We start from the raw sequence: 188,304 nt of genomic DNA, 5'->3' as shown, positions 1-188,304 counted from the left end.
GCCTGCCAATTGGGCTGCAGCGTGGCTGGCGCCGATGATAATACAATGTTCACTCATAGCTATATTCCAAGAATCCTATATTCAGTTTCATATTATTTTGCGGGCTGTCATACGACCGGTGGCTTATGCACTACCCATGAGCTTGATCTAATGACACCCGCCAACAGAAACGAAATCGCTTTTATAAAGTGCTCATCCAATCCGCCACCGCCTCGCCTATTTCGACCGGAGAATCTTCCTGGATGAAATGTGTACCCCTGACTGTGACCTCCGTCTGATTCGGCCAGCTGCGACAAAACTCGCGCTGCCGGCCAACTAAAATTGAGCCGGGATCAGCGTTGATAAATAATTTAGGGAACGGGGCCTTGAGCATAAACTTGGCGTACTCAGCAACCAAGTCGACCATATGAGCAGGTGAACCATCGATGGGTATCTGCTGTGGCCAACTCAACATTGGCAGGCGATCCTCGGAGGTTGTGAAGGGTGCGCGGTAATGGTCCATTTCCACGTCGGTCAGTTCCCGCATTACAGAACTTGGGAGCACCGCCTCAATAAACATATTGCGATTAAGTATTAGATCCTCACCCTTTTCTGAGCGGAAGCCTTGAAAAATACCCCGAGCCGATTCAGGCCAGTCATCCCACGAGACCGGCATGACGATTCCTTCCATATAGGCGATCGCTCTTACCGCCGTAGGATGCATTCTTGCCCAATGGAAGCCAAGGCCGCTGCCCCAATCATGGATCACTAGGGTGACATTTGAAGTAATTCCCAATTCGGCGAGTAATCCGTCGAGGTAGCGATAGACCACATCAAAGCTGTAGCGCTCAGGGCCGTCACTGACCGCAAGTTTTTCCGAATCACCCTGGCCAATCAAGTCTGGTGCTATTACGCGTCCGCTAGAGACTAGCTCAGGAATCACATTACGCCATAGATATGATGACGTCGGGTTTCCATGAAGTAACACAATCGGCTCGCCAAGACCTTCATCGATATAGGCGATCTTCTTACCATCTACATGCGCGAATTTCTTTTGAAAGGGCATATCCGCTGAAATCATCGTAGCCTCCTTAAGCTTTCCTGAACTCGCGACACAGAAAACACATTGATGTCGAAAGCTAATAAATATAATCGAAAAAATGCTATCTAGCCTCTTACTAATAATGAGACTAGATCATAATAACTAAGCCATCACCAACATCGAATAGCGACTCCAGCAGACAAAATCATGTAGCTTAAACCCGCGAGGAAATCAGTCCTTATATAAATGTTAGCGTTATACCAAACCTTAACTATCCGCCTCGTACTCGGCGATATATTCATTACGCAAAGATACTTTATTAATTTTCCCAGTCGCTGTTAGCGGGATTTCTTGAACGAACTTAATGTCTTCAGGAATCCACCACTTTGCGACCTCGGTACTCAAAAACTCTTTAAGTTTCACGTCATCCAAATCAGCCTCAGGCTTTAACTTAACCAACAGCAGAGGACGCTCTTCCCATTTGGGATGCGAGACACCAATCACCGCGGCGAGCGCAACCTGTGGGTGATTCATAGCGGCGTTTTCGAGATCCACCGACGAAATCCACTCACCACCCGACTTGATAATATCCTTGGCGCGATCGGTAATTTGCATAAACCCGTGCGGATCAATCGTCGCGATATCCCCGGTATCAAACCATCCCTGAGAATCGAGAATGACTGAATCACTTTTGAAATAAGAACTGACGACCCATGGCCCACGGACCATCAAACGGCCTGGCGTCTTACCATCAAAAGGGAGCTCCTGACCGTCTTTATTCTTTATGCACATTTGTAAGCCAAACATAGGCCGGCCCTGCTTAAGGGCAATCTTTAATTGGCCGTCCGCATCCAACTTTAACGTCGCGGGCATAGGACGATTAAGACTTCCCAAGGGGCTAATCTCAGTCATCCCCCAGGCTTGCAATACATCCACATCGAAATCGCGCTTAAACCGGACTAACATAGACCTAGGCAGAGCCGAGCCACCAATGACCACTTCCTCCAACGTAGGGACCTGCAAATTGTTAGACGTCATATAGTCCAGCAAGATGCTCCACACTGTCGGCACTGCAGCAGAGAAGGTCACATGCTCGGTGTTAACCAGATCATATATATTGCCTCCATCTAAGTGAGGGCCAGGAAGAACTAATTTCGCACCGGTCATGGGCGCCGAGTACACAAGACCCCATGAATTGGCATGAAACATCGGGACCACCATTAATACGCTCGACATGGCAGAGAGGTTAAAGGCGTCTGCCGAGCAGCAAGCATAGGCCATCAGGAGGTTTGATCTGTGAGAATATAACACCCCCTTTGGATCACCCGTGGTACCCGAGGTATAGCAAAGGGATGACGGTGAATCCTCTTCTAACTCAAGCCAGTCAAAGCTTTCAGACTGCCCCTCAATAAACGATTCATAATCTACTGCATTTTTCAGCTTGGTCTCAGGACATTGACCTTTATCCGTGAGTACCACGAATAACTCTACCGTCGGCAACTCATCTTGAATTTCCTCGAGCAGCACAACGAAAGCAGGGTCCACAAATACGATGCGATCACCCGCGTGATTAAGTATAAAACGTATTTGGGCTGGGAAAAGACGGGGGTTAACCGTATGGCAGATGGCGCCTTGGCCTGCGATTCCATACCAAGACTCAAAATGACGATGGCCATTCCACGCCATAGTGGCAATCCTATCACCCACCTGTATTCCATATGCATGCAGCGCATTGGCTAACTGTTTTGACCGCCCCAATGCCTCACGATAGGTGTAGCGATGTATCTCGCCCGACGCCAGCCTCGAAACGATTTCTTGATCACCGTGAAACCGTGCAGCGTGTTCGAGAATAGACGCCAGGTTCATCGGTGAGGCCTGCATACCACTCGTCGTCGCTTTTTCTTTAATCATAGAATTCCCCCATTATTGAACTTACACTTCAAGTTCCAATTCATTATTAATAATTAGTAGAACTAACATCACGTCATCGCTATTAATCGACTTGTTAATTCACGCTCTTCCCAACCGAGACAGTGCTGCATGGGTAAGATATCGCTGATATATCGACGCGTCATTTACCGAACTCTTGTGACCACCGCGAAGCTCTTTAACGTGCTCAACTCTAGTCATGCGCCCGCTCTGAAACTCATAAGCATGGAAGTAGGTCCACGACCAGTAGGGGTGCGCGCCATCATTAACTTGTTTACCGCCACCTTCGAAGAGTCCGTAGCAACCGTCAAAGGAACGGAATGGCAATCCCGCTCTATCATAGGTAACCATGGCAAGCGGCATTTGATTTCGGGCATCAAACCAAACCCGTTTCTTACTTATCGGCGCTCGAGGGAATCCCGTGGGTTCAGCCTCACAGACAATCGCTTCAGGTACCATTTCTACAACACTATCGAAGAAGCTATCGCCTTTAGATCCACCATGGACGCCATGCTCCCAGTTGTCGTTATCAGGATTCCAACCACTAGAGACACCCGCCAACATAGGCTGTCGACCCACTATTTTATAATTACCCCAAGTATGTAAGGGGTCACCCGCAGCCCAGGCATCCGAAAGATAAAGTGCGGAACCTGGAACTAATGGCTCAAATCTTTGGTTAGTTGGGAACTGACGGACTCGTCTAAAATACGGCACATAGCCATATAGATCTGGCAGCTTATTCTGATCGTAGTACCAGACATTGAGGTATGAGGCGCCCTTCTGGCTCTCTGGCGACGTATATACCACCGTGTTAAAACGTAGTTTGTCCATCTGATCGGGCACATAGGGCTTAGGGTCGATGACTAGTCGTCCTACGGGTGAAAGCTCCGCCCACACTAGGTCGTATTGGTAGTCGATCTCCCCTTCTGGGTTTAGATCGTACTCCTTCATCGCAAATAGGTTAGCATCATGCCGCCCCCAAGATAGGGTTAAACCCGCGAACAGCTGCAGCGCCGATGTGCTTTGTGGGAATGGATGACCGCCGATCCAAGGTTTACCGTCCTGGGTTACTACATTTCCGGTGCTATCAAATTTTGCCTGCCCTTGATTTGACAGTGTCGCCTCCTGATACTCCCAGGGACCCATCTTCATCCAATCTGTGGTTGTCGCAACTACCTTTAGTTTTCTACCCATTTCGGCAACATGCTTATATTTAGCCGGGTCTAGCAAATCCCTCACAAGTTCAACATTATCGGCCGTTATGTAGTCGCCGACTTTGATCTTACCTTTTGTGTACATTTCTATTGAGAGCAGTTCATCTGGATACGCTTTTGTCACATCACCAGCAGACGCTATAGTCGGCCACAGAGACGCCAATACTCCGCCCCCCGACAACGCAGACCCATAACGTAGAAACTGCCGACGATCCATCCGAGAAGACCATTTCAACAAGTGCATTTGTAATCCCCAAAAAAAAGGGCCGGAAGAAACTTAATCCGGCCCAAAAGTACAGATGCTAATACCTCTTACAGAAAACTAAGTTAGTAATCAAAATTGGTAGGTCACTCTCAATGAAAGTTCATCAGCAAAATCAAGCGTGGAAATTATATTGTTGTTTGGGTTATCTCCCCAAAGATCACCATCAATATGGTTGTAAAATGCTTCAACGGTAAGGCCCTTTCCTGGATTCCAACGAACACCCGGCTGAAACAAAATACCACCATCTAGATCCAGGAGGGTCGCCAATTCAATCTCAAATATCTTGTTATCCGTGGGCTGAAGAAAGCCGAAGACAATATAGTTCGCATTGCCTGATTTCTCTTTCTTAACCGTCGTTGTATCACCATCAGACAACTCGCCCAAACCAACGCGTCCATAACCACTCAAATGACGACCCACCAAATCGCTGCGATTCTTGGTCAAGGCTTGGAATACTATGTAGGTACCTGGAAGATCCTTAAAGAACCGATGCCATTTATCCACAACCAAAGCAAGCGTGTACTCGTCATCCTCAATCACTTCCCGTGATAGGGTCGGATTTGTAAACGTTCGATTCGGCGTGTATTGCATCTCTACGTTAAAAATCAATTGATTAAGGAAGTTGTTGTCACTTTCATTTACGTAACTTACCCCTAGAGCGAAGTCTTCCTCGCGATGATAGCGACGCTCAATTGTTCCACGCATGCTGCCGCCACCAGCAATAAAAAAGGTATTCAACTGAGCTGCAGTTCCGCCGACAGTTTGATCAGGTGAGGCATAAAGATCTATTGAGCCGTCAAATTCTTCGATAGCCGCATTCAGGCCACCAATCGCGTCAAGTCTAGACTCCGCTGCATATTTAAACCATTCATCGGCAGAGTAAACACCACCTGGACTGGCTGCAAAAGGCGAGTTGGCAAGTGCCTCACCGGAATCGGAATAGCGCCGGCAAAGAGCAGGGTCATATACCACGCAATCCGAGAGTTTGGCGTTATACGATGTATTGATCAAGCCGCCGATACTACCAGACAAAGGTTTATTTACTCCTGATTTGGCCCAATTAAAAGTACCTTCGGTAGCATACTTAGAGACAAATGAGGCCTGCCACCCCCACTGGCCATAGTCGCCTTTCAAACGAAATCCACCAGATATTTTGTCGTCGTAGCCACCGGACTCATAAGTGTCGTTAACGGTAAACTGAGTGGGGATTATATTGTAAGGAGTATTCGGGTTACCGAAGACCGACGGTTGGAACCGACCAATATATCCGTCTGCCAAAATATCATTCGTCAGCTGGTAGGTGGCACGCAACGACAACATAGGTACGCGCTTATCGGAAAACTCTTCCAAACCGCGATCCAGCAAAGAATGCCGACGTAAATCCAATCCATTCGGAGTGTCAAAGACGCGGAAGAATATCGCTTGGCCCCAGGCTATTTGCTGATTACCAAGGCGCAGTGACAAGTTGCCGGATGCATACTCTAACAAGAAAGTAGGAAAGTAAATTTGGTAGTTCTTGCCAGTCCATTCCAGCGGGTTAGGGTTGCCGCCTTGATCTGCAAGATAATCAAAGTAACTTGGTGAGCCGTCATATAGCGCAGGATTGGCATTGGGCCCGCTTTGAAGACCACCCTGAAACTGGGAAACGTCGTTTGCATCAAACGAGTCGTATATTTCCGGGTCGAACATTGCTCGTACTCTGGCAATAAATCGCATTTCATAATTAAACCGTACGTTTAACTCTACCTCCGTTCTCAGCACCGTATAATTAAAGTCGTTATCTGTGGTTTTAATAAAGTCGCCACGGCGTATTGAATCTGAAAAAGGAAGAGGCACCGTACCCCACGCGCCTATAGCGCCAGGTCCAAGCAAGCCCGTTACCAGCCCGCTAGTCGGGTTCAAGGCCGGAGGAAGGAATGCTTGGCGCGATATACTTTGGTCGTTAAAATAGTTGCCGCCTTGATTGTTTGGATTCTCTCCGCTGCTGGTACTAACAGCAGCTTCTGCACGAACAAAGCCATTATAAGATATATTAAAATCTTCAAACCAATCATCATCCGACGCTAAGACTTTAGCACTGGAGATAGCGCCGCACACAGCGATGCATACGAACAGTGGATATTTTATTTTATTAATTTTTTTCATTAATATTACCCCAATATCTAAGCTAGTTTTATCCTGCGATAAATTCTTACTTTTTATTTTAACTAGATTACTTTCACTTTATTTTAATAATATTTCCTTTATTTCCCGCCACTAGCACTCCAGCACCGGCAGTAGGAATAGCGACCGAACCATACCACCCGGTTTGAATATCTAGCCCTTTAACCGACCTCCAGCTCTTCCCATCATTAGTGCTCATAATGATGTCACGCATTCCCGGCGCGACTATCAGCCCGTTAGAGTTAGTTTTCACAGATAATAGATTTTGGTGTGTAACGCGGCGAAGCTCTTCCCAGCTACTGCCATAATCTCGACTTCTTAGCATGAAGCCTTCTTGACCCACTGCATAAGCCACACCGTCTGATCGCATATCAATAGCAGATAAGGTCGGAGATACACCGTCTTCTGAGCTGCCGCCGGCATTTGAGACTATCCATGTAAGTCCTTGATCATCTGAATTCATGATCAGGGCAAGCTCACCAACCACCCACGCACGACCTGACTCACTGACCTTTACACCATAAATACTTGGATCAAAGAGGCCTCCCAGCCTATTGTCCGGGTCGTCAAAAATACCAGCCCAACTTGGGGCAACCGATTGCCAACTATTCCCGCCATCAACAGAACGTAATAGCGTGCCAAATGAACCTGCAACAATGGCGTATCCACTATTGTTAATATCGACAGCAAATAATCGCTCCTTTGTGCCGCTTTCAACCTGGCGCCAGTTACCTTCACTATTGCGAACTAAAATGACACCATACTGACCTACAGCAACCACGCTGGTATCACTAAAACTCACGCTAAGCAAAGCTAGGGAGTTATCACTGCGCTCACGCTGCCAGGTTACACCATCATCAACTGTGTGATAGATATCTCCGGCCGCACCGACGGCAAAGCCCTCTTTTCCCCGTATATCTATATCAAACAATGCTTCATGAGCTGTTCCGCTCACAACCGGAATAGCGCTAATTGACGCTGAGTGAGCTGACAAACTCGAACAAATTAGCATTGAAAAAAATAAAATTATTTTTGAATTTTTCATTATCAAGAGATTACCTATAAAAATATTGCCGCAGGGATCCCTGCGGCGATAAAATTAGACCTGTCCTAAGCGCTGCAAGGCCTGCTGGGTAAAGAATCGGCTATATGCCTTCTCTTGATCGGCGGCGAACTCCGATTTATGACCGCCACCATTTTCTTTGTTGTGATTGATGCGACTCATTCGTCCAGTCTGCGCGTCATAGGAATGAATATTGGTCCATGACCATGCTGGGGTCTTACCATCTGGTCCAAACTCGACCTTGTCACCAAGCTTGTACTGTCCAAAGTTGGTTTCAAAATTGACCCATGGTTTATCCTGGCGGTCGAAGCGAATGTTGCCACAATACATATTGTTACGCACATCGACATACGCCAGCCTCCTGCCCACTGGAGCGCGAGGATAGCCTGTTGGCTTAGATTCCAATATTGCAACTTCGGGCGCTAACTCATAGTCGGTATCCCAGAAAGTATCGCCCTTTGGGCCACCGTGAGTGTCTGCGCGCCAATTGTCTTTGTCGCCATTCCACTTAGCATTGAAACCACCTAACATTGGCTTTCGCTCAATGATTTTGTAGTCGCCCCATGTCAACATTGGATCACCAGCTGCCCACGGATCTGTCAGGAACCACGTCACACCGGGAATAAGCGGCTCGAATCGTTGGTTAGTTGGGAACTGTCGTACACGTCTAAACTGCGGCAAATATCCGTAAAGGTCAGGGAATTTACGCTGATCGTAATACCAGGTGGACAAGAATGAGCTACCGGCAACATCCTGGGTTGACGTAAAGAAGACCGTCTGCAACCGGATTAAATCGTCCATGCCCATAAATGCTTTACCATCCATGCGCGCCTGCATCTGGAGCTCGGCCCAAATAAACTCATAATCGTAGGCTTTTGAACCATCGGGGTTTAACACCGTGTCGTTAACCGCGTATTGATTGTAATCTGCGCGGCCCCAGCTCATCGCTAGATTGGCCTGGATTTCAGGCCCGGTCCGGGGATTTGGGAAAGGTAGTCCGCCAACCCAGTTTCCACCTTTGTTGGTCTTAACATTTCCCGTCTTATCAAAAACGGCAGATATACCATTATTCATGTTGTACAGCGTTCGCTCATAGAACTCTGTCGGGAACATCGCACTGAAATCTTTGGTAGTTGGACGGATTTTGATTCGTCTTCCCATTGTCTTAATTTGGTCAAATACGATCGGGTCTAGGAGTTCTTTGGCGTGATCGACATTTTCAGCGGTTAGGAAATCACCCGTACTTATTTTTCCCTTGGTATACATGTCTATCGACATGAGCTCCTCGGGATAGACTCTTGCTAGATCACCGTTTGACGCGAAAATTTTATTCAACGGCATTAATACGCCAGCCGCTGCGCCGGCAGCAAGATTTTTCATAAGCTGACGACGGCCATAATCATGATCGTATTTTCTAATTATCATATTTATTATCTCCAATATTAATTTTTATTCTATTTATATATCACATACTAAACGTCTCGATTCACACCTTCTATTTAACGAGCTACGAGTACTGCGTCCCCTCCTTGAAAATCGATAATTTCCTCCGATTTCTTCTCAGTATCTTTATCTTCTAAGAATATACTTAGATCAATTCCCTCTCCGATCATGAGGTCATTTCTGCTAGCAAAGTGAGGCTTGATCAGCCAAACAAGCAGGGGAAGTACAACTAAGGAGAGAACCATATTGATAAGCATAATTGCGACTAACAGTAGCCCCATATCAGCCATAAACTTCAAGTCAGATAGCAAATACCAAGGCATTATGCCAATCAACATAATTGTTGCCGTAAACATGATTGCCTTGCCGGTAGTTGTAATCGACCGCGTAATTGCATCGGCCCAGCCAACTTCCGGGGTATATTCCTCGCAAATTCTAGACATCAAATAGATGCCGTAATCGATACCGACCCCAACGCCGAGAACCGCCACCATCACCGAATTTATATCTAAGCCAATACCCAATACATGCATAGTTGCCGATAACATGAAATTTGAGATATTAACAGGGATCAGTATGATCAGCGCAGCCACAGTAGACTTGTATGCATATGCAACAACACCAAATATGGCGATGTTCAAGAGACCCAGAATTAACCAGTGATAGCGACTTACTACTGAGTTCATCGCCTGCTGAAGCGCGATAGTCCCAGACCCCATTCTGACGGTGAAGTCGGCGTGCTCCACACCTACGCTATCGACCGCACGCTGAGCACTTGCCAGCGCAGCATCAACCGTTTCCTGTTTATTATCTTTATACCAAAGCGAGATGGTCGAGTTTTGAAATTCGAAGTCTGAGATATGAGAGAAGTTAACGGGATTGGTGCCGAATACCACCGCTGTGCCTGCCGCTCTTACAGCTGCCGCATTAGGATCTAGGGGCAACCACTTTGGGTCGCCCCCGGAAAACAATCGGTTTGACTCCATCATATAATCGGCAAACGACAATGTTGCTCTGGGAGCCAGCACCTCATCCGACTCAACCATAGACTGAATTGCCAAGGAAACCCGAACAGCCTCGGGTGTTCTAACCACGCGATTATTAATATCGCGAGTTTTGGATTCAAGAATTATTTCGAGGGTGTTAACCCCGGGAAAGTGGCTATTTACGGCGCGTATTGCGGTATTAAAGTCCGAGTCCTCCCAGAGGATATTTGAGCCCTCAACAGGATTACCAATTTTAATCTGCATAGCGATGCCAATTGCCACCACCGTGGCAACCGTGGCAATAACCGCCGTCAACTTTGCACGCTTTCCGTGAGTAACATTGGCTATCGCGTTCAGTAATTTAAGCTGAAGACCCTGAACCCCTGATGAGACTTCATCCTGGGAAGTCAAAGCGTCAATGTTTTTTGGGGTTGGTAAGTACGACAGCACAATAGATATAAGAAACACGCCAGTGGGGATGATGCTGATAGCCCAAAATCCGGTAAACAGCGCAAACCTTTCCATAGCGGGGATTGGCGCTAACGCGATAAATACAATGCCCAATGTATCGGTGACAACGCCGAGAATCGAAGGCGCCATCATGACTCCCATCGTCACTTCGGCTGCCTTTTTCTTGTCTTGTAAGTGGGCGTAGATTTCGTAATAACGCTCACTAAATTGAACACAATGAGAAAATGATCGGGCCACTAGCAGAAGGGGCACAATCATTAATAGCGGCTCGATAGGTGACGATATCCAACCGACCATACCAAAGCCCCATATAGCGGCAACGGTACTACAAATTATCGGCGTTAATGTACCTGCGATATTACGCATATATAAGGCGAGCGCAATAATTAGCGCACATACCGTAATACCGAAAATCATATAAGTTTGATTTTGTAGCTTATACACCCATCCTGTCAGTATTGGCTGACCGACGACATAGACTTCGTGATTGTCATCTCGATATTCCTTAGCCAGCATTTGCACGGACTTGAACACGACATCGTAGTCTAATAGATCCTCTATAAAGGCCGCGGTAATCAAGGTGGCCGACTCGTCGCCAGACACATAGAAGGTTCGGACATTGGGGCTCTGCTCAACATTTAGGCGGAATTTGTCTAACTCTTTCTGGCTCGACGGCACCGAGTCGCCCATTAATGGCCTCATATCAATGCCGTATGGAGTTGCCTCCGCGTAACGCGCTTTCTCGGTCGCTATTGAAATAAGAGAGTCGTGGTTTATACCGGGGGTTAAATCAATGGCACGGGTGAAATCCCAAACTTTTTGAAGGGTATCGGTATTATATATATCGCCATCCTTACGCTTTATCATAACCGTGACGGTTAGTGGATTACCGAAGTTTGGGTGATCCTTGAAAACCTGAACATATGGGTCATCTGCCGGCAGTAAGTCTGAAAATATCGTCTTTATTGTTAGACCTTGAATACCAACTGCGAAAAAAACGGTTATAGCAAGAAATATAAGCGCCACCACCAACCTGTGGCGCATTATCAACGCCGCAAGTCGAAAACGATAATTGTCCATTCCCCATCCTCATTTATTATATTTTGGTAAATGCTAGGAATTTATTTCAACCAATTTCTTATTATCGATGCCGGGCTGAAACACCATCCCACATTGCCATATTCTTATCATATTCACTGAAAACCGAAGCTCGGCACTTCGTCCGGTCGACCGGACGAAGCACCGACACAGCGCATTATCAGCAGTGATGACCAAGATTTTAAGCAAGCGCCCAGTCATCGCTCTTGCATACTAAGAGAGTTAACCGTGACTCTTAAGTTGCTCAAATACACATACCTAACGTGGGGTTTATAATTGCACATCAAATTACACGGCGCCCAAACCTTTTGATGGGGTATTGGTGAAAACTTGCTATGAGAACGCCTATCTAACGATAGGTATTTGAAGAGAAATACAGAAATGAAGCTTATCGCAACTTTTCTCCTTGCATTATCACGGAAGAGACATTAAATATAATATTTAGCGCCGTGCAGATTACAGCGACTGCAGTTACCAAAAGACAAACAATTGTCCCAATAAGATAATATGATTTTTTGTTTTTAGTATTTACTAGTCCAATGCAATGACTTGCGTTTACTGCATAAAGAAGAATAGTTAGATTTTAAAAATTTTCATGTAAGGGTGGCCTGCCGCTGAGCTTCTGACATCCAAGTTATCAGCTGTGGTCAGTTATTATTTTTTATAACACGCTACTGAATTCCAAAAATTGAAGATGATGAGTCTCATGGAATATTTCTAGTGATATTTATTAGTATCATTTCCTCAAGACTAAGTTCACTAGAACCACTTTCACTTACAGGACGATTATGATGATAAAAATAAATTACATTGATCACACCGGCTCCACGTTTGAGATTGGCGCGTCTGAAGGCGAGACGTTGATGAGCGCAGCAACAAACAACCTAATCCCAGGCATTGACGGGGATTGCGGTGGAAACTGCGCCTGCGGGACATGCCATGTCATTATTGACGAAAATTGGACTGGCCGACTTGATAGCCAAAATTCAGAAGAAATCTCTTTGCTGCAAATGACCCCAGATTTCAACGAACATTCAAGACTTGCCTGCCAAATAGTCATCACCAAAGAGCTGCACGGAATTGTAGTCAACCTCCCAGAACACCAAATGTAAAAGACTATCCAAAAGGAGCATAACATGAACATTCCTATAAAAACTCCGCTCGTACCAGACCCCTACTCATTGGATTTGGAAGAACTCGATTTTAGCAGTGGCCGCCTCTTTGAAAGCGATGCATGGCAAGCTTACTTCTCACGCCTTCGGGATGAAGACCCGGTACATTTTCAGAACGAGAGCCCATTTGGGCCTTTTTGGTCGGTTACTCGTTACGAAGACATTCTATATGTCGACAAACATCATGAGATATTTTCTTCTGAGCCGGGGATACTTATCGGTGACTTTGAGGATGAAATACCGCTCGAAATGTTTATAGCTATGGATCCGCCTAGACACGATCAGCAGCGAATGGCCGTACAATCAGTAGTAGCGCCTAAGAATCTCGCCGCAATGGAGTCATTAATTCGGTCTCGTGTTTGCAAAATTTTAGATGACTTACCATTAAACGAGGAGTTTAACTGGGTAGATAAAGTATCTATCGAGTTAACCTCGCAGATGCTAGCCACTCTGTTTAACTTTCCATTCGAAGACCGCCGCAAACTAACCTACTGGTCGGACTTAGCGACAGGTACGCCCGAACTTACAGACGGGGATTTTACTACAGAAGAACGCGCCGCGGGCTTAGGTGATTGCTTAGAAACCTTCCAAAAGCTGTGGATGCAGCGCCTAACAGAGGATAAGCCCGATGGCGAAACCGGTCTAGATTTGATTTCATTAATGCAAGCAAACGATGAAACCAAAGACATGATGGACCGGCCTATGGAATTACTTGGCAACTTGGTGCTCCTCATTGTAGGCGGCAATGACACCACCCGAAATAGCTTAACCGGTGGCGTTTTTGCGCTAAATAAATTTCCTGATGAGTTCGAGAAACTTAAGGCCAATCCATCCATCATCCCAAATATGATTTCTGAAATCATCCGCTGGCAAACACCGCTGGCCCACATGCGCCGGATAGCCAACCATGACGTTACCCTTGGCGGTAAGTCGATTAAAGCGGGCGACAAGGTGGTCATGTGGTACGCGTCGGGTAATCGTGACGAAAGCGTTTTCGAAAATCCCAACGACCTCATCATAGATCGTAAGAATGCGCGTAGCCATCTGTCTTTCGGCTATGGTATACACCGCTGCATGGGTAACCGGCTAGCGGAAATGCAATTGCGAATTGTCTGGGAAGAGATCTTGAATCGTTTCTCGAATGTTGAGGTGGTTAGTGGGCCCGTAGGCATAAAATCGAACTTTGCCAAAGGTTATAGTTATATGGGTGTGAAATTGTCGCCTCTTAGCTAGACGGTAACCATGGTCTCAGTGCGCGGCCCAGCTGCGCGCAGAGACTAACTATTCTCCATAAAAGTAACGATGTGCCGTATTTCATATTAATTCACTAATTTTTACTTCTCTCAGGCTTATAAGTATATGCCCAACACACTAACAGTAGGTGACGGGAATTATGAAGAAGGCCTCTGAGGCAAATTTAGCTTTTCGGTGCTAGCGGTTCACGAGCATCTTATTTCACGCTCTGAACTTGTAAAACGCTTTCCATTTTATCCATGGAGTTAACAATAATGACCCTAAAATTTATCCGCTTGCATGGGGGAACTATCGTACTTAGTCTGCTCTCACTGCTACTGCTTGCCTGCTCATACGTTCCCTTTCCACAGCTTACAACTGAAGCGCCTGAACCCGCTGTCGAATGGAGTAAACACGGGGGCGGCGATGCCGAACAGCGTTTTTCGCCCCTACAAAAAATCACCCCAGAGAATATTTCCGATCTTGGTCTCGCCTGGTCTTTCGATCTTGGTGTTAGTCGCGGCATCGAGTCGACACCGCTGGTCGTTGACGGCATTATCTATGTTACGGCGACATGGAATATCGTCTCAGCTTTGGACGCGAGAACCGGCACCCTGCTCTGGCAGTTCGATCCCAAAGTCGATCGTAGTAAAGCCGCAGATGCATGCTGCGACGCGGTAAATCGCGGGGTAGCGTATGCCGACGGAAAAGTAATTACAGGCACTATTGATGGCCGTTTGCTGGCCTTGGACGCCAAAACCGGCGCCAAATTATGGGACGTAGTGACGGTCGATCAAAGCAAGCCTTACACCATTACTGGGGCACCACGTATTGTTAAGGGCAAGGTCTTTATTGGCAACGGCGGCGCAGAATATGGCGTACGCGGATATATGTCCGCCTATGATATTAACAACGGCAAGATGCTTTGGCGCTTTTATACTGTTCCCGGTAAGCCGGCCGACGGTTTTGAGAATGCTGCCATGGCTAAAGCGGCCAAGACGTGGACAGGAGAATGGTGGAAATTCGGCGGCGGTGGCACCGTGTGGGACTCTATGTCCTACGACCCGGAGCTAGACCTACTGTATATCGGCGTTGGTAATGGCTCGCCTTGGAATCAAAGCATACGCAGCCCAGATGGTGGCGATAATCTCTACCTCTCGTCAATCGTTGCGCTACGCCCCGATACTGGTGAGTACGTTTGGCACTATCAAACCACTCCGGGTGATTCTTGGGACTACACCGCCACCCAACACATGATTCTTGCGGATCTAGAGATCGACGGCAAAGCCCGTAAAGTTCTTATGCAGGCGCCTAAAAATGGCTTTTTCTACGTGATCGACCGCGCCACTGGCAAATTACTGTCGGCGGAAAATTACGTACCCGTTAATTGGGCTAGCCATATTGATCTAGCGACCGGTAGGCCTGTGGAGAACCCCGACGCACGCTATGGCAGTCAAGCACCACATACTCAAATGCCCGGTCCATTTGGCGGACACAATTGGCACCCCATGGCCTTTAGCCCTAACACCGGTTTGGTATATATACCAGCCATAGAAACCCCGTTCGTATATGCCAAAGATGAGGATTTTAAATACACAGAAGGTCGCTGGAATACCGGCGCCGACATGACTAAGACATCGCTACCCTCGGATGAAGCTGATTTCAAGGCTATTAAAGCCCTGCTCAAAGGGCGCTTGATCGCTTGGGATCCAAGAAAGCAGCAACGTGCCTGGCAGGTTGAGCACGATAGTCCCTGGAACGGGGGTGTGCTTGCCACAGCCGGCGGTCTGGTATTTCAGGGCAACGCCGGTGCCAAGCTAGTCGCCTATCGCGCAGACAATGGCGAGCCGCTCTGGGACTTTTTTGCGCAGACTGGCATCGTTGCACCACCAATCAGCTATGAACTGGATGGCGAGCAATATATCGCCGTTGCGTCAGGCTGGGGCGGCACATTTGCTTTGCTGTATGGCGGAGTACTTCCCCAAGAGGAAGCCACACCCGGTGTTAGTCGAGGAGTGGGGCGATTAATGGTCTTCAAACTGGGGGCGAAAGCCGAACTGCCAGCCCTGCGAAATTTAGTGGTCAACAAACCAACACCACCAAAGTCTGACGCTGACGCCGCAACTATTGCGAGTGGCAAACAACTTTATGATGTTAACTGCGCGGTCTGTCACGGCGATCACGCTATTTCTAGCGGCCTAGTACCTGACCTGCGCTGGACACCTTATCTTAGTAGCGATCAAGCCTTGAGTCTTGTTGCCCATGAGGGCCTCTCAAGCGCCAAAGGTATGCCGTCATTTAGCAATGTACTTAACAAAAGTGACCTAAATACTATACGAGCGTACATTGTATCTCGTGCCCACAAGAGTTTTGAGGGTAAATAAAGCATAGGCAATAACTTGGATCTTTAGTCCTTATCCTAACTACTGCTCTGCATGAGACTTCCGCCTTCCATAAGGAGGATGGAAGTCTCAGCACAAATAAATATTGCAAAGACTATCTCAACCCTGATTTGGTATTTCACAGTCAATATCGGGCTCCGACCTTCCTTAGCCCTCAAGTTTTCCATGCGTCGTCCGAGACATGTACTCTCTAGGCGAAACACCAAACCACCTCTTAAATGCTCGATTGAATGAACTTTGCTCGCTGTAGCCAAGCGCTCCGGTAATCTGCGACATCGGAATATGTTGAATCTTTAGTAATTTCTCAGCTTCTTGCTTACGAACTACATCGACGAGGGAGTCAAAGGTATAACCTTCCATTTGAAGCTTGCGGTGTAGCGACCTACCCTGCATGTTCATTTTCTCGGACACCAACTCACGGGTAACATGACCCGTTGGCAGCAATTTTTTAATCAAATGACGCGCCTGGTGGCTTGCGAGCACAATCGGGCGGGAGATCAAATCAGTCTCTATTTCCACCATCGACAAGTAGTTGGAGACCAGTTTGTGAAGACTTGGGTTCTTAGAGCTAAGCTTTAACTCCAGACATTGAGTATCTAGTTCAATTTCATCATGGTGTTGATTGAAAAAAACAGGACAATTGAAAATCGCTTGATACTCTTCTTGCGTTGAAATCATAGCGTGGCGAAAATTAACTGTGATCGGCCGCAAAAGACCACCCGTCAATAACGAAATGATGTTGTAGGTACAGCCCACGGTGTGCTCAACCACTTGCTCATGACTGGAGGCATGCAAGCCGACAAAATCAAGGCAGGCATAGCTCCTCTCACTCTCTTTCAAGGAAAGTGCTATCGCTGGCGTATAGTGATAAAGAAACTGTCCAACGCTATTTATAATTTCTCGCACGTCAGCAGACGCCAAAGCAAGAAACGCAACCGGACCGAGGATTTCTTGATCCTGAATGGCAGCTAAGCGTAGGCCGAAGTCACTACAATTTAGCTTGTCCGCACTATTAGAAAGTAGGCGAGTAAAATCGGCAAACGGAAAAAAATAATCCTCATCGGATAAACGACCACAATCGATACCTGCGCCCGTTACGAGAGATTTGACGTCTCCGTTTAACTCACCGACAAGAGCATCAAACCCTTTTAGACAGCTACTTCTTATACGTGCAGTCATCAGCCCTCTTACAAATTATTATAACTATTTTGTTGAAATCGCTATACAAACGCTCAAACTCGCTAGCGTATGAACGACTATATTGATAACCGCAAGTTACGGCCCTACAGTCCAATACTTTCGCTCAGTATACTTATATGCCCACTTGTGTACTAGGGTCTTTGCGCGTATTAATAGTCGTGCTTACAGTAGGATTTAGGTACTTATTCATTGTGATCTAGGCATAGCTGAGATGCATTGAGCCAGCTCGTGTTGGGCTTGAATGCGCGAGCATTTTCAATAGCACGTTTCATTAGAGGATGAACATAAGCAGTGGAATGCCGCCCCTGCTACGAAGATACCAATCTAGTTCAAACTATGCCAAGCCAAGGAATAGCAACGAAATTTCTGTGCTTAATCATCGCTTCGGCAGACTTATAAATATCACGTGAAATATGCTTCACCAATGAGTACTAAGAATCCGATTTTCAGTCATACAAGATATTATTTTAGCCCCGGTACCTAGGCTAGACTAATGCTACTATAAGCGTCAAATACAGAACGTTTATACTTTTCAGCTAATAATATATAAGGTTTTTTACCGTGAGCGCTATTACTCGACTAGCTAGCCAATATCGCTTAATCGAATCAAAGCTGAGACCGCCGTTTCTTCGAAATGCTATCCTCTACCGCGAGCAATTAACACGCTCTATCATGCACGAGCATTCAACGTCAGGTGTGCTGACATTGATTGCATCTGCAGGTTCTGGCAAGACCACATTAATGGCGCAGATTTTCGAGGAGAGCGAGAAAGCGGGAGAGCAATGTTTCTGGTTAAGTTTAGACTCTGACGATAATGAGCCAGCGATCTTCTCCAAGTATATACTCGCCAGCAGCTGTGATGTCGGCCAGAATTTCGAAGAAAGCGAGTCCGCCTTCCTTGATGCCGGACAGTCCCGAAACTATGAGCAATTTTTAGATATATTATTAACCAGATTAGTCAATGTTCAGCTTGAGACGGCTGTCTTTGTCGATGATTTTCAATTCATAACAAATCCCACCATTATCAAATTCTGGAATAAGTTGCTGCAGTACTCAACACCCCTACTCCGAATTGTAATAGGGAGCCGAAATCAGTTATCTCTAGACCTTGGCCGGAAAAAGATATCTGGAATGATCACTGAGGTTAGCCAAAGTGATCTCAACCTAAGTGCTAGCGAAGTTACAAGATACTTGCGTGAAGTTCATGAGACAGACGTTCCTGAAAACGCAGCTGTACTACTGCAGTCACTTACCGAAGGTTGGATTGCCGGCATTCAACTTGCAGCACTGGCAATTGGTCGAGATCGAGTCGATGCCGTGAGTTACATTGAAAGCTTTACAGGCAAAGATAAAATTTTAACCGAGTATCTTCTACAAACAGTTTTACGCGACCTTCCTCTGGCAGTTCGCGAATTCTTACTGACCACTGCACCGCTAACGAGATTCACCGCAGAGCTTTGCGACCATGTCTGCAAACGTAGCAATAGTAGGGAGATGCTTGAATATCTTAATCAGAGCAACTTATTCATTGTTCCAGAAGATAATGTTGAGCATTGGTATCGCTACCACCATCTATTTTCTGATTTTTTAAGGAGCGAGCTCAGGAAATCCAATCTAGAAAAATACGACATAATTTGCATCAGCGCCGCGACGTGGTGTGAGAGTGAAGACTTACTTAATGAAGCGGTTCAGTATTGCCTGCTAGCGAAGGATTTTAATAAAGCAGCTGGACTAATAACCAAAAGAGGCCCAAATTTAGCCCAGCTCAGCGGCGATCACTCTACGGTACTTGATTGGATGCGCAGACTTCCTCAGGAATACCATACCTCAAGCCCCCAATTACTGCTGGTGCACGCATGGTCAAGCACCTTCTCTCGCGACCCAAAGCTGGCCGTGACTCTGTGCAGAAAAGTCTTTGCGGGGATACACGACCCCGATCTTTATTGCTGGACGTTGAATAAAGATCAGAGTGACGATGCTTTCTGGCTCGCCAAATCAATAGAGGCAATTGCAACAGTCGTATCAGATAAGTTAAGTAAAAGTATGATGTTGTGCGAATCCATAATAGAAATGGCACCACCGCTACAGGTACTCGCACTTGCGACAACCTATTCAGTGATGGCGTATGCTTGTCTCGGGCTTAGGGAGTATCAAAAAAGCGTCAATTATGCCGCAGAAGGGTATAAATATAGTATTCAGGCTGGCTCTAAATTCGCCGCAGTCTGGGCAGACTTTATTTCTGGCCTTGCCAATATTGAATTGGGCCGGCTACATAGCGCACTTGAGGATGCTAATCGCGCTTCCGCTACCGCTGGTTTTGAGCATGTTCACAATGCGTATTTGCGCGCAATGGCTGACTTTATTCATAATGAAGTTAATGTTCAAAAATGCAATTTTGATGTGTTGCAACATCGATTAAAATTTACCCATACCTTTACCTCGCTATACGGGCCCGCTGAACCGCTACTCACATCGATACGAGGGGATGCTAGACATCTCTTTTGGGATGGACAATTCGATAGTGCACGCAAGATTTTACGCAATGGTCAGGATCTGGCGCTTAGCACTAATCAATTTCGACTGTACTTTGCTTTACTCGCAGAAGAGATCGAGTTACAGCTTAGATTTGATAGCATTGACTCTGCCAAAGAAACAATCAGAAGGGTGAATTTCTATTCATCCGAGCACATCAATCTACCCATCGAATTTAAACCGTGGATCGAGGAAACAATAGCGGTTATCGAGATCCGCGTCTTGATGGCTGACGGTAAAGTCGATGAAGCACTTGAGAGAATAAGTAATGTTATTAAGTCGACCGTGCAGACCGACGACACAAGAGTTCGATTTCTACATAAAATGCGCTCATTAAGAGCACTTGGACTATGGCGAAACGGCTCGGCAAAGGAAGGCGTGAGGGAATTGGCGCGAGTAGTAGACGCCGCTGCACCGGAAGACCACGCCTATGAGATAGTCATGGCTGGCAGTGAAATTCTCGAAATGCTTAAGGAGATTCAGCCTAAGAGGAAAAACCTACTAATAGATAACGAGTTAACAGTGAAATACAATTTTATCGAAAGGATCATATCCTCTATCAACGGTGATCTAGATACTCCAGAGCGTAAAATGGGGCTCGGAAAAAGCAATATCGATGTTACCAAGTTACTAACTGGCAGGGAGCTTGATATTTTAAAACTTATCGTTCCTGGGCTCGATAATAATCAGATCGCCGGAGAGCTGCAATTATCGGTCGCCACCGTTAAATGGCATATCCACAATATATTTCAGAAAATTGGTGTTCGTAGTAGAACTGCTGCCGCTGCCTATGGACACAATGCGAACTTAAGATAGATTGATGCTCGGCGCTTACTTTTAACTATGCGTATTTACTAGTGCGGATACTGCCAACCACCACGGTCTGGCAGCACGCTAGTCATGCAGTTTGGACTTATCCCGCCACCTGAGTCTCGAAGGTGCTTTAGACGACCCAAAGCAAGGGCATAGTCAACACATCCATCTCAGTAATCGTTATTGTGTTGGTCTGATTAAGAGATCGTGTAGTTCGCAACACATAGCAACTAACCGTCAAAATCATAAGTGAAACTAAGACCTGCGGCATATTGATACATATATATCGTTAGTGTCTGCTCAGGCCCCAGTGGGTTGGGAGCCTTCAAAACACCTTTTTCGACAAAATATAAGACACCATTGATTTTCCATCTTGGCGATAACTGCTCACTGATACCTAGGGTGTAATGCCACTCTGTAATAGCCGGAGACATCAAATTCAAGAAAATCTCGGAGTCGCGAACAAAATGTTCACCATAATTCAAACCTGCTCGTAAGCTGGTAGTAGCGCGCACATCCCACTGGTAACCCAGTTTATAAATAGTCATATGTTTCCAGCCGAAGCCAGCACCACCGTCGTCCCCCAGCTGACTCTCCTTTAAGTTTGGTAAAAATCGATTCGCGGTGGATTTAACATCAGAGTAAGCAATTCGCTGAATATCAAAAACCACATTATGATTACCGCCATGCCATGCCGACTATCAAGTTTGCCGGAATATCACGATCACCTTGCTCCGCTAGTAGCCCCGAATATTTATTCAACTTTCCCATGCGAATTTCTGATCGATAGCTGGCGCCAACGTGTATCGACTTACTTAAACTCCCCTGCCATCCGACAGCAAGACCATAGCCCCAGCTTTGATCAGGACCGCGATCACTCATTTTATTTCCATTCGAGGATAATCCGGAAAATTGAGACACGCCACTAAACTCAAAGGTCTGATAGGCTAGAGTAGGAGACACACCAAAAGCATGATTTTCATTCAGGCGCCAAGAGTAGGTAGGGACAACAAATATTTGGTTCAAATCAATCCCCGCATCACCACCGAAATACGTGTCACCAGAATAATCCGTGTTATTACCGCTCATATATACAGAGACACCAAGGGATGAGCCGTTTTCAAGCATTTTATTGTATCCAAAGCTCGGGATAATAAAGTTTACGTTCTTACTTCTTTCACTACCCTCAGATAGGTAAAATGTACCCTCACCCGGCGACACCAGAGTGCCATCCGTGACTGCGTAGCCGCGGTGAGAAGAGAATATTTCCGCACCAAAATCTAGCTTATTGCCAACCGAATTCATACCTGCTGGATTTGTTGCAGCTGACAAGGAGTCCTGAGACCAGGCAACACCCGCTCCGCCCATACCCTTGTTAACAATCCCATATCCATGGGATGATAATCCATTCGTTGCATAGCTCTCCGGAGCCACAAAAAAAAACATAAATGGAATCACTATTCTAAGCCACATAACACTTATCTCAGATTTAAGCACATAAGAACGCCAGATCTTATTTAAGGAACAGCTAGAAAAATATATTCTGTTACTAAAGTCCGTAGGAGGGTGCGCGTAGGCAATTCAAATAGCTTGCCTGTAGAGGACAAGGTTTTATCATCTAAAGACATACATAAAAATAATGCTTAACTTCCAGCTCTATTTTAAAAATAGAATTTAAATCGGCTTTCTAATATGAGTATTGAGCAGTTATACTTATTGCACGTAAACATTCCTGCTACCACTTAAAACCGACAATTATAAAAAGACGGTTACTACGGGGATAAAATGCAGAATTTTCAGTTAAAACCATCTCAGACGTATGCTCTTATATGTCATCAATTACTTGCAGAGATTATTTATGGGTATCAGCGGAATCAGTATCTGGCAACTACTTATAGTTTTAGCCATAATTGTTTTACTATTTGGAACAAAAAAAATAGGCAACTTGGGCAGTGATCTGGGCGGCGCATTACGGGGCTTCAAAGACGGGATGAAAGGATTTGATCAAAAAATAAAAGAAGATGCCCAGCAAATCAACTCGGCGGAAATGTTAAGCGAGAATAAGAATCGCCCAGAATAGCAAGCTGCTCCTCAGCGTCAGATTTGGAACTTATCAACCATGTTCGATATGAGCTTCCTTGAGCTAATAGTCATCGCCGTAGTCGGCTTGCTTGTTCTTGGCCCGGAGCGACTTCCAGGCGCTATTCGCACCGGATCACTCTATATTGGTCGAATAAAGCGCACCGTCAATAAACTACGCTATGAAATTGAACATGAAATTGGCGCAGGGGAAATACAGAATACATTAAAGAATGAAGCAACGAACCAAATAGAATCTGATATTGCAGAGTTAAAGAAAAACTTCCAGCATACTATTTCCTCAGCACAAGGCGATATAGCAGAGGGCAGCACGCAAAGCCTAGAGAAGACGGAGGCCGATGCAGATATAGCTGACCATCAGCTTTGCACGAAAAAAGATCCTCATTAATTATGACCTCAAATACCGCAGTCACTATTAGTAGCTCTAATCTGACGGATTGCGTAACCGAACTTAAAAAACGACTTCTACGTGTTTTGGCGGCGATATTAATATTATCGCTGTGCTTAATACCATTTTCTGACGATATATATAGTCTTGTTGCCGGGCCACTTCTCCAGTACCTACCCGAAGGAGGAAGTATGATCGCAACCGATGTGACATCCACTTTCATGGCACCCCTGAAGCTCGTGCTTTGTGCCGCCTTCGCTCTATCAATGCCTGTCTTTCTATTCCAGCTGTGGGGGTTTATCTCCCCCGGACTCTATCGCAATAAGCGGTAACTTGGCATACCGCTATTAATATCAAGTGTGATTCTGTTTTATGCCGGTATCGCCTTTGCTTTTTACGTGGCCTTTCCCCTAGTATTTAGCTTTTTCAGTAGTGTCACGCCTGAAGGCGTATCCTACACACCAGATATTTCACTATATCTAAAAACTGTGCTTAAACTATTTCTCGCTTTTGGCATAACCTTCGAAATCCCGATAGCTACCGTACTCCTAGTGAGCAGTGGCATAACAAGCAGAAAGGCATTACGTGAAAAACGCCCTTACGTTATTATCGGCTGCTTTATCGTAGGAATGATTTTAACTCCCCCCGACATAATATCCCAAGTATTGCTCGCAGTTCCCATGTTAATACTGTTTAAACTTGGTCTACTCTTCAGTTTTTTCATTACAAAAATAGAGGTGCAATAATTCTAATTGCGCAGATAGTATTCACGCTAAGGAGTGTGGACTAAGCATTGTCGCCCGCGCTACCTGCATCAACATCAGCCTAATAACGTGATTGGCTTATCTGCTTAAATCACAGACGTAAGCGACAGCGACCACCATATTAATATTGCCACCTGCGCGAGGAACGCGGGGAAGCGCACTACGAAAATCATCAGGTGGTGAACGGAAATAATGTGCGAAACCGACTGTATTATACGAGCGCCGACATACGTCATTGCTAAACCATCAGTTACCGCTGATTGATCACTAACATTGGCAAGTAAAATAATACCAAAGAATAATGGCGCAGTTTCCAAGCTATTGCTAAGTGCATCACAAATTCGCTTCAATAGCGGACCATCTTGAGTTTCACCACCCCGCGTCCAGGCATCAGCCTTACGCTTAAAACTCATCACCATAAACCCGCGATAGGCAATAATAGTAAGTAGTAGCAGTAGCACCCAGCCAGTATAACCGGCCATTCCGAATAAGGAAGATGTCATTATATTATCTCCACTAGTAAGTTAAGTACATTAAGACATCACTGCCACTTATTAAAAATATGATCTCTTATTACACTGATCCGGTTTTTTTCAGAAAGCAATATTATACTATCTCCGAATTCTCTTTAAGACTGGGGATCCTTTATTGGCTTCCTACTGAATATTCCGAGAATTGGTGTTCCATGGGCGCGAAGTATTGGTTCAATCTCCCGGTGAAGAGCATGGTAGCGATAGAACGGTACCCGTGGAAATAGGTGGTGGATGGAGTGGATATTCTGCCCCAACCAAAACCACTCAAAAGGGCGCATCCAAGAGGGCATAATCAGGCTACTGGTATTCTGATAGCGTTTAGTATTGTCGTAGGGAAAATGTGGTCGATAGGCAAACCAGTAGCTCACACACCACGCGCCAATAAAATAACCAAGAATCACAACAACTGAGATACCTGGGCGATCTACAATTGCAATAATAAGACCCCGCCAACCAAGCGACACACACAACTCAGTGACGTACAGGACACGATCTTTTAGCTTGGCTGAGTGCCAATTGTTTTTTGCAAAAAAAGCATTCTGCGCGAAGAAAAACCACAGTACGGTTAACACAGCTCTTACCGGCCCCTTACCCATTCCACTTATACGAAAATCCGGATCTTTATCTTCAACATTAGTGAAACGGTGATGCGTGAAGTGCTCATGTTTATGAGAGGCATAAGCGATACCAATTATTGGCGCGACAGCGTAGCCACAAAGCCCATTCAGCCACCGCAAGTGCGGTTTATTACCACCGATATTGCCATGCACGGCCTCATGTAAACTTGTATATGAAATATAGGTGAGTATTCCAATTAGAAGCGTGGCAAGCCAAACTGACATGTAACCATAAGAAAAAAGTACTAAACAGGGAATGAAAAGGCTACAAACTAAGAATGTAAGCGCCAATGTCGGCCACGCAACTTTTCCCATATGCCCTATGGCCGCGGCAATTGCCTGCTTGTTTAAATCAGCTAATTCATCCTGCATATTCATTCCTTTATCTAGATTGACAACTTCAATTATTTAACAGTACATTAGCGCTGAATAAATAAAAATAACACTGCAGATATGTCCTTTCACACAGCACTTACGGCCATATTTAATTGCCGATCAAATCGAGCTATCTAAATGCTAGAAATTGAAAATACGCTTCGACCCGTCGCTTTCAGCAAGGTAATGATAAATTTCGCATCCGGGCATGGTGTCGATATTGAAACCTGCTTATGTGGGACCGATATTTCTGAGCATAAACTAAACGACGGCGGCGCACTTATCCGCCGTGAACAAGAAATGCGGCTTATTGAAAATCTAATACTTGCACTACCAAATGTGGCGGCGCTCGGTTTTAAAATTGGACTTTGCTATAATATAGCCACATTTGGAATTTGGGGATTCTCTCTACGAACCTGTAGAACATTAAGAGATGCTCTTCAAACTGCATTGCGATTTTTGCCCTTAAGTACCGCGTACTGCGAGATCAGCTCATTCGAACAAGGCGACTATTTTGGTTTGCACTTGAACCCTCAGTCGACTCCCACTCATCTCCGTCAGTTTCTATTGGAGCGAGATATGGCGACCAGTATCGCCGTTATTAAAGAGCTTAGCCTGAATGAAATTAAAAATTTAAAAACCAACTTCACTGGGCCTGCTACTGCCGACACAAGCTATATCGAGTCGATCTGCGGCATCAAGCCGAGTTTCCGAAGCGCATACAACTCCATCCGAATACCTCTAAGCTATGTTGATAGACCGCAGCCTACTTACGACGCTAAACTGGCCCGCGCACTGGCGGATCAATGCGCTCGGCAGCTTCGGCAACGTCAACCCGGCGGAATATCGGATCGGGTTCGACAACAAGTTCTAGGTCCGTTAGGACTAATGGCGTCACTAGACGATGTCAGTGCCGCACTGACAATCTCTAGCCGAACACTACGGCGCAAATTAGATCGTGAAAATACCAGCTTTCGTGTATTAGTTGAAGAAGAGCGCAAGCAAATGGCGTTTCAGCTACTAATAGATAGCGATATGAAGATCGAGGAACTGGCAGCACATTTAGGCTACACCGACACCAGCAGCTTCACTCGCGCTTTTAAACGCTGGAGCGACTGCTCACCAAGAGACTATAGAGACAACTCAAACGCTGACCAGCCTTCATCAGACGTCATGGTAGACTAATCAGTTGCTCGCGATGTGCGATGCCAAGATCGCAGGCAGCTGCCATCACACCATAATTTTTTTATTATCACTCTACAACTTTTATTTTTATCCCGTCAAATTGTTTTGTGACCGCTATCTGGCATGCTAGCCTTTGACCTAAATCCCCGTCGGCTGCGAATTCAAGCATGTCCAACTCCATCTCTTCGGGATCTTTAAGTAGGCTAGGAATACTGACATCAGCAAATATTCGACAGGTGCCGCATGCACAAGATCCGCCACAGTCACCGTCAATGCCAACCACCATATTATTGGTAGCTACCACCATTAAACTTTCTCCAATTTTTGCAGCGGCCACTTTCTCAATACCGCTACTTTCTATAAATGTAATTGTAACGTCCTCGGCACTAGCTCCCACTATATTTATTTCCTGTATTTATGTTTTTATATTATTTTCAATTATTTTTATTACTTTCCGAAATTCATCATTTCAGCCATTCGCTGATGGTTTATTTCTAGAACGTCTGCGCCAGCGCGCTCAAATCGACGCCATGCGATTTGAATCGGATTTTGCGTGGTAGTGACCATAGGATGTTGCCGCGGATGATAGCCTCTTTTGAAGACCGGCAAAGCTGATTTCAGAAACAGACTTAGCATTAGAAGACAAAACCCCACTTTTTTTACCGCAGTAAATGGGTTTCTAGTCCAGCCTTCTACTTTTGCCATTATCCAATAGCTTTGAATAGTCTCTTTGGCAATATGGCTAAGTGAGAGTAAAACCATCCACTTACGATACCACTCGTGTTCTCCATACAAGTGCTGATAGACGTCAAATGCGACAGCACCATGCTCGACTTCCTCAACTTGATGCCATATCCATAACGCGGTCATGACTCCATCGCTGTCTTTAAACCACTTCTCATGGTTATCAAGAACGATCATTCCTCCGAGGAAAGTAAATGTTTCATATCCTGCGGTGAAGGCAAGCAAGCGCTTCATGTCATCATTTTTAGCGTGCTTTGCGAAATAATCTCGAGCCTGCTTATCCTTACTAGCAATTTCAGGATATCGCTTTGAAAGCCAACGATTGACGCTAATAAAATTCTTTGCATGATGGCCTTCTTGGCCAATGATATGGGAAACATCGCTCAGCAATCCCTCATCCTTTATGAGCTTTTTAGCGCCGGATAAGGCTTTGATTAAATATCGCTCAAAGTAGGGCACGTGAACGCCAAGAGCATTGATGAACATGGAAAATTCTGGCTTAGTCTGACTCCACAGTGGGTCTTGGAACTTCACATTGTCCAAATTGAATTGAAGTGCTCTAACAGGAATCTCGTCCATTGGGTGCATCGAAGGAAGTGTGTTCATCGTTATTGTCTCCAACTAATATTTTGTTAGGATCACATACTAAGTGCTTATCAGAGCCGATCTATAGGTTGGGTTTCGCAATTTTTTTACTGGAAACCCATTGAAAGAATGAACCACGGGTGTTGCAGACATTTATTTTTATGCATTTAAATCAGAACTTTAGGCCAAGAAGAGATCAGTGCCAATGGTATCAACACCGTTAATGCCAAAGACTCCTGAGATAATAGATGGCATCGACGCATAATCCGCATAGAGATTCTGCCTTTCACTCAAGACCTTAGACCGGCGCTTGTCGCCCAGCAGGACCTAGTATCTATATCAAACTTATTTTGCGCGCATAAGCTGCAGCAGCTGTTCGACTTTTCACATCAATTTTTTGATAAATATTATGTAGATGCCATTTTACGGTTGCTATAGAAATCACCAGCTCGCCAGCTATTTCGCTATTCGCCATACCAGCGCCTATCAGCTTAAGTATGCTGATTTCTCTACCGGTGAGCTCATATCGGCCAGTAACATTGACAGTCTTAAGATCAACGACTGGCTCGGCAGCTTCGCCGTTTAATAGCAGGAGTAGTCGATTAACAAAGTTATTCTTAACTTTTAACTCGGCGCTATCTAAACCCTGGTGATGCCTTGATTGAATTTCTTCAAGAATAGGCAAAAGCTGACGCCCAGAAACTAAAATTGGGTAAGCGTGGTCCTCTTGCGCCGCATCGTTGATGACCTTATCTAACTCGCGAACACCTTCTTTCTTTTGGTTATTGTTCCATAGCGCAACCGCCTTCATGGTTGCCAGAGTTCGCAGTAGTCGAATACGACTATCGTTCTTTATTCTTGTCGCATTGATAAGCCTTACAATGATTTTAAGAGCTTTTTCGGCTTGATTGTCAGCTAAGAGGACTCTGGCCAAGATCAGTTGTGTCGTATCCTCAATCGCCGGAATTAACTCTGTAGACAAATCACTGGTATCAAAAGTAAAGAAATGCGTTCTCGTTAGCGTTTCCTTAGCCTCAGCAACCTGTCCACTCCATATTTGAAGCTCAATCTCCTCAGCAACAAGCCCAAAATGTAAGCGCCCCTGATTAGTCGACAGCGCTATCTCTTGGCCGTGATGCAAAACCTCCCACGCTAAACCAAACTTCCCTCCCCATACCAATTGTCTTGCTTCATTTCTAATTGCAGCTAATAGTGGCTCGACCGGACCGTACAAGGATATAAAGGAGCGCCCCAGACCGGAGCTTCCTGTTGAAACATTAAAGTTACACTTCTGAACATTAATTTCTGATCGTATAAAATCAGCCATAGCACATAGCGAGATATTATTATCGCTTGCAGGACCGGCTTTATGGGATGCTTTACTGGCGTTCTCTGAGGCGGCCCTCAGCTTACCCATTTCGACATTAGCCAGACCGCCAAGGAACTCTGCCCAAACTGATCCATAGTTTGATCCAGACTTGATCGAGAATTTGTATCCTTCCGCAGCGTAGTGAGCACTCTTTACATATTCTCGCTGGCCAAGCATTGAGTAGGCCAAACAGTTATATATAGATGAAATGTCAAATAGTTCGGTCTTTGGTATTGTATCTAGGATTTGCTTACATTTACCTGCACTCTTAATCAACTCATCAGAAACGACTGTGGCTATCACCTCGGTTGTCTTAGCCTGCCAGTAACATGTTTCTATCGTAGCCTTATCTAAATCCCAATCAAACAGAGTGGCGTCCTCTAAACCAGCAAGCGCCTTATGACAAAGTTCGATCGATCGCTCAGGATCTCGACTAAATGCACATGACCACGCGTGATTTAACAATAGCTGCGGCTGACTGGTGTGATACTTCTCCGGCAACCTCCGCATCCAATCTAATATCGTGTAATGATCTCCTCGCAGCAAGGCAATATCTGGCGCCCTAGCAGTAATCAAGTCGGCTGCTTTGTCAAAATTATGGGCAGTTAAATAATACTGTATTGATTCTGTTAATAAGTCTTGCGACTCCCACCACTGAGCGGCTCTGATACAGATTTTATTATACTGAAGAGGATTTTGTTTTTTTAACTCTGAACGAAGAAAATCCTCGAATAGATGATGGTAGCGATACCATATTCCGTCGCGGTCTTCAGAAACGACGAAAATATTGTTTTTATCCAGATACTCTATTATTTGATGACCATTGTCTGCTTCATTTATATGATCGCAAAGAACTGCTGAAAATCGAATGAGTGGCGATGAAGATAGTAAAAATGCTCGCACATCGGTAGGTAATTCACTGAGCACTGTTTGCAGTAGATATTCAGTCAAAGACTTGTCTTTGCCAGTAAATCCCTCTATAAAATCTGCCGCAGGCGTATTAGAACTTGATATTGCCAACGCTGCCAGCTGCACACCGGCCACCCACCCCTCAGTTGAATGATGCAGAATTTCTGCTGATTTAATTTCGCAAGGTATATCGTGCGCCTGATGCAAGTAACGCTGAATTTCACTGGCCGTCAAATTTAGATCATTTTGCGTAATCTCTGTAAGCATTCCGGAAATCTGACGCCGGCTTAGATCCAAAGGCAGTCTATTTCGGCCGGCGATGACGACACACATTGTCGGCGGCGCATGCAATATCAAACGATTCCAAAATCGAATAATCTCTGAATTGCTAATATACTGAAAGTCATCGACGAAAATCGTTATTTCTGTGCCGATTGAAATTATTCTCGCTAAAAGCGTATCAAATAAAGCGCTGCAATCTCTGATCGAGCTGTATTTAAGAAATGCCAGCTCACGCTCTGCACTTTTAATATCGACACCGTATGTACAAGCTATAAAGTACTTTGAGAAGATAGCCGACTCATTGTCATCAACATCCAAACTTAGCCAACAACAATGCCGCCCACTCCTTAGCGCGCCATTATATAGTTCCGCCATCAAGGTACTTTTCCCCGACCCTGCGGGAGCAATAAGGGTAAGCAAACGCGTCGCCGCAGCCTCAGCCTCAACTCCCTGGGTTAAAGACTCTCTCGCAAACGCTTGTGCCCGGAGATACGGCGGCTTTAACTTCGCCTCCAGTATTTGAAATTGGCTAAATATTGATCGAGCGGTGTCCACTGCCGGAGAATCCTTATTATTTTCAAACATTTAAATCTGTCAGGAGGCATGACGATAAAATTATTTTAGATATTTATAACTGCCAATACCAACACTTTGACGGGGTTCACAACACCCACAATTAGGTAGCATATCGCTGCTGCGGCAAAATTCAGTATGTAACGAAACGAGTACTATGCATGAATTTACGCTAGAGCGCCTCCTAACAATAATATGTGGATCAATAACCATGCAGAGTCACCACTCTAACAAGCTAATCCGTCAAGGATTTTTCGCCATCCTAGTGTCCCTAGTATCGGGATTCATTCTTATTTTCTCTATGATTGGCGGCGCTTCACTAAGTCCAATCCCGCTGCTTATCGAGTTCGACATGCCTGGTACCACCGCGGGCTGGCGTGGAGTACATATTGGCATGATGATGAACGGCATAATGGCAATAAGCTTTGGGGCCGCGATGCGTGCCTTTTATCTTACTGACACTCAGGCCTTCCGCGTATTCCTGGGCACAGTAATCGCCGTTTGGGGTAACTTCATGTTCTATTTATTTGGCATGTTTGCACCCAATCACGGACTCACTCTAGAGGCGAATGCTATGGGTGAAGCCAGCCTAGCCGGGGGCTTCGCATTTTTCCCGGCTTTAGTGGGTGCTATCACGCTGTTTTATGCGGTGATATCGATGCTTAGGGCAGAATCACTAGATTAGTTTCAACATTGCACAAAAGCGATGACATACCGGATTAAGGTCTTATAACGGAGGAATTATGAGTAGTAGTCAAGCACACGATTTAGTTAGCGAGCTACCATCCAATGCTAACTTCAATTCTATTTTTGAAAATCAAAAAGCCGCCTTTGAAAGCAATAAATTTCCATCTCTGACACAGAGACGGCAGCACCTGAAGTCACTTAAGAAACTGCTCACAGACAATAGTGGTCTTATTATCACTGCATTATGTAAGGATTTTGGCAACAGATGTACCGAGGAGACTCGCCTCTCTGAAATCAGTAATAGCATTAACAATATCGACTATGCCAGTCATAAGCTAAGCACTTGGATGCGGCCTCACAAGCGAGGCACTGGAATTTGGTTTTTACCCGGAGAAAATCAAATAGTGCCACAGCCACGAGGCGTAGTTGGTATTATTGTGCCGTGGAACTACCCTATTAATATCGCGGTATCCGGCTTGGCATCCGCCATAGCCGCGGGGAACAGGTGCATGGTGAAAATGTCGGAGTGCACACCGGCAACAGAGAAATTACTTCGTGAACTTATTGCCAGTAAGTTTAGCCCGGACCATATTTCAATAGAAGGAGGTGAAGCCGACGCCGCGGCTACTTTTTCAGCGCTGCCATTCGACCACTTAATGTTTACCGGCTCCACCCGCGTTGGCCATTTTGTGATGGCGGCCGCCGCAAAGAACCTCACACCCGTCACCCTTGAACTTGGCGGTAAAAGCCCCGTTATTATTGACGACAAATATCCGATTGACGAAGTTGCAAAACGCGTACTTTGGGGAAAGACCTACAATGCCGGCCAAACCTGCATAGCACCGGACTATGCTCTTCTCCCGGCAGGAAGTACCGAAAATTTTATCGTGTGGATTTCCCGCCACTTTCGGGCGCATTTCCCAAATGGGGTGGCGTCCAATGACTACACCTCCATTATCAACAGGGCACATTACGACCGGCTAACAGCTCTGGTAAACGATGCTGAGGCCGATGGCGCTAGGATCGTCAGGCTAGAAGAACCTAGCCCTGAACACGTAAAAAATCGTAAATTCCCGCTGACACTGGTTATTAACCCCTCACCTAGCAGCCGGGTAATGAAGGAGGAGATTTTTGGCCCAGTATTACCAGTTTTAGAGACTGAGTCAGTGAATGACGCAATCAATTTTGTCAACGCAAGAGCCAGACCACTCGCCCTGTATTTATTCTCTAATTCAAACCGTTTGCAAGACGAAGTGCTTAAATCCACCCATGCAGGGGGCGTTACTATTAACGACGTTTTGATGCAATATTTACAGGCCGCGCAACCCTTTGGCGGCATTGGTAGCAGTGGCTTTGGATCTTATCACGGCAAAGAAGGCTTTTTGACTTTCTCACATATGAAGCCGGTGTTTAAGCAGCGCGGTATTGGACGATTTACTGGGGTCAAATTACTTTACCCTCCCTACGGCAATATTGGTCGACGCCTTATTTCCCTAATGGGGGGTTAGTACTACCATGCAAATACATCCATTTTCAGCTATTGACTACCAATGCGATTCAGCACCGGAAAGCATTGCCATTATTGACGATAATAATGCATACACCTTAGCAACATTGCGCCAAGATGCCTGGCAAGCAGTGAATGGCTTCAAGGCCCTAGGTTTCAGCTCTAAAGATCGTATTTCACTGGTATGTAAGAATCGTCGTACTGCTTACTTACGCCCTACTGGGCGGACCCGTTATCGTTTTTATCAACCGGAGACTTAGCCAATCAGACCTTATCTGGATAATCGGTGACGCCAAATCTCAATGCCTCATTATGGATGGGGAAACGGCGGCAACACTGCGCGACATTAACCTTAGTCAGCACTTTATTCTCAAGGACAAGGGCAATACAAAAGACTTAGCAAAACATGAACACTGTTTTTCCGATTGGCTTGAGCAACAGTCATCCGTGCCGGCTGCGATTAGCTTTGCTGCCGATCGCGGCTATTTACAAGTCTACACCTCTGGCACCAGCGGCTTCCCAAAGGGGGTCGTGTTAACCCAGGGCAACTGTGTATCTCAGCTAGTGGCAGTAACACTTACCCTCGACGTTTCGATCTTAGCCGGCGAAAGCATGTATCAAGCTTTACCACTTTTCCATGTTGGTGGAATCTTCGTTTCACTAATGTGCTTGAGCAGAGGCGCCACGCTTCAACTGCGAAGTGAGTTCAACCCCGAAACGACACGCCAGCTATTGAGTTCTGGACAAGTAGAGCACGCGGCTCTAGTACCGGCAATGATTCAAGCTTGTACGACGCTTGAGTCTGCTAGCGACACCCACTATCCTAAATTAAAGTCTATCTTTTACGGCGCTTCACCAATATCCGAGTCTGCACTACGGGCAGCACACCGACATTTCGGCTGCGATTTCGTACAGATTTACGGTATGACAGAAACCCACAGTGTTATTTTCATACTTGGCGCTAGAGATCACAGAGCAATCTTCAGCTCAGAGGACTCGCCGTTAATAGGATCCGCAGGCAGACCAATAATTGGAACCGCAATCAAGTTGACAGACATCGACGGCAATACCGTTACTAAAGGTGGCGCGGGAGAAATTTGCGTTCAATCTGACCTAGTCATGAAAGAGTATTGGAATAATCCTAGCGGTACTCAGGAAGCCATCCAAAATGACTTTCTACTTACTGGCGATGTCGGCCAAATCGGTGATAGCGGGCATCTCTTCGTTGTCGATAGACTCAAAGATATTATCGTTTCTGGCGGCGAGAATATTTCGTCACTGGAAATTGAATCAGTGCTTATGCAACGCCCAGCCATCGCAGATGTAGCCGTCATTGGATCACCCGATGAAAAATGGGGCGAAATTGTGGTCGCCGTTATCTTCGCCAATAGTGCCATCGATACTAGCGAAATTGGGGACTTCTCCAGAAAGTATCTCTCTGGATTTAAACTCCCCAAGAAGATCCTATTTACCGATACTATTCCACGCAATGCCGGTGGAAAGATACTTAAGAAACAACTACGAAAAATGTATACGGAACCTAGCCTGGGGTGACTATCTGTTATAAACACCCAGAAGCACCGCATCCCTTGAATATGGCTGATGCGGCGCTTCTAATATTTACTCCCGCTGGCCTGGCAACGCTATAAATATAAGAGTGGGTCGCCGCCCCACTCTCGCACTCATAGGCAATTACTATTCTATTACTTTAAATGTGATGTATTGTCGATAAATTGTAATGAGCATATTCATGATGACGCTGGGCAACGCTAAGGAAGCTCGCAACGCCAATCAAAACTTATATTAGTCAAAGGCCCGCAGGGAGCGGTATGCGATCACCAGCAAGATGTACATAATCATAAGAATGCCAACGTAAAACAGGAAAAAGGCAATATTATTAGTTAGTGGACCGCCATATGCGAGTCCCCGGCTATCTGTAAATAAGGCGTCCATTGATGAGGCAATAGTGAACATCCAACCAACCGAAATCATGGCGACGCTCATTCTACGGATAGTTTTTATAGTGAATGGCAGCAAGGGTAGTAGCAAGGCAAAAATCCAATGAATTACCCCACCTAACACTCCTTCCAAATGCGTCATTCTCCACGCTTTTACGGAACCGGGCATTTGATATTCAATAGTGGGGAAAGGCCACAAGCGAATTTCACCCAATAGATAAAATAAAAATCCAAATCCGGCAACACCGGCAAAGAAGATTAGTAAGGCACCACTTGCGATTAACATTCTTTGAGTACCTATTAATTCCTTAGACGACTGCATGGTTTACCTCTGTTTTTATAAACTTCATTTTGGGCACTGGCATGGCGGGAGTACTTGTATCGACAAGCGGTGCTTCGGCAAGAGTCATTTCTGATGGATAACTTCTCAGCCACTCTTTAACCCATTCGGAATCTTTTTCGGAACGCGGCGTATGGCCCGGCATCATGGATCTAGTGATGTAGGGAAGAACGTATTTTAAGAAACTTGCCACATACTTATAAAAGCTTAGCCGTGAGCGCCAGCTATACCAAAGACCGTCCTTTTTTAGCATAAGCGCTGCAGCTTTTATTCCCGGCCAGAAGACACCCCAGGTCCCATGCAAAACGCCAAAGGCTCTGGTGAAATAGCCGCCGCACGCAGCTTGATAAGCGTCGTAAGCACAGTTTTTATGTTCAGTTTCCTCAACCATATGCCACAGCCAAAAAGACGCCACTCGACTGTCTGCATTGAGAAAGTTTTTTGACCGCTCTTCGATAATAAAGCGCGTCGCCCCTAAGGTCATCGATTCGAAGCCAGCGCTGTATGCCATTCTACGAGCAAGCGATTTCTTACTCAGTCGCGCATAGTATTTTTCCATCTCTTTTTCAATTTCCGCTAATTCCGGATAGCCATTATTTTTTAGCATATCGTTGAAGCGCTGATGAACCTGATAATGCTGACCTTCCTGGGCAATAAACGCAAAGCCATCAGCGAGCACCGCAGGGTCGTCTACCCGTTTCAGACCTTCACGCATTGTGCGAATAAGATACGGCTCTAAATATGGCATGGTTAGCGACAAACCATTCCACATATGCGCAAATTCTGGCCTATCTGGCGTCCAGTGTGGGTGTATATCATCGGGGAATTCAAAAGGAACTCGACGGGTGACGATGTTAGATTTTATTTTTTTATTCATAACTATACCTCTAGATTGTACCCTGTCTCTCAAGCCCACCGAATAGCAACAGGCACGGTACATAGTAATCAACTTTTATCTAGATCACCCCAACCGAAAGGATAGATTTTTCCGGGGGCCTACTTTGGAAAAAGACCATATTTTAATAGTGTAAGATCCGCTAAAGTAAAATTATTTGCAGCCATTGGTTTCTAATTCTCATTCGGTATTGGCCCTTGTGTTGAGCCTTGTTATGACCGCTGTCGGAAATTTTTTTTCTTTAAGCGCCTTAGGGCTTTTTTTCGTCACGCAATTATTAGCCAGAAAAATACCAATTAACGCTACCTCTTTTGCCTATTGAGCCGCCGCTATACCTGTAACAATGAGAACACCAACATCTTTAATTAATCTCCAGCCAGCTTGCAGTAACAGACATACCTTATTTTACCGAATTCAGCCAATCTGCGGTCACTCAAATTGAAACAGTGAATACGCCTCAATCACCTAGGGAATTGATTTCACGTGAAGCTTACTACTCAAAGGAGGGTGGCAAATAAGGCGATACTGTCGGTATCGCCCAGTGCGATTCACCTCACATTAACTGTCCTCATACGCCACTCATACTGTCGTCTTACGTCATAATTGCGCGCCAGCGAACATGCAAGCGGCACTTCTTAGTGCTACCTTTAATGCTTGTAAAAGCTATAGCTCTGTAACCAATGAGATTAGCAAGCTCACAATAAAAATGATGGAAGGTTTACGATGCCCCAACGGAACACTGCAAAAGCACAATTTCTCAGCAAGGCCATCAGGTACTTCAGCACGACAGCACTTGTCGCGACTGGTGCCGGCCTACTAAGCAGTCCGCTATATGCGGCGCCACGGATTATTGAAGAAGTCATTGTAACAGCCAACAAAAAGGCTGAAAGCGCGCAGGATGTGCCGCTATCGATCTCTGTCATCGGCGCTGATTTCATCCAAGAGTCAGGCTTATCGGATGTCGGTGAGATTACACGGTTTATTCCCAACGTCAGCTTTGATTCGTCACTGGCGCTGTATACCAGTATAACGATACGCGGTTTTGGCACCCCACCACTGGGTGTTGGGTTCGAGCCGTCTATTGGCCTTGTTATCGATGATGTCCCCTATGGTCGATCTACCTTTGCGCAAGATGCGGTATTTGATATCGACCGCCTGGAAGTGCTGCGTGGCCCACAGGGAACACTATTTGGCAAAAATACGCTGGGTGGCGTACTTAATTTCCACACCATGGACCCAACCTCAGAACCAGAAGGCTATATCAAGTACGGTCACGGTGAGAATATTGAAAGCAACAATATAGAAGGGGCGATCTCTGGCCCACTGTTAGGCGAGAACTTTTTAGCTCGATTGGCATTTCGCTACAACGATGCCGACACGCTTGAGTACAACAGCACCCGGGATGAACAACAAACCCAGGAAGATAAGGCTCTTCGCCTGAAATTAAGCTGGTTTTTAAGCGACACCCTTACCGCAAATTTCACCGGACTCTATGCAGAATCACTGACTAAGGGTTATACCCAATCGCTCTTTATTGCCAGCGATCGCAGCCTGCGGGTATTCCGAGAATTTGATCCACAAACCGAGACCGATGCCTACGACCAAAATACCTCGACCGATGCGCCAACACGCTCAGATCGCGAAGTAAAAGCCGCATCTTTAGCCTTGATTTGGCGCCCCGATGAGCTAATGGGTATTATCGCCCCCGAACTCACCACCATTGCCTCATGGTCTGAAGTTATTACGCCATACTCTCTAGATGTTGACTATTCGCCAGTACCACTGGTGGCCTTTAACGAACCACCAGAGGGCAATCCCTATTCAGCAACCGCGATAGAGGTGCGTTTGGCCGGCGGCCTTGACGCTCCCTTCGACTGGGGCGAAGGTATGGATTTCGTGTTTGGGGTGTTCGCACAAGAATCAACTAATGATGTTTTCCAAGATATTGATGTCAGCCTGAACGGCCTTATTGCCTTCGCCCGGGCTGGCGCTATTGTGCAAAATATTCAATTGCCCTTCGACCCATTAATCATTGATCTGCCAATCTCGTTGCCCAATTTAATTCCGGGTTTTATTGATCGTGAACGGTATATTTCTGCGACCGAGTCAACAACCCAATCCTTTGCGGTTTTCTCGCAATTTAACTGGATACTAACTGACCGCCTGACGGCAACCGCTGGGCTTCGCTATGGCGAAGATGAGTCTGAAGGTTCAAGTTATTCTGAAGTTGCCGCAGGTAACAGTCTCTCTGGTGGCTCACTCAATCAGAATGATTTTCAAGCGCCTAATTTAAGCATCAAAGAAACCAATGTGTCGCCCAAGGTGGCCTTTAATTACGAAATACTGCCTGACATCAATGTATACGTGAACGCGGCAAAGGGCTTCAAAGCCGGCGGTTTCGACCCAGCCCCACTCAGCGACGACAACCTTACTTATGAAGGAGAGGAAACACTCACTTATGAAGCTGGTGTGAAGTCTCGCCTACTCGGTGGCTCTCTAACTCTGAATATGGCCGTATTCGATAGTGACGTGAAGAATCTACAAATTCGTACATTCTCCGGTGTCACCCTGACCACATTTAACGCACCTGAGTCGTCTAGCCGCGGCGCGGAAATGGACTTCTTTTGGCTGCCGCCCATTGATGGGGTTAGTTTGGCAGGTAGCCTTGCCTACCTAGATGCTAAATACGATAACTTCACCGAAGGTCCACCGCTTTTTAACTCTGAGCAAAATGAAACGCAAGATCTAAGTGGCAAGCCCCTCCCTTATGCACCGCGCTGGTCTGGCTCACTGTCACCCCGCTGGGAATTCCCGATATTTGGAAGTGCAGACATTTTAGGTAGTATTCGCATGAATATTTCCTACAGTGGTGAGCGCTATCTTGACTCAGATATAGATCCAAACACCCTACAAGAGGCGATCACCCGTATTGACGCCGGCTTGGGACTGCGCTCCGAAACCAAGGGCTGGTCAGTGAACTTCCAGGCCCGCAATCTAAGCCAAGAACAAGATGCGGTTCTGATCCTTGATCAACCTCTTATTCCAGGCAACTACACGAAAACGCCTCACCCAGATCAAACAACCTACCAACTTGATTTCAGAGTCGGTTTTTAAAAACAAAAAACGGGGCCTTCGCCCCGTTTTTTTCTCTTAATAAATACTAATACCGCTGACTCTAGAAAGGTAGATTCCAGTAGGGCAGCCTTCTCTAATAAGGCACCTTCTGAAACAACACATCGGTGATTTGAATCGTTCCCGCCAGACGCTGATCGAAGGCGACATTAATATTAGTCAGCTTGCTTAAGTCCAATTCAGAATCAAACAAGGCTTGAGCATCCAGTCTGAATGGCACCATATTGATCACCGTCTTTGCGCCGGTGTCCCGAGCAGCTACTGTCAGCCCCGGTGGAAAATACAGTGCGTCAGTAAAGTCACTTGCTAATAAGCTGACCGACACCCCATTTATATCGGTCAAGGTCAACGTGAAGTCCTGCCCAAGTGCATTTTCCGGCGTCACACTCACCCCCATGCGCAGTGTTAAGAAATCTTTATCACTGACATCAAGCCCTTCAATAGGCAGCGCATAATTAATACTTGCCAAATTACCCAGGTAACCACCGTAAATCTGTGGCGCCTTAGAAATTGTTGCGATTGACGGGCAGCGGTCGGTATTAAAACCCAGTAGATCGTCAAGACTGCCGCCGTTGGGCGCACACCAACCAGTGAAAGTAAATCCATCAAGGCTGTTGGCAAGACCGAACTCGTTCTCGGTCAACGACTCATCGGTGAGGGTGGTATCGACGACAATGAGATTTTCCTTGGATTGATGAAACGACATATGCAGGCGTTCGTCGCAAGTTTCTAAACCCTCGGGACACGCACTGCTAGGCGCGCGCTCATAGCCGCTCCAATAACCGGCAAATTGAGACTCTGCCCCAACAAACAAGCGCAGAAAGCTCGCAATTAGAAATTCACCGTGACGTTTTTGGTCTACCCGAGAATAACGACCAGTGACCGGCGACGCCTCAGTACAATAAGGATCAAAGCCATTGAGCGTAGCGTCATCATTAAACCAAAAATCATTGTAGTAATTATGATTTGCCCCCATCGAGGTCACCATGAATTGCGGCTGAGATACATCATTGGCGTCGTAGCGAACGTTATCGTACATATAGACCCCATGCAGGGTAGAGACATCGCCATCGCAATACGGTGACAAAGTCACCCAAGCGGTATTCAAAGGCAATTCAGAATCAAAATCGGTCGGCGCCAAGGAGAACACCGCTTTGATTTCATGGGGGAAATCAAAGCCGCCAATAGTGCGGAAGCGCGCATCTTGATTATAGGTAATCGCTTTAGCAACACCGTTACCGCCCCGCGAATGGCCCATCAAGCCAATGCTCAAAAAATCCATAAAGCCATACAATGAGCTGAAATCATTGCCATTGGCATCTATCGCAAAGCTTGATGCTGGATTCTGCGCAATATCTCGGAAGATATCGAGATGGTGCAGAATCACCTCAGCGCGCGCGGTAATGCCTTGATCATTTGAGCCCGAGTCCAGCGCATTAATGTCATTCACATCAATGGAAATAACCACATAGCCATTTGAAGCCATGGTCTCTGCAATATAGTCATAGCCTTTATCCGAACGTATAGGCACCAAGCCATTGGCTTCGCAATCTGTTCCGGAGGACTCGTCGCCGTTGGCATCGCCTGTCGTCGAACAAGTTGAATGACGGCCATGCTGAAATAGAATTATTGGGAATCCCGCCATCGGCGCCGGGGTATCTGCGCTGACTAGCGGGTAATGAATCACGCCAAGTACATCGATCAGATCGTCAAAGGTACTTACTCGCTCGCCGCTATTTCCATCAACATTCCGAGTGGCTGGAATGGCAGCATATTTAAAATCAATCGCACCAGAAACGGCATACGGCCCCTCTGAATCTGCATCGGCTGACGTTGCGTCAAAGCGTTCTGGAGCTCCTTTGGGTTCCTGGCCGGTATCTCCACCGGTATCTCCGCCAGTATCTCCGCCGGTATCTCCACCGGTATCTCCGCCAGTATCTCCGCCAGTATCTCCGCCAGTATCACCACCGGTATCTCCGCCGGTATCTCCACCGGTATCTCCACCGGAATCACCGCCAGTATCACCGCCTGTCTCGCTATTCTGGCTGGGCCCATCGCGCTCTACTGAGCTACCACCACAAGCGGAAATCACGCTTAGTAAACCGGCGATCAGTAATATCCTAAAAATAAATCTCACATTCACACTAAATCGCATAGAAACCCCCTGCTTTATAAAACGAATTCCACCGCCAAGCGAGAACCCGACTTGGCAGTGCATTAAATATCAAGGGAGGGAATAGCAGGTTTGATGCCAACTACACAAACATATCAATATGCTACCTTATGTCACAACGTTGTGTGACACAATCGACCTGTACTGTTCATGCAGGAGCACGAAAATGGTGCGCAAACATAATAACGACCCAAATGTGTTCGGCAACCACATCGCATAAAAACACTTTCACTATGTCGTATTGTTGCAAATTCAAAGACAGAACCTGTCATCTTTTGGATCACTATAGACAATGTCAGCTCAGGATTTTGCTAATAAATAGTCCCAAGCGGGAGACAATCGCCGTCTTAAAAACTGCACTGCGTTTCAGTTGACGCGAATAGTCACAAAAAATGCACATCAATAGCGCGCCTCTTATCTTGTTATTTCTAAGCGCAGCTAGTCCTTTTACAGTCTTGCCAAATCAAAACCAAACTCGCAAAAACATCGTAAAATACACTGTAATGGATCGCTGCATAGCTACCAGCGCTTCACTATCATCATTGAAGTATTTAATAGACGGAGCGATTATGTTAAATAGCGAAGATGACGCTACTTTGAAAAACACACTTAATACCCATCTAGCGATACTAGTCAGCGTGATGGCGGTACTGACTCTTTTTATTACAGATATCAGCTAATTACCAATCCACACCGGCGTAGTTATTAGACGTCGGCATCTAGCTTAAGCCGTGCAGTTTAGTATTCTCAGTGAAATCTAGAGGCCGCGTTCTCGGGGTAGAGCAGGGTACTTAGCAGCCAAACCCCACTGATCTGGAAGCACTATCAGTTCGTACGTAGCAGATAATACGGTGGCAATAGTGCAACAACGAATAAACATAGCTTCCATTTTGACTCTAAACTGATCAGCGAGACTATCCCGATGAAGTACACTCTCCACGAGAAAATTATTATTAACCGCCCCATCGCAGAGTGTTTTTCCTACCTAAAAGACTTTTCGACCATCGAGCAGTGGGATCCAGGTGTATATCGTTCGAGCAAGTTGACCCCGGGTAACCCTAAGATCGGCACTGAATATGAAGTTATACTTAAATTACCAGCCAACAAACTGTCGGCAATGCGTTACACCCAAGTAGCGATCGATGAGCCCAATCAGCTGATTTTACGAGGCGAAGGCGACAGCTTCGCGGCCTTTGATACTCTTAGCTTTAGCGCAATAGACGATGCCAAAACCTGTATAGACTATCGAGCCGAGCTCGACTTAAAATGGCTACAGCCGCCATTCACGTGGATGTTCAAACCGCTGCTAAACCGCCTTGGTAAAAAAGCGGTAACCGGTTTAGAGCAGGCGCTTACTAACCCCAGTGCTCCTGCAGAACGTCGGCTTAAAAATGATCTCTGCGACAAACTCATCGTGCCCGCAACCTTTTCCTTTGGTAAACGCGGCTATCTTTCGATGCCCCGTAAATCACACAGTAATAGAATGGATGGCAAAGTCGTTGCCATTACCGGGCCTACTGCCGGCATAGGCTTAGACGCAGCCTGCGAGCTTGCACGCTTAGGCGCCACCCTAATTTTAATCGGCAGAGACACTTCAAAACTCCAGAAGGCCGCCAAGCAAATTGAAGATTTTAGTGGCTGCGATCCACATGCGCTGCGCGTTATTGAAGCTGATCTAAGCTCACTGCAGGCGACAGCCGCTGGCGCTCATAAAATAGTAGAAACTCAGCCGCGTATTGATGTACTAATAAACAATGCCGGTGCATTGTTTTCATCAAGAGAAGACACTGAGGAGGGCTTTGAACGCGCCCTAGCGTTAAACTTTCTCGCCCCAGTGCTGCTAAGCAAACTACTTCAGGGTCACCTCAACGACGCCAGCCGCATTATCAATGTGGTATCTGGCGGCTTGTATTTTCAAGGCCTTAAATTAGATGATATGCAATTTCTGAAGGAAGCTTACGATGGCAGCAAAGCCTATGCGCGCGCCAAACGCGCCTTGGTATATATGAGCCAAGAAAGCACTGCCAAAACTAATTACTACACCATGCATCCCGGCTGGGCCGCCACACCCGGTGTCGCTAAATCCTTGCCCGCCTTCGACAGGAAGTTAAAAAACTTTATGCGCGACGGTCGCATGGGCGCCGACACAATGATTTGGCTGGCTACAGCGCCTGAGCTTAAAGACTACCAAGAACCTCAGCTATGGTTTGATCGCCACCCCCATACCTACGACGTATTGCCTAACACCAAAGCTAGCGCCAGCGAGAGGCAGCAGCTTGAACGCTGGACGCAGCAAACCTTATCTCCGTTTGAGGTTAGGGTCGCCAGTGAGTCTATATAGCGGCCGCGTCTCGCGTGGGGAAACCGCCGATGCACTTCGTCTCACACGCCATGAGCAATGTCTTACACGCACAGTAGCTAATCGCTACTTCACAGCAGCGTGGAAAAATTTAAAATAACGTGAGCTAAGGATGGCTATGGTGCAACAGGGATGTGCTGCACCACTTCTCTACTAGATATAAAAAAGGCCCCGATGGGGCCTTTTTTATACTTCACTCAGTGGCGAACTTACTTCTCGCCGTCACCCGCAATACTGATTAACTCAACATCAAAGATTAACGCGGAGTTGGAGCCGATCATTTCGCCCGCACCACCTGGGCCATAAGCTAAGGCGGGTGGGATGAACAATTTCCACTTGGAGCCTACCGGCATCATTTGCAGGGCTTCGGTCCAACCAGCGATAACACCACCAACGGGGAAACTCACCGTTTCGCCGCGCTGATAAGAGCTATCGAAGACATTACCATCTAACAATGTACCGTGATAATGGACTTCTACGGTGTCGTCCGCAGTAGGTATTGCTCCATCACCCTTCACCAACACCTGATACTGCAAGCCAGTTTCAGTGGTTTTCACGCCTTCCTCAGTACTATTTTTAGCAAAAAACGCGTCGGCTGCTTTTTGGTTCACTGCGCCCGCTTGTTGCGACTCTTCCTGGCGAACCGCCAACTGCTTCTGCTGATAAGCTTGCAGCGTGCTCATGATATTTTCTTCACTCATCTGCAACTCACCACCGGCGAGAGCATCGCGCACACCCGCGCTAAACGCAGCAACATCTAAAGGAAGATCATCACCAAACCGAGCGCCGACATTTGCGCCAATACCGTAGCTAACCTTAGAAATTTCGGTATCAAGATCTGCTTTAGCCGCAGTATCTCCGCCGCAAGCTGTTAGCAGGCCACTCATTACCACCGCACAAACCAGTGTCTTATTCATGTAACTACCTTATTTATTGAAAAAAAATACTGCCGCGAATTCGACATGCACACTCAGACCACAGTCTGCCACAAGCGTTCCTAGAGACACAGTGCCACAGGATATAAATCCATTATTGATTGGGGAGATAGATTCTCGGCGGCAAGTTTGTATAATGAAGATTGATGGTTTTTTGAACATTCGTAGGGGTTGAATCTCATGTTTGGTAATAAAAACAAAAGCAAAACCGCCAAAACCCCACTTGCTGAGCTGCAAAACCTGCAATCGGAGCTGCACTCACTTAGGGAAAAACAAATTGCGGTGCTTGATCAAGAGCTGTTACTCCTTGAAAAAGAAGAAGTTTCTCAAGAATCGAGAATCGATAAAACTCGCGACCAGCTCGCTCAGGCAAAACTGCGCTTGAAAGAGCAAAAAGACGCCAAACCCAGTATCCAGGCTCGCACCCAAGCTAGTATCGACACTCACCAAGCGCATTTTGATAATCATCAGGCCGAATTAGCCCAGCTGCGCAGCAGGATATTCGAGAAAAAACTAGAAAGCCGCAAAGAAAAGGCGGTTCTAAAAGCGATTATCGATGCGGAAACCGCGCTATCAAAACCAGAAAAAAACCGGCCTGCGGCTAAACAGGCAGCCACTACCCCCGCCGCTAAAAAAACCATACCGAAGGCCGCCGCGGCAAAAACAAAAAAGCCACGTTCCGCCTCACCCCAGCCAAGCCCAAAGGAATCGGCAGCGCAAGCGCCACAGGATGATGACACACCAAGTGCAAACAGCGCGACAACTGCCGCCAAAGACAAGCCGCCGGCTCCCACCGCCGTTAAAACAACGCCAAGTGCGATAACTGCGTCACCACCAAAAGCAGTCGAGAAAGAGTATAAAGCCCCCCGGCGACGAGTGCGGCGCATGAGCGACATTCCCAGCCACCCCGACAAACCCAGTGATCGACTGGCCAGTCTATTCGATGACTTTTAGTGAATGTCGGCAAACTTAAGGGCTAAGTCTCGGCATGCAGAAAGGAGCTGGCCCTGACTTACATCCGCGTGCACCCCAGCGTAGGCCAATAGGTTTTCCAAGTAGCTGTCGCCAACATCACTCGCAGCTGTTAGTCCTGCGATCCGGCTCGCCAACAATGCCACCTCCGCGCGCTCAGCTTCAAGCTCTGCCGTTTTAAGCGCCTCATAGAGACCTCCACTTCCCTCAGCCTGGCGGCGTAATGCCCTCAGGGGAATGACGTAAGTCTCGCGAATAGGGGCTACCAAAGTAATCAGCTCGTGACATATAGACGTTGTCCAAGGCACCTTTTGCTGACCGCAGAACCCTGCCGCTAACAACATATTTACATCCATTTGGTAATGGTCCTGCAAAAACAGGCAATGCCGTTGTACTATGGGCTCCGAATACGCCGCTAGGGCAAACTCCCACATTTTACTTAGCGTCTTAGGTGGTCTCCCGCCGGCACTATATTTTTCATTCATTACTCGGTACTCACGCTATAATCGCGCCCCATCATGATTGAATTCCAGAACCTCAGTTTACAACGCGGCGGCAAAGCATTGCTCGAATCAGCAGACCTGCGCGTAAATCCCGGCGAACATATCGCCCTTGTCGGCGCCAACGGCACCGGAAAATCTAGCTTATTCCAGCTTATGTGCGGCAAGCTAGTACAAGATAGCGGCGACCTCAGCTTCCCCACTCAGTGGCAGATAGCCCAGATGCGGCAAGAGGTCGATGCCAGTGATCGCCGCGCTATCGACTACGTTATTGACGGCCATCATCGCTTTCGCGACATTGAAGCGCAAATAGCAAGCTGTCAGGACGATCATCGTCTCGCCGAATTACACGGCGAATTAGACCTCATTAATGCCTATCAAATACACAGCGATGCCGAGCGATTGCTCACCGGCCTAGGCTTTAAACTTGAAGAATTAGAGCGCTCCGTCAACGACTTCTCTGGCGGCTGGCGAATTCGTCTAAATTTAGCGCAAGCGCTCATGTGCCCCTCAGACCTAATGCTATTAGATGAGCCGACAAATCACCTCGACCTCGATGCCAGCCTTTGGCTGGAGCAGTGGTTAAGTCGCTACGAAGGCACCTTATTTTTAATTTCTCACGACCGCGACTTTATCGATGCCTGCTGCGACCACGTCGTACATTTAGACCGCCAATCCCTAATGCGATATCGCGGTAACTATACGGCATTTGAAAAGCAACGTGGCGAGCGCCTTGCCCAACAGCAGCAAGCATTTGAACGCCAGCAAGTGGTTCGCGCTCACATGGAAGACTTTGTACGACGTTTCCGCGCCAAGGCCACCAAGGCCAAGCAAGCGCAAAGCCGATTAAAGGCACTGGAGCGGATGGCCGACATCGCCCCCGCGCATATTGACTCACCATTTAATTTTCGCTTTTATGAACCCAAGCAGTTTTCAGACCCGCTGCTGTCTTTATCTAGAGCCACACTGGGTTATAACAGCCCCATTCTCAACAAACTCAATATCAGCATTCACCCTGGCACTCGGCTTGGACTGCTGGGCGCAAATGGCGCGGGCAAATCGACGTTGATGAAGACCCTCGCAGGCACCCTGCAACCCCTAAGCGGTGAGCGCCAGCAGGGCGAACATTTGCACATGGGTTATTTCCATCAGCATCAGCTGGAGTCTTTAGATTTAAGCGCCAGCCCAATAACGCAATTACAAAGACTGCGACCAGATGCCCGCGAGCAGGAAATCCGCAATTTCATTGGCGGTTTTAATTTTCATGGTAAGCACGCCGAGCAAAGCTGCGAGAATTTTTCAGGCGGCGAAAAAGCTCGTCTCGCCTTGGCTATTATCGTATGGCAGCGCCCGAATGTATTACTGCTCGACGAACCGACCAACCACCTAGACCTTGAAATGTGCCACGCGTTGACCAGCGCCCTGCAAAATTTTGAAGGCGCGATGATTTTGGTCAGCCATGATCGCCACTTGCTGCGAAATACCGTCGATGAGTTTCTACTGGTCGATAGCGGTCAAGCACAGCCCTTTGATGGCAGCCTTGAAGACTATCGACACTGGCTGCTAAACCGCGACAAAAATGTGCCAAGCGGAGATGAAACGGTATCAAGTAGCAGTGCACCTCTGGTCGACAAAAAGCAAGCTCGCCAACAAGCCGCAGCCCGCCGCGCGCAGCTAGCGCCGCTGACGTCAAAACTGAAAAAACTTGAACAGGCCATGAAAAAGCTTGCCGAGCAATTAACTCGTATTGAGGAGCAGCTCGCCGACCCCGATCTATACGACGATAGCAATAAAGAAAAACTGAAAAAATTGCTTAACGAACAGGCCACATTACGCGAACAAAATGACGCCACCGAAGAACAGTGGCTCACTATTCAGGAAGAACTAGACGCGCTGGAAGCCGAGTCATAACAAGGCGTCTTCATGGCGGCAAATGACTGCCGCCAGATAAGCGACCGCTTAAGCTTTAGCCCTAACAGCTTCTAAAAATGCCCCCATACCTTCCTGCATGGCTTTATCAAGTTGTTTCGAAATATCCGCCGACGCCATCAAGTCATCCCATGCACGCAGACCGGGCACTTCTGCCAATACATCCCACTGATAAACTGCCCCTGTGGCCAATTTACAGGTGAGCATGCAATAGCGAAGTACCACATCAGCCATCGTCATGGTCTCACCAAATAGATAGGGAGCTGGTTTTCCTAAGATCGCCAGCGCCTGGCAGCCTTTACTAATGGTTTCATGCACTTCGGCCTTAATATCTGCGCTCACGGTTTGACCAGCCAGAACTTCGGGAAACAAGCGGCGGCCGGGAAGCTCAAAATATAACTCCGCCATTTTCATTAACTCACTAACTTTTGCTCGTTGCCATTGATCTGCGGGCAGCAATGGCCTGGCAGGATAAGCCGCTTCAATATAATTCAAAATGACGCTAGTCTCGGCCAAGCAGCCGTGTTCGGTCTCAATACACGGCACCTTACCCATCGGACTTTTATCATTATACGCGGGATCCATGCCGGGAAAGGTCAGCACTTCCTCAAACTCCACACCCTTGTATAGCAGTGCGTGCTTAACCATATTGAAATAATTACTAACTGCAAAGCCGTATACTTTGAGCATAATTGACCTTCCTCTTTACTGTTATAGTGATGTGTCTAGCAGTATACCCAGCATTGAATTGCTGGCACCAGCGCCAACATCAATCAACTATTTTCAATGGTAAAATACGCCATCTGGCAAAGCTGACAATTTCGTAAGTTGCCGCGAAGAACTAATTTGGCTACTGTTCGCGCTCTGATTTTACCGCACGAGAAAGTTATGGAAATTGCGCTTCCCCCTCATATAAACGATGTTAAAGGCTTTTTAGCAGACAATGAAGCTCGGGCACTCTACGAGCAGGCACTGTCGGTTGCTGAGCGCGGCGCGGTCCTAGAAGTGGGCAGCTATTGTGGAAAATCAACCATCTATTTGGGCCTAGCCTGCCAACAAAAAAACAGTGTGGTCTACGCCGTAGACCACCACATTGGCTCAGAAGAACACCAACTGGGTGAAATGTTTCACGATCCCGAACTCTATGACGCTGGCGAAGGGCAGTTCGACACCTTTAAGGAGTTTCGCCGCAATATCCGCCGCGCAGGGTTAGACGATTGCGTTGTCCCCATTGTTGCCACCTCTGAAGTTAGCGCACGCCACTGGCATACCCCGCTGGCGATGGTCTTTATCGACGGTGGTCACAGCCTTGATGCCGCACTGTGCGACTACCGTTGCTGGGCAGGTAAAATTATCACTGGCGGCGTGCTGGCCATTCACGATTTATTCCCCGCCCCAGAAGAAGGCGGCCAAGCCCCCTACGCCATTTATAAAATGGCGCTAGCTTCTGGCCTGTTTGAACCGATAGCACGGGTCAACACATTGGGTATTCTGCGCCGGCTTTAAGTCCAGTGCGCATAACATATCGATAAACCGCTGCTATTGCGGCGGATCGATATGCGACCCCAAGCTGGCATTTACGCGGAACCAACCTGCAATGCTATATCTCAAGCGGCTAGCCTGACTAACTTCGTGGGGAAAGCGGTCGCTTAAAAACACCACTAAAGTACCCATCAACGGCGATATTGTGGCAATGGCATTATCCCTGTGGTCGTACATCAGCAGATGCCCGCCGTCTGCGACCTCCCAATTTGGATTTAAATAAAACACCGTCGATAACACTCGGTTGGTTCGCCCCTTAAACGCGTCGACATGCTTTTTATAAAAGGCGCCAGGCGCATAGCGGGCAAAATGGCCCTCGTAATCGAATAAGCCCATAAACAGACGCCGATTCAAACCCATCCGCAATGCTTCCATCCACGCTAAATAAGCGGCCTCTACCTCGTTATCGGGCGTGAGCCAGCAAATTTCATCATTGCGAACAAGAGCGTTGAGCTGAAACTTATCAGCGCGACCCACCCCCGCAGCGCGAAATACTGAGTGGTCAAAACTCGCAGCACGAGCCAATAAAGCATCACCCATAGTGGCAGGCAGAGCCGCCGGCAGCACCGCATAGCCGGTTTCACTGAGTGCGTCGGCAATACGATCAAAGACCAGCTCCGTATTTAGCTCAGATGACAATGATTCAGCGTCCACGGCAAAGTCCCCGAAAAAACGTCATATCTACTCTTAAGCAGTTCCCTGTCACTAATTAATTCCCTATTCGCAAAGGCATCGCTGCTGGCAACAAAATGGCTGATTCAACGCAAATGCCGCAAAGCCACCACTAAATCCGGGATAAACTGTACGTAGCTACCGTACTGCCAAACTTGGTTGGAAATAGACGGTCGCAACTCGCGCTCTACTTGATCAATTAAAGCATGCAGACGGCGGCGACCTTGAGCGCGATTTAGTACCACTTCAATCAACGGGGCAAGTACCGGCGTCGCCATCACCATCGCTGTAAAACCGGTAAGACCGCCGCTTACTGCCACCCAAGTAGGCACGCCAAACCAGCCCGCCCACAGAGTAACCCACGCGCTTTGCTGACTGAGATAGAGCGTGCTGGCAGCTGAAACACCAATCATTGACGCGCTGCCAAAGGCAATTTTATCACTCACGCCGCGCCCAAGTAGGCCAACGCCTAAAAACAGTAATAAATCGCGACTGCTATCATGATTCAAGCCCATTTGCGCCACGGCGGCCTGCAGACGCTGGGCTGCGAGTTCACCGTCGTAGGGCGCAAGCACTGCCTGTAAACGCGCCGCATCGCCATAATGATAGTCAGGATGGGTGCGCAAGTGCTCAAGTAAAAGTACCTGTAGCGCCGCTAAATCCAATAGCTGTGTCGATAAAACATCGGCAACCGCCTGCTCCTTGCCGGTCAACTTTCGAAATACCGGCTTATCGCCCGCGCCCACACGCCGCAACAGCCGCCACAGCGCCCGCGGAATATTCAATAAATCCGCGGGTATATCGGCCTTATTACGCCAGTGCCTGCTACTCACCGCAGACAAGGGCCTGAAGTGACGACTATGCACACAGTCTACGCGCGCGCGTGCAGCTTCAAAATGTCGACTTATCGCCGCCTGCAAGGTCGCCTGCCATTGGGACTCTAGGTCACTCATCGTGGTATCGTCCATATTTAGGCCTGCAGCTCCTTGCACATTCGAAAGCGCGTAAAAATGGCTTGTAAGCCTATGACATTACACACAAAATGAGGACTTAAACTCATAACACACACCGCCGCCATGTCAGAACATACCGATTACGTAAAATGGTTTCGCAACTCGGCACCGTATATTAACGCTCACCGCGGCAAAACATTTGTCATTATGTTTGGCGGCGAAGCTGTTGCGCACCCTAATTTTGCCAACATTGTGCATGATATTGCGCTTCTCAACAGCCTCGGCGTAAAACTTGTACTGGTTCACGGTGCACGTCCGCAGATAGAAGACCGGGTTCGCGACGCCGGTATCGAAAGCCGTTATCACAATGATTTGCGTATTACCGACGATATCGAATTACGCTGTGTCACCGATGCCGCGGGTTCGCTGCGTGCTCATATAGAAGCCCTATTATCGATGGGAGTCGCAAATTCGCCAATGCATGGCGCGGCAATTCGGGTGTGTTCTGGTAATTACGTCACCGCCATGCCCATTGGCATCGTGGACGGTGTCGACTTACATCACACCGGTATCGTCAGAAAAATTGACGCCCAAGCAGTGCAGCAACAACTGAATAATCAGCACATTGTCATGCTATCGCCACTGGGTTACTCCCCCACCGGTGAAATTTTTAATCTCACCGCTGAAGATGTTGCCGTGCACACTGCAGCGGCATTAAAAGCCGACAAACTCATTTTATTTACCGCCGACGCCGGCTTGCTCGATAGCGAGCAGCATTTAATTAGGCAGTGCGAATACCGCGATGTTGATCGCGAAATAGAGCGGCAGGTAACGCTGCGCAGCGATAGCATTGTGCAAGCCGTTGTTGACGCCGGTGATCTTGGTATTAATCGTTGCCACATGATTTCTTTCCAACACGACGGCGCGCTTCTGCAAGAGCTGTTTAGCCGCGATGGCGCCGGTACGCTTATCACTCAAGAGCATTACGAACAGCTTATGACGGCCCGCATCGATGATGTTGGCGGCCTGCTTGCTATTATTGAACCACTAGAAACCAAGGGCGTCTTACTAAAACGTTCGCGGGAACTATTAGAAAATGAAATTGAATATTTTAAAATTCTGGTCCGCGACGGCATGGTTATCGCCTGCGCAGCGCTGTACCCCTATCCAGAACACGGTAGTGGTGAAATTGCCTGCGTGGCCACCCACCCTGACTACCGAGGTGCCGATCGTGCCGAACGGCTATTGGAATTACTGGAAAAAGAAGCTCGCAAGAAAGGTCTAGATTCGGTCTTTGTACTCACCACACAAACCGCACATTGGTTTCAAGAGCAGGGCTATGTGGAATGTCAGATTGACGACCTACCGCCGACTAAAAAACAGCTTTATAACTTCCAGCGCAAGTCCAAAGCATTTATTAAGACCTTAATTTAGGCCTGACACTAGTATTATGCGTGTACCACGAATTTATGTAGAACAAGACTTGGCAACAGGCCGTGCGCTAAGCCTAGACGAACGCGCAGCCCACTATGTTTCTCAAGTACTGCGGATGCGCGCCGGCCGTGAACTCATTCTGTTTAATGGCGACGGCTCAGCCTATCCGGCAATCATTACTGAAGCGGGCAAGAAATTAGTTAGCTGCCAACTTGGCGAAGACCTACTTGCGTCATCACCACCCTCGCACCTCAAAATTGAGCTTGCCGTCGGCATATCTAAAGGCGATCGCTTTGACTGGGTTATTCAGAAAGCCACGGAGCTTGGCGTTAGCAAAATTACACCGCTATTTACCGAGCGTTGCGACGTGAAACTAAGTGGTGAACGACAAGATAAAAAACAGCGGCACTGGCAGCAAATTATGGTCAGCGCCTGCGAACAAAGTGGCCGCAACGATTTAGTCGACATCCAAAACCCCTGCCGCTTGCAAGACTGGTATGCCACCGTAAACAGCCAAGTTAAATTGGTTTTATGTCCCAGCTTAAATGAGGAGATTGCCGTCGATGGCCCGGTAAATCACATTACCTTGCTGGTCGGCCCAGAGGGTGGCCTCAGTGATGACGAAATCGCTTATAGCATTAAGCACGGTTTTTTCGCCCTGCAGTTAGGGCCAAGAGTGTTGCGCACAGAGACCGCACCGGTCGCCGCCATTAGTATTGTTCAACATCGCTGGGGAGATATGGCGTGGCATTAATCCACGCGCCTTATTATTAAAAACTAACTACAATACGGCGATAATTGCTTCTTCAAACCTGTCCCAATCAGGGATCATTAGCTTTAAATCTAGCGCTCTAACCTGGCTGTGAATCAGCGGGTAAGCCTCGGTCTCCATAGGCACAATATCACTGTCGCGCAAGCGCACAAGACGCGGCACTGCGCTTAAGGCCAAGGCAAAAAATGGCATCTTTTGCCTGTCAGTAATACCGTGCAAAATCGCCATTTGCCGCAGCGCCAAACCTTCGGGTAAGTGGCCATCCAAAAGACCTTCAAAACTGACAACCGGAATTTCCTGCTCGCGCCACACCATATAGCCCAGTAAAAAGGGTGACGATACCGCCGAGATCAGCTGCCCCGCCAAGACCACTTCTGCCACTGCGGCATTGGGAACCAATAGGCCTCTGCTCACCAAAGGCAATACAATATTTGCTAATACTGAAGACGGCGCTTCTACCACTGTATTCATGCATCCACCAAATTAGAGGTCACGTCATCAATCGCCTTTAATAATTGTATCTCCTGATAGGGTTTACCGAGGAAATTATGCACACCCAGCGCAAACGCCCGCTGTCTATGTTTTTGGCCGGTACGAGAACTAATCATAATAATGGGGATATCTTTGGTCCTCGCGTTGCTGCGCAATCTGCTCGCCACTTCGAAGCCATCCATACGGGGCATTTCGATGTCCAGCAGAATCACATCCGGCAAGCGCGCGCTGTCTTGCAACTGATTCACCGCATCGAGTCCGTCGCGCGCGAGTGCAACCTCCATATGCTGACGAGCAAGTAGCCGCGAGGTCACCTTTCTCACTGTCACCGAATCATCGACCACCAACACTAAGCGGCTGTGTTTTCTGGCGACAACGGATTGCGAGTGCGGCGTGCTACCCGCCAAACGTCTGGCAACATCGGCGCGAATACTCGCCAACATATCCAAAATAACAACAACGCTACCATCGCCCAATACCGTCGCACCCGACAAGCCCGGCACCGCAGCAAATTGTGGTCCTAAGGTTTTTACTACGACTTCACGCGAGCCCAGTAACGAGTCTACCTGAATCGCCGTAGGAGGCTCCGCGTTCCGGATCAACAATACCGGCCGCGACTCCAACTGACCCTCAAAATCGGGCACCCGCCCCGCATCGAGTAAATTACCCATATAGCGTAATTTATACTGCTGCCCTGCGTATTCGAAATCTGGGCCTCCCTCGTGGTAATACACATCTAGCTCGTAGGGACTGACCCGCACAATACCCTCAATATTATTCAGGGGTACTGCAAATATTTCGCCGCCCACACTCACCATCAAAGCCCGGTTTACCGACACCGTAAAGGGCAGTCTAATTTCAAAGCGCGAGCCACGGCCGAGCTCGGTCTTGATCTCAATCGCACCACCCAGGTGCTTGATCTCGCTGCGCACCACATCCATGCCAACACCGCGCCCAGAGATTTGGGTAACATTCTGCGCGGTACTAAAACCGCCATCAAATATATATTCTAATAACTGCCGTTCACTAAGCTCAGCATCGGCCGCTACTAGCCCCATTTCTTCCGCTCGGCGGCGCACGGCCTGCAAATCAATACCGCCGCCATCGTCGCTGATGATAATGACAACATCGCCGCCCTGGCGGTCAAACCGCATATTAATTTCGCCAACTGCAGGCTTGCCCGCCGCCTCGCGTATTTCCGCAGATTCAATACCGTGATCTATGGCATTGCGAAGCATATGTTCTAGGGCGGGGATAATCCGCTCCAACACCCGACGGTCCATCTCACCTTCGGCATTGTAGACATTGAACTCAACTTGCTTATTAAGCTCGCTGCCAACCTGCCTAACGCCACGTCTCAGTCTCGGCACCATCCGCGAGAAGTACACCAACTGCGAACGCATCAAGCCTTCTTGTAATTCAGTATTCACTCGCGACTGCTGAACCAGCAGCGTCTCCATGTCGCGACTTTTCTCCAACAAGGTCCCGCGCAAATCGACCAAATCAGACGCAGACTCTAATAAGGATCGCGACAACTGCTGCAATTGCGAATAGCGGTCAAATTCCAGCAGGTCGAAACCGTCAGCGCCTTCGCTTTCAACTTGTTCTTGACGGAAAATAATTTGTGCTTCGGTTTCTATGTCCATGCGCCGCACTTGGCCTTGCAAGCGCTCAATGGTGATTTCCATTTCTTCCAAAGAGAAATTGATTTCACTCACTTGCTCCTCAACCCGGCTGCGAGCGATAGACGTTTCACCGGCGAGATTAATCAGCCGCTCAAGCAGAGGCGATGGCACCTTAATCATTTCTTGGGGCGCGACTCGCGCCATCGACGACGCCAGCGAAGTATCTTCACGCGGCGCCGCAGCGCTTGGCGTTACTGGTGTTAAGGCTTGATCAGAACTTAAAGCCTCGGTAGAACTTTCTGTGCGCTCTGTAAGTTCATCTATAGCCGCATCACTGCTGCTAACCGGATTAACAGCGGACATCACAAAGGTCGGGTCATCTATTGCCGCAATGGAATTGACGAGTTGATCTTGAAACTGCTGAACCTGATTAAAAAATGCTTCAGCGCCGGTATCTCGATGTGCAACTGCGGTCGAAATAGCGGTTTCAAAATTATGACTAAGATCGCCCACCGCCATCAAGCCCGACAGGCGAGCGCCCCCTTTTAAGGTATGGAGATAACGCTGAATGTTATCGAGATGAAGTAATTCCTCGCGTTCGCTAGACCATTGATGGATAGATTCATCGAGTCCTTCCAATAAGTCTGCTGCCTCTTCTAAAAATATTTCTAGTATTTCAAGATCAATACCGTCATCAAGCGGCGGAGACTCCACGGGCGCATCAGCCACCGTCTTGTCGTCTCTAGCACTGTTTATACCTGCCGATTGATCACTTTCAACACGGTCATTCTCCGCCACGCCAACAACAGTGCTGTCTTCGCCACCGGCAGCATCAACGTCTTCAGCAACAGTAACACTGAGGTCGACATTGCGAAGGCGATCAATCAAGGCAGTATTCTCTACCACAGTTTGTTCGGCAGCCAACTGATTCAAATAATCCATCAGCTGCTCTAAGGCCTCGTTAACCAAGACCGCAAATTGGTCGGGCAAAGGGTCCTGTGCATGGCTGAGGAAAACCTGCAGGGCCTGGGCAAGTTCGGCCACCGGCTCGCAGTTAATATCTTCGGCTCGCTGAGCAAACACTCCCATAATTTGGGCGTGTTCAACCAAGGTAGCGGCACCAATATTGGGATCATTACTGAGAAGATCTAACAAGCCCGGAATACTGTCGCTGTGATTTGCCAAGAATGAATCCAGTGCGCCGGGAGGCAATTCGCCACGCGCGGCGCGATCAACCGCGAACTCGGCCTCATGAACAAGCTGGAGAGATAAAGCATTAATGGAAGACAGCAGGGTAGTTGGGGTATGCAGCGACGACACCGGGGTGTCAGCCAACTGTTTAACCATAAGACGAACCTGGCGTACCACATCGGAGATCAAGGCAACTAAGCTCTCCCCCGCGGCAACCCGCATAGAGCGCAGCTCTTTTACCAAAGCCTCCAGCGGCGCAATAATGTTTGCGACTGGCCATACCTCAGCCATCTTTGACGAGCCTTTAAGGGTATGCAAGGCGCGCTGGACTTCATCGCTTAGTTGCGCCGGGTAACTGTCAACTGACTCAACATAGGCTTCCAACACCCGCAAATGGGTATCTGCCTCACCCATAAAAATTGCCGTCAAACCATCTTCATCAGCACCAGAACCAAGATTTGATTGTGGAATTTGTTCTTGCGCCAAGGCCCCCGCAAATGTCATTAAGCCATCGACCGAAGACGCAGGTAACTCTCGCCCCGCAGCAAGCGCAGACAACATATCCGGGAGCAAAGCAGTGACATTTTTAATTAATTGCAGGCGGGCATCGTCGATCACAAAGTGGCTATCCACCACCTTATTTAGCATAGCTTCAACTGACCACGCGAGCTCGCCAATTTGCATCGCCCCCACCATCCGGCCGCTACCCTTAAGGGTGTGAAAAGCGCGGCGCACAACCGCTAGGTAATCCTCAGAATCAAGACGCTCCTGCCAGATTGGCAAGGTCTGATTCAGCAGCGCCAAGACATCTTGAGATTCCTCAAGAAAGACATCAATAATTTCTGGATCTAAGTCGACCTTGGCACCGATATCAACAGGCTCAGGGACGGCGGAATTAGTGACCTTACTCGGCCAGTGCAATATATTCGTATCTTGCGCGCCACCGCGTAGCGGATAACCCAAGCGGGTCACACAGGCTTCAGCACCAGCTAACAAAGCCTCGTCGTCATATTTGCGGCCATGACTGCTGCGTTCGAGATAATAATCCACTGATGTTAGTGCGTCGGCTAAGGCATCAAGGCTTTGCCAATCGGGCACTAGCTGTTGGGCTATAATATCGTTAGCAAGGTAGTCGGCGCAGCTTTCCAAAATCGCTGCCGGCTCAGCAAATCCCACCGGCGCCAACTGCGCGGCTAAGCCACGCAACTGCAACGGAACTTCCTGTAAATGTGCGCTCTGCCACTGCTCGGACACATAGGCAATAACCGCCTCTTGGGCATCAAATAACACCGAGCGACTTTGCGCTATCACATGCGCCACACTCACCTCTACCTCAGCTTTACTGCTCAGCAAGGCATCTGGGCGCGAAGAATCGGCCACCTCCGCAAGCCGCTCAGCCAAGCGCTGCAGCGATGTCGCTACCGCCTGCATCTGCTGGCCAGCCAAACCCTGTGTTACCTGTTCAATAATCGCCTTTAGAGGATACAGCGACTCAACCCAACCTAGCACAGCCAAGGCATCCCCAATATGGCTGCAGCGACTAAGCAGCAGCTCGTTATCGGTTACCGCTCTTGAGGCTAGGAGCAATTCAGCAACCACCGCTTGGCGCGCCAAGTCAGCAAATTCACTGTGACTCGCGACACTATCAAATACCGTCGCCAAACCGTGTTTTTCGCGCTGATCGCTAATGTAGCGCGACGACGACGGACTGCTCGCGATGTAAAACAAAATATCTTTTAACAGCGGCAAAGCAACCGCGTTTCGCGCTCCCGCCTGACCATGTTTAACCAGCGCCTGTAACTCGACACCCAAACGACTGAGTAAATTACGCACAGCAAAATGGTTGGCGATTGACTCGTTGAGCAAGCCTTCTAATAACGCCAGCGCCGACAACCACAGTACTTGCTGAGCTTGACCAGTGCAGAGCTTGGCTGCGCGTCCTGACACCTTGCCGAGATACACCAAATTTTGTTTGTCATCATCGCGCAGCAAATATGCCTGAAACGCCATTTGATACATTTTTAACAACTTGCCGGCGAGTTCATTAAAGGTGTCTGGCGATAAACTCGATACTTCCCCAGCGCTGCCTGGAGTCAAATTTATCTGGGGATTAAACAATACCGAAGAGGATAATAAGGGCTGGTCGTTCGCTGCCCGAAGGTCGTTAAATATCATTATTAACGACGCCGGTAATTCGTTCTTACTATCGCCAACGCGTCGCAGATACGCCGGTAATTCGTCGGCACAGGTCTGCACGGCCTCAAGCACATTGCGCTCCCGTCCATCCCCGTACGAAGCGGCGCTGACAGCGGCAATACTACGCTCCATTTCATCAACTAACAGCGCGGCGCCACTAAACTCAATCATTCGCAAGCTGCCCTGCACCTGATGCAAGAGCATACCTGCCCGGTTTAACGACATCGGGTGAGCGTTGTGAAGATAATCGTCTATCAGCGGCACACACTGAGCTAGGGCGTCGGAGATTTCTCCGGCGACCCAGTCAAGCGCAATATAGTCTCGGCGATCAGTCATATCGTTGGACTCTACATTCCCTTCTCATCGCGATGTCCGCAACGCCACCAAATCCCGCAATAGCTGCGGCCTTCAAATAGGGCCGCAAAGTTACTGACTCGATGACGCTATAACGTGGCAATCAGCCCTGCTGTTTGGGCAAGGTGAAACCTGCCACGGAACTACGCAAATCGTTAGTCATTTCCGCCAAAGCACCAATAGATCGAGCTGTCTCTGTAGAACCGGCTGACGTTTGCGAGGTAATTTCCTGAATGACCTGCATCGTTAAAGATATTTGCCCCGCAGAGACTGCCTGATCGGCAGCGGCACTAGAGATGCTTTGAATCAGTGCTGCCAACTCCTGCGAAACCGTTTCGATTTCGGTCAATGCAGTACCTGCATCCTGAGCTAGACGCGCCCCGCGCACCACTTCAGAGGTGGTCTGCTCCATCGAGATAACTGCCTCATTGGTGTCTGATTGAATCGTTTTTACCAAGGCCCCAATCTGCTTAGTCGCACCCGACGAACGCTCCGCTAGCCGCTGAACCTCATCGGCAACAACCGCGAAACCACGACCGGCATCACCCGCCATCGATGCCTGGATCGCCGCGTTCAAGGCCAAGATATTAGTTTGGTCGGCAATATCATTAATCAGCGAAACAATATCGCCAATCTCCTGCGAAGACTCACCCAAGCGCTTAATCCGCTTGGACGTTTCCTGAATCTGCTCACGGATATTGTCCATGCCTTTAATGGTGTTCTGCACCACCTCAGACCCCGTGTTAGCGATGGTCACCGAGCGCTCTGCTACCGCTGCTGAATCACGAGCATTAGACGATACCCTATCGATAGTTTGCGCCATCTCTGAAATGGCCGCGGATGCCCCTGCAATTTCTTTCGCCTGACTTTCCGAAGCCTCTGCCAGAGTTAAGGCCGTTGACTGCGAACTCTGCGCCGCAGACGATACCTCTACCGCGGTTTCGTTAATCTGCGATACCAATACCCGCAATTGGTCTATCGTGTAGTTAATCGAATCGGCGATGGCCCCGGTGAAATCCTCCGTCACAGTTGCCGACGTGGTGAGATCGCCATCGGCAAGATCCGCCAACTCGTCGAGTAAGCGCAAAATCGCGGACTGGTTTCTTTCATTGGCATCGGCGGTTTCACCCAAGCGCATCTGGGTATTGCGGATCGACTGCCACGCCAATGCAGCTAGACTAATTAATATCACAGCGACAAAAATCAAAGCACTGGCAAAAGACAGCGGACGCTTTTCAGGTAACTTGCTAATTGCCGACGACAAGCTGCTGGTCACCTGGGTGATTTCAGGCACCCTACTAGCAATCAAAATAGCAGCTTGCGATGAATTTAAGAGCTCAGGCGAAACCTCAAAGACACTTTCCATTGAGCCACTCAATTGCTGGAAAGAACCGGCAATCGCTCTCAAAATTTCAGGCGCCTTGCCCGTGCTTACCCGCTCGACCCCAATCGCGCTATTGCCCGTGAGCATGCCATTTAACACGGTCGCAAATTCGCTTGCATCAATAGTGAATCGCTCTGCAGCCAACGTAGCAGCTTCGCCGCCCCCAATCATGCGATCGACATGACGGCCGATACGCTCGGCTAACCAAGATTGACGCTGAGCCATGGCAACCTGTTTAGCGGAAGCGCCACTTTTTAATAATATGTCGACAACCCGATTGTTGTTTTGCTGCAGTTCAGGGAGCTTTTGGTTAAGGCTTTCGGCAACCTGATACAAGAAAATAATACGCTCACTATTGCTGGTAATCGTATTCGCCGCGCCGTCTACCTGAGCCCACAAGACATTTAAGCGGTCAATATCCGAGCCCAGCATGTCCGCAGGTGATGGCAGCCCCTTGCTTCCATCTACTAATTTACTGCGCGCCTGTTCAAAATTTCGCTGTGCACGCGCCAGTGCATCAAAACTGTCTTGATCACCTAGCGCGGCCTCTCGGGAGGAATTCGATATTTGCTGCGCGTAGAGGCGCATTTCACTGGCCAGCTCCAAATAGCGCTGGTCATAGTCGGCGTCGCGCAAAATAATAAAGGTATTTAAACCGGCGCCAATAAAGCCCGCCAATATAATTACTACGAGAACGCTCACTACACGGCTGGTTCGCAATCGTGCGAGCGCGCCTTGATTACCTGCTTTCATTTACCCGAACTCCCGGTACTCTTATCTAGGTATTGGTTTAAATTCCGGGCTTACGCTGCCACGGTATAAAAATTATTATCTTCAATTAATTGCTGAGGACGAAATACCACCCAGTACCGCTGGTCTTGCTGGTAGCCGCCCTGAATATAGCTCGCCATAGCGGCGACATCCAGGCCACCATCAAGCCGAAATGTGTCCACATTAAAGTGCTGCATACCAAACACGTCATCCACAATAAGACCGAGGTAGATATCACCTTTCTCAATAACCAGCACCCGTCGCTGGCCTTGATCTGGCGCTGCCTGCTCACCAAGAAAAGCGCTTAAATCCACCAGTGGCAGCAAGCGCCCACGCACATTGGCCACGCCCCTCACCCAGGGCTTAACACCTGGCAAACGAGTGGCCGCAGGTTCAGTTAACACCTCGGCAATATCATCCATTGTTGTTACACAATACTGCCCGCCGATACGAAAACCGACACCATTCCACACAATCGCGCGATTATCACGAGCACTTGGCAACACCGTAAACCCCGAACGGCATCTAACGGCGAGGCTTTGCAAATACTCAAAGGACGAGATCTTAGACATAACTCACTCAATGTCGCGACTAGTTAAGTACGGCGTCAATGGCCTTAAGCAGGCCCTTACTGTCAACCGGCTTCGTTAAATAGCCCTTGGCACCTTGGCGCTGACCCCACAGGCGATCGGTTTCCTGATCTTTGGTGGTAACAATAATAACTGGGATACCGCTGGTTTCGGGGTCACGACTTAGCTGCCGTGTTGCCTGGAAACCATTCAAGCCAGGCATAACAATATCCATCAAAACCACATCCGGCATCTTCTGCTTAGCAATATCTAGACCTAGTTCACCACTTTCGGCTGTTAAAACGTCATAGCCATTTTTACTTAGAATCTGTGAAATTTTAAAAATCTCAGTCGGTGAGTCATCAACAATAAGAACCAGTGGCATTTAACTTCCTCATTCAAAGTACCGCGGCACACGGCAAAGCATTAAACCAATCTCCACGACCGATTCTGCAATTCATTTAAGTGGGTAAATACGCGAATTAAACGTTCGTAAGCTGCACATGATTCTGAATTGCCTCAAGCAACTCACCCTTGCTGAATGGCTTAGTCAAATACTGATCTGAGCCAACAATACGGCCCTTCGCTTTATCGAACAAACCATCCTTACTGGACAGCATAATGACTGGCGTCGATTTGAATTCAGTATTATTTTTAATCAAGGCGCAGGTTTGGTAACCGTCAAGCCGCGGCATCATAATGTCGACAAAAATGATGTCGGGCTTAGTATCGGCAATCTTTGCCAAGGCGTCAAAGCCATCTACCGCCGTGACGACGTTGCAGCCTTCTTTCGCCAATAGGGTTTCCGTGGTGCGCCGAATTGTTTTGCTATCGTCGATAACCATTACTTTTAGATCGGAATAATTAACTGCCATAAGAACTGATGACCTTAAGAAGCTTATATATTGGTGCGCCAACAATCCGATATCTACTCGAAGTGTGTTGGTTTTTTACCACGTAAAGACCGCTGACACCATCATCTAGTCATATCAGTAAAGCAAAATTACTGGAATAGGCAACCTTTGGCGGTTTTTGCGGTATTCTATCAGCGGGAATTATTAAGCCAGCGTGGCTATAAAATAAGCCCAATTTACACCGTATTAGACACAGGTAACAAAATGACTATTCGCCTTGGCGTAGTGATGGATCCCATCGAGCACGTCGCTTACAAGAAAGATTCGACCCTCGCCATGCTCTGGGCAGCTGCAGACCGCGACTGGGAACTTAGCTATATGACGCTCGCCGATCTGCATGTGACGGGGGGTAAAGCACGAGGCTCAGTGAGAGCGCTAAAGGTGTTTAAAGATCCCGAGCACTTTTACGAACTAGGGGACAGTGTTGATATCGACCTAGGCGATCTCGACGTTATTTTAATGCGCAAAGATCCTCCCTTCGATAATGAGTTTCTCTACGCAACGCATATTCTCGAATTAGCTGAAACCCAGGGCGCCTGGGTCGTTAACAAACCTCGCAGCCTGCGTGACTGCAACGAGAAGCTCTTTGCACTGCAGTTTCCCCAGTGCGGCCCAACACACCTCGTCAGTCGCGATCAAACCCGATTGCGGGCCTTCCACGCCGAGCACGGCGACGTCATCATGAAGCCCTTAGACGGCATGGGCGGCAGCTCCATATTCCGACTAAAACACGATGACCCCAATGTGGGCGTTATTTTAGAAACCCTCACCAACCACGGCCAAATCACCATCATGGCGCAGGTGTATTTGCCTGAGATTCGTGACGGCGACAAACGCATCTTACTGATCGACGGCGAGCCGGTGCCATATTGTCTGGCCCGCGTGCCCGCAAAAGGTGAAACCCGCGGCAATCTCGCCGCCGGCGGCACAGGGCGAGCTCAAGCACTCAGCGACGCCGATCGTCGTATCGCGGCAGCAGTGGGCCCCATCGCTAGGGAAAAAGGACTATTGTTTGTGGGCTTAGACGTTATCGGCGACTCCCTTACCGAGATTAACGTGACCAGCCCAACCTGCATTCGCGAGATTGACAGCCAATTTGGAACCGACATTGGCGGTCAGTTAATGGATTGCATCGCCGACAAACTCGCCAACGCTAAGTACCGCGGTCAATGACGGCATCGGCGACCCCGTTCATTGAAGATCAAGCTCCACCCGAACGGTTGGGGTTTATCGCAGCGGTCGCCACTGCCATGCATCTCGCGGTCATTTTGGGCATCACTTTTGTGCCGCCAGACGCAAGCATAAAAACACCCAGCCTAGAAATTACCTTAGCGCAGTACCAAAGCAATAAGGCCCCAGACAAAGCCGACTATTTAGCCCAGTATGATCAGCTTGGCAGCGGCACTCTGGCAGATAAGGCCGAGCTCAGCACGACCACTGAAAGCGCCTTTCACGACAATACCTTGCAGGATGAAGACGCACTTAAAATCGCCAAATCCGTTCCAGACCGAAGCAGCTCGTCACTGCTTAGCACCACCGCCACATCTTCTCGCAGCACTAATCCCCAGAAAACCCGAATGCTACACCAGCAACAGAAGTGGAATGGCAGCGACAACAGCAACCAGCTCAGCGAGAATATTTCCGCCTTAGAGGCGCAGCTGGAGAAATACCAGCAAAATTATGCACGTATGCCACGACCGAAATTTATTACCTCAGTGGCCACCAAGGGCTCGCCAGACGCCCTGTATTTAAACCGCTGGGAAAAGCGAGTAGAAACCGCAGGAAATGCCAATTATCCCGAAGAAGCTCGCCAACAAGGCATTGAGGGGGAGCTACGACTGCTGCTTATGCTAATGCCCGATGGCCGCATAGACGAGGTGCGAATACTCAGTAGCTCTGGCAGCGCCATACTAGACCGCGCCGCACATCGCATTGTGCGCTTAGCTGCGCCTTATGAGGCAATTCCCAGCGATGTACTAGATGGCAAAAATCGTCTCGGCATCGTTCGCACCTGGCGCTTTGAACGCCAGTCACTCAAAACTAATCAAGGTTGAATTCGGTCCTATTATCAGCAAGCGCCTTGTGTTTGCGGTAATTTCGCCGATACTTACCAGCATGACAAATACTGCGTTCGTATCATTTAAAAATCACTTTCTGATCGCACTTCCTGCGCTCAAAGACGGGATTTTTACCCATAGCATTACCTACCTCTGCGAACATGACGAGCACGGCGCCATGGGGATAATTATCAATCATCCCTTAAACATGGATGTCGATGAAATACTCGAACAACTGGAACTCGACGGCTGCAGCTATGACCACCAACAACCGGTCTATGCCGGCGGCCCCATTCACACCGACCGTGGCTTTGTGCTGCACCGTCGCGACGGCAAACAGTGGGAGTCAAGTATTGACGTGACCGACACCATTACCCTAACCACCTCCTTAGACATTCTGGATGCGATCGCCCGCAATTGCGGCCCCAGTCAAAGTATAATCGCATTGGGTTATGCAGGCTGGGACGCGGGGCAACTTGAAGAGGAACTGCAGGAAAATATTTGGCTTACGGTCGCCGCCAGCGATCATGTTATATTTGAAGTGGAAGCTGAAAAGCGGGTCGACGCCGCCCTCGCCAGTCTTGGCATCGATTTCTCTCAAATCTCCCCCCACAGTGGTCACGCATAATACCGATGAACGATAAACCCCAAACCCTGCTCAGCTTTGACTTTGGCCTGCGCTGGATCGGCTGCGCCATTGGCCAAACATTAACTGGCACCGCGAGCCCCCAAGCGGCACTGCAAGCCAAAGACGGCATTCCCCGTTGGGAAGACATCGATAAACTACTGGCAACCTGGAAGCCAGATGCCGTGGTGGTGGGGCTGCCCTTGAATATGGACGGCAGCGTATCGGAGATGTCATTGCGAGCGCGCAAATTTGGCAACCGCATTCATGGCCGGTTTGGCATTGCCGTGCATTTTGCCGATGAACGCCTAAGCAGCTTTGAAGCCCGCGGCGACATCATTGACGACACCGGTTCCCGCGACTTCAAAAACCAATCCGTCGACAGCCGCAGTGCCGCTATCATTCTAGAGAGCTGGATGCGCGAATAAGCTTCACACTCCGTAGCCGACGTTAATTAGCGACGATATCCTCCCGAACCCGGCTTGCCCTTAGTCTCTTCTTGCATGGTCAAGCCACCCGCCATTTTCTCGGTATGCTCGGGGTTATTATCTGCCCCCAACTTAATCAGCAAGCGCAAATCATTCGCAGAATCGGCGTGTGCGATAGCATCTTGGTAGGTAATTTCGCTATTCACGTACAAATCGTATAGCGCTTGATCGAAGGTCTGCATACCCTGCTGGCTCGATTGCCGCATCAGGTCTTTTAGACCAGCCACATCACCTTTACGAATTAAGTCTGAGGCCAGCGGCGTATTCAGCAGTATCTCTACGCAGGCGCGGCGCCCCTGACCATCGCGGGTTGGAATTAACTGCTGCGCCACCATCGCCTTGAGATTTAATGACAAGTCCATCCACAGCTGCGGATGCCGATCAGCGGGGAAAAAGTGCAGAATGCGGTCGAGAGCTTGGTTGGCGTTGTTCGCGTGCAGGGTACACAAACACAAATGCCCGGTTTCCGCGAAGGTAATCGCCTGCTCCATCGCTTCCCGGGTGCGAACCTCACCGATCATAATGACGTCCGGCGCCTGCCGGAGCATATTCTTTAATGCTACTTCAAAAGACTCGGTATCAATCCCGACCTCGCGCTGAGTGACTATACAGCCGCGGTGCTGATGCACGAATTCAATCGGGTCCTCTACGGTAATAATATGACCCCGTGAATTTTCATTGCGATGACCAATCATCGCCGCCAAGGACGTCGATTTACCGGTACCGGTGGCGCCGACAAAAATAATCAGTCCTCGCCGAGTCATCGCCAGCTCTTTCACCTGCTCTGGCAAGCCCAATTCATCCGTTGTCGGAATATTGGTTTCGATCCGCCGCAGTACCATGCCGACCAAATTGCGCTGGTAAAATGCGCTAACCCGAAAGCGACCAATCCCCCTAGCACTGATGGCGAAATTGCACTCCTTGTCGCTCACAAACTCCCGCCGCTGCTGTTCATTCATCACCCCAAATACCACTTCACGGGCTTGCTCCGGGCTCAAAGCATTACTGCTCATCGGCGCCATCTGACCATTAACCTTGATCGACGGAGCCACCCCAGCGGAAATAAACAAATCCGAGGCACCTTTTTCTTGCATAACACGCAATAGCTTTTCAATTTCCACGGTATTTCTCCCTAGCGCAAACTAGCAATGTCAGACGCATCAGAAATTCTCTGGGAAACGGGCTTTAAGACGGGCCGCATCGCGGTTTATCAGTCGTTTTTGCAATAGCGTTTTCAAACATTGATCCATGGTTTGCATACCCATGGCAGCACCTGATTGGATTGCAGAATACATTTGCGCCACCTTGTCTTCGCGAATCAAATTACGGATAGCCGGGGTGCCTATCATGATCTCGTGCGCCGCAATCCGACCACCCTCCGGCTTTTTCAGCAGCTCTTGTGAAATAACGCCCTGTAGCGATTCCGACAACATAGAGCGCACCATCGACTTTTCATCACCTGGGAACACATCCACCACCCGGTCTATGGTTTTTGCCGCTGAGGTCGTGTGCAAGGTGCCAAATACTAGGTGTCCGGTTTCCGCCGCCGTTAACGCCAGCCTAATAGTTTCTAAATCCCGCAGCTCACCCACCAGAATAATATCGGGGTCTTCACGCAGCGCCGAGCGCAATGCTTCATTAAAGCCGTGGGTATCGCGATGGACTTCACGCTGGTTTAGCAGACATTTTTTAGACTCATGCACGAACTCTATAGGGTCTTCAATGGTGAGAATATGCTCAAATTTATTGTCATTAATAAAATCAATCATCGCCGCAAGCGTGGTTGATTTACCCGACCCGGTAGGACCCGTTACCAGGACCAAACCGCGCGGCAACATCGATATATCTCTAAACACCTGCCCCATGCCAAGGTCTTCCAAGGACAAAACCTTAGAGGGAATGGTACGAAACACCGCGCCGGCGCCGCGGTTGTGGTTAAAGGCGTTTACCCGAAAACGCGCCACTCCCGGGACTTCAAAGGAGAAGTCAGTTTCTAAAAACTCTTCGTAATCGCGGCGCTGGCGATCATTCATGATTTCATAAATCAAACTATGCACTTCGCGATGCTCCAAGGGCGGCAAATTAATGCGCCGCACATCGCCATCCACCCGAATCATGGGCGGCAAGCCCGCAGACAAATGTAAATCTGAGGCATTTTGTTTGGCGCTAAAGGCCAGTAATTCTGTGATATCCATGAAAATCCTCAAAGGCATCAAAGCGTCGGTGGGCAAAACCCCGACTAAAAACCAACATCACGCCAAGATAAGCAGCAGATATAGCCAATGGCATATTAAACAAGCCGAATACTGTCCACTCAAAACTGTATAACGGGCTGTCACTGCCGTACAGCACAAAGTTTTATTTTAAGAGCGTGCAGCAGACCAGAGCTGCATCAGGCATAATCTTAACCATGAGCAATGAAATAAATGTACCAGCCAATATAGCAGCTATTCAGGCGCGGATAGATGCTGCCTGCCGACTTTATAAACGTCATACGCCACCGATCCTGATGGCAGTCACCAAAACCCGCAGTGCGGCAGAAATCACCACCGCCATCAACGCGGGCATCACCGACATCGGCGAAAACTATCTTCAAGAAGCCATCAGCAAACAAGCGGAGTTATCGACCCAACCCAAGTGCTGGCATTTTATCGGCCCCATTCAGACTAATAAAACCCGCGCCATCGCCAGTCATTTCGACTGGGTACACAGCGTCGACCGCGCTAAAATTATCACCCGTCTCAACGACCAGCGACCCATCGAGCTACCACCATTGAATATTTGCCTGCAAATCAACATCAATGATGAAAGCAGCAAAGCTGGTGCGACTATTGGCGATATCCCCGCCCTTGCCGAGCTGGTAAACAGCCAAGCCCGCTTAAGGCTGCGAGGCTTGATGGCTATTCCCGCAAATACCAGTGACACCCAGCAACAACGACGTAATTTTGCCGCCCTGCGTGGCATTTTGCAGTCCCTGCAAAAACAATTTCCCAGCGCAGCCATAGACACCCTGTCTATTGGTATGTCTGGAGATATGGAATCTGCCATTGCCGAAGGCGCGACTATCGTCAGGATTGGCAGTGATATTTTCGGCCCCAGACCAACACAAGAGCCATGATAGGTCGCTTGCTGACTGCCAGTATCAAAACGAGACTGATATACTGCCCGCGGATTTTGCAGCCCGCGCTTCATTTACGAGGCGGCGGGTATAAAGTAAACGGGGACATAACGTGGAAGAGATGAAAATTGGCTTCATTGGCGGCGGAAATATGGCCTCCAGCATCATCGGTGGCTTAGTTGCCAGCGGTGTGACAGCGTCAAATATCTGGGCCAGCGATCCCAATGCCGACAGTTTAGCTAAACTCAGAGAAGTCGCAGCAGTCCATACCGGCAGCGATAACAACGCCCTTATTTCCCAAGTAAACGTAGTCATTCTGGCGGTGAAGCCCCAGCTTATGAAAGTTGTTGCGCTGGACATTGCCGCCGCAGTCCAAACACACCAACCACTAATCATCACCATTGCCGCTGGTGTTACCAGCGCCAGCCTCGCGACATGGCTGGGAGGCAGTCCCGCCATTGTCCGCTGCATGCCGAACACCCCCGCACTGGTTCGCAGCGGCGCTACCGGCTTATACGCCAACGACCAAGTCAGCGCGGCGCAGCGCGTACAAGCAAGCACCATCTTAGAAGCGGTGGGCTTGGCATTGTGGGTCGACAATGAGGCCCAACTCGACGCAGTCACCGCCGTATCGGGCAGTGGTCCGGCATATTTCTTTTTGGTGATGGAAGCCATGCAAGCCGCCGGTCGAGATATGGGCCTGAGCGCCGAAGTAGCACAACAGCTCACCCTGCAAACCGCATTGGGAGCAGCCAAAATGGCAGTAGCCAGCGATGTCGACGCCGGCGAATTACGCCGTCGGGTAACATCCCCCAAGGGCACCACTGAACGGGCTATTACTATCTTAGAAGACGGCGGCCTACGCCAACTATTCGCACACGCACTCGACGGGGCCCGTGTCCGCGCCGAAGAACTCGCTATTGAACTCGAAGGAGAATAAGCCGCATGTCAGCCGCTGCCGAAATCACCACCATGTTACTGAACACCCTAGTCAGCTTAGCCATTGCTGCATTTTTATTGCGGATGATCCTGCAATTAGTGCGCGCCGACTTTTACAATCCAATTTGCCAATTTTTAGTTAAGGCCACTAACCCCCTGGTCATACCACTGCGTAAAATCATTCCTAGTGTTGGGATAGTCGACACTGCCTCACTGCTACTGGCGCTCATTGCCCAAGCTCTAGGAATCACGCTGTTATTCCAAATATACGGTGGCGGCTTTCCCAACCCCTTACAGCTAATAATGTGGTCCGTCATCGGCCTGTGCAGCGCGGTATTAAATCTGTACTTCTTTGCCATTATCGGCAATATCATTTTGAGCTGGGTTGCGCGGGGAACCAGTAACCCCGGCGCCCAAATTCTGCATCAAATCACTGAGCCGGTAATGGCGCCATTCCGCAAATTGCTGCCAGCAATGGGCGGCCTAGACTTATCACCGATTTTTGTTTTTTTATGTATCAACGTACTTGAAGTCATGCTGCGCCATGTCGCTGCCAGCGCCGGATTGCATCCAGCCTTAGTTATGGGGCTGTAAATCGTGGCTGAGGTGCCCGCGTTTTTTCGCTGGCATGATGGTAATTTAGTGTTGTTCTGTCATATCCAGCCAGGCGCAAGCGCCAATGAGTTTGCCGGCCAACATGGCGATCGCTTAAAAATCAGAATTCGCTCAGTGGCGACAGACGGCAAAGCGAATGCCGGCTTAATCGCATTTATAGCCAAAGAGTTTGGTCTTAGCAAACAGGCGGTGGAACTCACCGCTGGCGAGCAAAGCAGACAGAAAACACTTAAAATTTCAGCGTCAGCAACAATACCAAGCGCGCTGAATATAGTGATAACAGCACAGTAAGTCCGTTTTTAACGGCCAACAACAGTTCAACCCGCATGCAACACGCAAGCCCATGCCGGTTAATAAGGATATCGGTGCAAATGACAGAAGCTCCGCCAAGCACACAGACTGCGGATAACAATAGCGTTGGCATTGTTTTGCCACAAACGCTGCACTTCGACCAGCCACTGCAACTGGCCTGCGGCCGCGCCCTGCCACAACACGATATTATTTACGAAACCTATGGCACATTAAACGCCGATAAATCCAATGGCATATTAATTTGCCACGCCTTGAGCGGCCACCACCACGCCGCGGGCAAACACAGTGAAGATGATCGTAAGGCCGGCTGGTGGGAGAGCTGTATCGGACCGGGAAAACCTATAGACACCGATGTCTTTTTTGTCCTCAGCATCAATAATATTGGCGGCTGTCATGGCTCTACCGGCCCCACCTCCATCAACCCAGAAACCGGCGAACCCTGGGGACCAGACTTTCCGCCACTGCGCTGCCGCGACTGGGTAGAGAGCCAGTTTTTAATGATGAAGCACTTTGGCATCAACCAGTGGGCAGCAGTCATTGGTGGCAGTTTGGGCGGCATGCAAGCCATGCGCTGGGCGCTTGAATACCCCGACGCCCTTCGCCATTGCATCATTATTGCCTCTGCCATGAAGCTGTCGGCCCAGAATATCGCCTTCAACGAAATTGCTAGACGCGCCATTACCTCAGACGCCAATTTCCACGATGGCCGCTATCTTGAACACAACACCCTGCCCAAACAGGGCTTGGGGCTGGCGAGAATGGTTGGGCATATTACTTACCTGTCAGAAGACGGCATGAAACAAAAGTTTGGCCGAGACCTCAAAACCGGCAATCTTGCCTTGGGTGCTGGCTCAGACACTGCAGTGGAGTTTGAGGTGGAAAGCTATCTGCGCTATCAAGGCGAGGCATTCTCAGGCAGCTTCGACGCCAACACCTATTTGCTCATGACCAAGGCGCTGGACTATTACGACCTGGCCAGAGAATACAACGACGATCCGGCCGAAGCCTTTAAGCACGCCAAGTGTGCCTTTATGGTCATTTCATTTACGACTGATTGGCGCTTTGCACCCCCGCGCTCAAGAGAAATAGTCGACGCACTGGTCGCCGCTAACAAAGCGGTAAGCTATGCAGAAATAGCGGGGGATCATGGCCACGATGCCTTCCTCATTCCCATTCCACGCTACATGGACGTCTTCCACGCCTATATGAAACGACTCAAACAGGAGCTTGGCCATGCGATTTGACCTCACCCTGATTCAGCCGTGGATTAATGCTAGTAGTCGCGTTCTCGACCTTGGCTGTGGCGATGGCATGTTGCTGGAAACTCTGGCCAAAGAAAAAAACGTATCGGGGGTGGGACTAGAAATAGATCACCACAATATCACCCTTGCACTGGCCCGCGGGGTCAACGTCATTGAGCACGATCTCAACGTCGGTTTGGGCAACTTTCGCGATGACAGCTTCGACATGGTGGTCATGACCTTGGCGCTGCAAACCCTGCGCTATCCGCATTTGCTCATAGACGAAATGCTGAGAGTCGGCAGGGAGTGCATTGTTACCTTCCCAAATTTCGGTCACTGGCGCAGTCGCTGGCATCTGGGACATCGTGGTAAAATGCCAGTATCCAAATATCTTCCCTATACTTGGTACGACACGCCAAATATTCACTTTTGTACGGTCAAAGATTTTGAAACCCTATGCGCCGACAAAAACATCCGGGTGCTAAACAGCAGCGTAATATCTGCTGACAATAGCCAATCAGCATTAGCCAATCGCTTTCCCAACTTACTGGGTGTCACTGCGGTTTATCACATTAGTAAATAATACTGCGCATACAGAGCATAACTATGAAAATACATTTGAACTACGCCGCAATTTTCACCTTGGTTTTCACTAGCTTTTTTAGCGTGGCAAGCCAGGCCCAAGAAGCGCCGCCCGCAACTAAAACTAGCTCAATCTTCGGTAAAGATACCGTATATTACACTGTCTTAAACACCACTTTTATTAGCCCGCAGGTAGCGAAAAGCTACGGTATTGTTCGTGGCGAAGATAAGTTTTTAGTTAACGTCTCGGTTCGCCGCCAACTCGATACCAGCAATATTGCCGTGCGCGCCGATATAACCGGTAACAGCTCGGACCTGATCTATGTCAACACTTTGGAATTCCGCGAGATCATTGAGCAAGACGCTATTTACTACATTGCCGAGTTTGATATCAGCAATGACGAGCGCCAAAACTTTCGCCTGTCTGTGAGCGTAGACGATCGCCCGAGTTACGACATTCAATTCAATAAAATGCTGTATCTCGACAAATAAGTGGAAGTCACTGTGCCCTCATCGTCTGAAAATGTAGTTGTTCTGGCCACCGGCAATCGGGGAAAGCTGCTTGAACTCGGCCAGCTGCTTGAACCCGTGGGTATAACACTACGCAGCCAAGCAGATTTGGACGTGGTAGAAGCCGAAGAAACTGGGCTCAGTTTTATTGAGAACGCTATTCTCAAAGCCCGCAATGCCGCCCGCCAAACCGGCTTTGCCGCGTTGGCAGACGACTCCGGCCTTTGCGTAGACGCACTCGGTGGCGCACCCGGAATTTACTCGGCGCGATACGCTGGCGTCAATGCCAGCGATGCCGATAACAATGCCACCCTGCTCACAGCGCTAGCGGATCAAAGCAATCGCAGCGCGCATTTTCACTGCGCACTGGCCTTTGTTCGCCACGCCGACGATCCAGCGCCCATAGTCTGTGAAGGGCTCTGGCAGGGCGAAATTCTCAGCGCGCCACGGGGTAGCAAGGGCTTTGGCTACGACCCGCTGTTTTATGTCGCCGAGTTAGCATTGTGTTCTGCAGAGCTGAGCAAGGCCCAAAAGAATCAACTCAGCCATCGCGCACTGGCACTAAAACTATTGCTGCCCAGATTACACTCTGAATATCTCGGCAGTTAGTCTTGGCACCACCAAGACTCACCAAGCCACCAACATCCTGGCGCTGTCAGTGGCAAAATTCGCGAGTATTAGTCCTGCCTGCCGGAAGGCAAACTCCACCTGACAAAGGCGATATTTGCGCGGTTCTCTTTGAAGCCACCGCAGAGCTTAATGAAATAGCTAAGGTGAACGGCCGCAACATAGTGCCGCTCAAACCTGCTGCCAACACCCCCGCGGTAAACAGCGTCAGCCTGATCACCATAGACGCTGAGCATGAGGATCAATATATACTTTGGCGTGAACATAAAAACCAGCGCCAACTGGTGTGGAAAGACATCAATCATATCACCGCCCGGTCTGCCTAAACGGCATATCAAGCAAGTGCATGCAAAGGCAGCTACTACATTATTCACGACACCAGTGCAAAAAGGCATAGCGTTTCCGGCTTTAAATCTAGGCTCACAACATTGCACTAAATACCATAACCGCAGTCTGACCGGCATGCGATATATGTGACTCAGCTACACGCTATAATGACTCACTAGCGCTAAGCTGACCGGTAAATTATGGTGGCTAAGTATTACAAACAACCACGGCGCCAAATCATGAAAGTTATTTAGTGAAATAATTTTCTGCAGGTAACCGCGCTTTTAGCGTCTACCTACTCATAAAATCTGGAGAATAAGTCTCATGTTAAAACGGATTATGCAGGGTATTGTCGTCCTGCTAGTAATTGCGGTCGTCGGTGTTGTTTTTGCCCTTGAGCCCATCGCCAAGTTTATGATTGAACATGAAGGCAGCAAGCAAGTTGGCGCCCAAGTCGATGTCGACAGTGTTGATATCAGTTTCTACCCCACTCACGTTACCCTCAATGGCCTGACCGTCGCCAACCCCCAAGAACCCATGCGCAACCTGCTGCAAAGCGAAAAAGTCTCCGCTGATTTAGACGCCAAAGCCCTCTTTAAAATGCAGGTAATTGCAGATCAAGTTCTGCTATCTGGCCTGCAAATGTATACCGAGCGCAGTACCCCAGGCACCTTGGACGGCAGTATGCCGCCAGCCAAGGACGAGAGCGCCAGTGCTATGCCCAGTATTTCCCTGCCCGACCCCAGCGCATTACTGGCAGAGGAAAAAGCCACTATCCAAGCGGAAGTAACTGACATTCAAAACGGCTTTAGCGAGATCGAAGCACGCTGGAAAATCAAGTCAGAAAAAGTGCCCGAACAGGTCCAATTCGACCAATATAAACAGCGGTGGGATGAACTCAAAGATAAAAATGTTATTGAACGCATCGCGGGCGCCAAAGAATTACGTGACGATATTAAGGCCGAACTTCGTCAATTTGATAATCTCAAAGAAGACCTTTCAACAGACTCTGCAGCGGTTAAATCGCTCAGCTCGCGCGCCGCTAACCTCCCCGCCGAGCAATCTAAACGTATGATGTCTAAATACGGCCTAGATCAGGGCAGCGAAGGTATGCTGCGCTTTCTACTCGGCGATGAAGTGAACGCCCTAGTGCAACGTGGACTCAGCCTATACCAAGAAACCATAGGCAAAGTAGCGAGCAAAGAAGAAGCCGCACCCAGCAGTGAACCCGCAACCGAGTTACCGGTGAATATTTTAATTCGCAAAATTCTCATTGACGGCCACCAAGTTATTGGCGGCGAGAAGCTGGCCTATTCAGGCGAAATTAACGACGTCACTGACAAGCAAGATTACTGGAACAAACCGATCACCATGGCACTACGCGGTGGTATGGAACAACAATCGCAGCTGGTAATTGATGGCATCTTTGACCAGCGCAACGACACCGTTAAAAGTGTGTTCAATATGGCCCTGAAACAGCTGGCACTGTCTGGTGTATCGCTATCACAAAGCCCTGAGCTACCCTTGCAACTAGAAAAGGGCATTGCTGATATTGCCGCTAACTTCTCAATTGATGGCGACAATCTAAAAGGATCGGTGGCAGGTTTGGTGAACCAAGCCAAGTTATTAGTCGCCCAAACGGCCACCAACAATAAAACAGCTACCCTACTTGCTACTGCACTAGAAGACGTCTCCAAGCTGGTTATGGACCTAAGCGTTAACGGCACCGTCAATGAACCTGCAATTAAACTAAAATCCAATCTCGACCGTATTTTGGGTGACGTGCTCGGCGCCGAGCTCAAGTCGCAACTTGGCGATGTGCAAGAAAAACTCAAAACCAAACTCAGCGCAGACTACGGCCCACAAATTGCTAAATTTCAAGATAAGCAAAACCTGCTAGGTCAATACCAAGATCTGCTCGGAGATCGTGAGGCGGCACTAAGGGCCTTAATAAAGGAAATGATGTAAGCCATCGCTAAGCCTTGGCAATGACAATCTCGTCGTAATGCTCCCTAGACACCCAGGACTTCAAACAAAAATAAGGGTCACAAGAAAGCCACTTCCATGTGACCCTTATTTTTTATAATTGCGCTCACCTGCGAAGGGGTACACTTCGCCATTCCCCGCGCTAATTAAATACCATCCTCCTAGCAACGCTCTCTCATCGGTATGCCCGCGCTACCATCACTCACCCAAGCCAATACCCCACTTTTGTTCAAAATAGATAGCGGCTTTCAGCTAGGCGCTTCTTTAACAGCAGCGTGAGACATTACGACCTTATCTATTCAGTTGGCATAGTTCACCTAGGCGTTTAACCATTTAATCAGAAAGCAGGAAACAGGAAGCAGGAAGCAGGAATGACAGATTTACTCGTCACGCATCCATATTTGTTAGCGCCGGTGATATTTTTTGCCCGCGTTACCGATGTCTCACTTGGCACCTTTCGAACGCTTGTAGTGTTTCGCGGCCACAAGTTTTTAGCCGCAATTATTGGCTTTTTTGAAATCATGATCTGGCTAGTGGCTGCGTCACAGGTGCTAACAAATCTGAACCAGTGGTATCTAGCCTTGGCATACGCCGGAGGTTTCGGCGTGGGCAACTATGTTGGGATGTGGATAGAAAGCCGGTTCGCTATTGGCAATGAGCTTATTCGCTGCATATCATTCAATCGCGATGTCTTGGCAGAAAAGGTCAGAGAAGCGGGGTTTAATGTCGTTTCAATTGATGGCGATATGGGCAATGATAAGGCCGTCGAAGTGCTATTCATTATTGAAAAACGCCGCAATGTACCCATGCTTATCCAACTGATTAAAGCTGTAGATAATACCGCCGTTTACTCGGTGTCTGATGTTAAAAGCGTTTATGACGGCGTCGACCTCTTACCTAGGCGCAGCTTTTTTGGCAGCGGCCAAATGCATTAAAAACACCATTTTATGGGTAATTGCTATCGCTGAAGACCCAACGACTGCTAGGAGAAATGATGTGGCGATAGGCCGCTATTAATTTCACAATCCAGCAAGACCTTGTGCTATCGTCGACTTAGAATTTGAAACGTGTTCTCGTTGTCATGTATTGTTCACAGTAACAACCTACTCTCGACTCAATTTATTTGAATTATCGGCTGATATTGATCGGCCCTGACCGTGGTAGGAAAATATGTCACAAAAAGTAATACTTGTCGTGCTCGATGGCTTAGCCTATCAAACTGCCGAGCAATGCATGGGCTTTCTGCAGGGCTTAAAGGCGCAGGGCGGCACCACGCTTTATAAGCTCCAGTGCGAGCTACCGTCTAAGTCGCGGCCACTGTATGAAACCATTCTCACCGGTGTTCCCCCGGTTCTGAGCGGCATCGTCCACAACGATGTCATCCGCAATTCCAATCAGCAAAGCGTCTTCAGTATGGCCCATAAACAAGGGTTAACCACCGCTGCCGCTGCCTTCCATTGGTTTAGTGAATTATACAACCGAAGCCCCTTTGATCCGATACGAGATCGATACACTAACGACCTCGAACAACTGATTCAGCATGGTTGTTTCTATCATGGCGATCACTACCCTGATAACTATCTCTACCTAGACGCAGAAACGCTGAGGCGCCGTTACAATCCAGACTTCTTATTAATACATCCTATGAACATCGACAATGCCGGACATAAATCGGGCGTCGACAGCGCTCACTACCGCAATACCGTCAGAGTCTCAGATGGCGAGCTATCAAAATATGTTCCCACCTGGATTGATGAAGGCTATCAGGTACTAATCACCTCAGACCACGGAATGAACGCCGACAAGAGTCACGGCGGCACTCTCCCGGAAGAGCGCGACATCCCCTTATTTGTGATCGGCGAGCACTTCTCCCACCAGGCCGACTGCGCGCCGAAACAGACGGAAATCTGCGGTTCCATCTGTGAACTGCTAGGCATTACCGACCACAATAAGCCAGTCACTAAAAAGCTATTGCTGGATGCCCAAGTAGTGAATAAAAAGCATGTGGTCGCGGTTGGCTCATAAGCGGCTTATCTAAGATATAGATAAAAGATAAGCGACAAACCCTGCGACCGCCTGTCACCGACTCTGAGATTGCGTTCTGCGTTCCGCTGGCCACCTTGGATGGCTGCAAGTCTGACGCCTGCCAGCTAAACATTATCAAACTTAATAAATAGTTACCTGCTCAGTGCCGCTATATTCGCGATAGTTTTTAACATCTTGGTAATGGAGTAGATTTATTCTATGTCGTCTTATCCAGTAAAGTACTGGATAAAGATCATTGCAACGACGACGCTGAGGACAACCATTCCCGGCTATGCAAATCGCTCGCTTGGGATCGGCTATGCCGGCAATTCGGCAATTGCAGCTTATAAATTTTCAAGCTAAGCCCAACACCGGATAAAGTCACAAGCTTGTCTATACCCTAGACCCGTGACAGTAACTATAAACAAATGGCAATAATCATGTTAACAAAAAAGCTAATATTGACTGCAAGCTGCATCTTGGGCTTGTTAGGATGTTCGGGCCTCAGCAGCACCAAAACCTTTACGGTAGCATTTGGATCCTGCGCGTACGACAGTCAACCCCAGCCTATTTGGAATGATATTGCCGCTAAGCGCCCCAACTTATTTTTATTTATTGGCGACAACCAATATGCGGACGTAAGCTATGACGAACAAGGCAATCGCACCCGTGAACCAGTGACTAATCCAGCGAGGTTTAAAGAAGCCTACGACGCAGTTTCAGCTAAACCAGAGTTTGCAGCCTTTAAAGCAAGCACTCCTATAATGGGCACGTGGGACGACCATGACTACGGGATAAATGATGGCGGAAAGGAATACCCTTTGAAAGCCGAAAGTCAGCAGGCATTTTTAGATTTTTTTGGCTTTGCAAAAGATGACCCCATTCGCCACCAATCCGGCATTTATCACAGTCGTATTTTTAATGACCAAGACCGAAGCATACAAGTGATTATGCTCGACACCCGCTATCATAGAGATAAGCTAAAAATACGCCCAAATGGCAATTCAAAACACTCTGGTAGGTATGCGCCCAACACAGATAAAAGTAAGACATTGCTTGGTGAAGAACAATGGCGCTGGCTTCGCAACGAGTTAACTAAGGACGCCGATGTGCGCATTATTGTTAGCAGTATTCAAGTAGTAGCCTATGAGCATCGCTGGGAAAGTTGGGGCAATTTTCCCCACGAAAGGGATGCACTTTACGCCCTTATCACCCAGACAGGTGCTGAAAACACCTTCTTTTTGTCGGGCGATCGCCATCTAATGGAAATATCCAAAGACACGGGCCAAAAAGGCAGCCGCGTTCCGTATCCTATTTGGGACTTTACCGCCAGCGGTATGACTCAAGCCTATAGTGCAGTAAGCGAAGCCAATACCTTCAGAGTTGGTAAGCTTGTGCGCGACACACACTACGGCGTGGTAAAAATAGACTGGGCTGAAGAGCTTCAGCAAAGCACTATTACTTTTACTGCATATGGTTTGGGCAATAAAGTATTTGATACCGCGTCATTTAAGTTAGCGGAGTTGACGCTACAATAATCGCTTACTGTCCAACACCTATAGCAAACTTGATTCGCAGGATCTAAGCTAATCGAGCACGACCCACGTGGGAGCTGGTTTATGAAAGAGCTAAGCGCTAGCGAAGCCGGTTGCAAACTCTATGTCTTACTGTTTGCAGAAGGAGACTGGGAGCGCGACCAGGCCAAATAAGCCATAAGGATTTAAGCCTCACTTTTTTAGCTTTTTCAAAAATACCGTGATTTCTTTTTCAGTTTGTTTATCTGCTTTCCGCGTGGCCACTTCCAAACCTGTTTGCCACACGGTTTCTGCGGAGACTTTATTACCTAATTGAATATGCGCTTTGCCAAGTAAATTCCAGGCGGCGGAATAGCCTGGATCAAGATCGACACAGTGCTGTAAATGTTCGCGGGCGAGGTCTAAATTTTTATCATCAAGGTAGGCTTTACCTAGGCCGAAACGCAGCATGGCGCTGTCATTTCCCTTAGCGAGCATTTTTTCCAGAGCGGCGACATTCACATTAACATCCTATTATTTTACCAGACCTTGCCTGCAGCTAAGTGAACAAACGCGGTGATTGATTTTGCTTACGCCAGCCGCTCAGAATATTAAGCCCCGCTCACACTAGGCTGCGGCAATTCCGGTAGCGCTTGTCCCTGCATTTGCAGGGCTTCTCGAGTATAGCGTTCAGCGTCGCTATACTCCCCCATGTTACCGAGTAAGCGACCAAGTTCAAAGCAAAGCTCAGCACTGGCGTTGCGGCGATAAGCTTGCTCAAAATACTCTTTAGCCTTTCCCCATAGTTCATTGCGCAATGACAAACGCCCCAAAGTTAATAGCAGCGCACTATCGTCGCCGTGATCTTTTAGCCAGGACTCTGCAATACTGAGCTGACGCGACAGATCTGTGCCGGCAATAAAGCCATATAGCTGCACCAAATTGCTAGACCAGTTCTGTTTTAAAGCTTGGCGCAATACTTTTTCTGCGCTTGCATGATCGCCCAAGACGACCAGCGTTCGGCAATAAGCCAGCGCGAGATCGGCGTCATGGTGCCAAGCGCGAGAGACATGCTTCCACCACTGCTGCACCGCCGCCACATCAGACTGCATAGCGGCCTGTTCCAACTGGCCCATGAGCGCCTGGCGCTCTAAGATATCAATTCTTTCTGCAGGAAGAATATTGTGTTTACGTAAATCTGGTAGCAGCGCTAACAATGAGGTCCAATCACGCAAACCGGAATACACTTTTTCCAATAAACTCAGCACTGAGGGATGACGTTCGGCATTACGACGGGCGCGGGTCAAGGTGGCTAGTGCTTCTTCAAGGTGCCCATTGTCGATTTGCATTTGGGCCTGAGTGAGTGCCACTGCGATACTCGCCTTGGCGCTGGTACCCTCGGCCAAACCGAGATAGTGACGGCTCGCCGTGGAATCACCTAGGGCATGACTCGCGCGGGCAGCTAATAAGTAATTGATTAGCGGTGCGTCACTCCCTTTTAAAGCATCGGTTAATAAGCGCCGAGACTTTTCCCAATTACCTTCGATAAAGGCAATCATTCCCAGGGTTGTATGACTGCGGCCGCGACTGGCTTTGCGGTCGTTCCAAAAGCTGCCAATCTTTTGCGAAACTTTGGCGCCACGGCGCAAGCTAAGAAAAAGCATGACCAATAGAAACAGTAAGACAAACAGTAGTGCCAAGCCCACCCACATCGTCATTTCGACGGTAGTTTGGCCATAGGCAATCAGAATATAGCCGGGGTCTTTTTCAATCGCCATCGCCAAGGCGGCGGCTACAATTAGAGTGAGCAGAACCGCAATGAATATTTTCATTGGCGAGCCTCTTTCTGCCAGCGGTTACTTTTAAGGTACTCTTTTAGCATGCGCAGCGAGCCAGAAATATCGGCTAACTCAACATCTACCGGAACCCCCGCAAGGGTATTTATTTGCATCAGCAAGGCATCGCGCTTTTCATCAAGCTGATAATAACGATTTAACCACGCCGCGGCTTTTTCCAAAGCGCGCTCATACAATACCGGTTGGTTTGCCAGCAGCGCCAACTGTGCTTGCTCAAACATCAGCTGCAAACTTGCCCGCAACACAGCTTCTTGCTCAGGCGCCAACTGCGCGCGGAAATTGTCTTGATGATGATCAATACGAATATAGCTGCGGAGTTTTTCCAATGCGGCAATCAAACCACCTTGTAAGCGCTGCTGCCAAGCGGACTCTTCTACCTGAACAGGTATGGGCACGTAGCTCGGCGCCTTGTATATCCTGAGTTTTTCGACTTCGCTAGCCAGCGCCTGCAAGGCCAAATAACTGCCCTCAACATCGCGCTCGGCGCTGCTTTGCAACGCGCCAATCTCTCTCGCTAATTCAGCGCGCACTGGCAGTAGAGCCGGCTCGTCTAGATCTCGCAATATCCCATCTGCACTGCCCAATAGCTGGGCAGCGGAGCGCGCATCATGACTAAGCTGGGCGCGCTGATTAGCGAGTCGCAGCAAGTATTCCACCTCTGTCAGCAACCAATCTTGACGGTCTACAGTAGCCAGCGACTCCACCGTGACTTCTAGGTTCTGACTGCGCATAGTTAGGGCGCCTAAGCGTGTCCCAACATCGCTGCGTAGCTGAGATAAGGCTTCACGCTGGGCGCTGATCAATGCTTTAAACTCGCCCTGCGAGGTGCCGAGCGCGCGCAATTCTGCTTTAAAATCAGCATTGGCATTTTTTTCCTGCGCAGCCAGCAGCTGATCTTTTTGATACATCCAGCCAGCCAAAACCAGAGCAGCAAGAGCGATAAGCAATGCCAGCAAGCCCAGCACATTACCACCGGACTTTTGTTTCACTGTGGGCTTCACTGGCGGTTTGTCTGCTGGCTTATCTAGCGGTTTATTGGCTTTTTTGTTTTCGCTGGGTTCGGACGCATTGATTACCGCCGGCTTTTGCTCTGGCTTGGCATTTGCGTCTTTATTATCTTCCGGTTTATCGCCGCTCATTATGCTCTCTCAAGATCCATTTAATAATGTATAGACGGATTGTTCTGTACGTAATGCTTTAGGGCTGCAAGGCTTGCTGCAGTGGCGGCATTCTCAGCCTGTATCACTGTTTGATAGCCCTGAGCCTTCGCAATGCCCGCCACCCGCGAACTTGGCACCAGCACCGGGTACGGCAATGCTGCCGCGCCCATCAGTTCGGTAAAGTGGCTGAGGGTTTCGCCGCTATTTAATGCAACCATGTTTATCTTGTGTTGTAACAGCAATGCCTGCAATTGACCACTGTCGATATCGGGTTTGCAGCGCTGATAACACTCTGCGTAATCGACTACCGCACCGCGCTTCCTCAACTCGGTAGCTAGGAATTCCCGGCCACCGACGCCACGGATAATTAATATCTTAGACCTATTAATGTCTTGAAGGTCGCTACAGGCCAACAAACTCTCGCTATTCATTGTTTGGGCACTATGGCGGACGGTGATGTCGCGCTCGGCGAGCGCCGCTGCGGTAGCCCCGCCGATTGCATAGACATCAATACCCATTGGCCATTGCGGCCAGTATTGCTCTATTTGATCTAAGCCATGATGCACCGAATTCACGCTGATAAATATTAAGCTTTGGTAGCTATCGAGATTCATCAGCAGACTGCGACTTTGTTTAATTGCGGCCTCATGCTCAGGTAAAGAAAGCGGCGCAATATTCAGCAAGGGCTGCAAGATCGGCACGGCACCCGCCGCCGTTAAGGCGGCGGCAAATTCGGCACTGCGATCAGCTGGTCGCGTAACCAATACCCGTAAATTATTCAGCTTTACTGTCGCCATATACTGCCTTCAATATCGCGCCGGCACCCTGCGTCAGCAGCGCTTCTGCCACCGCAACACCCAAGGCTTCAGCTTGATCACGGGGACCACAGTGCTCTGCGGTCAAAACCGTTTCACCACTGGGTGCGCCCACTAAACCGCGCAGCCAAAGTTGCTCGGGGTTTTTAGGATCAGCGATTGCATAACCGGCAATGGGCACCTGACAACCGCCTTCAAGACGGCGATTCATGGCCCGCTCAGCCATCACTTGCTCTGCGCTTACGGCATTGTGTAGCGGTTGTAATAGGCCAATGACTCTGGCGTCGTCCAAGCGGGTTTCAACACCAACCGCACCTTGGCCGCAGGCAGGTAGACTAGATTCAACCGACATTAGGGAGGCGATACGATCTTCTAGTTTAAGACGAATCAAACCGGCCGCAGCCAGAATAATGGCATCAAATTCGCTTTCATCAAGCTTGCGTAAGCGGGTTTGCACATTACCGCGCAAGCTGGAAATTTGCAGATCTGGACGCTGCGAGCGAAGCTGACACTCGCGACGCAAACTAGATGTACCAACCCGGGCGCCCTGCGGCAAGGCATCGACTGAAGGGAAGTGGTTGCTCACAAAGGCGTCACGCGGATCTTCCCGCTCGCAAATAATCGCCAAGCCCAAACCTTCTGGAAACTCCATTGGCACGTCTTTCATTGAGTGCACCGCAATATCGGCGCGACCATCCATAAGCGCCTGCTCAAGCTCTTTAACGAATAGGGCTTTGCCCCCAATTTTGGATAGTGGCGAATCTAGCAATTGATCGCCTCGAGTAGTCATTCCCAGTAATTCAACTTCTAAACCGGGGTGGGCAGCCTGAAGCTCTGCCTTGATGAATTCCGCCTGCCAGAGTGCCAGCAGACTTTCGCGGGTAGCGATGCGGATTGTATTGTCAGACATGAATATTTCCGTAGAACTCCGTGGGATCCCCATGATACTGCAGCAAGCGCGCCGACAAAACCGAAAACCTAGAGTCTTTGGATCACTAAATACCTTTGGCGAGACGGGCGCGCACCACCGGCAAATACCGCCGACTAATTTGCGGCCCCTGGGCGACACCCTTTAATTTGACCCGATATCCAGTCACATCGTGGCGCTCAATACGCTGTAAATACTGCAGGGCAACCAAGGCATTGCGGTGAATACGCAAAAACTGGCTAGCAAATTCTTGCTCAAGCTCCCGCAAGCTATCATCGATAAGCAGCTCACCACCCGCGTGCCCGGCACAGAAGTATTTATGGTCGGCGTGAAGATATTGCACTGCAAACACTGCCAACACGCTAATACTCTGCAGCCCGATTGACGATAATTGACAGCCCTGAGCCGGCGATTCCAACTCGGCAAGCGCGGTAATTGAAGATTTATTGAACCAATTGCGGCACTTGCGCGGTGCGCTGAAAATTACGTTGTGCACTGCTTTGCCAATGCGACACGATATTCACCCTAGAAATATTTTATAAAGCATAGCAGGCTGGTGGCAGAGCGGATACGACTAGCAGGACTGACCATCGTGGCATTAGCCATCAGCACCTTCGCCAATGTAGAAGCGCGATTCAGACTAAAACTGTTATAATAGCGGCCTTTTAAGCAGTGGCTGGCAAACACACCCACGCTAGGCCAATCAGCAAAATAGGAACACAAGGCAATGAGTGACAAAGAACCGAGTATCAAACCCTGGGGCGGCCGCTTCAGCGAAGCCACTGACCAATTTGTGGAGCGCTTCACGGCCTCAGTCAGCTTTGATCAACGCCTTTATCACCACGATATAAACGGTTCATTAGCTCACGCGGCAATGCTGGAAAAAGTAGGGGTATTAACCGCCAAGGAAGTTGCGGAAATTCAGCGCGGCCTAGAAGAGATTCGCGCTGAAATACTGGCTGGCACCTTTGAGTGGTCAGTCAGCCTTGAAGACGTGCATATGAATATTGAGGCACGTCTGACCGATAAAATCGGCATCACAGGTAAAAAGCTGCATACCGGCCGGTCGCGCAACGACCAAGTCGCGACCGATATTCGTTTATATGTACGCGACGAATTAGTGCTTATTTGCACAGAGTTAAGCCGTTTACAGCTGGGACTGATCAATCTTGCTAGACGCGAAGCCAATACCATTATGCCCGGCTTCACCCATTTGCAGACTGCCCAGCCGGTCATCTTCGGCCACCACATGCTGGCCTGGAACGAAATGCTGGAACGCGACTACAGTCGCTTTCAAGACTGCGGCGCACGCTTGAATCAGTGCCCACTGGGCGCAGCCGCACTGGCGGGAACCACCTATCCAATCGATCGGCACTACAGCGCTGAATTACTCGGCTTTGACCGCCCCACTGAAAACTCGCTGGATTCGGTCAGTGACCGCGACTTCGCCATTGAATTTGCAGCGGCCGCTAGCCTGCTCATGACGCATATGTCGCGTTTCAGCGAAGAGCTGGTATTGTGGACGTCAGCGCAATTTAAGTTTATCGAGCTGCCCGACCGATTCTGCACGGGTTCATCGATTATGCCGCAGAAAAAAAACCCCGATGTGCCAGAATTAGTACGCGGTAAAGTGGGCCGTGTTAATGGTCATCTTGTCAGCCTCTTAACCCTGATGAAATCGCAGCCACTGGCCTACAACAAAGACAATCAGGAAGACAAAGAACCACTATTCGATATTATCGATACGGTCAAAGATTGCCTAAAAGCCTACGCCGATATGGTGCCCGCAATCACCGTCAATAAAGACGTTACCCGTGAAGCAGCCAAGCGCGGATTTTCCACCGCAACCGATTTAGCTGATTATCTGGTGCGCAAAGGCCTGCCTTTCCGCGACGCTCACGAAGTGGTCGGTAAGTCGGTTGCCTATGGTATTGCCGAGAACAAAGACCTGTCGGAAATGACGCTGGATGAATTACACGCTTTTAGCCCTGACATAGATGATGATGTCTTTGATGTTCTCACCTTGGAGGGGTCGGTCAACGCCCGCGACCACATAGGTGGTACCGCGCCTAAACAAGTACTCGCCGCCGCTGATCGAGCCCAAAGCCGTCTGACTGAACGCGCTTAAAACCCCCAATCCGCTGACGCAGCTTGCGTCAGCGGATGATTACCCTCAGCATCATCATATTTATCATCACAAAAGAATGCTTATTGACTGATCAATCCTTATATTTTTGTTCGTATACCAGCTCGCTTAACGAATACTGCATACCTTGAAGTTAATCACGGAGTACTGTCTTGATAAGCGCACAATACAAATTGCTGCTCGGTGGCGCGATGGTAAGTTTACTTGTTGCCTGCAGCCCTGCCGACACACCCGCTGCCGGCGGCAGACCAGCTCCCGCGGTAAAAGTAAGCACCCTAGCCACTGAAATTGTGCAAAGTCGCGTGCAAGCCTTGGGTACCTTACTCGCGCAAGAGTCGATTGATATCAGCAGTAATGTCACCGAGAAAATCACCGCGCTGCATTTTGATGATGGCGACAGCGTCACCAAGCGACAGCTGCTAGTAACTCTGCAGCAAGATGAAGAAGCGGCGCAGCTCAGCTCTGCGCGCGCGGATTTAACCGAGCAAGAACGCGAGTTGGCGCGCCTCGAGGCCTTGCTTGCCAGTCAATCTGCCGCTCAAACCGAATATGATCAACGTCAAACTGCCAAGCTCCGAGCGCAAAGCAAAATTGCCGAGATTCAGGCCTTACTTGCCGAACGCACTATTCTCGCCCCGTTTAGCGGCGTCATTGGCTTGCGCCAACTTAGCCCCGGCGCCCTAGTTAGTCCGGGCACCAGTATCGCCACGCTGGATGATCTGAGCGTAATGCGCCTAGATTTTCAACTGCCCAGCCTGAGCATCAAGGCCATTGCCCCAGGCCAAAGGATCGTTGCACACAGCGACGCCTTAGATGAGGACTTTGACGCCACTATTTCTGCCGTTGCCAGCCGCGTAAACCCGATTGATCGCAGCATCACCGCCCGCGCATTAATAAAAAATCCAGATCAAAAACTAAAGCCAGGCATGTTAATGCTGGTATCGATTACCACCAGTGAGTACGACGCCATTATGGCACCTGAATCGGCACTGCAAAGCATTCAGCTAAAGCACTACCTTTGGATTATGAACGCCGACCAAAAGGCCGAGCGCCGGCAAGTAGAGCTGGGGATTCGCAAACCCGGCTTTGTTGAAATTCGCAGTGGCGTAAGCGTCGGCGAGCAACTCATTTACGAAGGATTTGCCTCCCTCCAAGCCGGTAGCGCGGTCGCGCCACAGGAAGGTTAAATTATGCTTCTCTCTGATACCGCGATAAAACGACCCGTATTCGCTGTAGTCATTAGTCTTTTGTTAGTGGCGTTTGGGCTGCTAGCCTTTGAGCGCCTGCCACTGCGGGAATACCCTGATATTGATCCCCCCGTGGTATCGGTGCGCACCGTTTACGTCGGCGCATCGGCCGAGGTCATCGAGTCCAGAGTTACCCAAATTATTGAAGACCGTATCGCCGGCATTGAAGGCATAAAAACCATTAACTCCACCAGTCTCGATGGTTTCTCCTCTATCAATATCGAGTTCAAATTAACCCGGGATATCGACGCTGCCGCCAATGATGTGCGTGATCGAGTATCAGGCGCGCTGGCCGAGTTACCAGAAGAGGCCGACCCGCCAGAGGTGCAAAAGAGCGACTCCGACGAACAAGTCATCATGTGGCAAAACTTAACGTCGGACACCCTCAGCGTCTTAGCCTTGGCCGATTACGCCCAGCGCCACATTGTTGATCGCTTTGCGGTACTCGATGGCGTTGCGCGGGTGCGCATTAGCGGCGGCCCCGAATATGCCATGCGCATTTGGCTGGATCGAGAGTCCCTTGCCGCAAGACAGCTGACCGTGAGCGATATAGAAGATGCCCTACGACGAGAAAACGTCGAGCTTCCCGCCGGCACCTTAAAATCCATAGACCGAGATTTTGTGGTGAAGATTAATCGCCACTATCTCACCCCCAGCGACTTTGAAGGCTTGGTGGTAAAGCGTGACGAGCAAGGCTATCTCACTAAACTCAGTGACGTTGCTAAGGTTGAGCTCGGCGCCGCCGAGCACCGTCAGTATTTCCAAGGCAACGGCGTGCCCATGGTCGGCATAGGCATTGTAAAACAAAGTGTTTCCAATACCCTTGCCGTCGCCGACGCCGTTCGCGCCGAAGCGGAGAAAATTCGCAAAACCCTGCCCGAGGGCATTCAGCTGCACCCCAGTTACGACAGCTCGGTTTTCATCGCCCAAGCCATCTCCGAGGTGTATAGCACGCTATTCATCGCCGCTGCGCTAGTGGTACTAGTGATATTTTTATTCCTAGGCGATTTCCGCGCCATGCTGGTTCCCGCGGTGACGGTGCCGGTGTCGCTTATTGCAACGTTTACTGTGTTGTATGCACTGGGTTATACCGTCAACTTACTCACTCTATTAGCGCTGGTATTGGCCATAGGACTGGTTGTTGATGACAGTATTGTGGTGCTCGAAAACATTCATCGCCGTCTACTTAGCGGCGAACCGCCCTTGGTGGCCGCCTATCGCGGTAGTCGCCAAGTTGGCTTTGCCGTTATTGCAACCACCGCCGTACTGATTGCGGTTTTTGTACCCATCAGCTTCTTAGAGGGCGATGTCGGACGTTTATTCGGTGAATTTGCCGTGGCGATGGCTGTCGCGGTGTTTTTCTCCAGCATTGTCGCACTCACCCTATCACCCGTTATTTGTTCCAAGGTTTTGAAACGCGATGCCATGCATGGCGGTCTTGCCACCTTTGTCGAAAACCTGCTCCACCGCATGGAGACTCGCTACGGCACGATATTAGCTAGCAGCATGAAACATCCGATCTTGTCGGCATTGGCATTGGTAATGACCGTGGGTGCCTGCGTCTTTTTCCTCCAAAAAGTACCTGCCGAGTTCGCGCCCAAGGAAGACCGCGGTGTGGTATTTATGATTATCCGCGGCCCTGAAGGTGCCTCTTTCAATTACGTGACCAAACATCTAGCTGAGGTTGAGCAGCGACTCATGCCCATGGTCGACGCCGGCACGATCAATAGGCTATTACTACGCGCGCCCGGTGGCCGCGGTGGCGCCGACGTTTACAACCAAGCCGTCGGTATTTTGGTGTTAACCCCCTGGGGAGAGCGTGAGCCTATAGCCAAGGTGGTCGGCGAAATACGACAGCGGCTTGCAGGCTTTACCGCCTTAAGCGTTTTCCCAATTACTCCCCAGTCCCTTGGTGGCGGATTCAGTAAACCACTGGAGTTTGTTATTGGTGGCAGCAGTTATGAAGAACTCGCTGAGTGGTCTGAGCTGATAGTTAAAGAAGCGAAATCAAATCCCGGCCTGCTAGGTGTCGACAGTGATTTCCGCCAAACCAAACCACAGTTAGCCGTAACGATTAATCGAGACCGAGCCGCCACCCTCGGCGTTAACGCCAGTGACATCAATCGCAGCTTAGAGACCCTTCTGGGCTCGCGAAAAGTGACGACGTTTATGATGGGGGGCGAAGAATACGACGTCATTGTCGAAGGTGAACCCGATGCTCACCGCAGTCCACAAGACTTAAATAATATCTATGTGCGCTCAGAGACCAGCGGTAATCTCATTCCCCTAGGCAATCTGGTGACCTTGCAAGAGCGCGGCGATGCCGCAGAGTTAAATCGCTATAATCGCGTGCGCGCAATCACCATCGACGCCAACCTAGCAGAGGGGTACTCACTGGGCGAGGCGCTAAGCTACTTTGAAAATCTGGTCGCGGACAAGCTGCCCGACGCCACCGTTGATTACAAGGGGGAATCGCTGAATTATCACGAATCTGGCAATTCGGTTTACTTCACTTTCGCCCTAGCACTGCTGGTGGTCTATCTGGTACTTGCCGCCCAATTCGAAAGCTTTATTCATCCCTTTATTATCTTGCTCAGCGTGCCACTCGCCGTAGCCGGCGCTTTGATCGGTCTTTATCTGACTGACCAAAGCCTGAATATTTACAGCCAAATTGCGCTTATTATGCTGGTGGGCTTGGCGGCTAAGAACGGCATCTTACTGGTGGAATTTGCCAACCAATTACGCGACCAAGGCTTGGAGTTCGACCAGGCGATATTGCAATCGGCTCAACAAAGACTGCGGCCCATCGCCATGACAGCTATCACCACCATTATGGGCGCGGTGCCGCTGATACTCTCTTCCGGACCGGGCAGTGAATCTCGTTACGTCATCGGCATTGTGGTGGCGTTTGGTGTTAGCTCCGCGACAATATTAACGCTATTTGTTATACCCATGGCCTATCGACTGCTAGCAAGAAACAGCAAATCACCCCTCACCGTCACACGACAATTAGAGGCTCAGCTTGCCGTGAATGAGGATAAAGAAAAGTACACCTAATCTGGTCAAGGTGTACTAGGAAGAACGAGCAAGTTCCTTTTCTGGCAGACTGTACGCCGATTTGACCTCTAGTAGACGGACCTGATTGAATAAGTGATGGGCGGCGGTGTGCTCAGTGAGTGCATCTGCCGCTAATAAAATGGCCGCTGCCGTCCATGTTGGACGCTCATCTGGCCACAGTAAGTCTTCAACAAACTGATAGCCCGTCCAATATTCGCCATTGCTGTCGCGCCACTGGTGCAACCAGCTATACACCATGACCGCACGGGCATGATCGCCTGCCGCCAATAGTGCCATTGTCAGCTCACAGGATTCGGCTACGGTTACCCAGGGTTCATCTGACACGCAGCGACACCCGAGGCCTTGTTCAACAAACTCATCCCAGCGCTTTTGCAAATGCGCACTGGCTTTGGTGGTCGGCACCGCGCCGGTCAAGACCGGATAAAACCAGTCCATGGAATAGCGCGCCTTGCTCTCCCAAGTCCGATCAAAGCGCTCAGGTTTATTACGCAAAGCCTCACCTAGGGCGACCCTTGCCTCACGCCAAGCAGAGCGCGGATCGCCAATCACAACCGAGATATTTACAGCACACTCGAGGCTTTTGTATATTGACGAACATCCGGTAATTAATGCGTCAACCATTGGCTGGCCATGAGCATCAACCGCCCAGTTTATTTCGCCGTGGCGAGACTGCTGAGCCAGCACAAAGCCAATCGCGCGCCGAACACAGGGCCACATTTCGCGCAAAAATGGCCGATTTTCACTGATTAGATAGTGATGCCAAACGCCGGTAGCAATATAGGCGACAAAGTTAGTTTCACGTCGTTCACGATTATCGACTTCCCCATCGCGGTAGGCCGCCCACCAACTGCCATCTTCCAATTGGGCGTCTTTCAGCCAGCGGTAGGCATTTTCTGCCGCAGCGTATTCGCCGCCAATACTTAGACCCATGGCAGATTCAACATGATCCCAAGGATCACAGTGGCCACCATCAAACCAGGGGATGCTGCCATCGGCTTGCTGAGCGCGCAGCAAAAACTCCACAGTCGGTTTAAAAAATTCTTGCGGGAAGAGGCCTTTGCTTAAAAACAGTCCGCTCATGCCACCTTCGCCTTTTCAAAATACATCACAACTGATTTACCCAATACTGGATTCAAACTGGCTTCTAAGGTTCTGGTAAATAAAGGTCTATCCATTAAGTCCCACACCAAAAACCGATGGTATTGCTTAATGGCAACATTAGAGTCCTGATTTTTCCAAAACGCGCACTTCAACCACCAATAAGGTGAATGCAAAGCGTGTGCCCAATGACGCCGATAAAAACGAAAACCCAAATCCTGTATTTGTTTACGTAATTCACTGGCCTTAAAAATACGCAGATGGCCGCCCTCGACCTTGTGATAGGCCTCGCTCAGTGCCCAGCATATTTTTTCTGGCCACGCTCTGGGTACGCTGGCGCAAAACAAACCGCCGGGTTTTAGCACCCGCTCAATTTCTTTCAATACCGCGTGGTAGTCGGGGATATGCTCTAAGACTTCTGAGCAAATAATTTTATCGAAGGTATTGTCTGCAAACGGCAGCTGCATGGCATCGCCGTTGGCCAGACCAAAGGCTTTTTCTGTTTGGCCGTCGCCTTCAAAATCTGCGAAACGACTCTGCGCCGTTTGCAAATCATCCAAACACAGGTCAACACCAATAGCGATTACGTCCGCCTCAACATAAGCCGATATAACATGACGGCCTTCGCCACAGCCCAGATCTAAAACTTTATCGCCACGATTTAAATCGAAATGACGAAAATCAACCGTTTTCACGTTGTATCACCTGCCAGTAGTAGTTCGTCATTTGCTGCGCTGCGCGTTTCCAACAGAATAGCTCTTCAATTCTTGCGCGACCGGCCGCGGCCAATTCATCACGCCATGCTGGCGATGCTAATAAGGTATCTAATACCTCGGCAATGGCCTTGCTATCGCGAATGGGCACCTGAATCGCCGCATCGCCAACCACTTCGGGTAAGGCGCCACCATCGGTAGATATTAATGCCGTACCGCACGCCATGGCTTCTCCAGCGGGCAAACCAAAACCTTCATAAATAGAAGGCACCACTACCACCGAGGCTTCGTTATAGTATTTAACTAAATCTTCAGTGCTGATACCACTCACCGCACGGATGTGTTTACTCAGGCCTAATTCGCGGATTAGGCGACCGCTTTCACCATCTTCTTTAGGTGTACCGACTAATAATAATTCGAGATCAGGGTAGCGCGGTATTACCGCCGCCACCGCTTCAAGTAAATAGCGCATCCCCTTCAGGGGTTGATCCGACGATACCGTAGCCATAATGCGATTAGGGTTTTTTACGATATGCTCCAAAGGTCGAAACTCTTCGGTATCAATACCGCAATGCACCAAGCTAATACCCGCCGGCTGAATATTGAAGGCGGCGGCAATATCAGTTCGAGATCGCTCCGACACCGTCACCACATGATGTAGCTCACGGGCGACTCTGCGCTGCATAATCAAAAAGCTGTGCCAGCGGCGAATCATCAAGCGCTCCGTCCAACTCTTGGCAGCACTCAGCGCAATACTCAAATCGCTGGTTATTGGATGGTGAATCGTTGTAATAAGCGGAAAGCCCTGCTTTTGCAGATCTAACATGCCGTAACTCAGGCACTGGTTGTCATGGATAATGTCGTAATGACGGCCGTGTTGCTTTAGGTATTTAAGCACGCGTCGGCCAAAGCAATAGGGCTCTGAAAATGCACCGGTTAGCTTGCCAGTCCATTCATATATGTTGGTGAGCGAGCGCAGATGGTGGGGTCGAATTGAACCCAAGCCGGTTTCAAATAAATTCATTCCCGGCATTCTAATCAAGTTAACCCGCGGATCAAGATGCGGATAGGGTTGCCCCGAAATCACATCGACTTGATGACCGGCTTCAACTAAGGCCTTGCTTAGATACTTAAGATAAATTCCTTGGCCACCCCCGTAGGGCGCGCTGCGGTAGCCCAACAGGCACACACTCAAGGCGCGCCGGGATCTAACGTCGCTGAGAGGGGTAACGCTGGCTTTAACCAGCTCCATAGGTGACGGGCTGACGATATTGGCTGGATCTGACGGCATAAAACGGAGTCGCTGTTATTCGGATTACTGTTATTCGGACAAGTACCGTGGAATTCTCCTCAGCCTGGAAACCTGTTGAGGCTGCCGAGGTCAAACCGCGCGTTATTTAAATGCCGCGAAGCCGAAATAGGATGAATGCCGATCATGTAGTAACAGGATTCTAACCACGAGGTGAGGAGAAATCCACCTGCAATTTTTAGCGAGGCCCTAATCTGGCATTAAGACTTTGTCATGTTAAACTCCCTAATGACCCAAATTCGCCCATAGAGAATAAGACACTCATGCGTATATACGCTGTTTTTAGAGCTTTATTTTGCCTGAGTATCACCGCAGTGGTACTTAGCGGTTGCGCCATTGGGTCGGCAAAAACAATGCCGAAAGGGGTATTTGAAACCACTGTAAAAGCGGGCGATATTCGCCTGTTTAGTTACAGCCAACCTCTATTTCGAGAAAAAGCCCGCCCTATTACGTCCGCCAATAGCCGAGCAGACGGCACCAGCAAACCGCGCGAGGACAGCGAATCACAACTAAGAAGGACCGTACACAACCTTGAGCAAGACCCACGACTCGCAGAATACTGCCCCGCTGGCTACACCTTGATTGAACAATACGCGGTGTTAAATGATGTAGTAATCCGTGGGGAATGCAGATATCAGCAAGAACAAGCTAAGTAATAAGCGCCGCAGTATTACTGCCACGGCGCCTTAATAGAACACTTAACTAGTCGGTGTTAGCCACTCAGGGAACTCTTCGCGACGTCCCTTAATTTGATCAAAATACATGCTTTGTAGCAAGGTAGTCAGCGGCCCACGTGAACCCGACCCAATTTTTCGGCCATCTAATTCACGGATCGGCAGTACTTCTGCCGCGGTACCAGTAAAGAATGCCTCATCTGCGATATACATTTCATCGCGGGTGATGCGCTTCTCCTCCACCGCCAAACCCAGTTCATTAGCAAAGGCAAAAATAGTATTACGAGTAATACCATCTAAACAGCTCGTTAACTCAGGAGTGTAGAGTTTGCCATTGCGAATCATAAAGATATTCTCGCCACTGCCTTCTGCCACATAACCTTCATTATCGAGCAACAGAGCTTCTTCGCAACCACTGTCTATTGCTTCGCGTAAGGCCAGTATCGAGTTGATGTAGTGACCGTTGGCCTTCGCTTTACACATAGAGATATTGACGTGGTGGCGAGTATATGACGAACACCGCACTTTAATGCCGTTGTCGCGAGCCTCCGGACTCATATAGTTAGGCCAATCCCATGCGGCAACAATGACATGCATTTTGAGATTTTCGGCGCGCAGCCCCATTCCCTCCGCACCGTAAAAACACATTGGCCGCAGGTAAGCTTCCTCTAAACCATTTTCACGAACCACCATGCGCTGCGCTTCATTGACCTGTTCTTTGGTCACACTCATGTCCATACGCATAATATGCGCAGAGTTGAATAAGCGGTCGGTATGTTCCTGCATACGGAAAATACAGGTGCCACGGTCTTTGGTCTTATAGGCACGCACGCCTTCAAAAACACCCAGTCCGTAGTGCAGTGTATGAGTCAAAACATGAACTTTGGCATCGCGCCAAGGAACCATTTCACCGTCAAACCAAATCAAGCCGTCACGATCTGCCATAGACATCGTGTGTTACTCCTCAAAAAAAGGTAAATACTATTATGGAGACAACATCAGTTGCTGCCAGAAACCGCTGACAATTTCCCGCTCGGCACTCAATACCGTTTCGGCTATCAATCCTTTTTGCTCTTGTAAGCTTAGGCGATGTGCCTGACTGCGGAACGCCTTGTAAGCGTCAATCAGTGTCTGGGTATCCGCCGTAGAAATCAGGCCTTGTTTAGCCAAAGATTCCAGTATGCGAATGTTATCAGTGTAATGAGTAAGCGGTGGGTGCTGTTGTGACCATGCTAAAACGCCATATTGCACCATAAATTCAATATCAACGATACCTCCAGACCCCTGTTTAATATCAAATTCTGCATTTTTATCGCTAGCGGACATAAGATGATCACGCATTTTCTGACGCATACTTACAACTTCATCTCTAAGGATCGCGATATCACGCGGTTTACTGAGGATCTCCCCTCGCAATGCTTCGAATTTTTGTGCTAATAATGCATCACCAGCCACCGCGCGCACCCGCACCAAGGCCTGATGCTCCCAAGTCCACGCCTGGCTATTTTGATAGTCTTTAAACGCCGCAAACGACGATACTAACAAGCCCGAATTACCCGATGGCCGCAAGCGCATATCGACTTCATACAAGGGACCTAAACGAGTCGCCGCTGTTAAAATATGAATAATGCGCTGGCCGAGGCGGGTAAAAAATGTGGCCGCGTCCAGTGGTCGCTTACCATCGCTTATGACGCTAGACGGCAGGTCGTGCATAAACACCAAATCTAGATCTGAGCTATACCCGAGTTCAAGCCCTCCCAGCTTGCCATAAGCCAAAATCACAAAGTGACGCTGATCATCACCTGCCGGCACGGGGCTACCGTTTTTATCAAGTAAGTTCTGCCAGGCAACATCTAACACCGCATCTAAAACCACCTCAGCAATATAAGTCAGGTAATCACTCACTTTCATCAACGGTAAACTACCCGTCACCTCCGACGACGCAACACGCAGCACATGGGTCAAACGGAAATGGCGGAGGGCTTCCATTTGCGCTTCCAAATCATCGCTATCAATACGCAATAAGCGCTGTCTAAGCTCGCTGCTCAGACCCGCTTTTTCGGGCACCGAAAACAAGCTATTTGCGTCTAGCAACTCATCCAGCAGCACTGGCTGAGCAGCAAGCTGCCGAGCAATCCAAGGGCTCGCTTCACACAGCACCACCAAACGCTTGCGCGCGGCAGGGTTCTCCATTAACAACACTAAATAAGCAGTACGGCGAAGTACCGCCTCGATAAGCGGAATCAAGCGCAGCAATGTCTCTGCCGGCGAGTCAGCATCACACAAGTCTTCCAATATAAGCGGCAGAAACTCGTACAAACGATCTCGGCTCCTACCCTGCATACGCAATACGCTGGCGCCATTGAGTAGCGCAACTAATAAGCGAGCAGCCTCGTCGGCGTCATCAAAGCCAGCTTCCTCCAGCGTTTGCCGCACTAGGTCGCGGTCGAGATCGTCTAACATAGCTCGCCAACGATTCTTACTCAGGTGCTGCCGGTCATCGGGTTCGACCTCTGGCGGCGCAATAATATGGCCGAAATGTGCAGCGACGCGCTGGCGGTGCCGCGCCAAAACATCATGAAAGGCGGCGACATCATCACCAAAACCCATAGCGAAACTCAAGGCAAGCAGCGCGTTATCGGTATCCGGCAATTGTTGGGTCTGCTCATCGCGCCAAGCTTGAATTGCATGCTCGGTATTTCTTAGAAATTTATAAGCCGCCTGCAACTCGTCAACCACGGACTCAGGGAGGTAGGCCATGCTTTCAAGCTCAGCAAGGATCACTTGCAACTGCAATGCCTGCAAATTCAGCTCTTGACCACCGCGTATTAATTGAAAACACTGGGCGATAAATTCAATTTCACGAATGCCGCCAGAGCCCAACTTTATATTGTCTTGAAGCTGACGCCGCACGACCTCACGCTGAATCATCAGCTTCATATCGCGCAGCGAATCGACGGCGGAAAAATCCAAATAGCGACGATAGACAAACGGACGCAAGAGCTGAAGCAGGCGGTCGCCTCCTTTCGTATCGCCGGCAATACACCGCGCCTTAATCAGTGCGTAACGCTCCCAGTCACGCCCTTGATCTTGGTAATACTCTATTAGGGCATCAAAGCTGATGACTAGCGGCCCACTCTGCCCATAGGGGCGCAGACGCATATCCACCCGAAATACAAAGCCATCGGCGGTGCGAGCATCTAAGGCGTGAATTAAACGCTGCCCAAGCCGGATGAAGAATGCTTGATTGTCATCGCTGCGCGGGCCACCCACGGTGCTACCCGGCTCAGGATAAGTAAAAATAAGATCAATGTCAGAAGACAGGTTTAACTCCCCGGCCCCCAGCTTGCCCATGGCAATCACGACTAACTGCTGTGGAATGCCCTCTGCCGAGCGTGGCTCTCCTCGTTCGACTACTAACTGCTGATGCAAAAACGTCAATGCCACCTCGACGCAGGCGTCGGCAAGCGCAGATAAATCCCGAACTGTCTCTTCCATCTCGGCCAGACGATTAAGATCACGCCAGACAATACGGAGCCAATGGCGATTACGGAAATCTCGCAAAGTTGTGGCCAAGCCCTCTGCACTTTCACATTCAGTACATAACTCGCGCAGCTCTGTAAGCCAGGCATCGTCAGCGAGATGTGAGTGAAGCTGCTTATTCAACACAAAATCAGCAAGCCAGGCTGGCCTGCGCAGGCATAACTCTACCAAAGCCGGACTACAGGAAAATGCGACTAGCAATTCCTGGCGGTGTTCAGACTCGACAAATGCGCGATACCAATCACGCGGCCCTTGATCGCAACGCTCAAGCAGACTTTGCCAGTGTATTTCGACATCAGCCGCTAAGGCGACCGGTAGCTCTTGAGCCAAAATATTAAGACTACGATATTGGCTGGGCAGTGACATTGTTTGATCCTTTACTACTTATTATTAAGCTCAGCCAGTTTGCACTGGCGGCGCTACTCGCAGCACTTCGGCGATGGTGGTTTCACCGCGGGCGACTTTTTGCGCGCCATTCAGCCTAAGGGTACGCATGCCGTTTTTCATGGCCATCCGGCGCAACTTATCTAATTCCACATCATCGGCTATGGCAGCTTGAATCTGGCCCTCAACCGGCAATATTTCGTAAATACCCTGACGGCCATAAAAACCCGTATTGCGACATTCCAAACAACCCGGTGCATGATAAATTTGTGCCGGTGGGCTGACTTTCCACGGCGCGGTTAAGGTCGTCCACGCGGCTTCATCCAGTGCCACAGCCTCTTTGCAATGCGGGCATAAACTTCTTACCAAACGTTGCGCCATGACACCCAGCACCGTGGCGCGAATCAAATACGCGGGCACTCCAAGTTCCAGTAAGCGCGTTACTGCCGAGGGGGCATCGTTGGTATGTAGCGTTGAAATCACCAGATGTCCCGTCAAGGCCGCTTGAATTGCCATCTCAGCGGTTTCTAAATCACGGATCTCACCGATCATGATAATATCTGGATCTTGCCTGAGTAAGGCGCGCACGCCACCGGCAAAATCCAGATTAATATTGTGCTGCACCTGCATTTGATTAAAGGCGTCTTCCACCATTTCAATCGGGTCTTCAATGGTACAAACATTCACCTGGCTGGTGGCGATCTGTTTGAGGCTAGAATACAGGGTGGTGGTCTTGCCCGAGCCCGTCGGGCCCGTCACTAATACAATCCCGTGGAGAGAGCGGATCATACTGTCCCAGCGCTGACGGTCTTCACCGCGCAAGCCCAGCTCTTCAAAGCTACGCAACAGCACTTCAGGGTCGAATATCCGCATCACCATTTTTTCGCCGAATGCGGTAGGCAGCGTCGACAGCCTTAATTCGATCTCGTCACCGCCGGCATTTTTGGTTTTTAAGCGTCCATCTTGGGGCCGACGCTTCTCCGCCACATCCATACGACCGAGTATTTTTAAGCGGCTCACCACTGCCGTCAATACCGACGCGGGCAGTTCATAGACGTTGTATAAAACGCCATCGATACGAAAGCGAACATTGCCGTGCTCACGGCGTGGCTCTATATGAATGTCACTGGCGCGCTGGTCGTAGGCATACTGCAGCAACCAGTCGACGATATTAACAACGTGACCGTCGTTGGCGTCTAGATCTTTTAAATTGCTGATTTCGAGTAATTGTTCAAGATTGGTATTTGCATGACCGCCGCGACGACTGTCACCACTTGCACCGCGTACCGACTTTGCCAAGCTATAGAATTCAACGGTAAAACGGTCTATTGAGTCGGGATCGGCAAGTACCCGCCGAATGGGTCGATGCAACACTTGCTGTAAATCTTTTTCCCAGCCGCTAACAAAGGGCTCGCTGCCAGCAATGACCACTTCCTGTGGAGAAACTGCCAAGGCCAATATCCGATGACGCTGTGCAAACGCATACGACATCACCTCAGTGACTGCCGGTACGTCTATTTTCAAGGGGTCGATACGCTGCGGTAGCTGGCCACAATACCCCGCCAACCATTCCAATAGTCGATCCATGCCAAGCACACGTCCGGAGCGGCTGGCATCCGGCAATTGCTCTGCAGCAAGATAATTCAGTACATGTTGGATTCGGGCGCCAATACGCGGTGGATTCGGGCGTACCCGCTTAGCGACGGCAGCGTCCAAGAGCCCGTCGTCCACCAGCTGGCGAATGATTGGGGCCGCGTCAAGTGGGCCAGTTTTACTGAGATTGCTGTGCATACTAAACATAAACCCCGTGATGATCTTCGACACCATTAGTGGCAAGTCACAATACCTTAATAACTCTGTGCTTTTATAGATCGCAATTAATTTCTGGTGAGCCTCAACAGAGGCCAGTATAATCCCGACCACTTAAAAAGAACGCAGTAAGGAGTCGCACCGTGCCCGTAAATTCGCTTGGTAGTTTGTTTGGGAAATCTCCATTTGCGCCGATTCAAGAACATATGCAGCAGGCTCATGCCTGCGCCGCCGCGCTCAAACCGTTCATTGATGCCGCCCAAGAGGATGATTGGACCAAGGCACAAGCCGCGCATCGCGTCATTGTTCAGCTTGAAAATGAAGCCGACAAGCTCAAAAAGCAAGTCCGCTTGCAATTGCCTAGCAATCTTTTTCTCCCCGTCCCGCGCCCAGACTTGCTCGACTTAGTAAGAATGCAAGATGGTATTGCCAACTGCAGCAAGGACATCGCCGGACTGATGCTGGGTCGGAGAATAAAATTTCCAGCGTCGCTCACCAAACCCATGAGCCAATACGTCGATTTGGCTATTGCTACCTCGGCTCAGGCTATGAAAGCCATTGAAGAACTCGATGAACTGCTGGAGACCGGGTTTCGCGGCCGCGAAGTCACTCTAGTCGAGTCTATGATTGAAGAACTAGATAGCCTGGAGCATTCCGCTGACGGGCTTCAGATCGACATACGCGCGGCCTTGTACACTATTGAAAAAGATCTTCCGCCTGTTGAAGTCATGTTTCTGTATCAAATTATTAACTTGATCGGTGAGCTGTCTGATAGATCACAAAAAGTTGGCTCGCGACTACAAATCGTCATTGCCCGCTAGATTCTGCCTATAACTAAGGAATTACTATGTCAATTATTGCTGAACATGGGCAACTATTGCTAATTTTAGCTTGTTTGTTTGGTTTCTTCATGGCGTGGGGTGTTGGCGCCAACGATGTGGCCAACGCAATGGGAACCTCAGTGGGCGCCAAGGCGCTCACCATCAAACAGGCGATTTTGATCGCAATTGTATTTGAGTTCTGCGGTGCCTACTTGGCTGGCGGTGAGGTCACCGAAACCATTCGCAAGGGCATTATTAATCCAGAATATATCGCTGATAGCCCCGATTTGCTGGTCTTTGGTATGCTGGCCTCCCTACTCGCCGCCGGAATCTGGTTATTTGTGGCGAGCATGAATGGCTGGCCGGTATCTACCACCCACTCTATTGTCGGCGCCTTAGTCGGCTTTGCTGCTGTAGGGATAGACACCGACGCTGTCGCCTGGGGCAAGGTCGGACAGATTGTTGCAAGCTGGGTGGTCTCCCCGGTGCTCGCCGGCACCCTGTCCTTTGGTTTATTCCTCAGCGCCCAGCGATTTATTCTCAATGCCCCCGACCCCTTTGCCGCCGCGAAAAAATACATCCCGTATTATCTGTTTTTAGTCGGCTTTATCATCGCCATGGTCACCATGACCAAGGGACTCAAACACATCGGTTTAGGCCTGAACTTCAAAGAATGCATAATGCTCTCTGTGGTCTTCGGTGTATTAGTATCAGGTATCGGTCAACTCTTTCTACGCCGAATCAAAGATGTGACGGCAGGTGATGGGCGGTCGCGCTTTGCCAGTGTAGAAAAAATGTTTGCGGTGCTGATGGTCTTTACTGCCTGCGCGATGGCCTTCGCCCACGGCTCTAACGATGTCGCCAATGCGATCGGTCCGGTAGCTGCGATTGTCAGCGTTATTCAATCTGGTGGTGAAATTGGTGCTAGCTCCGGTCTACCAAGCTGGGTATTGCTGATTGGCGCCGGCGGTATTGTTTTCGGCCTAGCGACTTACGGCTTTAAGGTTATCGCCACCATCGGCACCAAAATTACCGAGCTAACCCCTAGCCGTGGTTTTGCCGCTGAACTCGGCGCGGCCTCAACCGTGGTGCTTGCGTCCGGTAGCGGCTTACCCATTTCGACGACCCATACATTGGTTGGTGCGGTACTTGGTGTTGGTTTAGCTCGCGGTATCGCAGCCCTCAATCTAAGCGTTATCCGCAACATCTTCATGTCGTGGATCATCACTCTGCCTGCCGGCGCCATACTATCGATTGTGTTCTTCTTCATCCTGAAAGCAATTTTCAGCTAATCACTAGACCTCCACCCTCACGCAAACAAATCTAGTGGTTTTGTTTGCGTGACTCGCTACAATGGCCCGTTACCAGCGACTTAGCGCGGACTCATCGTGGCAAACTCAAATAGCACTCCCAGTGTTCTGTCGATGATGACAGGCCTTGTTAAACTTCCCTCTGTCAGCTCCACAATGCCGAGCTGTGACATGGGTAATATCCACGTCATTGAACAGCTCGCCGAATGGCTTGAACCACTGGGCTTTCAAGTCCGTATCCAAGCCATTGCCGGCAACAATAAAAAAGCCAATTTAATTGCCACCCTCGGCACCGGAAGCGGCGGCCTAGTCTTGGCCGGGCATACTGATACCGTGCCGTTTAACGAGTCGCTCTGGCACAGTGATCCCTTTACGCTCACCGAGCGCGACAACAAACTTTACGGCCTGGGTAGCACTGATATGAAGGGCTTCTTCGCCATTGCTATCGAGGCCTTAAAACCCTTCTTAGGCAAGCCACTGCGCGCGCCCTTAATTATTTTGGCGACCGCGGATGAAGAAAGCAGTATGGATGGCGCACGCTCACTGGTTCAAGCCGACGTTTCGGGCGCGCGTTATGCCGTGGTCGGCGAACCCACCGGACTTAAGCCCATGCGCGCCCACAAGGGCATCGCGATGAAGGGAATTACTATTACTGGGCGCTCAGGCCACTCATCAAACCCCTTATTGGGTAACAACGCCATGGACGCCATGCACGAAGTCATGAGCGGGCTCATGGACCTGCGGCAGGAACTGGCACAAAAATATCAGCATCCCGGCTTTAGCGTGCCCACACCGACGATGAACTTCGGCTGTATTCACGGTGGCGACAACCCAAACCGTATTTGTGGCCAATGCGAACTGCATTTTGATATTCGCACCACCCCAGGGATGAACAACGACGAGCTCGACACCTTAATACAAAAAATACTCACTCCTGTGGCAGAGCGTCGCGCCATCAATATTGGTTTGCGCGCATTAATGCCCGACTTAGCGGCCTATGAAGAACCCGCCGATTCAGAGCTCGTCACCCTTGTCGAACAGCTCACCGGGCATACGGCAGGCACCGTCGGCTTCGCGACTGAAGCGCCATTTTTCCAGAAATTGGGCATGCAAACCATCGTAATGGGCCCAGGCTCTATAGACCAAGCTCACCAACCCGACGAGTATATGGCGCTGGATCAAATACAACCGACGATTGACGTTTTACAGCAAATGATTGGGCGATTTTGTGGCGCCCAAATTGTAAATCCCTAAGCCCCCACCCACAGGAAACCCCAAGCAAGAATGAAGCACTAACGCATGCCTCGTTATTATATTGCGCGCCGACGGCATAATCTTATTTATTAACGTCTACAACCACACGACCACATAAGGTGCCTTCCATCATTTGCGTTGCCACGCCAAGGGCGTCAGATAGATTGATGTCTTTCACAATCAACTCAAGCAAGTTGACGTCCAAATCCCGCGCCAGACGCCCCCAAGCAAGCATTCGTGACGCCTTAGATGCCATCACACTATCGATTCCCAGCAGCGAAACACCGCGCAATATAAAGGGCATGACGGTAGCGGGAAAGTCATAACCCTGCGCCAGGCCGCAGGCGGCAACGGCGCCGCCGTAACGGGTTTGTGCGCAGGCATTTACCAAAGTCTGGCTACCCGCGGCATCAACCACCCCAGCCCAGCGCTCTTTCTGCAAGGGCTTGCCGCGCTCACCCAGCTCCTTACGATCAATAACTGAGGTGGCACCAAGCTGTTTTAGATAATCTGCTTCGCTAGCTTTCCCCGTGGCCGCAACCACGTTAAAGCCGGCCTTGACCAACAGGGCGATAGCAACACTACCTACGCCGCCGGTTGCCGCAGTGACCAGCACTTCACCCTGCTCTGGCTTAACACCCTGCTGTATTAATGCCTCTACACACAGGCTCGCGGTATATCCCGCAGTACCAATCGCCATTGCCTGGCGCGTGGTGAATTCTGAGGGCAACGCCACCAGCCAATCACCATTCAATCGCGCTTTTTGAGCCAAGCCACCCCAGTGACCTTCACCCACACCCCAGCCATTCAATACCACCTTGTCGCCCGTTTTGTAGGCGGCATGGCTGCTTTCCGACACCACTCCGGCCAAATCAATACCGGGGACCATCGGAAATTTACGCACCACCGGCGAGCTGCCGGTAATTGCCAGCCCGTCTTTATAATTCATCGTGGAATACTCCACATCGATCGTCACATTGCCCTCAGGTAATTGCGCCTCGTCAATTTGGACTACTGAAACTGACTGACCAGCTTCGTCTTTATTAATGATAATTCCAGAAAACATAATCACCTACTCCCCGCTTATTAATTCAAAAAACAGGGCTTGCCGACTTACCTCGAAAACAGGCGGCAAACCACTTAACGATAGCTTTCGCTGGGTATGGGCAAACGACGACTGCCCCGGCAAAGAACCTCAAGCTAACGAATGAGCATACCAACACCACCATGCAACTGTCGCGGCTACTGCGAAAGCTAGACAAACGTCGCATTCAGTCATTACTTGGCCACCATGATCGCTGCTGGATCGACCATATCAGTGGTCGATTCAAGCCATTCTGCAGCTGCAGTGCGCCTCGTACTTGAGGATTTGACGACGAACTCCCACACCTCTTAAAAATCGATTACTATAGCGATCCACGGTGACATGATTTGTTTCGATATGACGCCTCTTAAAGGGTTATGCCAATATATTTGGCGTAACAGAATCCTCACAAAAGCTATGTTGGAAACGATGACACAAGGCAAAATTTACTTTGTTCGCCACGGCCAAACCTACGCCAATATAGACAAAGTGTGGCACGGCCAAACTGACACCGAACTCACCCCCGAAGGGATCGAGCAGGCACGAAAGCTAGGCGCCTATTTTAGTAACTACCTGACACCAACGGTCATTTATAGCAGCACATTGCAACGCGCCCGTATCACCGCAGAAGCCATTGGCATACGCTTTGATCTGCCGGTCTTTCAAGACCCCCGGCTAATGGAGTTAGATTTGGGGGACTGGGAGGGCGAAACCTTTAAATCTCTGAGTAGCTCAGATAACAACACCCTTGACGAATTAGTCAATAACCCGGGCTTTTTCTCACCCAACGGCGAGTCCCAAGATGTTGTAAAACTGCGGATGGTGGCGGCAATAACCGATATCACTACAAAGCATCAAAATGAAAATATTGTTATTGTTTCGCACGGCGTTGCCATCAGCATTGCGATAGCACATTACTTAGACAACGACACAACTCAGTGGCCGAAATACAATAAAAGTAATACCGCTTTTTCGGAACTATGTTTAAGCACCAAACAGCTTTTGCGCTTTAATGAAACCCGCCACCTTGAGCCGTAAGCAGACTTAATAATACCGCTGCGCATCGCCAGAAAGTGATGTGTGCATAAGTAAAATAATAGACGTAAAAAACCGCGCAGTGCGCGGTTTTTTACGTCAGCAATAAATCAAGACTGCCCAGAAAAACAGAACTACTTGATTTTAGCTTCTTTGTACATAACGTGCTTACGTACCACTGGATCGTATTTTGAAAATTCAAATTTATCCGGGGTATTACGCTTGTTCTTAGTGGTCGTATAAAAGTGACCAGTACCCGCACTAGAAACCAAACGGATTTTGTCGCTCGCGCCTTTCTTAGCCATGACCAGTCTCCTTAGAATTTTTCGCCGCGGGCAGTAAGTTCTGCTAACACAGTCTCAATACCTTTTTTGTCGATGATACGCATGCCTTTGCTAGAAACTCGCAAAGTAACAAAACGCTTGTCTGCTTCAACCCAAAAACGATGGCTGTGCAGGTTTGGCAAAAAACGACGACGAGTGCGGTTTTTTGCGTGTGAAACATTGTTTCCTGTTACCGGACGTTTGCCAGTAACTTGACATACTCTAGTCATGATAGTCGCCTCTTCAACCTTTATCCGTAGTGACGGAGCAAAAGGTTTATAAAATCAGGTTCAAACCGGGCCGCCGCGTGTTTCTCACAATACTCGGGTGTCCTGAGGAAATGTAACATCCCGGACACGGCCCAAATGGAGCGCGACTTTATATCAGAACGACGAACAGCAAGCAAGTTTTATCGCGATCTTTTACCTTAGATCAACCCGCGCTCGGCCAGCGAAATCACCTCGGGACCCGCCACTACACAGTGATCCAGCAAGCGTATATCCAGCAGTGCCAAGGCATCACGGATACGCCGAGTAATCCGAATATCGGCGTCGCTAGGCTCAGCGATACCTGAGGGATGGTTGTGCGCTACGATCAACGCCGCGGCATGCAGCTCTAACGCTCGCCTCGCAATTTCACGCGGATAAACTGCTGCGCCGTCGATAGTGCCGTAAAAAAGAGGCTCATAGCGGATCAGCTGGTGCTGATTATCTAAATACATCACCGCAAATACTTCGCGTACTTCTTGTCGCAGCTGCGCTAACAGAAATTGTCGAGTGGAAGCTGCGCTGCTAAACACCTGCCGCTGCTGAAGCGCCTCCGCCAAATACCGGCGAGACATTTCTACTACTGCCTGTAATTGCACAAACTTGGCATCACCCAAGCCATGAGACGCACAAAACTGCTCGCGGCTGGCCGCAAGCAAGGCACTCAAGCCGCCATGCTCCTGCAATAAATCGCGCGCAAGATCCACCGCAGACTTACCCGAAACGCCGGTGCGCAGGAAAATTGCCAATAACTCGGCATCTGCCAGTGCGGCTGCACCCCGCTGCAGTAGCTTCTCTCGTGGCCGCTCATCTGCAGGCCAATCGGTAATCGCCATAACACCCTCCTTGATGAGCATGAAATACTGCAACCAAAACTACGCGGTAGTCGGCAGCGTCGATAAGCTTCATAATAGCGCCATACTGAGCTATAGCGACAAGGCGATATGAAACAACTAAGCAACCGTCACATTCTTCTCGGCGTTACCGGCGGCATTGCGGCTTACAAAAGCGCCGAACTGATACGGCGCTTAAAAGATCACGGTGCCGATGTCAGGGTTGTTATGACCGCCGCGGCAATGGAGTTTATTACGCCGTTGACCCTGCAAGCCCTGTCAGGTAATCCGGTTCACACCACCCTGCTCGACCCCGAGGCAGAGGCCGGCATGGGCCATATTGAATTGGCACGATGGGCAGATCTTATTTTGATTGCCCCGGCCAGCGCCGACTTTATGGCGCGACTTGCCAGCGGCCGTGGCGACGATTTGCTCACAACGCTGTGCCTCGCCACCGCCGCCCCAATCGCCTTGGCACCCGCTATGAATCAGGGTATGTGGCGCGCCCCCGCCACACAAGCCAACACCGCAACCCTAACCGCCCGTGGTATCGCCCTATTTGGTCCCGCTGCTGGAGAACAGGCCTGTGGTGATATTGGTCCCGGTCGCATGCTGGAGGCCGAAGAACTGGCCGCCTGTGCCGCCAAGATCTTTAACAGCCGTCTGCTGGATGGCATACACATGACCATTACCGCGGGACCAACCCGCGAAGCCATTGATCCAGTGCGCTACATTAGCAACCATAGCTCGGGAAAAATGGGTTATGCCTTGGCCACAGCCGCCGCCGACGCCGGCGCCATAGTCACGCTGATAAGCGGCCCCACTAATTTGCCCTGCCCCGAGCGGGTAACACGGGTAGACGTCATTAGCGCCCAAAATATGCTCGTTGCCACCGAGGCGACTCTCGGTAAATGCCAGCTCTTTATCGGCTGTGCCGCCGTGGCCGACTACCGCCCCAACTATGCTGCCGAACAAAAAATAAAAAAAGACGGCGATACCATGCGCATTGAGCTAGTTCGCAATCCAGATATTGTAAGTACTGTTGCCCATCACCGCGCCAGGCCAGTCACCGTCGGTTTTGCCGCCGAGACTCAGGACCTTATACGTTACGCCAAAGGCAAATTGGAAAACAAGAACCTCGACTTAATTATCGCCAATGACGTTTCAAATACCGCGATCGGCTTTAACGCCAACGACAACGCCGTCACCGCAATTTGGAAGGAAGGGCAGCTCGTGATTACTCAAAAGGGTAAAAACCAACTGGCGGTGCAGTTAGTGGCCTTGATCGCCAAGCAATTCTTTACTGCGAAAAACTAGACAGCGTAAGTAAGCACTACCATTATAATGATATAGAGGTCAGCAACACCTAAATATCCTCCACCGCAGTCAAGGACCAGATTACCACCACCATGACAGAAACAGCGCCCATTAACTCCGCAAGCCATAAAGTAAAAGGCGGTCCGCGATTTTCCTCGAATCAACGCGATATCGTCATCTCCGCCTTAGCGTGCATCGGCATAGTTTTCGGCGCGTTCTATTGGATCCAGCATTTTGAAGAACCTAGAGCCTTAAAACAGCGCATCGACGCCGTCACCGCCAATATTGCCGACCATCAGCGCGGTATCGTTCGCGACGTGATCTCCCAGCTCGGTGAGCGCGTCACTGAGCAAACCACCAACGCCGAACTCACTAACGCCCTGAGCCAAGGCAATATCAGCGCTGACAATCTTTTTGCCCAAAGCCTTAACCGCGCATTTCCAGAAGCACTAGACACCAAGATTATCTACATTGGCAAGCAAGGTATCGCCGATGAGCGCAGCGAGACTTTAAAACTGCGAAACAATATCGAGATCGATATGCTGCGTAAAAGTATCGAAAATAACACCCTTGTCATCGAAGCCTACCAACACGATCGGCAGTGGCTCATCTCCTTTGTTAAAACCGCCGGCAAACACGGCGCAGTCTATGTCACGTTTAATGCCCAGTACTTTGAAAAAATGCTGAATAGCCTGGCGGGAAACACCGTTAGTATTGAGTTGATTCAAACCTATAAAACCCGCCGCGATGTTGTCATCAAGCCATCTATTATTAACTACCCTGATGCAATGCAAAGTCGGGCGTTATCGGTGCCAGGGTGGACCTTGCAGGTGTATCCTCAGGAGATTACTGTGCAAAGCCTTAGCTCTGACAGCACCTTGCTTTGGTTAATCTGTGTACTCTGCGTTGCCCTAATTGCAGGCAGTCACGCCATTTTCTTCGTCCGCAGCTATCAAATCCCCCTTGCTTCCGAACGCGCAAAAACAAACACCGAGGACACAGCAGCACCCCAAGTCGAGGCAACACCCAGCCTGGAGCAAGCATTGGCCAAAAAACTTGCTGCAAATCGGCAAAGTAGCCTGTCAAAACGCGCCAATTTCCCAGCGCCAGGCAGGGCACCGCCACTAGCAGAATTAAGTACTAGAGGAGCGACTGGCAACAAAAAAACCAATGCCACCCGCATTGCCGCAAACTGCTTCCGTGCCTATGATATCCGCGGCATTGCAGACACCGAGCTAAACGACAGCACCTGCTTTGCCATTGGTCGTGCCATTGGCAGTGAAGCACTCGATCGCGGCCAATCCAAGCTGTTATTGGGTCGAGATAGTCGTCTAAGTAGTCCCAGAATCCACCAAGCCCTTCTCAAAGGCTTGCTCAGTACCGGTATCGATGTCACCGACATCGGCATTGTCGCCACCCCAATGTTGCACTTCGCCTGCCATAACCTGAACGTTGGCAACGCCATTATGATTACTGGCAGCCATAATCCCAGTCATTACAACGGCATGAAAATTAGCCTAGAATTTGCAACCCTTAGCGCCAAAGACATACAGGCACTTAAATACCGCATCGAGACACAAGAGTTTGAGACCGGCCAGGGAAGCCTTGATACTGACAGCATTGAGCAGCGCTATATTGACCGGGTTAGCGGTGACGTGGTCATCGCCCAAACCCTGAAAGTTGTGATTGATGCCGGAAATGGCGCGACATCTAAAATTGCGCCAACCCTCTTTGAAGAGCTGGGTTGCGAGGTTATCCCCTTATTCTGCGAGCTCGACGGCAACTTCCCCAATCATGCGCCAGACCCCACCATTGAGAGCAATTTAAGCGCACTTAAAGTGGCGGTCGCAGAGCATCAAGCAGATATTGGCATCGCGTTTGATGGCGACGGCGACCGGCTTGCCATTGTCACCGCAGAGGGCCGCTGCCCACCAGCAGACCAATTACTCATGGTGCTTGCCAGCGATATGGTAGCGCGCAATCCCGGCGCCGAAATTCTTTTTGATGTGAAATGCTCACGCCTGCTCTCAGAGCTTATAGTCGACGCCGGCGGCCGCCCAACTATGTGGAAATGTGGCCACTCTTACATGAAACAAAAAATGGCTGATACCGGCGCCTTACTGGGCGGCGAATTTTCTGGGCATATATTCTACAAAGAGCGCTGGTATGGCTTCGATGACGGCATGTATACCGCTGCCCGCCTCCTAGAAATACTCACTCTGTCCGGCACCACTATGGACGACGCCCTCGACAGCCAGTGCAAACTCGTCAGCAGCCCCGAAATTTTGATCCCCGTTGCCGATGAACGTAAATTCGCCCTTGTCGAAACTTTTGCAGAAAATCAAAAATTTACCGACGCCGCGCTCATTAATATTGATGGCCTGCGGATAGAGTTCAGACAAGGCTGGGGCTTGATTCGGGCGTCGAATACCGGCCCAGCCATCTCCATGCGATTTGAGGCAGATAGTGAAGCCTCACTCACGCGCATACAAAATGACTTTAAGGATTTGCTGCTAAGGATTGATCCCACACTAGTAGATAGTCTTTAATAGGCGTCCTTTTTAACCACCGACTTTACGGGAACCCGTCATGTCTATGAGTCGCGCCGCCGCCGGTGATGTTGCCCGCATCCTCACCGAAGCTTTGCCCTACATTCAACGCTTCACTAATAAGACCATTGTGGTTAAGTTTGGCGGCAACGCCATGATAGACGACAAGTTAAAAGAACAGTTCGCTCGCGATATCGTTCTGATGAAGCTAGTCGGCATGAATCCGATTGTTGTGCACGGTGGCGGCCCCCAGATTGGCGCCTTGCTAAAACGTCTAGCGATAGAGTCGCACTTTGTGGATGGCATGCGCGTCACCGATACCGCAACTATGGACGTGGTAGAAATGGTACTTGGCGGCTCAGTGAACAAAGAAATTGTGTCGCTGCTTAACCGCAATGGCGGCAAAGCCATTGGCCTGACCGGCAAAGACGGTCAGCTCATCCGCGCCAGAAAACTCAAGGTCACCCAGCGCACGCCAGACTTGGCTAAAACTGAAATCATCGATATTGGCCACGTGGGCGAAGTCGAGGAGATTAATACCGAAGTCTTAGACATGCTAATTAACAGTGACTTTATCCCAGTAATCGCCCCTATTGGGGTCGGCTCGGACGGTGCGTCTTACAATATCAATGCCGACTTAGTAGCCGGTAAAGTGGCCGAAGTGCTAAAAGCTGAAAAGTTAATGCTATTGACCAATATCGAAGGCCTGATGGATAAATCTGGCAAGGTATTAACAGGATTAACTACCGAGCAAGTCGATGCCCTGATCGCCGATGGCACGATTTACGGCGGAATGCTACCGAAAATAGGCTGCGCACTGTCTGCCGTTAACGCCGGCGTGACCAGCGCTCATATTATCGATGGCCGCGTACCTCATGCCGTACTGTTAGAAATCTTCACCAACACAGGCGTAGGTACACTCATCACCAACTCCAATGCATTACTCGATTAAGCATAATACTAAGTGCATCACTAAGCACCGGCCCCGAGCCCGCTAAGGTCAGCTATACCCTATGAACAAACGTCCCTCACGACGCGATGAAATTTTAAACGCCCTCGCTACCATGCTGGAAAGCCAGCCGGGCGCTCGTATTACCACCGCAAAGCTGGCTGCCGAAGTCGGCGTGTCGGAGGCGGCCTTATATCGGCACTTTCCCAGTAAGGCCAAAATGTTTGAGGGTCTTATCGAATTTGTGGAAGACGCGATCTTCAGCCGCGTGACCTTGATCATTAAGGAGGAAACTCAGAGCATCGCGCAACTTAGCAATATCCTGCAGCTATTACTAGGATTCACCGAACGCAACCCCGGCATCACCCGTATTTTTAATGGCGACGCCCTCGCTGGTGAGAATGAACGGCTGCGCAACCGCGTCGTCCAGTTCTATGACCGCCTAGAAACTCAATTAAAAACCATTTTACGCGAAGCAGAATTGCGGGAAGGCTTGCGTACCGTCATCACCGCCAATAGCACCGCAAACCTGCTATTGTCAGCCGCCGAAGGCCGCATCGGCCAATTTGTTCGCAGTGATTTTAAGCGCCTTCCCACCGAACACTGGGATGAACAATGGCAGCTACTAAGCAAGATTATATTCCGCTAAATACCCCTCCACAAAGCAAATCCGTCACTAGCGAAACGGCCCCCGCTTAACCTCAGGGTAATCTAAGTTAGCTGGGCGCTTGCGCGCGCGAACGCTGCGCGCATCAATCAGCTCAGCGCAATCGGGACAGGTCAAAATCGGTTGTATATCGTGACAACAGGAGGTGTGCTGACGGAGAATCGGTGGGCCTGCCGCATCCGAATAGTATTTATCGCCCCAGTTTAGGAGCGTCGAAATAACAGGGTAGAGATCCCGCCCCTTCTCCGTTAGGCGATATTCATAACGCACGGGCTTGCTTTGGTAGGCGCGACGCTCAAGCACGCCATGCGCTTCCAGCTTTTTCAGACGCTGGGTCAAGGTAGTACGCGATAACTGAAGTCGCGCTTGTAGGTCGTCAAAGCGTCGCACTCCCAGAAAGCAGTCACTCAGAATAACTAACGTCCAGCGGTCCCCCAACACAATGGATGAGCGTGCGACCGAACATTGCTCCGTACTCAACCCGTCCCATTGCATTTTACTTACCTTCATTTAATAGCGCATGTAATAGTATTTTTCGGTCCGCAGTATATACAAAGTCCACATTTTGGACTAACTTTTACACCAAAGTCCACTTTGTGAACTAACCAGGGCATAAATCACATGCCTAATTAGGAGTAAGCCATGCCCGCCCCCATTCCCTTTGATCCAGAGGCTATTGCCACTGCGAAGCAAATTGTACGCCCTGCTAAAGACGGCGTCACCATTAAGCGGACCATCTGCGCTACCTGCGATATCGCCTGCAGCGTGGTAACAGAAAGTAAGCAAGGTCGGGTGGTGAAGGTGCGCTCCTCAGATAATCCCATTTTCCGCGACAATATTTGCATGAAGGGAATTATTGCGCCCAAGGCATTCGCTCACCCAGATCGCATTCTGTATCCATTAAAACGCGTAGGTGAACGCGGCTCGGGGCAGTGGGAACAAGTCAGCTGGGCAGACGCCATGAGCGATATTGGTCAGCGCCTCAAAAAAGTCATTGCTGAACATGGGCCAGAGGCTTGGGCCGTTTCCACCAGCCAATGGAACACCGCCACCGACCACGGTCTTGGGCGGCGTATTATGAACCACGTTGGCACACCCAACTGGATCAGCGGTGTCGCACTCTGCGCGGGCAACACCGCCGCCATAAACCGGTTTACTTATGGCTGGTTTCCCATGGGAGACTTTAACAACACCAATTGCATTGTACTCATGGGCCACAATCCACGCCGCCATAGCTGGACCCCGATCTACAACTACATTCGCTCCGCCCAAGAACGCGGCGCGAAGTTAATCGTCTGCGACCCACGCAAGAGTTCGAGTGCCGAGCGGGCGGACATCTGGCTACCGCTAAAAGCTGGTAGCGATGGCGCCATGATGTTTGGCTGGCTCAAGGTTATCTTCGACGAAGGACTTTACGACAAAGATTTCGTGGCCAATTGGACGGTCGGATTTGAGGAGTTACGCAAGCGCGTCGACGAGTTCCCCCTAGATCGCGTTGCCAAACTCACCGGCTGCGACCCCGACATGATCGCCAAAGCCGCACGCATGTATGCCACCTCAGGACCCTCAATTATTCCCTGGACGCCAATCACAGATATGCAGCGCAACAGTACATCGGCGATTCGCCTACAAAGTATTCTGCGCTCTGTCTGCGGTTACATCGACGTTGCCGGTGGCGAAACCCTACAGGGCTTCAACCCTGACATCGTCTCAGAATCTACCATTGAGATGCACGAGGTGCTATCCGAAGAACAAAAGGCCAAGCAGCTTGGTTCCGACACCCACCCGGCCTTTACCTATCGCGGCCAAGCAGCCTTACGAGAGCCGCTCAAGCGCGTGTGGGGCCACGAATATCCTAATCAAATAACCGGCTGTTACATGGCAAATCCGTCCGCCACCTTCCGCGCTATGGCAGGCGAGGGCAACTATCCGGTTAAGGCATTTTTTGCCCTGGGTAATAACACCGTTATGAGCTTCGCCAATATGCCACTAATCCTCAAAGGCATGATGAATCAGGATCTTATCGTTGCCCACGAGCATCATATGACGCCCACGGCGCAATTAGCCGACTATGTACTGCCCGGCGATAGTTGGCTGGAGCGACCTTGGTTGACCGATACTTTTGGCTGGATGTCAGCCTATCGCCCGTCTGAGCAGTCAATGGAACCGCCTGGCGAGGCGAAGAGCACCTGGGAATTCTGGAAGCATATTGCCAACGCCCTAGACCGGCCAGAACTGGTGCCATGGGAAACCCTGAATGATTTCTATGACGACCGATTGAAAGGCACTGGCATGAGCTTTAAGGAGCTTTCCGAAACCACCGAAATCTATTTCGACAAACCGGTATTTCGCAAATACCTCAAAACCGGCTTTGCAACACCTAGCGGCAAGGTCGAGCTGAAGTCATCGATCCTTGAAGACTTGGGCTTCGACCCACTGCCCTACTTCCGCGAAGACCCGCCGGCTGACCCCGACTACCCGCTGCAAATGTTTACGGGCGTGCGTGAAGATGGCTACTTTCAAACCGCCCAGCGGCAAGTGCCCGAAATGCGTAAACGCGCGCCGGAACCACAAATATTTGTCAGTCCAGGTACGGCCAGCAAGTATCAACTCGACGAAAATGAATGGGTCACCATCGAAAACCAAATCGGCAAAATCTCCGCTCAAGTTGCAATCAAAGAAGCTATGCCTGACGGATTGGTGAGAGTACCGCATGGCTGGTGGAAACCAGAGATGCAGCAAGGCGCAGGTCACTTGTCTGGCGCCCTGAAATACAGCGATGCCCAACTTTGCCGCGACGATGAAGACTATCTCGACCGGGAACAGGGAATTCCGCACCTGAAGGGCATACCTTGTCGTATTATTAAAAGCCTAAGCGAAAATGCTACGAAGACAGAGGCCCAAGCATGAGTCCGTTTTATAGCGATGATAAAAGGCGGGAGCTGTCCGCAAAACTGCTGATTTGGCTGGCGGCCCGAGCTTCCAGAAACCAATCGATGCTGGATCGGCTTTGCCTGTGGCTCGTTGACAGGGCAATGCGTCGTGACCCCGACGAGGATTTCATGCGCGATCCGATTATAGACAATGATCAGGGCTTTGATCCTGAAGAACTGGATCGCTACCAGCGCGGTGAGAAATAGCGCACCGTGATGGGGGAAGAAAAAAGCGCGACGATTTGCTGTTGAATCTACAAACTAGTCGTCAGAGGAGTAATACCGCAGCTGTTTTTCAGCCTGAGACTGTAAAAGCGCAAAGCGTTCTTTATCGCGTTCATAGCCCCTAGCAGCCTCATCAAGGTCTTGCTGTCGACCGTTGATATGTTGCTCCGTTGTCGTGACTTCTCGGCGTAACGACACCAAGGTATTCATAAGTGCGCTGGGCACCTCTTCCCCGCGCCGCTCCAATTCCGCCGCCTCACTCTGATTACTCAAGATCTGCTGCTTAATAACCGATAAATTACTTTTCAGAATTGAAATACGGACCTTAATATTATTGATAGCACGCTCTTTGGCAACGTCTATATCTAACACACTGCTGTAGCGCAGCAATAGCGACTCATCCCACTTGCGATTTTTCGCATCCGCTTCCGCCCTAGCCGCAGCGACTTCTAACTCCAAAGCCCGCGCCTTGCGTTCAGCGCCGCTAAGCTGAGGCGCTACCGTTCTGACAATCGAGCCATCAACGCGAATAACGTCGTAGCCCCGGGGCACGGCCTCAGGCGGCACACTACTGTCGATAACTATGGTGCCATTAGTGCTGGGGTAACGATAATAGAGGGAGCCCGCCCACAACTCGGGCGCTCCTATTACAATCATTGCCACCCATAAGGCCCAGCGACTTACAGCCACAATACTCACACACTCCTTTAATTACCGTCAGATACCACTATGTTTTCTACCGACTCATACCTCAACACCATAGCGATCACGATACGCATTTATACGCGCCACAAGTGCGTCGTCAGTCTTAGCTGTAGACAAGTAATCGACTATATCATTCAAACCCACAATACTAATTAGCGTCAGCGAGGCGTCTTGTTCCAATTCTTGAATCGCCGAGCGCTGCCCCTGACCACGCTCCTGTCGATCTAAGCCAATTGCCACACCCGCAACCTCAGCCCCAGCATGTTCAATCATGGCAATGGCCTCACGAATCGCTGTACCTGCAGTAATAACGTCATCAATAATTAAAATCTTACCGCTCAAGGCGGCACCGACCAAGCTACCACCCTCGCCGTGATCCTTTTTCTCTTTGCGGTTGTAGGCAAAAGGTACATCGCGCTGATGATAGACCGCTAGCGCACACGCAGTCGCGGCTGCCAAAGGAATACCTTTATAGGCAGGCCCAAACAAAAGATCAAACTCTAGCCCAGAGGCCACAATCGCATCGGCATAGCAACGGCCAAGAGCGGCCAGCGCACCACCCGTACTAAAGCGACCCGCATTAAAGAAGTAGGGGCTGACGCGGCCTGATTTAAGTGTATATTCGCCAAAACAAAGTGCTTCACTGGCAATAGCCTGCTGTATAAATTGCTGCTGATACTTCTGAATGCTCATTTGCACCCTCATTTAAACTCGGTGAATGTTTCGACGAAGTTTTACGCGCCGATTTTAGAATGCTACTACTAAAAACCACAGAATTACCGCTAAATAAACCTAAATATCATGATCTACGCCGCCTATGACGGCGAATTGGGAGTTTTTTGATAGATATTAAGCACTGTGATTGTTGTCGTTAGGGTTTCATTGTAGTCTAAGCTATTGTTAATTTCTAAAAGCCAGAACAACCCAATATAATAGACTTCAAGCGTCTTAGCCTAGCTCACGCTACAACTGAGACTGCTCATCCTCAAGCCAATTATATTGGCACTGGTCGACGCGATAGGTAACACATGAGAATCATCAGTTTTTGCGCTGACAGCATTGTAGATGCAGCTAAAAAAGGCTTTTTTGACTGGGTCGTAAAACAAGATGCAGACATTATATGCATCCAAAATCTTGGTATTGCAGAATACAAACTCCGCGACGATGTATATTTTCCCCGAGATTATAACCCCTACTTCTTCGATGCTGCCGATGGCAAACATAATGGCGTCGCTATTTACTGCCGACAGCTACCTAAAGCGATAATGACTGGCCTCGGGTTTTTAGACTTTGACATGGACGGCCTCTATATTCAGGCCGACTTTGACAATATTAGTATCGGTAGCTTATTAGCGCCCACCGCAGAAGAGGGCGATAACGCCGGCTTAATCCGCAAAAATCAATTCTTTGAACAGTATTTGAATCACCTCACTAAAGTGCGCAATAAACGCCGCGACTTTATTATTTGTGGAAACTGGAATATTGCCCATCGCGCCATAGACATTCAAGATGTGCGTGGCAATCACGGTAAACCGGGCAGCTTGGCAGAAGAGCAACAATGGCTGGATCGCTTATTCCGCGAACAGCAGTACTCAGACGCTTTCCGCTTAACAAATAATGACTCCGACGAATTTAGTTGGTGGCCTGATGGCGAGCCCGGCACCAACGGTTGGCGCGTAGATATGCAGATAACATCAGAGCATATGACGCCACGAATAGAATACGGTGCCATCTATAAGGTACAGGCTTTTGGCAAACACGCACCCGTCATTATGGATTATGACTTTGAACTACCAGAGAGCCCTTTTTAGGGCCCTCTCATTTAAGCGCCTAAGCCAACGACTCTCGCTGAGCTGTCACTAGTTCGGCAATACCCTTTTCGGCCAGATCCATCATTGCGTTCATTTCAGTACGGCTAAAGGTTGCACCTTCAGCAGTGCCCTGCACCTCGATAACACCGCCCTTGTCGTCCATTACCACGTTCATGTCGGTTTCGGCGGTTGAATCTTCGGCGTAATCTAAATCTAATACTGGCACGCCTTGATACACACCAACCGAAATTGCGGCGACTTGCTGCTGCAGCGGATTACCGCTAATCAAGCCATCTGCGCGCAATTTAGCGACCGCATCGGCCAGTGCAATATAAGCACCGGTGATGGACGCGGTTCGCGTGCCGCCGTCAGCCTGAATGACGTCGCAATCCAGATAGATGGTGTTCTCGCCCAGCATCGTCAAATCAACCGCTGCACGCAGCGAGCGACCAATAAGACGCTGAATTTCTTGGGTGCGGCCGCTCTGCTTGCCACGCGCCGCCTCCCGATCCATACGACTTCCAGTAGAGCGCGGCAACATACCGTATTCTGCGGTAAGCCAACCCTGGCCCTTACCACGTAAAAAGCCGGGCACACTGTTCTGCACCGACGCAGTACAAATAACCTTGGTATTCCCCATTTCAATTAAAACGGAACCCTCAGCGTGGCTGGTAAAATTGCGACTAATCCGCACAGTACGCTTTTCATCGTAGGCGCGCTCACTCGGCCTTACTACAGTCATATTGTTCTCCTTTTTAAAGCCCATAGTATAACCGCTAGGCGTTGCCAACAGGTTAAAACACCGGATCAAGTCCAATATAAACTCGCCAATGCACAGCCGCCGCCAATATCCATACGCCTATTCGAACCGCGCCTAGCAGCACATATATGACCGACAGACGCCACTCTACTGATGATATAACCCGGTATTTTCTGCCAGTAACTTTTCGCCTTCACCGGCCATTTAGGCTTACACTATCTAAACTAAAATCGAAAAATGCAGGGAAAGCCTTTGACAACCAGCAGTATGACCGCCTTTGCCCATCAGCGTTTTGACTACCCTTGGGGCAGCGTCACATGGGAACTACGTTCGGTTAATCATCGCTACCTAGAACTGTCATTTAAATTGCCAGAGAGCTGGCGGCAACTAGAACCCAGTCTACGCGACGCCCTTCGCAGCAAACTCCAACGCGGTAAAGTTGAATGCGCACTGCGGGTGCAACAGCACAGCCAGCAGCAAGATCTGCAGCTTAATGACAAGCTCGCCAGTCAAATTTTAACCGCCGCACACAACCTCAAAACTCATATTGCAGACACCGCCCCCATTAACGTCTTGGAATTGCTACGCTGGCCCGGCGTACTGGAACCGCAAACCCTAGACAACGACGCCACAAGCAAGCAACTGTTGGACGGCTTTAATGCCGCGCTGGACGAACATATTGCCACCCGCCAACGCGAAGGCAGCGCACTAGCCCAATTAATCGAGGACCGTCTGGACAATATTACTGATATCGTCATCGATATTCGCAGTAAAATGCCCAATATCGTCATCGCCCAGCGCGACAAACTGCAGCAACGCCTTGCTGAACTCAAAGTTGAACTCGACCCCAACCGCCTAGAAGCAGAAATTGCGTTAATAGCACAAAAGGCTGACGTAGATGAAGAACTAGACCGCCTAGATACCCACGTCAAAGAAGTGCGACGAGTCATTAAAAAAGGCGGTGCCAGCGGCCGACGCTTAGACTTCTTTATGCAGGAACTCAACCGCGAAGCCAACACCTTGTCATCTAAAGCGGTGGTAGCTGACAGCACACAGGCGGCGGTAGAGCTGAAGGTTTTAATAGAACAAATGCGAGAGCAGATTCAGAATATTGAGTGATGCTAAAAAGAGTTTTTTTAAATATTAGCCACGGACCATTTCAGCTCTATGCCACTCTCTAAAAAAAGGGTTTGGTATGACGCGTTTTGATAACTCGCTCTTGTGTCGTTTAATTACTTTAAAGCCCGCTTGTATGGCTCACTCTGCAAGCCGCTTAAGATCACTTAATAACAATAGCTACCAAAGGGAAGCTAACAATATAAGCGATCGGAGAGTTTCAGCTGATCTTTCATCCACAGATTAACTGATATCGAATATCTAGATATTTCGCCGCGTGTACCATCATATTCTGTCGATAGATGGCAGCAAATAAAATTAGCCCTATAACGCCCCGCCAGATTAGCGTGTTCAAACCCCAGAGACCAAACATAGTCGTTCAATTTGATAGGCCGTGACGCCCCCTCAATCAGGCCGTATAATCCTTATCCAACATCGCGCCCTCCACCGCGAACTCGATAAAAGGACGCCCTTTTCGCTATGCACAGTCAAGGTACGCTCTATACCATTTCAGCACCGTCAGGCGCCGGTAAAACCAGCTTAGTCGCGAAGTTACTAGCGCAAACTCCTCGGCTTGGAGTGTCGGTCTCGCATACCACACGCGCCATGCGACCCGGCGAACAGGATGGGGTGAACTATCACTTTGTGTCCCATGCAGACTTCCAGTTCATGCTAGATAAAACGGCTTTTCTTGAACACGCGAAGGTGTTTGATAATTTTTATGGCACCTCACAACAGTGGGTTGAGTCCCAACTGGCGACTGGCGAGGACGTGATTTTAGAGATCGACTGGCAGGGCGCGCAGCAAGTTAGGCGCTTAATGCCGGATACAGTGGCCATTTTCATTATGCCACCGTCAAAAGAAGCCTTGAATGAACGTCTCACCGGCCGAGGTCAAGATGACTGCGCAGTGATACAGCGGCGTATGGATGCCGCCGTCGCGGAAATGTCCCACTATATTGAAAGCGACTACTTGGTGATTAATGACGATTTCGATACCGCACTGGCAGATGTAGAGGCCATTGTTCGCAGCCGTCGCCTAACCTTGGCAAGTCAGGAGCTCCGTCATCAAGTTTTACTTTCTGCGCTACTGTCATAAGCGCTGGCTATTTGTTAAACTGATACTACCACTAACGGCGCGCGCCTTGCGCGCTGATTTTATTTAGTCCGCAGGATACACGTCATGGCCCGAATTACTGTAGAAGACTGCCTACAAGCCGTCGATAACCGCTTTGAATTAGTTATGGTTGCAAGCAAGCGCGCCCACGCACTGGCTACTGGCGGCAAAGAAGCGCGGGTTCCAGAAGAGGGTGATAAACCAACTGTTATTGCCTTGCGTGAACTCGCTGAAGGCAAAATTACTCGCGAAGAAGTGATGGCGGCGAATCCTACCGCAGAAGACCAAGAATTGGATTTGAGCGCAGAGCTAGGCGCTAGCTCACTGTAACTCTGCGTCTATAGGGGCGCCAATGCATCAATACAGTTTTTTCAATCCAAGTTACGGCAAAAAAGAGCCAGCCGGATCGATTGACGCCCTTGCAAAAGCGCTTGCCGACTACCTCTCGTCTGACCAAGTGAAGCAGGTTAAGCGAGCCTATTATTACGCTGAACAAGCCCACGAAGGTCAAAATCGCCGCAGCGGTGAAGCCTACGTCACCCATCCATTAGCTGTAGCAACTATCTTGTCTGAAATGCATATGGACGCCCAAAGTTTAATGGCGGCCATGCTCCATGACGTCATTGAAGATACCAGCGTGACCAAGCAGGGCCTCAGCGATCAGTTTGGCGATGTCGTTGCAGAGCTGGTTGACGGTGTATCTAAGCTGACCCGTATCGAGTTTCAATCTAAGGCCGAGCAACAGGCAGAGAACTTCCAGAAAATGGCTTTGGCTATGGCGAAAGACATTCGCGTCATCTTGGTGAAGCTCGCCGACCGCCTACACAATATGCGCACCCTCGGCGTAATGCCAGCCGAAAAGCGCCGTCGCATTGCCCGCGAGACTCTAGAGATTTACGCCCCCATTGCGCAACGTTTAGGCATGCACAATATTCGAGTTGAATTTGAAGACCTGGGCTTTATGTCTACGCATCCGATGCGAGCTCGGCGTATTCGCAAAGCGATTACCACCCGCTTCGGCGACCGTAATAAGACCATCTCAAGTATTCGCGAAAACATTGAAAATTGCCTGACAGAAGAAGGCCACACTGCCAATGTAATTGGCCGTGAAAAACACTTGTTTAGCATTTACACCAAAATGCGCAACAAACGGAAGTCGCTAAAAGAGATTATGGATCTCTATGCGTTTCGCATTGTGGTTGACTCCGTTGATTCCTGCTACCGAGTTTTAGGCTGCGTACATAGCCTGTATAAGCCGGTCCCGGGACAATTCAAAGACTATATCGCCATTCCCAAGGCAAACGGCTATCAATCTTTGCATACGGTGTTGTTTGGTATGGAAGGTGTGCCCATTGAAATTCAAATCCGCACCCACGATATGGAAGAAATGGCCAATAACGGTATTGCTGCGCACTGGCGATACAAGTCTAACGATCAAGAACCCAAACGTAATTCCAGCCACGCCCGCGCTCGGCAATGGGTGCAGGGCTTACTGGAAATGCAGGAGCGCGCTGGCGACTCCTTGGAATTTATCGAGAACGTCAAAATTGATTTATTCCCTGATGAGGTTTATGTCTTCACCCCCCGTGGCGACATTATGGAATTACCGGCGGGCGCCACCGCGGTTGATTTTGCCTACGCGGTCCACAGTGACATTGGTAACAGCTGCGTGGCCTGCCGTATAAATCGCCGCTTAGCGCCATTGTCAGAAACTCTGGAAAGCGGGCAGACCGTTGAAGTAATTACCACCCCGGGAGCGCAGCCCAATCCCGCCTGGTTACAATTTGTCGTTACTGCGAAGGCCCGCACGGGTATTCGCCACTACCTTAAATATCAGCGCAAAACCGAGGCGGTTAGCCTTGGCCACCGCATGCTAGAGCGCGCCCTAGCCAGCATGGACGAAAATCTAGCCGATATAGACGACAAGTACTTAACGCAACTGGTGGACTCCACCCACGCCAAGTCGACTGACAACATATACGAACAAATCGGCATGGGTAACCGCGTTGCGTACTTAACTGCCCGCCAATTGATAAACTTGCGTGATGAAATTCGCGATGGCGACGAAAAGTTGCGTGCGCCGCTAACCCGACAATCCATGGTTATTCACGGCACTGAAGGATTCCTAGTTAACTTTGCTCGCTGCTGCTACCCCATCCCCGGCGACCACATTGTCGGCATAGTCAGCTCTGAAAAAGGCGTGGTGGTGCACTGCGAAAACTGTCACAACAGCATTGAACTTAGTAGCCAACCAGAACGCGTGGTACCACTGAGCTGGGCAGAAAATATTGACCGCGACTTTTCGGTTGAAATGAAAGTCGAGATTTCCAAACAGCGCGGCATTATTGCGGTGCTGGCAACCCGCGTAAATGGCGCCGACGGCAGTATCGAGAAAATTAGCGTAGAAGAAGAAAATCCAAAAATCAGCACGATCCACCTTATCGTTGGGGTGCGCTCGCGGGTGCATCTAGCCAATGTGATGCGTCGAGTTCGCAATATCCCCGCCGTTATCAAAGTCACCAGAGAGCGGAATTAGCACCGTCAAACCGCCTCACTCTCATTTTATTACACCTTGTAAGGACAGCACTGTGAGTAAGAAAGAAATCATTGCAACGAATAATGCCCCACAAGCTATTGGCCCCTACTCCCAAGCCGTTAAGGTCGGTGACACCGTGTATTTATCCGGTCAAATACCACTTATTCCCGACACAATGGAAATGATTGAAGGCGGTATTACCGAGCAGGCAACACAGGTATTTAAAAACCTGTCAGCCGTGGCCGAAGCTGCGGGTGGCAGCTTAAACGATGCTGCCAAGGTGAATATTTCGCTGACGGATCTTGGCGAGTTCACCCAGGTAAACGAGGTCATGATGCAGTATTTTAGCCAACCTTACCCAGCTCGGGCCTGCGTGCAAGTTGCCGCGCTACCGCGCGGCGCCATGATTGAGGTGGAAGTGATTTTAGCGCTGTAAGTAATGCCCGCCTGATTAAGCTCCACAGTAGCGCTGGCCGACAACACCCTCGGCCAGCGCCCACTTTATTATACTTTTAATTTACGCCATTCATTCAACACCGGCACAAAGCCCTGTCTGAACGTTGGATATTTCATTTGGTAGCCGCTGTCGCGCAAGCGTTTATTGGAGCAGCGTTTACTGCCGGCACGAGTCACTGGCTGACCGTTATCCGCGTAAACCACGCCCAGCTCTGCCGCCAACCACGCTTGAACATCTTGGATACTTGCCGGCTCGTCATCCACACCAATATAGCAGTTTGCTATCGACGCTTGATCTTCAACTAGATCGATCAGGTGGCTAAGAAAACCAACACAATCGTCCCGATGAATTCTATTACTGTAATGCAGTGGCTCAGGGGGAGCGCAATCCCCATCGATTACCTTGTTCAGCATCTGCAAACGCCCAGTGCCATAAATACCACCAAAGCGAATATTCGAATACGGCCACCCAGTGGCTGCTACGGCGCGCTCGGCGCACAGCAAGCTCTGCCCTGAAAAACGACTGGGTTCAGTCGCACTTTGCTCATCTATCCACTCATTCTTTGCTTGCGCGTACACCCCGGTACTGGAGACAAACAAGACCAACCGCGGAGGTTCAACCATCGCCGTAAGTAAATTACTAAGCCCTTCTTCGAATATCGCCCGGTAGCCTTCCGCGCCATTGCCCGCCGGCGTTAGAGTAATCACCACATAGTCGGCCCGCAAGGGAGCCAGTTTTGCTAAACTTTGCGGATTACGCACATCTGCTGCCAATGGCGTGATACCGGACGCCAGTTTGTCGGTATTTCGGCGCATACCCTGCACACACCAGCCACGTGCCAGATAGATTTCTGCCAAGCCATTGCCAATATCACCACAACCCACAATTAAAAGTGATTTTTGCTCATTCATGCCCAAGTGTCCTCCGCTGTGAATGCCGCCCCGAGTCGGTCATAATCGATGTTAAGAGGCGAATCATCGCCGCTTTATATATCCTGCGCCGATCTTAGCATTTTAATAATCACGAGGACGACCATGACTACGCCCGCGACCCGCCGAATTGTTAGCGTGAACAAAGAAGATCACAGCCTGAGTGTCGCCACAGAAGCGATGCCCAGCCCAGCCGCAAATGAAGTCCTAATTAAAGTAACGGCGGCGGGTATAAACCGGCCCGACCTTATGCAGCGCTATGGCCTATACCCTGCACCTAGCAATGCTAGTCCGGTATTGGGCTTAGAGGTCGCCGGCGAAGTCATTGCCGTTGGCAGCGATGTCAGCCGCTGGAAAGCCGGCGACTTAGTTTGCGCACTGTGCAATGGCGGCGGCTACGCCGACTATACCGTCGCACCGGCCAGCCAGTGCCTGCCGATTCCTCAGGGTGTCACAACTCGAGACGCCGCGGCATTACCAGAAGCGATCTTTACGGTTTGGCATAATGTGTTTCAACGCGCCAATTTAAAGGCCGGTGAAAACTTTTTGGTTCACGGCGGCAGCAGTGGCATTGGCACAACCGCCATTCAACTTGCCAGCGCTATTGGCGCCCACGTTTACACCACCGCAGGTAGCGCCGAAAAATGCGTGGCCTGTGAAGAATTAGGTGCGATTAAAGCCGTAAATTATAAAACCGACGACTTTGTCCTCGCATTGGCAGACACCCCAAATCGCAAGGGCATGGATGTCATTTTAGATATGGTGGGCGGTGATTATGTGCAAAGAGACATTAACCTCGCCGCCGACGATGGGCGCATCGTATTTATTGCCTTTCAAAGCGGCTTTAGCGCCGACATTAATTTCCTGCCGGTACTAATGAAGCGGCTCACCATCACCGCGTCTACCCTGCGCGCGCAAAGCGGCGAGCAGAAGGCAAAAATGGCAGCCGAAATTGAAGAGTGCGTTTATCCGCTAATCGCAGCAGGCAAATTTTCTCCACTCATAGATAAAGTGTTTCGCTTTGAGGACATTACTGAGGCTCATGCACGTATGGAGGGTGGCGAACACATCGGAAAAATTCTGATCACCTTTTAAACAACGCAGTAGAGTGCTCAGCTAGCATTGCCTTTCTTAATCGAGAATGTACTATTAAGCGCCATAGCGCTTAGCTATTGAACTGGATAATTTATGACCTTGACTGAATTGCGATACATTCTCGCCTTAAAAGACAACGGCCACTTTGATAGAGCCGCCGAAAAGTGCTTTGTCAGTCAACCCACCCTCAGTGTCGCTATTAAAAAATTAGAAGACGAACTCGATATTCCACTGTTTGAGCGCAGCCGCGGCCAAGTACAAACCACCCCCGTTGGCGAGCAGGTTATTCAGCAGGCAAGAATTGTTCTCGAACAGCCCAATCACATTCGCGAGCTGACTAATCAAGGCTGCGACCCACTGGGCACACCCTTGGCAATAGGCGCCATTCATACCGTTGGTCCCTACTTGTATCCGCGCTGCATTCCTCTGATTCGTGAGTACGCGCCAGACATGCCGCTGTATATAGAAGAGAATTTAACCGCGGTACCGCGGGAAAAACTATGCGCCTCAAAATTAGACGCCATTATTGTTGCCCTGCCGTTTAACGAAATCGATGTGGTCACCCAGCCACTGTACGAAGAACCCTTTGTGGTGTTGTTACCCAGCGACCACCCTTTGGCCAAAAAGTCTGCCTTGCATCACGATGATCTTATTAACGAAAATGTGCTGCTATTAGGCGAAGGCCACTGCTTCCGCGACCAAGTCATGGCCGGCTTCGCGGCCAGCGCAGACTAATGACTCAAGCACTAGATCGGATTAGCGTAAATACTCTTAAAGGGGTCGGGCCACGCTTGCAGGAAAAGCTGGCGGCGCTGGGTATCACCAGCGTTCAAGATTTACTATTCCACCTGCCGCTACGCTACCAAGACCGCACCCGCATCACCCCCTTAGGTGCGCTGCAACTTAATACCGACGTGGTATTTGAAGGCACGATATTACTTTCCGACATTGTATTTGGTCGCCGTCGCAGCCTCGTTTGCCGACTGCAGGACCGTACCGGCACCACCACCCTGCGATTTTTCCATTTTAATGCTGCACAGAAAGCCCAGCTCATCCCCGGCACCAAATTGCGCTGCTATGGTGAGGCGCGCCGTGGTAGTGGCGGGCTGGAGTTTTATCACCCCGAATACACGGTTATAAGCGACGACGCTCCGATTGCGGTACAAGAGCGACTGACGCCGGTCTACCCCAGCACCGAGGGGTTCGCCCAAACTAGCTGGCGCAAACTATGTGACCAAGCACTGCAATACCTAGACCGCCACCCTATTACCGAATGGCTGCCTACCAACGTCTTAACGACCCAGATCGGCGGCAATCGATGGACGTTGGCGGAGGCGCTACGTTATTTGCACCATCCACCCAGCGACGCGTCCTTAAGCCAATTACAAGACGGACGCCATCCTAGCCAAAGGCGTCTGGCCTTCGAAGAATTACTCGCTCACAATCTTGCCTTGCAGGAATTGCGACGTGAAACCCAAAGAGCTGGGGCCCCCGCATTAAACGGCCCAAGCACAATGCAAAAGGCGTTTCTAAATCAGCTTGGCTTTACCTTAACCGGCGCCCAAAAACGAGTCGCGGCTGAAATTGCCAAAGACTTACACAGCCAAATTCCCATGCTGCGCTTAGTACAAGGGGATGTTGGCAGCGGTAAAACCGCCGTTGCCGCACTGGCGGCACTGCGGGCGGTTAGCAGTGGCTACCAAGTGGCAATTATGGCGCCAACCGAAATTCTTGCAGAGCAGCATTATCAGAATTTCAGCGCCTGGCTTGAGCCGCTGGGCTTAAATGTTGCGTGGCTAACGGGAAAACTCAAAGGTAAGGCACGCAAAGTGCAAAGTGACGCCATTGCTAATCACGGCGCCCATGTCGCCGTTGGCACCCACGCCCTATTTCAAGCCGATGTCGAATTTGCCAAGCTCGGCTTAGTTATTATTGATGAGCAGCATCGCTTTGGCGTTCATCAACGACTGGCCCTCAAACAAAAAGCAGCCGCTAATGTTGGCCAGCCCCACCAGTTAATTATGACCGCCACACCAATACCCCGCACCCTGGCCATGACCGCCTACGCCGACCTCGATACCTCCGTTATTGACGAACTACCCCCTGGCCGCACGCCGGTGAATACCGTGGTGCTCGCCAATGACCGCCGCGACGACGTGATGGAGCGCCTGCGAGCAGTGTGTGCGAGCGGCCAACAAGCGTATTGGGTGTGCACGCTAATAGAAGAATCTGACAAATTACAGGCCCAGGCAGCTGAAGCTAGCTGGGCGCTCTTAAAAGAGACTCTGCCCGAGCTAGGCGTTGGCTTGGTGCACGGGCGCATGAAGCCAAAAGAGAAGGCAGCGGTGATGGCAGAATTTAAGGCCGCCAAGCTTAATCTATTAGTCGCCACCACGGTGATTGAAGTCGGCGTAGATGTGCCCAATGCTTCGCTGATGGTAATTGAAAACGCCGAGCGCCTTGGACTGGCCCAATTACATCAGCTGCGCGGTCGAGTTGGCCGTGGCAGTCGCCAGAGCTTTTGTGTGTTGCTGTATCAGTCACCGCTGTCTCGCAATGGCAAACAGCGTCTCACGGCGCTACGCGACAGCACCGACGGCTTTGTTATTGCTGAGCAAGACTTGCAGCTACGCGGGCCAGGTGAAGTACTGGGTACGCGGCAGACCGGTCTAATGACCTTCAAAATTGCCGATTTACAGCGCGATGCCGATTTACTTGATGAGGTGCGAGCCCAAGCCCAAAGCATCATGCAGTCCCATCCCAGCCACGTAAAACCGCTAATACAGCGCTGGCTGGCAAACCGCACGGTATATGCTTCGGTTTAAGGATTACCGATAAGGGCCGATATAGACTATAAACCAGCTATGTGAATGCACATCCGACATCTGCTATGGTATCGATAGCGTAATCATAAAAATGTTAGGACAAAATAGCTAAATAATGAGCAGTGATGACGACATTCAAAAGCGGCAATTCTTTCGTTTGCCTTACCCCAGAGCCGCCCAGCTGTCGCTGCGCAGTGACGACGGCAGTTCGTATAAAATATTAGAAGTCTCTGAGAAGGGCTTGGTTTTAGAAATGTGCAGCGGCGAGCCCTTCAAAGTAGGCGACGCCGTGTGCGGGGAAATCCTCTTCCACGACAATCAATCAGAATACATTGAAGGATTAGTTTACCGGCTAGACTCACGAGGTGCAGTGGTAACCTTGAATAACAACATCAGCTTTCGTAATATTATGCGTGAGCAATCGTATATCCGCAGCAATTTCCCGCTGTTTTTTAGGCAAAAAATGGTGGGCAAGCCCACCCCTGAAAACAGCTCAGACGATCAGTAAAATTCATACTCAAGTATTAGGCGAAAGGTATAACTTGCGCTGCTTTCATCTAAACCAAACACTGTACCGACTTCCCAGCGCAAGCTATTCGCATCTTTAAGCCGCATCGAACCCACTAACACAGGGCCAACACCGCGATAGTCTTCTGCTGCATAAAACTCTAGGGCGGGCTCCAACATTGGTCGATAACGATATCGCGCGTGAAGGGAGAGCGCAGTTTCAAATTCATCACCCGTTGACTCGCTAGACTCATAAATAATACTGGCATTCATAGTACCGACTATCGAGCCCCATTCTTTTAAGGCAATAAGGGTGCCGGCAAGTTCTTCAACGTCGCTATCTCGACTGTGCTCATATTCAACAAGAGCACCCCAATCGGCCGCGTACTCACCCTGCTCAGTAATTTGCCAGCGCGCCTCTAATTCATAGCCGCTCAAGCGGTGTGCATCATCCTGACCCTGAGCGGTGAGATACACCTCGAGCGCCAGGTTATCATTAAGCGCCCCGCCGAAACCCAGGCGCTGAATAATAAACCCGTCAGGCGCTTGCAGACCGCCTTCGGCTTGACTCAGCCTATACTCCAGTTCTTTTTCCAGAAGATTCACATAGGGTTCATAAATTTTGTCGACTGCTAAACCGTCGGCATGCCCTAGCATTACCACGTTCATTGGCAACGCGAATAGCGCGGCATATTTACATATTCTAAGGCTCATTAATTGGTCGCTTCCGCGGTGGTTTGACGACGACGCCAATAGCCGTAATAAGCTAACATCAATCCGCTCATAGAAACTGCGCCAAACACATACATAATTAACTGCGCCGGTGCCGGGGTCGCTTCGTAGCCAGCAAGCGCATACAATATTTGTCCCGCAAGCCCCTCTTCAGAGAGGAATCGGGTGGTATCCCAGACCTGACCATCCGGCAGCAAATCTGCCTGAATTAACATTTTGCCAGCCTGCAATATCATCCCACTGCCAATCACTGTTAGTAAAAAACAGCTGATTAGCAGCGACCGCACCAATGAAAAACTTAACAGCCAATAATAAAACAGCGCGCAGCAGCTCATGCCAATACCAAGACCTATCACCGAACCGCTATACAGACTTAGACTTGCGTGCGGCACACTTTGGAACGCCGACAAGTAAATATAAATCTCTGAACCTTCCCTCGTCATTACGCAGGCAATAATAACAATCAGTATCATCCGAAAAGTATGGCTAAGAGGCTGTCGCTGATAGTAGTGCCTTATAAACTGCACGCAGATATATAATAGGCAGATATAAATAAATATTTGTAAACCAGCGTCGACGACCTCCTGCCCGATACCGGCAAACAAATTGGAAATAAGTCCCAGCTGACTACCGAAGCCGATAGAGCCTAATAAGCCACCTAACACTCCCCACTTAAACCACTTACGCGCTATACCAAGCTGAAAGCACAGCGACAGTAAAATGCTAATGAGTAGCGCCGCCTCAAGCACTTCCCGAATCACAATGATCACACTGGTTAATAACATTCGAAATCACCTTTTAAAAACCCATAGGTGTTACCTTTGCAACTATTCAGCAATGATTTTTCCCTGCGCGCTTTTCGGATTAAACTCACCAAAAAACAGATATTCACCCGGAGGTAAAGGCCCAATAAAAATGACCGCACGCCGACCACCCAGTATCACTTTTTCGCGATTTAGCTCGTAACTTTCGAACTCCTCTGGGGTTAGGTCTTCATTTTTCACCCATAATTTGATTTTGGTATTGGCGGGTATAACCACAACAGCCGGCTCGAATAGATGCTGTCTAATAACCAATTCAAATTCCGGTTTACCGGCTAAGGCAGGCAAACAGCTAAGCAGGCTGAAGGCCAAAAATGCCGGCGGACTTATTCTCATCATTATTCCTCGCAAGCCAATCACTTCCGCTCTCCGTATCTACCGAGTGCTAACCTTTTATCGGACTTGATCGGGGGTGTACCTACAGGAAAATCAACAATGACGGCGAGACCACTGTCATTGTCGCCGACCGTCATGGAAATACTTGCACTGTGTAGCTCCGCAATATGTTCTGCAATAGAAAGACCAAGACCACAGCCACTGACGCCGGAGTTATGACGGTCGCCACCGGCGCGATAAAAACGTTCAAAAACTCGCGTTTGAACATCCGCAGGAATACCGGGTCCGTTGTCGACAACCCTGAGATGTGTGCCATCTTTTAACACCTCAATGTCGACCTTTATAGCGCCGCCACGCTGGGTATATTTGGAGGCATTGCTGATTAGGTTTTGAATTAATATGCCCAGTGCAAAGCGATCACCATTCACCTCGCCATCAACGCCGTGTAATTCGATTGTCTGATCTTTGGCTACAAAATCCGGATATCGCTCAGCAATGATTTCTCGACTTAATGCCGCCAGAGAAAGGCGCTCAAATTTGGAGGGATAATGGTCTGGCGTCGTGCGATGCAATAACAACATTTGCTCAACTAAATGGGCCAAGCGATCAACATCGTGCTCTAAACTAAGTACAGACTCATTGTCGTCACCGTACTCATCTCGTAAATTATGCAAATGGATTTTAATAGCGCTAATTGGCGTACGCAGTTCATGGGCGGCATCGGCGGAGAATCGGCGTTCGCGTTCAAAAGAGGCATTCAGTCTTCGCAATAGGGAATTGACCGACTCTATCACCGGCATCAATTCACCGGGAGCGTGGCCGACATCGACAGCACTTAAATCATCAGCGGCTTTACGTCTTAATATCCCCGCCAACACCGCGAGACTTTTTAAACCGTGGCCAATAATCAACCAGATTAATAGGCCAGCAACCGGCAGTACCACGATCACCGGTACAATTGATTCCAGAATAACGCTCTCTGCCAGTCGGTAGCGAAGATCCAAACGCTCCGCAATCATTATGCGATGGCCATTCACAAAATTAAAATAACTTAGCGTGCGCCAGCGGTAACCATTAAAATTATTTTCACTGAAACCTTCGTTAACGGCTATATATTGCTCTGGGGCATGAACAGAATGCCAAACCAATTTCCCCTCGGCATTAAACAACTGAAAGACCATATTATTGTCGTCTGGCGCCGGCGCATTATTGCTTGTCCGCAAGGGCACTGACGACAGCTGAAGCGCCATCGACGCCAGCTTTTGATCAAATAGATTTTCTGCTTCAGCCATGCTCGAGCGATAGCCATGCAGCGCGGCAAGAAAATTAAGCAGCATCAACGCCGACAGAACACTGACCAATAAAAAACGGCGCAGTGAATTCACTCAGTGCTCCCAAGAATGAAGCCGACACCGCGAATATTTTTGATTAGTGTATGGCCTAATTTCTTCCGCAAATTATGGACATGCACATCCACCGTATTGCTTGTTACTTCATCTCCCCAGCTATACAGTTTTTCTTCTAACTGCTCCCGAGAAAAGACTTGGCCAGGGCGGTCAGCCAGCGCGCGTAAAATTGCGAATTCGCGGCGAGACAATTTTTGCACTTCGCCATCTAATCGCACTTCGTGACTCGCAATATTAATTAAGACATTGCCAATTTTAAGCTCTGGCTCACGCACAGGGGTATTGCGACGCGATAGCACGCGAATGCGCGCCAGTAATTCTTCAAAGGCAAAAGGCTTAGTGAGATAGTCGTCTGCACCTGCATCTAAACCCGAAACTTTATCGGTGAGCGCATCTCGCGCAGTTAAAATCAGTACCGGTATGCCAGTCTGCAATTTGCGCAGTTCTCGCAGTAGCACCAGTCCATCGATGTCTGGCAAACCTAAATCTAATATCAGCAAATCTAATTGGCCGGCTTCAAAATATCGCCGGCACTCATTGCCGCTGGCCGCGTGGTCAACCGCATACCCGGCACGCCGCAGGGCTTTCACTGTGCCATCAGCGAGCGACATATCATCCTCAATTAATAAAACTCGCATGAATCGACTACACCACCTTTCCTAAGTCATTTCCGTTTTTGCTGTTCGATAATTAACTCTAGCACTTCTCGACGACGTTATTAGTCTGCGTAAGCTCGGCCGATACGCCTTGGCGCAGCGTGCGCCAGCTCTAAATACGACCGTGCCTTGCCTAATTCGCGCTGATGTAACAAATACAGCGCGTAAAAATAATTACTATCAATAATAGCTGGTGCCATCGCCAAACCCTCAAGTAAGTAAACCTCGGCTTTTTTATCACTACCAAAGGCAATTTGCGCGCTCTAGCAAAACCTCGACGTCCTTCTCCTGCGACTTCTTATCTGCGGGATAACGGCTTCTGAACTGCTCACTTCGGCGTCATTACAAAAACTCGGTGAGGCTGACATTAGTAAGGGCATTGCTAGGCTATAAGCACCAGTCATTTTTTTCGTCAATGGCTATCTTATTTGATGGGCAAGCTATCACTTATGAGCGACGGTTTGGCATAGCGTAAAATAATCGCCAACTGTTTTTTCAGCGCTCCGGATACCACTGCCGGAAATAAAGCATTAAGACAGACAAAAAACCGCTCGGGCCACCCCAAATAACGATTACTGCTCTTGCGGCAAGTCAGGAGCTTAAGTGCCGCTTCTGCCACCACTTCTGGTTCATCGGCCGTGTTACCCAGTTCGGCATTCATGGCCACCACTTTGTCTGAGTTCATAGCGGTCTTAACCGCTCTTGGCGCCAAGTAGTGCAACGCCAGGGGCTTATTGGCAAATTCCCGCTGCAGTGCCTCTGTAAAACCCCGCAAGCCAAACTTGCTGGCGCAATACGCCGTAAAGCCCGCGAAGCCAATACCCCCAAAACTAGAACCGACATTGATTACCGCTGCATATTGACTACGCAGCAACAAGGGCATGAGTCCTCTGCACAGACGCATTGGCGCCAGTATATTTAACTTTAGCATCTGTTCCATTAACTCGTCGCTGGTATCCGCTAGCAAGCCAAACGATGATACCCCTGCATTATTTACCAGCACGTCGATGGCCGGACCATCAGCAATGTCCGCACACAGTTCAACAATAGCTGCCGCCGAGGCTAGGTCTGCAACCACATAGCGATGACTTCGCGATCTGGCTAAGCCATCTCTCAACTCAGCTAGGGCCTCGGCACTTCGGCCCACTAATACTAAGTTATGACCTGCCGAGGCAAAGGCGACAGCCATCGCGCGTCCAATACCACCACATGCACCAGTCAGCACAATTGTTAACGCTGTCATTCACTTTTCCCCTTGTCACTCATTATGCTCATGCAGCGTCATTAATATCGGCGTTATGCCCTAGCGCGCGGAATATATCGCCATATAGACTATAGAACATGCCGGCGCTGTGAGTAATTTGCGCCTGATCAGTCTCGTTTTCTATGCGGTTCATCAAGCCCTTGAAAAACTCAACATGCTCAACATCCAATGCGCCATGGGAGGTAAGATAAGTAAACGCGCGCTTTGGCAAACCCAAGCTGCTGCGAATAGCCTCTACGGCGCTATCGGCAATCGCGATACTGGTACCTTCAAGTACCTGTACCATGCCGAAAAAACCCAACGGATTAACGCGGTTAATCATGTCGTAAGCGTAAGACACCATGAGCTCAGTGGCTGGAGCGGGACGACTATTGCGCACCTGCTCGGCATCACCACCACAGGCGGCAATGTCGTTTAGTATCCACTCCTGATGGCCAAGCTCCTCTTCAATATATTCGGCAACGGCATTACGCAGCCACTCGTGCTGCCCGTCTAAACGGCCACCGCAGGCCATTAACAACGGTACGGTGTATTTGACGTGATGGTAGGCCTGGGTCAAAAAGGCGATGTAATCGTTCAAGCTCAAAGCGCCTGCGACACCACGCTGAATAAAATCAATGGTGTATAAAGACTCTCTAGCGGCAGTTGTGTCTGTTTGAAGTTGCTCGTAAAATCCCATTGTTTACTCCCTAAATAAGTCGATATCCGCGATGTCTGCGGCAGTGGATGAAGATATTGCTAATGTTAAATTGACGGCTTGAGGATCAATCACATCGCTGAAGCACGCGGTTACTAACTCGTCGTAGTGCGCCAAAATATCCTGACGACGCAAACGACCATTGGCGGTTAAAAAACCATCCGCGGTGGTGAGTGGCTTGGGTAAGGAGACCCAGCGACGAATCTGCGCGTAGTCCGGTAATGCGCCGTTGCAGCGACTAATTTCACGGTTAATTTGCTCGCGGCTAAGACCCGCGGCTGGATAAATAAAGGCGCCGCAATATGGCTGCGCATCGCCGATCACCATACACTGGAGAATACTAGTAAGCGCCGACAACTCACTCTCCGGCCACTCCGGCGATATATTGCGTCCGTAGCTACTTACCAGCAGATTTTTACTGCGACCACGAAGCCATAAAAAGCCATCATCATCGACTTCACCTAAATCGCCAGTTGCGACCTCGGCACGCTCCGGTGCGCGAGTATCTAGCTGCAAATAGCCTTGATAGGCATTGCCAACAACCATCACTTCGCCATCCACAATTCTGACACTACAATGCGATAATACCTTGCCGGCAGACCCCGGCTTATCTGCGCCAGGGTAGTTAACACAGACCACTGAGCCACATTCCGATAATCCGTAGCCTTCATACACCGGCAGCCCAAATAAGCGCGCCCGCGCAATCAATTCCGGCGCCACCCGCGCCCCGCCAACAGCGAGAAACTGCAGGCTAGACGGTGCCTGCCACCGACCCGCGTCGCAGCATGCGATCAAGCCTTTTAAAATTTGCGGCAGCAACACCGTGCTATCGGGCTCGGTGATGGTTAATATTGACGCCAATCCCTGAATATCTAAACCGGAGCTTCCGGCCCATCCCAGCGTTGCCAAGCTTGGTAGCATGACTTCTGCACCACGCAATAGCGCGCTATAAACACCGGCAACGTTTTCGAGGAGCGTCGCCAATGGTAAAACCGCGAGATGCCTACTAAGTGGCATCGCCTTTAATGCATCATTGAGGGCTGTCGCTGTTGCATATTGAGCCGCAACGGAAAGACACACTCCCTTGGGATTACCGGTAGAGCCGGAGGTGTAAGTAATTTTTGCGGTGTCATCAGGTAATGGCACCCGATCTATTGCCGCTGGCATGACGCGATAAGCCTTAATCGCCGATAAGCCAGAAAATGGCTGAGAGCTCTCTGAAAAACGACTCCCAAATAAAGTCTTGCCAGTTACGCCAAACCCGTTCTGATCACTGAACAGCGCGTCTACGCCACTGCTATCAACCGCGTGACTTACCTGCTGAGGCGTAAAGAAAGCCGGCAGCGGAATAAGGGGGACACCGGCACACTGGCACGCTAAATCCACAATAATCCACTCTGGGCCATTGTCTGCCACCAGGCCGACACGCTTTATACCTTGCGCCCCAAGTTCTACGGCAATGGCATCTATTGCTGCCAGCATCTCACGGTAACTTACAGAGCTGACATCGCCTTGAAGTGCGGTGAGATCACCCGACTCTGAGGCAAACTTACGCAGTACCGCAATGATCTTACTCATACAGCGCTCGCAAACCTTGGTTATCATTACCCGCTGACAGCTGCGAGTCGCAGGTGCTGAGTAACATGGCCGTCATCGGCTGCTTGGCAAAAATCCCAATTGCATTGCGAGCATTAACTGCGACCACTGCCGGCCTAGTGTCGTAATAACTGCCCCAATCCGCCAACTGCACACCCACGCGATCGCCATTGGCCTCGCAGAGGGTGTATTGCTCCACACGCAGGCGGCTCAGTAATTTTTGTACTTCTGGTGTTGCGGTAAATACCGCCCATTCGGCATCAGCGCGGCAAATCAATGAGGCGAGGGCAATAAACAACATCTGACTGCTGCCGCGCCAGGTAGACACCAAATTACCTATCTCTACCAGACTGCTGCGCTCCACCGATCTACCGAGGATATCCCCGAGTAATATCTCGGCGGGCTTCTCCATATATTGCTCGACGAATAAGGCGTGACCATGAATACCACGACGTATTCCGAGAACGCCCGCAATACCAGGGCCTGCCCGCATCAACAGTAGAAAAGGTAGGAACTCACGTAACTTGGCGCCATACCTGGCGGAGAATTTATTAGCAATATAGGTCTCAAGCTCGGCACGCTCTGGCGCGTGGCGATTCACAATACTTAATCTCGGCGACATATCCAGCGCATCATTGAGTTGCGGATTGCTATATACAGCGCCACGGAATCCCTGAGTAACCGCGTTGATCTGAGTTGAATGCATCCTTATGCCCTCACATGGAAATTTCATGCTTGCAGCGTAAAGGACGATCGTTAAGAGAAACTTAAGGAAATTAGCTTGCTGTCAATAATTTGAAAAAAATCGGGCCCATTAAATAAGCGGTTCAGACCGCTTGTGGCATCCACAAACAGGACTACAACCCGAGAATCACAGCAGATAGAATCTGGCCATCAGCGTAGGCGCCAATAAACCCAAGGTCTTTATTCGCTGAGGGGAGGGGTGAAATGAAATACACAAAGTGGCATCTTGATGCCGAAAACTGGCGAAGGCGTTTATAGCCTGGTGTCTGTTAACGATACTTCTGTTGCCCGACACTCATTCTTTATCGGTGCGCAATACCTGCAAGCCTTTCTCTATGGCTTTTAAATGATCGCGCACACCTGCCTTGCTGCGCGATATTCCCACTGCCAAAATATCTAAGACCGCCATATGCGCTAGGCGCGAGGGCAGTGGTGTGTAGTCGCCCTCGTCAGCATCTACGTCGATGTATATCGCAAGATCTGCTGCGGAGGTTACCGGCGAGCCACTGGGGGCCAGTGCGATAACTGGCGCGCCATTTTGTTTTGCCAGTGTTATGGCATCCAGCAAGGCGCGAGTGCGGCCAGATTGCGATATCACAATCACTACATCTTGCGGCGTTAATGACATCGCCGACATTGCCTGCACATGAGGGTCGGAATAAGCACTGGCAGATATTTGTAGGCGAAACAGATTGTGTTGGGCATCGGTGGCCACCGCCGCCGAGGCGCCAAAGCCATATAGTTCAACGCGGCGCGCATTACTCAGCAGCTCCACCGCCCGTTCTATAGCAATGACCTCGATGCTATCGCGCACTTTTTTCAGCGCCTCCATTGTGGAGTCGAATACTTTAAAGGTGTATTGGCGGGCCGAGTCCTCGTCACCAAAGCTAAATTCTTCGTATTCTGGGCTGTGAGCAATGTGCTGGGCCAGTGACACTTTGAAGTTTTGAAAGCCATCGCAACCCACTGCGCGGCAGAAGCGCACTACCGTTGGCTCGCTAACGTGAGCTTCTTGCGCAAGGTCGACAATGCGCATATGAATCACTTCTTTGCGGTTTGCCAGAATATAGTCCGCCACCTTGCGCTCAGATCGGCGCATTTTCTCATGACAGGATTCAATGGCGCGGATGATATTTCTGGGTCTCAAATTACTGTCCACCGACTGGCTGTTATTGGTATCTCTCATTTCATTGTAACGCAGGATGCAGATATTGGGCTTTAGCAGCAATCAAATTAGTACTCAGTTGAGATTAGCGGTGCCAGCGCGGCCTAATCCCCGTAGAATATGGCGCCATGGACGTATCTTATATTCTTGATGATCTCAATGACGCGCAGCGCGACGCAGTCACCGCCGATAGCACCGGCACACTCGTACTGGCTGGCGCCGGCAGTGGCAAAACTCGAGTATTGGTTCACCGCATAGCTTGGAAGATTAAGGTCGAAGGCCTATCTACCTACAGCATTCTAGCGGTGACCTTTACCAATAAAGCCGCTCGCGAAATGCGCGGCCGAATTGAAGCTCTAATGGGCGGCAATTTAAATCACGGCATGTGGGTGGGCACATTCCACGGCCTGGCTCATCGCCTGCTCAAAGCCCACGCCAGCGAAGCGGGACTGCCAGACAACTTCCAGATTCTGGACAGTGACGACCAATTTCGTCAGCTCAAACGTATCCATCGCGAACTAGAGCTCGATGACAGTCGCTGGCCACCGCGCCAATCCCAGTATTTTATTAACGGCCACAAAGACGAGGGCCGGCGCGCCGCCCATATTGACGATTTTGGTGGCGATCTGTATCTATCCACCATGCTTAAAGTCTATCGCCGCTACGAGGAAGTCTGTCGCCAGCAGGGCGTTATCGATTTTGCCGAGTTGCTGCTGCGAGCATTGGAGCTGTGGCGCGACAATCCCGCGATTCTCGACCACTACCAACAGCGCTTTAAACATGTACTCGTCGACGAGTTTCAAGATACCAACGCGGTGCAATACGCGTGGCTGCGTCTGCTAAGTAGCAAGGGCATGGCCATGACCGCCGTGGGTGACGACGACCAGTCTATTTACGGCTGGCGCGGTGCGCGCATCGAGAATATTCAACAGTTTTCTAAAGATATTGCCAATACCCAAATTGTGCGCCTAGAGCAGAATTACCGCTCGACAAATAACATCCTCAAGGCAGCCAATGCGCTGATCGCAAACAACAGTCAGCGTCTAGGTAAAGAGCTGTGGACCGAAGGTGAGGACGGCGACAAAATCGCGTTGTTTGCGGCCTTTAACGAGCAGGACGAAGCACGCTTTGTCACCGATCGTATTGATGAGCTACTGCGCGATGATTACCGCCGCAGTGATATTGGCGTGCTTTACCGCAGCAACGCCCAATCCCGTGTGCTGGAAGAATATTTGGTTCGCGCCGGAGTGCCTTATCGTATCTATGGCGGCCAGCGTTTCTATGACCGCTTAGAAATTAAAAATGCCCTCGCCTATTTACGTATTATTGCACTGCGCGACGACGACACCGCGATTGAGCGCGTGATCAATACGCCCACCCGCGGCATTGGCAATCGCACGGTAGAAATACTACGAGAATATGCTCGCGAACATCAACTATCGTTATGGCGCTCTGCTGTTGCAGTGATGGAAAACGGGCTACTGACTGCACGCGCGGGCAATGCTCTGCGCGGATTTTTGTCGCTAATTGAAGAGCTAGCTGCCGAGTGCCAAGACTTGCCACTAGACGAACAGGTTAGCATTGCCATAGATCGCTCAGGTCTAATCGCCTTTCACGAAAAAGAGAAAGGCGAGAAAGCTCAGGCGCGAGTAGAAAACCTACAGGAACTTATTACTGCCGCCCGCGGCTACAGCGCCGATGACGGCGAGACCGAACCTCTGCGTGCTTTCCTTGATCAAGCGGCATTAGATGCGGGAGATCAACAAGCCGACGAACACGAAGACAGCGTGCAATTAATGACCCTGCATTCGGCCAAGGGCCTTGAGTTCCCTGCGGTATTTATTGTCGGCGTAGAGGAGAATCTCTTCCCTCATAAAATGTCTATGGACGACCCTGAACGACTGGAAGAGGAGCGGCGCCTAGCCTACGTTGGCATAACCCGCGCCGAGCGCAAATTGTACTTAAGCTACGCAGAGTCACGCCGCCTACACGGTCAAGAAAGCTTTAATAGCCTGTCGCGTTTTGTACGCGAAATCCCCAACGAGCTCATTGATGAAGTACGCATTAATAATACCGTTACCCGACCCAGCAGCTATGCGCAAAGTACAACCAGCTCACAGCAAGCCGCCGCGACCTCCATCGGCTTCGGTTTAGGACAGCGGGTATTACACAGTATTTTTGGTGCCGGCGTAGTTATTAGTTTTGAAGGTCAAGGTGCCAGCGCAAGGGTACAGGTTAATTTTGAGGACGAAGGCAGTAAGTGGTTAGTGCTGCAATACGCCAATTTACAGGCTTTGTAAGACAGGAAAAATAATAATGGATCAGGCAACTAAAGCCAATTATTTACCCCTTGTTATCTTGGCGCTGATCGCCGCATTGGTCGCCATGAGCTGGCTATATGTGGGTGAGCGAAGCAAAGATCACAGCGTCCAACAACAGGAACGCAGCGCAGCTGGCCAGAAAGTTTTTCATTGGAAATTAGTCACCACCTGGCCAAAGGGATTTCCCGGACTCGGCACCGCGCCTGAAAAATTTGCGGCGATGGTCAATAAAATGAGCCGCGGTCGCCTGCAAATTAAAGTCTATGGCGCCGGCGAGCTCGTCCCCGCTCTGGGTGTTTTTGATGCGGTGTCTACTGGGGGTGCCGAAGCGGGCCACGGCGCCGCGTATTACTGGAAAGGCAAATTACCCTCATCAATCTTTTTTACCGCCGTCCCTTTTGGCATGACGGCGCAGGAAATGAACGGCTGGCTATACCACGGCGGCGGCTTGGAGTTATGGCGTGAAGCCTATGCGCCATTCAATTTAATACCCATGGCCGGCGGCAATACCGGTGTCCAAATGGCGGGCTGGTTTAACAAGGAAATTAATTCAATAGCTGACGTAAAAGGCCTGAAGATGCGGATACCGGGTTCCGGTGGCGAAGTCTGGAATCGCCTTGGTGGCACCTCGGTTACACTGCCCGGTGGCGAGCTTTATACGTCATTGCAAACCGGTGTCATCGATGCCACAGAATGGGTTGCGCCCTATAACGACCTCGCTTTTGGCTTTCATGAAGTCGCAAAATATTATTACTATCCTGGCTGGCATGAACCCGGTTCTACCCTGGAACTCATTATTAATAAACAGGCATTTGAGGCACTGCCAGAAGACTTGAAAGCCATGGTGGAAACCGCAGCACGCTATGCCAATGCGGACATGTTAGATGAATACACTGCACGCAATAATACCGCGTTACACCAACTGGTCGATGTTCATGATGTGCAGCTACGCAAACTACCCGACGATGTTATTCGCGGGCTTCACAAAGCATCTGACGAGTATTTAGAAGAGCTGGGGAATAGCGACCCCATGACCCACAAAGTGTATACCAGCTGGAAGAGCTTTATGGAGGCCGCCAAGGAATACCATCATATTTCTGAGCAGGCCTACATCAATGCGCGGGATTTATAAACAAGCATAAAGTAGCTTAAGCGATTTTTAAATAATCCTTGCTCACCTGCCACAAACGCTCGGCGCTGTCGTCATCCTTTGCTCAGGCCTTGACGGACTTCACTTTGCTATCAGAAAAGTATTCGCCGCTAACAGTATCTAAGCTTGGCGAGGTGGCAACATAAATGGAGGTTGCCGCGCTCTGCACTATGCGCTCGCGCAATAACTCGGTAAGCAAAACATAGGCTAAATGATTAACTGCAAAGGTTTCTTCAATACCATCACTACTGAGCTTGCGATGAGTATTCACCACCCCCGCATTGTTCATCAATAAATGTAGTGGCTTGCCGGTATCTAAGAATTGCTGGGCAACTCAGCGAATCTCCGCCAGACAGCCTAAATCAGCAAGTAAAAGAATTACGAGGCAGTCGGGATATTGGCTGCCAAGTTCAGACCATTGGGCTTCGCCCTTTTGAGCGTTGCGGCACACCACAAATAATTGTGCACCGTGCACAGCCTACGCAAGGACGTCTGATAAGCCAATTCCGCTGGTTGCGCCAGTGCTTAAAAACAGATTTTATTGAACACCGACATTATTATTGTCGCTTATTACCGCGAGTTCGCGGCCTGCTTCTTTTTAAATTGCTTTTATACCGTCTTTTTGCGGTAGGTAATAACTCAGTCGACGATGCGAGTGCGACCGTTACCATCAATCGCAACAAAGACAAACTCACCTTCGGTTACTTTAGCTGGCTCGTCTTGATGCAAACTGGTAATCCATACTTCAACAAGAACTCGAATGGAACTACGGCCAACGTCAACAATTTCGGTATAGCAGGTAACAACGGCACCAACCCGCACCGGTGTCATAAACGACATTGCATCTACGGCAACGGTTGCAACTCGACCGCCGGCGCGACGCGATGCAGTAATACTGCCGGCAAGGTCCATTTGCGACATTAACCAGCCACCAAAAATATCGCCACTAGGATTAGTATCCGCCGGCATGGCCACTGTTTGTAGGGCCAATTTACCTGTGGGTTTGGGCGTGTCGTCAATGTCACGCATAATAAGTAATCTCTTCAAAGAATTATTAAATCACGCATAGTTAACGTGTGCTTAGGTGTATTGTCAATATTTCAGCATCATCACTGGCCGCGAACAAAAGCCGGCAACCACGTTGCCAATGAAGGAAAAAACGCCAGTAAAGTTAACATAAGTAACTGTAGTGCGATATAAGGTGTTACCCCCCTATAGATATCTGCGGTAGTGACCGATGGCGGTGCCACGCCGCGCAAATAAAACAACGCAAAACCGAATGGCGGCGTCAAAAACGACGTTTGTAAATTCAGGGCAATCATAATCCCCAACCAGATAGGATCTACACCCATAGCCAGGAGGATTGGCCCAACAATGGGTACCACTACAAAGGTAATTTCAATAAAATCGAGAATAAAGCCCAGAAAAAATATCACTAGCATCACGATGAACGTGGCAGTAATCACCCCGCCAGGAAGCTGCGCAAAGAAATGTTCGATTAGAACGTCGCCGCCAAAACCACGGAATACTAAGGAGAACACCGCAGCGCCAATTAAAATCATAAAGACCATACAGGTCACTTTCAGGGTTTCTCGTGCAACCTCGCCCATAAGCGTCAAGTTCAACTTGCCTTTTGCAGCAGCCATCAAAGTGGCGCCTAGCGCGCCCACCCCCGCGGCCTCTGTTGGCGTGGCGGCGCCGACCAAAATAGAACCGAGCACAGTAATAATTAAAACAATCGGGGGAACAAGACCTTTGAGTAAGGCGATTAATGGCGGTGACTCAAGATCTGTGGCTGCCGGCGCTCGCTCTGGCTGACGCATGGCGACAAAGCCCATATACAACAAATAGAGCACTACTAATATTAAACCTGGCACCAGCGCGCCAATAAATAAATCACCTACCGACAGCGTTTTAGGACTAAACACTCCTAGGTCAAGCTGCGCCTGCTGATACGCACTAGACAAGGTGTCACCCAGTAGAACGAGGGCAATAGACGGTGGAATAATTTGCCCCAAGGTACCTGTCGCACAAATCGTGCCGGTCGCTAAGCTCGGGTCATAACCACGCTTCAACATAGTGGGCAGTGACATTAAGCCCATGGTGACAACAGTTGCCCCGACAATTCCGGTACTGGCAGCCAGCAACATTCCAACCAGAATTACCGAGAATCCTAGACCACCACGACGGCGACCAAATAAGGCCGCCATATTGCTAAGTAACTCTTCTGCAAGACGGCTCTTTTCCAGCAATACCCCCATTAAGACGAAGAGCGGAACGGCGATCAGGGTTACGTTAGTAATGGTGCCGTATAGTCGCGCCGACAGGGCCTCCAGAAATGACGCATCAAAATGACCAATACTAATGCCAATGCCGGCAAAAAGCATGGCGGTGCCAGCCAGACTGAATGCCACCGGATAGCCAAGCATGATAATCAAGCAGATGACGACAAACATAAGCAGAGGTAAAAGCTCAATCAGCATGGGCGTCGAGCTCCGGACTGATCAAGATCATGGCATTGCGCAGCAATTCGGCGATACCTTGTAGACCAAGATTAATTGCCATCAGTGGCAATAATGATTTTAAGAGATACACGAGGGGCAGACCACCGGGCTCCACTGATGTTTCTCGTATCGCCCAAGCATTATAGGCAAAATCCCAACTGGTAATTAAGATTAAGCCACAGAGCGGCAGCAAAAAAACGATACTGCCGATGCTGTCGACCCAGGCCTTGGTACGCACCGAGAAACGGTGATAAAAAATATCCACCCGCACATGACCGCCGTGCTTTAAAGTATAGGCCGCGCCGAGCATAAAGACGGTGCCATGGAAGTACGTGACCGACTCTTGCAAGGCCGTCATTCCCTGACCAAAACCATAACGCATAATCACCACGGTAGCAGTGCCGAGCATCATTAAGGGAATTAACCACGCGAGTAGGCGTCCAAGTCGCTCCGTCACGCCATCTATTAAACAAACACACTGCTTCACTATTTTTATATCCCTAACATCAGCTATCTTCTATGGACTCAGATGCCAAGGGGACACCACGCGTTCTATTATTATTCTGCTCGATCTTACCGCTACATTAAACGCCAGTGGCGCAGCGGCAGACCTTATAGTTTGCTATATACCATGGGCAAAGAAACGCTCGCTCTAAGTTACCGCAACGATCAACATATTCGCGTAGATCGCAGCCAGCTTGGCTATTCGATTATCAATGGCGACCAAGCCATTGCCGTTCTGCAGCAAGGTGACGCTCGAATCGTCATGAGCGTGGACAAAATAGGCGACATCATCAAAGGCTCGCAATCAGGGTAATCCACATATATACCTGATTATACCGCGGCTAGCCCAAAACCCGCCGATCAATTCAGTGATATCGCCGATATAAGTGACGGCAGTGCGCTCTATTACTTGCGCGCCATTTTAACGGGCACCCTTTGTCAAAACCAATATAATATTTGAAGGGTCGCCCCGCCCGTGAAGCGGCAAATAAACGTGCACAGTCAGCCGTCGATATTCAAGGTGCTCGTAACAGTCTTTGACTTCTTTGCGACTTATTTCTTCGACCTCGACGCCAAAGGCACACGCCATCGCTGCTTGGCGGAAAATCTCTTCTTTGCGTTCCGTCGTCAGGGCAGCAGCGGTCGACCCATCCCGCTTGAACCCAGTGGCAACGCCTGTTTCTGCTTTTAAAATGCCGTACAATTCTTGGGGATATTTTGCAAATTTAGTCATATTGGTTGTCGCACGTAGCTGCCCAATCAAACCTACCGCATGCCATATGATACCGGGCGTCCGTTGTTTACGTTCCAGCAGCACAACATTTTTCCAAGCTAGTTTAGCTAAGTGATGCGCAACTGAGCAGCCGATACCACCGCCAATAATGACGACGAGGGCAGAATCAGGGGGTATTCGCCATGGCAGTCTATCCTTACTTAAAACGCGCCACTAGGGCCGCAATATGAGCAGGGCCGACCTCGCAGCAGCCCCCAATGACGGTGGCTCCCGCATCGACCCAAGTTTGAGCGAAATCAGCATAACGGCCAGGCCCAAGGTCAATGCGCGCCTCAAGCGCATCTACGGTCGCCCCGATATGATCAAACGTATTTGCGATGCCAGTAAATCCGTTGGCATAAGCACCAACAATCACACCCGCGCCTGCCAGCAATGGGATCGCTTGACTAACGGCTTCAGGCAATGAACAGTTGATTGACACGACATGCGGTTTAAATTCTGTAATCAATGGAATGATATCTGCAATCGGTTCGCCCGACCGCAATTTGGTCCCATCAGTATCATCAACAGACAGTGACAACCAAACAGGTTTGCCAGTGACACCCGCACCCATAAGACCGCCACGGGCCTGATCAACAGACGACATCGTCTCTAAGATATGTGCGTCGACAAACTTGGCGTGAACACGGGCTAAATGGGCGTACACTTCGGCGGCCTGATCAGCGGGCGGGCTTTTGTCGGGCTGATATGAAAACCCTTGCGGGCCAAGCGCTCCAAGCACCAGACCGCTGCCATACGCATCGCGCGATTGGCAGGCTATTTCACATGCCAATATCGCCAAACGGTCTAACTGATCACCAAGTCCGTTGGGTTCAAGCCGTTCAGGCAGAACAGAATAGCTGTTCGTTGTGGCGGTTTGTGCGCCGGCAGCAAAATAGGCGTCATGGACATCACGCACCATTTGAGGGTCATCCAACAACGCTTGGATCGACCAAAGCCCTGTTGCTTTACCTGCGCGCGCCACCAGCTCTTGGCCCATTCCACCATCAAGAATCGTGATCATTTAATAGCTCCTTTGTTGCCACTGCAATTTATCAGTCAGGCACAGTTACAATATCTAATTTGCGCCAAACTTGGCATTTTGGGTCCAGCCAGTAAGGCGTTTTTGGTGCGCTGTGTCTGGGGTCGCTCCAAACACAGCGCAATACACCCGCAGAAGACCAATCTCTTAAATGTTCATGGTGCTCGTTGTTGGCCTGCGCAGCCCCACACAGGTGTCCAAATCAGTTAAAAAAACCAATTGATCATGACAAGATCGCAATACTGCATGCCGCGAGCAGTCATTCGTATTGGGACTACTCGCATTGGCTTAGGCACAAATGCGGGCGCTCTCCGCGCCCCACAATTGCGTATTGTCTTGCACTGTTGCAACCACATCTTGGCCAAAAATATTCACCATGACCTTTGTCCCTGCGACCGCCATATCAGACTGCCGCATCGCAAGCGCAACAGACTTGTTACGCGTTAACCATAGGCACCCGATGTGGGTTCACCCCCGACTTTGCCATCATAAAGAACCGTCGACATATACGGTGCATCTGCGCGCAGTCTTCAACCATCACAAGCGTGGCGAACCGCTTTTTGCTGCTCCGCTGCTTTTCCGCAAGCAACGCCGCTTTACTAAGAAAATTTTAGGGCTTGTCGAATTTGATGAACCGTTCCATTGCGCCTTCGCGCAGGGAATAATCAGTCGACAAATCTGCCCTTCACGCGCGGCACCTTTTTACGATCCGCAGAGATGAAGTTTACAGCGCCAACAAGGGCCGCGCTGAATCCCTTGCCGTCCTCACCGACCAAAAAGATGTGGTTAAAGCTAGCGACGGCCTACGCCACTTTTTCCGACGCTTTGCCAGCTCAATGAAAAACAAGCGCGGCAATAAGCTCCTGGCTTTAGAGGACGCTTTTAAAGGCCAAGCAGACTCTGGAGTTTTGCAAATAGCAGGCGGCTTTAAATTACTCAGCATTAGCCGCAAGACACAGTCTGAGGACTTTTATACCCCGCCGCCCATTGGCACCCAATTTCCAGGCCAGTAAATGCCCACACTATAAAGACCGCAGTGCGGTGGGCAGATAAAATCGGTATCATTGTCCACCAACACATCGAATTGCTAAGTAACACACTAATACCTATGACAGACAACGCACCCTTTGCCGATCAGGAAACACTGCTGGAGTTATACGCTGGCACCCACCCAGTAAATAATCAGCCTATCTTTGAGAAGGTACTTGCCACGCCGCTCCAGAATAGGGGCGATTTTCGTTTATTAAAATCGCCCCTATTTGTGCGGGGTGTGGCGGCATTAGACAGTATCAATCTCAATGTCGATTCCCATGGCCGCTTTATCGTAGTCGAGCGCGGCGGCAGTCTGTCGATTCGGGTATTTTTGCGTGAACCCAATGAAGCCTTGGAAATGCAGCTCACCGCAGAAATTGAAAAGTTAGCCGGCTGCCTAGACATAAAAACTGAACGCGCCTTGGTCTACAGCATCCATTTCGGCGTAGGATTTAGCAGTATTGAACAACTTATGGGCAAGTGGGTTAACGGTGAAGCGGCAAGTTGGAACTACGGTAATGTCTACGACCCCGACAGCGGCGAAGCTCTCAATTGGTGGCAAGATTTACTAAAAGCCTAAGCCTTGCTCTCTGCGTTTAGCCGTAAGCAAAGAAGATTGTGAACAGGCCTGATAGGAAAGCCCTATGTTACTCGTAATATCTCCGGCAAAAACTTTAGACTTTGAGACCGCCTCACACACCGAGCTATCCACTCAGAACGATTTTTTAGAGAGCTCAGAGACGCTGATCTCACAATTACAAAAGCTCAACCCCGAAGATATTTCGGCACTGATGAAGATCAGTCCTAAGCTTGGCGAGTTAAATCACCATCGGTTTATGAATTGGTCGCGGCCATTTACGCCAGATAATGCCAAGGCAGCTGTACTGGCATTTCGTGGTGACGTTTACACCGGCTTAAATGCAGACAGCTTTGAGCGCGATGATTTTGACTTTGCACAACAGCACTTGCGCATTCTTTCCGGTCTCTATGGCTTGCTGAGACCCTTAGATTTAATACAGCCCTATCGGCTTGAAATGGGTACTCGCTTTGAAAATAAAAATGGTAAGAATTTATACGAATTTTGGGATACCAAGATAACTCAGGCGCTGAACAAGCAACTGACGGAAATCGATTCGCAGATTTTAGTGAACCTAGCGTCAAACGAGTATTTTAGCGCCGTTAAACCCAAAGCGTTAAAAGCAGACATCATCACCCCAGTATTCAAAGACTATAAAAACGACAAGTATAAAATTATTAGCTTCTATGCGAAGAGAGCCCGGGGCCTGATGGCTGCCTATATCATTAAGCAGCGTATCTCAAAGGTCGAACAGTTAAAGGCTTTTGATAGCGAGGGTTATTACTTCAGTTCAGAGCAGTCTACCGCAAGAGAATGGGTGTTTTTAAGAGACGCGGCCGTCTAAGCCGGCGAGGCCTAGACACTTAGACCATCGCCAAAATTTGCTGCCACTCGTCCTTGCTCACCGCCATAATAGATAGGCGGTTGCCCTTCTTAAGCAAAGCCATGCTGCCCAAGGCCGGTGCTGCTTTTAGCTCTGCCAATGGCAGCAGGCGCTTAAATTTACGCTCAAATTTGACATTCACCATGAACCAGCGGGGATCGTGTGCAGTCGCCTTAGGATCGTAATAACGCGACTCAGGGTTTTGCGCACTGGCGTCTGGGTAGGCTTCTTTAACCACCTTGGCAATGCCGGCAATACCGGGTACCGGACAAGATGAGTGATAAAAAAAGACCTTATCGCCACACTTCATCTGGTCACGCATCATGTTCCTCGCCTGGTAATTACGCACGCCATCCCAGTGCTCAGTGCTATTAGGGCGACTGCGCAAATCCTCCAAACTGAAGGTATCTGGCTCGGATTTCATCAACCAATAGGCCATTGTTGCACTCCCATCATAAACGCTAAACTGACTTCCCTAATACGGACTATTCGCCATCGACCCGATGGTGCGCAACTTTGGCGATCCTACTATGATCGATGCTAAGCCCTTCTCGCAGGCATGCGAAAACAACAAAAAAGCGATATTAAATCATTTAAAACCGGCGCTACAAGAATGCCGTGATGTTTTAGAAATCGGCAGTGGCACGGGCCAGCATGGCGTGTATTTTGGCGCTAATATGCCCCAATTAATCTGGCAATGCAGTGACCGTAGTGAAAATATACCCGGTATACGCAACTGGCTCAGCAATACCCCGCTGCCAGCTCCGCTGACATTAGACGTTCACGATGCCGAGTGGCCGACTCAACAATACGACGCCATTTTCTCTGCCAATACCCTCCATATCATGGCCTGGACGGAGGTGGAGTTATTCTTTAACAAAGCGAATACACATCTAAAACCCACAGGGCAGTTATGTATTTATGGCCCCTTTAAGTATCAGGGGAAATTCACTTCTGCTAGCAATGCAGACTTTGACCTACGGTTAAAACATAACAACAGTGTGAGTGGAATACGCAATTTTGAAACGATCGACATCCTAGCTCGCCAGGCTGGATTGAGCTTGCTGGCAGATCATAGTATGCCAGCCAATAACCAGCTAATTATCTGGAAGCGCCAAGCTTAGCAAGCAACCCGTTAAATTCCAAATCTGATATTAGAGAAAATACGGACATAAAAAAACCCGGCCTAGACCGGGTTTTTTCTAAGATGGTACTAACTGCATATCCGCAACTTAGTAATCCATCTCGTCCTCAGACATTTCATATGGCTGATACTCTTCTTCCGAAGCAGGCTCATCCATCATCATCTCTTCAGCTGGCGCGTCTTCAACCATAGGCTCGTCCATCACAGCCGCTTCTTCGACCATTGGCTCGTCCATCATGGTGTCTTCAAGCATAGGCTCTTCGTATACCATTGGTTCAGCAACCATCGCCGCATCGCTCCCCAATACCTTAAGCTCAACACGGCGGTTTTCTGCACGGCCGTCTTTAGTATCGTTACTAGCGATAGGCTGTTCTTCGCCGTAGCCAGTTGCCGTTAAACGGTCACTGCCAACACCACTGCCAACCAAGTAGTTTTTCACTGACTTAGCGCGGTTTTGCGAAAGGTTCATATTGTAGCTAGCGCTGCCCGTGTTGTCGGTATGGCCTTGCAGTTCAACACTGAAGCCAGGTGAGCTGTTTAATGTTGACGCAACGCCATTCAAAATGGTCTCTGCGTTCATGGTCAACTTAGCGCTATTCAGCTCAAAGTTAACACCACGCAAAATCACAGCTTGATCTTGTGCACAGCCATTAGACATAACCGCTTGACCAGCCGGGGTATCGGGGCATGCATCATCGGCGTCTACAACACCATCGCCATCACCATCTAAGGGGCAACCAACTGCATTTACTTCTGCGCCTGCAGGAGTGTTCGGGCACTGATCAAGATAGTCAGCAACGCCGTCATTATCACCGTCAAGTGGGCAGCCTACGCTGTCAACTTGAACGCCAAGAGGCGTACCTGGGCACTGGTCCATTTCGTCCGAAACGCCGTCACCATCAGCATCTTTTACGCCGTATTGCGCGTCGAAGAAGTTATAACGCAAACCAAGCAAAACGCTTTGTGCGCTGTATTCAATCTCAGTTTCAACGGCGCCTGATGTATAACTGGCGTCCTCTGACATGCTGTAACGGTAACCGGCATCAAGCGCCAAGCGCGGAGTCAAATAGTAAGTAACACCAGCACCTATCTGACCAATAAAAACATCATCATCAGCATCACCAACATCTAAGTTCGCTTGACCCAAACCAAAACCGACATAGGGGCGCAGACGCTCACCAGCAGAGAAGTCGTACCATAAGTTACCCATTATCGACATCACTTCCAGCGAACCATTGCTAGAAGAAGTGACACCGGCGGCACGTACGCTGTCGATATCATTTTCGCCCTGACGATACTCAAGTTCTACGCGGTATGGGCTTTCAAACTTATAACCAAAGGTTGCGCCATAGCTAAAATCTTTATCGTAGCTAGCTTCGATATTAGTACTGCCACCTGCACCACCGCCCGAAAAACCATTGAGCAGATCACCGACAACCGGAATGCCACCCGCTACTGGAACGCCGCCAGCAGCAGCCGTTGATACTGTACCGTCTGCATCAAATACGTCGTTGTAAAAAACATTACCACCAACGTAGTAACCTTTTTCCTTTTCGGCTTCAGCCATAGCTGCACCCGCTGCTGATGCCAAAATCACACCGGCAGCAAGAGCAGTCTTCCATTGCTTGCTCATAAACATCCCCTGAATCATTTAAGTTATTTCTTATAAAGCGCAAATTACCACGTCAGCTCGAGCCTTAATACACACTTTCAGACATTGTGCACAATAATGGCGTAAATTTTTGTTTAGACTAGCTACCGCTTAACATTTGAAAGCCGGGAAATGCTAACCGCTCTGGGGGAAGTAGTAAAGTGGTGCTTGATGGTAGTAGTGACGAGATGCCTGTCTTAATGAGCGCCTGTGGCAGGCTATCTTGAGGAGCCCGCTCGAATCACTCGCAGGGCAACTCGACGATTAAGAGCGCGACCTTGCTCAGTATTATTATCTGCAATCGGCATTGCCGCGCCGTAGGCTTGGATTTCGATACGTTCTGAGGCAATACCCAACTCTAGCAAGACCGCCATCACGGCATTCGCCCTATGCCGCGACAATCGATAATTGAAATTCGCTGATCCGCTGCTATCACTATGCCCCTGAAGGGCTAAGCGGAACTGCGGCGAAAGCCTCAACACCTCTGCAACGCGAGACAAGCGCTCACGCGCTTCAGCTGTTATCTCGATGCCACCATGGTCAAACCGCACGCTTTCTAAACTGACCGCTTGTCGGGCCGAGCATCCATTTCGCATTACGCGCTCGCCAGCCCTCGTGCGAGGACATTGATCCTTGCCATTCTTAACCCCGTCGTTATCGCTATCTAAGCAGCCAAATTGATCTACGGCGTTGCCGAGGGGGGTTCCCGGGCAGCGATCTACGGTATCGATGATACCGTCGCTATCACTGTCTGCGCAGCCGTAGCGATCAACACCTGAACCTCTACTTGTCTCTGGGCAGCGGTCCTCAGTGTCCGCAACGCCGTCACCATCGCTATCAATTGGCGACACTGGAGCCGCGGCGCACCCCGACAAAACCAGTGCCAATAGGGAGAGTGCAAATAAGCTTGTAAAAAATACTTTCAATATTGTCGTTCCCAACAGGCCATTCGTTACTCAATACGCCGAGTGTAACTAAGCCAAGTCGGGACACCAATAGCGCAGAATACCTACGTTTGCGCTACCATACGCACCCCATGTCATTCTAAGGCCCCTTCAACATGATTCCCGAACTCCTCTCACCCGCCGGCAGTCTCCGCAATATGTACTATGCATTCGCCTACGGCGCAGATGCAGTCTACGCCGGTCAGCCACGCTATAGCTTGCGGGTGCGAAATAACGAATTCAAAGACGTGGAAACGCTGGGCAAAGGAATAGAAGAAGCGCACCGCCAGAACAAGAAATTCTATCTAGCCTCTAATATTTCACCTCATAACGACAAAATCCGCAGCTATCTACGGGACCTCGCTCCGGTAATAGAAATGCGGCCCGACGCCTTAATCATGGCTGACCCCGGACTGATGATGCTGGTGCGAGAAAAATGGCCTGATATGCCGATTCATTTATCGGTGCAGGCCAATGCCGTTAACTGGGCAGCCGTTAAGTTTTGGCACCAAAACGGCATAGAGCGAGTGATTCTTTCCCGCGAGCTGGCACTAGATGAAATTGAAGAAATTCGTCAGCGCGTGCCGGAGATGGAGATTGAAGTCTTTGTGCACGGCGCGCTATGCATCGCCTATTCTGGTCGCTGCCTATTATCTGGCTATATGAATCACCGCGATCCCAACCAAGGCGCATGCACCAATGCCTGCCGGTGGAAATACCAAGCACATGAGGCCAAAGAGGACGAAACTGGCGACTTGGTGCCGGTGCAAACCTATATCCCTGAGCCCCAGCCCGTGACTGAACCGGTGCTGCTACAGCAAGCCCAACGGCCCGGCGAATTTATGCCTGCTTACGAAGATGAGCACGGCACCTATATTATGAATTCTAAAGATCTGCGCGCGGTACAACACGTCGAGCGCCTAGCTGCGATGGGTGTGCACTCCTTAAAAATTGAGGGCCGCACAAAATCTCATTACTACGTTGCCCGCACCGCCCAAGTATATCGACGTGCTATTGATGACGCGGCACATGGCAAACCCTTCGATATGCATCTGATGGACGAGCTAGATACCCTTGCCAACCGCGGCTACACCGAAGGCTTTTACCGACGTCACCCGCCCAAGGACTACCAAAATTACGAAATGGGTTTAAACAATGCGCAACAGCAGCAGTTTGTTGGCGAAATTGTCGATGCGCGGGATTCGGTGATTACGGTCGATGTCAAAAACCGCTTTGAAACTGGCGACACCTTGGAATTAATGATGCCCGGCGGCAACAGCCGTTTCACCCTAAAAACCCTCAGTGACAAGCACGGCAAGGCGATTAGCGCCGCGCCCGGCTCAGGTCATCGGGTCAAGATTCCTCTGGATCAACCCCTGCCCGAAGCTGCGCTAAAATACGGCTTGTTAGTCAAAGATATTCACGGGTAATTGGCGAAGATCTAAGGGGAGTCATTATGGAAAGACGAAAATTGCGTGTATTGCATGTGCTCGTCAATGTCAGTTTAATTAGCTTGGTATTCGGCGCAATATTAAATTTACTTGCCGGCATATTAGGCAGCTATTATGTGCTGATCATCGGTTTTTTAGTGGTGCTAATTACCTTCTACTGCTATCGCCGAGCCGACAATGAAGCCGCATCTAGCATGGCTTATTACCTATGGCGCTACCTGCCAACCACAATTTTCATCACCATGCCGATAGTGGCGTATTGGTACAGCAGCGGCGCCCAGTGGGCACTGGAAGACATTGTTCACGCGGTTCAAATAGGCTGTAGCTTTCTGCTACCCATTATCTGTTTGCTCTACGTTGAGCGCGTCTTAAAAAACGCCCAGCAGTAAGCCACAAGAGCCGACGGAACTTACGTTCCGTCGGCCTGTTTGAACGGCAACATTTCGCTAGCTTGACGCAGATAATCCCCAATATGGAGATGTTCCTCGTCTAAAAACCGCTGCACCGCCGTTGAAAAATCAGCGTCCACCAGCCAGTGGTTTGAGTAGGTCAATATTGGCGTAAAACCACGCTGAATCTTGTGTTCACCCTGCGCGCCAGGATCAAAATGCCGCAGGCCCTCTCGCAGACAGTACTCGATGCCCTGATAATAACAGGCCTCAAAGTGCAGGAATTCATACTCGCGAATACAGCCCCAATAGCGGCCATAAAGAGTATGTTGATCGCGGAAGTTGAGTGCCACCGCCACCGGTTCATCACCGTGGCTAGCAAGCACCATTACCAATTGCTCTGGCATCGTTGCCGCTAGCTCGGTAAAGAAAGTCTCTGGCAAATACCCGCCGTGACCACTGCGCTTGGCGTAAGTGAGCTGGTAACAGTGAAAGAAGAAGCGCCACTGCTCAGCACTCACTTCAGCCCCAGGCAATACCTGCAGGCTCAAGCCCTGTTCAAGCACCACGCGGCGCTCTTTTCGCAAACCCTTGCGCTTACGCGAGCTAAACGCCGCCAAGAAGCCGTCGAAATCGCCATAATTGCGGTCATACCAGTGATACTGCGGTCCAATACGCTGCATCAAACCTTCTTGCGACCATGTGCTCGCCACTTCTGCCCGCGAGAATAAAATATGCACGGATGACACGCCAAGCTCCTTAGCATGTGCCGGCAGCGCCTTTGCCAATATAGCCATAATGCTGCTGCGTTCACTCTCATCCACTAAGCAGAGCCGTGGCCCGGTCGCCGGTGTAAACGGAATAGCGGATAATAATTTGGGGTAATACGAGCGCCCATGACGCTGGTAGGCATCTGCCCATGACCAATCAAAAACATACTCGCCATAACTGTGAGTCTTGATATAAAAGGGCATAACGCCAACAAGCTGCTCACTTCGGCGAATAACAAGATGATGCGCCTGCCAACCTCGGTCTTCAGAGACCGCACCACTTGCTTCAAGTGCGTGTAAAAAATCGTAGCGGGTGAAGGGGTAATCACAGCCAGCAGCGCTATTCCAAGTCTCAGCGCCGATATCGGAAATACTGTCAACAAACTCTAACTCAAGATCAAACACAGTTCATGCTCCTGTCAAAAAATGGAGCACAATGCCCGCGAAAATAACGATACCCACCCAGTTATTATTTAAAAACGCCTGAAAACATTTATCAGTTTGACGATAGCGGATCAGCTGCTGCTGATAGATAAACAGACCACTGGCAGCAATCACACCCGCATAGTAAATAAAGCTCATATCAAAGCGCGGCCCGGCCATCAACAGGATTACGACAACGCAAACCTGCAGCATCGTCGTGATTGCCTTGTCGTCATCACCAAACAAGATCGCGGTAGATTTCACCCCTATCTTCACATCATCTTCACGATCTACCATGGCGTAAAAGGTGTCATAGCTCACCGTCCAAATTAAAACGCCGATATACAAAAGCCAAGCTGCCGGCGGGGGAAGTTCGCCGGTTTGGGCGGTAAATGCCATAGGAATACCCCAGGCAAAGGCCGCGCCCAAAACCAGCTGAGGCAAGTGGGTATAGCGCTTCATAAAGGGATAAGTGGCCGCCAAGGCGACGGCGACAAACGCAAACCCGACCGTCAGCCAATTGGTGAACAATACCAAAATAAATGCCAATGCACACAAGACCGCAAACAGCAACAAGGCTTCTTTCTCTGTGACCGCGCCAGTGGCGAAGGGCCGATCTTTAGTGCGGCTAACATGGGCATCAATTTTTCGATCCGCATAATCATTGATGACACAGCCGGCAGAACGCATCAAAAATGTTCCCGCCACAAAAATTATCAGTAAATACCACGCTGGGAACCCATCTGCCGCAAGCCATAGAGCCCAAAGCGTAGGCCACAACACCAGATACGTACCAATCGGCCGATCTAGTCGCATTAGGGCGCGATACTGAGGAGTTTGCTTTTTAAGTTGGTGGAGTAATGCGTTCATAAGCTGACCATTGGGATCTTCTAGAAAAAGTATATCAGCACGACCAAGCCGGGTGAAAAGTTACCAGGGACAAAAAGCCGGTAAAAATATCTCGCTTACCATAATAGGATGACCACTAAGTAAAAACCGCGACCGCCGGCCCCACAGATCGTCACTGTGCGGCGCCAGCACTGACTCATCCAACGCAGCGGCGGGCACCTTGCATATTTCATAGCGGTCGCGGGACATATGGGGATCAGTAAACAACAGATGTCCAAGGGGACGGCTGTCTAAAGTCCGCAAGCGATCTAAGCGCCCAACCAGCGAGGTGGCGGGTAAAACGCTACGAGCGTAGACCCAAGGCTCATTGTTGCAATGTAAACGCACCTCCCTCACCAAACCCCAGTGGCGATCGCCCATACCCAGTAAGCGGCGCTCTGATAAACGCGGAATCTGCCAGCGCTGAGCGAGCACTTCAACATGAAAATGCCCATGGGACAGGCGCCGTAAATGCGCTGTTAAAGACCCAGTGTCTAGCAGCCAACGGGCGTCTGCAGCCGGCAAGGCAGAACGAGGAAATTTCTGACAATCGAGCCACTTAGGCTCATGCGACTGGAATCGTGGTGTTTGAAAAGCGTACAATACTCGGCTTCCAGTGTTGGAGGTCACTGAACATAGGTGTTGCCACACAATAAACGCACAGCAATCAAAACTAAAGTGTGGCGGCAGAATGCGTGAATCACCTGCGAGTTGCAAGCATCGATATAGGCCAAACAGGCGATGATATCTAACTAAAAATTACACTAAACTTCCAGTAAAGAATGACGTGGCTTATGAGGAATTAGATTAATGAGTAAGTGGGAATGTATTGTTTGTGGCTGGGTTTACGACGAAAAAGTCGGCGACCCTGACTCTGGTATTGCGGCTGGAACTCGCTGGGAAGACATCCCTGACGACTGGCTTTGCCCCGATTGTGGTGTGGGCAAAGAAGATTTTGAGATGATTGAAAAATCCGAAGAAAGCGATCTTCCCCACCATGAAGAACCCGCATCCGCAAGCAACGAGGCAGCTATCGTTGTAATTGGTACTGGTTTGGCCGGCTATGGTTTGGTTCGCGAGCTGCGCAAACACGACAAAGACAGCCCTGTTATTATGATTACCGCCGACGACGGTCGCGCGTATTCCAAGCCAATGCTGTCAACTGGCTTCACCAAAAACACGGATGCCGACGCACTTGCCCAAAAAGACGCCGGCGGCATGGGTGAAGACTTGAACGCCAGCGTTTGGACCTTGACTAAGGTCACCGCGATCGATACCGCAGCGCAAATCATTACCATTGGCGACAAAGAAACTCAGGTGCACTACAAAAAGCTCGTCTTGGCGCTGGGTGCTGATGTTATCCGTCCACCGGTTAAAGGCAACGCCCAGGACTACATTTACTCCGTCAATGATCTGCTCGACTACGATGACTTCCGCACCGCAGTCGCCAAGAACAATGTTAAAAAAGTCTGCATCATCGGCGGCGGTCTTATCGGCTGTGAATTCACCAACGACTTAATCAACGGCGGTATCGCCACTGAAACTGTTGATCCGCTGGCGTATTGTCTGCCAACTCTGTTACCAGAAGCTGCCGGCAAAGCGGTGCAAGCCGGACTGGAAGCCAAGGGCGCGAAATTCCATTTCGGTCAACTAGTCACAGAAGTGAATAAAGCTGCTGATGGCTTGGTGGTTAGCCTGAACAATGGCGACACCATCAATTGTGACTTAGTGCTTTCTGCCGTTGGCGTGCGTCCGCAAATCAAACTAGCACAAGACGCTGGCATCACCGTAAACCGGGGCATCGCCACTAACCGCCTGCTGGAAACCAGTGCGCCGAACGTCTACGCAATGGGTGATTGTGCCGAAGTCGCCGGTCACGTTCTAGTATATGTAGCACCACTAATGGCACAGGCGCGAGCACTGGCCAAAACGCTTAGCGGTCAAAATACTGAGGTTAGCTATCCTGCTATGCCGGTTACCATCAAAACCCCTGCTTGTCCGGTTACCGTTAGCCCGGCGCCACGCGACGCCGCAGGCAACTGGGAAGTTGAACAGGACGGCATCAATGTGGTTGCACGCTTTGTTGGCAGTGACGGCGAATTGCTGGGCTTTGCTCTCACTGGCGAAGGCACCAAGCAGAAGATGGCGCTGCAAAAATTACTGCCAGCAATTATGGCGTAACTAACCAGTTATCATGTGCGAAAAACCAAGGGCGGGCTGAATAAGTCCGCCCTTTTTTTCGCCCAATCATCGGCACGTTGACCTATATTTTAGCCATTGCGCCGTGACCACATTCGCATATTAATTGAGCGCGGCGACTGAACATTAACTGTCCGTATACAAATCATTGTTAGATTGATAATATTCCCGCGCCCCGATAGTGCGTTATCGAGGGTTCTCAGGGCGGGGTGAAAGTCCCCACCGGCGGTAATCATGCCAAGCATGTAGCCCGCGGGCGCTTGTTGACCATCGGAAAACGATAATGTCAGCGGGGACAGCAGATCCGGTGTGATTCCGGAGCCGACGGTTAAAGTCCGGTTATGAGAAGAGATCGTTACACGCCACAGCGCTTAGTTGCCATCACTATGCTACTGCCGGTCTGTCAGCTCATCTTTGCCCTGCCGTATTCACTTGGGACAAGAAAATGACATCGACAGCTACCGCAACATCAAAACCAACCGTCGCCTTTATCCAAGCCTGCTGGCACCGCGATATTGTTGACCGCTGCAAAGACTCCTTCCTGAAAGAAATGGCAGAGCATAGCGACCTAAACGTCGAGTGCTTTGAAGTGCCAGGCGCCTTTGAAATCCCACTCCACGCCAAATTGCTGGCCCAAACCGGTAAATACGCCGCCATCGTGGGCGCAGGCCTTGTGACCGATAGCGGCATATACAAACACGAATACGTTGCCCAGGCCGTCGTCTCCGGCCTTATGCAAATACAGCTAGAAACCACGACACCGATATTCTCAGTCGTCCTTACTCCGCATAATTTCCACAATAGCGAAGACCACATCAGCTTCTTCCGCGAACATTTTGTGGTGAAAGGTGCGGAAGCCGCAGCAGCCTGTATCGGCACCCTGAGCAGTCTTGCCAAACTGCAAGACTAATACAGGCTCTTTGACTTGCAGATACTAGGCTGCCAAACGCTATGCTAATCTGCGGCGTTAGGTTGATATATTAGCAACCACATTGCGCCAACAGGGAAATACCATGGGCTTTTACAATAATAAAATACTGCCAATCATCATCGACAAAGCGTGCTCGATGTCCTCAATTATGGGCCTGCGAGAAAAGATTGTTCCGCAAGCGAAAGGTATCGTTTTAGAAGTGGGTATGGGCAGCGGCATTAATCTCGCACTATACAATCCCGACATTATCGATTTCGTTTGGGGCTTAGAGCCCTCTCACGGCATGCGCAAAAAAGCCCAAAGCAATCTCGATAAATCTCCGGTCACGGTGAAGTGGCTAGACCTGCCCGGCGAAGAGATCCCCCTCGACGACAATAGCGTCGACACTGTCTTGCTGACCTACACCCTTTGCACCATTCCCGACTGGCAGCGCGCCTTAGAACAAATGCACCGCGTCCTTAAGCCCGACGGTAAATTACTATTCTGTGAACACGGTCTAGCCGAAAGCAGTGCGGTGCAAAACTGGCAGAATAGAGTCACTCCGGTCTGGAAAAAGATTGCTGGCGGCTGCCATCTCAATCGTCCTATCGCTGAATCGATTACCAACTGCGGCTTCACCATCAATAAACTGGAAACCTGCTACGCCGTCGGCGTACCCAAAATCGCCGGTTATATGTACTACGGCGAAGCAGTAAAAAGTTAAAACCTAATCACCCCCTCTGCATTGCGGCTAACCCTAGAGGATGTAGAATGCAAAATCAGCTTAAAATTCACCACGCGGCGACTCCCGCCTTGCAACTGGTCATTTTTGTTGGAGCACGCTAGAGTAAAGGCTGTATCTTAGTCGCCGTTCATATAACTTGTAACGCAACTTTTAACTGCCTAAACCAAAGAGCCATTGTCACTATGCGAAATATCCCCCTGCACTGGCAAATTATTGCCGCTATTCTTTTAGCCGTCGCAGCGGGTGTTGTTGGCGGTCCAGACGCAAGCCTCGGCAGCTTACAATTGACCGCCGTCTACGCATTTTTGGGCACCTTATTTCTGAATGCCTTAAAAATGCTAATAGTGCCGCTAGTCATGTCATCCATCATTAGTGGTATGGCGGGTGTAGGCGGTGACAAACTTGAAAAACTAGGTGGTAAGACCTTGCTGTTTTACGCATGCAGTAGTCTTATTGCGATCCTGATCGGTCTCGCCGTGGTCAACATCATCGAACCCGGCGGCGGCGACAATCGGGCTCTCGCGGCCACGATCAGCACCAGCGACCCAGCAATTAGCGAAACTTTGGCAAAGGTCGAGGGTCGCGGCACTGGCGATATTGTGCAGGTGTTTGTGCGTATGATTCCCAGCAATATCGTCTCAGCAGCCGCCAACGGCGAAATGCTGGGGCTGATATTCTTTAGCTTACTATTCGGTTTTTTCTTAGCGCGAAGCAAATCAGAGCATGCGGCACCCCTGGTGCACTTTTGGCAGGGCATCATGGACATCATGACCGCGATCACTATGTGGGTTATGAAATTCGCGCCACTGGGGGTATTTGGCCTAGTTGCCAAAACGGTGGCAATTACCGGCTTTGCGGCGTTTAAACCGATGTTGCTATTCTTTATCAGCGCCTTGATTGCGCTACTTATTCACGCTTTTGTGGCGCTGCCACTGGCACTGCGCTACCTCAGCGGGGTAAACCCCAGAAAGCATTATGCGGCAATGACACCCGCACTGCTCACCGCATTTTCAACGGCCTCTAGCTCAGCAACGCTGCCATTGACCCTAAAAAGTATTCAGGAAGAATCCGGAGTCTCCAAACAGGTGAGCGGCTTTGTCTTACCGCTCGGAGCTACCGTGAATATGGATGGCACGGCACTGTATGAATGTGTCGCGGCCATGTTTATTGCTCAGGTTTATGGCTTAGAACTTGGGTTTGTGCAGCAATTCACCATTGTAATGGTTGCCCTACTAACCTCTATTGGCGTCGCTGGTATTCCGGCGGCGAGCTTAGTCGCTATTTCGGTTATTCTCGGCGCTATAGGCCTTCCTTTGGAAGGGATTGGCCTGCTGTTAGTTACCGACCGCATACTCGATATGATTCGAACCGCCGTCAATGTATTCAGCGATTCCTGCGCGGCGGTAATCATTGCCCGCAGCGAAGGCGAGGACACCTTAATCGCCGTAAAAAGTTGATCCCTGCTTCTTATAATAAGTAGTCAATAGCAATAAAACGGATTGTTTATGAGCGAACGTAAACCAATTCCCCGTATCAAAGGGGATAATTATTCTGAAGCGGCTGCCGCACTCCGCCGCGCCTTTATAGAAGAACAAACCGGCGCCACACTTAAGCACACCGGCCACTACTCCATCGACCCGGCCAGCGTAGAGGGCAACGCCGAAAACTTTATTGGCGTGGTCCAAATGCCCGTTGGTGTTGCCGGCCCCTATCTCATTAATGGCGAACATGCCCAAGGAGTGTTTTATGTGCCGATGGCGACTACCGAAGGCACCCTAATCGCCTCTTACAGCCGCGGTATGCGAGTTATATCAGAATCCGGCGGCGCTACTGTTACCGTCATTGAAGAGTTTATGCAGCGCGCGCCCTTGTTTGAATTCGCCAGTGCCCGCGAAGCACGACATTTTTCAAATTGGTTAGATGAGCAACTCGCCGCCATTCGCCAGCAAGCTGAAAGCACCACTTCTATTGGCAAGTTACAGCACATCCAAAAATGGGTTATCGCCAATAAATTATACACGCGCTTTAACTACACCACTGGCGACGCCGCTGGGCAAAATATGACGGGTAAAGCCACCCACAAAGCCTGCCAGTGGATACTGGTCAACTACCCGGGCGCAATCGAAAACTTCTCACTGTCTAGCGGTATAGAGACCGACAAAAAGCATTCCCATATGAATCTTTTGCACAGTCGCGGCAAGAAGGTTGTAGCGGAAGCCACCATCAGTAAAGACGTTTTAAAAGACCTGATGCGCGCCGACCCTGAACGCATGTTTCGACTTCGCCAACGCACGATGCTCGGCAGCCTACTCGCCGGCTCTGCCTACAATGGTCCCCACTCTGCCAATGGTATTGCGTCGATGTTTATTGCCACCGGTCAAGACGAGGCCAACGTCGTTGAGTCTCATACCGGCATTGCATTTATGGATCTCACCCCAGCCGGCGACCTGTATTACTCAGTGACCCTGCCTTCCATCATCTGCGCGAGTTACGGCGGTGGCACAGGACTAGCAACCCAGCGCGAATGTCTCGAAATAATGGACTGCTACGGCCAAGGCAAGGCCCGCAAACTGGCTGAGATTGTCGCCGCCACGGTCCTTGCTGGCGACCTGTCCTTAGCCGCAGCCATTGTTGCCGACGAATGGGTTTCCAGCCACGATCAACTCGGTCGCAACAGGCCTTAACTCTCTGCCTCATATAATTTAAAGAGATCACTTGAGCGAATGAAGATAGCAAGCATTAATCTGCAGCGTCAAAGAGCCTATCGCCGAGTATCCTCAGCGCCGTTTCACAAGCTTATTTTTTTGTGGCTTGTGCCATTTATCTCAAAATTTAAACTAGAGCGGAAATCCCTGTTAGGCGTTGCCATACACGATTATCAATTGGCGAATAACGGCGCGCGTGTCGGCCGGCAGTGGTTTTTAGACAATACCGATACCTTAGGTGTGTCGCCAGCTCCGATCGCGGTATCTGGACAAAGCACTGGCGAACCCCGCGCCGGTGAATACTGGTTGCCAAATGCCTCCGTCAGCGTCGACCTCTTCAAATCTAACTATCAATTTTTGTGGCGTGTACTAACGCTTTAAAACAATGCGTTCAAGCCACCGACCCTGAGTAAACAAGCGATATGATTAGTGATTCCACACCGTCAAAGCACGGGCCTTTAAAGGGCTTACGTATTTTAGAACTAGGGCAACTAATCGCCGGTCCCTTTGCGACCACAATGCTAGGCTATTACGGTGCCGAAGTGATCAAAATAGAACCCCCAGGCATTGGCGACCCCATTCGTCGCTGGCGCACTATGAAGGGTGATACCTCGCTGTGGTGGTATAGCATTGGCCGCAATAAAAAATCGGTGACCGTAGATCTTCGTCACCCCGACGGCCAAGCCATAGTGCGAGATCTAGCCGCGCAATGTGATGTATTAGTAGAGAATTTTCGTCCAGGCGTTATGGAGGGCTGGAAGCTTGGACCAGATGACTTAAAAGCAGCCAATCCAGAGTTAGTTTATACCCGCATTTCTGGCTACGGCCAAACCGGTCCCTATGCCAACAAGCCCGGCTTTGCTTCGGTATGCGAAGGTATTAGTGGCTTTCGTCACTTAAATGGATTTCCGGGTGAAGTACCGGTACGCCCCAACCTCAGCCTTGGTGACAGCATTGCATCGCTGCACGCTATTATCGGTATATTAATGGCTCTAAGCGCCCGTGAGCGGGGTCTTCATCAAGGCCAAGTCATTGATGTCGCGCTGTATGAAACCATGTTTAATATGCTCGAGTCAGTGGTACCCGAATATGCCGAGCAAGGAATTATCCGTGAAGCCTCTGGGACCACCTTGACCGGTATCGTTCCCACCAATACCTACCGTTGTAAAGACGGTAAGTTTGTCATCATCGGTGGCAACGGCGACTCTATTTTTAAACGCCTGATGACCGAAATAGGCCGCCAAGATTTTTCCACAGATATCACCATGACCGACAATGCCGGCCGAGTCACCCATCAAAAAGTGATCGATGACGCTATCGCTAACTGGTGTCGCCAACATCCAATAAAAGTGGTTATTGAGAGGCTTGAAGCCGTTAGAGTCCCTGCCGGTCCGGTCTATAATGCCGAGGACATGGCAAATGATCCGCACTTTCAAGCTCGCGACTTGTTTGAGAAAGTAAATATCGATGCCACTAACGCCGTCACTATCCCCGGTATGTCTCCCAAACTTAGCGGCACGCCCGGAGCCACCCACTGGCCGGGACCAAAACTCGGGCAACACACCGATGAGGTTCTCACCGAATTGCTTGGTATCTCGGCCAAGAAGTTGCAGGCGCTCAAAAGTAACGCGGTCATCTAGAACACAATGTCCATAAGCTGTGTTTTTTAGGCCTATGGAGCTTGCCAACTTACGTGGCGGCGTATTTAATTCAATCGGTGCGGGCACCAGCCCGCGTTGGGTTGACGACAGCGGCCGTTGATATATTTACGTCTTTGCAGTCTTCACAAGGATATAATCTATGCACTTAGACAAGGCAAAAAAGCGCATCGCCAAACAGGTCAAAAAAGGATTCAATGGCTATCCGTTGATCTCCCTAAAATACTTTGGCGCTACTCCAGACGCGGCAACGGAACTGGTCATTTCTTTTGTGATGGAAGAAGGCGCGGAACCGCAAGTCCAAACACTTGCGTGCAAACTTGACGCCAGGGAGGATGAAACTATTCAATCTACGGTGGTAAAAATTATTGAGCGTGCCAATGTTAATACGTTAACAGAGCTTAGCGAAGTTTCCATTATTACCTAAAACAATAATTCTCCCGCAGCCAATCAAAGGACACTTTTACTAATATCAAATAAATCAACCACTTGCCTTAATATCCGGCGCCTTAATTTAATCGGGGAATGTGGCTCAATATCCACCTAAATAGGCGCTATCAGCCCTGTGTTCCGTGGGGTTAAAGACAAACAGCGCTTATTGCGTCATAATAGCCGACGCGACGAGACTTATGTTCCCATGCCAGATGAAAACTGCTTGGTAATTTAAGGGGCGATTTTTCCCTAGGGTCATCTTCGCCAGGTTTTCAAATTTCAATATAGCTACAGTGATTATCAGGTTTGGCTTACGGACTTATCGTGATTAGACTAAGCCAGGTAATGTTATCACTATCAATTCAACTGCCTTGCGCTGCATCTCTAACAGCAATCTATGGCGGTGCCTACTTTGTAAGGAAATAGTTTGAACATGCAGGATAAAATTACCGTTATATTGAATTATCTTAACGAAAATAAAACCCGTTGCAGCAATAGCGCGGCAGCTGAAGCTTTAGGTGTTACCGCCCCGGAGCTAAAAAAGCTACTTGGTGAGCGTCGCCCAGAAACATCGTGGCTAGTTAATTATGGCACTGGCGAGCCTGCAGGCTACACCGCCGACGATAAACACCCAGACCTATATCGTACCAAGCGCATTATTAAATCAGCAGAAGTGTTGACCCGTAATCTCGATTTATAAAAAAAATAGCTTCGCGGTATCGCTCTGCTCAATTCCTTATATTTTTCAACCAACAAGTAAATGACTGCGGCAGGTGATCAACGCTTTGTAGTTCCGTGTTGGATGAAAAATACCAAGGGGTATTTCCTATAGCTAAAATAGCTATCAGCAAGATTTTATGCAGCCTCAATTGCACATGTTAGCCAGAAATCACTATGCTTAAAATAGCTATTTACGCCGCACTTATATTTTCTGCAATACAGGCTAAACCTTCGACAGCCAAGACCGCAAGCAGCGGTCCGACATCAAGGCCAAGCACATCAACTGATTTAGCAATATTCTAAGTACGAGTCTCCGTATTCCTGTGTTGCTATAATTAATCGTATTGGCTTACAGAAATATACAGGCAAGACAGTGATATCATGCCTTTTTTGTCATCCGCAATGTTTGATAACTACGGTTCCGGTCGCGCCTCTACCAATACAAAATATCATTAGGTGCCAACAACTTTCACCCGATCGCAGCTATTGAATCGCCTTAACTGTAAACCGTTTTCAGCATCATTTAATGTTGCTGTGGGGCTATCTTTACCTTCTATGAGTTCTAAATAATAACCGTGCTGGCAACCACTAATTGTCGCAACCTTGAAACTTGTCTTGCCGAGCTTGGCTAAAGATTTACACAGTGTCGTTTCACGATCAGCTGACGCCACCTTCTGCACCTGTATTTTACCAATCACCGCAATCAAACCTATCTAGCTCGTCGTTTGAGGAGCACTCCCAAACAGCAACGACTTTGCACATCCTACAATAATCGAAACATTATCATGACCACCCGCAATGAATCGCCATTTTTAGCACATTCGCCGCGGCCGCTACTGGTTAAGAGTCGCAAGTGACAGGCACAGCTGCGAATTTGGGCGTCCTAGATGATCACCATTAAACCGCCTAAAAATAACAAATTTAGATCGTCTTCCAGTAATAGCGCTTCCAATAAATCTACCTCAACGCCAACCCGGAAATTCAGCACGATATTTTGACATGTACTGCGGTCAATGAAATCGATCTCAGTGCGCTGGCGGTTTCAGAATCCATCAACCAGCGTTTGCACTGCGACGATATAACCCTGCATCTTTCTGAGGTTAAAGGCCCGGCGATGGATGTGCTCGATAAAACTGATTTAATCAAGCATTTAAGTGGTAAGGTGTTTTGTCACATCATCTTGGCATCGCAAAAATACCGGCGTAAAGTAAGACAGATAACACAGCAAGTAGTGACTGGAATATATAAGCCCTAGCAATAGCTCAAAGCTCAGTTATTAAGCCTAGCAATTTATACCCTGGAAGTTTAACCCGACAACGACTGAGGAATATGAACATGGCCATTCGCCTAAATGATATCGCTCCGAATTTCACAGCAAACTCTACTGCGGGTGAAGTAACACTTCATGACTGGATGGCTGACAGCTATGCCATTCTATTTTCGCACCCCAAGGATTTTACGCCGGTGTGTACTACGGAGTTTGGCGCCGTTGCTCAGCTTGCTCCTGAATTTAGTAAGCGCCACACTAAAGTCATGGGCGTCTCGGTAGACAACGTTGAAGAGCATGAAAAATGGAAGCGTGATATCGAGGCTTTTGCTGGCGCACCCGCGGATTTCCCCATTATCGACGACACCTCCCTGCATGTATCTAAGCTTTACGACATGCTGCCGGCGGATGCTTATCTTAAAGATAACCGCACCCCGGCTGACAGCGCAACAGTGCGTACAGTTTTCATTATTGGTCCAGATAAGAAAGTCCGCCTCACCATGTCTTATCCCATGTCTGTGGGTCGTAACTTTGCGGAAATTTTGCGGGCCCTGGATGCGATTCAAATCACTGACGGCGCCCCTATTGCCACGCCAGCGAACTGGCTGCCGGGGCAGGACGTGATTGTGGCACTGAGCGTAAGCGATGAGCAGGCTAAGGCAAAGTTCGGCGAGGTCGATATTAAGCTGCCTTACTTGCGCCTTGTGAAAGCGCCGGAAAAATAAGCCAAGCGCTCAGACTTATCAAAAGCCTAGCTGCATTTACTTGGCATTCGCATTTTCTCGATTGCACAGAAAAAGGACTTTCTGCGCTTGACTTTATAGGCTGGCAATGCGGCAATCTGACATACTTCTCTATGTCGATCCCATCATGATTTTATTATTAATTTATATATCCATCGCCCTGAGCGTGTCTTTTTTATGCTCAGTATTGGAGGCGGTATTGCTGAGCGTAACACCGTCTTATATTGCCGCGGAAGAAGCCCGCGGGCGTCGTAACGGCCGCTTGTGGCGCGAGTATAAAACCGATATTGATAGACCACTGGCGGCAATTCTAAGTCTGAATACCATTGCCCACACTGTAGGCGCAGCGGGAGCCGGAGCACAGGCAACGGCGCTGTTCGGCGCAGCCTACTTCGGTTTAATTTCAGCGGTATTAACGCTATTGATTTTAGTCGTTTCAGAAATCATTCCTAAGACCTTGGGCGCTTTATTCTGGCGTCAACTGGCTCCGCCGTGTGCCCTTACACTGCGGTTTATAGTGTGGTCAATGTACCCCTTGGTACTTATGGCGCAGGGCATTACGCGCTTGCTGTCTCGAGGCGCAGGCACCCACTCCATCAGCCGCGAGGAGTTTGTTGCCCTCGCAGATGTTGCCGTCAATGAGGGCATATTAGATCGAAAAGAAGCTCGCGCTGTGGCCAGTTTAATTCGCTTTCGGTCCCTGCAAGCACGGGATGTGATGACGCCTAGACTGGTCATTTTCAGCCTGCCTGAGAACGCCATTGTTAAGGATGTTGTCGATGGCAATACCGAAATTTTATTTTCCCGAATTCCCGTCTACGCGGGTGAAACCGACAATATCACCGGTTACATCCGCAAAGACGAGCTAATGCTCGCTATGTCACGCAGTCCCGACGCAGCGCTGAGCAGTTTGCGACGCAAGTTATTTACTGTACCAGAGACATTAGCCACCTCTGAGCTGCTACACAAATTGACAGAGATGCACCTGCAAATCTCATTAATCGTCAATGAATACGGCAGTGTGATGGGCCTTGTGACCATGGAGGACTTAATAGAAACCATGCTCGGCATGGAGATTGTGGACGAGACCGACACCGCGGTGGATATGCAGGCGCTAGCCCGCGACCTATGGGCAAAGAGGGCACGTAGCTTAGGCGTATTCGATGACGATAAAATCAGTGCTGCGACCGCTTGGCAAGCACCCAAAGCCGATTAATAGCTGAAAGTGAGAGGTTCAGTTTCCTTGCTCTTCACAGTTATTGGCAAATGGACGTCCTTAGCGACTTTCTTTACCGTGTAACGTTGGTTTCTCGTCTGATGAAGGTAACTAAACGAATTGTCATCCAAGCCTTTAATTTTGTAGGCGTCGTAATGATCTGCAACCGTCGGGTCGGCAAGCTTCATACCCTCAATAGTGACCCAGCCACGAAAGATGCGAAAGTAAATGTCGCCCGAGACCCCCCAAAGACCAACTTCAGATTGTGATCGCGCACTGCCATCAGCATCAACAAAGCGGAAATCGACCCGATAAGTACCATCGGCAGAGCGCTCGGTAAGCCACTCTTTTTGGCCACCGTTTTCCATAGTACGAACACCGTACCATTTACCGAGCAGCATATTACGCGACGCGCTACTCGCTAATATCTGTACTTCGCTGACTTCACCTGGCAGCAAATTGTCATCGATCTGCATAGGATTATGTAAATTTGCCGAGCTAAGCGGCTTTGTTATTTCGAGCTGCGAACACCCCATTAATAGCATCAATAATAAAGTAAAACTAAGCAGCTTTTTCATGTAGGGAATCATTCCTAAACCGGTCCACACTGGCCATCGTCTCTTTGTTGGAAGTCACGTCTCGTCCAGTACTAGCAATTGCTGGTGTGCTGGAAAATACAAGGCCGTGCTAATCGGGCATTCTACCCCAGTTGCGCGTAATGCTTGCTGGTAAATCGTCATTTTACTGCGATATCGCTCCGCCTGCTCCGCTAAAAAGCGCTGTAAATTACCTTTGGCCTTAGCCGTCTTGTAATCCACGATCCAACAGCGCTCCTGATCGATAAAAACCCGATCTAGAATCAAGGTTTGCCATTGCCCGCCAATCATTCTGCGAATGGTTTGCTCGCTGGCCTGCCATTGATAACTTGCCAAAATCCACTGACCCTGCTCACAATTCAAAGTATTGGCAACCAACTCCATCACTCTCGCCACGCTGTCATCTAGACCGGGCTCAGGATGGCAGTGATGGCGTAAACGCTGAGTAACACCGCCGCGCAGGCGGTCATTATCCAACAGCCATTGTTCGCGATCATTACGCCGCCCCAAGCGCTCCATAAGCTCATGGAAGACAATCCCCACCGCGCGCTCTTCAATATTGTCTTCTAGTACCGCGTTTTCAGTTTGACGCTGGGCGCGCTGCAAAGGTGATTCCGGCGGCATCGGCGGCTGCCATATCGGCTCGCTAACGATGTGAAAGTCTCGCAGACGCGGTGCCATCGGCACCCGCAAGGGCGCGACAACATCGTCGACTTCAATGACATCAGCGCATTCAAAGCTATCGCTGACACTCGCCCACAAGCGGCTCAAGACGCTGCCAGCGTTCGGGGCGACATCACCTTTACTATTTATTTTCGCCTGTCCAAACACATGCAATTCGCGCCTCGCGCGAGTGAGTGCAACGTATATCAAACGGTCAATTTCTTCGTCCAAGGCGCGGGCTTGGCAGTTGCTCATATAATCGTATAACTTTTCAGCCGCTGCATCTGCACCAGACCGCTTGGGCTTGGGAGCAAAGATCATGTGGCCGCGCAGCCGCTGCCACGCGAGCAAGTCGCGATCAGCATTGCGACCCGAAGCGCCGGTGCCTGGCAAAATCACCACATCAAATTCCAAGCCCTTGGATTTATGGATGGTCATCAGTTCAATATTACTGCTGGGCGGGGTGGCGTATAGGCGCTCTAGGGCGCGCTCTAGCGCCCGAATATCTTCCAATAGGCCAGCCGGCGCATACTCATCTAGAAGCGCCAACACCCGGTCAATATCCCCCTGCTGATGCGGTTCGATACAGGCCGGGCCACCGAGCGAATACCATGCCCTGCGCAGCGCCCAGCGCAGATCTCGGCTCTGCGGGCAATGTTCCAGCGACGTCACGGTATATCGCAAGTGAGTGAGCGCCCGCTGACCGTCTTCGCTCAGCTCACAACAGTGCTCAATATTCATAATGGCGTCGCGAAGTAGGCCACCAGATTCGCGCAATAGCAGCAGATCGTCCCAACTTAATCCCACAAAAGGCGCACGCACAACACGGGCCCAGGCGACGTTATCCGCCTCATGCCACAGCGCGCGCAGCAGACCCATTAAATCCATTACCGTGGGGGTCGCTGTCAAACTGTCTATGTCTTGGCCGGAGAAGGTTATTCCCGCCGATTTTAAGGCCGGTACAATATGTTTTAAGTGACCGCGGTTGCGAACCAATATCGCCACTGACGAGTTCGTAGCAGTTGCGATGTCGCTGGCTTGAACCTTCTGAATTAAGGCCACAATTTCCCGCGCCTGAGCTTGCCCAGCGCTCAGCTTGGCATCGACTTTCTGTCCTAATACTTGGGGGTGAATGCACACTTTACCGCTATTATCCCGCTGGGGCAGTGCCGCCTCGTAGTAACGGCCGCGATCCGTAAATAGAATTTTGAAGCAATCGTTTACCCAATTCACCAAATCCGGTGACGACCTAAAATTAGCCGTTAACTGCAAGGGCATCAGAGTTTTACCGGCGAACCTACCGCGCTGCAGCAACTCATCAAATAAACTGACTAGGCTGCCGCGAAAGGCGTAAATTGATTGCTGTAAATCGCCACAGAAAAACACACTACGGCCATCGTCTTCTTCCCAGCCTTGACATAAGGCCTCTAACAATTCGATCTGACTCACCGAGGTGTCCTGCATTTCGTCGACTAGAATATGCCGAACACGATCTTCCACCAGCAGCGCGTCACCAATCGCCTCGCCGTGCTCGGCACTCAAAGCGGTAATAGCACGCTGCGCTATCTCGCCAAAGTCGACACCCCCTTTATGCTCAAAACTTAGCCGCAGATGCGCCAGCAAATACGCGAGGGAAATTCGAAAGTGGCCCACCAACTCGCGGCTGCTGGCCGGTAAATACGGCGGCGGTAAGTTGGCGATACTGGCAAAATGCAGCGACGCTGTTTCAAATAAACCGTCGTCCTCCAGACCTTTAAGCCAACTCTTGGCCTCGGCGGTACCAGCTTGACCCGCTTTTAGACCGGCATAATTTAAGGACCGCGGTTTATATAGTTCACCCTTGCCACTGAGCATGGCCGCAGCCAATTGTTGCAGCAACTCGAAATCTGCAATGTCGAGCTGCTCACTACTGCGTAAATCCGCCGCCCAAGCATGAGCTTCATTCGATCCCGACGACGCAATAAATGCCGTTATCAGCTGATCAACATCTAATTCTTGCAAGGCCTCCCAAGCTGGCTCAAATTGGGACGCCACTTCTTCGGCCAACGCCGCTTCCATCACATCGAGATCGCCACTAATAACATCTCGCAACCATTGGTCGCGCTTGGACAGCAGCGCCGACAGTAACGGCAGCAAAGTCTCTATGCGATTACTGCCGTAGGCCAATAAGCTTTGCAGGGCGACGGCAAGGGCAGGGGGGCAATGACTCTCGTCTAGCTGTCTAAATAAACTGAGAATCGCCTCGCGATATAATGCCTCGGCATCGGTGACGGGCACCGCCGCGCCAAGTCCTGATAGCAAGGGTAAACGCCTGACCAAGCTGCCACAAAGACTATCAAAGGTGGTGATGCGCAAGCGGGCGCTGTTCTTCAGTAAGTGCCAATGATTTAGCGCGTCTTTCTCTAGTACTTTAAATACCGCTTCACGAATATCATGCTCAAACCCGCTACCAAGCAGAGCGAGTTTCTCGCCTTTTGCCACATTCGCCAGAGCCTGAGCACCGCCTTGTAATGCCGAGATAACCCGCTCTTTTATTTCTCCTGCGGCCTTATTGGTAAAAGTAATTGCGACTACAGTTTCCGGTTGGTCAACCGCGAGCAAGCAGTGTAAATAACGAAGTAATAATACCCCGGTCTTCCCTGAACCGGCAGGCGCTCGCACTAATACCGAGCGGCGGGGATCAACGGCCAGCTCGCGCTGCGCTTGATCGGGCGGGCGAGCATACTGGCTCACTGAGCATCCTCCTCAATACTTAAATCCCGCAGTAAAGGCAGCAGAAAAGTATTAAAGCCACGACGGTGATTTTGACTAAAGTCGTGTTCAATATTTCCGGCCAAAATACCTACCGCCATATCTTGTAGCGCAGTCGACCAGGCCTCTAATTCTGCCTGCCATTTCTCGGGACTATCAACGTCATTACTATGGGGCTTTTTAGCCACCACACTGCTAGCCCAATTGCTGCGCATATGAATTTTTAAATCATCCGGGCTTTTAAGCTGCGCCAACATCACACCGTCGAGTTTTCCCACCCCTTCCTTCTGCGCCAGCACATAAATGGGAAGCTGAGGCTCTGTTAAATTATCGACACTGAGGGAGCGGCCATCGATGGTGCCGGTTTTGTAATCTATAACCAAACGCTTGTCGCCGATCTTATCGACGCGATCCATACGAATTCTAAGCGGAATACCCATCAACTCACTTTCCACTAATTGCTCGGTAGACAACACATCAAAATCTTCTATGCGTGGTCGCTCATTTCTATCCATCCACGCGCAAACTAAGGTGACCACTCTTTCTTTTTCAATACTAAGTAGCGACTCGCCAAAACGGGCTACACTGAGTTCCGGATTCTCTAAGGCGCGCTCGCAACTCGCTCTTACTAGCGCTTCTAATTGCAGATCGCTGCAGGCATCTAGGGCAATTTTAGTCTGCAATTCCTCCCAGACATACTGCATGGTGTCGTGAATCAAAATACCCTGTATCCGGTGATCTAAGCCCTCAGCTGCGACCGGAAATTCTCGCAAATTTAATCGATATTTTAAAAATGCAAAAAATGGACTGCTGGCATACTCTTTAAATAAGCCGGTGCCACCGCGGACTGCAGCGCGCTGCTCAGGGTTAACTGCTCGGACGCTATCAGCAGCCGGCATAGCGACGTTGCCCCGCGCCACATATTGGTTTGCGCCAAGCCATATATCGTCATCAATATACTCGCTTAACAAGGTACATGGCCCCAGCGGAGTACCCACTTCATTCTCTCGGCAGTGGCTCACATGCACTTCTTGAGAAGAATTTAACAGACCACGCAATACCAGTTGATCGCGCTGTAAACACAAGCCCGGATCACTATTTGCGTAGTTAGCTCGCTGCTGCAGTTCTAGGGGCAAAAACGGCGAAGGCTCTACCCGACGCGGCAAGGCGTTATCATCCATGCCCATTATCCAAACCCCATCGAACTTCAAGCCAAGCGCATCATCATAAGTCATAACCCGCACTGGGCAAGGCCATTCCCGCGCGACCGAAAATCGCTTGGTACTCAAAATATGCTGCAACCATGACAAGGCGGTGTCGTGATTTATTTCACCAAGCTGGCGGTCTAATGCACGAAAAACATCCATGGCCTGACTAAAACCACGGCGACACTGCTCCACAACCACGTCATCATCACTAGCATTGGGCCAAGAAGCGGTCAGTAAAAGTTGATCAAAGAATCGTACCCAAGAGGAGGGCAGTTGCCGCGCAGGCATACTCTTGAGCATCGTTTCTAGATCGTGCAGAAAGTCACTAACTCCGGGCTCCTCTTCCTCAAATTTTCGCGCCAGCGAAATCGCATTGCGCAAACTAGTTTCTGGGCTAAGATAATCTCGCCAACGGATGTCTAAACTAGCTCTTATACTGCGCGCCTCTGGCCAACCCCGCACGAAACGAGATCGCAGAATGCGGCTAAGTTGCTCTAGCGGCAACGCTCTGCCGCTAAGGGAGATTAAATCCCAAGCCGATTTTATCAGCGGGTAAGACAGCAGTGTTTCACTACCCTCAAATATCCAAGGTTCACGCACCTCGGTGTCCGCTGAAGGAAACAAGCTATCCGGATAAAATTGACGCTGTAATACATTGTTTAATGGCGCTTGATAACGATTCATATCCGGCACTAAAATCGCAAACAATGAATCTTGTAAAGGCTTTTGAAGACTGGTGCTTATCTCAAACTTAGCTCTTAGCCACGCCGCCACCGCTTCGCACTCTTGACCTATTTGCGCGACAGAACTAAATCTTGGTGGAGTGTCGTCAAGCTGCTCATCAAGTAGTGTCATTAGGCTTGTTTTATCAGCACAGTGCCGAATAAAGGCCTGAGCAGCAGGGCTAAGTTCAAGACCCTCGCTAAGTACTAATTGATCAGGAAGATCAATGCCTGAGGTATTAAGCAACTCGCTTAAATGCGCTGGCAATTGATGGCCGCTGAGTGCCAACAGAGAATCTAACTTAGCCTGCATGCTACGCTGCCAATGATAAAAGGCCTGATATTCAGCTGAAAAACGATAATAGTCTTCATCACTGCTGAGCTGGTATTGCGCATGCAGCTGAAAGGCATCCACAAACTGGCGGGTGATCGCCATACTATTTAGGCAATCTTTAGGGAAGAACTCGCTTTCCTCAATGATCTCTCTGGCTAAGGCGAGCAGCTGAATCGGCCGCAGCACTTGCTTGGCGGGGAAGGTGGCATCCCAGGATTCTGCCAGCCACTGATCGACAGGCATTACTGTAACAGTCTCGATGAAAGCTTGATCATGACTGCCGCGCAAGTGCGCGATCCGATCGCGGCATTGACGGGCGCTGGCATCGCTGGGCATCAAAACTATGCTGTGCCCGTCACCAGCTAACAGCGTCGCTAATTCTATTGATGCCACAGAAACGTCCTTTTGCTATTCTAAAAAAATTAATTAAAAATTCAATTTATAAAAATTATTTATCTTGCAAACGTTGTAGGCTTCTCAATTTCATACAGTGCATCGCTGATATCAGCCAATTTATCTTCCACTAACATTTTTGCATCGTTTAAACCGCGATTATAAAAATACGCCCCTACTTCTTCAGAGAAGAAGTCTGTTAAAAACTCTGCGTCGAATTTGCCAATATCCTGATGCAGCTCATCTTCAAAATAACGTTGCACCTTGGCAATAATTGTATCTTTCTCTTCTTTAGAAAATTCAATAATGGCCATTCCATCTCCGTATAATTTTATAAGACTTGGATCCGCTAATATTAGCGATGCGATACTATTATTATGCGCTAGCGGCTTTACGCGCTAGCGCTGTATTCGCCGCCCAAACTGCGGTGGCAAAACATGCTGTTAATAAGTAGCCGCCAGTGGGGGCCTCCCAGTCCAGCATCTCTCCCACGCAATAGGTATTTGGGCACTGCATTAACATCAGCTTATCATCAATGGCGCTAAAACAAATTCCGCCATCGGTACTAATCGCCTCGTCTAGTGGGCGAATTGCAGTAATCGTCTGGGGTAAATTTTTTATCAGCGCCGGAATACCGTCTAGATCCGCCATTTGCGCTTTACTGGTTAAAGCCTTGAATATGGCGAGCTTATTTCCGACCAAACCACATTGCTTACGTAGAACATTGGCGAGTGAATCTTTGGGCCGGCGTTTAGCAATTGCTGCCTGCAATTTTTCCAGCGAACGATCCGGGTCTAGGTCCCAATATACTGTGCACTCGCCATGCTGTTCTATCACATCACGCATGGCAGCGGATATACCGTAAACGGGACCACCTTCAATACCATACGAGGCGATGACCGCGTCGCCGCGCTGACGCCATTCCACACCGTAATTATCATTAATCGATACCGCAATTAATTTCAGTGGCGAGCCACTATAGTTATTGAGAATATCGGCCGGCCAGGGGTATTCGAATCCACAATTGCTGGGTCTGAATTCTTGGCAGCTAATACCAGCAGCTTTAAATTTCGCCAGCCAATGTCCGTCAGAACCCAAGGCTGACCAACTGCCACCGCCCAACGCAAAAAAAGTCATATCCGCTTTTACGGTTAGGAGTTTATCAGGACCCTGAATGCGTATATTGCCGCTATCGTCCCAATCTAGCCAACGATGACGACTGTGAATACGTACGCCATCATCACGTAAACGACGCAACCATCGCCGCAACAACGGTGCCGCCTTTTTCTCCACAGGAAAAACCCGCCCAGAACTACCAACAAAGGTCTCCACCTCTAATCCAACCGCCCAATCGCGCAAATCTTTTGCGGTAAAACTATCGAGTATCGGCTTTAATAATGACGCCTTATCGCCATAGCGATCAGTAAAATCCTGCCAGTCTTCATTGTGGGTTAGGTTTAGACCGCCAATACCGGCCCGCAAAAACTTTCGGCCGACGGTGGGCATCGCATCATAAAGATCGACAAGCACACCTGCTTTGCTCAACTGTTCCGCAACCATCAGGCCCGCTGGGCCGCCGCCGATAACGACAGCGCTGAGGTGGACAACAGAATCAGGCATGCTACAGACTCGAACAAAGACAGAGCCCAGGATTGTACCGCAATCACGTCGCCATTGAGATCAGTTGGGCTTACAAAGTAATGTCATCGATGCGCGCCGGACCTACGGTCGATTCTGAGCGCCACAAGACGCGAGATATTGATAAACCGAAAAACGCACCGCTGTTTTTGCGGAACAGTGGACTGTCGTTAAATGCCACATCGTGTAGATCGTAATAGCCAAGGCGAACCGATGCGCGCCAATTTTGATCCAGCTTCATTGTCACAAAACTACTCACGCCCACACTGCTATACCCACGTTGACCCCGATACTCTGGCCGCGTGACGGTAGCAAATTGTGACGCCACCCCATAAAAATGATCGTGGTAAGCCCTGTTTGCGTAGCGCAACTCTAAAGAGCTTCCCAATATGTAGCGCTCGCCGTAGTGACGACGCCAGCGCAATTCGGGGTTAAACAGCCAGCCTTCATAGTCCAATGCTGGGAAATCATCTGCGACCAATAAGGCGCGTAAATTGAAGCGCAACTGCAACTTTTGATCCGCCTCGTCGACGAATTTCAAACGAAGTGAAGGGCCAAACTCTAAGCTTATACCTAAATCATTCATACCTTCGCGAGCGCGGTTGTCTTTGCTATTAACAGATAGACTGCCACCCGCAGAAACATCCAAATCCCAACGCGGACCTTTGAATAACATGCCGCGCAATCCATCGCGATCCGCCCTGATGCGACTACCGCGATAAATCGCACTTGGATACGGTAAGACTAAACTTCGATTTTGATCCGAGCCGGGGTAGTCAGGAAAACTAGCCGCGGCCAAGCCGGCGCCCAGCTCCCATTTGGGCAGGCGCTCAACGTCATCCGCATAAGCGCTCAGTGATACTAATGCCAGCACCAACAGCAGTATTCGTAAAATATAAGTCATATAGTTTCCTGTGCTTGATGTGGTTAGCCCAACGCAAACAAATTGCAGGGTCGGAGCTAAATTAAACAGGCTTTAAAAAAAGTTCAGGGGCAACAGGGATTAAGCCGTATTACCGGCGCTATTATCTTGCAGCCACTTTTTCCTTAAAGCTTGCCGGTACTTCACATACCGATTTACTGCTGTAGTCAAAAAACAGCATAGTATTGCGAAGCCTAGCGGTTTCAATATTTTTGCTTAAATTAAATAAGCGGAAAACCAAGTCGAAACTTTTGCTGCTAAAGTTCACAGCCGCCACGTCAATACGCAAGCAATCGCCGTAGTCGGTTTCAGTAATATAGGCAATTTCTGAGTGAGCCATAATCAAGCCTGCCTCTTCAAACGCTGTTGCCTGTTCATAGCCTAGGGCAATCACGAAGCGAAGCTGGCCTTCAATGGCAATGGCCGGTATACGGTCTGCCGCAAGATGATTTGCCACATTCACGTCGGAATACAGGACGGTATACTCCGTACTGAACTGGAATCGTTGCGGTAATTCTATGGTTTTTCTGGCCAAGGGAAGCACTTCCAAATAATGAAGGGGTGTGAGCCTATGCGGACTGATTCTACAGAACCGCGCCTATATTTGCCTAGTCCACCGGCTTACCCGCCTAGATGTACCCATTGCTAGCAAAGCTAGGGGGTAGTTTTCACCAAGGAAGAAAAAAACTATGGTTTCATCGCCCGTCCACGGACTTAGGGCTGCTTATCGAGCTGCGGAATACCCTCGGCAACCTGAAACCAATCCTGCTTTTGGCTCACCCCAATATGGGCTTGCGGCCGCAGAATACGAGTATCCGACAAGTTGGCGGCCTCAAGCTTAGTAAATTCGGCCCTGTGCCAGTGCAAGGCTACCGGCAACGCGCCGTTCTGCGACGGCACACATGCACGCTTAGTCGATTTAAAGGCAGGTGATGAAACGCCTCGCTTAAATCAACAGCTTCTGCCGCAGAGGCCGTGCCGACGCCCGAAGAACCCATCTTGGCGCGCATTAATGAATTGGCTAGGGACGGGTTGAGCAAACTGGGTCACCACGGCGAAATGGGAGCCATGGGTGTTCCCCACAAAGCCCTGCCGCAATGGGATGACATTCAGATTCTGCCTGCGCAAATGGCGTGCAAGCCACTACTCGACGACCATCCGGTGGAAACTAGCGTGATCATCGGCCCGCGGGCGAAAAAACCGCTGCAGCTTGCGATTCCTTTGTTTGTGTCTGATATGAGTTTCGGCGCCCTTTCGGAGGAGGCCAAGATTGCACTGGCGCGCGAGGCCGAATTGGCAGGTGCCGGGATCTGCTCGGGCGAAGGCGCTATGTTACCAGAGGAGAAGGCCGAGAACTCATGCTATTTCTATGAGCTGGCATCGGCGCGGTTCGGTTGGCGGCCAGAATTAATAGCGGACGTACAGGCCTTCCATTTCAAGGATGGCCAAGGTGTAAAGACGGGCACTGGCGGCCACCTCCCAGACAGCAAAGTTCAGGGGAAAAACGCCCAAATCCTGGGCCTGGAAGCCGGCCAAAGTGCGATATCGCCGGCGACATTTGTCGACCTTAATACGCCGGCGGATTTTCACAGAATTGCCGATGAAGTGCGTGAGCGTTACGGAAGAATTTCGATCGGCTTTAAGCTTTCGGCGAATCACATCGAAGCCGATATTGATTTAGCTCTTGAAGCCGGTGCTGACTATATTATCTTGGGCGGTCGGGGCGGCGGGACTGGTGCCGCACCCCTGATCTTTCGCAACCACATTTCGGTTCCGACAACTCCTGCGCTAGCACCTCAGCAACAAGGCAGGCGATGAGGTCACACTGGCGGTCTTCGCGTGGCGGAGGATTTCGTCAAGGCCATGGCTTTGGAGGCTGATGCGATTGCCGTTTCTAATTCAGCGATGCAGGCCGTTGGTTGCATCGCCGCGAGAATGTGCAACTCAAACAATTGCCCGGTAGAGATTGCTACCCAGAAACCAGAGTTACGGGCCTGCTTGATGTCCAGAACGGTGCCGAACTACTCGCCCGTTATTTCGCAGCCTCGGTGTCACTGATGGAAGTTATGGCGCGAGCCTGCGGCCATGCCCGCTTATCTGATTTAAACGACGCGGATATCACCACATGGAAGCGTGAAATAGCAGATTTAAGCGGAATCCGTCGCGCTGGAGTCATGCCTTAAATACCGCTCCAAGAGATAGCCTCTTGGCCTAAACTATACTAGGGAGACACTCTCAATCAGTCTTTCGGCTTAGTATTGCGACACAGTCATTTTTGCTGCTAGCAACTTTTAAAAAACACCTTATCCAAGATAAGGTAGCGATAGGACGACCGTATGTTTCGATGGTGTGTATTAGTTTTTAGCGCAATAGCTGCTTTGAGTGTAAGCGCGGCGGACAATCTAACGTCGTTAAATAAAAACGGTATTCTTAGCTGGGAAACGAAAGTGTTCGCAGGTGAATCGATATACACAATAGGCGAATATAAGGGGCAACTAGCGCTAAAGGCCGTCAGTCGTCAGTCAGCCTCTGGGCTAGTGTTAAAAAAGCAGATCGATCTCACCAAGACGCCTTACCTGAGCTGGAGTTGGCTAGTAGAGAAGACGCTTCCGCAGTTAGACGAGCGCAATAAAAATGGCGATGACTTTGTCGCTCGAATTTATGTCGTTATCGATGGCGGCTTACGGATTTGGAAGACCAAATCATTAAACTACGTTTGGTCTAGCAACCAAGACAAAGGCGTAGTTTGGGATAATCCATTTGCTGGCGCAAAGGTCAAGATGATGGCAATCCGTGGCAAGCAATCTGAGACAGGTACTTGGTACCAAGAAAAACGTAATGTATACCAAGATTTAATCGCGACTTTTGGCGACAAAGGTAGTGAGGAAGCCAACCGCAAAACCTATAGATACATTGCTGTCATCGCGATTATGACTGACACCGATAATAGTGGAAGAGATGCCCAATCTTATTATGGCGATCTAGTCTTCACTGCTATGTAGTCCAATGTATAAACTGCAGAAGACCTAGAGCGCCGTCAAAAGTGGCTCAAAGTACATGACGGCACGTAAGGGATTCAATTCTGGGCACGTTTCCCTTAGTATTCCGCGCGATTCAAAATAAACAAGAAGTTTGGGGAGTAGCTAGTGATACAAGAAATGTTCTCGTCTACGGGCCGCTTAACATTGAGCGCGATAATACTCGTCTTGTTTACCGGCTGTTCTGACAATGACTCATCGTCGCCAGCTGCTAGCGCTGCGCCTAATCCCCAGGTTTTAGATACCTCATGCGACACCGCAGCGTTTCCGTCGCCGTTGTGGACACAATGTGAACTTGAAAACTGGCCACGCACCATCGAGGCGGAGTTCGAGCAGCTAGCGCCGGCTTTTGTGCAGCGCTCGTTAGCGCAGCAGCTTAGCAATTTTGCCGAGATGACCGCGCGCTTCATTGCCGATCCCAGCTGGGGACTGCCACCGGCCCTCGGAAATACCCCAGCGACACCACTGTGCTCGGCGGGAATGGGACCCTGTGTTGGCGACCCGTTTCGATATTCAGGCGTCGAAGGGGCCGATGGCCGCGTCTTTTACGAACAAGAAGCTGAAGTGATACCCGTGGTCTACTATGACCGCGAGTGCGCGCGTATTTCAGGTCGGGTTTGGCGCCCTCGGAATGTAAATGGCCGCTTGCCGGCTGTCGTCATTAAGAATGGGTCGGTGCAGGCTGGGGAGCAATTGTATTGGTGGGCGGCTCAAGCCTTGGTTCGCGCCGGTTATATGGTGTTGACCAATGATCCTAGGGGACAAGGCAAGTCCGACTTAGGTACTCCTCAAGGTAGCCAAGGCGGCAACATCAACGGTGCGGTGTTTTTTGAAGGCTTGGTCGATGACATCGACTTTTTACTGTCCTCATCCGAACAGCCTTACCCCCATGAGGCGAATTGCTTGGGGACCTACCCAACAAACACAGCAGCCTTTAATCCCATGGCCGAAAGCCTAGATGCTGAACGCATTGGCATTGCCGGCCACTCCTATGGCGCCGGCGGCGTGACGTGGGTTCAGAGTTATGGCGCCGTGGGTTCAGATCCATGGCCGGGCCTGATGAGCAAACTTAACCCCGTCAAGGTGATTGTGGCCTGGGATGCCTTAGGCAGCAGCGGTCAACCCACCAGCGCGACAGTAACCAATCTTATACCCTCATCGTTTCCTCTACTGCAGGCAGTGGTTTCCCCGGAAGGCGCACCCCCTGTGGTACCACGCGTGCCCGCCTTGGGGTTTACTTCAGAATACGGTTTTACCCCAATACCGTTTATCTTAGATCCAGATCGCAGCGGGTTTTTACAAGGCTTCTCTGAATGGCGTGAAGCCTCAGTGCCGGTCTATCAAATCGCCATTGCAGGCTCTACCCACTTGGATTACTCCTTGGGACCAGAACTGCCGGCCACCTCGTGGTGCGCTGAGGTCATCGATAATCGCTGTGTCGGCGGTTGGGCCAGACCGGCAATTACCCATTACACCGTTGCCTGGTTTGACCGATGGTTAAAACGTGCTGGTGAAGCTGGCTTTGACAATGCAGACGCCCGCTTGCTGGATGATCAGCAGTGGGCGCCACGATTTTCCCGGCATTACAGCAGTGCACGGTATTTTACGACCCGCGGTGGTGAGAATATTGATTGCACGGATATTCGCTTGAATTGTGAGCCGCCACAAACTGAATAGTGCTGTAAATCACCGATTATGCTTAGGCAAAAAATGAGCGCGTCTTAAATATAAGGCACCGCGCAATAAGCCAATTATTAATAAATAATGTGAAGTGCTAAAAGCAACCAATAACAAAGATTTTCAGATGGGTAATTTTTTTATAAAAAAAAATATCTTTTTAATTTAATTCTTTTCTAGCGGCATAACACTTTTTTTTATTATCATACATCGTAATATCAGCGTCGATGACTAGCTTGACGACAGTAGAATGTTTACTTGCCTTGAACTCTGCCACACCATAGTTGAAGGGTAGCCGATGCTGCCAGTTTTCACGGATGTGTAGCGATTCAATGGCAGCTTTAAATTTTTTGATCACCAATTCGGCACCGATCGTCGACACACCGATGAGCAAGACCACAAATTGATCCGCCTCTACACGCGCAACGAGTGGTATCGCAAATATTTGGCCCTATCGATGATTTAAAGCACAGCCTCTCACGCTCAACTAAGCTAAGCAGAACGATAGCAACGTCAAATGGCTGGCTTGCAAAGCGCGTGATACGTCTAAAGCATTCTTAACAAGGGGTATCAAAAATGTTTAAAGCTCGCAAAGAAGCTATGCGTTTTTCTTCGTTGTCGGACATAGTTAGAATATCCACTCCGATGCCTCCGACAAAGCTTGACAGGGCACCTACCTGGGAGCCCAGTTAAAAATATTTAAAGCTCACTAAAATCAACACTATTATTATAAAATTCTTAGCAATTTTCGATATAAAAATCACTTCGAAAGAATAATAGCTGTGCCCATATTCGATATTCATTATTGTGACAAGGCACCACTGGAAGTCCCATACGGGCTTATCACTATTATGCTTTTACAGATATTACTATACTGAGCTTATAACTGTGAAAGTAGCGATTTTGGTTTAAAAAATGGAACTGTCGTTGCGGATGACTCAAGCACCAGTAGAGATTCATCTTTTAGACCAACACCGCTTATCGACTTTTTAAATGCCGCGCTTATCAAGTATATAGCGGTATCACAGGCCTGCTCATAGCTACGCCCGTCGGTGCGGATATTAGAAATACAATTGCGTTCAGCGTCACTGCAACCGCGCCTAGGCGCATAGGTCAAATATACGCCCAAGCTATCCGGCGAACTTAATCCCGGCCGCTCACCAATCAGTAAAATAACCAGCCGTGCACTCAATGCCTCGCCGACGTCATCCCCAAGTGCAACCCGCGCTTGGGTGGCGACACACAATGGCGCCAATCTATGTTTTTGTGCGTTTAACCTTGAAATTAGTAAGCTTAACAGGCCTAACGCATGTTCTTGGACCGCAGCGGAAGACAGACCGTCGGCAACGACGATGGCAACATCAAAGCCCTCATCGGTGTTTACAGACTGACGCAAGCCCTGCCACATTGACTCGGGCAGACGGCGACCAAGATCAGGGCGCTGCAAATACTGCGCTCTGCTAGAAGCCTCACTTTGCAGAATCTGAGGCTCAGGTAAATCGGGAAAGGCGGCGCAATATTTAGCGACAAATTGTCGGGTATTAAACGGCAGATTGACAGCATCTCGAGCGCGGGCGTGATCATATTGGAACTGTAAATTTGCCGCCGTAGGTAGTGACACACCACTACGCCCTTGTGCAATCCTCGCGGGTGTGAAGGCTCTCAAGGCGCGCCATGTGTCTTTACCTAGAACATCGTCACTGCGTTCCGTCATAAACCGCCCTTTAATCTCAGCGCTTGCGCAAAACGTTGCGGTAATTTATCACCGGAAAATAAGATACCCTGCTCATCCATGATGCCTGATGTCTGCAGCCACTGGAAAAATTCCGGTGACGGCGGCAAGTTCAGCAATCGACGGACATATAAGGCATCGTGAAAGGAGGTGCTCTGGTAATTCAACATGATGTCATCGGCGCCTGGAACACCCATAATAAAGCTGCCGCCGGCCGCCGCAAACTGGGTTAGCAGCATATCCATATCGTCTTGGTCAGCTTCGGCATGATTGGTGTAACAAATATCACAACCCATTGGTAGACCAAGTAATTTCCCACAAAAATGATCTTCTAATCCAGCGCGAATTATCTGCTTACCATTGTATAGATACTCTGGACCAATAAAGCCCACCACGGTGTTCACAAGCAGAGGTGAAAAAGCGCGTGCTACCGCATAAGAACGGGCTTCCAAGGTTTGCTGATCGACACCGTGGTGTGCGTTGGCAGAAAGAGCACTGCCTTGGCCGGTTTCAAAATACATGACGTTATTGCCCACGGTACCGCGCTGCAATGAGTGCCCTGCCGACTGGGCCTCTGCCAGTAACGCCAGATTAACGCCAAAGCTGCTATTGGCAGCCTGAGTTCCTGCAATGGACTGAAAAACTAGATCGACAGGCGCCCCCTGATTGATCAGTTCCAGCGTGGTGGTGACGTGAGTGAGTACGCAAGATTGGGTGGGAATTTCAAAGCGAGTAATAACTTCGTCTAGTAAATATAGTAAACGTGATACTGTTTGAATATTATCTGAGGCTGGATTTATGCCGATCACCGCGTCACCACTGGCGCGCAGCAAGCCGTCGACAATACTCGCGGCAATGCCAGCCGAGTCATCGGTGGGATGATTAGGCTGAAGACGAGTGGAAAAATGATTGGCGAGACCAATAGTATTTCGAAAGCGCGTGATCACCCGGCACTTCTTTGCCACTAGGATCAGGTCCTGTATCCGCATTAATTTACTTACCGCCGCAACCATTTCCGGTGTTAAACCGGGTGCTAGCGCGCTTAATACTCCAGTCGATGCGGCGTCAGACAGCAACCAGTCACGAAAATCACCCACAGTGAGATGAGCAACCAAAGCAAAAGCTGGGGCATTATGATTGTCGATAATAAGACGAGTGACCTCATCCTCTTCATAGGGGATAACAAGGTCATTGAGGAGCTGCCGCAGGGGCACATCTGCCAAGGCATATTGTGCGGCCACGCGCTCTTCGTTGCTGCTAGCGGCGATGCCGGCAAGATAGTCACCGGAACGTGCCGGCGTCGCCTTCGCAAGCAGCGTTTTCAAGTCTGCAAAGACGT

Annotated in this window: 170 protein-coding genes, 2 pseudogenes and 1 riboswitch; of the genes and pseudogenes, 85 read left to right on the top strand and 87 right to left on the bottom strand. The window is 49.6% G+C overall.

Translation table 11 applies throughout. The features are described from left to right. Window positions 1–181 precede the first annotated feature (181 nt). The 7 genes from ACI955_RS02910 to ACI955_RS02880 all read right to left on the bottom strand — a co-directional run bounded on the left by ACI955_RS02910 (window position 182) and on the right by ACI955_RS02880 (window position 11,635). Window positions 182–1,060, bottom strand: a complete 879-nt coding sequence (locus ACI955_RS02910) for a haloalkane dehalogenase (RefSeq protein WP_415242230.1) — start codon at window positions 1,058–1,060, stop codon at window positions 182–184. A 228-nt stretch (window positions 1,061–1,288) separates the two neighbouring features. Continuing rightward, window positions 1,289–2,932, bottom strand: a complete 1,644-nt coding sequence (locus ACI955_RS02905; RefSeq protein ID WP_415242229.1) for a long-chain fatty acid--CoA ligase — start codon at window positions 2,930–2,932, stop codon at window positions 1,289–1,291. Window positions 2,933–3,031: 99 nt separating this feature from the next. Beyond that, window positions 3,032–4,408: a DUF1329 domain-containing protein gene (locus ACI955_RS02900; RefSeq protein ID WP_415242228.1), complete on the bottom strand. Its 1,377-nt coding sequence runs from the start codon at window positions 4,406–4,408 to the stop codon at window positions 3,032–3,034. Window positions 4,409–4,498: 90 nt separating this feature from the next. Then, window positions 4,499–6,574: a DUF1302 family protein gene (locus ACI955_RS02895; RefSeq protein ID WP_415242227.1), complete on the bottom strand. Its 2,076-nt coding sequence runs from the start codon at window positions 6,572–6,574 to the stop codon at window positions 4,499–4,501. A 73-nt stretch (window positions 6,575–6,647) separates the two neighbouring features. Next, window positions 6,648–7,547 carry a WD40/YVTN/BNR-like repeat-containing protein gene (locus ACI955_RS02890; protein ID WP_415242226.1) on the bottom strand — a complete coding sequence of 300 codons (900 nt, stop codon included), beginning with the start codon at window positions 7,545–7,547 and terminating at the stop codon, window positions 6,648–6,650. A gap of 144 nt (window positions 7,548–7,691) precedes the next feature. Then, window positions 7,692–9,080: a DUF1329 domain-containing protein gene (locus ACI955_RS02885; RefSeq protein WP_415242225.1), complete on the bottom strand. Its 1,389-nt coding sequence runs from the start codon at window positions 9,078–9,080 to the stop codon at window positions 7,692–7,694. Window positions 9,081–9,154: 74 nt separating this feature from the next. Further along, on the bottom strand, window positions 9,155–11,635 hold the full coding sequence (locus ACI955_RS02880; protein WP_415242224.1) for an efflux RND transporter permease subunit: 2,481 nt from the start codon (window positions 11,633–11,635) through the stop codon (window positions 9,155–9,157). Between the two features lie 806 nt (window positions 11,636–12,441). Here ACI955_RS02880 and ACI955_RS02875 point away from each other — a divergent pair. The 3 genes from ACI955_RS02875 (at window position 12,442) to ACI955_RS02865 (ending at window position 16,442) form a co-directional block, all read left to right on the top strand. Then, on the top strand, window positions 12,442–12,765 hold the full coding sequence (locus ACI955_RS02875) for a 2Fe-2S iron-sulfur cluster-binding protein (RefSeq protein WP_415242223.1): 324 nt from the start codon (window positions 12,442–12,444) through the stop codon (window positions 12,763–12,765). Window positions 12,766–12,789: 24 nt separating this feature from the next. Beyond that, on the top strand, window positions 12,790–14,058 hold the full coding sequence (locus tag ACI955_RS02870) for a cytochrome P450 (RefSeq protein ID WP_415242222.1): 1,269 nt from the start codon (window positions 12,790–12,792) through the stop codon (window positions 14,056–14,058). Between the two features lie 275 nt (window positions 14,059–14,333). Continuing rightward, window positions 14,334–16,442 carry a PQQ-dependent dehydrogenase, methanol/ethanol family gene (locus tag ACI955_RS02865; RefSeq protein ID WP_415242221.1) on the top strand — a complete coding sequence of 703 codons (2,109 nt, stop codon included), beginning with the start codon at window positions 14,334–14,336 and terminating at the stop codon, window positions 16,440–16,442. Between the two features lie 165 nt (window positions 16,443–16,607). Here ACI955_RS02865 and ACI955_RS02860 read toward each other — a convergent pair whose 3' ends face one another. After that, on the bottom strand, window positions 16,608–17,639 hold the full coding sequence (locus ACI955_RS02860; RefSeq protein ID WP_415242220.1) for an AraC family transcriptional regulator: 1,032 nt from the start codon (window positions 17,637–17,639) through the stop codon (window positions 16,608–16,610). A 582-nt stretch (window positions 17,640–18,221) separates the two neighbouring features. On the opposite strand from ACI955_RS02860, the gene ACI955_RS02855 reads away from it, so the two are divergent. Beyond that, entirely contained in the window at window positions 18,222–21,008 is a 2,787-nt protein-coding gene (locus ACI955_RS02855) for a LuxR C-terminal-related transcriptional regulator (protein ID WP_415242219.1), read from the top strand. 227 nt (window positions 21,009–21,235) lie between these two features. On the opposite strand, the gene ACI955_RS02850 is transcribed toward ACI955_RS02855, so the two are convergent. Beyond that, window positions 21,236–21,676 (bottom strand): hypothetical protein, encoded by a 441-nt coding sequence (locus tag ACI955_RS02850; RefSeq protein ID WP_415242218.1) that lies wholly within the window; start codon window positions 21,674–21,676, stop codon window positions 21,236–21,238. 7 nt (window positions 21,677–21,683) lie between these two features. Continuing rightward, window positions 21,684–22,502 carry an OmpP1/FadL family transporter gene (locus tag ACI955_RS02845; protein ID WP_415242217.1) on the bottom strand — a complete coding sequence of 273 codons (819 nt, stop codon included), beginning with the start codon at window positions 22,500–22,502 and terminating at the stop codon, window positions 21,684–21,686. A 361-nt stretch (window positions 22,503–22,863) separates the two neighbouring features. On the opposite strand from ACI955_RS02845, the gene ACI955_RS02840 reads away from it, so the two are divergent. The 3 genes and pseudogenes from ACI955_RS02840 to tatC all read left to right on the top strand — a co-directional run bounded on the left by ACI955_RS02840 (window position 22,864) and on the right by tatC (window position 24,239). Continuing rightward, the gene (locus ACI955_RS02840) at window positions 22,864–23,085 is read left to right on the top strand and encodes a Sec-independent protein translocase subunit TatA (protein ID WP_415242216.1); all 222 of its coding nucleotides are present in this window, start codon (window positions 22,864–22,866) and stop codon (window positions 23,083–23,085) included. 39 nt (window positions 23,086–23,124) lie between these two features. After that, on the top strand, window positions 23,125–23,493 hold the full coding sequence (gene tatB, locus ACI955_RS02835; RefSeq protein WP_415242215.1) for a Sec-independent protein translocase protein TatB: 369 nt from the start codon (window positions 23,125–23,127) through the stop codon (window positions 23,491–23,493). A gap of 2 nt (window positions 23,494–23,495) precedes the next feature. Beyond that, window positions 23,496–24,239 (top strand): annotated as a pseudogene (gene tatC / locus ACI955_RS02830) (twin-arginine translocase subunit TatC). 104 nt (window positions 24,240–24,343) lie between these two features. Here tatC and ACI955_RS02825 read toward each other — a convergent pair. Beyond that, window positions 24,344–24,760 carry an MAPEG family protein gene (locus tag ACI955_RS02825; protein ID WP_415242214.1) on the bottom strand — a complete coding sequence of 139 codons (417 nt, stop codon included), beginning with the start codon at window positions 24,758–24,760 and terminating at the stop codon, window positions 24,344–24,346. 125 nt (window positions 24,761–24,885) lie between these two features. Beyond that, entirely contained in the window at window positions 24,886–25,779 is an 894-nt protein-coding gene (locus ACI955_RS02820) for a fatty acid desaturase family protein (RefSeq protein WP_415242213.1), read from the bottom strand. 189 nt (window positions 25,780–25,968) lie between these two features. On the opposite strand from ACI955_RS02820, the gene ACI955_RS02815 reads away from it, so the two are divergent. Further along, window positions 25,969–26,967 carry an AraC family transcriptional regulator gene (locus ACI955_RS02815; protein WP_415242212.1) on the top strand — a complete coding sequence of 333 codons (999 nt, stop codon included), beginning with the start codon at window positions 25,969–25,971 and terminating at the stop codon, window positions 26,965–26,967. 67 nt (window positions 26,968–27,034) lie between these two features. Here the strand turns inward: ACI955_RS02815 and ACI955_RS02810 are convergent, their stop codons facing one another. The 3 genes from ACI955_RS02810 to ACI955_RS02800 all read right to left on the bottom strand — a co-directional run bounded on the left by ACI955_RS02810 (window position 27,035) and on the right by ACI955_RS02800 (window position 31,441). Beyond that, window positions 27,035–27,364: a 2Fe-2S iron-sulfur cluster-binding protein gene (locus ACI955_RS02810; protein WP_415242211.1), complete on the bottom strand. Its 330-nt coding sequence runs from the start codon at window positions 27,362–27,364 to the stop codon at window positions 27,035–27,037. A 50-nt stretch (window positions 27,365–27,414) separates the two neighbouring features. Then, complete coding sequence (locus ACI955_RS02805) at window positions 27,415–28,317, bottom strand: metal-dependent hydrolase (protein WP_415242210.1); 903 nt, start codon at window positions 28,315–28,317, stop codon at window positions 27,415–27,417. Window positions 28,318–28,630: 313 nt separating this feature from the next. Next, window positions 28,631–31,441: a LuxR C-terminal-related transcriptional regulator gene (locus ACI955_RS02800; protein WP_415242209.1), complete on the bottom strand. Its 2,811-nt coding sequence runs from the start codon at window positions 31,439–31,441 to the stop codon at window positions 28,631–28,633. 199 nt (window positions 31,442–31,640) lie between these two features. On the opposite strand from ACI955_RS02800, the gene ACI955_RS02795 reads away from it, so the two are divergent. From ACI955_RS02795 to ACI955_RS02780, 4 genes are read left to right on the top strand one after another with little or no spacing between them, the layout of a single operon-like run. Next, window positions 31,641–32,114 (top strand): hypothetical protein, encoded by a 474-nt coding sequence (locus ACI955_RS02795; RefSeq protein ID WP_415242208.1) that lies wholly within the window; start codon window positions 31,641–31,643, stop codon window positions 32,112–32,114. 58 nt (window positions 32,115–32,172) lie between these two features. Further along, window positions 32,173–33,624: a coniferyl aldehyde dehydrogenase gene (locus ACI955_RS02790; RefSeq protein WP_415242207.1), complete on the top strand. Its 1,452-nt coding sequence runs from the start codon at window positions 32,173–32,175 to the stop codon at window positions 33,622–33,624. A gap of 7 nt (window positions 33,625–33,631) precedes the next feature. Further along, the gene (locus ACI955_RS02785; RefSeq protein ID WP_415242206.1) at window positions 33,632–33,883 is read left to right on the top strand and encodes a hypothetical protein; all 252 of its coding nucleotides are present in this window, start codon (window positions 33,632–33,634) and stop codon (window positions 33,881–33,883) included. After that, window positions 33,792–35,177 (top strand): AMP-binding protein, encoded by a 1,386-nt coding sequence (locus ACI955_RS02780; RefSeq protein WP_415242236.1) that lies wholly within the window; start codon window positions 33,792–33,794, stop codon window positions 35,175–35,177. The genes ACI955_RS02785 and ACI955_RS02780 overlap by 92 nt, the downstream gene beginning before the upstream one ends. A 249-nt stretch (window positions 35,178–35,426) precedes the next feature. Here ACI955_RS02780 and ACI955_RS02775 read toward each other — a convergent pair whose 3' ends face one another. Both ACI955_RS02775 and ACI955_RS02770 read right to left on the bottom strand, forming a co-directional pair. Then, complete coding sequence (locus tag ACI955_RS02775) at window positions 35,427–35,867, bottom strand: hypothetical protein (RefSeq protein WP_415242205.1); 441 nt, start codon at window positions 35,865–35,867, stop codon at window positions 35,427–35,429. Window positions 35,868–35,889: 22 nt separating this feature from the next. After that, on the bottom strand, window positions 35,890–36,798 hold the full coding sequence (locus tag ACI955_RS02770; RefSeq protein ID WP_415242204.1) for a metal-dependent hydrolase: 909 nt from the start codon (window positions 36,796–36,798) through the stop codon (window positions 35,890–35,892). Between the two features lie 741 nt (window positions 36,799–37,539). Between ACI955_RS02770 and ACI955_RS02765 the strand changes: the two genes are divergently transcribed. Then, the gene (locus ACI955_RS02765) at window positions 37,540–39,930 is read left to right on the top strand and encodes a TonB-dependent receptor (RefSeq protein WP_415242203.1); all 2,391 of its coding nucleotides are present in this window, start codon (window positions 37,540–37,542) and stop codon (window positions 39,928–39,930) included. 94 nt (window positions 39,931–40,024) lie between these two features. Here the strand turns inward: ACI955_RS02765 and ACI955_RS02760 are convergent, their stop codons facing one another. Further along, window positions 40,025–42,103 carry a hypothetical protein gene (locus ACI955_RS02760; protein ID WP_415242202.1) on the bottom strand — a complete coding sequence of 693 codons (2,079 nt, stop codon included), beginning with the start codon at window positions 42,101–42,103 and terminating at the stop codon, window positions 40,025–40,027. Window positions 42,104–43,043: 940 nt separating this feature from the next. Between ACI955_RS02760 and ACI955_RS02755 the strand changes: the two genes are divergently transcribed. Beyond that, window positions 43,044–44,462, top strand: a complete 1,419-nt coding sequence (locus ACI955_RS02755) for an SDR family NAD(P)-dependent oxidoreductase (protein ID WP_415242201.1) — start codon at window positions 43,044–43,046, stop codon at window positions 44,460–44,462. Window positions 44,463–44,689: 227 nt separating this feature from the next. Here the strand turns inward: ACI955_RS02755 and ACI955_RS02750 are convergent, their stop codons facing one another. After that, complete coding sequence (locus ACI955_RS02750) at window positions 44,690–45,397, bottom strand: FKBP-type peptidyl-prolyl cis-trans isomerase (protein ID WP_415242200.1); 708 nt, start codon at window positions 45,395–45,397, stop codon at window positions 44,690–44,692. A gap of 198 nt (window positions 45,398–45,595) precedes the next feature. On the opposite strand from ACI955_RS02750, the gene ACI955_RS02745 reads away from it, so the two are divergent. Then, entirely contained in the window at window positions 45,596–46,369 is a 774-nt protein-coding gene (locus ACI955_RS02745; protein ID WP_415242199.1) for a hypothetical protein, read from the top strand. On the opposite strand, the gene ACI955_RS02740 is transcribed toward ACI955_RS02745, so the two are convergent. Continuing rightward, the gene (locus ACI955_RS02740) at window positions 46,366–46,872 is read right to left on the bottom strand and encodes a TIGR02444 family protein (RefSeq protein WP_415242198.1); all 507 of its coding nucleotides are present in this window, start codon (window positions 46,870–46,872) and stop codon (window positions 46,366–46,368) included. The two genes, ACI955_RS02745 and ACI955_RS02740, sit on opposite strands and share 4 nt — an antisense overlap. Before the next feature lie 33 nt (window positions 46,873–46,905). Here ACI955_RS02740 and ACI955_RS02735 point away from each other — a divergent pair, with 33 nt between their 5' ends. Continuing rightward, entirely contained in the window at window positions 46,906–48,798 is a 1,893-nt protein-coding gene (locus ACI955_RS02735; RefSeq protein ID WP_415242197.1) for an ATP-binding cassette domain-containing protein, read from the top strand. 48 nt (window positions 48,799–48,846) lie between these two features. Here ACI955_RS02735 and ACI955_RS02730 read toward each other — a convergent pair whose 3' ends face one another. After that, window positions 48,847–49,506: a glutathione S-transferase family protein gene (locus ACI955_RS02730; protein ID WP_415242196.1), complete on the bottom strand. Its 660-nt coding sequence runs from the start codon at window positions 49,504–49,506 to the stop codon at window positions 48,847–48,849. Window positions 49,507–49,704: 198 nt separating this feature from the next. On the opposite strand from ACI955_RS02730, the gene ACI955_RS02725 reads away from it, so the two are divergent. Beyond that, the gene (locus ACI955_RS02725) at window positions 49,705–50,322 is read left to right on the top strand and encodes a class I SAM-dependent methyltransferase (RefSeq protein ID WP_415242195.1); all 618 of its coding nucleotides are present in this window, start codon (window positions 49,705–49,707) and stop codon (window positions 50,320–50,322) included. A 33-nt stretch (window positions 50,323–50,355) separates the two neighbouring features. On the opposite strand, the gene ACI955_RS02720 is transcribed toward ACI955_RS02725, so the two are convergent. Both ACI955_RS02720 and ACI955_RS02715 read right to left on the bottom strand, forming a co-directional pair. After that, window positions 50,356–51,012, bottom strand: a complete 657-nt coding sequence (locus ACI955_RS02720) for a 2OG-Fe(II) oxygenase (protein WP_415242194.1) — start codon at window positions 51,010–51,012, stop codon at window positions 50,356–50,358. A 104-nt stretch (window positions 51,013–51,116) separates the two neighbouring features. Beyond that, window positions 51,117–51,998: a hypothetical protein gene (locus ACI955_RS02715; RefSeq protein ID WP_415242193.1), complete on the bottom strand. Its 882-nt coding sequence runs from the start codon at window positions 51,996–51,998 to the stop codon at window positions 51,117–51,119. A 108-nt stretch (window positions 51,999–52,106) separates the two neighbouring features. On the opposite strand from ACI955_RS02715, the gene argA reads away from it, so the two are divergent. After that, the gene (gene argA, locus ACI955_RS02710; RefSeq protein ID WP_415242192.1) at window positions 52,107–53,417 is read left to right on the top strand and encodes an amino-acid N-acetyltransferase; all 1,311 of its coding nucleotides are present in this window, start codon (window positions 52,107–52,109) and stop codon (window positions 53,415–53,417) included. Between the two features lie 16 nt (window positions 53,418–53,433). Continuing rightward, window positions 53,434–54,171, top strand: coding sequence for a 16S rRNA (uracil(1498)-N(3))-methyltransferase (locus ACI955_RS02705; protein WP_415242191.1), 738 nt, complete (start codon window positions 53,434–53,436; stop codon window positions 54,169–54,171). 27 nt (window positions 54,172–54,198) lie between these two features. On the opposite strand, the gene ACI955_RS02700 is transcribed toward ACI955_RS02705, so the two are convergent. The 6 genes from ACI955_RS02700 to pilG form a co-directional block, all read right to left on the bottom strand. Beyond that, on the bottom strand, window positions 54,199–54,660 hold the full coding sequence (locus ACI955_RS02700; RefSeq protein ID WP_415242190.1) for a hypothetical protein: 462 nt from the start codon (window positions 54,658–54,660) through the stop codon (window positions 54,199–54,201). Beyond that, on the bottom strand, window positions 54,657–60,029 hold the full coding sequence (locus ACI955_RS02695) for an Hpt domain-containing protein (RefSeq protein WP_415242189.1): 5,373 nt from the start codon (window positions 60,027–60,029) through the stop codon (window positions 54,657–54,659). The genes ACI955_RS02700 and ACI955_RS02695 overlap by 4 nt, the downstream gene beginning before the upstream one ends. A gap of 121 nt (window positions 60,030–60,150) precedes the next feature. Beyond that, the gene (locus ACI955_RS02690) at window positions 60,151–62,184 is read right to left on the bottom strand and encodes a methyl-accepting chemotaxis protein (RefSeq protein ID WP_415242188.1); all 2,034 of its coding nucleotides are present in this window, start codon (window positions 62,182–62,184) and stop codon (window positions 60,151–60,153) included. A 50-nt stretch (window positions 62,185–62,234) separates the two neighbouring features. After that, window positions 62,235–62,774 carry a chemotaxis protein CheW gene (locus tag ACI955_RS02685; RefSeq protein WP_415242187.1) on the bottom strand — a complete coding sequence of 180 codons (540 nt, stop codon included), beginning with the start codon at window positions 62,772–62,774 and terminating at the stop codon, window positions 62,235–62,237. 19 nt (window positions 62,775–62,793) lie between these two features. Continuing rightward, on the bottom strand, window positions 62,794–63,156 hold the full coding sequence (gene pilH / locus ACI955_RS02680) for a twitching motility response regulator PilH (protein ID WP_415242186.1): 363 nt from the start codon (window positions 63,154–63,156) through the stop codon (window positions 62,794–62,796). A gap of 97 nt (window positions 63,157–63,253) precedes the next feature. Further along, the gene (gene pilG / locus ACI955_RS02675) at window positions 63,254–63,646 is read right to left on the bottom strand and encodes a twitching motility response regulator PilG (protein ID WP_368374108.1); all 393 of its coding nucleotides are present in this window, start codon (window positions 63,644–63,646) and stop codon (window positions 63,254–63,256) included. Window positions 63,647–63,889: 243 nt separating this feature from the next. Here pilG and gshB point away from each other — a divergent pair, with 243 nt between their 5' ends. From gshB to ruvX, 4 genes are read left to right on the top strand one after another with little or no spacing between them, the layout of a single operon-like run. Next, window positions 63,890–64,858, top strand: a complete 969-nt coding sequence (gene gshB / locus ACI955_RS02670; protein WP_415242185.1) for a glutathione synthase — start codon at window positions 63,890–63,892, stop codon at window positions 64,856–64,858. Then, window positions 64,855–65,739, top strand: a complete 885-nt coding sequence (locus ACI955_RS02665; RefSeq protein WP_415242184.1) for an energy transducer TonB — start codon at window positions 64,855–64,857, stop codon at window positions 65,737–65,739. Before gshB ends, ACI955_RS02665 begins: the two co-directional genes overlap by 4 nt. Continuing rightward, entirely contained in the window at window positions 65,666–66,370 is a 705-nt protein-coding gene (locus tag ACI955_RS02660; RefSeq protein WP_415242183.1) for a YqgE/AlgH family protein, read from the top strand. Before ACI955_RS02665 ends, ACI955_RS02660 begins: the two co-directional genes overlap by 74 nt. Before the next feature lie 5 nt (window positions 66,371–66,375). Continuing rightward, a complete protein-coding gene (gene ruvX, locus ACI955_RS02655; protein WP_415242182.1) occupies window positions 66,376–66,795 on the top strand; it encodes a Holliday junction resolvase RuvX in 420 nt (139 codons plus the stop codon). Window positions 66,796–66,821: 26 nt separating this feature from the next. Here ruvX and ACI955_RS02650 read toward each other — a convergent pair whose 3' ends face one another. Both ACI955_RS02650 and ACI955_RS02645 read right to left on the bottom strand, forming a co-directional pair. After that, on the bottom strand, window positions 66,822–67,976 hold the full coding sequence (locus ACI955_RS02650; protein WP_415242181.1) for a PilT/PilU family type 4a pilus ATPase: 1,155 nt from the start codon (window positions 67,974–67,976) through the stop codon (window positions 66,822–66,824). Window positions 67,977–68,015: 39 nt separating this feature from the next. Beyond that, a complete protein-coding gene (locus ACI955_RS02645; RefSeq protein ID WP_415242180.1) occupies window positions 68,016–69,050 on the bottom strand; it encodes a type IV pilus twitching motility protein PilT in 1,035 nt (344 codons plus the stop codon). A 215-nt stretch (window positions 69,051–69,265) separates the two neighbouring features. Between ACI955_RS02645 and ACI955_RS02640 the strand changes: the two genes are divergently transcribed. The 13 genes from ACI955_RS02640 (at window position 69,266) to ACI955_RS02580 (ending at window position 80,675) form a co-directional block, all read left to right on the top strand. Beyond that, on the top strand, window positions 69,266–69,973 hold the full coding sequence (locus ACI955_RS02640; protein ID WP_415242179.1) for a YggS family pyridoxal phosphate-dependent enzyme: 708 nt from the start codon (window positions 69,266–69,268) through the stop codon (window positions 69,971–69,973). 121 nt (window positions 69,974–70,094) lie between these two features. Then, entirely contained in the window at window positions 70,095–70,913 is an 819-nt protein-coding gene (gene proC, locus ACI955_RS02635) for a pyrroline-5-carboxylate reductase (protein ID WP_415242235.1), read from the top strand. A 5-nt stretch (window positions 70,914–70,918) separates the two neighbouring features. Then, window positions 70,919–71,506, top strand: a complete 588-nt coding sequence (locus tag ACI955_RS02630; protein WP_415242178.1) for a YggT family protein — start codon at window positions 70,919–70,921, stop codon at window positions 71,504–71,506. 3 nt (window positions 71,507–71,509) lie between these two features. After that, window positions 71,510–71,818, top strand: coding sequence for a DUF167 domain-containing protein (locus ACI955_RS02625; protein WP_415242177.1), 309 nt, complete (start codon window positions 71,510–71,512; stop codon window positions 71,816–71,818). 80 nt (window positions 71,819–71,898) lie between these two features. Beyond that, window positions 71,899–73,083 carry a homoserine O-succinyltransferase MetX gene (metX, locus tag ACI955_RS02620; protein ID WP_415242176.1) on the top strand — a complete coding sequence of 395 codons (1,185 nt, stop codon included), beginning with the start codon at window positions 71,899–71,901 and terminating at the stop codon, window positions 73,081–73,083. Further along, on the top strand, window positions 73,073–73,663 hold the full coding sequence (metW, locus tag ACI955_RS02615; protein ID WP_415242175.1) for a methionine biosynthesis protein MetW: 591 nt from the start codon (window positions 73,073–73,075) through the stop codon (window positions 73,661–73,663). The genes metX and metW overlap by 11 nt, the downstream gene beginning before the upstream one ends. Window positions 73,664–73,686: 23 nt before the next feature. After that, window positions 73,687–74,154 (top strand): DUF4426 domain-containing protein, encoded by a 468-nt coding sequence (locus ACI955_RS02610; protein ID WP_415242174.1) that lies wholly within the window; start codon window positions 73,687–73,689, stop codon window positions 74,152–74,154. A 12-nt stretch (window positions 74,155–74,166) separates the two neighbouring features. Continuing rightward, entirely contained in the window at window positions 74,167–74,781 is a 615-nt protein-coding gene (gene rdgB / locus ACI955_RS02605) for an RdgB/HAM1 family non-canonical purine NTP pyrophosphatase (RefSeq protein ID WP_415242173.1), read from the top strand. 2 nt (window positions 74,782–74,783) lie between these two features. Beyond that, window positions 74,784–75,125 carry a hypothetical protein gene (locus ACI955_RS02600; RefSeq protein WP_415242172.1) on the top strand — a complete coding sequence of 114 codons (342 nt, stop codon included), beginning with the start codon at window positions 74,784–74,786 and terminating at the stop codon, window positions 75,123–75,125. Between the two features lie 325 nt (window positions 75,126–75,450). Continuing rightward, window positions 75,451–77,094 carry a TIGR03545 family protein gene (locus tag ACI955_RS02595; RefSeq protein ID WP_415242171.1) on the top strand — a complete coding sequence of 548 codons (1,644 nt, stop codon included), beginning with the start codon at window positions 75,451–75,453 and terminating at the stop codon, window positions 77,092–77,094. Between the two features lie 389 nt (window positions 77,095–77,483). Further along, window positions 77,484–78,047: a DUF2179 domain-containing protein gene (locus ACI955_RS02590; protein WP_415242170.1), complete on the top strand. Its 564-nt coding sequence runs from the start codon at window positions 77,484–77,486 to the stop codon at window positions 78,045–78,047. 235 nt (window positions 78,048–78,282) lie between these two features. Further along, window positions 78,283–79,137 carry an alkaline phosphatase family protein gene (locus ACI955_RS02585; RefSeq protein WP_415242169.1) on the top strand — a complete coding sequence of 285 codons (855 nt, stop codon included), beginning with the start codon at window positions 78,283–78,285 and terminating at the stop codon, window positions 79,135–79,137. Between the two features lie 440 nt (window positions 79,138–79,577). Then, a complete protein-coding gene (locus ACI955_RS02580) occupies window positions 79,578–80,675 on the top strand; it encodes an alkaline phosphatase D family protein (protein WP_415242168.1) in 1,098 nt (365 codons plus the stop codon). A 189-nt stretch (window positions 80,676–80,864) separates the two neighbouring features. Here the strand turns inward: ACI955_RS02580 and ACI955_RS02575 are convergent, their stop codons facing one another. The 6 genes from ACI955_RS02575 to ACI955_RS02550 all read right to left on the bottom strand — a co-directional run bounded on the left by ACI955_RS02575 (window position 80,865) and on the right by ACI955_RS02550 (window position 85,906). Next, window positions 80,865–81,173, bottom strand: coding sequence for a tetratricopeptide repeat protein (locus ACI955_RS02575; RefSeq protein ID WP_415242167.1), 309 nt, complete (start codon window positions 81,171–81,173; stop codon window positions 80,865–80,867). 89 nt (window positions 81,174–81,262) lie between these two features. Next, complete coding sequence (locus ACI955_RS02570) at window positions 81,263–82,483, bottom strand: heme biosynthesis HemY N-terminal domain-containing protein (protein ID WP_415242166.1); 1,221 nt, start codon at window positions 82,481–82,483, stop codon at window positions 81,263–81,265. After that, window positions 82,480–83,646: a uroporphyrinogen-III C-methyltransferase gene (locus tag ACI955_RS02565; RefSeq protein WP_415242165.1), complete on the bottom strand. Its 1,167-nt coding sequence runs from the start codon at window positions 83,644–83,646 to the stop codon at window positions 82,480–82,482. The genes ACI955_RS02570 and ACI955_RS02565 overlap by 4 nt, the downstream gene beginning before the upstream one ends. A gap of 20 nt (window positions 83,647–83,666) precedes the next feature. Then, entirely contained in the window at window positions 83,667–84,464 is a 798-nt protein-coding gene (locus ACI955_RS02560) for a uroporphyrinogen-III synthase (protein ID WP_415242164.1), read from the bottom strand. Beyond that, window positions 84,442–85,392 (bottom strand): hydroxymethylbilane synthase, encoded by a 951-nt coding sequence (hemC, locus tag ACI955_RS02555; protein ID WP_415242163.1) that lies wholly within the window; start codon window positions 85,390–85,392, stop codon window positions 84,442–84,444. The genes ACI955_RS02560 and hemC overlap by 23 nt, the downstream gene beginning before the upstream one ends. A gap of 85 nt (window positions 85,393–85,477) precedes the next feature. Continuing rightward, window positions 85,478–85,906 (bottom strand): LytTR family DNA-binding domain-containing protein, encoded by a 429-nt coding sequence (locus ACI955_RS02550; protein WP_415242162.1) that lies wholly within the window; start codon window positions 85,904–85,906, stop codon window positions 85,478–85,480. 231 nt (window positions 85,907–86,137) lie between these two features. On the opposite strand from ACI955_RS02550, the gene argH reads away from it, so the two are divergent. From argH to ACI955_RS02535, 3 genes are all read left to right on the top strand, one after another. Continuing rightward, window positions 86,138–87,538, top strand: a complete 1,401-nt coding sequence (gene argH, locus ACI955_RS02545) for an argininosuccinate lyase (protein WP_415242161.1) — start codon at window positions 86,138–86,140, stop codon at window positions 87,536–87,538. 170 nt (window positions 87,539–87,708) lie between these two features. Beyond that, window positions 87,709–88,743 carry an efflux RND transporter periplasmic adaptor subunit gene (locus ACI955_RS02540; protein WP_415242160.1) on the top strand — a complete coding sequence of 345 codons (1,035 nt, stop codon included), beginning with the start codon at window positions 87,709–87,711 and terminating at the stop codon, window positions 88,741–88,743. A gap of 3 nt (window positions 88,744–88,746) precedes the next feature. Continuing rightward, window positions 88,747–91,860 (top strand): efflux RND transporter permease subunit, encoded by a 3,114-nt coding sequence (locus ACI955_RS02535; protein WP_415242159.1) that lies wholly within the window; start codon window positions 88,747–88,749, stop codon window positions 91,858–91,860. Window positions 91,861–91,875: 15 nt separating this feature from the next. On the opposite strand, the gene ACI955_RS02530 is transcribed toward ACI955_RS02535, so the two are convergent. Genes ACI955_RS02530 through ACI955_RS02520 form a run of 3 tightly spaced genes read right to left on the bottom strand, consistent with a single transcriptional unit; the run spans window position 91,876 to window position 94,983 of the window. After that, complete coding sequence (locus ACI955_RS02530; RefSeq protein WP_415242158.1) at window positions 91,876–92,961, bottom strand: prenyltransferase; 1,086 nt, start codon at window positions 92,959–92,961, stop codon at window positions 91,876–91,878. Next, window positions 92,958–93,674: a class I SAM-dependent methyltransferase gene (locus tag ACI955_RS02525; RefSeq protein ID WP_415242157.1), complete on the bottom strand. Its 717-nt coding sequence runs from the start codon at window positions 93,672–93,674 to the stop codon at window positions 92,958–92,960. The genes ACI955_RS02530 and ACI955_RS02525 overlap by 4 nt, the downstream gene beginning before the upstream one ends. Then, window positions 93,661–94,983: a glycosyltransferase family 4 protein gene (locus ACI955_RS02520; protein ID WP_415242156.1), complete on the bottom strand. Its 1,323-nt coding sequence runs from the start codon at window positions 94,981–94,983 to the stop codon at window positions 93,661–93,663. The genes ACI955_RS02525 and ACI955_RS02520 overlap by 14 nt, the downstream gene beginning before the upstream one ends. Window positions 94,984–95,264: 281 nt before the next feature. On the opposite strand from ACI955_RS02520, the gene ACI955_RS02515 reads away from it, so the two are divergent. Further along, window positions 95,265–95,657 carry a hypothetical protein gene (locus ACI955_RS02515; RefSeq protein WP_415242155.1) on the top strand — a complete coding sequence of 131 codons (393 nt, stop codon included), beginning with the start codon at window positions 95,265–95,267 and terminating at the stop codon, window positions 95,655–95,657. A gap of 42 nt (window positions 95,658–95,699) precedes the next feature. Here the strand turns inward: ACI955_RS02515 and ACI955_RS02510 are convergent, their stop codons facing one another. Genes ACI955_RS02510 through ACI955_RS02500 form a run of 3 tightly spaced genes read right to left on the bottom strand, consistent with a single transcriptional unit; the run spans window position 95,700 to window position 101,393 of the window. Then, window positions 95,700–96,626, bottom strand: a complete 927-nt coding sequence (locus tag ACI955_RS02510) for a branched-chain amino acid transaminase (RefSeq protein WP_415242154.1) — start codon at window positions 96,624–96,626, stop codon at window positions 95,700–95,702. Between the two features lie 33 nt (window positions 96,627–96,659). Next, window positions 96,660–99,584, bottom strand: a complete 2,925-nt coding sequence (glnE, locus tag ACI955_RS02505) for a bifunctional [glutamate--ammonia ligase]-adenylyl-L-tyrosine phosphorylase/[glutamate--ammonia-ligase] adenylyltransferase (protein WP_415242153.1) — start codon at window positions 99,582–99,584, stop codon at window positions 96,660–96,662. 30 nt (window positions 99,585–99,614) lie between these two features. After that, entirely contained in the window at window positions 99,615–101,393 is a 1,779-nt protein-coding gene (locus ACI955_RS02500) for a GspE/PulE family protein (RefSeq protein ID WP_415242152.1), read from the bottom strand. 161 nt (window positions 101,394–101,554) lie between these two features. On the opposite strand from ACI955_RS02500, the gene ACI955_RS02495 reads away from it, so the two are divergent. The 3 genes from ACI955_RS02495 to argE all read left to right on the top strand — a co-directional run bounded on the left by ACI955_RS02495 (window position 101,555) and on the right by argE (window position 104,796). Next, on the top strand, window positions 101,555–102,232 hold the full coding sequence (locus tag ACI955_RS02495) for a TIGR00153 family protein (RefSeq protein WP_415242151.1): 678 nt from the start codon (window positions 101,555–101,557) through the stop codon (window positions 102,230–102,232). A gap of 26 nt (window positions 102,233–102,258) precedes the next feature. Continuing rightward, window positions 102,259–103,524, top strand: coding sequence for an inorganic phosphate transporter (locus tag ACI955_RS02490; RefSeq protein ID WP_415242150.1), 1,266 nt, complete (start codon window positions 102,259–102,261; stop codon window positions 103,522–103,524). A gap of 96 nt (window positions 103,525–103,620) precedes the next feature. Then, window positions 103,621–104,796 carry an acetylornithine deacetylase gene (gene argE, locus ACI955_RS02485; RefSeq protein ID WP_415242149.1) on the top strand — a complete coding sequence of 392 codons (1,176 nt, stop codon included), beginning with the start codon at window positions 103,621–103,623 and terminating at the stop codon, window positions 104,794–104,796. Window positions 104,797–104,878: 82 nt separating this feature from the next. Here argE and ACI955_RS02480 read toward each other — a convergent pair whose 3' ends face one another. Further along, window positions 104,879–105,862, bottom strand: coding sequence for an MDR family oxidoreductase (locus ACI955_RS02480; protein ID WP_415242148.1), 984 nt, complete (start codon window positions 105,860–105,862; stop codon window positions 104,879–104,881). Window positions 105,863–106,309: 447 nt separating this feature from the next. Here ACI955_RS02480 and ACI955_RS02475 point away from each other — a divergent pair, with 447 nt between their 5' ends. Next, window positions 106,310–106,918: a histidine phosphatase family protein gene (locus ACI955_RS02475; RefSeq protein ID WP_415242147.1), complete on the top strand. Its 609-nt coding sequence runs from the start codon at window positions 106,310–106,312 to the stop codon at window positions 106,916–106,918. A 131-nt stretch (window positions 106,919–107,049) separates the two neighbouring features. Here ACI955_RS02475 and rpmG read toward each other — a convergent pair whose 3' ends face one another. The 3 genes from rpmG to radC all read right to left on the bottom strand — a co-directional run bounded on the left by rpmG (window position 107,050) and on the right by radC (window position 108,340). After that, complete coding sequence (gene rpmG / locus ACI955_RS02470; RefSeq protein ID WP_008252729.1) at window positions 107,050–107,220, bottom strand: 50S ribosomal protein L33; 171 nt, start codon at window positions 107,218–107,220, stop codon at window positions 107,050–107,052. Between the two features lie 11 nt (window positions 107,221–107,231). Next, window positions 107,232–107,468 carry a 50S ribosomal protein L28 gene (gene rpmB / locus ACI955_RS02465; RefSeq protein ID WP_415242146.1) on the bottom strand — a complete coding sequence of 79 codons (237 nt, stop codon included), beginning with the start codon at window positions 107,466–107,468 and terminating at the stop codon, window positions 107,232–107,234. Window positions 107,469–107,665: 197 nt separating this feature from the next. Next, entirely contained in the window at window positions 107,666–108,340 is a 675-nt protein-coding gene (gene radC, locus ACI955_RS02460; RefSeq protein ID WP_415242145.1) for a RadC family protein, read from the bottom strand. A 108-nt stretch (window positions 108,341–108,448) separates the two neighbouring features. On the opposite strand from radC, the gene coaBC reads away from it, so the two are divergent. From coaBC to slmA, 4 genes are all read left to right on the top strand, one after another. Beyond that, window positions 108,449–109,654 (top strand): bifunctional phosphopantothenoylcysteine decarboxylase/phosphopantothenate--cysteine ligase CoaBC, encoded by a 1,206-nt coding sequence (coaBC, locus tag ACI955_RS02455; protein ID WP_415242144.1) that lies wholly within the window; start codon window positions 108,449–108,451, stop codon window positions 109,652–109,654. 92 nt (window positions 109,655–109,746) lie between these two features. After that, window positions 109,747–112,203, top strand: a complete 2,457-nt coding sequence (locus ACI955_RS02450; protein WP_415242143.1) for a phosphomannomutase/phosphoglucomutase — start codon at window positions 109,747–109,749, stop codon at window positions 112,201–112,203. Between the two features lie 40 nt (window positions 112,204–112,243). After that, window positions 112,244–113,155 carry an acetylglutamate kinase gene (argB, locus tag ACI955_RS02445; protein ID WP_415242142.1) on the top strand — a complete coding sequence of 304 codons (912 nt, stop codon included), beginning with the start codon at window positions 112,244–112,246 and terminating at the stop codon, window positions 113,153–113,155. 61 nt (window positions 113,156–113,216) lie between these two features. Beyond that, a complete protein-coding gene (gene slmA / locus ACI955_RS02440) occupies window positions 113,217–113,801 on the top strand; it encodes a nucleoid occlusion factor SlmA (protein WP_415242141.1) in 585 nt (194 codons plus the stop codon). 27 nt (window positions 113,802–113,828) lie between these two features. Here slmA and ACI955_RS02435 read toward each other — a convergent pair whose 3' ends face one another. Next, window positions 113,829–114,329 (bottom strand): winged helix-turn-helix transcriptional regulator, encoded by a 501-nt coding sequence (locus ACI955_RS02435; RefSeq protein ID WP_415242140.1) that lies wholly within the window; start codon window positions 114,327–114,329, stop codon window positions 113,829–113,831. A 132-nt stretch (window positions 114,330–114,461) separates the two neighbouring features. Here ACI955_RS02435 and ACI955_RS02430 point away from each other — a divergent pair, with 132 nt between their 5' ends. Further along, window positions 114,462–116,729 carry a molybdopterin-containing oxidoreductase family protein gene (locus ACI955_RS02430; RefSeq protein WP_415242139.1) on the top strand — a complete coding sequence of 756 codons (2,268 nt, stop codon included), beginning with the start codon at window positions 114,462–114,464 and terminating at the stop codon, window positions 116,727–116,729. After that, on the top strand, window positions 116,726–116,959 hold the full coding sequence (locus tag ACI955_RS02425; protein ID WP_368374156.1) for a hypothetical protein: 234 nt from the start codon (window positions 116,726–116,728) through the stop codon (window positions 116,957–116,959). Before ACI955_RS02430 ends, ACI955_RS02425 begins: the two co-directional genes overlap by 4 nt. A 54-nt stretch (window positions 116,960–117,013) precedes the next feature. On the opposite strand, the gene ACI955_RS02420 is transcribed toward ACI955_RS02425, so the two are convergent. After that, window positions 117,014–117,667 carry a hypothetical protein gene (locus ACI955_RS02420; protein ID WP_415242138.1) on the bottom strand — a complete coding sequence of 218 codons (654 nt, stop codon included), beginning with the start codon at window positions 117,665–117,667 and terminating at the stop codon, window positions 117,014–117,016. Between the two features lie 54 nt (window positions 117,668–117,721). Continuing rightward, window positions 117,722–118,369 carry an orotate phosphoribosyltransferase gene (gene pyrE / locus ACI955_RS02415; protein WP_415242234.1) on the bottom strand — a complete coding sequence of 216 codons (648 nt, stop codon included), beginning with the start codon at window positions 118,367–118,369 and terminating at the stop codon, window positions 117,722–117,724. A 341-nt stretch (window positions 118,370–118,710) separates the two neighbouring features. Between pyrE and ACI955_RS02410 the strand changes: the two genes are divergently transcribed. Then, window positions 118,711–119,493, top strand: coding sequence for an exodeoxyribonuclease III (locus ACI955_RS02410; protein ID WP_415242137.1), 783 nt, complete (start codon window positions 118,711–118,713; stop codon window positions 119,491–119,493). Between the two features lie 19 nt (window positions 119,494–119,512). Here the strand turns inward: ACI955_RS02410 and rph are convergent, their stop codons facing one another. Next, the gene (gene rph / locus ACI955_RS02405; RefSeq protein ID WP_415242136.1) at window positions 119,513–120,235 is read right to left on the bottom strand and encodes a ribonuclease PH; all 723 of its coding nucleotides are present in this window, start codon (window positions 120,233–120,235) and stop codon (window positions 119,513–119,515) included. Window positions 120,236–120,520: 285 nt separating this feature from the next. Here rph and ACI955_RS02400 point away from each other — a divergent pair, with 285 nt between their 5' ends. The 5 genes from ACI955_RS02400 (at window position 120,521) to ACI955_RS02380 (ending at window position 125,457) form a co-directional block, all read left to right on the top strand. Next, window positions 120,521–121,372 (top strand): YicC/YloC family endoribonuclease, encoded by an 852-nt coding sequence (locus ACI955_RS02400; RefSeq protein WP_415242233.1) that lies wholly within the window; start codon window positions 120,521–120,523, stop codon window positions 121,370–121,372. Window positions 121,373–121,849: 477 nt separating this feature from the next. Further along, complete coding sequence (gene gmk / locus ACI955_RS02395; protein ID WP_415242135.1) at window positions 121,850–122,467, top strand: guanylate kinase; 618 nt, start codon at window positions 121,850–121,852, stop codon at window positions 122,465–122,467. A gap of 84 nt (window positions 122,468–122,551) precedes the next feature. After that, window positions 122,552–122,815, top strand: coding sequence for a DNA-directed RNA polymerase subunit omega (rpoZ, locus tag ACI955_RS02390; RefSeq protein ID WP_368374164.1), 264 nt, complete (start codon window positions 122,552–122,554; stop codon window positions 122,813–122,815). Window positions 122,816–122,837: 22 nt separating this feature from the next. Further along, window positions 122,838–125,021: a RelA/SpoT family protein gene (locus tag ACI955_RS02385; RefSeq protein ID WP_415242134.1), complete on the top strand. Its 2,184-nt coding sequence runs from the start codon at window positions 122,838–122,840 to the stop codon at window positions 125,019–125,021. A gap of 52 nt (window positions 125,022–125,073) precedes the next feature. Further along, complete coding sequence (locus ACI955_RS02380; protein ID WP_415242133.1) at window positions 125,074–125,457, top strand: RidA family protein; 384 nt, start codon at window positions 125,074–125,076, stop codon at window positions 125,455–125,457. A 68-nt stretch (window positions 125,458–125,525) separates the two neighbouring features. On the opposite strand, the gene ACI955_RS02375 is transcribed toward ACI955_RS02380, so the two are convergent. Continuing rightward, the gene (locus ACI955_RS02375) at window positions 125,526–126,389 is read right to left on the bottom strand and encodes an NAD-dependent epimerase/dehydratase family protein (protein ID WP_415242132.1); all 864 of its coding nucleotides are present in this window, start codon (window positions 126,387–126,389) and stop codon (window positions 125,526–125,528) included. Window positions 126,390–126,512: 123 nt separating this feature from the next. On the opposite strand from ACI955_RS02375, the gene ACI955_RS02370 reads away from it, so the two are divergent. The 4 genes from ACI955_RS02370 (at window position 126,513) to ACI955_RS02355 (ending at window position 130,835) form a co-directional block, all read left to right on the top strand. Beyond that, on the top strand, window positions 126,513–127,502 hold the full coding sequence (locus ACI955_RS02370; RefSeq protein ID WP_415242131.1) for an NAD(P)H-quinone oxidoreductase: 990 nt from the start codon (window positions 126,513–126,515) through the stop codon (window positions 127,500–127,502). 93 nt (window positions 127,503–127,595) lie between these two features. Next, a complete protein-coding gene (locus tag ACI955_RS02365; protein ID WP_415242130.1) occupies window positions 127,596–128,237 on the top strand; it encodes a LysR substrate-binding domain-containing protein in 642 nt (213 codons plus the stop codon). Continuing rightward, window positions 128,237–130,327: an ATP-dependent DNA helicase RecG gene (recG, locus tag ACI955_RS02360; protein WP_415242129.1), complete on the top strand. Its 2,091-nt coding sequence runs from the start codon at window positions 128,237–128,239 to the stop codon at window positions 130,325–130,327. The genes ACI955_RS02365 and recG overlap by 1 nt, the downstream gene beginning before the upstream one ends. A 115-nt stretch (window positions 130,328–130,442) precedes the next feature. After that, window positions 130,443–130,835, top strand: coding sequence for a hypothetical protein (locus ACI955_RS02355; RefSeq protein ID WP_415242128.1), 393 nt, complete (start codon window positions 130,443–130,445; stop codon window positions 130,833–130,835). Here the strand turns inward: ACI955_RS02355 and ACI955_RS02350 are convergent. The 11 genes from ACI955_RS02350 to ACI955_RS02300 all read right to left on the bottom strand — a co-directional run bounded on the left by ACI955_RS02350 (window position 130,829) and on the right by ACI955_RS02300 (window position 140,233). Further along, entirely contained in the window at window positions 130,829–131,548 is a 720-nt protein-coding gene (locus ACI955_RS02350; RefSeq protein ID WP_415242127.1) for a hypothetical protein, read from the bottom strand. The genes ACI955_RS02355 and ACI955_RS02350 overlap by 7 nt on opposite strands. Further along, entirely contained in the window at window positions 131,548–132,351 is an 804-nt protein-coding gene (locus tag ACI955_RS02345) for an FTR1 family protein (RefSeq protein WP_415242126.1), read from the bottom strand. The genes ACI955_RS02350 and ACI955_RS02345 overlap by 1 nt, the downstream gene beginning before the upstream one ends. 42 nt (window positions 132,352–132,393) lie before the next feature. Then, complete coding sequence (locus ACI955_RS02340; RefSeq protein ID WP_415242125.1) at window positions 132,394–132,726, bottom strand: cupredoxin domain-containing protein; 333 nt, start codon at window positions 132,724–132,726, stop codon at window positions 132,394–132,396. Window positions 132,727–132,743: 17 nt separating this feature from the next. Further along, window positions 132,744–134,108 (bottom strand): sensor histidine kinase, encoded by a 1,365-nt coding sequence (locus ACI955_RS02335; protein ID WP_415242124.1) that lies wholly within the window; start codon window positions 134,106–134,108, stop codon window positions 132,744–132,746. Next, window positions 134,105–134,767, bottom strand: coding sequence for a response regulator (locus tag ACI955_RS02330; protein ID WP_415242123.1), 663 nt, complete (start codon window positions 134,765–134,767; stop codon window positions 134,105–134,107). Before ACI955_RS02330 ends, ACI955_RS02335 begins: the two co-directional genes overlap by 4 nt. Before the next feature lie 80 nt (window positions 134,768–134,847). Continuing rightward, the gene (locus ACI955_RS02325) at window positions 134,848–134,985 is read right to left on the bottom strand and encodes a hypothetical protein (RefSeq protein ID WP_415242122.1); all 138 of its coding nucleotides are present in this window, start codon (window positions 134,983–134,985) and stop codon (window positions 134,848–134,850) included. A gap of 224 nt (window positions 134,986–135,209) precedes the next feature. Then, window positions 135,210–136,028: an SDR family oxidoreductase gene (locus tag ACI955_RS02320; RefSeq protein WP_415242121.1), complete on the bottom strand. Its 819-nt coding sequence runs from the start codon at window positions 136,026–136,028 to the stop codon at window positions 135,210–135,212. 28 nt (window positions 136,029–136,056) lie between these two features. Next, on the bottom strand, window positions 136,057–136,728 hold the full coding sequence (locus tag ACI955_RS02315) for a TenA family transcriptional regulator (RefSeq protein WP_415242120.1): 672 nt from the start codon (window positions 136,726–136,728) through the stop codon (window positions 136,057–136,059). Window positions 136,729–136,731: 3 nt separating this feature from the next. Beyond that, a complete protein-coding gene (locus ACI955_RS02310; RefSeq protein ID WP_415242119.1) occupies window positions 136,732–138,324 on the bottom strand; it encodes an AMP-binding protein in 1,593 nt (530 codons plus the stop codon). Then, a complete protein-coding gene (locus tag ACI955_RS02305; RefSeq protein WP_415242118.1) occupies window positions 138,317–139,048 on the bottom strand; it encodes a thermostable hemolysin in 732 nt (243 codons plus the stop codon). The genes ACI955_RS02310 and ACI955_RS02305 overlap by 8 nt, the downstream gene beginning before the upstream one ends. 333 nt (window positions 139,049–139,381) lie before the next feature. Further along, a complete protein-coding gene (locus tag ACI955_RS02300; protein WP_415242117.1) occupies window positions 139,382–140,233 on the bottom strand; it encodes an SIS domain-containing protein in 852 nt (283 codons plus the stop codon). A 146-nt stretch (window positions 140,234–140,379) separates the two neighbouring features. On the opposite strand from ACI955_RS02300, the gene uvrD reads away from it, so the two are divergent. Together uvrD and ACI955_RS02290 are read left to right on the top strand one after the other, a co-directional pair. Continuing rightward, window positions 140,380–142,551, top strand: coding sequence for a DNA helicase II (gene uvrD / locus ACI955_RS02295; protein ID WP_415242116.1), 2,172 nt, complete (start codon window positions 140,380–140,382; stop codon window positions 142,549–142,551). A gap of 16 nt (window positions 142,552–142,567) precedes the next feature. Beyond that, entirely contained in the window at window positions 142,568–143,704 is a 1,137-nt protein-coding gene (locus tag ACI955_RS02290) for a TRAP transporter substrate-binding protein (RefSeq protein WP_415242115.1), read from the top strand. Window positions 143,705–143,786: 82 nt separating this feature from the next. On the opposite strand, the gene ACI955_RS02285 is transcribed toward ACI955_RS02290, so the two are convergent. From ACI955_RS02285 to ACI955_RS02270, 4 genes are all read right to left on the bottom strand, one after another. Then, window positions 143,787–143,993, bottom strand: coding sequence for a hypothetical protein (locus ACI955_RS02285; RefSeq protein ID WP_415242114.1), 207 nt, complete (start codon window positions 143,991–143,993; stop codon window positions 143,787–143,789). Between the two features lie 368 nt (window positions 143,994–144,361). After that, entirely contained in the window at window positions 144,362–144,751 is a 390-nt protein-coding gene (locus ACI955_RS02280; protein ID WP_415242113.1) for an acyl-CoA thioesterase, read from the bottom strand. 80 nt (window positions 144,752–144,831) lie between these two features. Then, entirely contained in the window at window positions 144,832–146,205 is a 1,374-nt protein-coding gene (locus ACI955_RS02275) for a TRAP transporter large permease (RefSeq protein WP_415242112.1), read from the bottom strand. Beyond that, entirely contained in the window at window positions 146,195–146,713 is a 519-nt protein-coding gene (locus tag ACI955_RS02270) for a TRAP transporter small permease subunit (protein WP_415242111.1), read from the bottom strand. The genes ACI955_RS02275 and ACI955_RS02270 overlap by 11 nt, the downstream gene beginning before the upstream one ends. 144 nt (window positions 146,714–146,857) lie before the next feature. Here ACI955_RS02270 and ACI955_RS02265 point away from each other — a divergent pair, with 144 nt between their 5' ends. After that, a complete protein-coding gene (locus tag ACI955_RS02265) occupies window positions 146,858–147,043 on the top strand; it encodes a hypothetical protein (RefSeq protein ID WP_415242110.1) in 186 nt (61 codons plus the stop codon). Window positions 147,044–147,151: 108 nt separating this feature from the next. Here the strand turns inward: ACI955_RS02265 and ACI955_RS02260 are convergent, their stop codons facing one another. Further along, a complete protein-coding gene (locus ACI955_RS02260) occupies window positions 147,152–147,610 on the bottom strand; it encodes an NAD(P)/FAD-dependent oxidoreductase (protein ID WP_415242232.1) in 459 nt (152 codons plus the stop codon). A gap of 49 nt (window positions 147,611–147,659) precedes the next feature. Continuing rightward, the gene (locus ACI955_RS02255) at window positions 147,660–148,526 is read right to left on the bottom strand and encodes a homocysteine S-methyltransferase family protein (protein WP_415242109.1); all 867 of its coding nucleotides are present in this window, start codon (window positions 148,524–148,526) and stop codon (window positions 147,660–147,662) included. A gap of 1,126 nt (window positions 148,527–149,652) precedes the next feature. Between ACI955_RS02255 and ACI955_RS02250 the strand changes: the two genes are divergently transcribed. Both ACI955_RS02250 and yaaA read left to right on the top strand, forming a co-directional pair. Then, complete coding sequence (locus tag ACI955_RS02250; protein WP_415242108.1) at window positions 149,653–150,156, top strand: DUF4265 domain-containing protein; 504 nt, start codon at window positions 149,653–149,655, stop codon at window positions 150,154–150,156. Between the two features lie 64 nt (window positions 150,157–150,220). Beyond that, the gene (yaaA, locus tag ACI955_RS02245; RefSeq protein ID WP_415242107.1) at window positions 150,221–150,997 is read left to right on the top strand and encodes a peroxide stress protein YaaA; all 777 of its coding nucleotides are present in this window, start codon (window positions 150,221–150,223) and stop codon (window positions 150,995–150,997) included. Between the two features lie 19 nt (window positions 150,998–151,016). Here yaaA and ACI955_RS02240 read toward each other — a convergent pair whose 3' ends face one another. Beyond that, a complete protein-coding gene (locus ACI955_RS02240; RefSeq protein WP_415242106.1) occupies window positions 151,017–151,475 on the bottom strand; it encodes an EVE domain-containing protein in 459 nt (152 codons plus the stop codon). A 91-nt stretch (window positions 151,476–151,566) separates the two neighbouring features. Between ACI955_RS02240 and ACI955_RS02235 the strand changes: the two genes are divergently transcribed. Beyond that, on the top strand, window positions 151,567–152,160 hold the full coding sequence (locus tag ACI955_RS02235; protein ID WP_415242105.1) for a DUF938 domain-containing protein: 594 nt from the start codon (window positions 151,567–151,569) through the stop codon (window positions 152,158–152,160). A 108-nt stretch (window positions 152,161–152,268) separates the two neighbouring features. On the opposite strand, the gene ACI955_RS02230 is transcribed toward ACI955_RS02235, so the two are convergent. Both ACI955_RS02230 and ACI955_RS02225 read right to left on the bottom strand, forming a co-directional pair. Beyond that, complete coding sequence (locus tag ACI955_RS02230; protein WP_415242104.1) at window positions 152,269–153,813, bottom strand: OmpA family protein; 1,545 nt, start codon at window positions 153,811–153,813, stop codon at window positions 152,269–152,271. A gap of 236 nt (window positions 153,814–154,049) precedes the next feature. Then, complete coding sequence (locus ACI955_RS02225; protein ID WP_415242103.1) at window positions 154,050–154,757, bottom strand: OmpA family protein; 708 nt, start codon at window positions 154,755–154,757, stop codon at window positions 154,050–154,052. A 134-nt stretch (window positions 154,758–154,891) separates the two neighbouring features. Here ACI955_RS02225 and yegQ point away from each other — a divergent pair, with 134 nt between their 5' ends. Both yegQ and ACI955_RS02215 read left to right on the top strand, forming a co-directional pair. Continuing rightward, window positions 154,892–156,205: a tRNA 5-hydroxyuridine modification protein YegQ gene (yegQ, locus tag ACI955_RS02220; protein ID WP_415242102.1), complete on the top strand. Its 1,314-nt coding sequence runs from the start codon at window positions 154,892–154,894 to the stop codon at window positions 156,203–156,205. A gap of 26 nt (window positions 156,206–156,231) precedes the next feature. Next, complete coding sequence (locus ACI955_RS02215) at window positions 156,232–156,615, top strand: hypothetical protein (protein ID WP_415242101.1); 384 nt, start codon at window positions 156,232–156,234, stop codon at window positions 156,613–156,615. A gap of 20 nt (window positions 156,616–156,635) precedes the next feature. Here the strand turns inward: ACI955_RS02215 and ACI955_RS02210 are convergent, their stop codons facing one another. Genes ACI955_RS02210 through ACI955_RS02200 form a run of 3 tightly spaced genes read right to left on the bottom strand, consistent with a single transcriptional unit; the run spans window position 156,636 to window position 159,299 of the window. After that, the gene (locus ACI955_RS02210) at window positions 156,636–157,790 is read right to left on the bottom strand and encodes a GNAT family N-acetyltransferase (RefSeq protein ID WP_415242100.1); all 1,155 of its coding nucleotides are present in this window, start codon (window positions 157,788–157,790) and stop codon (window positions 156,636–156,638) included. A gap of 3 nt (window positions 157,791–157,793) precedes the next feature. Continuing rightward, window positions 157,794–158,678 carry a 4-hydroxybenzoate octaprenyltransferase gene (gene ubiA / locus ACI955_RS02205; protein ID WP_415242099.1) on the bottom strand — a complete coding sequence of 295 codons (885 nt, stop codon included), beginning with the start codon at window positions 158,676–158,678 and terminating at the stop codon, window positions 157,794–157,796. Between the two features lie 60 nt (window positions 158,679–158,738). After that, window positions 158,739–159,299 (bottom strand): chorismate--pyruvate lyase family protein, encoded by a 561-nt coding sequence (locus ACI955_RS02200; protein ID WP_415242098.1) that lies wholly within the window; start codon window positions 159,297–159,299, stop codon window positions 158,739–158,741. 207 nt (window positions 159,300–159,506) lie between these two features. Between ACI955_RS02200 and ACI955_RS02195 the strand changes: the two genes are divergently transcribed. From ACI955_RS02195 to ACI955_RS02155, 9 genes are all read left to right on the top strand, one after another. Continuing rightward, window positions 159,507–160,877: an FAD-dependent oxidoreductase gene (locus ACI955_RS02195; RefSeq protein ID WP_415242097.1), complete on the top strand. Its 1,371-nt coding sequence runs from the start codon at window positions 159,507–159,509 to the stop codon at window positions 160,875–160,877. A gap of 209 nt (window positions 160,878–161,086) precedes the next feature. Beyond that, window positions 161,087–161,251: riboswitch (FMN riboswitch) on the top strand. 89 nt (window positions 161,252–161,340) lie between these two features. Then, entirely contained in the window at window positions 161,341–161,805 is a 465-nt protein-coding gene (locus ACI955_RS02190) for a 6,7-dimethyl-8-ribityllumazine synthase (RefSeq protein WP_415242096.1), read from the top strand. 103 nt (window positions 161,806–161,908) lie between these two features. Next, window positions 161,909–162,529, top strand: a complete 621-nt coding sequence (locus ACI955_RS02185) for a class I SAM-dependent methyltransferase (RefSeq protein WP_415242095.1) — start codon at window positions 161,909–161,911, stop codon at window positions 162,527–162,529. A 203-nt stretch (window positions 162,530–162,732) separates the two neighbouring features. Then, a complete protein-coding gene (locus ACI955_RS02180) occupies window positions 162,733–164,007 on the top strand; it encodes a dicarboxylate/amino acid:cation symporter (protein ID WP_415242094.1) in 1,275 nt (424 codons plus the stop codon). A gap of 48 nt (window positions 164,008–164,055) precedes the next feature. Then, window positions 164,056–165,234 (top strand): hydroxymethylglutaryl-CoA reductase, encoded by a 1,179-nt coding sequence (locus tag ACI955_RS02175; protein ID WP_415242093.1) that lies wholly within the window; start codon window positions 164,056–164,058, stop codon window positions 165,232–165,234. 39 nt (window positions 165,235–165,273) lie between these two features. Continuing rightward, the gene (locus tag ACI955_RS02170; RefSeq protein WP_415242092.1) at window positions 165,274–165,636 is read left to right on the top strand and encodes a hypothetical protein; all 363 of its coding nucleotides are present in this window, start codon (window positions 165,274–165,276) and stop codon (window positions 165,634–165,636) included. A gap of 41 nt (window positions 165,637–165,677) precedes the next feature. Beyond that, a complete protein-coding gene (locus ACI955_RS02165) occupies window positions 165,678–166,895 on the top strand; it encodes a CaiB/BaiF CoA transferase family protein (protein ID WP_415242091.1) in 1,218 nt (405 codons plus the stop codon). A gap of 160 nt (window positions 166,896–167,055) precedes the next feature. Next, window positions 167,056–167,340, top strand: coding sequence for a hypothetical protein (locus ACI955_RS02160; protein ID WP_415242090.1), 285 nt, complete (start codon window positions 167,056–167,058; stop codon window positions 167,338–167,340). Window positions 167,341–167,778: 438 nt separating this feature from the next. Further along, a complete protein-coding gene (locus ACI955_RS02155; RefSeq protein WP_415242089.1) occupies window positions 167,779–168,045 on the top strand; it encodes a hypothetical protein in 267 nt (88 codons plus the stop codon). Between the two features lie 472 nt (window positions 168,046–168,517). Here the strand turns inward: ACI955_RS02155 and ACI955_RS02150 are convergent, their stop codons facing one another. Beyond that, window positions 168,518–168,736 (bottom strand): hypothetical protein, encoded by a 219-nt coding sequence (locus ACI955_RS02150; protein ID WP_415242088.1) that lies wholly within the window; start codon window positions 168,734–168,736, stop codon window positions 168,518–168,520. 323 nt (window positions 168,737–169,059) lie between these two features. On the opposite strand from ACI955_RS02150, the gene ACI955_RS02145 reads away from it, so the two are divergent. The 3 genes from ACI955_RS02145 to ACI955_RS02135 all read left to right on the top strand — a co-directional run bounded on the left by ACI955_RS02145 (window position 169,060) and on the right by ACI955_RS02135 (window position 171,291). Further along, on the top strand, window positions 169,060–169,320 hold the full coding sequence (locus tag ACI955_RS02145; protein WP_415242087.1) for a hypothetical protein: 261 nt from the start codon (window positions 169,060–169,062) through the stop codon (window positions 169,318–169,320). Window positions 169,321–169,400: 80 nt separating this feature from the next. Continuing rightward, window positions 169,401–170,057 (top strand): peroxiredoxin, encoded by a 657-nt coding sequence (locus ACI955_RS02140; RefSeq protein ID WP_415242086.1) that lies wholly within the window; start codon window positions 169,401–169,403, stop codon window positions 170,055–170,057. Between the two features lie 106 nt (window positions 170,058–170,163). Then, complete coding sequence (locus tag ACI955_RS02135; RefSeq protein ID WP_415242085.1) at window positions 170,164–171,291, top strand: CNNM domain-containing protein; 1,128 nt, start codon at window positions 170,164–170,166, stop codon at window positions 171,289–171,291. Here the strand turns inward: ACI955_RS02135 and ACI955_RS02130 are convergent. From ACI955_RS02130 to ACI955_RS02095, 8 genes are all read right to left on the bottom strand, one after another. Further along, window positions 171,288–171,869, bottom strand: coding sequence for a hypothetical protein (locus ACI955_RS02130; RefSeq protein WP_415242084.1), 582 nt, complete (start codon window positions 171,867–171,869; stop codon window positions 171,288–171,290). The two genes, ACI955_RS02135 and ACI955_RS02130, sit on opposite strands and share 4 nt — an antisense overlap. Before the next feature lie 54 nt (window positions 171,870–171,923). Continuing rightward, complete coding sequence (locus ACI955_RS02125) at window positions 171,924–175,283, bottom strand: UvrD-helicase domain-containing protein (protein WP_415242083.1); 3,360 nt, start codon at window positions 175,281–175,283, stop codon at window positions 171,924–171,926. Continuing rightward, window positions 175,280–177,958, bottom strand: a complete 2,679-nt coding sequence (locus tag ACI955_RS02120) for a PD-(D/E)XK nuclease family protein (protein WP_415242082.1) — start codon at window positions 177,956–177,958, stop codon at window positions 175,280–175,282. Before ACI955_RS02120 ends, ACI955_RS02125 begins: the two co-directional genes overlap by 4 nt. 59 nt (window positions 177,959–178,017) lie before the next feature. Continuing rightward, window positions 178,018–178,272, bottom strand: a complete 255-nt coding sequence (locus ACI955_RS02115; protein WP_415242081.1) for a DUF2164 domain-containing protein — start codon at window positions 178,270–178,272, stop codon at window positions 178,018–178,020. A 61-nt stretch (window positions 178,273–178,333) separates the two neighbouring features. Continuing rightward, window positions 178,334–179,578, bottom strand: coding sequence for a TIGR03862 family flavoprotein (locus ACI955_RS02110; RefSeq protein ID WP_415242080.1), 1,245 nt, complete (start codon window positions 179,576–179,578; stop codon window positions 178,334–178,336). 70 nt (window positions 179,579–179,648) lie between these two features. After that, on the bottom strand, window positions 179,649–180,500 hold the full coding sequence (locus ACI955_RS02105; protein WP_415242079.1) for a MipA/OmpV family protein: 852 nt from the start codon (window positions 180,498–180,500) through the stop codon (window positions 179,649–179,651). Window positions 180,501–180,621: 121 nt separating this feature from the next. After that, window positions 180,622–181,053, bottom strand: a complete 432-nt coding sequence (locus ACI955_RS02100; RefSeq protein ID WP_415242078.1) for a thioesterase family protein — start codon at window positions 181,051–181,053, stop codon at window positions 180,622–180,624. A 179-nt stretch (window positions 181,054–181,232) separates the two neighbouring features. Beyond that, window positions 181,233–181,418, bottom strand: coding sequence for a hypothetical protein (locus tag ACI955_RS02095; RefSeq protein ID WP_415242238.1), 186 nt, complete (start codon window positions 181,416–181,418; stop codon window positions 181,233–181,235). Here ACI955_RS02095 and ACI955_RS02090 point away from each other — a divergent pair. The 5 genes and pseudogenes from ACI955_RS02090 to ACI955_RS02070 all read left to right on the top strand — a co-directional run bounded on the left by ACI955_RS02090 (window position 181,342) and on the right by ACI955_RS02070 (window position 185,233). Continuing rightward, entirely contained in the window at window positions 181,342–181,554 is a 213-nt protein-coding gene (locus tag ACI955_RS02090) for a CDGSH iron-sulfur domain-containing protein (protein ID WP_415242077.1), read from the top strand. The genes ACI955_RS02095 and ACI955_RS02090 overlap by 77 nt on opposite strands. A 23-nt stretch (window positions 181,555–181,577) precedes the next feature. Continuing rightward, window positions 181,578–182,456 (top strand): annotated as a pseudogene (locus ACI955_RS02085) (FMN-binding glutamate synthase family protein); the annotation flags it as partial. After that, window positions 182,456–182,701, top strand: a complete 246-nt coding sequence (locus ACI955_RS02080) for a hypothetical protein (RefSeq protein ID WP_415242237.1) — start codon at window positions 182,456–182,458, stop codon at window positions 182,699–182,701. The pseudogene ACI955_RS02085 and the gene ACI955_RS02080, both read left to right, overlap by 1 nt. 153 nt (window positions 182,702–182,854) lie before the next feature. Further along, a complete protein-coding gene (locus ACI955_RS02075; RefSeq protein WP_415242076.1) occupies window positions 182,855–183,520 on the top strand; it encodes a DUF3047 domain-containing protein in 666 nt (221 codons plus the stop codon). A 144-nt stretch (window positions 183,521–183,664) separates the two neighbouring features. Continuing rightward, window positions 183,665–185,233 (top strand): alpha/beta hydrolase family protein, encoded by a 1,569-nt coding sequence (locus tag ACI955_RS02070; RefSeq protein ID WP_415242075.1) that lies wholly within the window; start codon window positions 183,665–183,667, stop codon window positions 185,231–185,233. 160 nt (window positions 185,234–185,393) lie between these two features. Here ACI955_RS02070 and ACI955_RS02065 read toward each other — a convergent pair whose 3' ends face one another. From ACI955_RS02065 to ACI955_RS02055, 3 genes are all read right to left on the bottom strand, one after another. After that, window positions 185,394–185,669 (bottom strand): diguanylate cyclase domain-containing protein, encoded by a 276-nt coding sequence (locus ACI955_RS02065; protein ID WP_415242231.1) that lies wholly within the window; start codon window positions 185,667–185,669, stop codon window positions 185,394–185,396. A gap of 444 nt (window positions 185,670–186,113) precedes the next feature. Then, window positions 186,114–186,947 (bottom strand): ethanolamine ammonia-lyase subunit EutC, encoded by an 834-nt coding sequence (gene eutC / locus ACI955_RS02060; protein ID WP_415242074.1) that lies wholly within the window; start codon window positions 186,945–186,947, stop codon window positions 186,114–186,116. Beyond that, the coding region (locus tag ACI955_RS02055; protein WP_415242073.1) for an ethanolamine ammonia-lyase subunit EutB at window positions 186,944–188,304 on the bottom strand (1,361 nt) is incomplete at its 5' end. The genes ACI955_RS02055 and eutC, both read right to left, overlap by 4 nt.

The organism is Zhongshania sp. (genome assembly GCF_047636175.1).
Taxonomy (GTDB): domain Bacteria; phylum Pseudomonadota; class Gammaproteobacteria; order Pseudomonadales; family Spongiibacteraceae; genus Spongiibacter.
This window is presented reverse-complemented; position numbering and strand designations above follow the sequence as displayed.

Bases quoted from the DNA above. Each gene is read 5' to 3' on its own strand.
- ACI955_RS02790 (WP_415242207.1), top strand. From the start codon at position 32,173: ATGAGTAGTAGTCAAGCACACGATTTAGTTAGCGAGCTACCATCCAAT.
- ACI955_RS02515 (WP_415242155.1), top strand. From the start codon at position 95,265: ATGCGTATATACGCTGTTTTTAGAGCTTTATTTTGCCTGAGTATCACC.
- ACI955_RS02375 (WP_415242132.1), bottom strand. From the start codon at position 126,389: ATGAATGAGCAAAAATCACTTTTAATTGTGGGTTGTGGTGATATTGGC.
- glnE (WP_415242153.1), bottom strand. From the start codon at position 99,584: ATGTCACTGCCCAGCCAATATCGTAGTCTTAATATTTTGGCTCAAGAG.
- ACI955_RS02695 (WP_415242189.1), bottom strand. From the start codon at position 60,029: ATGACTGATCGCCGAGACTATATTGCGCTTGACTGGGTCGCCGGAGAA.
- ACI955_RS02805 (WP_415242210.1), bottom strand. From the start codon at position 28,317: ATGAACACACTTCCTTCGATGCACCCAATGGACGAGATTCCTGTTAGA.
- ACI955_RS02425 (WP_368374156.1), top strand. From the start codon at position 116,726: ATGAGTCCGTTTTATAGCGATGATAAAAGGCGGGAGCTGTCCGCAAAA.
- ACI955_RS02880 (WP_415242224.1), bottom strand. From the start codon at position 11,635: ATGGACAATTATCGTTTTCGACTTGCGGCGTTGATAATGCGCCACAGG.
- recG (WP_415242129.1), top strand. From the start codon at position 128,237: ATGACTCAAGCACTAGATCGGATTAGCGTAAATACTCTTAAAGGGGTC.
- hemC (WP_415242163.1), bottom strand. From the start codon at position 85,392: ATGTCTGACAATACAATCCGCATCGCTACCCGCGAAAGTCTGCTGGCA.
- ACI955_RS02430 (WP_415242139.1), top strand. From the start codon at position 114,462: ATGCCCGCCCCCATTCCCTTTGATCCAGAGGCTATTGCCACTGCGAAG.
- metW (WP_415242175.1), top strand. From the start codon at position 73,073: ATGCGATTTGACCTCACCCTGATTCAGCCGTGGATTAATGCTAGTAGT.
- ACI955_RS02645 (WP_415242180.1), bottom strand. From the start codon at position 69,050: ATGGATATCACAGAATTACTGGCCTTTAGCGCCAAACAAAATGCCTCA.
- ACI955_RS02700 (WP_415242190.1), bottom strand. From the start codon at position 54,660: ATGAATACAGTGGTAGAAGCGCCGTCTTCAGTATTAGCAAATATTGTA.
- ACI955_RS02180 (WP_415242094.1), top strand. From the start codon at position 162,733: ATGCGAAATATCCCCCTGCACTGGCAAATTATTGCCGCTATTCTTTTA.
- ACI955_RS02240 (WP_415242106.1), bottom strand. From the start codon at position 151,475: ATGGCCTATTGGTTGATGAAATCCGAGCCAGATACCTTCAGTTTGGAG.
- ACI955_RS02865 (WP_415242221.1), top strand. From the start codon at position 14,334: ATGACCCTAAAATTTATCCGCTTGCATGGGGGAACTATCGTACTTAGT.
- ACI955_RS02105 (WP_415242079.1), bottom strand. From the start codon at position 180,500: ATGACTTATATTTTACGAATACTGCTGTTGGTGCTGGCATTAGTATCA.
- ACI955_RS02075 (WP_415242076.1), top strand. From the start codon at position 182,855: ATGTTTCGATGGTGTGTATTAGTTTTTAGCGCAATAGCTGCTTTGAGT.
- ACI955_RS02725 (WP_415242195.1), top strand. From the start codon at position 49,705: ATGGAAATTGCGCTTCCCCCTCATATAAACGATGTTAAAGGCTTTTTA.
- proC (WP_415242235.1), top strand. From the start codon at position 70,095: ATGAAAATTGGCTTCATTGGCGGCGGAAATATGGCCTCCAGCATCATC.
- ACI955_RS02795 (WP_415242208.1), top strand. From the start codon at position 31,641: ATGCAGAGTCACCACTCTAACAAGCTAATCCGTCAAGGATTTTTCGCC.
- ACI955_RS02745 (WP_415242199.1), top strand. From the start codon at position 45,596: ATGTTTGGTAATAAAAACAAAAGCAAAACCGCCAAAACCCCACTTGCT.
- ACI955_RS02570 (WP_415242166.1), bottom strand. From the start codon at position 82,483: ATGAAAATATTCATTGCGGTTCTGCTCACTCTAATTGTAGCCGCCGCC.
- ACI955_RS02165 (WP_415242091.1), top strand. From the start codon at position 165,678: ATGATTAGTGATTCCACACCGTCAAAGCACGGGCCTTTAAAGGGCTTA.
- argH (WP_415242161.1), top strand. From the start codon at position 86,138: ATGAGTGACAAAGAACCGAGTATCAAACCCTGGGGCGGCCGCTTCAGC.
- ACI955_RS02840 (WP_415242216.1), top strand. From the start codon at position 22,864: ATGGGTATCAGCGGAATCAGTATCTGGCAACTACTTATAGTTTTAGCC.
- ACI955_RS02305 (WP_415242118.1), bottom strand. From the start codon at position 139,048: ATGCATTCAACTCAGATCAACGCGGTTACTCAGGGATTCCGTGGCGCT.
- ACI955_RS02350 (WP_415242127.1), bottom strand. From the start codon at position 131,548: ATGAGCCTTAGAATATGTAAATATGCCGCGCTATTCGCGTTGCCAATG.
- ACI955_RS02330 (WP_415242123.1), bottom strand. From the start codon at position 134,767: ATGCGAGTTTTATTAATTGAGGATGATATGTCGCTCGCTGATGGCACA.
- ACI955_RS02765 (WP_415242203.1), top strand. From the start codon at position 37,540: ATGCCCCAACGGAACACTGCAAAAGCACAATTTCTCAGCAAGGCCATC.
- ACI955_RS02760 (WP_415242202.1), bottom strand. From the start codon at position 42,103: ATGCGATTTAGTGTGAATGTGAGATTTATTTTTAGGATATTACTGATC.
- eutC (WP_415242074.1), bottom strand. From the start codon at position 186,947: ATGACGGAACGCAGTGACGATGTTCTAGGTAAAGACACATGGCGCGCC.
- ACI955_RS02490 (WP_415242150.1), top strand. From the start codon at position 102,259: ATGTCAATTATTGCTGAACATGGGCAACTATTGCTAATTTTAGCTTGT.
- ACI955_RS02590 (WP_415242170.1), top strand. From the start codon at position 77,484: ATGACAGATTTACTCGTCACGCATCCATATTTGTTAGCGCCGGTGATA.
- slmA (WP_415242141.1), top strand. From the start codon at position 113,217: ATGAACAAACGTCCCTCACGACGCGATGAAATTTTAAACGCCCTCGCT.
- argA (WP_415242192.1), top strand. From the start codon at position 52,107: ATGTCAGAACATACCGATTACGTAAAATGGTTTCGCAACTCGGCACCG.
- ACI955_RS02320 (WP_415242121.1), bottom strand. From the start codon at position 136,028: ATGACAGCGTTAACAATTGTGCTGACTGGTGCATGTGGTGGTATTGGA.
- pilH (WP_415242186.1), bottom strand. From the start codon at position 63,156: ATGCCACTGGTTCTTATTGTTGATGACTCACCGACTGAGATTTTTAAA.
- ruvX (WP_415242182.1), top strand. From the start codon at position 66,376: ATGAACGATAAACCCCAAACCCTGCTCAGCTTTGACTTTGGCCTGCGC.
- yaaA (WP_415242107.1), top strand. From the start codon at position 150,221: ATGTTACTCGTAATATCTCCGGCAAAAACTTTAGACTTTGAGACCGCC.
- ACI955_RS02250 (WP_415242108.1), top strand. From the start codon at position 149,653: ATGACAGACAACGCACCCTTTGCCGATCAGGAAACACTGCTGGAGTTA.
- ACI955_RS02510 (WP_415242154.1), bottom strand. From the start codon at position 96,626: ATGTCTATGGCAGATCGTGACGGCTTGATTTGGTTTGACGGTGAAATG.
- ACI955_RS02910 (WP_415242230.1), bottom strand. From the start codon at position 1,060: ATGATTTCAGCGGATATGCCCTTTCAAAAGAAATTCGCGCATGTAGAT.
- ACI955_RS02155 (WP_415242089.1), top strand. From the start codon at position 167,779: ATGCAGGATAAAATTACCGTTATATTGAATTATCTTAACGAAAATAAA.
- ACI955_RS02370 (WP_415242131.1), top strand. From the start codon at position 126,513: ATGACTACGCCCGCGACCCGCCGAATTGTTAGCGTGAACAAAGAAGAT.
- ACI955_RS02785 (WP_415242206.1), top strand. From the start codon at position 33,632: ATGCAAATACATCCATTTTCAGCTATTGACTACCAATGCGATTCAGCA.
- ACI955_RS02770 (WP_415242204.1), bottom strand. From the start codon at position 36,798: ATGAATAAAAAAATAAAATCTAACATCGTCACCCGTCGAGTTCCTTTT.
- ACI955_RS02255 (WP_415242109.1), bottom strand. From the start codon at position 148,526: ATGATCACGATTCTTGATGGTGGAATGGGCCAAGAGCTGGTGGCGCGC.
- ACI955_RS02400 (WP_415242233.1), top strand. From the start codon at position 120,521: ATGACCGCCTTTGCCCATCAGCGTTTTGACTACCCTTGGGGCAGCGTC.
- ACI955_RS02735 (WP_415242197.1), top strand. From the start codon at position 46,906: ATGATTGAATTCCAGAACCTCAGTTTACAACGCGGCGGCAAAGCATTG.
- metX (WP_415242176.1), top strand. From the start codon at position 71,899: ATGACAGAAGCTCCGCCAAGCACACAGACTGCGGATAACAATAGCGTT.
- ACI955_RS02820 (WP_415242213.1), bottom strand. From the start codon at position 25,779: ATGCAGGATGAATTAGCTGATTTAAACAAGCAGGCAATTGCCGCGGCC.
- ubiA (WP_415242099.1), bottom strand. From the start codon at position 158,678: ATGAACGCATTACTCCACCAACTTAAAAAGCAAACTCCTCAGTATCGC.
- ACI955_RS02610 (WP_415242174.1), top strand. From the start codon at position 73,687: ATGAAAATACATTTGAACTACGCCGCAATTTTCACCTTGGTTTTCACT.
- ACI955_RS02230 (WP_415242104.1), bottom strand. From the start codon at position 153,813: ATGAGCAAGCAATGGAAGACTGCTCTTGCTGCCGGTGTGATTTTGGCA.
- ACI955_RS02410 (WP_415242137.1), top strand. From the start codon at position 118,711: ATGAGAATCATCAGTTTTTGCGCTGACAGCATTGTAGATGCAGCTAAA.
- ACI955_RS02750 (WP_415242200.1), bottom strand. From the start codon at position 45,397: ATGAATAAGACACTGGTTTGTGCGGTGGTAATGAGTGGCCTGCTAACA.
- tatB (WP_415242215.1), top strand. From the start codon at position 23,125: ATGTTCGATATGAGCTTCCTTGAGCTAATAGTCATCGCCGTAGTCGGC.
- ACI955_RS02275 (WP_415242112.1), bottom strand. From the start codon at position 146,205: ATGCTGATTGAGCTTTTACCTCTGCTTATGTTTGTCGTCATCTGCTTG.
- ACI955_RS02870 (WP_415242222.1), top strand. From the start codon at position 12,790: ATGAACATTCCTATAAAAACTCCGCTCGTACCAGACCCCTACTCATTG.
- ACI955_RS02450 (WP_415242143.1), top strand. From the start codon at position 109,747: ATGACAGAAACAGCGCCCATTAACTCCGCAAGCCATAAAGTAAAAGGC.
- ACI955_RS02885 (WP_415242225.1), bottom strand. From the start codon at position 9,080: ATGATAATTAGAAAATACGATCATGATTATGGCCGTCGTCAGCTTATG.
- ACI955_RS02135 (WP_415242085.1), top strand. From the start codon at position 170,164: ATGCGGCAATCTGACATACTTCTCTATGTCGATCCCATCATGATTTTA.
- ACI955_RS02315 (WP_415242120.1), bottom strand. From the start codon at position 136,728: ATGGGATTTTACGAGCAACTTCAAACAGACACAACTGCCGCTAGAGAG.
- ACI955_RS02565 (WP_415242165.1), bottom strand. From the start codon at position 83,646: ATGAGCGGCGATAAACCGGAAGATAATAAAGACGCAAATGCCAAGCCA.
- rph (WP_415242136.1), bottom strand. From the start codon at position 120,235: ATGACTGTAGTAAGGCCGAGTGAGCGCGCCTACGATGAAAAGCGTACT.
- ACI955_RS02560 (WP_415242164.1), bottom strand. From the start codon at position 84,464: ATGGCGACAGTAAAGCTGAATAATTTACGGGTATTGGTTACGCGACCA.
- ACI955_RS02480 (WP_415242148.1), bottom strand. From the start codon at position 105,862: ATGTTTTCTGGAATTATCATTAATAAAGACGAAGCTGGTCAGTCAGTT.
- yegQ (WP_415242102.1), top strand. From the start codon at position 154,892: ATGATTCCCGAACTCCTCTCACCCGCCGGCAGTCTCCGCAATATGTAC.
- ACI955_RS02355 (WP_415242128.1), top strand. From the start codon at position 130,443: ATGAGCAGTGATGACGACATTCAAAAGCGGCAATTCTTTCGTTTGCCT.
- ACI955_RS02595 (WP_415242171.1), top strand. From the start codon at position 75,451: ATGTTAAAACGGATTATGCAGGGTATTGTCGTCCTGCTAGTAATTGCG.
- ACI955_RS02530 (WP_415242158.1), bottom strand. From the start codon at position 92,961: ATGAGCGGACTGTTTTTAAGCAAAGGCCTCTTCCCGCAAGAATTTTTT.
- ACI955_RS02815 (WP_415242212.1), top strand. From the start codon at position 25,969: ATGATAAATTTCGCATCCGGGCATGGTGTCGATATTGAAACCTGCTTA.
- ACI955_RS02265 (WP_415242110.1), top strand. From the start codon at position 146,858: ATGGGCAAAGAAACGCTCGCTCTAAGTTACCGCAACGATCAACATATT.
- ACI955_RS02190 (WP_415242096.1), top strand. From the start codon at position 161,341: ATGACATCGACAGCTACCGCAACATCAAAACCAACCGTCGCCTTTATC.
- coaBC (WP_415242144.1), top strand. From the start codon at position 108,449: ATGAAACAACTAAGCAACCGTCACATTCTTCTCGGCGTTACCGGCGGC.
- ACI955_RS02215 (WP_415242101.1), top strand. From the start codon at position 156,232: ATGGAAAGACGAAAATTGCGTGTATTGCATGTGCTCGTCAATGTCAGT.
- ACI955_RS02310 (WP_415242119.1), bottom strand. From the start codon at position 138,324: ATGAGTAAGATCATTGCGGTACTGCGTAAGTTTGCCTCAGAGTCGGGT.
- ACI955_RS02325 (WP_415242122.1), bottom strand. From the start codon at position 134,985: ATGGCACCAGCTATTATTGATAGTAATTATTTTTACGCGCTGTATTTG.
- ACI955_RS02665 (WP_415242184.1), top strand. From the start codon at position 64,855: ATGACGGCATCGGCGACCCCGTTCATTGAAGATCAAGCTCCACCCGAA.
- ACI955_RS02130 (WP_415242084.1), bottom strand. From the start codon at position 171,869: ATGAAAAAGCTGCTTAGTTTTACTTTATTATTGATGCTATTAATGGGG.
- ACI955_RS02290 (WP_415242115.1), top strand. From the start codon at position 142,568: ATGGATCAGGCAACTAAAGCCAATTATTTACCCCTTGTTATCTTGGCG.
- gshB (WP_415242185.1), top strand. From the start codon at position 63,890: ATGACTATTCGCCTTGGCGTAGTGATGGATCCCATCGAGCACGTCGCT.
- ACI955_RS02690 (WP_415242188.1), bottom strand. From the start codon at position 62,184: ATGAAAGCAGGTAATCAAGGCGCGCTCGCACGATTGCGAACCAGCCGT.
- ACI955_RS02110 (WP_415242080.1), bottom strand. From the start codon at position 179,578: ATGCCTGATTCTGTTGTCCACCTCAGCGCTGTCGTTATCGGCGGCGGC.
- ACI955_RS02685 (WP_415242187.1), bottom strand. From the start codon at position 62,774: ATGTCTAAGATCTCGTCCTTTGAGTATTTGCAAAGCCTCGCCGTTAGA.
- uvrD (WP_415242116.1), top strand. From the start codon at position 140,380: ATGGACGTATCTTATATTCTTGATGATCTCAATGACGCGCAGCGCGAC.
- ACI955_RS02580 (WP_415242168.1), top strand. From the start codon at position 79,578: ATGTTAACAAAAAAGCTAATATTGACTGCAAGCTGCATCTTGGGCTTG.
- ACI955_RS02875 (WP_415242223.1), top strand. From the start codon at position 12,442: ATGATGATAAAAATAAATTACATTGATCACACCGGCTCCACGTTTGAG.
- pilG (WP_368374108.1), bottom strand. From the start codon at position 63,646: ATGGCAGTTAATTATTCCGATCTAAAAGTAATGGTTATCGACGATAGC.
- ACI955_RS02775 (WP_415242205.1), bottom strand. From the start codon at position 35,867: ATGTTAATCGCAAGTGGTGCCTTACTAATCTTCTTTGCCGGTGTTGCC.
- ACI955_RS02340 (WP_415242125.1), bottom strand. From the start codon at position 132,726: ATGATGAGAATAAGTCCGCCGGCATTTTTGGCCTTCAGCCTGCTTAGC.
- radC (WP_415242145.1), bottom strand. From the start codon at position 108,340: ATGGCGATTACCGATTGGCCTGCAGATGAGCGGCCACGAGAGAAGCTA.
- ACI955_RS02740 (WP_415242198.1), bottom strand. From the start codon at position 46,872: ATGAATGAAAAATATAGTGCCGGCGGGAGACCACCTAAGACGCTAAGT.
- ACI955_RS02800 (WP_415242209.1), bottom strand. From the start codon at position 31,441: ATGTTTGAAAATAATAAGGATTCTCCGGCAGTGGACACCGCTCGATCA.
- ACI955_RS02640 (WP_415242179.1), top strand. From the start codon at position 69,266: ATGAGCAATGAAATAAATGTACCAGCCAATATAGCAGCTATTCAGGCG.
- ACI955_RS02535 (WP_415242159.1), top strand. From the start codon at position 88,747: ATGCTTCTCTCTGATACCGCGATAAAACGACCCGTATTCGCTGTAGTC.
- ACI955_RS02755 (WP_415242201.1), top strand. From the start codon at position 43,044: ATGAAGTACACTCTCCACGAGAAAATTATTATTAACCGCCCCATCGCA.
- ACI955_RS02860 (WP_415242220.1), bottom strand. From the start codon at position 17,639: ATGACTGCACGTATAAGAAGTAGCTGTCTAAAAGGGTTTGATGCTCTT.
- ACI955_RS02630 (WP_415242178.1), top strand. From the start codon at position 70,919: ATGTCAGCCGCTGCCGAAATCACCACCATGTTACTGAACACCCTAGTC.
- argB (WP_415242142.1), top strand. From the start codon at position 112,244: ATGTCTATGAGTCGCGCCGCCGCCGGTGATGTTGCCCGCATCCTCACC.
- ACI955_RS02235 (WP_415242105.1), top strand. From the start codon at position 151,567: ATGATCGATGCTAAGCCCTTCTCGCAGGCATGCGAAAACAACAAAAAA.
- ACI955_RS02160 (WP_415242090.1), top strand. From the start codon at position 167,056: ATGCACTTAGACAAGGCAAAAAAGCGCATCGCCAAACAGGTCAAAAAA.
- ACI955_RS02185 (WP_415242095.1), top strand. From the start codon at position 161,909: ATGGGCTTTTACAATAATAAAATACTGCCAATCATCATCGACAAAGCG.
- ACI955_RS02170 (WP_415242092.1), top strand. From the start codon at position 165,274: ATGAAGATAGCAAGCATTAATCTGCAGCGTCAAAGAGCCTATCGCCGA.
- ACI955_RS02715 (WP_415242193.1), bottom strand. From the start codon at position 51,998: ATGGACGATACCACGATGAGTGACCTAGAGTCCCAATGGCAGGCGACC.
- ACI955_RS02195 (WP_415242097.1), top strand. From the start codon at position 159,507: ATGAGTAAGTGGGAATGTATTGTTTGTGGCTGGGTTTACGACGAAAAA.
- ACI955_RS02345 (WP_415242126.1), bottom strand. From the start codon at position 132,351: ATGTTATTAACCAGTGTGATCATTGTGATTCGGGAAGTGCTTGAGGCG.
- ACI955_RS02385 (WP_415242134.1), top strand. From the start codon at position 122,838: ATGCATCAATACAGTTTTTTCAATCCAAGTTACGGCAAAAAAGAGCCA.
- ACI955_RS02705 (WP_415242191.1), top strand. From the start codon at position 53,434: ATGCGTGTACCACGAATTTATGTAGAACAAGACTTGGCAACAGGCCGT.
- ACI955_RS02115 (WP_415242081.1), bottom strand. From the start codon at position 178,272: ATGGCCATTATTGAATTTTCTAAAGAAGAGAAAGATACAATTATTGCC.
- ACI955_RS02905 (WP_415242229.1), bottom strand. From the start codon at position 2,932: ATGATTAAAGAAAAAGCGACGACGAGTGGTATGCAGGCCTCACCGATG.
- ACI955_RS02895 (WP_415242227.1), bottom strand. From the start codon at position 6,574: ATGAAAAAAATTAATAAAATAAAATATCCACTGTTCGTATGCATCGCT.
- rpmB (WP_415242146.1), bottom strand. From the start codon at position 107,468: ATGACTAGAGTATGTCAAGTTACTGGCAAACGTCCGGTAACAGGAAAC.
- ACI955_RS02140 (WP_415242086.1), top strand. From the start codon at position 169,401: ATGGCCATTCGCCTAAATGATATCGCTCCGAATTTCACAGCAAACTCT.
- ACI955_RS02280 (WP_415242113.1), bottom strand. From the start codon at position 144,751: ATGCGTGACATTGACGACACGCCCAAACCCACAGGTAAATTGGCCCTA.
- rpmG (WP_008252729.1), bottom strand. From the start codon at position 107,220: ATGGCTAAGAAAGGCGCGAGCGACAAAATCCGTTTGGTTTCTAGTGCG.
- ACI955_RS02825 (WP_415242214.1), bottom strand. From the start codon at position 24,760: ATGACATCTTCCTTATTCGGAATGGCCGGTTATACTGGCTGGGTGCTA.
- ACI955_RS02520 (WP_415242156.1), bottom strand. From the start codon at position 94,983: ATGCCGTCAGATCCAGCCAATATCGTCAGCCCGTCACCTATGGAGCTG.
- ACI955_RS02730 (WP_415242196.1), bottom strand. From the start codon at position 49,506: ATGCTCAAAGTATACGGCTTTGCAGTTAGTAATTATTTCAATATGGTT.
- ACI955_RS02660 (WP_415242183.1), top strand. From the start codon at position 65,666: ATGGCAAAAATCGTCTCGGCATCGTTCGCACCTGGCGCTTTGAACGCC.
- ACI955_RS02365 (WP_415242130.1), top strand. From the start codon at position 127,596: ATGACCTTGACTGAATTGCGATACATTCTCGCCTTAAAAGACAACGGC.
- ACI955_RS02435 (WP_415242140.1), bottom strand. From the start codon at position 114,329: ATGAAGGTAAGTAAAATGCAATGGGACGGGTTGAGTACGGAGCAATGT.
- ACI955_RS02175 (WP_415242093.1), top strand. From the start codon at position 164,056: ATGAGCGAACGTAAACCAATTCCCCGTATCAAAGGGGATAATTATTCT.
- gmk (WP_415242135.1), top strand. From the start codon at position 121,850: ATGCACAGTCAAGGTACGCTCTATACCATTTCAGCACCGTCAGGCGCC.
- ACI955_RS02585 (WP_415242169.1), top strand. From the start codon at position 78,283: ATGTCACAAAAAGTAATACTTGTCGTGCTCGATGGCTTAGCCTATCAA.
- ACI955_RS02500 (WP_415242152.1), bottom strand. From the start codon at position 101,393: ATGCACAGCAATCTCAGTAAAACTGGCCCACTTGACGCGGCCCCAATC.
- rpoZ (WP_368374164.1), top strand. From the start codon at position 122,552: ATGGCCCGAATTACTGTAGAAGACTGCCTACAAGCCGTCGATAACCGC.
- ACI955_RS02900 (WP_415242228.1), bottom strand. From the start codon at position 4,408: ATGCACTTGTTGAAATGGTCTTCTCGGATGGATCGTCGGCAGTTTCTA.
- ACI955_RS02475 (WP_415242147.1), top strand. From the start codon at position 106,310: ATGACACAAGGCAAAATTTACTTTGTTCGCCACGGCCAAACCTACGCC.